Here is a 175,769-nt window from a genome sequence, read left to right on the forward strand (position 1 = left end):
CCTGGGCCCGCAGCACGCGCCGTTGCCGGTGGCCGAGGCTAGCGTGAGGACTGCGAGTCCGGTGGGGAGCCTGCCCCATAATTGGCTAAGCGCTTGCTCGCCCGGGTCTTGTGCCCAGTGGAACACGTTTCTAGCATCACTGGTGTTACATCAGTTGTGTCACGGAGCTGGGGGCTCGATGTCCGAAGCGAAGACGGCGGGGCGGACGCCGCCCGAGGGCCCGCTCACCGGTGTGCGGGTGGTCGAGCTGGCCGGCATCGGCCCGGCGCCCTTCGCCGCCATGCTCCTGGCCGACCTGGGCGCCGACGTCGTCCGCGTCGACCGCCCCGACGGACCCGGCCTCGCGATCGATCCCGCCCACGACGTCACCAACCGCAACAAGCGTTCCGTGGTCGTCGACCTGAAGTCACCCGACGGCCCGGACCGGGTACTCGACCTCGCCGAACGCGCCGACGCGCTGATCGAGGGCTACCGCCCCGGCGTCGCCGAACGGCTCGGCGTCGGCCCCGGGCACTGCCACGCCCGCAACCCGCGCCTCGTATACGGCCGTATGACCGGCTGGGGCCAGGACGGCCCGCTCGCCCAGCGCGCCGGTCACGACATCGGGTACATCGCGCTCACCGGCACCCTCGGCATGATCGGCGCCCCCGACGAGCCGCCGGCCGTCCCCGCCAACCTCGTCGGCGACTACGCGGGCGGCTCCCTCTACCTGGTCGTCGGGATCCTCGCCGCCCTGCACCACGCGCGTGCGACCGGCACCGGGCAGGTCGTCGACGCCGCCATCGTGGACGGCACGGCCCACCTCTCCTCGATGATCCACGGCATGCTCGCGGCCGGCGGCTGGCAGGACCGGCGCGGCGCCAACCTCCTCGACGGCGGCTGCCCCTTCTACGGCACCTACGAGACCGCCGACGGCCGCCACATGGCGGTCGGCGCCCTGGAACAGCGGTTCTACGCCGAGTTCATGGAACTGCTCGGCATCCTCGACCAGGCACCGGCCCGCGACGACCCGGCCCGCTGGACCGAACTGCGCGAGGCCATCGCCGCCAGGTTCGCGACCCGCACCCGGGACGAGTGGACCGCCGTCTTCGCGGACTCCGACGCCTGCGTCGCCCCCGTCCTGACGCTCCGCGAGGCCCCGCACCACCCGCACCTCGCCGCCCGGGGCACCTTCACCGACCACGGCGGCATCACCCAGCCCGCTCCCGCACCCCGCTTCTCCGCCACACCCACCGCCGTCCGCACCGGACCCGCCCTGCCGGGCGCCGGCACCCAGTCCGTGGCCCACGACTGGGGCCTGCCCCGTAATCCTCGAACGAGCAGCTGAACAGCCGCGCGAACACCCTCAGCGAAAGGCCTGCCAGTGACCACCGAAGCGTACGTGTACGACGCGATCCGCACCCCGCGCGGACGCGGCAAGGCGAACGGCGCCCTGCACGGCACGAAGCCCGTCGACCTGGTCGTCGGCCTCATCCACGAGGTCCGCGCCCGCTTCCCGGACCTGGACCCGGCCGCCGTCGACGACATCGTGCTCGGCGTCGTCGGGCCGGTCGGCGACCAGGGCTCCGACATCGCCCGCATCGCCGCCGTCGCGGCCGGACTGCCGGACACCGTGGCGGGCGTCCAGGAGAACCGCTTCTGCGCCTCGGGCCTGGAGGCCGTCAACCTGGCCGCCGCCAAGGTGCGCTCCGGCTGGGAGGACCTGGTCCTCGCGGGCGGCGTCGAGTCGATGTCCCGGGTGCCGATGGCCTCGGACGGCGGCGCCTGGTTCAACGACCCGATGACCAACCTCGCCACCAACTTCGTCCCGCAGGGCATCGGCGCCGACCTGATCGCCACCATCGAGGGCTTCACGCGCCGCGACGTCGACGAGTACGCGGCCCTCTCCCAGGAGCGCGCGGCCACCGCCTGGAAGGAGAACCGCTTCGAGCGGTCCGTCGTGCCGGTCAGGGACCGAGCCGGTCTCACCGTCCTCGACCACGACGAGCACCTGCGCCCCGGCACCACCGCCGACTCCCTCGCGGGCCTCAAGCCGTCCTTCGCCGACATCGGCGAACTCGGCGGCTTCGACGCCGTGGCGCTGCAGAAGTACCACTGGGTCGAGAAGATCGACCACGTGCACCACGCGGGCAACTCCTCCGGCATCGTGGACGGCGCCTCCCTGGTCGCCATCGGCTCCAAGGAGGTGGGCGAGCGCTACGGGCTCACCCCGCGCGCGCGGATCGTCTCCGCCGCCGTCTCCGGGTCCGAGCCCACCATCATGCTCACCGGTCCCGCCCCCGCCACCCGCAAGGCGCTCGCCAAGGCCGGGCTGACCATCGACGACATCGACCTGGTCGAGATCAACGAGGCGTTCGCCGCGGTCGTCCTGCGCTTCGTCAAGGACATGGGCCTGTCCCTGGACAAGGTCAACGTCAACGGCGGCGCCATCGCGCTCGGCCACCCCCTCGGCGCCACCGGCGCGATGATCCTCGGCACCCTCGTCGACGAACTCGAGCGCCAGGACAAGCGCTACGGCCTCGCCACCCTGTGCGTGGGCGGCGGCATGGGCATCGCCACCATCGTCGAGCGCGTCTGACCCCCTCCCGACGGATCACGACGGACCACCAGGAGCACACCCTCATGACCACCGAGTCCACCACCATCCGCTGGGAGCAGGACGACACCGGCGTCGTCACCCTCGTCCTCGACGACCCCGCCCAGTCCGCGAACACGATGAACCAGGCGTTCCGCGAGTCCCTCGCTGTGATCACCGACCGCCTGGAGGCCGAGAAGGACTCGATCCGCGGCGTCATCGTCACCTCCGCCAAGAAGACCTTCTTCGCCGGCGGCGACCTGCGCGACCTGATCCGCGTCACGCCCGAGACCGCCCAGGACCTCTTCGACGGCGGCATGGCGATCAAGCGGAACCTGCGCCGCATCGAGACCCTCGGCAAGCCCGTCGTCGCCGCCATGAACGGCGCGGCCCTCGGCGGCGGTTACGAGATCGCCCTCGCCTGCCACCACCGCGTCGCCCTCGACGCCCCCGGCTCCAAGATCGGCTGCCCCGAGGTCACCCTCGGCCTGCTCCCCGGAGGCGGCGGCGTCGTCCGCACCGTCCGGATGCTCGGCATCACCGACGCGCTGCTGAAGGTGCTCCTCCAGGGCACCCAGTACAACCCGCGCCGCGCCCGGGAGAACGGCCTGGTCGACGAGGTCGCCGACACCCGCGAGGACATGCTCGCCAAGGCCCGCGCCTTCATCGACGCCAACCCGGAGTCCGCCCAGCCCTGGGACCGGCCCGGCTACCGCATCCCCGGCGGCACACCCGCGCACCCGAAGTTCGCGGCCAACCTGCCCGCCTTCCCCGCCAACCTGCGCAAGCAGACGAACGGCGCCCCCTACCCGGCGCCCCGCAACATCATGGCCGCCGCCGTCGAGGGCTCCCAGGTCGACTTCGAGACCGCGCAGGTCATCGAGGCCCGCTACTTCGTCGAGCTGGCCGCCGGGCAGACCTCGAAGAACATGATCCAGGCGTTCTTCTTCGACCTCCAGGCCGTCAACTCCGGCGCCAACCGCCCGAGCGGCGTCGAGCCGCGCCAGGTCCGCAAGGTCGCCGTCCTCGGCGCCGGCATGATGGGCGCCGGCATCGCCTACTCGTGCGCCCGCGCGGGCATCGACGTCGTCCTGAAGGACGTCGCCCTGGAGTCGGCCGTCAAGGGCAAGGGCTACTCCGAGAAGCTGTGCGCCAAGGCCGTCGCCAAGGGCCGTACGACCCGGGAGAAGGCCGACGCGCTGCTGGCCCGCATCATGCCGACCGCCGAGGCCGCCGACCTCGCGGGCTGCGACGCGGTCATCGAGGCCGTCTTCGAGGACACCTCCCTCAAGCACAAGGTGTTCCAGGAGGTCCAGAACGTCGTCGCCCCCGACGCGCTGCTCTGCTCCAACACCTCCACCCTGCCCATCACCGCGCTGGCCGAGGGCGTCGAGCGCCAGGCCGACTTCATCGGGCTGCACTTCTTCTCGCCGGTCGACAAGATGCCCCTGGTGGAGATCATCAAGGGCGAGCGGACGGGCGACGAGGCGCTGGCCCGCGCCTTCGACCTGGTCCGGCAGATCAACAAGACGCCGATCGTCGTCAACGACTCGCGCGGCTTCTTCACCTCCCGGGTCATCGGCCACTTCATCAACGAGGGCGTGGCGATGGTCGGCGAGGGCATCGAGCCCGCGTCCGTCGAGCAGGCGGCGGCCCAGGCGGGCTACCCGGCCAAGGTGCTCTCCCTGATGGACGAGCTGACGCTCACGCTGCCCCGGAAGATCCGCAAGGAGACCAGGCGGGCCGTCGAGGAGGCCGGCGGCACCTGGACCGCGCACCCCGCCGAGGCCGTCATCGACCGCATGGTCGACGAGTTCCAGCGCCCCGGCCGCGGCGGCGGCGCCGGGTTCTACGAGTACGGGGAGGACGGCAGGCGGACGGGACTCTGGCCGGGGCTGCGGGAGCACTTCACCAAGCCCGGGTACGAGATCCCCTTCGAGGACATGCGGGAGCGGATGCTCTTCTCGGAGGCGCTCGACACGGTCAGGCTGCTGGAGGAGGGCGTGCTGACCTCCGTGGCCGACGCCAACATCGGCTCGATCCTCGGTATCGGCTTCCCCGGCTGGACCGGCGGCGTCCTCCAGTACATCAACGGCTACGAGGGCGGGCTGCCCGGCTTCGTGGCCCGCGCGCGTGAGCTCGCCGACCGCTACGGCGAGCGCTTCACACCGCCCGCGCTGCTGGTGGAGAAGGCGGACAAGGGGGAGGTCTTCACCGACGGCCGCTGACCGGACTCACCCGGCCTCGTCCCCGTCGAGCCACTCCCGCAGCTCCTCCCGCAGCGACCGCTGGAACGTGGTCAGCAGCGCCTGCACCACGATCGGGTGCATGTGGGCGGACAGCGACCGCACGTCCCGCGCCTCGCGTTCGGCGACCGCGTCGCGCAGCAGCCGCGACAGGTCGCGCGCGGCGGCGCGGGAGTGCTCGAGGAGGGCCGTGCGGGCGGCCAGGACCGTCTCCGGGGAGAAGGGCACGTCGAGCAGCTCGACGCCGAGCCGGAGCAGCCCGCCGTCGACCCGGTAGGCGTCCCCGTCCGGGGCGTCGTCGTCCCGCACGACGACGTCCATCGCCGTGAGCCGGTCCACCTCGTCGTCCGTCAGCGGCCGGCCCGCCCGCCGGTCCAGCTCCTCGCGCGTGACGCTCTCCACCGTCTCCGGCGCCCACGAAGCCACCACCGCGCGGTGCAGCGCGAGGTCGTGGGCGCTCAGGTCCGGCGGCAGCCGCCCGAGATACCGCTCGATCGCGGCCAGCGTCATGCCCTGGTGCTGCAACTCCTCGATCAGCGCCAGCCGGGCCAGGTGCTCCCCGCCGTAGTGCCCCACCCGGCGCGGCCCGATCGCCGGCGGCGGCAGCAGCCCCCTGGTGCCGTAGAAGCGGACCGTGCGCACCGTGACGCCGGCCCGCGCGGCCAGCTCGTCGATCGTGAGGGCCGGCTCCCCGGTGTCGGTCGTCGTCATGTGCAGCAGTATCGCTGTCTCACCAGCGCTGTGACACCTCTTGTGCCTCATGTGGAGACGACTGACGGATCTTGTGACAAGTCACGCTGTGTGACATGAGACACCGTATGGCAACGCAGCGTCGTGGGAAGGCGCTGCCTTGGTCTGTGCCGCGAAGGGTGGTGCGGGCCTTGTCGCTGTACGGACGACCTGGGCGTACCCCGCCCGGGCGCACCAGAGAGTGGTACCACCCGTGAGCAAGGACGCCGTCGCCACGGCACAGGCCGCCGCCCACCCCCAGGCGGCCGAACGACCCGCGGACGCGGGTGACGCCGGCTACAGCAAGGACCTCAAGGCCCGCCACGTCAACATGATCGCCATCGGCGGCGCGATCGGCACCGGCCTCTTCCTCGGCGCCGGCGGGCGACTGCGCGACGCGGGCCCGGCGCTCGCCATCGCCTACCTCGTCGCCGGCGTCTTCGCCTTCTTCGTCGTCAGGGCCCTCGGTGAGCTGGTGCTCTACCGGCCCTCCTCGGGGTCCTTCGTGTCGTACGCGCGCGAGTTCCTCGGCGAGAAGGGCGCCTACGTCGCCGGCTGGATGTACTTCCTGAACTGGTCCACGACCGGCATCGCCGACATCACGGCCATCGCGCTGTACACGCATTACTGGAGCATGTTCACGAGCATCCCGCAATGGGTGCTCGCCCTGATCGCCCTCGCGGTGGTCCTGGCCGTGAACCTCATCTCGGTGAAGATCTTCGGCGAGATGGAGTTCTGGTTCGCGATCGTCAAGGTCGCCACCCTCGTCGGCTTCATGCTGATCGGCATCTTCCTGCTGGCCACCCAGCACGACGTGGGCGGGCACACCCCGGGCGTGGGCATGATCACCGACCACGGCGGCATCCTCCCGCACGGCGCGATGCCCGTCATCCTCGTCATGCAGGGCGTCATCTTCTCCTACGCGGCCCTGGAACTGGTCGGCGTCGCCGCCGGCGAGACAGCCGAGCCGGAGAGGATCGTCCCCCGCGCGGTGAACTCCATCATGTGGCGGGTCGCCCTGTTCTACGTCGGCTCGGTCGTCCTGCTGGCCCTGCTGCTGCCGAGCTCGCTCTACTCGGGCGACGAGAGTCCCTTCGTCACGGTCCTGTCGGGGATCGGCGTCCCGGCGGCCGGTGACGTGATGAACCTCGTCGTCCTCACCGCGGCGATGTCCTCCCTGAACTCCGGCCTGTACTCCACCGGCCGCATCCTGCGCTCGATGGCGATGGCGGGCTCCGCGCCCAGGTTCACCGGCGTGATGAGCCGCAGTCAGGTCCCCTACGGCGGCATCCTGCTGACCTGCGCGGTCTGCGTCCTCGGCGTCGGACTGAACTACCTGGTGCCGGACAGGGCCTTCGAGATCGTCCTGAACGTCGCCTCCCTGGGCATCATCAGCACCTGGGTGATCATCATGATCTGCCACCTGGTCTTCGTGCGCCGGGCACGCGCGGGCCTGGTCGCCCGGCCGCACTTCCGGCTGCCCGGCAGCCCCGTCACGGAGATCGTCACGATCGCCTTCCTGCTGGCCGTGATCGTCCTGATGTGGAACGACCCCGAGGTCGGCCGCAAGACCGTGCTCCTCGTGCCCGTGATCGCGGTGATGCTGGTGGCCGGCTGGTTCGGCGTCCGCCGCCGGGTGGCGCAGAACGCCGCCGGGCAGGAGCTGGGCAGGCTCACCAAGTAGCGGAGCAGCAACCGGTTCACGGTCACTGTCAGTGGTGGCCCCTACGGTGGCGTCATGTCGGAGATCAGGTATGTCCGGGGTGACGCCACCGTCCCGTCGGTCAAGGGCGTCAAGGTGATCGCCCATGTCTGCAACGACCTCGGCGGCTGGGGCAGGGGCTTGGTCCTGGCCGTCTCGCGCCGCTGGCCGGAGCCGGAGGCGGCCTACCGCGCCTGGCACCGCGACCCCTCGCCCGCCTCGCCGACAAGGCCACCGAGCTGGGAGCCTCGGTGCACATGCCCCGTATAGGCTGCGGCCTGGCCGGCGGCAAGTGGCCCCGCGTCGAGCCGCTCATCACCGAGCGGCTCGCGCGGCGCGGCGTTCCCGTGACCGTCTACGACCACGGGGACGCCGCCTGAGCTTTGCCGGTCGGTGCCCGGCAGTCGGTCAGTGCGAGTGCGCGTCATTCGTCGCGGCGATCTTCTGCCGGGACCGCGGCCGTTCGGGCGCGTCCGACGCCTTCGCGAGGGACGCCGCGTGCCGGGGCGTCCGGCTTCGACGGCTGGAACAGCCAGGTGTCGAACAGCGCGGCCAGCGGCTCGCCGGAGACCTCCTCGGCGTACCGCTGGAAGTCGGCGACGGACGCGTTGCCGTGGGCGTACCGCGCGGGCCACCCCTTGAGGATCGCGAAGAGGTCCTTGTCCCCGATGGCGTTGCGCAGCGCGTGGACGGCCAGTGCGCCCCGGTCGTAGACCGCGATGTCGAACTGGTTCTCCGGCCCCGGGGCACCGGGCTTCACCGTCCAGAACGGATCGTCGGCCGGGTGCGAGGCGTACGTGCAGTCGGCCAGTTCCTGCGCCGTGCCCTCGCCCTCGTGCTCGGACCACAGCCACTGGGCGTACCGCGCGAAGCCCTCGTTGACCCTGATGTCCTTCCAGCCGCGCACGGAGACCAGGTCGCCGTACCACTGGTGGGCCAGCTCATGGACGACGACGGACACGTTCGACCCGTTCGCGGAACTGCCGGGGGCTGTAGAACGGCCGGGTCTGTGTCTCCAGCGCGTACCCGGTGTCCGTGTTCGGCACGTACCCGCCGAGCGCCCAAGCACATCGCTGACCGTCCCTGAGATTGGTGGCGGAGCAGTCTTCGAAGGCGAGGGCATCGCGGCCTACGCCACGGAACCTGCGGGGAGGGTCTGCACGAAAAGAGCCGCCCCGTCGGAGGCTTGCGGACCTCCGCCGGGGCGGGAGCCGAGCGGCCAGCGCCGGGCCTGACGAAACATCAGCGAAAGCACCAGCGCTGGTCAGACGAGCGGGGCGGCCCTGTGTCCTCGGTTCCCTGTCACACCTTCTGCGTGCAGACAAAGCCGAGGCACGCCAGCCCTTCTGCACGGCACAGACGGTCCGATGTGCCGCCCACCTCCGTCTGGAGCAGCTGGTAGTCGGCGCCGTGGCTCTGACCCCAGTGCATGGCAGCACGCCACAGCAGACGCCCGAACCCGTGGCCGCGGGCCTCGGGTAGGACGGCGAAGTACTGCGGCATCAGCTGGCGGTAGCCGACCGCGTCGGGCCGGATCTCCATCGGCCCGATTGCCCCGACGACGCGTCCGTCAACGACTGCGGTGAGGACCGGGCCCGTAGCTCCCGTTTGCATCTGCGTTCGGAGGAAGAGCAAGCCGTCCGCAGCCATGGCCCAGGCGTACGGCTCGAATGTCTCCCGCACGTCGGCCGGCCACTCGGTGAACGGGCGCACGGGCCCGGTGGGGGGCGGGCAGGGGCGGGCGGTGAAATCTTGGAGCTGAATCCTGACCCCGGTGGCAGGCACGACTTCGGGCCCGAGGGGGCGCAGCACGCGGGCGCCGGCGACACCGTACTCGGCAGCGAGCTTCGCCGCGAGGTCGGCGGCCTGGTGGATGAGTTCGGCTTGGTGCCCGTAGGTGAAGACCTTGACGGCGCCCCGGCCGCGAGTCGACAGGGCGGGGATCAAGGTGTGATCGGGCTGGTGGACGATGCCGTCGGCGAGCACGGTCTCGTCCTTCTCACTGCTCCACCGGCGGTCTTTGTCGTAGTGGAGGAAGAACGGGCCCATGGCCGCCGCAGTACGGATGTCCTCGAAGAGGTCGACGGTCAGCACGTGGGGGTGGACGGGGCCCAGGGTGGGAACGATCGGCGCGGTGAGCACCGGGCGTAGCCAGTCCCAGCGGAAGAACATGGTGGCACCTTAGTGGTTCTGGGGGGCACGGCTCTGGCCCTGACGGGTGTTCCGCCAGGGCCAGAGCGTTCAGCTGGTGCGCTGCGGACGACTAGTGGGGGTTGTCGTCACCGGCGTCGCAGGAGCACTCAGCGCTCTCCACGATGTCGTCCAGGTCGGCGACGGCCGTGATGGATGCGGCGGCCACCGGCGGGGCCGCGCGGCGAGCACCCGTCGGAGGGCCGGACAGAATCTGTACGGGTACGGGTACGGGTACGGGTCGAGGTGTCATGAGATGACGCTCTCCTTCTTGTCTCCGTGCTGGCAGTAGGTGTTCAGCGGCGCCTTGGCCTCCTGGTAGTGCTTGGCCAGGGGGCGGCAGACCCGGCACGTGCCGGACAAGGCGCAGCCCTCGCACCCTCCGGTGCGAAGCATGAGGCGGTCGGCGATCGAGCCGAGCCGCAACAGTCCGTCCACGCCTTCAGCTATGAGGTCGATCCGGTCGTCGCGGCCGACCTTGCAGATCGACACCAGAGCGTGCGGGTCGGCGTGGAAGAAAGTGTGGCCCGCGTTGCACCCAGCGAACGGTTTGCGCTGACGCAGGTGGTCGGCGGACTGGGCGAGCAGCGGCTCGCCGCCGCCGCTGATCGTGGGGGTCATATTCGTGTAGGCGTGGTGCTCGATGCCCCACTCCTGCGCGAGGGCCGCCATCGCGTCGGCCTCGCCTGCGTTGGCTTCGGTGACGACCAGGTTGAGGCGCAGCTGCAGGCCTGCCTCGCGGGCGGCAGCCATGCCGCGCTGGAACGCCTTCCAGGAGCCGCGGCGCTGGGTCACCCTCTCGTAGCTGACCTCGCTGGCGCCGTAGAGGCTAATGACGAGCCGGTAGGGCGGGCAGTCCTTGAACAGACGCAACAGGTCGGGCCGCCACAGCAGGCTGCCGTTCGTGGAGATCGTGAGCATCATCCCGGCGAGCCACGCGTACCGGTAGGCGCCCTCGAAGTCGCGGTCCATGGTGGGCTCGCCGCCGGTGATCTGAAGCCAGAGCACTCCGGCCTCACGCATGATGTCGAGCAGCCGGGCTTTGTTCTCCCAGGGCAGGCCGGCGACGGGCCGCTCCCCGAGATAGCAGTGGGGGCAGCCGTAGTTGCAGCCGAGGTTGATCTCCCAAGAGGCCCGGCAGTAGCCGTACGGTGACGGCTCACGGACCAGGACGGTGCCGTCCATGGGGAGGCCGGCGACGTCGAGGCCCCACGTGCTGGCGGCGGTGCCGGCCGCCCAGTCGGGCACAGTCTGCCCGGTGGCTGCGGCGGCCTGGAGCTGTTCGTAGTGTTCGGCCGGGATCCGGGTACCCGTCCGGGCTCCGGGGCGCAGCAGCAGGTGCCCGTCGAGGAACGGGCTGGCGATCAACTTGTGCGGCATGACGCCGCCTCCTTCCCTGCACCGAGCAGGGGCGGGCCCGACACGGGACGCGCGGGCCCGGGGATGGCGCAGTAGATTTCCCCCAGCCCGTTGCACGTACGGCAGCTCTGACCGGTCTTCGGGTCGGCACCACTGCCGGAGCAGTCCTGGCACGCTTCGGCGAGCGGTAGTAACGGGCGCTTGGCCGCGCTCGGGGATGTGGATGTCAACACAGGGACTCCTTCGTCCAGGTGTTCCGTGGGACCCGCCCCGCTGACGGCTTGCGGTCCATCGACGGGACGGGCGTTCTTGGGGTGCGACCCTGACCCTGCGGTCGCCGTGGGACGCCGGGGCAGGCGGTCAGCGGCGAGGGCGGCCGACGTTGACGCAGCGGGCGTGCACGCGGCCGGCCCGGACGGCGCTCCCGGACGGGCTGCCCTGGTCGTACGGCACCGAGCCGTCGCCGGACTGGATCGCCCGGTCGCAGGCCAGGCACATGACCACACCGGTGAGCGCGTCGTAGTGATCGCACAGGTCGGCCACGGAGCGGGCGAGCTGCTTCACACGCTCGAACTCCCCCAGCAGCCCGGCGGCCTCCGGCACTCCCATGCGACCGCGAGCCACGCCGATGCCGGTGAGCGCCACCTTGGCCGGCAGGTCGTCGTTCCGGGCGGCGGCCAGCTGCTCAACGCTGGGGGCCAGCTCGTTCAGGTAGTCGCGCAAGTCGTGGTCGAAGCTCATCACGACGCCGTGGCGCGGGAGGGTGCGCCGCGCCAGGAACCAGGTAGCAGTGGCGCGCATGGTGGCGGGTGCGGCCGTCTCGGGGCGCGTGGTGTTCACCGGTTCGCCGCCTTCGTGGCGTGGTGGAGCGGGCACTTGCACGGCGGGTACACGTCGCGCAGCGGCGGCGTTTCCGTGCCCTTGACGTTCACCGTGCCGCGGTCGTCGGTGACCGTGCCATCAGCAGTGACGCGGTAGACGTGCAGGGTCATCTTGACCCCGGGCCTTCTGCGGGCTGTAGTTTTCATGGTGTCGGCGCTCCCTCGTTGAGCGTTGGCCACGCCCCGGGGCCGTTCGCCCGGCCGCCGGGGTCTTCAGACGTCCGTACACCGGTCACGTAGCGACCCCTGAGCTGCGGCAACCGCACGTGAAGACCTCCCACACGCGGTTGCTGCCCCGGACCACGACGTGCCCAGCCGCGCGCAGAGTCTTGTGGACGGCCCCACAGTCGAAGCAGGCCTCGCCATGCAGTCGGACAATGCTCACGCACCCGTGAATGACCGTGGGCGCGAACGGGAGTACGTCAGGCATCCCGGTTCCCATCTGCTGGTTCCTGCGCGTGCAACAGATGGTGGGGGCCGGCGAAGGGCACAAGTACCCCACCAAGGGGTACCCGGGGCAGGCCGCTCAGGTCGCGGCGCACCATTCAGCGAAGTGCGTGAGCGTTTCCGAGTCCGCTCGCTTCAGGCGGCGCAGCTTGGCCGCGTCCTCGCGGACCCACGGGTGCTCCCGCGTGTGCTGCGGCGCGATGTGCCGGGCGACCTTCAAGGACTCGAAGGCGTCATCGGCGAGCCCGGTCCACAGCTGGGCGCGGGCGAGTTCGATGTAGAAGCCGCTGCGGCGTTCCGCCGGCAGGTCCTTGGGAGGCCTCCACTCGCTGGCGACGTCCAAGGCACGGCCGACATGTTCGTCTCCGAGGCTGACGGCGACCGACACCTCGTGGGTACGGACGGAGTCGGGGCCGAACGCGGTGCCGCAGTACACGCCTTCAGTGACCCGGTCGGCCAGCTCGCGGGCGTCGTCGAGGTGACCAGTTGCCGCGGCGGAGTCCTGGACGCGGCCCGCAACGACTGCCGCTCTCATATGGAGGGCGCCGCGGGCCGCGATGGCCGACGCGCGCACGGGGGCAGGGGCAGCGTCCAGCGCCTGCTCCAACGCCCGCAGGCCGGCAGCGTGGGCGCGGGCCGCGAAGAATGTCTCGGTGCGAACGTAGGCGACGGACGCGGTCAACACGGGATCAGAGGCTTCGGGGGCTGCCCACCGCATCAGTTCGACGAGGCGGGCAGACAGGTCCCGGGCGCCGAACTTGTAGGCCACAGCGTCCGCGGAGCGGTAGGCCCTGACCAAGAGCCCGGCCAACTCGGCACGGTCTTCGGCGGGAGCCTCGTGGAAGGCGCGGGCGAGTTCAACCAGCAGGTCGGGGAGCGCTCGGACAATCCTCGTGTACTGCGCGCCCACCCGCCATCGTGCTGCTTCAGCGACCGCCGTACGCAGGTCGCCCAGCGGGCGGACCGGCCCGTCCTCGGGAAGATCGTAGGTGGCAATCGCCGCGGAGAGCGCGGGCAACGCGGCGTGGACACGAGTCTGCGCTGCACCGCGATCGGAGCGCAGGCGAGAAGGGTCGACTCCCAGGGCATCCGCGATGGCTTGCAGCGTGGCGTCGGTGACGCCGCGCTCGCCCCGTTCGATCTTCCGGATGGTGCCGAGCGCGACGCAGGCCGCGTCGGCGAGCTGCTGCTGCGTCATCTTCGGGCGGACCACGCTGCGGTAGTAGGCGATCCGTCGGCCTACCCCCTCGTCCGTAAGTGCAGCCATGCTGACTCCAGTTCAGTGCATCCACTCCGAACGGTACTCGCGCCTGTACGCGCCGTGTACACAAACGGCCCCACCGATCCTCGGTTGGTGGGGCCGTTTCGTACCCGTCAGCTATGGGTGACGCCGACGAGCTCGGTGAGGGTGTCGACCCGCCAGTCCGCCGCCGCCACGACGTCATCGGCGTCCGCCCACAAATGCCCCCACGGGCCGCGCCGGAGATGCGCCGTGCGCAGCCCTTCTTCCTTCGCGGGGAACACGTCGTTGGCTGGGTGGTCACCGACGTACAGAGTCGCGCTCGGGGCCGCCTGCGCCACCTCCAGCACGCGCCGGAAGAAGTCCCTGTGAGGCTTGGCGACGCCCCACTCTCCCGAGGTGACGATCAGATCCGCCGGGAGGTCCAGACCGCGCAGCAGTTCCCCGGCGCGCGGTGTCTGGTTCCCGGCGATGACCACGCGCACGCCCATCTGTCGCAGCGCAGACAAAGCCGGGCGGACGTCGTCGTAGAGGTCAGCCTCGCCCAGGGCTTCGCCGCGGCCGGCGGATTCCCGAGCTCGGTACTCGGCTGCGATGTCGATGCCCGGCCGTGCAAGGCGCAGGGCCTCGGCGTTGTCCTTGCCCTGGGCGACGACTGCCCCCACGAGCGCGGACAGAGTGTGGCGGGGGATGCCCAGCCAGTCGGCCCAGGACGCCCAATACCGGTCGTCCCGGGTGATCGTCTCGCCGACGTCGAACACCATGGTCTCAATCACGCCCGGAAGCCTAGAGGCACGGCCGATCACCGAGCCATCCGGATGCCATGCTCACCGTGCGCGTCGCCTGCCCTATGGCGAGCCTGGAGGTACGACCCGCGACAGGCGTGTGATCGTCTACCCGCCCGGCGAGACCGGCGGCCGACGAGTGCGCGTCGACGGGGAGATCCTCGGAACCGCGTACAGCCTCCACGACCTGACGGTCTTCCTCCTGAACGCTGGCCTGGAGGGCTGGGACGACCTGGACGTCGCCAGGTCCGAGCCGATCGAGTGGCGGAGCGGCGGCCCGGAGATGTGGGCGCACTGACGGCCGGTGACGCCCATCACGGCGCAGCCCCGGGCGGGATCTCCTCCAGCTTCGAGTACGAGTCTCGTCGCCAGCGGGTCCCTGCGTCGTCCGTGAACACTACCGCTGGCCGGTGGTCGTCCACCGTTGGCTCCGACCATTCCGGCGACTCGAAAACGACCGTGTGACCCGCTGGAATCTGCGGCACGGCAGTGGACGGTGGTGACCGGCAGGGGCATGGTGCCGGGCTCGTCCGAGGTCGTGAACGACGCCTTCGCGCCGTTCACCCGCGCCCCGCCGACGTCCAGCAGGAAGTCCAGATCGAACCGTGACAGGTCCTGGGTGGTGCGGGCCAGGATCGTCGCCGGTCCCTCCAGCCGGTCCGTGACCGGCTGGTACTTGAGGCGCAGGTCGTAGTGGGAGACGTCGTGTCCGCCGTTGCCGTAGGCCGGGTAGTAGGGGTCGCCGATGCCCGGAGCGCCGGGGAGTGGGCCGCCGCCGACGCCGGGATCGCCGGCGTGAGGGAGGCGGCGCCAGTGCGCCCGGCACGATGATTCCGCGGTGCGCGAAAGCTACAAGTCGTAGGGCCACGAAGCCTGTTCGGAGTCCATTCAGCCACTGTGGGCGCGGCCATGTCCACGGCCACCCCGGTCACACGAATCTCCATCCGCCCGTCCTGAGACACGCGTTGCCCTCTTCTGCGCGGGAGTTGACCGATGTACCGTCCGCGCATGCCGATACGGACGCGCTTCACGATCTGGAGACCGCTCGCGACGGCGGCCACGGCCGCTCTCATGGCAACCCTTCTCACGCCCGTCGCGACGGCACAACCCGCAACCCCGCGACAGAGCGAACCCGTCCACTCCTACGACGACGCCATCCGCGAGGCCGTCTGGGTGGACACCGGGTACGACGGGGACGGCGACGGCGAGGACGACCGCGTCGCCGTCGACATCGTCCGCCCCCGCGAACCCGCCGCACAGGGCCGCAAGATCCCCGTCATCATGGACGCCAGCCCGTACTACTCCTGCTGCGGGCGCGGCAACGAGAGCCAGAAGAAGACCTACGACGCCGACGGGAACGTCGTCGGGATGCCGCTGTACTACGACAACTACTTCGTGCCGCGCGGCTACGCCTTCGTCGGCGTCGACCTGGCCGGCACCAACCGCTCCGACGGCTGCGTCGACGTCGGCGGACGCTCCGACATCGAGTCCGCGAAGGCCGTCGTCGACTGGCTCAACGGCCGGGCGAGGGCGTACACCACCCGAACCGGCGGCGAGCGCGCCGAGGCCGACTGGACCAACGGCAGGACAGGCATGATCGGCAAGAGCTGGGACGGCACCATCGCCAACGGCGTGGCCGCGACCGGTGTCGAGGGCCTGGAGACCATCGTCCCGATCGCCGCGATCTCCTCCTGGTACGACTACTACTTCAGCCAGGGCGCCCCGCTCTACGACTCCGGCCCCGACTGGCTCTCCGACTACGTCAACAGCCCCGACGCCCGCGCACACTGCGACGCCGTGCAGCAGAAGCTCGTCGACGGCGCCCCGCGCACCGGCGACTGGACCCGGCTGTGGTCCGAGCGCGACTACGTGAAGGCCGCGAGCAAGGTGAAGGCGAGCGTCTTCCTCGTCCACGGCATGCAGGACCTCAACGTCCGCATGCAGCACGTCGGACCGTGGTGGAACGCCCTCGCGAAGAACGGCGTCGACCGCAAGATCTGGCTCTCCCAGACCGGCCACGTCGACCCCTTCGACTTCCGCCGGGCCGAGTGGGTCGACACCCTGCACCGCTGGTTCGACCACGAACTCCTCGGCTACGACAACGGAATCGACCGCGAGCCCATGGCCGACATCGAACGCCGGCCGGACCAGTGGGAGACGTCCAGGACCTGGCCGCCCCGCTCCACCGCCACCACCACCCTGCGCCCCGCCGACGGTGAGCAGCCAGGCGTCGGCACCCTCGGACTGCGCAGGGACCGCGGGACCGAGACCTTCACCGACGACCCCGCCCTGAGCGAGACCGACTGGGCCGCGCACATCGACGAGCCGACCCCGGGCAAGGCCGGGTTCGTCACCGGCCCGCTCACCCGCGACCTGCGCCTGTCCGGCGCCTCCGAGGTCACCGTCACCGCGCGGTCCAGCACCCCGACGGCCCACCTCTCCGCCGTACTCGTCGACCTCGGCCCCGACACCATCCGCGACTACGCCGACGCAGGCGAGGGCATCACCACCCTCACCGGCCGCACCTGCTGGGGTCCGAGCACCCCGGGTGACAGCTCCTGCTACAAGGAGACGGCGGCGAAGACGACCGACGTGGACTACACGATCGTCAGCCGCGGTTGGGCCGACCTCGGCAACCACGCCTCCAAGTGGCGGGGCCGCCCGCTCACTCCGGGCAAGGCGTACACCATCACCCTGGACCTGGCGGCCACCGACCACGTCGTCCCGGCCGGCCACCGCCTCGCGCTGATCGTCGCGGGCACCGACAAGGACCTCATCGACCCGCCCGCCGACACGCCGACACTCACCGTGGACCTCTCCCGCACGTCGGCACGCGTACCGTTCGTCGGCGGCACCGCCGCGTTCGCCAGGGCCACCGCCGGTACGACGGCCGTCGCCCCCGCACCCACGCCCCTCGACGGCGTGACCGCGCCGCACCAGGCCCACCGCGTCCCGAAGGGAGTCCGATGAACCGCCTGCGCACCCTCACCGTCACCACCGCGGCGGCCACCGCGGCCCTCGCCGCGTCCCTCCTCACCGCACCGGCCCACGCGTCCGGCACCGCCCACCACGCGCCCCGTACCGGGTTCGAGAAGACGCACGGCGCCCGCTGGACCACCCAGCCCGAGGAACAGGCGCTGCTGGCCGCGGCCGACCGGGCGAGCAGCCGCGTCACCGTCGACCCCATCGGCACCACGAAGCAGAACCGCCCGCTCCAGCTGGTGACGATCGGCAGGCACTCCGCCCCGAACAAGGTGCTCCTCGTGTGCAGTCAGCACGGCGACGAGCCGTCCGGTCGCGAGGCCTGCCTGTCCACCGTCCGCGACCTGGCGTACGCGACGGACCGGCGGACCCGGCGGTTCCTGGACCGCACCACCGTGCTGGTCGTGCCGACCGTCAACCCCGACGGACGGGCCGCCGACACCCGCGGCAACGGCGACGGCGTCGACATCAACCGCGACCACCTCGCCCTGAAGACGGCCGAGGCCCGGGCCCTGGCCGCCGTCGTCCGCGACCGGCGCCCCGACGTCGTCTACGACCTGCACGAGTACGGCGCCACACCCCCGTACTACGACAAGGACCTCTTCGACCTCTGGCCCCGCAACCTCAACACCCACAGCCGGGTCCACGACGAGGCCCGCACCCTGTCCGGGTCGTACGTCCGCCCCGCCGCCGAGCAGGCCGGCCACTCGACCGGCACCTACGGCATCTGGACCGACCCGGTCACCGGTGACCCGATCAAGCAGACCGCCGGCGACGGCCAGGAACGCATCCTGCGGAACATGTCCGGCGTGAAACACGCGGTCGGTCTGCTCATCGAGAGCCGTGTCGACGCCCTCACGGACGCCGAGCGCGAGGACGAGGCGCTGAACAACCGGCGCCGGGTGGAGTCCCAGCTCGCGGCCCTGGACGGTATGTTCCGCTACGCGGACCGGCGGCGCGGGCGCGTGGAGGCGGCCACCGCGGCCGCACGGTGGTCCGGCCTGGCCGGTACCGGACCCGTCTACGTCGGTGGCGCGGACAACGACCCCGCCGAGCCCACCGAAGTGATCGAGGACCCGCCCTGCGGCTACCGGCTCACTCCCGACCAGTACGCGGACCTGGAGGACGAACTCGCACTGCACGGTGTACAAGTGCGTCCGGCCGGGGAGAAGGGCGCCTACGTACCGCTGCGCCAGCCGCTGCGCGCCCTCGTGCCGCTGCTCCTGGACGAGCGTGCGACGTATCACCTGACGGTGGGTGTACCCGACACCCGCTGCTGAGGAGGTGAGTTCCGCGTCGCGCGTGGTAAGGGCGTAGCGGAGGAGTATTTTCAGCCTCACCGACTTGAAAGGTGCCGCCTGTGACGCAGGACCGACCAAGCGACAAGGACCATCACGAAAGAGGCACGCTGCCGGGTTCGGAAGCGGGCCTGCCGGGGCAGGAGCACAAGCCCCGGACCGACCGCGTCGTCTTCGGCGTCACCGCGATCCTGACCCTGGCGTTCGTCGTCTGGGGCGCGGCCGGCACGGACTCGCTGGAGGACGCCTCCGGCAGCATGCTCAGTGGCCTGATGCACAACGGCGGCTGGGCGTTCGTGCTGGCCGCCTCCGGGTTCGTCGTCTTCGCCCTCTGGCTCGCGGCCAGCCGCTACGGCCGCATCCACCTCGGCGCCGAGGGCGAGAAGCCGGAATTCCGGACGGTGTCCTGGGTCGCCATGATGTTCAGCGCCGGCATGGGCATCGGTCTGATGTTCTGGGGTGTGAGCGAACCGCTGGCCCACTTCGAGGCCGCCCCGCCCGGCACCAGCCCCGCCGACACCGGCGACAGCATGGCGACGGCCATGGCCACCACCCTCTTCCACTGGACGCTGCACCCGTGGGCGATCTACGCCGTGGTCGGCCTCGGCATCGCCTACAGCACCTTCCGCAGGCGCCGCCGGCAGACCATCAGCGCCGTCTTCACACCGCTCATCGGCGAGAAGCACGCCAACGGCGTCAGCGGCCGGGTCATCGACATCCTGGCCATCATCGCGACGGTCTTCGGCTCCGCGGCCTCGCTCGGCCTCGGTGCCCTGCAGATCGGGTCCGGCGTCGAGAAACTCGACTGGATGGACAAGGTCAGCACCGGACTGCTGGTCGGCATCATCGCGGTGCTGACGGCGGCGTTCGTGGCCTCCGCGATCTCGGGTGTCGAGAAGGGCATCCAGTGGCTGTCCAACACCAACATGGTGCTGGCCCTGCTGCTCGTCGTGTTCGTCTTCGCGGCGGGCCCGACCATCCTCATCCTCGACCTGCTGCCGACCTCGGTCTTCGCCTACCTGGGCGACCTGCCCGAAATGGCCGGCCGCACCGAGATCAGCGGCGGCGAGGGCGTCGCCGAATGGCTGAGCAGCTGGACCGTCTTCTACTGGGCGTGGTGGATCTCCTGGACGCCCTTCGTGGGCATGTTCATCGCCCGCATCAGCCGGGGCCGGACCATCCGCCAGTTCATCGGCGGCGTCATCCTCGTGCCCAGCACGGTCAGCCTGATCTGGTTCGCCATCTTCGGCGGCTCGGCGATGAGGCTCCAGGAGCAGAACCGGCTCGGTGACGAGACGACCCCGGAGGGCCGGCTCTTCGCCGTGCTCCAGGAATACCCGATCGCCACCGTCACCAGCCTGCTGGTGATGGTCCTCGTCGGCATCTTCTTCGTCTCGGGCGCCGACGCGGCCTCCATCGTGATGGGCACCCTGTCGCAGAAGGGCGCGCTCGAACCCAGCCGCTGGGTGGTGGTCTTCTGGGGCGTGGTGACCGGAGCGGTCGCCGCCATCATGCTCCTGGTCGGCAGCGGCGAGGGAGACGCACTGACCGGTCTGCAGAACCTGACGATCCTCGCGGCGGCACCCTTCGTCATCGTGATGATCGGCATGTGCATCGCCCTCATGCGCGACCTGCGCCGCGACCCGCTCATCGTGCGCGGCGAGATGGCCTCCGAGGCCGTCGAGATGGCCGTCATCGAGGGTCACAAGCAGTACGAGGGCGACTTCGAGATCCGCATCGGCCCCGGCCCCGGCACGGACGTGGAGGGCGACCCGATCGGCAAGCACCACTGACCGACCCGGAATCGGCGCACGGGCGCCACAGCGGGAAGGGGCCGGCACGCACCCGCGTGCCGGCCCCTTCCCGCCGTGCCACGCGGGCCGTGGTCAGCGGGAGGCGAGTTCGGCCGCCTCCCGCGCGCAGCCCCAGGCCACGGTGACGCCCGCGCCGCCGTGCCCGTAGTTGTGCACCAGCAGCCGCCCGTCCGGCAGCGGCTCGCGCTCCAGCCGTACCGCGTCCCGCGCCGGCCGCAGCCCCACCAGATGCCCGAGCACCCGCGCTCCGGCGATCTCGGGCCGCACCGCCGCGCACCTCCGTACGATCGCCTCCGCGACCGCCGGGTCCGGCTCCGCCGACCAGACGTCCTCCTCGGCCGTGCCGCCCAGGAGCAGGCGGCCGGGCTGCGGGAGGAAGTACGTCACCTCTCCGGAGACGGGGTCCGTGGAGACCAGCCAGGTCCGGATGCCGGGGTTCTCCACGACGACCAGTTGCCCGCGCACCGGACGCACGGCCGCGTCCGGGACCAGTTCCCGGGCGCCCAGTCCCGTGCAGTTGACGACGACCGGAGCGTCGGCCTCGGCCAGACCGGCCACCGCCCGCGTCTCCACCGTGCCGCCCGCCGCCACCAGCCGGGCCCGCAGCCACGGCAGATGAGCCGACATGTCGATGAGCGGCAGCCGCGCCCACAGTCCCGACCCGGCGTACTCGGCGGCGGTCGCCGCGCGCAGGCCCGGCAGCCGGGCGGCCGCCCACGAACCCACCTCGTCCAGGCCGGTCTCGCCGAGCACCCCTTCGACCATGCGTACGCCGGTCTCCCCGGGCCGCGCCGCCAGATCCTCGTACACCTCCAGGGAACGCAGCGCCCACGCCTGCGCCAGCGCCACCGGCTCGATGCGGTACGGCCACCAGAGCCCACCGGCGACCACCGAGGTGGTCCGCTCGGCGGGCTCCCGCGTCCACAGCCGCACCCGCCTGCCGCGCTCGGCGAGCGCGACGGCCGTCGTCAGCCCGATCACCCCGCCGCCGACCACGATGACTTCGCCATCCAGTTCGGTTTCCACACCAGGACGTTAGCGGAATGCCCCATGCCGCGCTCAGAGCGGTCCCGGCGAGGGAATACTCACCGCATGGCTGCCGAGTACGCGACCTTCGGTCTGGCCCCGGCGATGCGCGCCGGTGGCGTCCGCGCCGACGGCGACTACCAGGTCCACCGCGACTTCGTGGACTTCGTCGTCGACGGACGACCCCTGCTGTTCCGCCTCTGTGACCTGGACGCCGTCTCCCCGCTGGCCGCCGACGTACCGCCCGCGATCTTCACCGCGCAGGTCCGCGGCCTGCTCCTGGAGACCGACGCACCCCTGCCCGGCGGCCGGTACGTCATCTACGGCTGCCCCGAGTGCGAGAACCTGGCCTGCGGCGCGGTGACCGCCGTGATCCTCCGGGACGGCGAGGACTTCGTCTGGCGGGACTTCGCCTGGCAGACCGGCGAACAGGCGGACCTGGAGTTCAACGGCTACCACGGCATCGGCCCGTACCGCTTTTCCGGCGCCGAGTACCGTGCCGCCCTCGCCGCCCTGCTCGACGGCGACGGCACGGCGCACACCCGCCGCCGGGTCCTGCTGGTCGGCGCCCGCGTCGCCCTGCTCGCCAGGCTCGCCGCCGCGCTGCGCACCATCGGCATCGGCGCCGACATCACCCACGACGCCGCCGGCGTGCCGGCCGACGAACTGCGGGCCTACGGCGCCGTCGCCTTCGGCCGCGCGGTCGCCGAGGAGGAGCGGTCGGCCGTGCGCCGCGCCTTCACCGACGCCGGGGTGGACGTGGCCCACGTCCACGGACTCGCCCCGATCGTCCCGCTGCTCGTCGCACAGATCGAACACGCCCTGGACCGCGGCCCGGCGGGTTTGCGCCGGCTGACCAGCCTCACGGTGACCGGTACCGCGGCGGACGTCGAGGTCACCTCGCCCTGCCGGGTACGGCTCACCGCGTACCGGCTCGACCGCCTCCATCGCACCCACACCCGGGAGGTCTTCGACGGCGTGCTGGAGCCGGGCGGCCACCGCATCGACCTGGACGCGAGCACCGTGAGGGGGCGGTCCTTCGTGGTGGCGCGCACGCCGGGAAGCGTGCTGGTGACGGCCGTGACGCGGGGAGAACCCGGCTGAGCGGGTGCCGGACCGCGGCTAGGATCGACGGTCTGATGACTGCCACCCTCGTCGCCAAGAACCTCGCCGCCGGCCACGGCGACCGCTCCCTGTTCACCGGGCTCGACCTCGTCGTCGCGCCCGGCGACGTGATCGGACTCGTCGGAGCCAACGGCGCGGGCAAGTCCACCCTCCTGCGGATGCTCGCCGGGCTGACCACCCCGGAACAGGGCGAGCTGCGCCTGTCCCCGCCCACCGCGACCGTCGGCCACCTCCCGCAGGAGCCGGAGCGACGGCCCGGCGAGACCGTCCGCGCGTTCCTGGCCCGCCGCACCGGCGTCACCGAGGCCCAGCGCACCATGGACGAGGCCACCCAGGCGCTGGTCGACGGCGCTCCCGGCGCCGACGACGCCTACGCGACCAGTCTGGAGCGCTGGCTCGCCCTGGGCGGCGCCGACCTCGACGACCGCGCCGCGGAGACCGCCGACGCGCTGGGCCTGACCGTCGGCCTGGACCAGCCGATGACGTCGCTGTCGGGTGGCCAGGCCGCGCGCGCCGGCCTCGCCTCCCTCCTCCTGTCCCGCTACGACGTCTTCCTGCTCGACGAGCCGACCAACGACCTCGACCTGGACGGCCTGGAGCGCCTCGAACGCTTCGTGACCGGTCTGCGCGCCGGCACCGTGGTCGTCAGCCACGACCGGGAGTTCCTCACCCGCACCGTCACCAAGGTCCTCGAACTCGACCTCGCCCAGCGGCAGATCAACCTCTACGGCGGGGGCTACGAGGCCTACCTGGAGGAACGCGAGGTGGCCCGCCGGCACGCCCGCGACGAGTACGAGGAGTACGCCGACAAACGGTCCTCCCTCCAGGACCGGGCCCAGATGCAGCGCACCTGGATGGACAAGGGCGTCAAGAACGCCCGGCGCAAGGCGGGCAACGACAACGACAAGATCGGCCGCAAGTTCCGCAGCGAGGCCAGCGAGAAGCAGGCCGCCAAGGCCCGCCAGACCCAGCGCATGATCGAACGCCTGGACGTCGTCGAGGAGCCGCGCAAGGAGTGGGACCTGCACATGGATATCGCCTCGGCGCCGCGCTCGGGTGCCGTGGTCGCGACCCTGCGCGACGCCGAGGTCCGGCGCGGCGACTTCGTCCTCGGCCCCGTCTCGCTCCAGATCGACTGGGCGGACCGGGTGGCGGTGACGGGAGCGAACGGCGCGGGCAAGTCCACGCTGCTCGCCGCCCTCCTGGGCCGACTTCCGCTCGACGCCGGACACGCGGCGCTCGGTTCCGGCGTCCTGCTCGGCGAGGTGGACCAGGCCCGCAAGCTGTTCTACGGCCCCGAGTCCCTGCTCGACGCCTTCCGCTCGGCCACGCCGGACACGGAACCGGCCGAGATCCGCACCCTCCTGGCCAAGTTCGCCCTCAAGGCGGACCACGTCATGCGCCCGGCGTCGACCCTCTCACCCGGCGAGCGCACGAGGGCTGCCCTGGCCCTCCTCCAGGGCAGAGGCGTCAACCTGCTGATCCTGGACGAGCCGACCAACCACCTCGACCTTCCGGCCATCGAGCAACTGGAGGCGGCCCTGGACTCCTACCAGGGCACGCTGCTCCTGATCACCCACGACCGCCGCATGCTGGACGCGGTCAGAGTGACGAGGCGCCTGGACGTCACGGACGGCAAGGTAAGGGAGCGCTAGAACCAGCCGCGGGCCGTCATGCCGCCAAAGGCGGCACGGGTGGGGCGCGGGCGGCACCCCGCAAGCGCCTGGCCGCGCACCTCCCCGGCTACGGCACCGCACCCCCCCCGCTACGGCACCGCGCACCTCCCCGGCTACGGCACCGCGCGCCTACGCCAGCCCGGCCCGCCGCAACGCGTCCGCCATCGCCCCGTTGGACGGGGCGGGGGCCGACGACGACCGCCCCTTGCCGCCACCGCCGGAGGCCTGCCGCTGCTGCCGCTGCCTGGGCGGCTTCCCCCCGCGCTCCCGCTTCTGCTCCCCCTGCGCGCCCTGGGAAGGGGCGGCCTCGTCGTCCAACCGCAACGTCAGGGAAATCCGCTTCCGCGGAATGTCGACGTCCATCACCTTCACCTTCACGATGTCCCCGGGCTTCACCACGTCCCGCGGATCCTTCACGAAGGTCTTCGACATGGCCGACACATGCACCAGTCCGTCCTGGTGCACACCGACGTCCACGAAGGCCCCGAAGGCCGCGACATTCGTCACGACACCCTCCAGCACCATCCCGGAGGACAGGTCGGAGATCTTCTCCACGCCCTCCTTGAAGGTGGCCGTCCTGAACGCGGGCCGCGGGTCGCGCCCGGGCTTCTCGAGCTCCCTGATGATGTCGGTGACCGTCGGCAGACCGAACGTCTCGTCCACGAACTCCGTCGGCCGCAGTGACCGCAGTACGGAGGTGTTGCCGATCAGGCCGGCCACGTCCTGCTGGGCGGTCTTCACCATCCGGCGCACCACCGGGTAGGCCTCGGGGTGCACGCTGGAGGCGTCCAGCGGGTCGCTGCCGCCCCGGATCCGCAGGAAGCCCGCGCACTGCTCGTACGCCTTGGGACCGAGCCGCGACACCTTCTTCAGCTCGGTCCGCGACGTGAACGGCCCGTTGGCGTCCCGGTGCGCCACGATGTTCTCGGCGAGCCCGGAGGTCACACCGGACACGCGCGCGAGCAGCGGCGCCGACGCGGTGTTGACGTCCACGCCCACGCCGTTGACACAGTCCTCGACCACCGCGTCCAGCGAGCGCGACAGCTTCACCTCGGACAGGTCGTGCTGGTACTGGCCGACGCCGATCGACTTCGGGTCGATCTTCACCAGCTCGGCGAGCGGATCCTGGAGCCGCCGGGCGATCGACACCGCGCCGCGCAGCGAGACGTCCATGTCCGGCAGCTCCTGGGAGGCGAAGGCGGAGGCCGAGTACACGGAGGCACCGGCCTCGGACACCATCACCTTGGTGAGCTGCAACTCCGGGTGCCTGGTGATCAGTTCCCCGGCGAGCTTGTCGGTCTCGCGGGACGCCGTGCCGTTGCCGATGGCGATCAGTTCGACCGCGTGCTCCTTGGCCAGCCGCGCCAGCTTGGCGATCGCCTCGTCCCACCGGTTGGCGGGGACGTGCGGGTGGATCACGTCCGTGGCGACGACCTTGCCGGTCGCGTCGACCACGGCGACCTTCACTCCCGTGCGGAAGCCGGGGTCCAGGCCGAGCGTCGAGCGGGTACCCGCCGGGGCGGCCAGCAGCAGGTCGCGGAGGTTGGCGGCGAAGACGTTCACCGCCTCGTCCTCGGCGGCCGTGCGCAGCCGCAGTCTGAGGTCGATGCCGAGGTGGACCAGGAGCCGGGTGCGCCAGGCCCAGCGGACCGTGTCCGTGAGCCACTTGTCGCCGGGCCGGCCGCGGTCCGCGATCCCGAACCGGCCGGCGACGATCCCCTCGTACGACGACGGGCCGTCGGTGGCCTCCTCGGGCTCCAGGACGAGGTCGAGCACGTCCTCCTTCTCGCCGCGCAGCATCGCGAGGATCCGGTGCGAGGGCAGCTCGGTGAACGGCTCGGCGAAGTCGAAGTAGTCGGCGAACTTGGCGCCGGCCTCCTCCTTGCCCTCCTTCACCTTGGCTGCGAGCCGCCCGCGCACCCACATCCGCTCACGCAGCTCGCCGATCAGGTCGGCGTCCTCCGAGAACTTCTCCGTGAGGATCGACCGCGCTCCGTCCAGGGCGGCCTGGGGGTCCGCCACGCCCTTGCCGGCGTCGACGAACGCCAAGGCCGCGGCGAGCGGGTCCACCGTCGGGTCGCCGAGCAGGCCCTCGGCCAGCGGCTCCAGACCCGCCTCACGCGCGATCTGCGCCTTGGTGCGCCGCTTCGGCTTGTACGGCAGGTAGACGTCCTCCAGGCGCGCCTTGGTCTCCGCCGTGCGGATGCGCGCCTCGAGCTCCTCGGTGAGCTTGCCCTGCTCGCGCACCGAGTCGAGGATCGCCGTACGCCGTTCCTCCAGCTCCCGCAGATAGCGCAGCCGCTCCTCGAGGGTGCGCAGCTGCGCATCGTCGAGCATCTCGGTCGCTTCCTTGCGGTAGCGGGCGATGAAGGGCACCGTCGAGCCGCCGTCGAGCAGCTCCACCGCGGCCTTCACCTGCCGCTCCCGTACGCCGAGCTCCTCGGCGATCCTGCTCTCGATGGACCTCACGTCGATGGACGCGTTGGGCCCGGGTGTCGTCACGATCCCGTACCGCCTTCTCACAGAGGTTGCGCGGCAATTGTGGCAGGTGGTGCCGACAATCGGGGATCAGGGCACCAGCCGGGCCGGTCGGGAACGCGCCGCACCGGACGCGGTGTCAGACCCGGCGGCCGCGGGTCGAGGACGAGGCCCCGCCGAAAAGGCGGGCCAGGGCCCGGAAGGGAAGCGTCACGACGGTGGCGATGGCCCCACCGATCTGGCGCAGTACGTCTGCGATGGCACGGAACACAAGAAGCCCCTTTCCTCTCCCGGCCCCTCCGGCCGGGAGCTCTACGGGTACCTCCGGATCGGCCGGACATGCCCGTCGGCGGGGCGGGACCTGGTCAGCGCTTGCCGAGCAGGTCCGCCGGGAAGGCGCCGGCGCCCAGCGCCGTACGGGCGAAGGACGTGCCGAGCTCCGTCAGACGCGCCACGCCCTCGGCGCCGAGGTGCGCGTAGGGGGCCGCGTCCAGCCGGTCCGTCTCCCGTTCGATCTCGTCGCGCAGTGCCGCGCCCCGCTCGGTCAGCTCACCGGTGCCGTCGAGCAGGCCACGGTCGCGCAGCCGGTCCGTCGCGGTGTCCCACTCCTCCTGGGTCCAGCCGCGGGTGGTGAAGATCCACTTCGGTGCCATGCCCTTGCCGGTCGCCGTGTGCGTCACCAGCGCCTCCAGTCCGTCGAGGCCCGCGGTCACCAGCGCGGTGAGGTGGCCGTCGCCCCGGTGCTCCCGCAACAGGGTCGCCGCGTGCCAGAAGGCCAGGTGAGGCGCGTCGGGCACGGGCAGGTCCGCGTGGGCGGAGTACAGCGGGCGGGCGCCGCGGGAGCAGCCCTCGGCGGCGCGCAGCGCCAGACCGGCCGCCTCCGACATCTGCGCGGACGTGAGGGTCTCCTCGCCGAGCAGGCGGCGCAGTGTCGCGTCGACGGCACGCGCGCGTGCCGCCAGGACCCGTTCCGGAGTGACCGTCTCCCACACCGCGGGCACGTGCCGGGCGACCAGGTCGTGCTTGTAGTTGAAGAACGCCGCCGTCACGGCCCCGGCTCCGACCGGCCCCAGCGCGGCGGCGCGCACCGCGAAGTTGACGGCCCGGGGGTCGGTGACCCCGAGTTCGCCCAGTTCCCGGCCCAGGTCGGGCGAGAAGTAGTGCGTCGAGTGCAGCGAGTTGAGCGCGTTGTGGCAGCGGCGGCCGGCGCGGGCGTCGATGGCGGCAGTGGTCATGCCACGCACATTACCAACCGCTCAGTACGTCCTCCAGGTGTCCGGATCTCCCGGATTTCCTCCAGACGTACTCCGCGGGCGCGCGGAGTACGCGGGAGGGTGGCGGGGAACGGGACGATGGCAGGAAAGGTGGGGAACTCGTCATTGCGGCCGTCGGCGGCCGGGCGAAGAATCGACGGCATGGCGCAGCGAACCGTCCTCGTCGTCCTCTTCGACGGCGTCCAGAGCCTCGATGTCACCGGCCCGGTGGAGGTCTTCGCGGGCGCCGAGACCCACACACCGGGGACGTACCGCATCCGCACGGCCTCGCTGGACGGCGCACCCGTGCGCACGTCCAGCGGACTGACCGTCGTGCCGGACCAGGCCCTCACCGCCAAGCCGGACCCGGACACCCTGATCGTCCCCGGCGGCCGGGGCACCCGCAGCCCCGACCGGCGCCTGATCGAGTGGCTGCGCGACAACGGTCCGCGCGCCCGGCGCCTGGTCTCCGTCTGTACCGGGGCGGTCCTGCTCGCCAGGGCGGGGCTCCTGGACGGCCGTCGCGCCACCACCCACTGGGCCTATTCCGACCGGCTCGCCCGCGACCACCCCGCCGTGGACGTCGACCCGGATCCGATCTACGTCCGCGACGGCCACGTCGCCACGTCCGCCGGCGTCACCTCCGGCATCGATCTCGCCCTCGCCCTGGTGGAGGAGGACCTGGACCGGGACGCCGCCCTGACCGTCGCCCGCCACCTCGTCGTGTTCCTGCGCCGGCCCGGCAACCAGGCGCAGTTCAGCGCCCAGCTCGCCGCCCAGACCGCACGGCGCGAGCCTCTGCGGGAGCTCCAGCGGTGGATCACCGAGCACCCCGGCGCAGATCTGGGCGTCGAGTCCCTCGCCGCCCGCGCCCGCCTCTCGCCGCGCCACTTCGCCCGTGCCTTCCAGGCGGAGACCGGCACGACACCCGGCCGGTACGTCGACCGGGTCCGTCTGGAACACGCCCGCCGACTGCTCGAGGACACCGGCGACGGCGTCGAGGAGGTCTCCCGCGCCAGTGGCTACGGCACACCGGAGGCCATGCGCCGCGCCTTCGTCAAGGCGCTGGGAACCTCACCTGCCGAGTACCGCCGCCGTTTCCGGCCCGCGCCCGCCCACTGAGCGCGCGCCCCGCTCGCCGAATGACCTGGATGACCTGAATGACCTGGAAAGGACACACGTGCAGATCGCCATCGTTCTCTTCGACCGCTTCACCTCCCTCGACGCCGTGGGCCCGTACGAGACCCTGAGCCGCGTTCCGGGGGCGGACACCGTCTTCGTCGCCGAGCGGCCCGGCCCGGTCCGCAACGACACGGGGAGCCTGGCGCTCACCGCCGACCGGGCCCTGGCGGACGTGCCGAGCCCGGACGTCGTCGTCGTGCCGGGCGGCCCCGGCCAGGACGCTCAGATGGACAACGAGACGCTGCTGGACTGGCTGCGGGCAGCCGACGCCACCAGCGCCTGGACCACCTCGGTCTGCTCCGGCTCCCTGCTGCTCGCCGCCGCCGGGCTGCTGACCGGCCGCCGCGCGACCTCGCACTGGCTGGCTCTGGACCTCCTCAAGCAGTTCGGCGTCGAGCCGACCGGGGAGCGGGTGGTCACCGACGGCAAGTACGTCACCGCGGCCGGCGTCTCCTCCGGCCTCGACATGGGCCTCACCCTGGTCGGCCGGGTCGCCGGCGACGAGCACGCACAGGCGGTCCAGCTGCTCCTGGAGTACGACCCGCAGCCGCCCTACGACGCGGGTTCCCCGCAGAAGGCGCCGGCGCACCTCGTCGAGGAGTTCCACGGCGGGAACCGGTTCAACCTGACGTAGACGCGCTCCCCGGCGCGCTCCAGCCGAAACGCGGCTGCCTGCGCTCGAGGAAGGCGGCGACCCCCTCCGCGGTGTCGCCGCTGCCGCGCGCCTGGTCGGTCCAGTACGCGTCGCGGTCCGTGCGGCCCTGTGCGAACTCCTTCGCCGCGGCCTGCGTCAGCTGCGAGCGCGACGCCAGTACGCGGGTGAACTCCGTGACCCGTTTGCCGAGTTCGCCCTCCGGGAGCACCTCGTCGACCAGACCGGTGCGCAGCGCCCGCCCGGCGTCGATCAACTCCCCGGAGAACAGCAGGTACTTCGCGGTGGCCGGCCCCGTCAGCGACACCAGCCGCCGGGTCGACGACGCCGGATAGACCACCCCCAGCTTGGCCGGCGTCACCCCGAACAGCGCCGAGTCCTCGGCGAACCGCAGGTCACAGGCGGCGGCCAACTGCGCCCCGCCGCCCACGCAGTGACCGCGGACCGCCGCCAGCGTCGGCTTGGGGAAGGCCGCGAGAGCCTCCTCGGCGCGTACGGCGAGCCCTTGCGCCTCCTCCGCCGACTCCCGCAGGGTCGCGATGTCGGCCCCGGCGCAGAACGTCGCCCCCTCGCCGGTGAGCACCAGCGCGCGCACCGCCGGATCGCCCGCCAGGGCGTCGAGCAGTTCGGGCAGCGCCCGCCACATCGCCGCCGTCATGGCGTTGCGCTTGGCCGGATGGTGGATGGCGACGGTGGCGACCGAGTCGGCGACCCGGTGCAGCAGCTGGGGCTCCATGGGCCGGATGTTATCCGCCGATCTCTTGGGTCCACACGGACGGTGTGGGCGGGACAGGAACGGTCCCTCAACTGACCGTGCCATACGCCAACGATCAAAAGTGTTCGATACCTGCTGACTTGTGTTCAGTTCTCCGGAGTGGAGCTGCGCGTTACCAACACTCAGGGTGTGGTGACAATCGAGCCCGAGGGTGGCGACCGGACGATGGACGAGACCGGGCCCGCGCAGCCGCTCCCGTACGAAGGCGTGTGGCGGTTCACCGCCCCCGCCGTGGACGCGTCGGTCCCGCAGGCGCGGCACGCCGTGCGGGACCTGCTGGGGCGCCAGGGCGTGCCGGTCTCCGACGATGTGGCCGAGGGCCTGCTCCTGATCGTCTCGGAGCTGGTCACGAACGCCGTCCGGCACGCGGCGGTGCTGTCGCCGGTGCTCGCCGTGGAGGTCGCCGTCGGGCCCGAGTGGGTGCGGGTGTCCGTGGAGGACAGCCACCCCTACCGCCCGACCGCCCTGGAGGCCGACCACGGTCAGACGGGCGGGCGCGGGCTGCTCCTGGTGCGGGAGATCACCCGGGAGGCGGGCGGGGCGTGCGACATCGCCCACACGGCGAGCGGCGGCAAAGTGATCTGGGCCGCCCTGCCGCTCAAGCACGCCCTGCGGTAGGCGGAAACAGCCCGGCGGAGGGGCTCACCGGCCGGGCGAAGGGGCTCACCGGCCGGGCGGACGGGCTCACCGGCCGGGCGAAGGGGCTCACCAGCCGGCGGACGGGCCCGTCAGCTCGCGGACGGCGGGCCGGGCCGCGTCCAGCACCGTCATGAACCACGCGGAGAACGTGTCCTCGCCGTGCCGCTCGGTCAGCTCGGCCGGGGACACGAAGGCGGTCTCGGCCACTTCCTCCGGGTCGGGCCGCGGCGTCGCCTGCACGAGGCCGACGAAGAGGTGGTTGTACTCCTGCTCGACCAGCCCGGAGGCCGGGTCGGGGTGGTTGTAGCGCACCGTGCCCGCCTCGGCGAGCAGCGACGGGGAGACGCCCAGCTCCTCGTACGTCCGCCGGGCCGCCGCCGCGAAGGGCGCCTCACCGGGGTAGGGATGACCGCAGCAGGTGTTGGACCACACGCCGGGGGAGTGGTACTTGCCCAGCGCCCGCTGCTGGAGCAGCAGCCGGCCCCGCTCGTCGAAGAGGAACACGGAGAAGGCCCGGTGCAGCCGCCCCGGCGGCTGGTGCGCGGAGAGCTTCTCCGCGGTGCCGATCGTCACGCCGTTCTCGTCGACCAGTTCCAGCAAAATCGCGTCTGCGGTGCCGTTCGACGAACTGTGCGTCGCGGTGGCAGGAGTGATCGGCATACCCATCCTTCACATCGGTCCTCGCGCCCCAAGTGTGCCGTACGAAACCGGCACTCCCGGCACTTCCCGGCGCTCCCGCATGTCCCGCGCGGTGGCGCGGGCGGCGGTCGTCACCGGTCGGACGCCGAGGAAGGGCCCGGTTGATCATCGTGCCCGGCGTCGCGGAACGGGAACCGCCCACGGCGTGACCGGGAGGAGTGCCGCGGGAGACAGGACCGGGGCAGGAGGTGAACAAGCGGCGGACGGCCGCACTCCGCAGCGCGTTCCGGCACCCGCACGCCCCCACCGCGCATCACCGCTGCCGTCCGGCGTCAGTGGCACAGCCTCGCCTCGTGCTCCGCGTGGCCGCTGGGCTCCAGCTGGAAGGTGCAGTGCTCCACGTCGAAGTGGTCGCCGAGGCAGCCCTGCAACTCGTGCAGCATCTTCTCGTGGCCGATCGCGCTCAGCACCTCGCCGCTCACCACCACGTGCGCCGACAGCACCGGCATGCCCGAGGTGATCGTCCAGGCGTGCAGGTCGTGGACGTCCTCGACCCCGTCCAGCGCCAGTATGTGGGCGCGCACCTCGGCGATGTCCACGCCCTTGGGCGCCGCCTCCAGCAGCACGTCCAGGGTCTCGCGCAGCAGCCGCCAGGTGCGCGGCACGATCATCAGGCCGATGACCAGCGACGCGATCGGGTCGGCCGGCTGCCAGCCGGTGGCCAGGATCACGAGTGCCGAGACGATCACCGCCAGGGAGCCCAGCGCGTCCGCCGCCACCTCCAGGAAGGCGCCCCGCACGTTCAGGCTCTCCTTCTGTCCGCGCATCAGCAGGGACAGCGACACCATGTTCGCCACCAGGCCGATCGCGCCGAAGACGACGGTCAGCCCGCCCGCGGTGCCGGCGGGTGTGATGAACCGCTCGATCGCCTCGTACAGGACGTAACCGCCGACCCCGAGCAGCAACAGGCAGTTGGCCAGGGCGGCGAGGATCTCGGCGCGGGCGAAACCGAACGTGCGCCGGTCGCTCGGCGGCCGGTTCGAGAAGTGGATGGCCAGCAGCGCCATGCCGAGACCCAGGGCGTCCGTCGCCATGTGCGCGGCGTCGGCGATCAGCGCGAGCGAGTCGGCGAGCACGCCGCCGACGATCTCGACGACCATGACGAAGAGCGTGATCGTCAGCGCCGCCCGCAGTCTGCCGCGGTACGCGGCCGTCGCCGTCCCCCCGGCCCGGGCCCCGTGCGCGTGCCCGTGATCGTGCCCAGCCCCCATGAGAAGCAGCCTCCCTGTGCGTCTGGCGTCCGGCGTCCGGCGTCCGGATCACAGTGAACTACGGGTAGGGGGTATCGGGCAACGCGGCACTGAACACCGTTGTCATGTGCCCTGACCTGCGGAAACGTTGCGCAGGTCAGAGCGCCGCGATGCTTCGGGCGGCCCGTCCGGGCGGTGCGGGCGAACGGTCGCGCCGAGGCGGGCCTGACTCTGAGCGAACAGCCGTCGACGCTGTGCGATGTCCGCGATGTCCGGTCTGGGGGCGCGGTTTGTGGGGCGGGCCCCGAATCCACGATGATGATCGCGGCAAAGGCGGGTGTACGCGGCGTCGACCGACCGTGAAACGGGCGGTGAACACGGCGTTCCAGGCATCCGATAGCCTCTGCCGACACGCCGCCCGGGTGCCGCAGGTACGGGCGTCCCACCATGCACAGGCCCGGCGCCCAGGCGTCGGCACCCAGGGAGTGAGTTCGGTTGCCGACCGCCATCCTCACCGGTCAGCCGGTCCCCGGTTCGTCGATCGAGAGCGAGCTGCGGTCCCTGGGCTTCGACGTACGCGTCGCCTCCGGTGCCGCCGACACCGAGACGCTGCTGGCCCGGGTGCCGGGCGGCGAGCGGGTCGCCGTGGTCGACGCCCGTTTCGTCGGCCACCTGCACGCCCTGCGCCTCGCCCTCACCGACCCCCGCTTCCCGCTCGCCGCGATTCCGGGTGCCGTGACCGCCCAGCCGGACGCCCGCCAGGCCCTCACCCGCGCGATGGCCCGCGAGAACTCCGGCCACGGTGGCACCGCGCTGGCCGTCGACAGCCTCGCCGACCGGATCGCCGCCGCCCTCGACGCCGACGGCGCGGGCGTCCACCGGCCCGAGCTCGGCAGCCTCGTCGCCGCCGTCCCCGCCGATCCCCAGGCCCGCAACGAGGCACGGCAGGCCGTCGCCGGCGTCGACGAGGAGGCCGTACGCCTGAGGTCGGCGGTCAAGGCCCGCGACGGTTTCGTCACCACTCACTTCATCAGCCCCTACTCCCGCTACATCGCCCGCTGGTGCGCGCGCCGGGGCCTGACCCCCAACCAGGTCACCACCGCCTCGCTCATCACCGCGCTCATAGCGGCGGGCTGCGCGGCCACCGGCACCCGCGGCGGCTTCGTCGCCGCCGGCGTCCTGCTCATCGCCTCCTTCGTCCTCGACTGCACCGACGGACAGCTCGCCCGCTACTCCCTCCAGTACTCCACGCTCGGCGCCTGGCTGGACGCCACCTTCGACCGCGCCAAGGAGTACGCCTACTACGCGGGCCTCGCCCTCGGAGCCGCCCGCGGCGGCGACGACGTATGGGCCCTGGCTCTCGGCGCGATGGTCCTCCAGACCTGCCGGCACGTCGTCGACTTCGCCTTCAACGAGGCGAACGTCGACAGCACGGCCGCCGCCGCCAACACCAGCCCCACCGCCGCCCTCTCCGACAAGCTCGACAGCGTCGGCTGGACGGTCTGGGTGCGGCGCATGATCGTCCTTCCCATCGGCGAACGCTGGGCCATGATCGCCGTCCTGACCGCGCTCACCACGCCCCGGATCACCTTCTACGCGCTGCTGATCGGCTGCGCGTTCGCCGCGACGTACACCACCGCGGGCCGCGTCCTGCGCTCGCTGACCCGCAAGGCGACGCGGACCGACCGGGCGGCGAAGGCACTGGCCGACCTCGCCGACTCGGGACCGCTCGCCGAGGCCGCCGCCAAGGGGCTCGCGCGGACGGCCCGCCGGCTGCCCGGCTTCACCGCCCCCGCCGTCGCCCTCCTCGGCGGCGTCGCCGTCGTCGCGACGGCCGCGCTCACCGACTTCGGCGGCCCCTGGCCGGCCGTCGCCGCGATCGGCTACGTCCTGACGTCCGCCCTCGCCGTCGCCCGCCCCCTCAAGGGCGCCCTCGACTGGCTGGTCCCGCCGTTCCTGCGCGCCGCCGAGTACGGCACCGTCCTGGTACTGGCGGCGAAAGCGGACGTGAACGGTGCGCTTCCGGCGGCTTTCGGGCTGGTTGCCGCGGTCGCCTACCATCACTACGACACGGTCTACCGCATCCGCGGCGACGCTGGAGCGCCGCCGCAGTGGCTGGTGCGGACGGTCGGGGGGCACGAGGGCCGCACGCTGGTGATCACCGTGCTGGCCGTGCTGCTCACCGCCACACAGTTCAAGGTCGCGCTCACGGTCCTCGCCGTGGCCGTGGCTCTCGTGGTGCTCGTGGAGAGCATCCGCTTCTGGGTCGCCGCCCACAAGGTCGGCGCACCCGCCGTACACGACGAAGGAGAACCCGCATGATCGGCCTCGTGCTGGCGGCCGGCGCCGGACGCCGTCTGCGCCCCTACACCGACACCCTGCCCAAGGCACTGGTCCCGGTCGGCCCGGAGGGGGCGGAGGACAGCATCACCGTGCTGGACCTGACGCTGGCCAACTTCGCCGAGGTCGGCCTGACCGAGGTCGGGATCATCGTCGGCTACCGCAAGGAAGCCGTGTACGACCGCAAGGAAGAGCTGGAGCGGAAGTACGGCGTCAAGCTCACCCTGATCGACAACGACAAGGCCGAGGAGTGGAACAACGCCTACTCCCTGTGGTGCGGCCGTGACGCCCTCAAGGACGGCGTGATCCTCGCCAACGGCGACACCGTGCACCCGGTCTCCGTCGAGAAGACCCTGCTCGCCGCCCGCGGCGACGGCAAGAAGATCATCCTCGCCCTCGACACGGTGAAGAACCTCGCCGAGGAGGAGATGAAGGTCGTCGTCGACCCCGACAAGGGCGTCCAGCGCATCACCAAGCTGATGGACCCGTCCGACGCGACCGGCGAGTACATCGGCGTCACCCTCATCGAGGGCGAGGCCGCCGTCGAGCTGGCCGACGCCCTGAAGACGACCTTCGAGCGCGACCCGCAGCTGTACTACGAGGACGGCTACCAGGAGCTGGTCAACCGCGGCTACAAGGTCGACGTGGCGCCGATCGGCGACGTCAAGTGGGTCGAGATCGACAACCACGACGACCTCGCCAAGGGCAGGGAGATCGCGTGCCAGTACTGACGAGGCTCATCCCGTCGCCGGTCGTCGTGGACATCCGCGCGGGTGCCCTCGACGACCTGGGATGTGTGCTCGCCGACGAGCGCATCTCCCACTCGGGCAAGCTCGCCGTCGCCGTCAGCGGCGGCTCGGGCGCCCGGCTGCGCGAGCGCGTCGCCCCGTCGCTGCCCGGCGCCGACTGGTTCGAGGTCGGCGGCGGCACCCTGGACGACGCGATCAAGCTGGCCGGCGCCATGAAGGGCGGCCACTACGACGCGGTCGTCGGCCTCGGCGGCGGCAAGATCATCGACTGTGCCAAGTTCGCCGCGGCCCGCATCGGCCTCCCGCTGGTCGCCGTGCCCACGAACCTCGCGCACGACGGACTGTGCTCGCCGGTCGCCACCCTCGACAACGATGCGGGCCGCGGCTCCTACGGCGTCCCGAATCCGATCGCCGTCGTCATCGACCTGGACGTCATCCGCGAGGCCCCGGTGCGGTTCGTGCGCGCCGGCATCGGCGACGCCGTCTCCAACATCTCCGCGATCGCGGACTGGGAGCTGGCCAACCGGGTCAAGGGCGAGCGGATCGACGGCCTGGCCGCCGCGATGGCCCGCCAGGCCGGCGAGGCCGTGCTCCGGCACCCGGGCGGCGTCGGTGACAACGACTTCCTCCAGGTGCTCGCCGAGGGCCTGGTCCTGACCGGCATCGCCATGTCGGTCTCCGGCGACTCGCGGCCCGCCTCCGGCGCCTGCCACGAGATCAACCACGCCTTCGACCTGCTCTTCCCCACCCGCGCGGCCTCTCACGGCGAGCAGTGCGGCCTGGGCGCGGCCTTCGCGATGTACCTGCGCGGCGCCCACGAGGAGTCCGCCCACATGGCCGAGGTGCTGCGCCGGCACGGGCTGCCCGTGCTGCCGGAGGAGATCGGGTTCACGCCCGAGGAGTTCTTCCGGGCCGTGGAGTTCGCTCCGCAGACGCGGCCCGGCCGCTACACGATCCTCGAGCACCTCGACCTCAAAACCGACCAGATCAAGGACCTGTACGCCGACTATGTCAAGGCCATCGGTAGCTGAACTACGTCCGGTCGTCCACCCCGCCGGGGTCAAGGACCGGCGCAGCGGTGAGCACTGGGCGGGACGCCTCTACATGCGCGAGGTCTCGCTGCGGATCGACCGCTACCTGGTGAACACCAGGATCACGCCCAACCAGCTCACGTACCTGATGACCATCTGCGGCGTGCTCGCGGCCCCTGCGCTGCTCGTGCCGGGCATCTGGGGCGCCGTGCTCGGCGTGGTCGCGGTCCAGCTCTACCTGCTGCTGGACTGCGTCGACGGCGAGGTCGCGCGCTGGAAGAAGCAGTACTCGCTCGGCGGCGTCTACCTGGACCGGGTCGGCGCCTACCTGACCGACGCCGCGGTCCTGGTCGGCCTCGGCCTGCGCGCCGCCGACATCTGGGGCACCGGGCGCATCGACTGGCTGTGGGCCTTCCTCGGCACCCTGGCCGCGCTCGGCGCCATCCTGATCAAGGCCGAGACCGACCTGGTCGGCGTGGCCCGGCACCAGACCGGGAAGGAGCCGGTCCAGGAGTCCGCGTCCGAGCCGCGCTCCTCCGGCATGGCGCTGGCCCGCCGGGCCGCCGGGGCACTCAAGTTCCACCGGCTGATCCTCGGCATCGAGGCGTCCCTGCTGATCCTCGTCCTCGCGATCGTCGACGCGAGCCGCGGCGACCTGTTCTTCACCCGCCTCGGCACCGCCGTACTCGCGGGCATCGCGCTGCTGCAGACCCTGCTGCACCTGGTGTCCATCCTCGCCTCCAGCAGGCTGAAGTGAGCGGGGCCATGAAGGTCGGCGCCGTCGTCATCACGATGGGCAACCGCCCCGAGGAACTGCGCGCGCTGCTCGACTCGGTCGCCAAGCAGGACGGCGACCGGGTCGAGGTGGTCGTGGTCGGCAACGGCTCGCCCGTCCCCGACGTGCCGGAGGGCGTCCGCACGGTCGAGCTGCCCGAGAACCTGGGCATCCCCGGCGGCCGCAACGTCGGCATCGAGGCCTTCGGCCCGGGCGGGAGCGACGTCGACATCCTGCTCTTCCTGGACGACGACGGGCTGCTCGCCCGCACCGACACCGCCGAGCTGTGCCGGCAGGCGTTCGCGGCCGACGACGAGCTCGGCATCATCAGCTTCCGCATCGCGGACCCGGACACCGGCGAGACCCAGCGCCGGCACGTCCCGCGGCTGCGCGCCTCGGACCCGATGCGCTCCTCCCGGGTGACCACCTTCCTCGGCGGCGCCAACGCCGTCCGCACCCGCGTCCTCACCCAGGTCGGCGGTCTGCCGGACGCCTTCTTCTACGCCCACGAGGAGACCGACCTGGCCTGGCGGGCCCTGGACGCGGGCTGGATGATCGACTACCGGTCCGACATGGTGCTCAACCACCCCACGACCGCGCCCTCACGGCACGCGGTCTACCACCGCATGGTCGCCCGCAACCGGGTCTGGCTGGCCCGCCGCAACCTCCCCGCGCTCCTCGTCCCGGTCTATCTCGGGGTGTGGATGCTGCTCACACTGCTGCGCCGCCCTTCGCGAGCGGCCCTGAAGGCCTGGTTCGGCGGCTTCCGCGAGGGCTGGGCCACCCCGTGCGGCCCGCGCCGGCCCATGAGGTGGCGTACGGTGTGGCGGCTGACCCGGCTGGGCCGGCCTCCCGTGATCTGACAAGCTCGTATCCGAGAGCGTCCCGGCCCGAACCGGGCCAACAGGTCCATGCCAGGCCCGCGCGGCCGAGCATTCCGAAGACGAAAGTTTCCACCAGTGAGTGAGACAACGCACGACGGCACGGTCGCCATGACCAAGCCCGTGTCGCCCGACGAGGGCCTCACACCGGCCCGGCTGGCCGCCAAGTACGGGCTGTCCGTGAGCGGTGCCCGGCCGTCCCTCGGCGAGTACGTCCGTCAACTCTGGGGGCGGCGGCACTTCATCCTCGCCTTCTCCCAGGCGAAGCTGACCGCCCAGTACAGCCAGGCCAAGCTCGGCCAGCTGTGGCAGGTGGCCACCCCGCTGCTGAACGCGCTCGTCTACTTCATGATCTTCGGTCTGATCCTCAACGCGGGCCGGGGCATGCCGAAGGACGTGTACATCCCGTTCCTGGTGACGGGCGTGTTCGTCTTCACCTTCACCCAGTCCTCGGCGATGGCGGGCGTACGCGCCATCTCGGGCAACCTCGGCCTGGTGCGGGCACTGCACTTCCCGCGCGCCTCGCTCCCGATCTCGTTCGCGCTCCAGCAGCTCCAGCAGCTGCTGGCCTCGATGATCGTGATGTTCGCGGTGGTGATCGGCTTCGGCAGCTACCCCTCGCTGTCCTGGCTGCTGGCCCTCCCGGCGCTCGTCCTGCAGTTCCTCTTCAACATGGGGCTGGCGCTGATCGTGGCCCGGATGGGGGCGAAGACACCGGACCTGGCCCAGCTGATGCCGTTCATCATGCGGACCTGGATGTACGCGTCGGGCGTCATGTTCTCCATTCCGATCATGCTCGAGGACAAGCCGGCCTGGCTGGCCGACGTGCTCCAGTGGAACCCGGCCGCCGTCTACATGGACCTGATCCGCTTCGCGCTGATCGACGGCTACGGCTCCGAGAACCTGCCGCCGCACGTGTGGGCGGCGGCGCTCGGCTGGGCCGTGCTCCTCGCCGTGGGCGGCTTCGTGTACTTCTGGAAGGCGGAGGAGAGGTACGGCCGTGGCTGACCAGCAGCAGGGCGAGCGAGTGCCGACGGTCATCGCGGACGAGCTGCACATCGTCTACCGCGTCAACGGCGCCAGGACCGGCAAGGGCAGCGCGACCGCGGCCCTCAGCCGCATGATCAGGCGAGGCTCCGACGACGCGGCGCGGGGCGTGCGCAAGGTGCACGCCGTGCGGGGCGTCTCCTTCACCGCCTACCGGGGCGAGGCCATCGGCCTGATCGGATCCAACGGGTCCGGCAAGTCGACCCTGCTGCGGGCCATCGCCGGCCTGCTGCCCGCCGAGCGCGGCAAGGTCTACACCGACGGCCAGCCCTCCCTCCTCGGGGTGAACGCGGCCCTGATGAACGACCTGACCGGCGAGCGGAACGTCATCCTCGGTGGCCTGGCCATGGGCATGACCCGCGAGCAGATCAAGGAGCGCTACCAGGACATCGTCGACTTCTCCGGCATCAACGAGAAGGGCGACTTCATCACCCTGCCCATGCGCACCTACTCCTCAGGTATGGCCGCCCGCCTGCGCTTCTCCATCGCTGCCGCCAAGGACCACGACGTCCTGATGATCGACGAGGCCCTGGCCACCGGCGACCGGAAGTTCCAGACGCGCTCCGAGGAGCGCATCCGGGAGCTGAAGAAGGAAGCCGGCACCGTCTTCCTGGTCAGCCACAACAACAAGTCCATCCGCGACACCTGCAACCGCGTGCTGTGGCTGGAACGCGGCGAGCTGCGCATGGACGGACCGACCGAAGAGGTGCTCAAGGAGTACGAGAAGTTCACGGGCAAGTAGCCCGACACGCCGGGGCCGCGCAGGAACTGTTCACGCGCGGCCCGGCGTCTGCAAAGGAAACGTCAACTCCTGGCGTTCGCAGGAATCTTGAAGCCGATCGGTGTGTTCTTGTGATGCGCGGAGGACCCCGTCGGACCTCCGTGAGTTGTACAACGTAAGCTGTACCGGTCCCGAAACGCGGCACTTGGGGCGATAATGCCCGACACCCCGGAGCGGGCCTGCCGCACGGGCGGTCAGGCGGCGTGTCCGAAATAGTGTGTATTGGGTCGGCAGTGTAGAACGGGAGATGTGACGGCAATGGCGACGGAAACTCCCCACCTCCGCGAAGCGTGCGCCGTCCCCGCCCAGGGCAGCCGGCGATGACGGTCGCCGGCACGGCACGCGCCGTCGACCCGGAGCGCGGCACCCTCGCCAAGGCCGCGGACGAGAACTTCCCCGTGGCCCCCTTCTTCCTGCCCCGAGACTGGCGCACCGACCTCATGGCCGTGTACGGCTTCGCCCGCCTCGTCGACGACATCGGCGACGGCGACCTGGCCCCCGGCGGCGCCGACGCCCGTCTCCTCGGCGTCCCCGCCGACCGCGCCGAAGACCGGCTGCTGATGCTGGACGCCTTCGAGGACGACCTGCGCAGGGTCTTCGACGGCGCCCCCCGCCATCCGCTGCTGCGCCGCCTCCAGCCGACCGTGCGCCGCCGCTCGCTGACCCCCGAGCCCTTCCTCGGCCTGATCGCCGCCAACCGCCAGGACCAACTGGTCGCGCGGTACGAGACCCACGACGACCTCCTCGCCTACTGCGAGCTGTCCGCCAACCCGGTCGGCCGCCTCGTCCTCGCGGTCACCGGCACCTCGACGCCCGAGCGGATCCGCCGCTCCGACGCGATCTGCACCGCCCTGCAGATCGTCGAGCACCTCCAGGACGTCGCCGAGGACCTGGGCCGGGACCGCGTCTACCTGCCCGCCGAGGACATGAAGCGCTTCCACGTCCAGGAGACGGACCTCGCCGCACCCACCGCGAACGCGTCGGTGCGCACCCTGATCGCGTACGAGGCCCGGCGCGCCCGCGATCTGCTGAGCGAGGGCGCCCCCCTGGTGGGCAGCGTCCGCGGCAGGCTGCGTCTGTTGCTCGCGGGGTTCGTGGCGGGTGGCAGGGCGGCCCTGAGGGCGATCGCCGCCGCCGATCACGACGTACTTCCCGGCCCGCCCAAGCCCGGCAAGACCCAGTTGCTGCGCGAGGTGGGCGTGACCCTGCGAGGAGAGGGGTGATCGGGACCGTGGAGTCGTCAGAGCACGCGTCGGCACCGGTACTCGCCGCCTACAGTTACTGCGAGGCCGTCACCGGACAGCAGGCCCGCAACTTCGCCTACGGCATCCGGCTCCTGCCGACGCCCAAGCGCCGGGCGATGTCGGCGCTGTACGCCTTCTCGCGCCGCGTCGACGACATCGGCGACGGGGCGCTGGCCGGCGACGTCAAGGTCACCAGGCTCGAGGAGACACGAGCCGTGCTCGCCCGCATCCAGGAGGGCGCGGTCGACGAGGACGACACCGACCCGGTCGCCGTCGCCCTCGCCCACGCGGCCACGCGGTTCCCGATTCCGCTCGGCGGCCTCGACGAACTCATCGACGGCGTCCAGATGGACGTCCGCGGCGAGACCTACGAGACCTGGGACGACCTGAAGACCTACTGCCGCTGCGTGGCGGGCGCCATCGGACGCCTCTCGCTGGGCGTCTTCGGTACGGAACCGGGGGCGCGCGGCGCCGAGCGCGCGCCCGAGTACGCCGACACGCTCGGGCTCGCGCTTCAGCTCACCAACATCCTGCGGGACGTCCGCGAGGACGCCGAGGGCGGGCGGACCTACCTGCCCGCCGACGACCTCGCCAAGTTCGGCTGCTCGGCCGGGTTCAGCGGGCCGACGCCACCCGAGGGCTCCGACTTCGCGGGCCTCGTGCACTTCGAAGTGCGTCGGGCCCGCGCCCTTTTCGCCGAGGGCTACCGGCTGCTGCCCATGCTCGACCGGCGCAGCGGCGCCTGCGTGGCCGCCATGGCCGGCATCTACCGCCGTCTCCTGGACCGCATCGAGCGCGACCCCGAGGCCGTGCTGCGCGGCCGGGTCTCACTCCCCGGACGCGAGAAGGCCTACGTCGCCGTGCGCGGCCTGTCCGGGCTGGACGCCCGGCACGTCACCCGGCGGGCCGTCAGGAGGCGCGCCTGATGGAGACATCCGGCACACTCGACACGCCGGACCGAGGCGGTGCCTCCGGCGAAGTACGGCGGGCAACCCTCCGGTGGCGGTCGGCGTCCCTGACTGAGACGGTCGGCTGTACGCCGTTCAAGCACCACGGCGACCGGACAGGGAAGGGCGCACCATGACCCACGGCAACGGCACGCGTGACGGCGGGCAGCTCGCGGACGTCTCCGCCCTCCGCCCCGGCGGACACGCCGTCGTGGTCGGTGGCGGACTCGCCGGGGTCACCGCCGCGCTCGCGCTCGCCGACGCCGGGGTGCGCGTCACCCTGCTCGAAGGCCGGCCGCGCCTGGGCGGGCTCGCCTTCTCCTTCCGGCGCGGCGACCTCACCGTCGACAACGGCCAGCACGTGTACCTGCGCTGCTGCACCGCCTACCGCTGGTTCCTCGACCGTATCGGCGGAGCGGCGCTGGCTCCCGTGCAGGATCGTCTCGACGTGCCCGTTCTCGACCTGGCCGGGCCGGAGGGACGGCGGCTGGGCAGACTGCGGCGCGACGCGCTGCCCGTGCCCCTGCACCTGGGGCGCAGCCTGGCGACGTACCCGCATCTCTCGCTCGCCGAGCGCGCCAGGGTCGGGCGTGCCGCGCTCGCGCTCAAAGGGCTCGACCCCGCCGACCCGGCCCTGGACACCCAGGACTTCGGCAGCTGGCTTTCCGCGCACGGTCAGTCGGCGCGGGCCGTCGAGGCCCTGTGGGACCTGGTCGGGGTCGCCACCCTCAACGCGGTCGCGGGCGACGCCTCCCTGGGGCTCGCCGCGATGGTCTTCAAGACCGGTCTGCTGTCCGACCCGGGCGCGGCCGACATCGGCTGGGCCCGCGTCCCGCTGGGCGAACTGCACGACCGGCTGGCCCGCAAGGCGCTCGACTCCGCGGGCGTCCGTACCGAGGTCCGTACACGCGTCACCTCCGTCTGTGCAAACGAGAACGGCGGCTGGAGCGTTCAGGTTCCCGACGAGACGCTCGAGGCGGACGCGGTCGTCCTCGCCGTACCGCAGCGCGAGGCGCACGACCTGCTGCCCCCGGGCGCCCTCGACGCCCCGGGGAACCTCCTGGAGATCGGCACCGCGCCGATCCTCAACATCCACGTGATCTACGACCGCAAGGTGCTCGCCACGCCGTTCCTCACGGCTCTCGGCACCCCGGTGCAGTGGGTGTTCGACCGTACCGAGGCCTCCGGGCTGAAGGAGGGTCAGTACCTGGCGCTGTCGCAGTCGGCCGCCCAGAGCGAGATCGACGAGCCCGTGGCCACGCTGCGTGAGCGCTACCTGCCCGAACTGGAGCGGCTGCTGCCGCGCACCCGGGGCGCCGAGGTCAAGGACTTCTTCGTGACCAGGGAGCGCACCGCGACCTTCGCTCCCGCTCCGGGCGTGGGACGGCTCCGGCCCGGCGCCCGCACCAAGGCACCCGGCCTCTACCTGGCCGGAGCGTGGACCGCCACGGGGTGGCCCGCGACCATGGAGAGTGCGGTTCGCAGCGGTGTCGGGGCGGCGGGCGCCGCGCTCGGCGCCCTGGGCCGGTCCCGCGGCCTCCTCCCCGATTTCTTCGAGGAGGCGGCGTGAAAGCCGATCCGAGGGGGACCGACTCCCGCACTCCCGGTACCGCAACTGGAGGAAAGACTGTGCCCACTGTGCCCCCGGCCCCGAAGGCCGCACCGAGGACCACGGTGGACGTGACCGCGCTCCTGGAGCGCGGCCGGACCCTGTCCACGCCGGTCCTGCGGGCGGCCGTCGACCGCCTGGCACCGCCCATGGACACCGTCGCCGCCTACCACTTCGGCTGGATCGACGCCCAGGGCAACCCCGCGGACGGCGACGGCGGCAAGGCCGTCCGTCCCGCCCTCGCTGTGCTCTCCGCCGAGGTCACCGGTGCAGCGCCCGAGACCGGCGTGCCCGGCGCGGTGGCCGTGGAACTGGTGCACAACTTCTCCCTCCTGCACGACGACCTGATGGACGGCGACGAGCAGCGCCGCCACCGCGACACCGTCTGGAAGGTGCACGGCCCCGCCCAGGCCATCCTCGTCGGCGACGCCCTGTTCGCCCTCGCCAACGAAGTGCTGCTGGAGCTCGGCACCGTCGAGGCCGGCCGCGCCACCCGCCGCCTCACCAGCGCCACCCGCGCCCTGATCGACGGCCAGGCCCAGGACATCTCCTACGAGCACCGCGACCGCGTCAGCGTCGAGGAGTGCCTGGAGATGGAGGGCAACAAGACCGGCGCCCTGCTCGCCTCCGCCAGCTCCATCGGCGCGGTGCTCGGCGGCGCCGACGAGCACACCGCCGACACGCTGGAGAGGTACGGCTACCACCTCGGCCTCGCCTTCCAGGCCGTCGACGACCTCCTCGGCATCTGGGGCGACCCGGATTCCACCGGCAAGCAGACCTGGAGCGACCTGCGCCAGCGCAAGAAGTCCCTGCCCGTCGTGGCCGCCCTCGCGGCGGGCGGTTCCGCCTCCGAACGGCTCGGCGAGATCCTCGCCGCCGACGCCAAGACCAGCGACTTCGCGAACTTCTCCGAGGAGGAGTTCGCGGCCCGCGCCGCCCTCATCGAGGAAGCGGGCGGCCGGGAATGGACCGCCGGCGAGGCACGCCGTCAGCACACCATCGCCATCGAGGCCCTCGACGCCGTCGACATGCCCGACCGGGTGCGGGACCGGTTCACGGCGCTCGCGGACTTCGTCGTCGTACGAAAGAGATGATCACTATCGGTCGAATAGCCCTCGCGTAGTCGCCGGCCGGTGTCGCGGGAAGACGAGCACCGGCCGACGGCGGACCCACAGCAGAAGCACCACTTGTTTACTGCACGAAGGGGAAGCCATGACAGCGACGACCGACGGAAGCACCGGGGCCACCCTGAAGCCCCTCGCAGCCGCGGCCAGCGAAACCGACGTCACGATCCCCGCCACGGCGGCCGGGGTACCAGAAGCCGCCGCACGCGCCACCCGGCGCGCCACGGACTTCCTGCTCTCCCGGCAGGACGCCCAGGGCTGGTGGAAGGGCGACCTCGAGACGAACGTCACGATGGACGCAGAGGACCTGCTCCTCCGCCAGTTCCTGGGCATCCTGGACGAGGAGACCACCCGCGCCGCCGCCCTCTTCATCCGCGGCGAGCAGCGCGAGGACGGCACCTGGGCCACCTTTTACGGCGGCCCGGGCGACCTGTCCGCCACCATCGAGGCCTACGTCGCCCTGCGCCTGGCGGGCGACGCGCCCGACGCGCCGCACATGGCGAGGGCGTCGGAGTGGATCCGGTCCCGGGGCGGCATCGCCGCCGCCCGCGTCTTCACCCGGATCTGGCTCGCCCTGTTCGGCTGGTGGAAGTGGGACGACCTGCCCGAACTCCCGCCGGAGCTCATCTACTTCCCCACCTGGGTCCCGCTCAACATCTACGACTTCGGCTGCTGGGCCCGGCAGACCATCGTGCCGCTGACCATCGTCTCCGCGAAGCGGCCGGTGCGCCCCGCGCCCTTCCCGCTCGACGAACTGCACACCGACCCCGCGCGTCCCAACCCGCCGAAGCCCCTGGCACCGGCGGCGAGCTGGGACGGTGCCTTCCAGCGCCTGGACAAGGCGCTGCACGCCTACCGCCGGGTCGCCCCGCGGCGGCTGCGCCGGGCCGCGATGAACACCGCCGCCCGCTGGATCATCGAGCGGCAGGAGAACGACGGCTGCTGGGGCGGCATCCAGCCGCCCGCCGTGTACTCGGTCATCGCCCTCTACCTGCTCGGCTACGACCTCGAACACCCCGTGATGCGCGCGGGGCTGGAGTCGCTGGACCGCTTCGCCGTGTGGCGCGAGGACGGCGCCCGGATGATCGAGGCCTGCCAGTCCCCGGTGTGGGACACCTGCCTGGCCACCATCGCGCTGGCCGACGCCGGGGTGCCCGCCGACCACCCGCAGCTGGTGAAGGCCGCGGACTGGATGCTCGGCGAGCAGATCGTGCGCCCCGGCGACTGGTCGGTGAAGCGGCCCGGACTCCCGCCCGGGGGCTGGGCGTTCGAGTTCCACAACGACAACTACCCCGACATCGACGACACCGCGGAGGTCGTCCTCGCACTGCGCCGGGTCAGCCACCACGACCCGGAGCGGGTGGAGAAGGCGATCGGCCGCGGGGTGCGCTGGAACCTCGGCATGCAGTCGAGGAACGGTGCCTGGGGCGCGTTCGACGTCGACAACACCAGTTCCTTCCCCAACCGGCTGCCGTTCTGCGACTTCGGCGAGGTCATCGACCCCCCGTCGGCGGACGTCACCGCGCACGTCGTCGAGATGCTCGCCGTGGAGGGCCTCGCCCACGACCCGCGCACCCGGCGCGGCATCCACTGGCTGCTCGCCGAACAGGAGGCGGACGGCTCGTGGTTCGGCCGCTGGGGCGTCAACTACGTCTACGGCACCGGCTCCGTCGTCCCCGCCCTGACCGCCGCCGGGATCCCCGCCTCGCACCCCGCCATCCGCCGCGCCGTGAGCTGGCTGGAGTCCGTCCAGAACGACGACGGCGGCTGGGGCGAGGACCTGCGCTCCTACCGGTACGTCAGGGAGTGGAGCGGCCGGGGCGCCTCCACGGCCTCACAGACCGCGTGGGCGCTGATGGCCCTGCTGGCGGCGGGGGAGCGGGAGTCCAAGGCCGTCGAACGCGGTGTCGAGTGGCTCGCCGCGACCCAGCGGGAGGACGGTTCCTGGGACGAGCCCTACTTCACCGGCACCGGCTTCCCCTGGGACTTCTCCATCAACTACCACCTCTACCGGCAGGTCTTCCCGCTCACCGCCCTCGGCCGGTACGTCCACGGAGAGCCCTTCGCCGAGAAGGCGCGCGCGGCCCAGGCACCCGCCCTCGCCGAGCAGCCCGCGCCCGAGACGTCCGCGGCCGAGGTGAAGGGCAGCCGATGAACCGACAGTCCGGCCCGTCCCCGCTGCTCATCGCCTGCGCGCTCGGCATCGAGCACCTCGCCCTGCGCACCGGTGACCGCGGTGGCGCCGGCGGGCCGGTCACCGTTCTGCGTACGGGCATGGGCCCGAAGGCGGCCGAGCGCTCGGTCACCCGGCTCCTGGCCGACCCGGCGCTCGACGGCGCCGCCGTGCTGGCCACGGGCTTCTGTGCCGGACTCGCCCCCGGCATGCACCCCGGCGACCTGGTCGTCGCCGAGGAGGCCCGGGACCCCCGGGGCACCGTGGCCGGCGTCGGGACGGACCGCCTCGTCAAGGAACTCGCGCGTGCCGTGCCCGGGCGCACCGTCCACACCGGGCCGCTCACCGGATCGGATCACGTCGTCCGGGGTCCCGAACGCGCCGACCTGCTGGCGACGGGCGCGATCGCCGTCGACATGGAGTCCGCGGCCACGCTCCTGAGCGCCGTCCGGGCGGGCGCGCGCCCGGTTGCGGCCGTCCGAGTGGTGGTGGACGCTCCAGAACACGAACTCGTCCGGATCGGCACGGTGCGCGGTGGAATATCGGCTTTCCGCGTCCTTCGATCCGTTCTTCCCGCATTCTTCGAATGGCACCGTTCCTTGCCGCTCCCCCGGAGGTGAGCCCAGATGGCCATGCCGCTGCGCCAGTCCATCAAGGTCGCTACATACCTGGCCGAACAGAAGATTCGCCGACGGGACAAGTTCCCGCTCATCGTGGAACTGGAGCCGCTCTTCGCCTGCAACCTCAAGTGCGAGGGATGCGGCAAGATCCAGCACCCGGCCGGAGTGCTGAAGCAGCGCATGCCGGTCGCGCAGGCCGTGGGGGCGGTGCTCGAATCGGGAGCGCCGATGGTCTCCATCGCCGGCGGCGAACCGCTGATGCATCCGCAGATCGACGAGATCGTGCGCCAGTTGGTGGCCAAGCGGAAGTATGTCTTCCTGTGCACCAACGCGCTGCTCATGCGCAAGAAGATGGACAAGTTCAAGCCCTCGCCGTTCTTCGCCTTCGCGGTGCACATCGACGGGCTGCGGGAGCGGCACGACGAGTCCGTGGCGAAGGAGGGGGTGTTCGACGAGGCCGTGGAGGCCATCAAGGAGGCCAAGCGGCGCGGCTTCCGGGTGACCACCAACTCGACCTTCTTCAACACCGACACCCCGCAGACCATCGTCGAGGTCCTCAACTTCCTCAACGACGACCTCAAGGTCGACGAGATGATGATCTCGCCCGCCTACGCCTACGAGAAGGCCCCCGACCAGGAGCACTTCCTGGGCGTGGAGCAGACCCGCGAGCTGTTCAAGAAGGCCTTCTCGGGCGGTAACCGGGCCCGCTGGCGGCTCAACCACTCCCCGCTGTTCCTCGATTTCCTCGAGGGCAAGGTCGACTTCCCGTGCACCGCGTGGGCGATCCCGAACTACTCGCTCTTCGGCTGGCAGCGCCCCTGCTACCTGATGAGCGACGGGTACGTCCCGACGTACCGGGAACTGATCGAGGACACCGACTGGGACAAGTACGGCCGCGGCAAGGACCCGCGCTGCGCCAACTGCATGGCGCACTGCGGCTACGAGCCCACCGCCGTCCTGGCCACCATGGGCTCCCTCAAGGAGTCCCTGCGTGCCATGCGCGAGACCGTCTCCTCGAACCGGGAGTGAAGGCGTGAGCGCCATCCCCTTGGGCGTTCCCGAGGTACCGGTCCGGCCGATCGCCGAGCGACGCGTGTCGCGACGGATCCAGGTCGGGCCGGTCCCGGTCGGGGGCGGGGCTCCGGTGTCGGTGCAGTCCATGACCACGACGCGTACGTCCGACATCGGCGCGACGCTCCAGCAGATCGCCGAGCTGACCGCCTCGGGCTGCCAGATCGTGCGGGTGGCCTGTCCGACGCAGGACGACGCGGACGCCCTTGCCGTGATCGCGAGGAAGTCGCAGATCCCGGTGATCGCGGACATCCACTTCCAGCCGAAGTACGTCTTCGCCGCGATCGAGGCGGGCTGCGCGGCGGTCCGCGTGAACCCCGGCAACATCAAGCAGTTCGACGACAAGGTCAAGGAGATCGCCAAGGCGGCGAAGGACCACGGCACCCCGATCCGCATCGGGGTCAACGCCGGGTCGCTGGACCGGCGCCTGCTCCAGAAGTACGGCAAGGCGACCCCCGAGGCGCTGGCGGAGTCCGCGCTGTGGGAGGCGTCGCTCTTCGAGGAGCACGACTTCCGGGACATCAAGATCTCCGTCAAGCACAACGACCCGGTCGTGATGGTCGAGGCCTACCGGCAGCTCGCCGCCCAGTGCGACTACCCGCTGCACCTGGGTGTCACCGAGGCCGGGCCCGCCTTCCAGGGCACCATCAAGTCGGCCGTCGCCTTCGGCGCGCTGCTCTCCCAGGGCATCGGCGACACCATCCGCGTCTCCCTGTCGGCCCCGCCGGTCGAGGAGATCAAGGTCGGCATCCAGATCCTGGAGTCGCTCAACCTGCGCCGGCGCGGCCTGGAGATCGTCTCCTGCCCGTCCTGCGGGCGTGCCCAGGTCGACGTCTACAAGCTGGCCGAGGAGGTCACGGCCGGCCTGGAGGGCATGGACGTGCCGCTGCGCGTCGCCGTCATGGGCTGCGTCGTCAACGGCCCCGGCGAGGCCCGCGAGGCCGACCTCGGTGTCGCCTCCGGCAACGGCAAGGGCCAGATCTTCGTCAAGGGCGAGGTCGTCAGGACCGTCCCCGAGTCCAAGATCGTGGAGACCCTCATCGAGGAGGCGATGCGGATCGCCGAGCAGATGGAGAAGGACGGCGCGTCGGGGGAGCCGGCCGTCACCGTGAGCTGAACAGCACGGACCGAAGGGGGCCCGAGCGTGACGATTCTGGAGAGCATCCGGGGACCACGCGACCTGAAGGCGCTGTCCGAGGCGGAACTCGGTGAACTGTCCGACGAGATACGGGACTTCCTGGTGCACGCGGTAGCCCGCACCGGCGGACACCTCGGCCCGAACCTGGGCGTGGTGGAGCTGACCGTCGCCCTGCACCGGGTCTTCGAGTCACCGGCCGACCGCATCCTGTGGGACACCGGCCACCAGAGCTACGTACACAAACTGCTGACGAGGCGTCAGGACTTCTCCAAGCTGCGCGGGAAGGGCGGGCTGTCCGGCTACCCGTCGCGTGAGGAGTCCGAGCACGACGTCATCGAGAACAGTCACGCCTCCACCGTCCTCGGCTGGGCCGACGGCCTCGCCAAGGCCCGCCGGGTGCGGGGGGAGCGGGGCCATGTCGTCGCCGTCATCGGCGACGGCGCGCTCACCGGCGGCATGGCCTGGGAGGCCCTGAACAACATCGCGGCCGCCGGGGACCGGCCGCTGATCATCGTCGTCAACGACAACGAACGCTCGTACGCCCCGACCATCGGCGGCCTCGCCAACCACCTCGCGACGCTCCGTACGACCGACGGCTACGAGCGGATGCTGGCCTGGGGCAAGGACGTGCTCCAGCGCACCCCCGTGGTCGGCGACACCCTCTACGAGGCCCTGCACGGCGCCAAGAAGGGCTTCAAGGACGCCTTCGCGCCGCAGGGACTCTTCGAGGACCTGGGGCTGAAGTACGTCGGCCCGATCGACGGGCACGACACCGGGGCCGTCGAGTCGGCGCTGCGGCGCGCGAAACGCTTCCACGGGCCGGTTCTGGTGCACTGCCTCACGGAGAAGGGCCGCGGCTACGAGCCCGCTCTGCGAGACGAGGCGGACCACTTCCACACCGTCGGCGCGATGGACCCGCTCACCTGCGCCCCGCTCAGTCCCTCGAGCGGGCCGTCCTGGACCTCCGTCTTCGGCGAGGAGATCGTCCGGATCGGTGAGGAGCGCGACGACGTGGTGGCGATCACCGCGGCCATGCTCGACCCGGTCGGCCTCGCCGCCTTCGCCGAGCGCTTCCCCGACCGGGTGTGGGACGTGGGCATCGCGGAGCAGCACGCGGCCGTGTCCGCGGCCGGCCTCGCCACCGGTGGTCTCCATCCGGTCGTCGCCGTCTACGCCACCTTCCTCAACCGTGCCTTCGACCAGTTGCTCATGGACGTGGCCCTGCACCGCTGCGGTGTCACCTTCGTCCTGGACCGGGCGGGCGTCACCGGCGCCGACGGGCCCTCGCACAACGGCATGTGGGACATGTCCGTCCTGCAGGTCGTCCCGGGTCTGCGCATCGCCGCCCCGCGCGACGCCGACCAGCTGCGCACCCAACTGCGCGAGGCGGTCGCCGTCGCCGACGCGCCGACGCTCGTGCGCTTCCCGAAGGAGTCCGTCGGACCGGCCGTACCCGCCGTCGACCGGGTCGGCGGCATGGACGTCCTGCACGCGGCCGACCGGCCCGAGGTGCTGCTCGTGGCCGTCGGTGTGATGGCGCCCGTCTGCCTCGGGGCCGCCGAGCTGCTCGAAGCCCGCGGCACCGGATGCACCGTCGTCGACCCGCGCTGGGTCAAACCCGTCGACCCGGCGCTCGCGCCCCTGGCCGCGCGGCACCGCCTGGTGGCCGTCGTCGAGGACAACAGCCGTGCCGCCGGGGTCGGTTCGGCGGTGGCGCTGGCCCTCGGCGACGCCGACGTCGACGTGCCCGTGCGCCGGTTCGGCATCCCCGAGCAGTTCCTCGCGCACGCCAAGCGCGCCGAGGTGCTCGCCGACATCGGTCTCACCCCGGTCGAGATCGCCGGCCGGATCAGCGCCAGCCTCGCCCTCGGGGAACAGGCCGCAACGCCCGGTGGCGAACACGCCGGCGGCGGACGGACCGCCATGCCAGTGCAAGGAGAGAACTGAATGACCAAGGAGTTCGACCTCGCCGCGCTCTTGGCCGAGCGCGGAGCCGAGCGCTACGAGCTGCACGCCAGGCACCTCAATCACCAGCTCCCGCGCATGCTGCACACCATCGGCTTCGACAAGGTCTACGAGCGGGCGGAGGGCGCGCACTTCTGGGACGCGGACGGCAACGACTACCTGGACATGCTCGCCGGGTTCGCGGTGATGGGCCTGGGGCGCCACCACCCTGTCGTACGCAAGGCGCTGCACGACGTCCTCGACGCCTCCCTGGCCGACCTGACCCGCTTCGACTGCCCGCCGCTGCCCGGTCTGCTGGCCGAGAGGCTGCTCTCCTACAGCCCGCACCTGGACCGGGTCTTCTTCGGCAACAGCGGCACGGAGGCGGTCGAGACCGCGCTGAAGTTCGCCCGGTACGCGACGGGCCGGCCGAGGGTCCTGTACTGCTCGCACGCCTTCCACGGGCTGACCACCGGGTCGCTGTCCGTCAACGGCGAGGACGGCTTCCGCGACGGCTTCGCCCCGCTGCTGCCCGACACCGCCGTCCCGCTCGGCGACCTGGACGCCCTGGCGCGGGAGCTGAAGCACGGCGACGTGGCCGCGCTGATCGTGGAGCCGGTCCAGGGCAAGGGCGTGCACGAGGCCCCGCCCGGCTATCTGCGCGCCGCGCAGGAGCTGCTGCACCGGCACAAGGCGCTGCTGATCGCCGACGAGGTGCAGACGGGCCTCGGCCGGACCGGCAGGTTCTACGCCTTCCAGCACGAGGACGGCGTCGAGCCCGACCTGGTGTGCGTGGCCAAGGCGCTGTCCGGCGGCTACGTGCCGGTGGGGGCCACGCTGGGCAAGGACTGGATCTTCCAGAAGGTGTTCTCCTCGATGGACCGGGTGCAGGTCCACTCGGCGAGCTTCGGGTCCAACGCGCAGGCCATGGCGGCCGGGCTCGCGGTGCTGTCGGTGATGGAGAACGAGGAGATCGTCGCGAACGCCGCCGCGGTGGGGGAGCGGCTGAAGTCCCGGCTGACGGAGCTGGTGGACCGCTACGAGCTGCTCGCCGACGTCCGGGGCCGGGGGCTGATGATCGGCATCGAGTTCGGCCGGCCCAGGTCGCTGAAGCTGCGCAGCCGCTGGACGATGCTGCAGGCCGCGCGCAAGGGCCTGTTCGCGCAGATGGTGGTGGTGCCGCTGCTGCAACGGCACCGGATCCTGACGCAGGTGTCGGGCGACCACCTCGAGGTGATCAAGCTCATCCCGCCGCTGATCATCGACGCCGGCGACGCGGACCGATTCGTCGACGCCTTCACCGAGGTGATGGACGACGCGCACAACGGCGGCGGCCTGATGTGGGACTTCGGGAAGACCCTGGTGAGACAGGCGATGGCCAACCGTTAGCGAGGCATCCGGCGCCGACTTTGCCTGTGAGGCAAGAAAATTGCCCACAAGGCAATTCTCGGGCTGAAATGGAGGCATGACCTCCCACGAGACCGGTCCGCCGTCGCCGGACGCGGCGGCGGGCGCGGTGTCCGTCGTGGCACCGCAGCTGCGTGCCCTGCGGCGCCGGGCCGCCCTCACCCTGGAGACGGCGGCCCGTGCGGCCGGACTGTCGCCCGCCCACCTCTCCCGCCTGGAGACCGGCCAGCGCCAGCCCTCGCTGCCGATGCTGCTCTCCCTCGCCCGCGTCTACGGTACGACCGTCTCGGAGCTGCTCGGCGAGACGGCCGCGGACCGGGACGCCGTCGTGCGCGCCGACGCCATGGAACCGACGTTCGCGGGTGGCTGGACGTACTGGCAGGCCGGCGGGGCCGGTCGCGGTATGCAGGCCCTGCGGGTCCATGTGCCGCACGGCTCGCAGGGCGACATCGTGCGGGTGCACCCCGGCGAGGAGTGGCTGTACGTGCTGCGGGGCCGGCTGCGGCTGCGCCTCGGGGACACCGTGCACGTGCTGGACCCGGGTGACAGCGCGCACTTCGACTCGCTGACCCCGCACCGGATCGCCGCCCAGGATGCCGACGGGGTCGAGCTCCTCTTCGTCCACACCCTGCTGCAGAGCCCGACGGCCGCGCTGTGCCTGGGCCCGGCCGCCACGCCCGTCCATCCCACCCCTGGAGAAACGCCGTGAACCCGCAGGAGAAGTTCCCGCGCGCCCTGTGGGTGCGACTCTTCATCTACCTCATCGTGGGGCACGTCTTCGCGGCCTTCATCTACCTGCTCTTCGAGGTCGGCGCCGACAGCCGGTGAGCGGGCGGCTCAGTCCAGCAGGCGCTCGCGCAGCCGCTCCCGGGTCTCCGGGGTGATCCGCAGGCCCTTCTCCAGGTAGGCGTCGACCCCGCCCCAGGTCTCCTCGACGGTCTCGAAGGCGGCCGCCAGGTACTCGGCGCGCGCGTCGAAGAGGGGGCTGAGCAGCTCCATGACCTCGGGGGAGTAGGCCGAGGCGGCGGAGCCGCTGCGCTGCACCTTGTAGCGGCGGTGCGCGGCGTTGGACTTGAGGTAGTCGTCGACGACGGCGTCACGCTCGACGCCCAGGGCGAGCAGGGTGACCGCGATGGACAGGCCCGCGCGGTCCTTGCCGGCCGCGCAGTGCATCAGGGCGGGGACGCTGTCCTCGGCGAGCGCGTGCAGCACCCGGGAGTGCTCCGCCGTGCGCTCCTTGATGATCATGCGGTAGGAGTCGATCATCCGGTTGGCACCCTTGCCGTCCGCCAGGATCTCGCGCAGCTGGTCGAGGTCGCCGTCGCGGACCATCTTCCAGAACTCGGCGCCGTCGGCGGGATCGCTCAGCGGCAGGTTCACATTGCGCACGCCCGGCAGCTCGACGTCCGGGCCGTCGAGCTTCTGGTCGGCCGCGTTGCGGAAGTCGAAGACGGTGTGCAGGCCCAGCGAGGCCAGGAACGCGGCGTCCTCCCCGGTGGCGTGAGCCAGGTGCCCGCTGCGGAACAGCACGCCCTGCCGCACCCGCCGCCCGTCCACGGTCGGCAGGCCGCCCACGTCTCGGAAGTTGCGCACACCGGCCAGCTGGGGTTCGGTCGACGGGACCTGCTGCGTCACGGGGGCTCCTCCCACTCCGCCCCGTCCGCGCTGCTCGCCGACGGGCACCAGTCGACGATACGACACGGTGCCGGCCCCCCGGTGTCACAGTCGCCCGACTGCGCCACGTCTGGGCCTTCTGTCCGAATCGGCACCTTCGTTCCAACTAGCGCTGGAATAAGAGGAACTGGGGAGGTGGTGCGTGAGCAGCGTCATATCCGTGACCGTGCGTTGCCCGTCATGTTCACGTAATTCTGCCGGTTTTCAAGGCTGTTCACGTGGAAGGGCGCTGGGCGAATCGACGGAGGGTGACCGGCGGTCCCCGTAAAGGATCAATCGGAACACCTGTCATCGGAACCCCTCGCTTGTCCCTGCGCGTCTTGGTCCCTTACGTTCACCACCGATCCGGACGGACGCCTAATCCTGCCGCCGACCGGAGCCAGCACTCATCCACCACCCGTACACGGCAGGAGCGGGGGACCCACAGGTACAACCGCCTGTTCCGGTTCCCGGAACGGCTTGGGGTAAAGCCGCGTCTCGGCGCGGCCGGGCATCTCCAGCTCGCACCCGACAGCTCACCTCGTAGGCGCCGGAGAGGAATTCGCCATGCCCGCGAAGGGTAAGCACCGCCGTACCAGGGCCATGCGCCTGACCCGCACCATCGCCGTAGCCGGAACCGGTGGCGCCGCGCTCGCGCTCCCGCTGATGGGCGCCGCCAGTGCCCAGGCCGCTCCCGCGCAGTCCGTTTCCGAGCAGACCGTGCAGTCCATACCGACGGCGGCGAAGAAGGCCGCCGGCGGCACCGAGAAGAACTCGGACTCGCGGACGTACACCGTGAAGAGCGGTGACTACCTCTCGAAGATCGCCGACGACCAGGACGTCGACGGCGGCTGGAAGAAGCTGTACTCGGACAACCGCGACGCCGTCGGCTCGGACCCGTCGCTGATCCACCCCGGCCTGAAGCTCTCGATCGGCGAGCGGGCCGCCGAGTCCGCCCCGTCGTCCGCCGAGTCGGAGAAGCCGGCGGCCGAGAAGCCCGCCGCGCCGGAGAAGTCGTCCGCCGGGAAGTCCGAGAAGCCGGAGTCCGCCGGGAAGTCGTCGGACACCGCCAAGACCTCGTCCTCGGACTCCTCGAACACGAGCGCCCAGTCCGCCGGCACCACCAGCGGCTTCACCTCGCCCGTCCCCGGCGGCACCGTCGGCACCCCGTACCACCAGACGGGCAGCATGTGGTCCAGCGGTTACCACACCGGCACGGACTTCGTCGTCCCGACCGGCACGTCGCTCAAGGCCGTCGGCGCGGGCACCGTCGTCTCCGCCGGCTGGGGAGGCGCGTACGGCAACCAGGTCGTCATCCAGCTCGCCGACGGCCACTACGCCCAGTACGCCCACCTGTCCTCGCTCTCCGTCTCCGCCGGTCAGTCCGTGACGGCGGGTCAGCAGGTCGGCCTCTCGGGTGCCACCGGCAACGTGACCGGCCCGCACCTGCACTTCGAGATCCGCACCACGCCGGACTACGGCTCGGACGTGGACCCGATCGCGTACCTGCGCTCGCACGGCGTCTCCCTCTGACGACCGTTTGGCGCGGCCTCCGCGCCACCGAAGGCCGGACTCCGATCCCCGGGTCCGGCCTTCGGCCTATTCCGGAATTGACGAACACTTTAGGCGTGGTCTTTCTCACCGCCCGTCAACCCTTTCCTACGGTCGCGTAGGTCACATTCAAGGTGAATAGTGGGCCGACGTGGCAGACGATTCGAAGAGTGACAGCAGAGAAGTGATCGGGTCGTACGTGGCGGTGGGGGACAGCTTCACCGAGGGCGTCGGAGATCCCGGCCCCGACGGGGCGTTCGTCGGCTGGGCCGACCGGTTCGCCGTGCTGCTCGCCGACCGGCGTCCCGAGGGCGACTTCAGATACACGAACCTCGCCGTGCGCGGCAGGCTCCTCGACCAGATCGTGGCGGAGCAGGTCCCGCGGGTCGCCGAACTCGCGCCCGACCTGGTGTCGTTCGCGGCGGGCGGCAACGACATCATCCGGCCCGGCACCGATCCGGACGAGGTGGCCGAGCGGTTCGAGCGGGCGGTGGCCGCGCTGAGCGTCGCGGCCGGCACCGTCCTGGTGACCACCGGCTTCGACACCCGCGGGGTGCCCGTCCTCAAGCATCTGCGCGGGAAGATCGCCACGTACAACGGGCACGTCCGGGCCGTCGCCGACCGCTACGGCTGCCCGGTGCTCGACCTGTGGTCGCTCCGGAGCGTCCAGGACCGCAGGGCGTGGGACGCCGACCGGCTGCACCTGTCGCCGGAGGGTCACACACGCGTGGCGCTGCGCGCGGGCCAGGCCCTCGGTCTGCGCGTCCCGGCCGACCCGGACCAGCTCTGGCCGCCGCTGCCGCCCCGCGGCACCCTGGACGTCCGGCGCGACGACGTGCACTGGGCGCGCGAGTACCTGGTGCCGTGGATCGGACGCCGACTGCGCGGCGAGTCGTCGGGCGACCACGTGACGGCCAAGGGGGCGCTGTCGCCGGACGACATCAAGGTGCGGATCGCGACCGTGGCCTGACGGCGGGGACCACGGGCGGTCGGCGGCATCCGGTCGCCCGGTCCCGCGCCGTCCCGCCCGTCGTCCCGCCCGTCGTCCCGGGGCCGTGTGCGCGACACCTCGCCGGGCGGGGCCGCGCCGGGCCTGGGCGAGGGCCGGGTGGCGGAACGCCGCGGGCCGGGTGACCGTACGCCGCCGACCGCCGTCGTGTTGCCGGCCGCCGCGTGCGGGGTGCCGGGCTGCCGGACGGCACACCTAGAGCCGAGGCGTGGTCAACGCCTCCCGCTCCAGGCCCAGTTCCCGGGCGAGTGCGTCGTCCATCCACTCGTGGGCCCGGGTCCGTGAGACCGCGCCCGCGTACGAGGTCAGCTGCACGGCCAGTCCGTCGAGCAGGGCGGTCAGCCGCAGAGCGGCGCCGTCGGGGTCCGGGCACGGGAACTCCCCGGCGGCCACGCCCTCGGCGACGACGTCGGCGATCGCCGCCTTCCACTGGCGGTCCAGTTCCCGCGTGACCTCCCGCAGCGCGGGCTCACGCAACGCCACCGCCCAGCCCTCGATCCACAGCCGCCAGCCCTTGGCCTGCCCGGTCGGGGCGTACCACCGCACGGCCGCCCGCAGCCGGCGCAGCGCCGACGTGCGCCGGCCGAGCAGCTTGCGCAGACGGGCGAGATCGTCCTCGGCGGCGTAGGTGAACGCGGCGGCGACCAGCTTCTCCTTGGTGGAGAAGTGGTAGAGCACCAGCGCGTTGCTGACACCGAGCGCGGCGGCCACGTCGGCGATGCGCAACGCGGCCACGCCACGCGCCGATATCTGTTCGACGGCCGCGCGCAGCAGCTCCTCGCGCCGCTCCGTCACACTCAACCGGACTCTCCCCACGTCCGTCACCCTATACAGGCGTCCGGACGGGCGGCGACGGCCGTCCCCGGCCCGGTGGCTCAGTCCGTCGCGGCGGCGCCCGCGGCGCTGGGCCCCGCGTCGGACAGGTCGCAGGAGTCCTTGAAGCCCTGGCTGGTGAGGTCGAGCGCCGCGTTGATCCGGGAACGCAGGTTCTCCACCGCGACGATGGCCGTCAGCTCCACGAACGCGGGCTCCCCCAGCCGGGCCCGCAGCCGTTCGGCGAGGTCGTCGCCGACGGTGGGCGGAGTCGCCGTCACCGCCTCCGCGTACTCCATGACGTCCCGCTCCAGCGGCGTGTAGGCCTCGCTCTCCCGCCACACCGGCACGTCGTGCAGCTTGCTCCGGTCCATGCCGCGTCCGGCGTTCTCCCAGTACCCGAAGTCCATGCACCAGGAGCAGCCGATCGAGGCCGCCGAGGCCATCACGGCGAGCGCCTTCAGGTCGGGGTCCAGCCTGTTCCACTTGGCCACGGACCGCTCGAACCGCAGGTCGCCCCAGAGCACGCGCGGATTGTGGGCGAGCGCCTTGCCGGGGTCCAGGACCTTGCCGTAGGCACGCCGGGAGTACCACTCCACGACGCGGAGGAGGAGTGTTCGGGGAGGGGAGAGGGACACGCGGGCCATGGGGACCACCTTCCTGTCCTTCGGTCGTGCCGTCGTCTTCCGGGCGCCCCGGCGGGATCGCCCTCACCGGTACGACGGGCGGAGGGAACACGGATGTGACATCCGTCGTTCGAGGTGACGTCGGACAAGCCGACAATGAGAGCCTGACCTACTCCACCTGGAGGTACCCGTGGCCGGTTTCCGTTCCCCGAGCCCCGGGCTCCGCATGCCGCGGCCCGCGGCCTTCGGCGCGGACCCGAGCGGTGAGCGCATGGCGCGTATCCGCAGATCGCCGCACTTCGGTGACGGCGTCTTCGAGAACCCCGGCGGCACCGCCCGGACCCGGCCCTCCGGATCGGCGCGCGAGTTCGCCAAGATCTACTTCGACCGGGAGGCACGGCTCCGCCGTGCGCCGCGGGGCACGGTCCCGGTGCACTCCACCACGCTCGCCGACATCGCCCGGCCGCCCGCCACCGGGTTGCGGCTGACCTGGATGGGACACTCCAGCGTTCTCGCCGAGATCGACGGACAACGGGTGCTCTTCGACCCCGTCTGGGGCGAGCGCTGCTCCCCGTTCCCCTTCGCCGGACCCAAGCGGCTGCACCCGGTCCCGGTGCCGCTGGCGGCCCTGGGCCCGGTCGACGTCGTCGTCATCTCGCACGACCATTACGACCATCTGGACATGCCCACGATCCTGGCGCTGGCCGGCACGGACACCGTGTTCGCCGTGCCGCTCGGCGTCGGCGCCCATCTCGAACACTGGGGCGTCTCCGCCGGCCGGCTGCGCGAGCTGGACTGGCACGAGTCGACGCGCGTCGGCGGGCTGACCCTGACCGCCACCCCGGCCCGGCACTTCTGCGGGCGCGGGCTGCGCAACACCCAGCACACCCTCTGGGCGTCCTGGGTCGTCGCCGGTGACGAGCACCGGGTCTACCACAGCGGGGACACCGGATACTTCGACGGCTTCCGGGACATCGGCGCCGCCCACGGCCCGTTCGACGCCACGATGATCCAGCTCGGGGCGTACGCCGACTTCTGGCCGGACATCCACATGACGCCCGAGGAGGGCGTACGCGCCCACCTCGACCTGCAAGGAGGCGGCTCGGGCGGAGTGCTGCTGCCGATCCACTGGGGGACCTTCAATCTCGCGCCGCACGCGTGGGCGGAGCCGGTGGAGTGGACCCTGGCCGCCGCCGAGTCGGTCGGACAGCCCCTCGCCGTACCCGTCCCCGGGCAGCCCTTCGAGCCCGGGGGAGATCTCCCGGCCGAGCCGTGGTGGCGCTCCGTCGGCTACACCCCGGTCCGTGAGTGGCCCGTGCCCGGCACCACCCCGCGGGCGACGAGTCAGGACCTGGACCTGGTGGGCGAGGACTGACGGAAGGCCGACGCGTACCGGACGCGGGGCGGGCGGTCACGAGCAGTCCGGGGCGCGCCGGGGCGGTCGGGCGGCCCCGGGCAGCACCGACGGGCCGGTGGCCACCGCGCGCAGGCGGCGCGGGATGCCCCTGGCCGCTCTGTCGTGGCTGGTGAACCCGTCGTGGCGCACCGATTCGGTGTTGGCCGTCTCCAGGAGCGCGACGATCCCGAAGGTGAGCCGGGGGGGCGCCGGTCGCCTCGGCGACGCCATCCGCCCGCCTCGCCTCCGCCGCCGTGTTCTCGACGAGGGCGAGCCAGTCGGCACGGGCCGCGGCCGGCGGGTCGTGGACCTTCCCCGCCCGGGCGTCGTACTCGGCCGAGACGGAGCAGAGGAAGCAGCCGCCCGGGAAGACCCGTTCCCGTGGGTAGGAGATCCAGCGGGCGCACAGGAACCTCTTGTGATCGACGGCCGGCACGCTCACCGACAGTGACCGTTTCTGATCGGGTTCGACCGGTCTACAGCCCCTCCTGAGCGGGTCCTCCACCGGCTTATCGGTCTGTCGTACGAGGCCTCATACCAGAGCGGGACGTTGTCCGAGGGACTTTGTCAACTGCCCACCGCACATGATGCACGGGCGACTACTGTCAGTGTCCGTCGGGCGACGCAGGGCCGGATCAGCGGTCACGCGCGAGCACCTGGACCCGACGGACCAACGGACCAGTACGAGGACCCCGATGTCTCACCTCCGCGCCCCGGCCGCGCGAGCAGACCGCCGTGAAGGCGGGCGGCACGGCCGGCCGGCCTCCCGTACCGCCCCCGCACTTCCCGAGACCCACATACGGCCCCAGCTCCTGCGTCTCGCCGTGCTGCCGCCCGTCGCGGTGGCCCTCGGCGCCTGCGCGGTCGTCCTGTTCACCGTCCGGTCCACCGGCGCCCGTCCCGGACTCGTCCTGTGGGCCGTGCTCGCCGGGGCGGTGTCGGTGACCCTCGCGGCCGTCGTCATCGCCGCCGTCGCCGCCGACCGCGCCGCGCGGTCCGTGCACGACCGCGTCGGCGCCCTGCGCCGCAGCACCGCGCGCTCGGAGGGCGATCTGCGTGCCGTGGTCGAGGCGTTGCGCCGCGGCGAGACCCCGCCCCAGCGCAAGCCGCGCGGCGGACCGCCCGACGACGCCGACGACTTCGAACTGCTCGCCGCCGATCTGTCCCGCGCCCACGACGGCGCCGTCACCGCGGTCGTCCGGGCCGCCCAGCTGTCCAGCCAGGCGGGCAGCGAACAGAAGCTGGAGGTCTTCGTCAACCTCGCGCGGCGCCTGCAGTCCCTGGTGCACCGCGAGATCTCCATCCTGGACGAGCTGGAGAACGAGATAGAGGACCCCGACCTCCTCAAGGGCCTCTTCCACGTCGACCACCTCGCCACCCGCATCCGCCGCCACGCCGAGAACCTCGCCGTGATGGGCGGCGCCGTCTCCCGCCGGCAGTGGAGCAACCCCGTCGACATGACCGAGGTGCTCCGCTCGGCCATCGCCGAGGTCGAGCAGTACTCGCGGGTCCGTCTGGTGCCGCCGATCGACGGCACCCTGCGCGGCCACGCCGTGGCCGACGTCATCCACCTGCTGGCGGAACTCGTCGAGAACGCCACCCTGTTCTCCGCCCCGCAGACCCAGGTGCTGATGCGTGCCAACCTCGTCACCTCGGGCCTCGCCGTCGAGGTCGAGGACCGCGGACTCGGCATGCCCGTCGGCGAGCAGAGCCGGATGAACGCCCTCCTCGCCGATCCCGACCAGGTCAACGTCGCCCGCCTGCTCGCGGACGGCCGCATCGGGCTGTACGTCGTCTCCCAGCTCGCCAAGCGGCACGGGATCACCGTCCGCCTGCAGACCAACATCTACGGCGGCGTCCAGGCCGTACTGGTCGTGCCGCAGGCCCTGTTGGGCACGGAGCCGGGCGCCCTGCCCGGAGACGTGAACCGGCCGGCGCAAGCCACCCGGGCCGCCCCGGTGCCCCTACCGCCGCCCCCGCGGGAGCTCAGGCCCGCGGCCACCGCTGTGCCGCCGCTCCCCGGCGCACCCGTTCCGGCCGCGCCCACCTCGGCCGCCCCCGCGCCGGCTCCCGCCCCGTCTCCCGCCGTTCCGTCCGACGCGGCACACGCTCCGGCCTCCGCGGCACCCGCCCCGGGCGCCGCCCGCCGGGCCGACGGCGGTGGACCCGTGCCGCTGCCCGTGCGCGGCGCCCACCGCGACCGGCCCACCCCGGCCGCCGCCGTGCCCGGTCTCCGGCCCGAGGACCGGGGCGTCCTCGACGAGCACGCCGCCACCCCGCCCGTCCCGCGCCACAGTGCGGTGCGCGGCACCATGGGCAAGCCCCGACTGCCCCGCCGCCGCGCCCAGGAGCACATCGCCCCCCAGCTGCGCGGTGGCCCCGCACCGCGCCAGGAGCCCGATCAGTACGCCGGCCACGACCCCGGACTGATGGCGGCCTTCCAGCGCGGCATCGGCCTCGCGGAGGCCCAGCAGCACCTGGAACCGTCCCCCGTGGAGCCCGCGCCGATGGAGCCGACCCGCGTCGATCCGGCGACGGCACACATGGAGCCGACCCCCAGGGACCCGGCCGGATGAGCACCCCCGCGACCACCCCCGCGACCGCCCCCAGCTCCCTCCACACCCCCACCACCACGACCAGCGCTTCCGCAGACCTTCGTACCCCAAGGAGTCGATCCACCATGGCGAGCGACGCGCCGACCGGCCAGGTATCCGACCTCGACTGGCTGATGAGCGGCCTCGTGCAGCGCGTACCGCACACGTCCAGCGCCGTGCTCCTGTCCTGCGACGGACTCGTGAAATCCGTCCACGGACTCGACGCGGACAGCGCCGACCACATGGCGGCCCTGGCCTCCGGCCTGTACTCCCTCGGCCGCAGCGCCGGTGTCCGCTTCGGCGACGGCGGGGACGTACGGCAGGTCGTCGTCGAACTCGACTCGACCCTGCTGTTCGTCACCACCGCCGGCTCCGGTACCTGCCTCGCCGTGCTGGCCGGCCGCGAAGCCGACGCCGCCGTGCTCGGCTACGAGATGGCGATGCTCGTCAAGAGCGTCCGCCCCTACCTCGTCACCGCACCCCGGCAGTACGCCGTCGAACCCCCGGCGATGAGGCCTTGAGGGTGGCCGCGGCCGGCGACGGGCCCTGGCTCGACGACGCGGCCGGACGGCTGGTGCGCCCTTTCACCGTGAGCAACGGCCGTACCCGGCCCACCGTCGAGCTCGACCTGATGTCCCAGGTGATGGCCACGGGGGCGACCCCCCTCGGTTACCTCGGCCCCGAGCACGCACAGGCACTCGACCTGTGCCGGGCGCCCCTTCCGGTCGCCGAGCTCGCCGCTCATCTGAGGCTTCCGGTGGCAGTCACCAAGGTGCTGCTGTCGGACCTCGTCGACTGCGGCGCGCTGACCACCAAACCCCCCGCCTCGTTCCACCACAATCCCACGGACCGGGCCCTTCTGGAGGCAGTGCTCGATGGACTACGACGACAGCTCTGACTACGGCCACGGATCCGTACCGGGGTCCGGCCACGACACCACCGACCCGTTCCCCACCGCGCTGAAGATCCTCGTGGCGGGCGGGTTCGGAGTGGGCAAGACGACCTTCGTCGGCGCGGTCAGCGAGATCGCACCGCTGAGCACGGAGGAACTGCTCACCACGGTCAGCGCCGGGACCGACAACCTCGACGGCATCGAGAACAAGCTCGAGACGACCGTGGCCATGGACTTCGGCCGCATCACCCTCGACCCCGAACACGTGCTGTACCTCTTCGGGACGCCCGGCCAGGAACGCTTCTGGTTCATGTGGGACGAACTGTGCGAGGGCGCCCTCGGTGCCGTGATCATCGCCGACACCCGCCGTCTCGAGGAGTCATTCGCCGCCGTCGACTTCTTCGAGGAGCGCGGCCTCGGCTTCATCGTCGCGATCAACGAGTTCGACGGCGCCCACCGCTACGACCCCGAGGAGGTGCGGGCCGCCATGGACCTCCACCCCGAGATCCCGATCGTGCGCTGCGACGCGCGGATCTCCAGTTCCGGCGTACAGACCCTGCTCACCCTCGTACGCCACCTCATCGCCCACACACCGGCCCCCACGACGGGGTCCGGCGCCCACAGGTAGGTCCCGGGTAATCCCAGGTGATCCACGCACACACCGCCACGGAGCCGCACATGACGCACGCCCACAGCGACGGAGCCCGCCCATGAGCTACGACCCGCCGCGCCCGGTCGGACGTCTGCTGCTCACCCCCGAGGACCGGGAGGCACCCGCCCGGGTGCGACGGCTGCGCCGGCTCGGACTGGCGGAACGCCCGGATCCGGCCCTCGACGCCTTCGCGGCCCACCTCGCCCATCTCGCCGAGGCGCCGTACGCGATGGTCAACTTCCTGGTCGAGGGAGGGCAGTTCTTCGCGGGCCTGCGGGTCCCCGACATCGCGCCGGTGACGCGGGGGGACGGCAGCAGTCCCGAGTTCGCCCGCATCCAGCCGCGCGACCACGGCTTCTGCCCCCACGTGGTGGTCCGTCGCAAGGCGCTGGTCCTCGAGGACGTGCGCGACTATCCGCGCTTCGCGGGCAACCCGGTCGTCGACGAGTTCGGCATCCGCTCCTACCTCGGCGCCCCGCTCATCGACAGCACGGGAACGGTGCTGGGCGCCGTGTCCGCCGCCGACGTGAGGCCCCGGACCTGGGGGAAGGCGGGCCTGGCGACGATCAAGTCGACGGCGGTCGACCTCGTACGGCGCATCGAACGCAGCGCGGAGGACGGGCTCCCGCTGTGAGCCGCCGGGCGGCGGCGCGAGGGACGAGCGGGGTGTGAAGGAAAGCTGCGGCCGGGCTTAAGAAAGGCTCGATGGACCCGGGACGCTGTCGTACGGCAGATTGCTGTGCGATCGGCACATCGCCGTGCGATTCCCCTCCCCTCCCCGGACACGGGCTGCCCAGGCATGCCCGGCGCCGGGACCTCACCGTCAGGAGCCCTAGCGTTGAAGGCGCTGGTCAAGGAGAAGGCGGAGCCCGGGCTGTGGCTCGTGGACGTCCCCGAGCCCGTCATCGGACCCGGTGACGTCCTCATCAAGGTGCTGCGTACCGGCATCTGCGGCACCGACCTGCACATCCGGGCGTGGGACGGCTGGGCGCGGCAGGCCATCCGCACCCCGCTCGTCGCCGGGCACGAGTTCGTCGGCGAGGTCGTCGACACCGGCCGGGACGTCACCGACATCAAGGCCGGCGACCGGGTCAGCGGCGAGGGCCACCTGGTCTGCGGCAAGTGCCGCAACTGCCTGGCCGGACGGCGCCACCTGTGCCGCGCCACCGTCGGGCTCGGCGTCGGCCGGGACGGCGCGTTCGCCGAGTACGTCGCCCTGCCCGCCGCCAACGTCTGGGTGCACCGCGTCCCCGTCGACCTCGACGTCGCCGCGATCTTCGACCCGTTCGGCAACGCCGTGCACACCGCCCTGTCCTTCCCGCTGGTCGGCGAGGACGTCCTCATCACCGGCGCCGGACCGATCGGCCTGATGGCCGCCGCGGTCGCCCGGCACGCCGGGGCGCGCAACGTGGTGATCACCGACGTGAGCGAGGAGCGACTGGACCTCGCCCTCAAGGTCGGCGTCAGCCTCGCCCTGAACGTGTCGAAGACGACCATCGCCGACGGGCAGCGCGAGCTGGGCCTGCGCGAGGGCTTCGACATCGGTCTGGAGATGTCCGGCCGTCCCGAGGCCATGCGCGACATGATCGCCAACATGACGCACGGCGGCCGGATCGCCATGCTCGGCCTGCCGTCCGAGGACTTCCCGGTCGACTGGGCCCGGATCGTCACCTCCATGATCACCATCAAGGGCATCTACGGCCGCGAGATGTTCGAGACCTGGTACGCCATGTCGGTGCTGCTGGAGGGCGGTCTCGACCTCACCTCCGTGATCACCGGCCGGTACTCCCACCGCGACCACGAGGCCGCGTTCGCCGACGCGGCCGGCGGCAAGGGCGGCAAGGTCATCCTCGACTGGACCGCGTAAGTCGGCTGCCCCTTCCAGTGCCCCTTCCCGCGCCCTTTCCAGCGCCTCTTCCAGGAGACCCCGCTATGTTCGACTCCGTGCGCGACGACCTGCGCGCCACCCTCGACGAGATTCGCGCCGCCGGCCTGCACAAGCCCGAGCGCGTCATCGGCACCCCCCAGTCGGCGACGGTGAACGTCACCGCCGGCGGCCGTCCCGGCGAGGTCCTCAACTTCTGCGCCAACAACTACCTCGGCCTCGCCGACCACCCCGAGGTCGTCGCCGCCGCCCACGAGGCGCTGGACCGCTGGGGCTACGGAATGGCCTCCGTGCGCTTCATCTGCGGCACCCAGGAGGTGCACAAGGAACTCGAGGCCCGGCTCTCCGCGTTCCTCGGCCAGGAGGACACGATCCTGTACTCCTCCTGCTTCGACGCCAACGGCGGTGTCTTCGAGACCCTCCTCGGCCCCGAGGACGCGGTGATCTCCGACGCCCTGAACCACGCCTCGATCATCGACGGCATCCGCCTCAGCAAGGCCAAGCGCCTGCGCTACGCCAACCGCGACATGGCCGATCTGGAGGCGCAGCTCAAGGCCGCCGGCGACGCCCGCCGCAAGCTGATCGTCACCGACGGCGTCTTCTCCATGGACGGCTACGTCGCCCCGCTCGCCGAGATCTGCGACCTGGCCGACCGCTACGACGCCATGGTCATGGTCGACGACTCGCACGCCGTCGGCTTCGTCGGCCCCGGCGGCCGCGGCACCCCCGAGCTGCACGGCGTCATGGACCGGGTCGACATCATCACCGGCACCCTCGGCAAGGCCCTCGGCGGTGCCTCGGGCGGCTACGTCGCCGCCCGCGCCGAGATCGTCGCCCTGCTGCGTCAGCGCTCCCGGCCGTACCTCTTCTCCAACACCCTCGCCCCGGTGATCGCCGCCGCCTCCCTCAAGGTGCTCGACCTGCTGGAGTCGGCCGACGACCTGCGTGTGAGGCTCGCCGAGAACACCGCCCTGTTCCGCCGCCGGATGACCGAGGAGGGCTTCGACGTCCTCCCCGGCGACCACGCCATCGCGCCGGTGATGATCGGCGACGCGTCGAGGGCGGGCCGCATGGCCGAGCTGCTGCTGGAGCGCGGGGTGTACGTGATCGGCTTCTCCTACCCCGTCGTCCCGCAGGGCCAGGCCCGCATCCGCGTGCAGCTCTCCGCCGCCCACTCCACGGACGACGTGAACCGCGCGGTCGACGCCTTCGCGGCGGCGCGCGAGGAGCTCGACGCCTGACGCGGGCCGTGCCTACGGCCACGGGCACGGCGGGCGCGGCGGGTGAGAGAATCGATCCCGTGATCGAAGCGCGGCGGCTGCACATCCTCCGAGCGGTGGCGGACCACCGCACCGTGACGGCGGCTGCCGCCGCGCTGTACCTCACCCCGTCCGCGGTCTCCCAGCAGCTGGCCGCCCTGGAGCAGGAGACCGGCCACCGCCTGGTCGAGCGCGGCGCCAAGGGGGTACGCCTGACCCCGGCCGGCGAGATCCTGCTCAGCCACACCAACGCCGTCCTCGCCCAGCTGGAGCGGGCCGAGGCCGAGCTCGCCGCCTACGGCTCGGGCGCGGCCGGCACCGTCACGGTCGCCTCCTTCGCGACCGGTATCGCCCTCGTCGTGGCGCCCGCGCTGACCCGCCTCGCCGATTCGGCGCCCGGCATCCGCATCCGCGTCCAGGACGCCGAGGGGGACGCCAGCCTGCCGATGGTGCTGGACCGGCAGGTCGACGTGGCCGTCGCCGTCGAGTACCGCGGGGCGCCGCCCGCCGACGACCCGCGCCTGACCCACGTCCCCCTGTACGCCGAGCCCTTCGACGCGGTGGTCCCGGTCGCCCACCGCCTCGCCGACGCCGACGAGGTGCCGCTCGGGGAGCTGGCCAAGGACCCGTGGATCGGCCCCTACCCGGGCAACCCGTGCCACGACGTGGTGGTCATGGCCTGCGAGAACGCCGGCTTCCAGCCCCGCATGGAGCATTCCTCGGACGACTTCCGGGCCGTCGTGTCGCTCGCCGCCGCCGACGTCGGGGTGGCGCTCGTTCCGCGTTCGGCGCTGCACGGCACGGACCTCACGGGTGTGGTCGTCCGCCCCGTCGACGGGGACGCACCCACCCGCCGCGTCTTCGCGGCCGTACGCCGTGGCGCCGAGCAGCACCCGCTGATCCGCCCGGTCCTGGACGCACTCGACGAGGCGGCCCGGGCGTGAGGCTTCGGTAACACCGCTGTCTCATATCCGGGTTAGCGTCCCGGATATGAGAGATGCCGATGTCGCTCCCGACCCCGTGGACGCCCGGCTCGCCGCCCGGCTGGCCGAGCTGCGCGCCGAACACGGCTGGTCGCTGGAAAAGCTGGCGGAACGCTCCGGAGTGAGCCGGTCCACGCTGTCCCGCGCCGAGCGGGCGGAGACCAGCCCCACCGCCTCCGTGCTGAACCGCCTGTGCGCGGTCTACGGACGGACCATGTCCCGGTTGCTCGGCGAGGTCGAGGGGGAGCCCACGCCGCTGGTGCGGGCTGCCGGGCAGCCGGTGTGGGAGGACCGGGCCGCCGGCTTCGTACGCCGTTCGGTGTCCCCGCCGCACGCCGGGCTGCGTGGCGAACTGGTCGAGGGCCGGCTCGTCGCCGGTGCCGACATCGCCTACGACGGGCCGCCCGTGCCCGGCCTGGAGCAGCACATCTGGGTCCTGGAAGGGACCCTGGAGGTGACGGCACAAGAGGTCGAGCACCGGCTCGGCACCGGGGACTGCCTGCGGATGCGGGTGTGGGGCCCGACGAGGTTCCGGTGCCCCGGGCCCGAGAACGTGCGGTACGTGCTGGCGGTGGTGCTGCCGTGATGGTGAGCCGTGTGGACGAGCGGCGACTGACCGCCCTGCTGCGGGAGTTGGCGGACCTGCTGGCCGACACCGTCGAGGGCGGCGCTTCGGTCGGCTTCCTCGCCCCGCTGGACCGCGCCGATGCCGTCGCCTGGTGGCGGAGCCGGGCCGCCGCCGTGGCCGCCGGGCAGCTCGCCGTCTGGGTGGCGCACGAGGGGGACCGGGTGCTCGGGACGGTCGGCCTCGCGCTGCCCGACAAGCCCAACAGCCGCCATCGCGCCGAACTGGTCAAGCTGATGGTCTCCCGCACGGAGCGCGGCCGGGGGCTGGGCCGCAGGCTGCTCACCGCCGCCGAGGAGGCGGCCGCGGCGGCCGGCCTCACCCTGCTCCATCTGGACACCGAGACCGGCAGCCCCGCCGAGCACCTCTACCGCTCCGCGGGGTGGACCCGGGCCGGGACGATCCCCGGCTACGCGGCGGACCCGGGCGGGGAACCGCGGCCGACGACGCTCTACTTCAAGCAGATCGGCGCCCCGGTCGTCGCCGGGTGATTGTCAGTGGCGGCGGCTACGGTGCCTGGCATGCCGGACGCAGAAGACGTACGCCGTATCGCCCTGTCCCTGCCGGACACGACGGAGAAGACCGCCTGGAGCATGCCCACGTTCCGGGTCGCGGGGAAGATGTTCGCCACGCTGCCCGAGGAGGAGACCTCCGTAGCGGTGCGCTGCCCCAAGGAGGAGCGCGAGGAACTCGTGCTGGCCGAGCCGGAGAAGTTCTGGATCGCCGGTCACGAGGCCCAGTTCGCCTGGGTGCGGGCCCGTCTCGCCGCCCTGGAGGGAGAGGACGAGCTGCGCGACATCCTCGCCGACTCCTGGCGCCAGGCGGCCCCCACCAGGCTGCTGGAGGCCCACCCCCGGCTGGGGCTGCCGGCCGGGGGCTGAAAACCCTTCGGGCGATGTCAGTGTCCCGTGGCATGATCCGGAGACATGCGTGGCAGCCGGGCCGGAGGGGGGCTCCGGCTGCCGGAGGGGCGAGACGCGCGGGGATCAGCGGCGGGCGCCCGGGGCGGATGGTCGGCGGGGGCCGACCGGGGAGGGAGAGCGCGGGATGGCAGGGTCGTCGTCGCGGCCCGGCCCGCACGAGCGGGCGCCGGCGGCACGAGCCGTCTGGTCGAGGGACTTCGCGCTGTTCTTCGTCGCCCGGGCCATCGCCCGCCTCGGTGACACGATGCTGCCCGTCGCGCTCGCCGCCGGCCTGCTCCAGCACGGATACGGGGCGGGCGCGGTCGGTCTCTCCATGGCCGCGACGGCCGCCGCCTTCGCCGGTCTCGTCGTCTTCGGCGGAGTCCTCGCCGACCGTTTCAGCACCCGCAAGCTGATGATCGGCGCGGACCTGGTGCGGCTGGGCACCCAGGCGCTGGCCGCCGTGCTCTTCTTCTCCGGCCACGTCGTGCTGTGGCAGATCTGCGCGATCGGGTTCGTCAACGGTGTCGCCGGCGCCGTGTTCCAGCCCGGCGTCGCCAGCACCGTCCCGCGGCTCGCCTCCGACATCCAGGGCGCGAACGGCGCGATACGCGTCGCCGAGTCCGCCGCCCACCTCGCGGGGCCCGCCGTGGCCGGTCTCCTCGTCGGCTTCGCCTCACCCGGCGGAGTCTTCGCGGCCCACGCGACCACGTACGGAGTCAGTGCCCTGTGCCTGCTGCTGCTCCGGCTGCCCCCGCTCTCGCCGGACAGCCGGGTGGTGCCCGGGCGCGGAACGAAGGCCTTCCGTGCCGACCTGGTCGAGGGGTGGCGGGAGTTCCGCTCCCGTCAGTGGCTGTGGGGCGTCATCGCGGTCTGGTGCGTCTACATGATCGCCGTGTGGGGCCCGACCGTCCCGCTGGTGGCGACCGAGGTGGTGCGGGAGCACGGGCCGAGCGCGTACGGCCTGGTCAACTCCGCACTGGGCGCCGGCACCGTCGTGGGCGGACTCCTCGCCCTGCGGCTGCGTCCCCGCCGCATGCTCCGCGCCGGCGCCATCGCCCTCGTCGGCTTCGCCGCCTTCCCCGCGAGCGTCGGAGCCGGGCTCGGCATACCCGCCATGGCGACGGGGGCCGCCGTCGCCGGGGCCGGGATGTCCTTCTGGGGCGTGATGTGGGCGACCAGCGTGCAGACCCAGGTCCCGCCCGACGTCCTGAACCGCATCCACGCCTACGACGTTGCGGGATCACTGGCGATGATGCCGGTCGGCCAGGCCCTCGCCGGCCCGGCCGCCTCGGCCGTCGGCGCCGATCACGTGCTGCTCGCCGCCGGCGCGACGAGCTTCGCGGTCTGCGCCGCCCTGCTCCTGATACCGGCGGTACGCGGACTGGTCCGGGTCGACGCGGCCGCCGCCGGCTCGGACCGGACGGCGGTGCCCGAGCCCTCGCGCGCGAAGAAGACCTGACCGGCGGCGGGCGCCCGCCCCGGAAAAGCGGTGCGCGACCACCGGCCCGAGTGCGGTATGGTTTTCCTGCGCGTTCGGCCAGGGAAACCCCAGGTCAGGCGGGCAACGGGACGTGGCGCAGCTTGGTAGCGCACTTGACTGGGGGTCAAGGGGTCGCAGGTTCAAATCCTGTCGTCCCGACACGGCGAAGGGCCTTCGCGGACGAGAGTCCGCGAAGGCCCTTTTCGCGTACGGGGTTCCGGCGCGCGCGGCTGCGCGTGCGGATCCGCGTCCGAGGTTCCGTGGGCGAACAGGACGGCTCCCCGGAGGCCGCCGATCCCTCACACCACGCAGCCCACATGCGCCAGCGCCTGCTTCAGCAGCACCCCGTGCCCGCCCGGCATCTCGCTCTGCACGGCCGGTGACAGGGCATCCCGCGGGCTGAACCAGACCAGGTCCAGCGCGTCCTGACGCGGCCGGCAGTCGCCGGTCACCGGCACGACGTAGGCGAGGGAGACCGCGTGCTGCCGGGGGTCGTGGTACGGCGTGACGCCGTGCGTGGGGAAGTACTCGGCCACCGTGAACGGCTGGAGCGAGGACGGCACCCGGGGCAGCGCCACCGGGCCGAGGTCCTTCTCCAGATGACGCAGCAGCGCGTCCCGGACCCGCTCGTGGTGCAGCACCCGGCCGGAGACCAGCGTCCGGCTGACCGTCCCGTCGGGGCCGATGCGCAGGAGCAGGCCGACACTGGTGACTTCACCGCTGTCGTCGACGCGCACGGGCACGGCCTCGACGTACAGGATCGGCAGCCGGGCGCGTGCCATCTCGAGTTCGTCGGTCGACAGCCAGCCCGGCGTGGTTTCGGTCATGTCAGACATCGCTTGATCATACTTTCAGCCGTTCCCGCTTCCCGGGTGGCGCTCCGGGACTGTGACCGGTCCCACGCCGCTCAGCCGTCGTCCAACAGTCCACCCGGCAGCCGGTAGACCCGGCGCCCGTTGTCGCGCCCCGCCCAGCGCGCGATGCGCAGCGCGTCCGGCAGTGCGAGTTCGTCGGCGTCCACCCGCTCCTGCCGGCGGCGCCCGCGCCGCGTCGAGGGACGCCCGGCGGGGCGTGCCGCCGGGGACCGTCACCGCCCGGCGGGACCGTCAGTACTGGTTGGTGGGCTGCGGCGAAGGAGTTCCGCCGTCCAGTACGGTCTTCAGGCGCTCGGTGCCCTGCCGCACCGCCTGTTCCACGGACGCGGCCTCACCGCCGTCCAGGCCGCCGCCCGTGACGGTCAGGGCGGAGGTGCCGACGCGTACGGCGGTGAGGTCCAGGGTGAGCGTGGCCGGGTTGTCGGCGGCGGTGCCCCGGACGGTCACGTGCAGGCCCTCACGCGCGTCGCCCACGTCGGGCACCGACGCCTCGGTCACCTGGACCGTGCGCTTCTCGCCCGCGTCGCCGGTCGCGGTGAACTCGTCGCATTTCTGCGGCAGGGAGTCCAGCCACTTCAGGCGGTCGTCCAGCCCGGCGCGGTCGTATCCGGCGACCTGTTCCAGCAGCCGGGAGTCGCCCTGCTCGAAGCCCGTGAGCGCCGACGGCCCCGACGGCCGGCCCAGCAGGTCGTCGCGGTACAGGGAGTCCAGCAGCTTCTGGCAGTCGGCGGCGTCGGTCTTCGCGGTGAGGAAGTCGGAGACGTCGACCTCGCCGACGAGCAGCCGGTCGCGCCACTTGTCCGCGTCCTGGACCTGGTTCCAGTCGCCCTCCAGGTCGGCCTCGGTGAGCAGGGCGGCCTTCGCGCCGGACTCGGTGAGGGTGGAGGGGAGCGTTCTGGGAGACCCGGTGGGCTGGCCCGGGGGGACCTTTCCCGCCTCGCCCCGCTCGGCTGCGGGGGAGGCCGGCCGGGGGGCCTGCGCGGCGGCGGTGTCCGAGGCCGCCCCCGGCCCGGGGCCGTCGCCCGAGCAGGCGGCCGTGGTCAGCAGCGCGCCCGCCGTCAGGGCGGAGGCCATGAGACGGACGGGGTGGGACGGACGACGGCTCATCGCGGATGCCTCCTGGGACGTGACACGGTGTCCTCAGCGCATCACCGCACCCGCCGACGCACCAGCGCACGGGGTTGTTCGGGTGACCGGCCGCGGGAGCCGGAAGGCTCACCCGGCGCGGTCGAGCGTGTCCCGCGCGACGTCCTTGTCCACCGACGCGCGGACCAGCGCCGCCGCGAGGACGGCCGGTTCCGTCTTCCCCGCGAGGTCGAGGAGCCGGTCCGGGTCGCCGGGCAGGCCGAGGTGCTCCGCGCCCTGGAGTGCCTTGCGGTCCAGGTAGGGAGCCACCTGCGGCCAGACCCCCTGGACCTCCCGAAGGAAGATGTCCGCGCCGGTCGGACCGACCCCGGGGAACTCCTGGAGCAGCCGCCGCACTTCGGGCACCTCGCCGTCCGCCTCCTTCCGGAGCCGGCGCAGGTCCCCGCCCCATCGCTCGGTCAGCAGCCCGGCGGCGTCGCCGAGCTGGGTGGCGGTGCGCTCGTCGTAGCGCCGGTAGCCGCCCCGGCCGAGCGCGTCCACCCGCTCCTGCCAGTCGGCGGCGGCCATGCGGCGCGGATCGCGCAGTCCGGCCTCGTGCAGGGCGCGGGCGGTGGCCACGGCGACCGAGCCGCGGATGCGGGCACTGAGCAGATGGGCGAGGACCAGCAGCCGGTACAGCGGCTGCGGGGTGTCCTTCAGCCGGATGCCGGCCTCCTCGGCGTACGTCCGCCCGTGCGCGCCGACGAGTTCGCGTACGACCCGCCGCTGGTCACGGCCCACGGTTACGGTTTCAACGGGTCGTGGCCGACCGTCATCAGGCGGTGCCTGAGCCGGGTGTCCTCGGACCGGGGCTCGTTCTCCAGGTCGGTCTGCGAGGTCACGGTGTCCACGACCTTGCGCATCGCCCGCAGGTCGTCGTCCGTCAGGTCCGTGCGCCGCTTCTGCAGGATCGCGAGGACGTGCTGCCCCAGTGGTGAGCCGGCGTCGTCCGGCAGCGGCTCGGTCAGCTCGCCGGAGTCGCGTACCCGGAGCCAGTCCGAGAGTTCCGCGGAGGTCATGTTCACCACGCGGTGGAAGTCCTCCCACAGCGCGTCGAGTTCGAGGGCGTCGGCCATGAGGTGCCCCTCTTTTCGTCGTGCGTATGTGCGTAGTCGTGCGCATGTGCGTGCTGCGCGGTCGTACGGAGCAGGGCGACGCGCTCCTCCTCGCCGGTGCCTCCCCACACGCCCGACGTCTGCCCCAGGTCCAGGGCGAACGCCAGGCACTGCGCGCTCACCGGGCACCGGGTGCAGACGTCCTTGGCGGCCTCGGTGTCCCGCAGGGCGGGACCGGTGGTGCCCACCGGGAAGAACAGTTCGGGGTCCTCGTCGACGCAGGCGGCGCGGCGCAACCACTCCATGGGGGCGCGGGTGCCCATGAGGCTCGAGGGCAAACGCCCCCTCGCCGCGGCGCCGGGCGAACGGCCCGCGGGGCACCGGGGCGGACAGCCGCGCCGGGACGGGGGGCTGCCCGCGCCGCTCGTCGGATCTCCGCCCACACAGCTCAGCGGGCGAGTACGCCGTCCAGGAAGCGCGTGACGTCGGCGAACACGTCCGCCCGGTTCGTCTCGTAGAAGACCTCGTGCCGGGCGCCCGGGTAGATCCGCTCGGTCAGGTCGCCGCCGCTCAGCCGTTCGACGCCGACGCGGCTGCCGGGCAGCGGGACCAGCCGGTCGTCGTCGCCGTGCACCCACAGCAGCGGGAGCCGGCCGACGTCGCCGCCCTTGGCCACGGTCTCCAGGGTCCGTACGAACGCCTCCAGCGTCGGCCGCTTCATCGGACCGTGCCACACCAGCGGGTCCGCCGCGTACGCCGCGCCGACCGCCGGGTCCCGGGATAGCGAGGCCGGGCTGATCGGGGTGTCGGGGATCTCCTCGAGGGCGAGCAGCCGGCGCGGCAGCTCCCAGTCCCCGATCACCGGCCCGGAGAGCACCAGCGCGGTCAGCTCCCCGGGATGGCGCTGGGCGTAGCGGGAGGCGATCAGACCGCCCATGGAGTGCCCGATCATGACGAGCGGCAGGCCGGGGTGGGTGGACCGGGCCCGCTCGGCCACGGTGTGCACGTCGGTGACCACGTCCTCGAAGTCCTCGATCAGCACCCGCTCGCCGTCCGACCGTCCGTGCCCGGTGTGGTCGACGCCGTACACGGCCGCGCCGTGTTCCGCCAGGACGCCGGCCACCTCGTCGTAGCGGCCGATGTGCTCGCCGTACCCGTGCACCAGCAGCGCCACGTACGTGGGCCGCCCGGCGGGCCACTCGCGGGCGGTGAGCCGTCCGTGCGTGCCGGTCAGGACGTGCTCGCGGGCCTCGGTCATGTCTCCTCCAACTGCGTCGGTGAAGGTCACCGGAGGATCTTCCCAGGGAGCCGTCCGGCGGTCTATAGTCCAAAACTAGCAGTGCTAATTAAGTGTTCGTTCGCCGTCCGGCGACCGAGTGACGGTCAGGAGTCTCCTCGTGCGTCCCGTCCACTTCGCGGCCGCCCGCCGCACCCCGATCGGCAAGCTCCGCGGCGCCCTGTCCACGGTGCGGCCCGACGACCTCGCCGCCGCCGTGATCCGGGGCCTGGTCGCCGACGTGCCCGCGCTCGACCCCGCCCGTGTCGACGACGTGTACTGGGGCGCCGCCAACCAGGCCGGCGAGGACAACCGCAACGTCGCCCGCATGGCCGCTCTCCTCGCGGGCCTGCCCGACTCCGTGCCCGGCGCCACGGTGAACCGCCTGTGCGCCTCCGGCCTGGAGGCCGTCACCACCGCCGCCCGCACCATCGCCGCGGGTGAGGCCGACATCGTGCTCGCCGGCGGCTCGGAGTCGATGAGCCGCGCCCCCTTCGTCCTGCCCCGCCCCGACGAGGCCCTGCCGCACCGCGTCGAGACCGTCGACACCCGCCTCGGCTGGCGCCTGGTCAACCCGGCGATGAAGGAACTGCACGGACTGCTGGCCATGGGTGAGACGGCGGAGGAGGTCGCCGGGCGGTACGGCATCCCGCGCGAACGCCAGGACGAGTTCGCCCTGCGCAGCCACCGCCTCGCCGCCGAGGCCCGGAAGAACGGCCACTTCGACGACGAGCTGCTCCCCGTCGAGCGCCCCGACGGCGTGGTCGTCGACACCGACGAGTGCGTCCGCGAGGACACCTCCGTGGAGAAGCTCGCCCGCCTGAAGCCGGTCTTCCGCGCGGGCGGCACCGTCACCGCGGGCAACGCCTCCCCGATGAACGACGGCGCCGCCGGTCTCCTCCTGGTCAGCGAGGAGGCCCTGAACGAGCTGGGGCTGGAGTCGCTCGGCCGCTATGTCGCGGGCGGCTCGGCCGGCGTCCACCCGGACGTCATGGGCATCGGCCCGGTCCCCGCCACCCGCAAGGTCCTCGCCCGGGCCGGCTGGAGCGTCGACGACCTCGCGGAGGCCGAGTTCAACGAGGCGTTCGCCGCCCAGGCCCTCGCCTGCGTGGACCAGCTCGGCATCGACCCCGGCCTGGTCAATCCCAGCGGCGGCGCCATCGCGCTGGGCCACCCGCTCGGCTGCTCCGGCGCCCGCATCCTCACCACCCTGCTCCACCGCATGCGCCGCACGGGCGCGGCCCGGGGGCTCGCCACGATGTGCGTCGGTGTCGGGCAGGGCAGCGCGGTGCTCGTCGAGCGGCACTGAGGTCACCGGCCCCGCCGCAAGCCGCCCACTCCCTGCGCAGAGCCGCAGCAAGGAACGGAGCAACATCCCATGGCAACCCTCTCCGTCGCCGCCATCCTCGCCGAGAACGCCCGGCGCCGTCCCGCCAAGGAGGCGCTGGTCGAGGGCGACCTGCGGCTGACCTTCGCCGAGGTGTGGCAGCGGGCCCGGGCCCGGGCCGGCGCCCTCACCGGCCTGGGCGTCCGGCCGGGGGACCGGGTCGCCCTGATGGCACCGAACACCGCCGACTTCCCGCAGGCGTACTACGCGATCGCCGCGACCGGTGGCGTCGTGGTCCCGGTCCACCTGCTGCTGTCACCGGCGGAGGTCGAGCACGTCCTGCGCGACAGCGGCGCCACCCTGCTGCTGTGCCACCCGGCGCAGGCGGAGACCGGGGCGGCCGCCGCACGGGAGGCGGGCATACGGGTGATCACCCTCGGAGACGAGCTCGACAGGCTGGCGGCCGACGCCGTGCCCCTGCCTTCGTACGTCACCCGCGACGCCGACGACCCAGCCGTCGTCTTCTACACCAGCGGCACCACCGGCGTCCCCAAGGGCGCCGTGCTCAGCCACTTCAATCTGGTGATGAACGCGACCGTCAACGCCTTCGACGCCAACGACATCCGGCCCGACGACGTCGCGCTCGGCGCGCTGCCGCTGTTCCACGCCTTCGGCCAGACCGTCTCCATGAACTCCACCTGGCGGGCCGGCGCCACCCTCGTCCTGCTGCCGCGCTTCGACGCGGCGCGCGCGATCGAGCTGATGGTGCGGGAGAACGTCAACACCTTCCACGGGGTGCCGACCATGTTCGTCGCCCTCGCCGCCGCCGCGGCCGACGCCGACGCCCTGCCCGGCCTGCGGGTGTGCGTGTCCGGCGGCGCGTCGCTGCCCGTCCCCGTGCTGGAGCGGTTCGAGGAGGCGTTCGGCGCGAGGATCTACGAGGGGTACGGGCTGTCGGAGACCTCCCCGGCGGCGGCCGTGAACCAGCCGGTGTTCGGTGCCAAGCCCGGCACCATCGGCCACCCGCTGTGGGGTGTGGACGTGGAGATCGCCCGCGCGGAGGCCGAGGACACCGTCGAGTTGCTGCCGCCCGGCGAGCTGGGCGAGGTCGTCGTACGCGGACACAACGTCTTCTCCGGCTACCTGGGCCGCCCCGAGGCCACCGCCGAGGCGCTCGTCGACGGCTGGTTCCGCACCGGGGACCTCGGCACCAAGGACGACGAGGGCTTCCTCAGGATCGTCGACCGGAAGAAGGACATCATCATCCGCGGCGGCTACAACGTCTATCCGCGCGAGGTCGAGGAGGTGCTGATGCGCCACCCCGGCATCGCGCAGGCAGCCGTCATCGGCCTCCCGGACGAACTGCACGGCGAGGAGGTGTGCGCCGTCGTCGTCCCCGCCCCGGACGCGGCGCCGGACGCCGCCGATGTCATCGAGTGGTCCAGGCGGTACCTCGGCAAGTACAAGTACCCGCGCCGCGTGGAAATCGCGGACGCGCTGCCGCTGGGGCCCAGCATGAAGGTGCTCAAGCGCGAGCTGCGGGTGCGGTACGCGGCCGGCTAAGGGCCGACAGGCGAGACGGTGCTTACGGGCATCGGTTAGGTGCGCATAGCATCAGTGCCCGCAATGAACACCATGACGCTCTGGCATCTCACCGGCTGGGAATTCGCCGCACTCGCCTTCGCCGCCTTCCTCGTCGGCTTCTCCAAGACCGCCGTGAGCGGCGCCAACACGGTCAGTCTCGCGATCTTCGCGGCGGTCCTGCCCGCCCGCGCCTCCACCGGCATCCTCCTGCCGGTGCTGATCGCCGGTGACATCCTGGCCGTGCTCACCTACCGGCGCCACGCGCACTGGCCCACGCTGTGGCGGCTGTTCCCGGCGGTGGGGGTCGGTGTGGTCGTGGGCACCGTGTTCCTGGTCTGGGCGGACGACGCGATCGTACGGACCTCGATCGGCGCGATCCTGCTGCTGATGGCCGGGGTGACGGTCTGGCGCCGACGGCAGGCCGACGCCGCCGGGCAGCAGGACGGGCGGCGCGCCGGGCAGCAGGACGAGATCAGCGCACGGGCCGGTCGCCTGAAGGCCCGCTCGTACGGTGTCCTCGGCGGCTTCACCACGATGGTCGCCAACGCGGGCGGCCCGGTGATGTCGATGTACCTGCTCTCCGCGGGCTTCCGGAAGCTCGGTTTCCTGGGCACGTCGGCTTTCTTCTTCCTGATCGTCAACGTCTCCAAGCTGCCCTTCAGCGCCGGCCTCGGCCTGATCGACGGCCGCTCGCTGTTCCTTGACGCCGCGCTCTTGGTGTTCGTGGTCCCAGGAGCGTTCATCGGCAAATGGGCTGTGAACCGGATCAACCAACGCCTGTTCGAGCGGCTGGTGATCGCGGCGACGGTGATCGGGGGCCTCCAGCTCCTCCTGCCCTGACGGTGCGTAGTCTCGACGGCATGTCCCGGCCGACCCCGTCCCGCCCGACCCCGCACGTGCTGATCCTCGGCGGCACCACCGAGGCCCGCCGACTGGCCGCCGACCTGGTGGCGCGAACCGGCGTCCGCGTCACCACCTCCCTCGCGGGCCGCGTGACCCGGCCCGGCACTCTCGCCGGGGAGGTACGGACCGGCGGCTTCGGCGGTGCGGAAGGGCTGGCCGCCTGGCTGCGCGAGGAGCGTGTGGCCGCCCTCGTCGACGCGACCCACCCCTTCGCCGAGACGATCACGGCGAACGCGGTCCGTGCCGCGGCGGTCACCGGCACCCCCGCGGTGATCCTGCGCCGCCCCGGCTGGCAGGCCGGTCCCGGCGACCACTGGCATCCCGCCGCGTCCCTGGACGCGGCGGCCGACCTGCTGCCGGGCCTCGGCCGCCGCGCCTTCCTGACCACCGGCCGCCTGGGCCTGACCGCCTTCGCGCACCTGACCGGTCTCCACTTCGTCGCCCGGTCGGTGGAGCCCCCCGAGCCGCCCCTGCCACCGGACACCCAGGTCCTGCTGGCCCGCGGCCCGTTCACGGTGGCCGACGAGACGGCGCTCCTGCGCGACCACCGCATCGACGTGGTGGTGACCAAGGACAGCGGGGGAGCGGCCACCGCGGCCAAACTCACGGCGGCCCGGGAACTGGCCCTCCCGGTGGTGGTCGTCCGCAGGCCTCCCCTCCCGCCGGGCGCGGACGTGGTGTCCGGCGTGCCGGCGGTACTGGAGCGGCTGGCACAGCTGGAGCGGCTGGCACAGCTGGGGTGACTGGCACAGGTGGGGAGACTGGGGCAAACCGGAGCGACTCGGGCGGCGGGGCCTCAGTGGGCCGTGACCGGCTGCCGCACGCGGCCCTGCAGGCCGTTGCTCAGGTCCTCGACCAGCAGGCGCTTGGCGATCGCGTCGACCGCGGCGCGCAGCTCCGCGTCCGAGGGACGGCCGATGTCCTGTTCCACCCGGTCCTCCAGCCAGGCGGACCACGCCCGGCCGATGACCAGCGCCTCACGGGCGCCCGCCTCCGTGTGCGAGAGCAGGGAGCCGTGGCGGGTGAGGAAACCCTCCTCGACCATGCGGTCGAAGACCGGCAGCAGCACCTCCGGCGGCACCCGGCGACGAGCCGCGATCAGGCCGAGGCTGGCGTGTCCGACCAGCCGAGTGAACAGGTCGACCTGCATGACGGCCCAGGCACCGGCGACATCGAGCCGGGTGTCGCTGTCCGCGATGATCCGGCGCGCGGTGTCCAGCTCCGTACTGCCGATGATCTTCCCGACGGCGGCCTCCAGTGCCCGCCTGTTGTCGGCGTCGTGCGGTGAGGCGAAGCCCTCACCCATGTCGGTGGAGCCCGCGCGGGCGCTGTCGCGCAGCTGGACCTGCTTGAGGAACAGGGCGACGAGGAAGCCGAGCGCCGCGACCGGCACCGTCCACAGGAACACGGTCTGGATGGTGTCCGCGTACGCGCCCACGATCGGCGTCGACGCCTCCGGCGGCAGCCCGTGCACGCCCTCCGGACTGGTCGCCGCCCTGCTGATCACGGCCGGATCGGCGGCGCCGGTCCCCGCGGCGGCGGTGACGCCGTCCCGCAGGTTGGGGCCGAGCGAGTTCGCGTAGATGGTGCCGAAGACGGCGGTGCCGAAGGAACTGCCCAGCGTGCGGAAGAAGGTGACGCCGGAGGTCGCGGTGCCGAGGTCGGCGTAGTCGACGGTGTTCTGCACGGCGATGGTCAGCACCTGCATGGACAGGCCGATGCCCGTGCCCAGCACGAACATGTACAGCGACTCCAGCCAGGAGCCCGTGGACGGTTCCATGAGCGACATCAGGTACAGGCCGACCCCCATGACCAGGGTGCCCACGACCGGGAACAGCCGGTACCGCCCCGTCCTGCTGACCATGCTCCCGCTGAAGACCGAGGCGATCAGCAGCCCGGCCACCATCGGCAGCGTCCGGACGCCCGAGACGGTGGCCGAGTCGCCGTCGACGTACTGCAGGTAGGTCGGCAGGTACGTCAGCGCGCCGAGCATCGCGAAGCCGACGATGAAGCTGAGGACCGAGCAGACCGTGAACACCGGGTTGGAGAACAGCCGCATCGGCAGCATCGGTTCGGCCGCCCGGGTCTCCACCCAGCAGAACAGCCCGAGCGCGATCAGCCCGCCCGCGAACAGGCCGACGATCACGGCCGAGCCCCACGCGTACTCGTTGCCGCCCCAGCTCGTCGCCAGGATCAGCGCGCTCGCGCCGACCGCGACCAGCGCGATGCCCAGGTAGTCGATGACGGGCCGGGCGGCCGACTTCACCACCGGGATGGTGCGGGCGGCGGCGATGACGACGACGATCGCGATGGGCACGTTGACGTAGAACGCCCAGCGCCAGGACAGGTGGTCGGTGAACAAACCGCCCAGCAGTGGGCCGATGACCGTCGCCACCCCGAACACCGCGCCGATCGCGCCCTGGTACTTGCCGCGCTCCCGCAGCGGGATGACGTCCGCGATCAGCGCCATCGACGTGACCATCAGGCCGCCCGCGCCGATGCCCTGCATCGCCCGCCAGCTGATCAGCAGCGGCATGCTCGTGGCCAGTCCGCACAGGAACGAGCCCGTGATGAACACGATCGCCGAGACCTGGAAGACGACCTTGCGGCCGAACATGTCGCCGAACTTGCCGACCAGGACCGTCGCCACGGTCTCCGCGAGCAGGTACGAGGTCACCACCCACGACATGTGCTCGCCGCCGCCCAGATCCGACACGATCGTCGGCAGCGCGGTGCCCACGATCGTCTGGTCCAGCGCCGCGAGCAGCATGCCCAGCATGATCGTGACGAAGACGACGTTGCGGCGCCGCCTGTCCAGCACGGGCGGCTGGGCGGCAGCGGTCCGTGGCGTTTCCCCGGCGACTGTCACACGGTCACGATCACACCCGTGCACCGGCCACGCATGCGGGGACGGTCCGCCCGGGTTCGGTCGTCGGTGCGGCCGTCGGCACGCTCGGCTGCCGGGGCGCTAGCCGTCGCCGGGGTTGCGCCGCAGCAGGTACGTGTCCATGATCCAGCCCTTGCGCTCCCGCGCCTGGGCGCGCAGGCGCTCGATGCGCGGCGCGGCCTCGGCGATCGGGCCGGAGGCGAGGATCTCGTCCGGGGTGCCCAGGTAGGCGCCCCAGTAGATGTCGATGTCCTGGTCCGCGTACCGCCGGAAGGCCTGATGGGCGTCGAGCATCACCACGACGTCGTCCACCCCCTCCGGGAAGCCCTCCGCGAGCCGTCGCCCGGTGGTGATCTGCACCGGCCGGGCCACCCGGTTCAGCCCCGTCCGGTGCCGGGCGACGAGCGAGGAGACGCTGCTGATGCCGGGCACGACGTCGTACTCGAACTCCACCGCGCCGCGCTCCAGGATCTCCTCCAGGATGCCCAGCGTGCTGTCGTACAGCGCGGGGTCGCCCCACACCAGGAAGGCGCCGCTCTCGCCCTCGCCCAGCTCCTCGGCGATCATCCGCTCGTAGACACCGGAGCGGGCACTGCGCCAGTCCCCGACGGCGGGGGAGTACGCCGCGCCGCCGGCACTCCGGTCCCGCTCGGGGTCGCGCGCCTCGACGATCCGGTACGTCCCTTCCGGCACGTGCGTCTCCAGCATGTCCCGGCGCAGCCGCACCAGGTCGGCCTTCACCTCGCCCTTGTCCAGGACGAAGAACACGTCCGTGCTCCGCAGCGCCCTGACCGCCTGCAGGGTCAGCTGGTCGGGGTCGCCCGCACCGATACCGATCACATGAATCTTCCGCACGCCACGAGTCTGCCGTACGCCACTGACAACGCCCCGGCCGGGCTGCCCCGGCACCGCGGCGTGGCTGCCCGCGGCTGAGGCATGCTGCCTTCGGTGCCGGGCGTGCCGGGCGTGCCCGGCGTCAGCCTCGCAGCCGGGGCGCCCGAGCCCTCGCGTCCACCGGCCCGTCGTTCTCCACGTCCCGCGCCAGTTCCCGGGCCCACTCGGCGACCCGCCCCGGGTCCATGCCGTACGGCCGTCCCCGTCCGGACGCCGAAGCCGCCCACTCCGTCACCGCCCCGGCCCCACGCCGCAGCAGTCTGGCGCCGCCCGTCACGTTTCCTCGGGCCGCGTGTGTCAGTCCCACGGCGAGCTGGGCCATCCCGCGCCAGAGCTCCCGCTCCTCCTCGGGGCCCGACTTCCAGGCGTCCTCGAACACCTCGTGCGCGTGGAACGGCTGCCCCGCGTCCAGCAGGCGCTGCGCCTCGGCGACCGTCTCCTCGGGTGCCCGTACGACACCCTCCGGCTGGCGGGGGACGCCGTCCGCGCCGTACGGCAGCGGGCGGCCGAGCCCGTCCCGCGGCCGGGCGTTGCGCGCCCGTCCCTCGTCGTCGCGGTCCCGCGCGTCCACCGGCCGGTTCGAGGCCGCGCTGTCCATGGGGCTGTCGGCAGGGCTGTCCATGGGACCGATTGTCCCCCTTCCGTGCCCGCTTAGGCGTGGCCCGGGGTGTGGGGTAAAGTACTGTCCGCGTGATCGCGCGGTTCGCCGTGTGTGAGCACACCGGGACGTGGCGCAGCTTGGTAGCGCACTTGACTGGGGGTCAAGGGGTCGCAGGTTCAAATCCTGTCGTCCCGACTCGTATGAGTCGCAGGTGAGGGCCGGTTTCGGAGGCATCCGGAACCGGCCCTTGTTTTCAGTAACGACTTGCCCGCCCTCAGCCGGTCTGCGCGACCTCGCCGCCGGCCTCTGTTGCCGCTTCGGCTCCTGTGACCCTGTTGATGATGAACCGGTCCGGACAGACGACGGGGTGGGCAGGCGACAACTTCTCCAGAACATGCGCGCGGAGGTCCTCAGGGGTGAGGTGAGACGCCTGGGCCTGGGTCTCGATATGCGCGACGAGTGAAGGGGACCCGGAGTTCTCGTCCATCTGGAGAACCGCCCTTGCGACGTCGGGATGACAGGTCAACGCCTCAGTGGTCTGCCTGACGGAAAACGCGTCCAAGCCTCTGCGGCCGAGGTCGGGGTTGTCGTTCACGCAGATTCGTTCCCCGAACATCCTCTGCATCGCGTCCCAGGAGACGTCCCCTCCGGAAAGAAGTCGCGTGAGCAACTGCTCCGGTCCCGTCAGCAGGCAACGCATCTGCTCCGTGCTCAGAGTGAGATTGTTGAAAGTTCCGAAAACATGCAACGTCGTGCTTCCCAGACGTGTCAAAAGGTATGCATCCAGCCCTCTCAGGTCAGTTTTACTCTCGCCCGCTCCCATCAGAAGCTCGCGCTCTCGGGACGAGCTCAGCTCAGCGGTGAGTACGCTGCTGTCAGAGTTCAACTGCCGGACGGGCACCCCGTAGTCAAAATTCACCGTGATGCCTTCGGCGAAGGAAGCCCCTCTCGCGTTCTCCTCACGTCTGACGGCTTCCTGGAGATCGAGATACCCGACCCGATATCGGCTCTGGACGCGGAAGGTCTTGGACATCACGCGTTCAACGATCTGGCTCAGGCTGGGCTGGTCACCGGTTTCGACAGTGAGGGGGAGTATCTGGTGATAACAGCCGACCGAGTTGCTCTCCTCGGGAGTGCGGCCGGCCAGGTGAGTACGCACGATGGTCGTGCTGCTTCCCGAGATCAGGGCAGCGAGTGCGACGATTGCCGACGTGTAGATTATTGCCGGGCTGGTTTGAAATCTACGCCCTGCCAGAACAAGGGCCGGCTTGGCCGCATAAGAATCATATTCCGAGTGGTAATGCTCTATAAACCCGCCGCGGTGCGGAGCGAAGAGCCTGTTGGGTATCCTTTCGATTTCCTTTTCCCAGAAGCGCATGGACGCATTCCGCATGCGAGAAAGCGGACCAGAGCGCTCGGAAGTAGCCGAGTCGACAGGGTGCGGGGCGGCTTCAGCCGTGGTGAGATCCTTCCCTTGGCCCGCGAACACACTGTTGAGCCTTGCTCGGAGTACCTGAGCGCCGCGCCCGTCTATGAGGGCGTGGCTTACCGACAGGACGACGCGGAGCACGTGTGGCCCGTCCACCACCATGCCGACACGCGTCAGTATGGCGTCGTCAACGGTAAACACCGTGTGGCCCAGTTCCTCGGTGAGTTCCGCACCGGCTCCCTCCCCTGCGTCCCGTTCGCATACCTCGAAGTCCCGTACGGAGTGAACGACCTGTAGCGGTCGGCCTCCCTGGTCGAAGGCAAAGGAAGTCCGAAGTGACTCGAAGGGATCCAGGGCCTGGTGGAGAAGCGATATCGCCGTCTGGCGAGTGGTACCGGCAGGAGGTTCCACCTGCGAAACCACGTTCGTGCTGATGCCCCGCAGGAGCTTCCACCATTCGAATTCCTGAGCGCCGACGAGTGGTCCACTGCGCACTATGACGCCCGGATCTTGTTTCGCCATTCTCCACCCCCAGTTCTCTTTGTTCAGTTTTTCGGATGCGTGCCGGCGTATGCATTGCCCTGTATGGCATACAGGTCGGCGTAACGGCCTCCGTTGGCCAGCAACTCCCTATGGCTGCCGACTTCTGCCAGCTTTCCCTGGTGCAGAACGACGATGAGGTCGGCCCCGGTCACAGTCGAGAAACGGTGAGACACGATCATGGTGATCGCACCGGTTTCAGCCGCCAGCGCGCGGGCCCGGCTCATGTAGCTTTTGAAGATGGAGTGCTCGCTGAACGCGTCCAGCGAGGCTGTCGGCTCGTCAAGGATGAACAGCAGGGGACGGCGACGCATCGAGGCCCGGGCGAGGGCTGTCCTTTGCCACTGGCCCTCGGAGAGCTGTATACCTCCGAGTTCGCGCCCGAGCTGAGTGTCGAGGCCGTCGGGCATCCGGTCGAAGATGTCATGAGCCTCCGCGGTGCGGACAGCCGCGAGCACACGTTCGTCGTCGTCGAGGAACGCAGGGTCCCCGAGACCGACAAGTTCTCGGGCGGTGACGTGAAAACGGCCGAAGTCCTGGAATGCGCACGCCAGACGCGTCCGCCAGGAATCGGTGTCCATCTCTGTGAGAGGAGTGCCGTCCACGCACACCTTGCCAGTATCCGGCTGATAGAATTTCGCGAGCATTTTTATGAGTGTCGTCTTGCCGGACCCATACTCACCGACCACGGCCACAACGCTTCCGGGAGGGATATGGAGGCTCACCTCGTCCAGAGCGGCCGCCGTAGTTCCTGGGTAGGTGTAGGTGACCTGTTCGAGGTGAATTCCTTCGGTCAGGCGGTCGGGAGCGATCACGGCATCACCGCGGCCGTCCCGGCTGCCGGCGGCGTAGTCCCGTAGCCACAGATAAGGGTCGATCAGGCGGCCCGCGCCGGCGGAGTCACTTGCTCGGGAGACCGCGGTCTGCACGGACTGCCGAAGACTGGCAGCAATCGTGATCATGAGGACGATATCGCCGATGCCGCGGTCGCCTCGCTGTGCCTGCTGGGTTACCAGAGCCAGACCGGCGACGAAGGCGGTACTGAAAACGCACCACCCGCTGAACCGCCACAGGGCCGCACGCAGTCGCGCCCGGACCCGAGTGCCGGTAGCGGTACGCCAGGCGTCGGCCTGCAGCCGCGCGAGCTGCTCGGAGACGCACGCCACGCGTATCTCCTTCCCCTCCCCGGCGGAGGTCGCGAGGTCGAACAGGTGCTCCTGCAAGCGGTACTGCTCCGCTGACGAGGTCTCTGCCGCACGTACGACGCTCTCTCCCTTCTGGCCGAACCAGATGGGAGCGGCGGCAACGGCGAGCAGCGCTCCCAGCCAAGGGCTGACCTGCCCCAGGACCACGAGCGAAACGCCGAGCTGCAGCAGGGTGAACACCGTGGTGATCGCCGCCCACAGACCGTCGGTGAGTCCCCAGGCCGCCCCTCCGACCACGGTCACCCGGTCGAGATAGCGGGAGCTCTCCAGATGCTCCAGACCGTCGATGGTGGCGATGTCCAGCTGGATCTGCTCCTGGAGGTCGGTCATGCCGACCCTCTCGACCAGCAGTACACGCAAGTTCCCGAGGAGCCCGCCGACAACGCTCATCAGGCCGTAGGCCACAGCGGCTCCCACCGCACCGAGTACGGCTGCCTCCGTGCGGCTGTGCATGCTGTTGTCGACGATGGCGCGAAGCGCCAACGCGACACCGGCCACTGCGAACACGTTGAGGGTGAGGGTGGCGAACATCGCGCTGGTCAGCCGTGGCTCCAGGCGCCATGACAAGCGCAGAAGGGCTGCCCAGACGGAGAGGTAGCGTTTCAATTGAAGGCCGCCTCGCTGGAATCCTCCAGTTGTTCACCGGAGTTGGTGCCGAAGCGCTCGGCCTGGATGGTGAACATGTGCGCGTACTGACCGTTCAGGGCCATCAGTTCATCGTGTGTTCCGCACTCACTGATCCGGCCCCCGTCGATCAGGACGATGCGGTCGGCCGCGCGAACGGTGGACAGGCGATGCGAGATCAGCACCACGCTGAGGTCGCCCTTCTGCCGGGCCAGCCGCTCGAAGAGCTCGGACTCACTGCGAACGTCCAGGTGTGCGGTCGGCTCGTCCAGTACCAGCAGACGTGCCCCGGCACGGACCGCGTACAGTGCGCGCGCCAGGATCACCTGCTGCCACTGGCCTCCCGACAGGTCGACGCCCCCTGAGCGAGTGCGCGCCAGCGGCGTATCCAGACCGTCCGGCATCCGGGCGACGACATCGGAGAGTCCAGCCTGTTCGACGGCCTCGGACAGCGCGACCCGGTGCTGTTCCGTTCCGGTATCGGCGGTCAGGGAGATGTTGGCCGCCAGCGAGAGGTGGTACTTGGCGAACTCCTGGAACACCACGGTGATGCGTCGCCGCCACCGCCCGATCCCCGTCTGCCAGATGTCGGTTCCGTCAGCGGTGATCCGTCCGCTGGTCGGACGGTAGAGCCCCGACAACAGCTTGATGAGGGTGGACTTTCCCGCGCCGTTCGCTCCCACGACGGCCAGCAGCTCGCCTGGCCGGACCTCCAGGCTGAGTTCGTCGAGCACCGACGCCGAGGTGCCCGGGTACCGGAAGCTCACTCCCTCGAAACGCACGCAGGGAACCACGGAACTCTCGGAGACATTCTCCCGGTGGGGTGAACCTCCGTCCGGGATCGGCGTGACCGCACCCAGCTTCTGCCGCAGCGTCGCCCAGGCGTGCTCTCCGGGGAGCGCTCCTACGATCGCGCGCGCGTCGTAGCCCGCAATGGACTGGTACGCCCCCCACGCGGCCATCAGAAGAGCGCTCGCCAGGGAAATGGAGATCCTCCCCTCCGACGCTTCGCGGGCCACGACCACGAAGCAGATGCCCAGACCGCCTCCCACGAGCCAGAATTTCACCCACTGCTCACGCAGGTTGCGCACCCCTACGGCCCAGACCGGCTCGAACATCCTGAGTATGTGGCGCCGCATCCGGCCGGCGGCCATACCGGCGAAGCCGAATATCCGGACTTCCTTCCCCAAGGATGGCTCGGCCAGCATCTTGGACCAGACGTCCGCGCGCATTCCGTCCCGGATGCCGCTGCGCCACTGCCGCATGAACTCGACGCCATGCCTGCTCTGAAGTGCCTGAACCGCCGCAGACGGTATGGCGACCACGGGAATCAGCCACCAGGCGTACATGGCCAGGACGCTGCAGGACGCGGCCAGACCCAGGACTTCCGCGCACATGCGTGTCTGGGCCAGGGCACCGTCGCCAGGGGTGCGCTCGGTCCAGTTCCCCGGCTCGGCCTTGGCGAGCCTCACAAGCTCTCGGACGTCAGGATCCTCGAGGACTTCGATCGTCTGGCACGCGGCCGTCAGCCGGATGACGTCTGTGCGCCGGCTCCCGTCGATCCGTGATTTGGCCAGGTACTGCAGAGGAGCGTTGAGCGCCTCCAACGCGTGGGAGAGCATCAGGACGCAGGCGTAACCGGCCAACGCCGGGCCGATCGCCGCCAGCAAAGGCGCGTGTGTCGGCTCGGAGACACGGGACACGACCCAGGCCAGCGAGAGCGCCCCGAGCGCGGGGAGCGCACCGCTGAGGATCTCAAGTACGATCACCGCCGCGACTACCGGCCCACCTGCTTTCCGCAGCAGGCAGAGCAACCGCACACGATCGCGTACTCTTACCCGGTTCTCCCTATGCTCCACCATCGCCCGCAATCCGACCCCCGCCGAGTTCCGTCCGCACCGGAGTGGTGAGCGCGCGGTAGTCGGTCTTGCCGTTGGGGTTCACCGGGATCCGTTCCAGCAGCCGCCACTGTCTGGGAACCGCTGCCGCCGGAAGTGCCCGCGCGACAAAGTTCTCCAGCTCCGCCGAGGTGACCGGAGAGCGGGGGACGACATATGCGACGAGTCTGGGCTGGGTGGTATCGGTCGACGACAGGACGACAGCGCAGTGGTCCAGTGCCGGATGGCGGCTGAGCACCGCTTCGATCTCGTCGAGTTCGAGGCGCACACCGGTGACCTTCACCTGCCGGTCGGACCGGCCCAAGTAGCGCAGGCAGCCGTGCTCGATTCGGCCGAGGTCCCCAGTCCGGTACAGCCTCCCGGTCGGGGAGTGCGGATCGATCGAGTCCAGATGGAAGGCTCTCCGCATGGCGGTGGTGTCGCCGAGGTATCCGCTTCCGACGGGGATGCCGCCAACGAAGATCTCCCCGTTCTCGCCCGGGTGGGCGGCCCGCCAGGTATCCGATTCCCTCTCGTGGACCAGGACGTGGATCACCGCGTTCGCGATCGGGGTGCCCACTGGGATGCGCGGCAGTGCTGTGTCCGGCATGGTCACCACGTGATGCGTGACGTCGTCGGAGCATTCGGTCTGGCCGTACGCGTTGAGCAAAGAGACGTGAGGCAGGTTCCGCAGCGCCCGGCCGGCCAGTCCGGGAGTCAGTTCCTCGCCCGTGGAGATGAGCCATCGGAGTTCAGGCAGAGCGCCCTGTGGTGACTGTCGGCGGAGCTGGTCCAACAGCATGCCTATGGCAGTCGGGACCAGTTCGACGATACTGATGTGGTGCCGAAGAAGGTGCCGAAGCAGACGTGACGGGAACAGCACGTCCTCTTCGGCCGCCACTACGGCGGTCGCTCCGACCATCAGTGGAGTGAGCATCTGCCAGATCGATATGCCGAAGACGAGCGGCGCGGTGAAGGCGATTCGGTCGGTGGACGTGATGCCGAGATCCTTGATCTTGGCCCACAGATGGTTGCGCATACCGGGGTGCTCCACGGTCGCGCCTTTGGGTGACCCCGTCGTCCCCGAGGTGAAGATCACGTAGGCGGGAGGGGCCTCTCCGAGCGGTGTCCGGGCCGGTCTGTTCGGCTTGCCGCCTACCGCCGTGACCTCCAGTCGCTCAATTCCCTTGGTGTAGTCGGCCACATGGGTGCATCCGCTGCGGCTCAGCACATCGGCGACGCGCGCCTCCGGCCAGGCGGGATCGACAGGGAGGTACACGGCACCCAGATCCTCGAGCGCCAAGAAGAGCGCGGGAGTCGCAGCCGACCTCGGGCCGGTGCAGGCGACGACCTGTCGGTCACCGCATCCCCCGCCCCGCAGCATTTCACGTACTTCGTCGACGCGGCTGACGAGATCCCGGTAGGTGACGGTGGCCGCACCTTCGATCACGGCGGCGTGCTCCGGGCCGAGTTGGGCTTGCTCCCTCACCAGATCCACGATCCGGTCGGAGGTTCTGAGGTCCGCCGGATTTGTCAGCGCACTGCCCGCGGCCTGCTCAACGCCCTTCGGCACGAGAGTGAGAGGTGCCAACCACGCTGTCCCGTTCCCCGGTCCCCGCTGACCCGGACCCCCCATGGTTCAGCTCCGATCCCTCGAACAGAACGGCCCCGCGGCGTGCCTGTCCGGCCACGGTGATGTCATCAGGCTTCCTGACGTTCCATGAGAAGCATCTGAGCGGTGGTGTTGAGGATCCGATCGTTCCCAATCATCACCAAGGAAGAGGAGAGATCACGGATGATCCTTGCGACAGAGAACGAACCTGACTCCGTGTAGCCCGCCATGCCACAGGTGCGGAGAGCCAGAAGGGCTATTTCCATGGCCGTCTCCGAGGCGGCGACTTTGAGTGAGTTGACCCGGACCGTCAGTCCGACGGTCGGCCGGACCTGTTCCGAGAGAACCTTCTCCGTCTGAGCCGCCGTCTCCTCCAGGAGCGCCTCGAGGGCCGCCAAACGCCATCTGGCCTCAGCCAGCGCCGCGGGTGACTTGCCTCCGGTTCCGCCGGTCAGCCGCCGACGGGTCAGGCGTACGGAGCGGTCAAGGGCTTCAGCCGCCAGGCCCGTCCACACGGCCGCCCACAGAAGCTGGGTGAGCGGGATCATCGCGCCTGCCGCGATGTCCCCGAACGCGACCGGCAGGACCTGGTCCCGGGGGATGGCCGCCTCGATACGGAAACCCGGGCTGCTCGTACCTCGCATGCCCATGGGGTTCCACTCCGACGTCCGCGTCAGCCGCGCCTGTTCCGGCAGGACCGCGGCGAGGACCTGATCGCTCGGTGCGCCGTCGGCACCGCGGCGCGCCGTCACCAGGATCAGATCCGCTTCGGCCCCGTAGGACACGGTGGGCGCGTGCTTGACGAGGCGAACGCGGGCCGGTTCCTCCGAGAGGTCTTCCAGAGCGGTTTCGCTACTGCGCAGGTTGCCGCCAGAGCCCGTCTCACTGGTGGCCGACGCGATGAGCCACTGCTCGCCGACGGCGGTGCGGGCCATCTCCTCGAGGCGGGCCACGCCTCCCGAGAACCGGCACAAGGAAGCCAGCTGTCCTTGATGCATCGACCAGACCAACGCCGTTGACGCGCATGCCCTGGCAAGTCTCCGAGCGATACGGATCATGTCCGTGGCTCCGAGAGCAGCACCTCCGTAATCCCTCGGGGCGATGGCACTCATAAGTCCCAGAGACCGCAGCTCGGATATCGCCTCGTCCGGAAAGCGCGCGTCGCGGTCCACATCGGAGGCATGCTTCTCGGCTGTTCGAACCGCTTGGCGGAACTCGTCCAATGCCTGACCCACTTCGCTGGTCCACGATCGAGACTTCATCGGCTCCGGCTAGGCAATCGAAGCGCTTCGCCTGGCCCAGGTGGCGACCGTAGGACGCTGCTCGCACTGCCGTCAAGGCACCGTGTTCCAAAGCGAGTTGGTGTCGTCAGAGGAAGAAGGACAACGGTGATGCGCTGGTGTTGCGCTGCATCGGACCGGTGGGGCAGGATTTTCTGCCATCAGTCGGCGTTGTGCCGATGTGGGGCTCGTTCGCTCCCAACTACCCGTTCCCACCTGCCCGTTCCAGCAGCGAGAACAGTTCCACTTCATTCGGTGATCTTGTCGAAGCGATTCGACGGACAGTTCGATGATTCCGACAATTCATTCTCAGTCAGACAGAACTGGTCAAGATGGGATGGCAGTGCAGTGGATACGGAACAGTCGCCACTCAGTGACAGCGCCGTTCTGGAGGTAGTTCGTTCGGCTCTCTCGGACGTCGCCGGCATGGAACTGCTCCACAGCGACTCGAACCTCTGGGACGCGGGGATGGACTCCCTGGGGAGTGTGACGGTCATGGTGGCGATAGAGGACGCCTTCGACGTCGTCTTCCCCGACGAACTCCTGACCAGAGAGGCGTTTGAGTCCGCTGCCGAGATCGCGGCAGCGGTTCGGCAGGTCCGCGAAGCGTCCGGCGCGCCGGAGGATTCCCCGTGACGGGGCCGGGAGGACGGAAGGCAGGAAACTGTGAGCACCCACCCGAGGCGTGAAACCGTGTCATCCGCGTTGACCAGAAGCGTTTCCGTGCGGAGGCTCGGCGAGAACGCGGACACCTGTCTCGGCGTCGTAGGCATGACTGTCGCCGACCTGGAACGGGCTGTGGCTACGGATCTGTCCCAGGGAAGCGCCTACCTCGTGGCTTCCTTGGCTTCAGGACTCGGAAACGCTGGCAGCGATGTCGACATACACGTCCTGCGCGACGGGATATCCGACAAGACCGGGCCGTTCCTGCACTTCGTCCAGGATGTGATCGTGGACATCGAGTGCTACCCGGCTGACTGGGTGACACGCATCGTTGCTCAGAACCAAGGGCGTGCTCTCGCGGACATCGGGGTCGGGCATATTCCCCTGGTTGAGCCGCTGGAGCCCGTTGTGGGGTGGAAAACCCTCTCCCGTTGGCTGCACGCGATTCCCGTGAAGGAAGATCAGCGGGAAATCTTCACCGCCGACGAGGCGTCGGTTCTGCTGCCTCTGCTGATACGCAGAGCGTACGACGAGTTGATCCTCGCCGTTGCCCTCGCGCAGTTGGCCGATGCCGCGCCCGAACCCCTCTCCGCCAGAGAGTACTTGTGGCGGGACGCGTCCCGTCGGCTGCTTGAGCTGCGGTGCCGTGCCGCCGGCGATGTGACGAGCAACAGCAAATGGCTGCCGGCCAGGGTCCGGCGTCTGGACCTTGCCGATCCGGTCGAGGTGAATGACGAGGCTTCGTTCCGGTCGGTCGCCGACCGTTGCCGGCTGCGACGACCGGCCGATGTGTGGAATCTGACGCACCTGACTGTCGCGGTAGGCTCTCAGCCCGTCTCGTTGGGCGGGGAGAATTGGCTGCTGAATCGTCACGGCCGCCTGTTGAACACAGAGCATGAGGTGACCGGAAGCGTACACGAGGCGGTGGAAAGGGCGGGCGCGGCCCGGGTCCTGACGGCTCTGCGCCGAGCGGAATGCGATATCTCGGTTGACGACGACGCACTCGGAAAGGCGCTGGGCTGATGGACGAAGCCACTCCCGCACGGGCGGCCTGGGACGAAGGCGTGGACTTCGACTGGCTGCTGACACGTGGTGCCGACATGACATGGCTCTACGGATTCGAAGTGCAGTCCAGCCTCACCGATATCGAAGCGGCCTATGCCGCCGAGGACTGGCCGACGTGCGTGGCCTCATGCACGCTGACGCTCAGAACGCTGGCCGACTGCACCTACAGAGGAGCCGGCATCTCCACGGGGACGGAATCCGAGATGCAGCTGCGACTCGCCGGCGATCCTTCTGTCGTCGCAGAGGCGTACCGATCCCTGCCACTTGTCGCGGATGCGGGGAAGGAGAGCGCTGAGGCGGCCATGGCCGCGGTTCGGGAATGCGATGCCTGGGTGCGGGGTCTTCTTCCCTGGACGGTGCCACTCCTGCGGAGCCCGTCTGGTTCGCGGCAGTCGACGCGCCTGTCCGCGTCCATAGTCAAGTGGCGCAAACTCAGAGGAATCGGCAGCAGGAGTCCGGACCGTCCGTGAGGTGCCGGCGGCTGCTCACCCGTCAGTTCCGCCTCCCGCCTACGTCGACGGCCACCCCGACGGCATGCTGACCGAGACCCCCGGCGGGCTGCCCGACCACGAGGAGGAACACCCCGAGGACGCGTGCGGCGCGAGGTCGTCGAGGAGACCGGGCACACCGTCGGCGAGGTCGTCCGGCACGTCTTCGACGTCTACACGAGCCCCGGCTCGATCACCGAACGCGTCCCGAACCGGCGAGATCGCCGACGCCGGGACGCCCGCACCGAAGACGCTTGACTTGGAGTGCGCTTCAAACTGAAGACTCCCTCTCGTGCCCGGACGACCGGGTGCGAATGGGGAGGAAAACCATGAAGTACCGCACCATCGGCACCGACCCGGCCCACCGCCGCGAGGTGAGCGTGCTCGCGCTGGGCGCGATGCTGTTCGGCTCGCTGACCGACGAGAAGACCTCCTTCGCCGTCCTCGACCGCTATGTCGAGGCCGGCGGTAACTTCATCGACACGTCCGACAACTACGCCTTCTGGACCGACGGCGGCCAGGGCGGCCAGAGCGAGGAACTCCTCGGCCGCTGGCGGCGCAGCCGCGGCATCGGCGACGAGATCGTCATCGCCACCAAGCTCGGCGCCCGCCCCCTGGCCCCCGGCACCAGCTACACCGACAACCCCGAGGGCCTGTCGGCCAAGACGATCCGCGAGGCCGCCGAGCGCAGCCGGGATCGGCTCGGCGTCGACAAACTGGACCTGCTGTACGCGCACATCGACGACCACACCGTGCCCCAGCGCGAGACCGTCGAGGGGTTCGGCGAACTGGTCGCGGAGGGTACCGCCGGACTGCTCGGTGTCAGCAACCAGGCGATGTGGCGGGTGGAGCGGGCCCGCGCCCTGTCCGCCGCGGCCGGACTGCCCGGCTACGAGGTGCTCCAGTACCAGCACAGCCACCTCCGGCCCCGCTTCGACGTGCCCGGCGACTTCTCCCCGGACGGCAGCCTCGGCCACGCCGGCCCCGAACTGCTCGGCTACCTGCGGGCCGAACCCGCCCTGACCCTGGTCGCCTACTCGCCCCTGCTCGCCGGCGCCTACGTCCGCGAGGACAAGCCGCTGCCCCCGGACTACGACCACCCGGGCACCCCGGCCCGGCTCGCCGTGCTCCGCGACATCGCCCGGGAGACCGGCGCGAGCGTCAACCAGGTGGTCCTGGCCTGGCAGATCGGCGCGGAACTGCCGATCGTCCCACTGGCGGGCGCGTCGTCGGTGGCGCAGCTGGAGGAGAACCTGGCCGCCGTGGACCTGGACCTCGCCCCGGACCAGCGGGCCCGCCTGGACACGGTCCACTGACCCGGGAAAAGCACTGGCCCGGCCCGGCACCTAACCCCTGACCAGCAGCTGGAAGTCGAACGCGTACCGGGACGCGCGGTATACGTGCGTCCCGTACTCGACCGGCCGCCCGGTGTCGTCGTACGCCGTGCGCTGCATGGTCAGCAGCGCGGCGCCCTCCCTCTCGTCCAGGCGGTTCGCCTCCTCGCGGGTGGCCGAGCGGGCGCCCACGGTCTGGCGGGCGCTGTGCAGGGTGATGCCGGACGCGCGCATCATCCGGTACAGGCCGGTCGACTCCAGCCGGGCGCTGTCCAGGTCGAGCAGGGACGTCGGCAGGTAGTTGCACAGCATCGCCACCGGCTGGCCGTGGGTGAGGCGCAGCCGCTCCAGGACGTCGACCTCGCCGCCCTCCGCGATGCCGAGGGCCGCCGCGACGTCGGCGGAGGCGGGAACACTCTCGTTGCGGATCACGCGCGTGGTGGGCCCCTGCCCCGCCGCCTCCAGGTCGTCGTAGAGACTGCTGAGCTCCAGCGGGCGCTTGACCTGGCTGTGCACGACCTGCGTGCCGACTCCGCGCCGCCGGACCAGGAGCCCCTTGTCGACCAGGGACTGGATGGCCTGGCGGACGGTCGGCCGGGACAGGCCGAGGCGGACGGAGAGGTCCACCTCGTTGCCCAGCAGGTTTCCCGGGGCGAGGACGCCGTGCTCGATCGCCGCCTCCAACTGCTGGGCGAGCTGGTAGTACAACGGCACCGGACTGGCCCGGTCCAGGGCGAAGTCCAGGGTGCTGAGCGCGGGGTCGGTCACGGCACGTGCGGGGCCGCCGGTCTTCGCCATGGACGTACCTCCCTTGCGTAGGTGGCGAGGTGTCAGAGGTGGCGGCGGCGGTCGGCGACGGCGCGTTCGTACTCCGCTCGGGCGCCGGTGGCGGCCTCGCGTGCGGACACCTCGGCCACCGGCACGTCCCACCAGGCCGCCGCCGGGGGAGCGGCCGCCGCCGGGGCGGTCTCGACGTGGACACATGTGGGGCGGGTCGCCGCGCGGGCCGTCGCCAGCGCCTCGCGCAGCTCGCGCACCGTCTTGGCGCGCAGTACCTCCATGCCGAGGCTGGCCGCGTTGGCGGCGAGGTCGACGGGGAGCGGGGCACCGGTGAAGGTGCCGTCGGCGGCGCGGTGGCGGTAGTCGGTGCCGAAGCGCTCGGCGCCCACCGACTCGGACAGGCCGCCGATGGACGCGTAGCCGTGGTTCTGCACCAGGACCAGCTTGACCGGCAGGTTCTCCTGGACGGCGGTGACGATCTCGGTCGGGTTCATCAGATAGGTGCCGTCACCGACCAGCGCCCACACGCTCGTGCCGGGCGCGGCCTGCTGGACGCCGAGCGCGGCCGGGATCTCATAGCCCATGCAGGAGTAGCCGTATTCCAGGTGGTACTGGCGAGGCGAGCGGGCCCGCCAGAGTTTGTGCAGGTCGCCGGGGAGCGAGCCGGCCGCGTTGATCACCACGTCCGCGTCGCCGACGACCGCGTCGAGCGCACCCAGCACCTGTGTCTGGGTCGGCACGGCGCTGTCGTCGTCGGCGCGGTAGGCGGCTTCCACCGTCTCGTCCCAGCGGGCCTTGCCGACGCGGTACTCGGCCTCGTACGACGCGTCCACGCGGTGGCCGGACAGCGCCTCGGTCAGCGCCGTGAGCCCCGCCCGCGCGTCGCATACCAGCGTGCGGGCGGCGAGCTTGTGGGCGTCGAAGGCGGTGATGTTGAGGTTCAGGAAGCGGACGTCCGGGTGCTGGAAGAGGGTGCCGGAGGCCGTGGTGAAGTCCGTGTACCGGGTTCCGACGCCGATCACCAGGTCGGCGGTGCGGGCGAGGTCGTCGCTGACGGCGGTGCCGGTGTGGCCGATGCCGCCGAGGTCGGCCGGGTGGTCGTGCCGCAGCGCGCCCTTGCCGGCCTGGGTGGCGGCGACGGGGATGCCGGTGGCGTCCACCAGGGCTTTCAGGGCCCCTTCCGCCTCGCTGTGGTGAACGCCGCCGCCCGCGACGATCAGCGGGCGCCCGGCCGCGCGGATCGCGCGCACCGCCTCGGTCAGTTCCACCGGGTCGGGCGCCGGGCGCCGTACCCGCCAGACGCGGTCGGCGAAGAACTCCTCCGGCCAGTCGTACGCCTCGGCCTGCACGTCCTGGGGGAGCGCGAGGGTGACCGCGCCGGTCTCGGCCGGATCGGTCAGTACGCGCATCGCCTGGAGCGCGGAGGCGATGAGGGCCTCCGGGCGGGTGATGCGGTCGAAGTAGCGGGAGACGGGGCGCAGGGTGTCGTTGACGGACACGTCCGCCTCGACCGGGTGCTCCAGCTGCTGGAGCAGCGGGTCGGCGGCGTGCGAGGCGAAGTAGTCGCCGGGCAGCAGCAGGACCGGCAGGCGGTTGATCGTGGCGAGGGCGGCGCCGGTGACCAGGTTGGTGGCGCCGGGGCCGATGGACGTCGTCACCGCCTGCGTGGACAGGCGGTTGAGCTGGCGGGCGTGGCCGACGGCGGCGTGGACCATCGCCTGTTCGTTGCGTCCCTGGTGGTACGGCATGACATCGGCGTACTCGACGAGGGCCTGGCCGAGGCCGGCCACGTTGCCGTGGCCGAAGATGCCCCAGGTGCCCGCGATGAGACGGTGCCGTACGCCGTCGCGCTCGGCGTACTGGGCGGCCAGGAAGCGTACCAGTGCCTGGGCGGTGGTCAGCCGGCGGGTGGCGGCGGCGCTCATGCGGACCTCTCCGGTGCGGTGTAGAGGGGGAGCCGGGGGTCGACCGGTTGCCCGGGCCAGGTGTCGCGGATCCAGGCGTGCTCGGGGTGGTCGCAGATCAGCCAGGCGCGTTCGGCCTCCGGGCCCGCCATGACGTTCAGGTAGTACATGTGGTGACCGGGGACGGCCATCGACGGCCCGTGCCAGCCGTCGGGGATGAGGACCACGTCACCGTCGCGCACCTCGGCCAGCACGTCCGTGCCCCGTCCCTGCCCGGACGGGGAGACCCGCTGGTAGCCGAGGCCGGGGGCGCCGTCGTGGTCCGCGAACTCGAAGTAGTAGATCTCCTCCAGCACCGACTCCTCGCCCGGGCGGTGCTCGTCGTGCTTGTGCGGTGGGAAGGAGGACCAGTTGCCGCCCGGGGTGATGACCTCGACCGCGATGAGCTTGTCGCACTCGAAGCCCTGTGCGTCGGCGTCTTCGGTGGGGGCCGCGGCGCCGAAGTTGTTGACCTGCCGCGAGCAGTTCCCGGTGCCGCGCAGCTCCACCGGCACCGACGACGCCGGACCGTAGCGGGCGGGCAGGCGGCGGGTGCAGCGGGCGCCGGTGAGGGCGAAACGGCCGCCGCCGTGGGAGGTCACGGTGGTGCGGGAGTCGCGGGGCACGTACGCGAAGTCGCTGACGCCGCTGAACACGCTGTCGCGGCCGGCGAGTTCGAAGGTCTCCTGGCCGAAGTCGTCGGCGGTGGCGACGGTGCAGCCGCCGCTGAGCGGGAGGACGATCCACTCGCTGTCGCCGCTGTCGAAGGCGTGGCCGCCACCGGGCGGCAGGTGCAGAACGCGCAGACTGGAGTAGCCCCAGCCGGCCTTCTCGGGCGTCACGTCCACGGCGAAGGCGCCGCTCGCCGCCTTGCCCGCCGGAAGGTGGTACGTCATCTCCTCGTCCCCTCTCGTCGTCTCCTCGTTGGTCACAGCAGTCCGACGGCCGTGTCCACCGCCTGCTCCACGCTGCCCTGCGCCGGGTAGAGCAGCGAGCGGCCGACGACCATGCCCTGCACGGTGGGCAGCCGCAGCGCCTTGCGCCAGCGTTCGTAGGCGGCGGCCTGGTCCGCGGGGGAGCCTCCTATGTCACCGCCGAGCAGGACGGCGGGCAGGGTGGAGGTCTCCAGCACCTCGCCCATGTCGTCCGGGTCGTGGGTGACGGGCAGTTTCAGCCAGGTGTAGGCGGAGGTGCCGCCCAGGCCCGAGGCGATGGCCACGGACCGGGTGACGGCATCGGCGGACAGGTCGTTGCGGACCCGGCCCTCGACGCGGCGGGAGATGAACGGCTCGACGAACACGGGCAGTTCGTGCGCGGCCATGGCGTCGACCGCGCGGGCGGTGGACTCCATCGTCGCCAGCGAACCCGGGTCGTCGTAGTCGATGCGCAGCAGCAGCTTGCCCGCGTCGAAGCGCAGGCGGGCGATGTCCTCGGCGCGGTGGCCGGTGAACCGGTCGTCCATCTCGAAGGCGGCGCCCGCGAGGCCGCCGCGGTTCATCGAGCCCATGACGACCTTGTTCTCCAGCACCCCGAGCAGCAGCAGGTCCTCCAGTACGTCGGCGGTGGCGAGCACCCCGTCGACGCCGGGCCGCGACAGCGCGGTGCACAGGCGTTCCAGCAGGTCGGCCCGGTTGGCCATGGCGAGCCGGCGGTCGCCGACGCCGAGCGAGCCGCGCGCCGGGTGATCGGCGGCCACGATCATCAGGCGGCCCGAGTCGCCGATCAGCGGCCGGCGTACCCGGCGGGCCGCCGCCTGAGCGATCGCCTCCGGGTGCCGGGCTCTGACGGCGGTGAGGTCGGGGATGCTGAGAGACAAGACGAAGCTCCGTTCAGGGAGTGGCTCGCGCGAGGAGGTCGTCGACCTCCGCCACGGTGGGCATCGCGGAGGAACAGGCGAGGCGGGAGGCGACGAGGGCGCCGGCCGCGTTGGCGTACCGCATGGTCCGCTCCAGGTCCCAGCCGGAGAGCAGACCGTGGCAGAGCGAGCCGCCGAACGCGTCGCCCGCGCCGAGGCCGTTGACCACCTGTACCGGCACCGGCTCCACCTCGGCGGTCCGGCCGTCGCGGTGCACGGCGAGGACGCCCTTCGGGCCCTGCTTGACGACGGCCAGCTCCACGCCGGCCGCCAGCAGTGCCTCGGCGCAGGCGTGCGGCTCGCGTACGCCCGTGGCGATCTCGCACTCGTCGACGTTGCCGACCGCGACGGTCGCGTGCCGCAGCGCCTGCGCGTAGTACGGGCGGGCCTGGTCGGGGTCGGCCCAGAACATGGGGCGCCAGTCGAGGTCGAAGACCGTGGTGCCGGCCTTGGCGCGGTGGGCGAGGGCGGCCAGGGTCGCCGTGCGGCTCGGCTCCTCGCTCAGCCCGGTGCCGGTGATCCAGAAGACGGCGGCCGCGCGGATCGCGTCGAGGTCCAGCTCCTCCGGATGGATCTCCAGGTCGGGGGCCTTGGGGTGGCGGTAGAAGTACAGCGGGAAGTCGTCCGGCGGGAGGATCTCGCAGAAGGTGACGGGAGTCGGGTACGCGGCGACCGGGGTGACCCAGCGGTCGTCGACACCGAACCCCTTCAGCGCCTGGTGCAGATAGCCGCCGAACGGGTCGTCACCCGTGCGGGTGATGACGGCCGTGGGGCGGCCGAGACGCGCGGCGGCGACCGCCACGTTGGCGGCCGAACCGCCGAGAAATTTGCCGAAGGTCTCAACCTCCGCCAGGGGTACACCCGTCTGTAGGGGATAGAGATCGACCCCGATGCGGCCCATCGTGATCAGATCGAAATGCGGGACTGACTCGTCCATGTGCGACGCTCCTCGGGCTGGGCGGGGGCCTGCCGCCTCCCAGGTGTATGACTCCTGGCCGACCATGTCAATACTTTGTACTTACATTCGGACCTGCTTGTGAAATGATGTCTTGACAAAGTATTGACAGCGGGCGTCCCAAGGACTTGTATCCGGTCCCAGCGCAACTGCCGTTCTTCTCCGGTCTGGCACACGGCTTCCCGTCGCACAGTCGCACAGTGAGGTGCAGGAAAGATGGACCGCTCTTCGCACGCCCGCTCCCGCAGATTCGCCCCCGCCGTGGCCCTCGCCGCCGCCGCGGCCCTGACCCTCGCCGGCTGCTCCAGCGGCTCCGGGGGCAAGAAGGCCGACGACGAGGGGGACTCGGGCGCCTCCGCGGGCAAGGCGAACACCCCCCGCATGACCGTCGCCCTGGTCACCCACCAGGCACCCGGCGACACCTTCTGGGACATCGTCCGCAAGGGCGCGGAGGCCGCCGCCGCCAAGGACAACATCAAGCTCGTCTACTCCGCCGACCCCAACGCCGGCAACCAGGCCAACCTGGTGCAGAACGCGATCGACCAGAAGGTCGACGGCATCGCCGTGACCCTGGCCAAGCCGGACGCCCTGCGCAGCGTCCTCGGCAAGGCCGAGAAGGCGGGCATACCCGTCGTCGGCCTCAACTCCGGCCTGGCGGACTGGAAGAAGCTCGGCCTGATGTCGTTCTTCGGGCAGGACGAGACCGTGGCCGGCGAGGCGCTCGGCAAGCGGCTGAACGAGGACGGCGCCAAGAAGGCCGTCTGCGTGATCCACGAGCAGGGCAACGTCGGTCTGACCCAGCGCTGCGACGGCGTGAAGAAGACCTTCGAGGGCTCCATCGAGAACCTCTACGTCAACGGCACCGACATGCCCTCGGTGAAGTCGACCGTCACCGCCAAGCTCAAGCAGGACGGCGACATCGACCGCCTCGTCACGCTCGGCGCCCCGTTCGCCATGACCGCCGTGCAGTCGGTGGACGAGACCGGCAGCGAGGCGAAGATCGCCACCTTCGACCTCAACAAGGAACTGACCGGCGCCATCGAGAAGGGCGACATCGAGTTCGCCGTCGACCAGCAGCCCTACCTCCAGGGCTACCTGGCGGTCGACGGCATGTGGCTCTACAAGAACAACGGCAATTACAGCGGCGGCGGTGAGCAGCCGGTGCTGACCGGCCCGGCCTTCGTCGACAAGACCAACGTGAAGGCCGTCGCCGAGTTCGCCTCGAAGGGCACCCGGTGATGAGTACGACCCAACAGGCCGAGCCGGCGGTGACCCCACCGCCGGCCCCCGGCGCCGGGCAGACCGACGGACGGACCCGGCAGCGCTCGCTGGCGCTGCGCCTGCTCGCCCGGCCCGAGGTCGGGGTCTTCCTCGGCGCCGTCGCCGTGTTCGTCTTCTTCCTGATCGCCGCCCCCTCGCTTCGCGAGGGCGGCTCCATGGCGACGGTCCTGTACCAGTCGTCCACCATCGGCATCATGGCGCTGCCCGTCGCCCTGCTGATGATCGGCGGCGAGTTCGACCTGTCCGCCGGTGTCGCCGTGATCACCTCCGCGCTCACCGCCAGCATGCTCAGCTACCAGCTGACCATGAACATCTGGGTGGGCGTGATCGTCGCCCTCGCCGTCTCCCTCTGCGTCGGCGCGTTCAACGGCTGGGTGCTGATGAAGACCGGCCTGCCGAGCTTCCTGGTGACGCTCGGCACCTTCCTGATCCTCCAGGGCGTCAACCTCGCCGTCACCAAGCTGGTCACCGGCAACGTCGCCACCGACGACATCAGCGACATGGACGGCTTCGACCAGGCCAAGGCCCTCTTCGCCTCGTCCTTCGACGTCGGCGGCGTCCAGGTGAAGATCACGGTCGTGTGGTGGCTCGTCTTCGCCGCCCTCGCCACCTGGGTGCTGCTGCGCACCAAGTACGGCAACTGGATCTTCGCGGTCGGCGGCAACAAGGACAGCGCCCGCGCGGTCGGCGTTCCCGTCGCCTTCACCAAGATCACACTGTTCATGCTGGTCGGCTTCGGCGCCTGGTTCGTCGGCATGCACCAGCTGTTCTCCTTCAACACCGTGCAGTCCGGCGAGGGCGTCGGCCAGGAACTGATCTACATCGCCGCCGCCGTCATCGGCGGCTGTCTGCTCACCGGCGGCTACGGCTCCGCCATCGGCCCGGTCTTCGGCGCCTTCATGTTCGGCATGGTGAACCAGGGCATCGTCTTCGCCGGCTGGAACCCGGACTGGTTCAAGGCCTTCCTCGGCGTGATGCTCCTCGGCGCCGTCCTCATCAATCTGTGGGTCCGCCGCGCGGCGACCCGGAGGTGATCGGAAATGACCAGCAAGACCGCCGGCGTCCACGGGGCCGTCCTCGAGGACACCGTGCCCGAGACCGACCGGCCGATCGTCCAACTGCGCCGCGCGGGCAAGGCCTACGGCAACATCCGCGCCCTGCACGGCGTCGACCTGACGGTCCACCCCGGCCGGGTGACCTGCGTCCTCGGCGACAACGGCGCCGGCAAGTCCACCCTCATCAAAATCATCTCCGGGCTGCACCAGCACACCGAGGGCGAGGTCCTCGTCGACGGCGAGCCCGTGCGCTTCACCACCCCCCGCGACGCCCTCGCCCGCGGCATCGCCACCGTCTACCAGGACCTCGCCACCGTGCCCCTGATGCCGGTGTGGCGCAACTTCTTCCTCGGCTCCGAGATGACCCGGGGCCCCTGGCCCGTGCGCCGCCTCGACATCGCCCGCATGAAGCGGACCGCCGACGAGGAACTGCGCAACATGGGCATCGTCCTGGACGACCTGGAACAGCCCATCGGCACCCTCTCCGGCGGCCAGCGCCAATGCGTCGCCATCGCCCGCGCCGTCTACTTCGGCGCCCGTGTCCTCATCCTCGACGAGCCCACCGCCGCCCTCGGCGTCAAGCAGTCCGGCGTGGTCCTCAAGTACGTCGCCGCCGCCCGTGAACGCGGCCTCGGCGTCATCTTCATCACCCACAACCCCCACCACGCCTACATGGTCGGCGACCACTTCAGCGTGCTGCGCCTGGGCACCCTCGAACTCAGCGCCGCCCGCGCCGACATCACCCTCGAGGAACTCACCAACCACATGGCCGGCGGCGCCGAACTCGCCGCCCTCAAGCACGAACTGGCCCAGGTCGGCGGAGTGGACGTGGAGGCGCTCCCGGGGGAGGGGCCGGAGGCCCCCGCGCCCGGCCCCGCGGAGGCCGACACCGCCGCTTCCGACGCGGCCGGGCCGGAAACCGCCGAGCCCGGCACCGCCGAAGGGAAGGTCTGACATGCCCGCTGCTCTCGACCGCATCCGCGTCGGTTCGGCACCCGACTCCTGGGGGGTCTGGTTCCCCGACGACCCCCGGCAGGTGCCCTGGGAACGCTTCCTCGACGAGGTCACCGAGGCCGGCTACCAGTGGATCGAGCTGGGCCCCTACGGCTACCTCCCCACCGACCCGGCCCGCCTCACCGACGAGGTGACCCGGCGCGGCCTCAAGGTCTCCGCGGGCACCATCTTCTGCGGCCTGCACCGCGGCCCCTCCGAATGGGACGCCACCTGGGAGCAGGTCAGCCGGGTCGCCGCCCTCACCCGGGCCATGGGCGCGGGGCACCTCGTCGTCATCCCGTCCTTCTGGCGGGACGACAAGACCGCCGAGATCCTCGAGCCGCCGGAGCTGACCGGCGAGCAGTGGACCCACCTGACCAAGGGCATGGAACGCCTCGGCCACGAGGTGAAGGAGACGTACGGCCTGGACATCGTCGTCCACCCGCACGCCGACACCCACATCGACACCGAGGAGCACGTCGAGCGCTTCCTCGACGCCACCGACTCCGACCTGGTCGGTCTCTGCCTGGACACCGGTCACTACGCCTACTGCGGCGGCGACAGCGTCAAGCTGATCGAGACCTACGGCGAGCGCATCGGCTACCTTCACCTCAAGCAGGTCGACCCGGAGATCCTCGCCGGGGTACGGGCGGGCGGCGTGCCGTTCGGGCCGGCCGTACAGCGCGGGGTGATGTGCGAGCCGCCCAACGGCGTGCCCGAGCTGGGTCCGGTGCTCACGGCGGCCCAGAAACTGGGTGTGGACCTCTTCGCCATCGTCGAGCAGGACATGTACCCCTGCGAGCCCGACAAGCCCCTGCCCATCGCCGTCCGGACCCGCAGGTTCCTGCGCTCCTGCGGTGCCTGAGAGCAGCGGCCGGGGTCGCCTGAGCGCCTGAGCGCAGGGGCCCGAGGTGCCTGAGGGGCTTGAGGGGCTTGAGGGGCCTGAGGCCGACCTGCCGGCAGGGCGGGCTCCACCGACGGGGCCGGTCCCGCCGGCGCGCCGCTCGACGGGCCGTTGTCAGTGGTGCGCGTTAGCGTGCACAGCACTGACACTTCGTCCCGTCATGGGAGGCAGTCATGACCTCGCGTCTCAACCCGTACCTCAGCTTCGACGGGGATGCCCGACAAGCGATGGAGTTCTACGAGCAGGTGTTCGGCGGCACGCTGACGCTGAGCACCTTCGGCACGTTCGGCGAGTCCGACAGCCCTGACGCCGACAAGATCATGCACGGCATGCTGGAGACCCCGGGCGGATTCACCCTGATGGGCGCCGACACCCCGCCCGGCATGGAGCACAGCCCGGGGAACAACTTCTCGGTGAGCCTCAGCGGCGACGACGAGACCGAGCTGCGCGGCTACTGGGAGAAGCTGTCCGCCGGCGGCTCCGTCGACGTCCCGCTGGAGAAGCAGATGTGGGGAGACGTCTTCGGCATGTGCACGGACCGGTTCGGCATCCCCTGGATGGTGAACATCAGCGAGCCGGCGGACTGACCCGCGCGGCCCGCCGGCCCTCACGCCCGGCTCAACCCCGCCGCGCCTCCGCGATCGTCACCGGTCGGTGCTCGTGCAGCGACAGGGTGCACGCGTCGGCGATCCAGCCTGCCTCCAGCGCGTCCTCGATCGTGCAGGGGGAGGGACGGGTGCCGGCGACGACCTCGGTGAACGCGGTGAGTTCGGCGCGGTAGGCGGCGGCGAAGCGGTCCATGAAGAAGTCGTGCGGAGTGCCGCCCGGGAAGGACACGCCGGGCTCGACCGAGCGCAGCGGCAGCTTGTCCTCCAGGCCGACGGCGATGGAGTCCGCGAAACCGTGGACCTCCATGCGGACGTCGTAACCACGCGCGTTGTGGCGGCTGTTGGAGACCACGGCGATGGTGCCGTCGTCCAGGGTGAGGATCGCCCCGGTGGTGTCGGCGTCGCCCGCGTCCTTGATGAAGCCGGCACCGCGGTTGCCGCCGACGGCGTACACCTCGGTCACCTCGCGGCCCGTCACCCAGCGGATGATGTCGAAGTCGTGCACCGAGCAGTCACGGAAAATGCCCCCGGAGGCGGCGATGTACGCGGCGGGCGGTGGCGCGGGGTCCAGCGTGGTCGACCGCACGGTGTGCAGCTTGCCCAGTTCGCCTGCCCGTACGGCCGCCCGCGCCGCGACGAACCCGGCGTCGAAGCGGCGGTTGTAGCCGATCTGGATCGGCACGTCATGACCCGCGACCGCCTTGAGCACTTCGACGCCCTCAACCATGGTGCGGGCGACGGGCTTCTCGCAGAAGACGGGGACGCCGGCCTCGACGGCGGCCAGGATCAGCCCGGGGTGGGCGTCGGTCGCCGCCGCGACCACCACCGCGTCCACCCCGGCGGCCAGCACCGCCTCGGGCGAGTCCGCGACCTCGGCGCCGAACCGCTCGGCGGCCGTCTTCGCGGCGTCCGCGAACGGGTCGGCGACGACGAGTGAGTCGACGGCGTCGAGTCCGGAGAGGGTCTCGGCGTGGAAGGCTCCGATACGGCCGAGGCCGAGGATTCCGATACGCATGCTGTTCGCTGCTCCTTGTGCGTGGTTGCCGTGGTCGGTACTCAGTCCGTCACGTCCGTCACGTCCGTCACGTCCTTCGGCTCTCCCTGCGTTCCCGGCCGGCCCGCAGTTCCTCGCGCAGTGCCTCCGGCGTCCACTCCTCGCGCACCGCCCGTCGTACGACGTCCGACTGGGAGGGCGGGGCCACACCGCCGACCGGCGGATCGCTGTCGAGGTCGGTGGGGAAGGGGTATCCCTCGGCACTCGCGGCGATCACGTTCTCCACCCACCGCTCGCCCACACCCTCGGCCCGGCGCTTCAGCAGGACCGGGTAGACGGCGTTCGCCACCGCCTCCCGGTCCACGGTCTCCATGGCGCGGCCGAACGCGGAGGAGATCTGGAGCAGGTTCGCCATGCGGCGGATGCCGGCCGAGCGGTTGGTGCCGGCCGCGTGGAAGAGCGCGGGGTTGAAGAAGACCGCGTCGCCCTCGGCGAGGGGCAGCTGCACGTGGTGCTCCTCGAAGTAGGCCCGGAAGTCCGGGAGCCGCCAGGCCAGGTAGCCGGGTTCGTACTTCTGGGAGTGCGGCAGGTACATCGTCGGCCCCGACTCCACGGGCATGTCGCGGTGCGCGACCGCGCCTTGCAGCGTGAGCACGGGGGAGAGGCGGTGCACGTGCGCGGGATAGGCGGCGGCGACCTCGTTGGAGAGAAAGCCGAGGTGGTAGTCGCGGTGCACGGTCTGGGCGGTGCCGCCGGGGTTGACCACGTTGATCTGGGAGGTGACCTGGTAGCCGGGGCCGAGCCACGCCCGGGCGACCAGGGCCAGCACGTCGTTGGCGTAGTAGTCGGCGAACGCCTCGGCGTCGTGCAGGGCCGCCTTCTCCAGGGCGTTCCACACCCGGTCGTTGGCACCGGGCGCCGCGAAGTGGTCGCCGGCGGTGGCGCCCGAGGCGCGCTGTCCGGCGATCAGGGCGTCGAACACCTCGGTGGCGCGGTCGACGACCGACAGGTCCGGGAACGCTCCCTTGAGGACGACGATGCCGGGGCCGTCGGCGAGGGCGCGGACCAGCTCGGCCGCCGTCCCGCGGTCGTCGCGCAGCCGGCCGGCGTCGTAGACCGGGGCGTTCCCGTCCACGCCGGAGGCCCGCGGATGGTCGGCGGGGTCGGTGCGCTGTTCGACGAGCGCACGGAACGTGTCGAGGTCGCAGTCCCGCTCGGACAGCCAGGCGCGGTGGGCGGGGAGGGGAGTGGAGGACATCGTCGTCCTTTCGGTGACCGGGGACGGGGATGCGGTACGGGCACGCCGGCCGGGTGCGGGCGGTCCCGGCGGTGCGGTGCTGTGCCGTGGAGGTGTTCTTCGGGTGTCCTGTCCTCAGTCCCCCGGTCGGACCTCGACCCAGGAGCCCCGCTCGGCCGACCGCGCCATCGCGTCCAGTACGGCGGCGCTGTGCACCGCGTCCGGCAGGGTGGCGCCGCGCGGCGTGCCCTCCGCGATCGAGCGCAGGAAGCGGTGGGCCTCCACCACCTTGAGGTCGTCGTAGCCCATGGCGTTCGCGGATCCCGGCTGGAAGGCGGCGAACTCGCCGTGCGCGGGGCCGACGTAGACGGTGCTGACCGGCTGGTCCTGGTAGGCCGTGCCGCGGCTGACGCCCAGTTCGTTCATCCGGCGGAAGTCCCAGAACACCGCGCCCTTGGTGCCGTGCACCTCGAAGCCGTAGTTGTTCTGCTCACCGACCGAGACCCGGCAGGCCTCCAGGACACCGCGGGCGCCGGAGGCGAAGCGCAGCAGACAGCTGACGTAGTCCTCGTTCTCAACCGGGCCCGGTTCACCGCCCGCGGCCCGGGAGTGACCGGCGGTGGCCGCTGTGGGCCGGGCCCGCTCGGGCAGGAAGACCGCCGTGTCCGCGGTCAGCGACGTGACGTCGCCGAGCAGGAAGCGGGCCAGGTCGGCGCCGTGCGAGGCCAGGTCCCCGAGCACCCCGCTGCCGCCCCGCTCCCGCTCGAAGCGCCACGTCAACGCGCCTTCCGGATGGGCCGCGTAGTCGCTGAAGAGGCGGATGCGGACGTGCGTCACGGCGCCGATCTCCCCGGACGCGATCAGCTCGCGGGCGGCCTCGACGGCCGGCGCGTTGCGGTAGTTGAAGCCGACCGCGCCCTGGACCCCGGCCTTGGCGACCGCGTCGGCCACCGCACGAGCGTCCTCGGAGGACAGGCCGACCGGCTTCTCGATCCAGATGTGCTTGCCGGCCTCGGCCATCGCGACGGCGATCTCCCGGTGCAGGAAGTTCGGGGCGGTGATGCTGACCGCCTCCACCCGCGGGTCGGCGGCCACGTCGCGCCAGTCCCGGGTCGTCGACACGAATCCGAACTGGGCGGCGGCCTCCTCCGCCCGCCCCGGCACCTCGTCGGCGACCGTGACCAGCTCCGGGCGCAGGGCGAGCTGCGGGTAGTGGTGCCGGACGCGGGCGTACGCCTGGGTGTGCACCCGGCCCATCCAGCCGAAACCGACGACGGCGACACCCAGCGCGTCCACCATGAAAGCCCCTCTTCGGACCGGTCCCTGCTCTGTCCCGCCCACCCTGGGCGAGCAGTGGCATCATGTCAACCTTTTGACAGGACAAACGCCGGCCGTCCGAGCCCAGGGCCGTCCACCTACCCGAGATTGATCACGTACGCCTTGCGCAGCGTCTCGTGCACCGTCCACGTCGTACGGTCGCCCTCGCGCAGCACGGCCAGGTCGCCAGGCCCCACCGCCAGCGACGGACCGCCCTCCACCTCGATCGTGGCCGATCCGCTGAGCACGACGAACATCTCGTCCGCCTCGGTGTCGGTGACGACGCCCGGCGTGATCTGCCAGACGCCCCGTTCCTGGCGGCCGTCCGCCGAACGCCAGACCACCCTGCCCGTCACCTCGGGCGCGCCGGACACGATCTGCGCGGGGGAGAGGGGCTCGAGTTCGAGCTCGGCGTCGGGCACATGGACAACGAAACTGTGGGTCATGCCGTGACGCTAACCGGGGCGCACGGTGCGCCGGGGGCGACAGGGTGTGGTGTATCCGGCCGGGCCCGCGGACACTTCGTCGCCCTGCCGTGTGGCGTCCACGCGATCGCCGGCTTGCGACCGAGTGATGCGAACGGCGCCGTCACGGTGGGCCGCCCGGGAGGGTCACCGCCCCCGGCGCGACAGCCACGCCGCGGCCACGGCGCCGGAGACGTTGTGCCAGACGGAGAACACCACGGCCGGCAGGGCCGCCGGCGGGCTGAAGTGGGTGGTGGCCGGGGAGGCCGCGAGGCCGGAGTTGTGCATGCCGACCTCGAAGGCCATGGCACGGCTGGCCGGTTCACCGAGTCGGCCGAGGCGCCCCGCGCCGTAACCGAGCGCCAGCCCGAGGCCGTCAGCAGCCGTACGGCCAGGCCCGCGAGGACCGGAAGCGGCACCGTCTTGAGGATGTCCGTGACCATGGACCCGGCGTCCACCGGCAGGTACTCGCCGGCCAGCAACAGTGCCAGCGGCGGGGGCAGCCGCAGACTCCGTTCCCGGTCCGTGGATGGGGTAGGGTTGACCTGCGTGATCACACGGAGCGTGGGGCGCGCACCGGGACGTGGCGCAGCTTGGTAGCGCACTTGACTGGGGGTCAAGGGGTCGCAGGTTCAAATCCTGTCGTCCCGACTGGAGACAGTCGCAGTTCAGGGCCGGTTTTCGGAGGGATTCGAAACCGGCCCTTGACCATTCTTGGGGACCAGCCGGAGACCGGCGCCTGACGATGCCGCTGGGATACCTCCCCGCCCCCTGGCCGAACGCCCCATCCAGCCCTGCTCGCGTCCGAACGCGACGGTATGCGCGGGGCGGACATGCGTTGCACGGTCGTTCACTCCTCCCCCCCGACTCCTCGCTCCCGCGCGCGCCCGGTGAGTGTCCCCGGGGCGCCCGGGGTGTCCGGTCGCGGCTGTGCACTACTGGCACAGTTCCATGCACGGCTGACAAAATCCGAAGCTCACGATGGTCCTAAAGTCCATGGTCGAGGCTCACTGAGACGACACCACCGACCGGAAGGACCGCATCGTGCAACGAGTGTCCACGTCGCATCGCATGGTCCGGACCGGCGGTCGAGCCCCTTCAGCAGGCCGCCGTCCTTCGCCACGGCGGCACCCGGGCTGCCCAGAGCGCCGACAACACCGGTGGCACCGACGGAATCCACGGCACTGGCACGGTCGAGGCGGTCACCCCTTACCTCCAGCGCAGGCCCGGTCCTGCCCGTGTCGTCGTCGCGGGGGTGACCTGTCCCCCATACCGGGGGCACCGCACTGATGTCCGAGCAACGCGAGCTCATCGGCCGTGCCCCGGCGCCTGTCCGGGGGCAGCGCGCGTTGCCGGCCCACGGTCCGGCCGTACTCAGCCTGGAGCGTCAGGCCCTGCTGGTCACCGTGGTTCTACGGATGTCCAGCGCCGCGGTGGCCGCGGTGGTCGCACTGCTGGGGCTGGGATCGGCGGCGAACCCCGTGTGGGTGCTGCTGTCCGTCGCCGCGGTGCTGGTCTGGGCGGGCTCGTTCGGCGTCCACACACTCCGCGGCCGGCCGGCCTTCCGGTTCGCCGCGGGTGATGTCGCGGTCTGCGCCGTGCTCTGCCTGCTCCACGGCCAACTGGTACCCGCCTCGGTACTGGCGGCGTCTGCCGGCTCCGGATGGGTGGACCTCATAGCCAGCGTCACCGTGCTCAACGCACAGTGCTTCCTGCGCCAGCCCCACGGACTGCTTGCGACCGTCGTGATCACCGCGGCCTACACGGCCGGCGCCCCGGGGCTGCGGGAGGCTCCCGTCGTACTCCTGCTCCAGGGCACTCTGAGCGCCGGGATGTTCATGCTGCTGCGCCGCGCCGCCCGATCGGCGGACTCCGCGCTGGTGGCCAAGGCCGAGGCCCGTGCGAACGAGCTGGCGAGGGCGGCGGCCCGTGCGGACGAACGCGATCAGCAACGGCGACTGCACGACACCGTGCTCGCCACCCTCACCATGGTGAGTACCGGAGCGATCACCGAGCATTCCGCTGTCCTGCGCGACCGCGCCGTGGCCGACCTCCGCGTCATCCGGGCTCTCGGGGCCGACCCGGACGCCTCGGCGTACCCGGCCGGGCCGGCGGGCCCCCACGACACGGCCACGCCCCTGGTCCGACTGGATACCGCGCTGCGTGCCGCGGCCTTCGCGGCGAGGCCCGGACTGCCCCCGCTGACGGTGGAGCTCGGGACCGTTCCGGTACTGCTGCCCCTGCCCCACCGGGTCCTGACCGCGCTCGTCGATGCCGTGGCGGAGGCCCTGACGAACGTTGTCCGGCATTCCGGCACCACAGCGGCGCAGGTGCGTGTGGAACCGGTCGGCACCGGTGTGGTCGTCCGGGTACTGGACGCGGGACGCGGCTTCGACCCCACGTCCGTACCCGCGCACCGCAGGGGGCTGCGGGAGTCGATCAAGGGCCGGATGGCGGCGGTGGGCGGGAACGCGCTCATCGAGACGCGCCCCGGCGGCGGCGTCCACGTCACGCTGCGGTGGCCGCGATGAGGAGCGACACGGGCGCCCCCGCGGGCGAGTTGGTCGCGGTCCGGTACACCCGGGTGATCAACGTCGTGGTCGTGGTCATCGTCGCCGTCTGGCACTTCGGCTACGACTCGCTGATCCTGGTGCGCGGCTGGTCGCGGTACGAACCGGCGTGGGCGGCACTGGCCTCCTGGCTGGTACTTGCCGCCGTCCAGCTGGTCGGCTCCGTCCTCCTGCTCCGGACCGCGCTACGCGGCCGTCTGGCCCCGTTCCTGACGTCCGTCGCACTACTGGCCGGCATCGCCGCCGTCGCGACGTATCCGCGCGGCGAGGCGATCGGCGACCTCAGCTGGGCCGCGAACACGGTCGGCTGGTTCGGCGTACTCCTCCTGATGCAGCGCCCGACGCGCGAGTTGGTCGCCCTCCTCGCCTGTACCGTCGCGATGACGACGGCGGCACTCGGGGTGCACGGCGAACTGGACACCCATGAGGCGTGGTCCCGCCTGATCGCCCAGTCCTACACCACGGCCGGTATCCAGCTCGCCTTCGTCCTGCTCACCCGGGAGTTGCACCACGCCGCCCGGCTCACGACCGGCGCGGCGCGGGCGCAGGCCAACCGCATGGCTCGACAGGCGGCCGAAGAGACCCGGCACGCCGAGCGGCGGCGGCGTTACCGCTATCTGCGCGACCGGATCGCGCCGCTGCTGCAGGACCTGGCCGAGGGCCGTGCGCACCCGGGCGACGAGGGCGTCCAACGATCGAGCGCGATCGAGGCGGCGCGACTGCGCAGGCTGTTCGCCGAGACGGAGGACGCGGCCCATCCCTTGCTGCACGAACTGCGCGCCTGCGCGGACGTCGCCGAACGCCGGGACGTGGACGTCACGTTCGTCTGCTACGGGGAACTGCCCGACGTCCCCGTGGCGGCGCGCCGGCATCTGACCGACGGCCCGCTCCTGGCCCTCGCGTCGGCGAAGACCGCCGCCCGGGTCACCGTCGTGGTGACGGCCGGCGAGGTGACAGTGAGCGTGGTGGCCGACGCAGCCGCCCCCGCGGCGCCGCACACGATGCGTTCCGCCGGCACATCGGTGCTGTTCGACGAGAAGGAGAACCTGCTGTGGCTGGAATCCCGATGGCGCGTACCGCAACCGCGTTCGACGTCGGCATCGTCGACGATCACCCGGTGGTGATCGACGGTGTCCGGGCCTGGCTGGCCGAGGAGCCCGGCATCCGCGTCAGACACACCGGCGACACCACGGCGGACCTGCGCTCCGGCGCGGTGGACGTCCTGATCGTGGACCTCAACCTCAACGGTCGACTGGTGCTGTCGGACATCGGTGAGCTGACCGCCGAGGGCCGGCGGCTGGTCGTCTTCTCGCAGTTCACCGACGAGTCGCTGGTGCTGGACGTGCTGAACATGGGCGTCGCCGGGTTCGTCACCAAGAGCGAGGGCCAGGCCCATCTGCTTCACGCGGTGCGCGCCGCCGCGTCGGACCGCCCCTACGTGCCGCCGACGACGGCCGGCGTTCTGGTGTCCGACCGCAGTCCGGTGGCCCCTCAGCTGTCTCAGCAGGAGCGGACGTCGCTCCTGTGGTGGTTCCAGTCCATGTCCAAGGCGTCGGTGGCCCGCCGCATGGGCGTGTCCGTGCACACCGTGGACATGTACATCAAGCGGGCCCGGGTCAAGTACGCCCAGGTCGGCCGGCCCGCACCGACGAAGACCGACATGCTGGCCCGGGCGATCGAGGACGGCCTGGTCACCACCGCCGAACTCGCGGACTCGCCCCAGTGGACGCCGCCACCGGCGTGAAGGCCACTCGCTAGCGGGCACGGGAGAAGCGGCGGGCCGCCAGTACCAGGGCCGCGAGGCCGAGCACGCACATCACGAGCAGTTCGACGAGGAGCGGCGGTGTCCAGCCGCCCCAGTCCGGCCCGGCCGGGAGCACGCCGCCCGGCGCGGCCCCGGCCACGGTCTGTCGCAGCGCGTCCACGGCGTAGGTCAGCGGGTTGACGAGCGTCATCGCGGCCAGCCACACCGGCAGGCCCTCCACCGAGAACATCGCGCCCGACAGGAAGAACAGCGGCAGCATGGTCACGCCGAGCGCCGACTGGAACGTCTCGATCCGGGTGATACGGACGGCCGCCAGGGTCACCAGCGCGGTCAGGGTGAAGGCCACCAGCGCCAGTTCCCCGAGCAGCGCGAGGAGCAGCAGCGGGTCGTAGGGCAGGCCGGCGAGTGGGGCGAAGGCGAGGAGCAGGCCGCCCTGCGCGGTCGCCGTCGCCGTGCTGCCCAGGCACTTGCCGACCAGGAAGGTGTCCCGCCGCACCGGAGCGACCAGCACGGCCCGCAGCAGCCCCGTCTCCCGGTCGCGGACGATGGACATCCCGGCGTTCAGCGCGGGCATCTGCACGGCCATCATCAGGATCCCCGGGTAGACGTAGGTCATGTAGTCCCCGGTGCCGGATGTGGAGCCGACCATGCCCTGCAGCCCGGTCCCGAGGACCACGAAGTAGAGCAGCGGGTTCAGCAGCGTCAGACCCGCCTGGGCAGGGCTCGCGACCAGCCGGGTCGCCTCCCGTCGGACCAGTGCCCGCAGCGCGGCCAGCTCGGCGGCGCGCCGGCCGGGCGACCGCGTCGTGAGCCTGCCGGGGCGCTGCGTGATGGACTCCAGCACGTCGGCTCCCTCCCTCTTCCTCTTGCTCGTCTTCTACGGATTGCGCATGGAGCGGCCGGTGTGGTGCAGGAACACGTCGTCCAGGCTGGGCCGCGTGACGGTCACCGACGTGACCCCCGTGGTCAGGTGGGCACAAAGCGTCGGAACCCAGCGCGCCCCGTCCGCCGTCCTGACCCGCACCCCCTCCCGCGTCGCCTCGGCGTCCAGACCGAACCGCTCCCGGATCGACCGGGCGGTATCCGCGTCGTCGTCCGTCCGCAGGTGCACGGTGTCGGCGCCGACCGCCGACTTGAGTTCGTGAGGCGTCCCCTGGGCCACCAGGCGGCCGTGGTCCATCACCGCTATCCGGTCGCAGTTCTCGGCCTCCTCCAGGTAGTGCGTGGTCAGGAAGACGGTGACGCCGTCCTGCCGGCCGAGCTCGTGCAGCTTCTGCCAGACCTGGGACCGGCTCTGCGGGTCGAGTCCGGTCGTCGGCTCGTCGAGGAACAGCACACGCGGCCGGTGCATCAGGGCCCGGGCCACCTCCAATCTGCGCTGCATACCGCCGGAGTAGGTGCCGACCGGTGCGTCACCGCGGTCGGCGAGGCCCATCAGGTCGAGCAACGAGCGGGCCTGGGCGCGCACTTCCCGCCGGGGCATGCCGTACAGGCGCGCGTGGAAGTGGAGGTTCTGCCACCCGGTCAGTTCGCGGTCGGCGGTCGGTTCCTGGAAGACGACGCCGATCCTGCGCCTGACCTCGTCGGGGCGGAGCGCGACGTCCGCTCCGGCCACGTCCGCCCGCCCTCCGCTGGGGCGCAGGAGGGTGGACAGCATGCTGATGGTGGTGGACTTGCCCGCGCCGTTGGGGCCGAGGAAGCCGAACTTCTCCCCCGCGGCCACCGTCAGATCCAGTCCGTGCACCGCCACGGTGTCGCCGTAGACACGCCGCAGGCCGCGGGTGCGGACCGCCGTGGATTCGGGGGCGCTCACCGGCGGGGCGGTACGGACATGATGACGCGGAAGGCGCCGACGTGCGCGTCGTCCTCGCCCACGGGTTCGCCGTCCACGGCCACCCAGGCGTGCGCGCCGAAGGGCTCGGTGACCACACCGGTGCACCACTGGGGCCAGGTGCCGCCCAGTCGGCACAACAGGGCCACCGCGACGGACCGTTGCAGACAGCGCGGGCCGGCGCAGGCCAGGCTCACGTACACCACGGCGTTGCGCGCCCGCAGCGCCTGCGCCACGTTCGCCGGGCCTGCGCCCCGGCTGGCGAACGCCAGTACGCGGCGCAGCCTGGCCGGCGGCAGCCGAGTCAGCACGCGGGCGACGCCGGCGGCGAGCACGGCGGGCGGGCGCAGCGACCAGGGCGGAGGGTCGGCGGACTCGAGGCGCAGGGTGGTTCCGCCGCTCACGGGACGATCACCTTGGCCGTACGCAGGGCGTCGAGCAGGCTCTCCACGTGGGCAGCGGCCCGCTCGGGCGCGTCGGGGTAGCGCCGCAGCAATGTCCGGGCGGCCTCCTGCGGCGACTCGCCGTCCAGCAGACAGCGCAGCACGACGGCACCGGTGCGGTTCAACATCCAGTAGCGGCCGTTGCGTTCGTCGAGCAGCACGGTGCCGTTCTCGGTGTCGGCGACGGACACCTCGGGCACCAGGGCGAAGGTCATCATGCCTCCTTACGTGGTTCGGAGCGAGGGCACGGCGGTGGCCGTGCCCTCGAGGGGCAGGGCTCGCAGCCACAACTCGCAGGCGAGGGTCGGGTCGAAGGGCATCAGCGGCCGGGTGTCGGCGTGGGTGGTGACCAGCAGCCGACGCAGAGCCACCCCGTCGATGAGCCCCATGCCGGCCAGGCGCGTGTTCTCCGCGAAGTCGAGCAGCTCGCTGCGGCGCCGGCGCAGGCCCGAGAACAGGGTGGGACTGGCGTCGTCCTTGCCGGTGCGGTGGAGGATCTCAGCCGGCACGACGCCGTCCAGTGCCCGCGCGAGCACGGGCTTGAGCCGGTGCTCGGCCACCCGGTCGGCCAGTCGCACGGACAGGACCGCCTCCAGTACCCGGTCGTCGGTGTAGGGGGCGTGGAAGGAGACGCCCGCGTGGGCGCCGATACTCGAATTGCGGCGCATCACCGTGCCGTTGACCCGGTTGATCCAGATCATCTCGTGCTGTACGGGCAGCGCGGCCAGCGGCTCGGGGCCCGCCGCGATCGCTTCGCGCATCAGGCGGCGTACGGTCGACGCGGCGTCCGGGGTGATCCAGGGCGGCAACTTCGCCGAGACCTCCCAGTACGCCCCCGAGCCCCAGGCCCGGTCCGCGGCGAGTTCGTCCGCCTCGGCGGCCAGCCAACGGCGGTAGGACGGCGCGGCCGCCATCGTGCGCGCCGTCGTGGCCATCGACCAGCGGCGCCTGGACCGCAGCGCCCGCACGTGCGGAAGGGCGGCAGCCGGGTCGCGCCGGAGCAGCCCGTGCAGGCACATCGTGCCCGGGAGGAACAGCTCGTCGCCCCCGACACCCTGGAGGTGACGGCGTGCGCCCAGGGAGGCGACGAGAGCGGCCTGGTGCTCGACGGTGGCCCTGGCCCGGACGAACATCAGCGGGCCCTCCCGGTCGTGCGGGGTGTGCTCGAACGGCGCGTACCAGTCCGGCGTCTCCGTCGGCGGCACCACCACGTGACGGGCGTGCGGCAGCGCCGCCGCCGCCCGGCGGGCGTGTGCCAGGTCCTCGCCCCGGCCGCCGTGTGCCTCGTAGTGCAAGGTGGCCAGGTCGGTGCCGGCGGAACGGTCGGCGACGAAGCACAGGCTCGTCGAGTCGAGACCGCCGGAGAGGTCGGCGCTCACCACCTTCTGGTTCGCGGTCCGCGCCGCCACGGCGTCGAACAGCGCCTCGCGGACGAACCCGCCGTCGCCCAGGGGACGTTCCGGTTCGGGCGGCGTCCACCAACGCCGGGTGCGCCCGGTGCCGTCGCGGCTGATCTCCAGGCAGTGCCCGATACGCGGGCTGCGCACACCACGCCACACCGAACCCTCGCTGAGCGGCTCCGGGGGTCCGAACGGGGAAAGCAGTTCGAGTGCCACGCGTTCCGCGTCGACGCTCGCGCCGATGCGTCCGGCCAGGCTGTCGGCACGGGAGGCCGCCAGCGTCACACCGGCGACGCGGGCGTAGAACACCTGGCAGGCGGTGGACAGCGTGCCCTGGACCCGGACGTCGCCATCGAGCGATGCCACGAGGTGGAAGCTGCCGGCGGGCAGTCGGGCGATGTCGTCCAGGTCCGCCAAGGACCGGGCCCGGCCCAACCGAGCCTCCAGGACGCCGGGGTGGACGGTCGCGCAGCCGAGCAGGGCCAGACGGCGCGGGCCCGCGGAGACGCACACGATCTCGTCGTCTCGCCAGTCGCCCACGAGCCAGGGGCGCCCCGAGTGGTGTGCGATCACCTTGGGACGCGGCAGCCCGGGGGACGGTCCCGCTGCGAGGGCCTCGGCGCCGGCTGAATGATCGGGAAGTACCACGAACTCCATGCGTATCCTCCACCGGAGTGCCAGAGTGGGGTGGCCCGACCGGCATGTGGCGTCGGTCGGGCCACCCCGAGGTGGAGTGACCGGGATGCGGAACGGCCGGTTCGTCAGACTGCCGCCCCGGCGGTGTCGCCCGTGTCACTCGGCCCTGTGGGGCCTACGGGCGGCTCAGAGCCACCAGGCGCCCCACGGGCTGTCGATCCAGTAGCCCCGCGACGTGAGCTGGGTGAGCTCGGCGAAGTCGCCGACCTCGATCAGGGTGGGAACCTCGTACACGTTCTCGTTTTCGTTGGCCACGAAAGCCACCTCCATCTGTCGGGCGGCGCCGGTGATCCCGGTCGCCGGGTACGGTCCGGCGGAACGACCCGATTCGCTGATCCGGCCCGTCCGCCTGGCACAACGCTATGGACCGGCCCGCCCCCGCGCACGACACCTGTTCGGGTAACACGCCTTTGTTCGAGGGTCGACGCCGAGCAGCTGGACTACGAACGCCACCAGCCCGCGCACCTCCGGTCGTTGGAGCGGGACCCGATGCAGCTCGGTGACCGGCCGGCACCAGTCCGGCTGCACCGACCGGGCCCGCCGCGCCGAGCTCGCCCACGCCGACCTGGTGGACCCGCGCCGCTGGAGGTACACCGGCCGGCGGACCGCGTCGCACGCCGCGCTGTGGCTCCTCGCCCGGATCGAGCGCGCCCCGGGCCCGTGCCGGCGGCTGGTCGAGGACGCGGAGCGCAGGATCGGGGCCGTCGCGGCCGGCGCCGCGGCCCGGGTCGAGCGGGCCCTGGACATCGCGGCGCAGCAGAGGACGCTGGAGACCTCCGTGCGCGTGCGGCGGGACCATCGACGTGCACGGCGGGGAAGGCCGGGTGCCGGTCGCGCACTGCACCGGGCGCGGGCGGATCTGGACGGAGGGCGGGGTGATCGCGGCATGAGCCGGGAGCAGCGGCGCGTCGCTCTGCGGCGCGTCGGCTGGGCGCTGCTCGTCGCGGCGCTGGCTGTCGTGGCGTGGGTGGCCGTCACGACTTGACCAGCACGAGGCCCGCCGTCCCCGAGGGGTGCGCCGGGCCGTCGAGGGCGCCCCCTCTGGTGACGCCCCACGACCGTACGCCCGGCCTGGTCAGTGCGTCCAGACGTCCGGCTCGCCCGCACGCCACTCGGCCAGGCAAGCCTCTTGCGTGGCGACGCGGCAGTACCCGCCCCTTCTGCCAGAGGCGGGCGCTGCCGCGGTGCGGTGGCCTGGCTGGCTCAGCCTTCGTGGATGTGGGCGAGGGTGCCGTCGTGCTGTTCGTAGTGGGAAAGGGCGAGGCCGAGGCCGAAGAAGGTGGGCGCCCATTCGCCGACGAAGAGGCCCCATCGGTCGGCGCGGTCGAGGTTGACGCCGGGTTCGGCTTTGAGGCTGGTGGCCCAGGCGGCGACGGTGAGGCCGATGGAGGCGAAGGCGGCGAGGTAGGCGTGTTCGCTCTTGACGCCCATGTCGTGCATCTTCTTGACGATCATTGGGTGGCTCCGTTCCTGTGGGGGATCCATGGGACGGAGTGCCCTCGGCATGTGCCCCTATTCACCCCTTGTGTGGGGGTATGTTCCCAGCGGTGGGGCTGCGCCGCTCGTAGGCTGGCTGTGCTCGAGGCCGTCTCGGAGGTTCGCCATGCCCCGCACCATCTGGTCCGGCGCCATCAGCTTCGGCCTGGTCGCCGTGCCTATCCACGTCGTCTCCGCGACGGAGGACCACAGCATCCACTTTCACCGGGTGCACCTGGAGGACATGGCCCGGGTGTGAACCCGGAAGGTGTGCGAGCTGGAGGACCGGGAGGTCCGCACTGACGAAATCGGCAAGGGCTACGAGGTTGCGCGCGACCTGGTGGTACCGATCTCTGATCAGGAGCTGCGGGACCTGCCTCTGCCGACGGCGAAGGCGATCGAGAGGAAGGCGATCGAGATCGTCGCGTTCATGCCGTGGGAGTCGATCGACCCGATTCGGATCGGCGACGGCTACTACCTGGCCCCGGACGGGCAGGTCGCCGCGAAGCCGTACAAGCTGCTGCGCCAGCCTCTGGAGCGGTCGTCGCGGGTGGCCGTGGCCCGGTACGCATGGTCCGGCAGGGAGCGCCTCGGCCTGTTGCGGGTCCGCGGAGAGGCGATCGTGCTGCATGCGATGCGCCGGCCGGACGAGATCCGCGACCCGTCGTCGCTGACCCCGCCGCCCGTGGAGCTCACAGACGAGGGGATCGAGGGTGCGCTCGCGCTGATGGACACCATGACCCGCGACGACCTGGACGCCCCAGAGTTCCGTGACACGTACACGGAGGCCGTGGCGGAGCTGATCGAGGCGAAGCGGGAGCATCGGGAGCCGCCGGCCGCGCCGGAACCGGCTGCAGAGTCGGGGCAGCTGGTCGACCTCATGGCTGCCTTGCAGGAGTCCGTAGAAGCGGGCCGCGAAGAAGACCGCGGCGAAGAAGGCGACGGCGCGGAAGCCGAAGAGGTCCGCCTGGACGATGGCGCCTACCCTTCCCTGCCGAGCTGCTGCTCGGCCTTCTCGGTCAGACGCCTGTAGTAGGGCCACACTGGCTTCGGTCGTTGGGCGTCGCGGTGCGCGAGGAACGGTGCCGCGGACCGGCCCAGCGTGACCAGTGCCGGTGCCCAGAGATCAAGGAAGTCCTTCTCGCTCACGTACTTCTTGGCGCAGTAGAAGCCTGCGATGTCGAGGCTTGCCAGGGCGCGGTTCGCCAGCTCGTACTCCTCAGGGGGCAGGCTTTCGACGTCCTGCATCTCGTGCAGGACCTTCCGCCCAGCCTGAAGCTTCGGGTCGATCAGTGACTCGTGCAGCCGCAAGGTGATGTCCCGGCGGTCATTGCGGACCGACCGGTAGAGCGAGCAGAGGCTGATCACAAGGGCGATCCCGGATATGACGACTGCGGTCTGATTCACGTCTACACGTCCCCCTCGACGTCGACCGTGCCCGAAGTCAGCAGTCGTACCCACCTGCGGTGGGTGGCATCCCGCAAGGCCCGCTCCTGTCGCTTCAACTGTCGAGGAATCCGAGTGCCGTGTCGGGCCGGCACACGTCGCAGGCTTTGGCGCCTTCGGTGATGGCGCGCCGGGCTTCGTCGAGGCTGAGCCCGCGGGTGCGCTTGCCGGCGTTCCAGCAGTCGCCCTGGTGGATCTGGACGGGCGGCGAGTCACGGTTGAGGCCTTGCTCGAGGAGCCAGTCGGGCGGGCGGGGCCGTTCCTGGATGCCGCGCTGCCGCTCCTGCTCCCGCTGCTCCGCTAGCCGGATGGCGGCTCGCACCTCGTCGAGGGCGTAGGCGAGCCACGTCTCCAGCGTCCGGAGGCGGGGCAGGTCGGGTGGAAGATCGGTCACACCGTTCAGTTTGCGCCAAAAATCGAACAAGGTTTCTACTGAGGGCATGGTCAGACACCGGGTCGAGTACCTCACCCCACGGCAGGAGGAGATCCTCCGCGTCATCCGCCTGGCCATCACCGACCAAGGCGACGCCCCCACCGTCGCCGAGATCGCCACCGCCGTCGGGCTCCGCCCGTCGAGCGTCCACTACCAACTGCGCGAGCTCGAGGCTAAAGGCGCCATCGCCCGGGAGCCTGGCACCGCGCGCGGAATCCGGCTCGTATGACCGGCCGCTACCGTGTGAGCGTCACCGCCGAGGGGCGACAGATGCTCCAGGGCTGGTGGGACGACGAGGGCGTAGCGCGCGCCAAGTTCACCTCGTGGGTCGGGGAGCACGGCGGCCGGCCCGACGCCCGCGTCACCCTCACCGAAGAAGAGCCCGGGGCCCTGTTGACGGAGTGGCCGGACCCGCGGTGATCGTCTGTCATCCTGTCCGGCATGGCCCCCGCCCCTACCCTGTTGCCGCCCGCGCCTGGCGGCAGATCCTGCGCCGCTACCGCTACGAGCGGTCCGCGCATTCGCCGGCCGCGCCAGCGGATGGTCCGGTCGGCGAGTACCGCATCTCAGTGCGCGCCAGCCGCTGAGCCGGGCGTACGAAGGCCCCCGCCTCGACCCGCGAGACGGGGGCGGTCCAATCTCTGGGGCTACGCGCCGTCGGCCTCGGACAGGCAGGTGTACACCTCTCCAGCGGAGGCGCGGGGCGTACGACGGGGGTACCGCCGAGCGTGTCGCCGTTGTGGAAGCGGGCGAGTTCTTCCTCCTCGTCCGGACGTAGCGGGCGTTGTGGTCTGTCGTTCATGGATTCCCCCCACTGGCGACTGCTCGGGCTCTGCAGGAGCGGCAGTATCCCGCGCCTCTGCGCCGACTATCGCCTGCGCCGCCATGACCGCCACAGCCGGTACGCACGGAAGGCGAGCAGCGGCAGGACGACGACAGCGACGACGATCCCCACCCACGGCGGGAGGCTGCCGGAGTCGGGCAGGTAGATCGCGATCACGGGTGAGCCGACTCCTCCTCGATCGTGGCCACGAGGTCCCGTAGATCCCGGACCAGCGTCGGATTCTCGCCCGGCCATCGGGTCTCGATCATGTTCGCGGTCGCGTGCAGCTGCTCGCTCGCCTGCTGGTCTTCACGGTTCAGGTTGCTGGTCAGGTGTCCGCTCACGGCGGGCTCTCCTTGCTGCTTGGCGGGGAGGTCGGTCCGCTTGCCCGGCGTCGGAGGGTTCGCCGCGAAGAACGCGGTCACCTCGTCCGCCCGGAACCGGGGGCGCGTGCTGCCCTCACCCTCGACGGGCTTCGGGAAGACGCCGCGCTTGCGGTGCGAGTGCACCGTCTGCCGGGTGACCCCGTGCTCCGCCGCGATCTCGGTGGTGGTCATCAAGCGCGGGCTCCCCTCTGCTTCAGGGCTCTCGGGCACGGCAACATCCTTCCCGAACCTCTCGACGTCGTGGGCGAGCACGGTGCCCGAACATTCGGTCCCCCATGTGCCGCGCCGCCCGGAAAGGCCGGATCAGGGTGTCCAGCTTTGGCGAGGCGTGGCCTTGCTCGATGCGGCTGTATGCCGCGACGTCGATCCCCGACCGGCCGCACACGTCCTGCTGAGTCAGGTTCAGGTGCTCGCGTACGCGCCGGATCTGCTCACCGGCCTCCCGGCGGCGGGCGATGACCCGGTCGTCGGGCGGAGTGGGACGTGGCATCGTCCACCCCACCGGGACCCTCACCGGCCTCCAGCGAGCCCGCATCGACTACGCGCGCCGCGACCTCGACTCCGCCCGAGCCGAAGACCTCGCACAGCTGGATGCCGCCGGCCTCATCCTCATGGTCGAGCGACTCCGCGGCCGCCTCGGCGACACGCTGGACCTAATCGAAGAGATCATCGAGCTGTAACCCCAACGCTCGCGACCGGGCCCCGCCTCCTCCCCCGTGAGAGGCGGGACCCGGCTGGCCGGGGACGCCACCGTGTTCAGTGTCTGAACGACACTGTCCCCCAAGGGTGGCGTCCCCGGCCGCCTACCCCCGGCGCCGGACTGTGGCCGCTGGCGGCCCGGGTGTTCGCAGGGCGGTCACCAGCACATGACCGCCGTTTCGCCCGCACCCCACGAGGAGTACAGACGCACCCGGACGACATAGCGGCGGCCCTTGACGAAACGGGCCCTGATCGTGGCGTTGCGGGGCGTTCCCCCGTCGTCCAGACCGGCGAGGTAGCGGGGCACGCCGTCCCGCTCCTCGAAGATCACGACGACGGCGTCGCTGTCACCGAAGGTGCCCACGGTGTACTCCCGGGTCTCCGGCGGATCCACACGGAAGTCGGCCTGCTCGCCAGGCCCGAGCCCGAGCGGCACCGAACGGAACGGGACCAGCGGCCCCGGCCGGCCGATGGGCGGGTACCAACGCAGGGCGAACTCCTTGTCGGCGGCCGAGAGGGTACCGGGCGGATGCAGGCCCGAGCGGTAGTGCTCCGGCTCCAGTATCAGCCCCGACGGGAACGGGTACTCCATGATCGACTGCGGGTCCCAGACCGGTCCGTTGACCTCGTCCATGTCGAGCTTGCGCAGGATGTTGTGGAACGTCCGTTCCCGGCTCCAGTGGTTCGGCGGGCCCGCCAGCTCGGCGTAGACGGCCTCGTCGTCCCAGAGGATCCCGGCATACGGGCTCTGGTGCTCGTGCAGCATGCCGAGCGCGTGCCCGATCTGGTGCAGGGCCGTCGCGCGCTCCCCGGACGCCGTCAGATCCCAGCCGAAGTTCATCGTACGGTCGTTGAGTCCGACCCGGAGCGCGTCCTTGCCCACCGCCGACCAGGATCCGTCACCGGGCTGGAAGCCGATCCGAAGCTCGGCCTCCGAGCGGTCGCCGACCTCGGAGAGGACGAGTCCGACACCGAGCTCCTGCCACTCCCGGAAGCAGTCGCGCACCACGTCCCGCTGCTCGTCGGTACCCACCCACGACACTCGCCGGGGCCGGCCGGTGCCGGGCATGGGGACGACGGAGGAGTCGGTGTCGCCGCCGAGGAAGCAGTAGTGCAGAACGGTGCCGTTGACCCACATCCGCTGTCCGCCCACGAGCGCGGCGAGACGCTCGGCGGCCAGCCCCGGCGCGAACGCGGGGGCAGGCTGCTGCGCGAGCGAGCAGTAGCGTGCGGTCATGGCCCCCAGAATGCCGTCCGCGCCGGTCCGGGCGCCTGAGTCGGGGGCTACTCAAGTCGCCCTGTATCAGGGATGAGTACGCCGACTCATGTTGTCGTGACGACTTCTCTGCGCGACGCGAAAACGCTTCGGACGCCCTGGCCGTTCACCGGGCGGGCGGACGAACTGGAGCTGGTACGCCGGGCCCTGGCCGCCGGACGCGGCGGCATCGTGGTGACGGGCGCGGCCGGCTGCGGCAAGACCAGGCTCGTGACGGAGGCCCTGCGCGGCACCGACTGCGCCAGGGCGGCCGGTACCCCCGAGACCCGGGGGATACCGTTCGCCTCGTTCGCCCACCTGCTGCCCGAGGGCGTCACCCTGCACCGCGCGGTACACCTCCTGTCCGGCGTGCGGCTGCTGCTGGTCGACGACGCGCACCTGCTCGACGACGCCTCCGCCGCCCTCGTGCACCAGCTCGCCGTGCACGGTCGCACCCGGCTCCTGGTGGTCGCCACGGAGGGCGTCCCCGTGCCGGGCGCGGTCTCCAGGCTGTGGTCCGGGGAACTGCTGCCGCGCCTGGCCCTGGAGCCGCTGCCCCGCGAGGAGACCGCCGAACTGCTCGCCGCCGGTGCGGGCACCGCACTCGAGCCGCTCTCCGCCGACCGGCTGCACCGCCTGTGCCAGGGCGATCTGCGGCTGCTGCGCGAGCTGTCGACCGCCGTGAGCGCGCAAGGGCTGCTCACCCCCGTCCCGGGCACGGACCAGCGGGCCTGGCGCGGGCCGGTGCCGATCACCGCGGCCGTGCGGGAGCGCACCGCCCACGTCCTCGACCGCGTCCGCGCGCAGGAGCGCGAGACGCTCGAACGCCTCGCCTTCGCCGAGCCGCTCCACCTCGACCTCGACACCTTCGACGTGTGGACGCTGGAGCGCCTGGAGGCCGAGGGGCTGGTCGCCGTCGACGACCACGGCGCCACCCGTCTCGGTCACCCCCTGTACGGCGCGGTGCTGCGCGCCGCCGCGGGCAGGCTGCGGGCCCGGCGCCTGGCCCGTACCCCGGACCAGTGCGGCGCCGCCCTCACGGCGGAGAGGGACACGCTGGCACTGCGCATCGAGCAGGCCGACGTCCGGGCGTGGGAGACGCCCGTGGGGGAGTGGCTGGTGGCCGAGGGGGCGCCGCTGCCGGCTCGGTACGCGGCGCTGCGTGCCAGGTTCGCACGCCTGCGCGGCCGACTGCGGGAGGCCGCCGCCTGGGCTCGTGAAGGACTGCGGACGAGTCCCGGTGACGCGTCCTGCCGCGAGGAACTGGCCCTGGCCGCCGCCCAGTCGGGCGACGCGAAGGCGGAGAGCCACGGGGTGGCCGCGGTCTGGGCAGCCGCCGCGCGCGGCGACCTGGACGCGGCGGTCCGGGCGTCCGCTGCCGCCCGGGACCCGTACGACGCCGTCCGGCTCGGCGCCCCACAGTGGGCGGCCGGCCGGCTGACCGGCGTCTTCGCCGCGCACGCCGACGCCCTCGCACGGGGCGACGGACCGGCGCTGGACCGCGCGGCCGGGGAGCTGGAACGGCGCGGGTTCCTGCTCTTCGCGGCCGAGGCGTACGCCCAGGCCGTCCGCGCCCACCGCGACCCGGGCGCGGCCCGCACCGCCCGCACCCGGGCGGCCGCCCTCGCCCGGCGCTGCCAGGGCGCCCGCACGCCCGCCCTGTCCGCTCTGGTGCTCGGCGAACTCACCGCCCGCCAACGGCAGATCGTCACACTCGCCGCCGCCGGTCTCAGCAACCGGCAGATCGCGGAGAGACTCACCCTGTCCGTCCGCACCGTCGGCAACCACCTCTACGGCGCCTACACCCGCCTCGGCGCCGGCGACCGGGGCGCCCTGCCCTGGCTGATGGAGTCGCCCGAGCCCCAACCCGCGTGACGGCACGGCGTTCGGGGCCTCAGGCCGCCCCGAACGCGGAGAACGCCCAGCCGGTCGCCTGGTGCACCGCGTCGTCCGGCAACGCGGCCCGCGCGTCGCGCAGCGCCTCCGCCAGGGACAGGCCGGCGTCCAGGCCCTTGTGCAGTGCCAGCATCAGTGGCACCACCGCCGCGTCGTTGACCGGCGCGCTGCACGCCACCACCCCGGCCGTGCCCAGCGGCAGCAGCGCGGTGACCAGCCCGAGCAGTTCGTCCGCGCCGACCGAGGCCAACCGGGCGGTGTCGCAGCAGGAGAGGATGATCCGGTACGGGCTGCGGTCGAGGCGCTCGAAGTCGTGCACGATGAGCGGCCCGTCCGCCATCCGCAGCGACGAGAACAAGGGGCTGTCCACCCGGAAGGTTCCGTGCGCCGCGATGTGCGCCAGCGCGGCCCCGTCCAACTCCCGCAACACCCGCGGCACCCGCGCCCCGTCTCCCTCCAGCACGGTGGGCCCTTCGTGCCGGTCACCGACCGCCGGTTCGGCCGTCCGCACGCCGGTCTCCCGCGCGGAGGCCGCCGCCGCGCCCCGCCCGGCGGACGAGGAGGGCCGGACGCCGCCGCCCCCGCCGGTACCCCGGCCCCCGGACGCCGACGAGTGCGGCGCCGCGGTCGTCTCCCCGTACCCGCGCCCCGGCGGTTCCGCCCACGTCGCCTCGAAGCCGGGCCGGTGCGCTCCCCCGTAGCGGTCGGCGAGCACCGGCACCTCCGCCCCGCCGCTCGCCAGCCCCGGTCCGCGCACCAGGACCTGGCGGCCGCCCGGCGGGGGCGCGGTCTCCTTCGCGCGGAGCCAGCTGCTCGCGGACGGCGACACGCTGAGGACCCGGTCGCGCAGCGCGGGCAGCAGGGCCCACGGCACCCGGAGCAGTCGGCCCGGGGGGACCACGACGACCGGTCCGGAGCCGAGGTGCGCCGCGGCGGGGCCCAGCAGGAGCTCCTGGAGGCGCGCGCCCGCCGCCTCCACCAGCGGCAGCCGGGCCTCCGCCCCCGGGTGGGCCAGCCGCCGGAGGCCGGCCTGTACGTGCTCGGCCTCCCGTTCCGCCTCGGCCAGCAGGCCCGCCTCGAACCGCCGGACCCGCCCCCGCCCGCACAGCAGTACGTGCACGCGTCCGTCGAGCACGGCGAGCTCCACCAGCAGTACGTCGTCGCCCAGCCGCTCCAGCAGGCGCCCGACGTCGAACCGGTCGCCGCCGTCCGGCGCCTCGCCCCGCATGTGCAGGGTGCGGGAGCGGATCTCCCGTTCCAGGCGCCGCTGTTCGCGCTCCAGGGCGGGGACGGGACGGCCGCCGTCCCGCCGGGCCTCCTCCGCGCGGGAGGCGATCTCGCGGAACGCCGTCATGCCGCTCAGCAGCGCGGGGTCGGCCGGCGGCCGGGCCGGCGGAGCCGACAGCACCGTCGCCCGCCAGCGCTCGCTCCACACCAGCAGCCGCCGCGGCCCGCCCGAGACCAGACTCGCCCGCTGCGCCAGCGCCGCCAGCTCCGCACCCTGCGCCGTGGCCCGCGCCCGCAACTCTGAGGCCCCCAGCGTCATCCGGTGGTCGTCGAGGACGTCCAGACCCCGCCGGCAGGCCTCCAGCACACCCCGCGCCGACCCCGCCCGCAGCGCCTGCGCGGCCCAGCCCGTCATCCGCGCCAGCGGCGGCCCGCCGTGCCGGCTGCGCGCGGCGACCGCCAGGTGCCGCTCCGCGTCCGCCGTCCAGCCGAGATCCAGCGCGATCCGGCCCGCCAGCAGGGACGCCTCCGGCGCGGCCGGCGCCCCGAACGCGGCCAGCCGATCCGCCACCGCCGCCGCGTCCGCGACCAGCCGCCCCGACGCACGCCCCGTCGCGACCCGCGCCTCTATCAGCACCAGCCGGGCGTGCGTCTCGTACCAGGTGCGCCGCTGTCCGGCGAACAGCCGTACCGCGACGGCCGCGCGCGCGAGCGCGGTCTGCGGATCACCGGCCAGCCGGGCCGCCCGCGCCGCGACCAGCAGCAGTTCCGCCTTCCGGGTCGACTGCCCGCCGATCCCGTCCAGCGCGGCGATCGCCCCGTCCGCCTCGGTCAGCGCCTCCGGGGCGAGCCCCGCCGCCATCAGCACCTCGCAGCGCCGGATGGTGAGCATGAACGTCGGCGTGCCCAGCTTCGCGTACCGCTCCTCCGCCTCGTCCAGCAGCCGCAGCGCCGCCGGCACGTCGCCCGAGCGGAACGCCGCGAGTCCCCGGCTCTCCACCGCGTCCGCCTTGTCGTGCTCCTGGCCGGTGGTGTCCCACAGCGCCTCCGCCGCGGTGAAGTCGGCGTCCGCCCGCTCCACCGAGCCGAGCGCCAGGTGCACGGTGGCCCGCAGGGTCAGCGCCCGCGCGGTCCAGATCACGTCGTCCGCCTGCCGCAGCACCGGGATCGCCCGCCGCACGTCCTCCAGCGCCTCGCCGTGGCGGCCCAGCACCCACCACACGTACGCCCGCCGGTACAGCACCCGCGCCCGGGTGTGCCCGGTACCGCGTGCCACGCCCCGCTCGAAAGCGGCCAGGCCTTCCCGGGTACGGCCGGAGTGCACCAGCGCGACACCGAGGGTGGCCAGTACGTCCGCCTCCCGCTCGGCGGAGTCCGCGCGGGCCGCGAGATCGCGGGCGCGCCGGAGATGGGCCAGCGCCCGCCGGGTGTCCCCGAAGTCCCGCTGCCAGATGCCGATCACCTGATGGGCGATCGAGGCGTGCAGCGGTGCGGGATCGTCCCCGAGCAGTTTCTCCGCCCGCTCCAGCGCTTCGCCCGGGGCGGCGAAGACCATCGGCAGCAGTTGGAGTACGGAGTCGTTTCCCGCTGTCACTCCACGGATGGTAGTGCTCCGGAACCGCACCACACAGGTTCGAGTCTGTATCAATCAGCCACCCCCGGACTCTGATTGACGACCGTCGCCGAGACCGCCACCGAGACCTTCGCCGAGACCGACGCGGCGAAGGCGCGCCCACCGCCGTCCCAGTGGAGGACATGCCATGGCACCACAGAGATTCCGCGAGCAGTTCGACCAGATCCAGCGCTCGATGCCGGACGTACCGCTGGCGATGGGTCCGGACGACTCCGCCGAGTTCCTCTACGAGAAGGGCGTCGTCCTCGCCCGCGACGGCGAGGAGGCCCGCCTCGTCGAGGACACCGTGCGCGACCACTTCACCACGATGGCCGGTCTGACCCCGGACCGCGTGCGCCGGGCGAGCCCCGAGTCCAACCGCACCGGCATCACCCGCATCCAGGTCGCCGACCCGGGCGAGGGCGACCGCGGCGGCGACCCCACCGTCGCCCACGCCCTGCGCTCGCTCAGGACGGTGGAGGGACGCGCGGGCCGCCGGCTGATCAGCCGCAACCACGTCGTGTCCATCGCCGTCAACGCCTGCCCCGGCGACGAGCCCGTCCCCGTCCCGATCAGCGAACCGCCGAATCCGGCCGCGGACGGGACGCCGTACGACGCCGGGACCGCCGTCGGCGTCCTCGTCATCGACACCGGCCTCATGCACGACTACCGGTCCTACCCGCTGCTGGGCCACGCCGACGGCGACGCCCAGATCAGGGAGTGCGACGAGGACGGCGTCCTCCAGCAGTACGTCGGCCACGGCACGTTCATCGCCGGACTCGTCGCCGCCGTCGCCCCCAACACCGACCTGACCGTCCGCAACACCCTCAACGACGCGGGCGCCATCCTGGAGTCGGAGCTCGGCGAGAGGCTCTTCGAGGCCGTCGACCGCGGCGGCTGGCCCGAGGTGCTCAGCCTCTCCGCCGGCACCTCCAACGGCCGCACCGACGGTCTGCTCGGCGTCCACGCCTTCATGGAGGAACTGCGCGACCAGCGCACCCTGCTGGTCGCCGCCGCGGGCAACAACGCCAGCGCCACGCCCTTCTGGCCCGCCGCCTACGCCGACCTGCCCGGCTGGGAGGACTCCGTGCTGTCGGTCGGCGCGCTGCGCGCCGACGGCGAGTTCGGCGCCTGCTTCAGCAACCACGGCGGCTGGGTCAAGGCCTACGCCCCCGGTGAGCGTCTCACCAGCGCCCTCACCGGTTTCGGAGCACCCGTTCCGTACGTCTACCAGCACTCCACCTACGACGACTGCCGGTACGGCTTCGCCTACGCCTGCACCTGCCAGTACCCCCGGCACAACGGGGTCCTGAGCGAACCGGGCGAGGCACCCGCCAAGCCGGACCAGGTGATGTTCGAGGGGCACGCCCAGTGGAGCGGCACCTCCTTCGCCACGCCCGTGGTCGCCGGCCTGGTCGCCTCCCACATGACGGCGCACAAGGAGCGGGACCCCCGTGCGGCCCGCACGCAACTGCTCGCGGCCAACACCGAGTACGCGGAGGTGCGCGGGGCGCACGTACCGGCGCTGCTGCCGCCCACCTGGCGCCCCGTCACCCTCGACCCGCCGACCGGTGGGTCGTGAGGGGCGTAGCGCAGGGCGGAACGACCCGCTCCACGGCGTACGATGGCGTGTCGTACACGAGGGGTGGGACCGTGGACCGTGCGGATGTCGGGGTGCTCGTCCAGTCTGCCGCCGACGGGGACGCGGCGGCCTGGAAGTCACTGGTGGACGGGCTGGGCCCGCTGGTGTGGTCCGTGGTGCGGGCCCACGGGCTGTCCGACGCCGACGCGCACGAGGTGTACCAGACCGCCTGGTTCCGCTTCGCCCAGCACCTGGGGCGGATCCGCGAACCGGAGAAGACCGGCTCCTGGCTGGCGAGCACGGCACGGCACGAGTGCCTGAAGCTGCTCAGGGCGTCGAAGCGGTGGACGCCGACCGACGACCCGCAGCTGCTCGACCGGCCGAGCGAGGACCGTACACCGGAGGAGTCGGTACTCGACTCCGAGGAGGCGGCCGCGCAGACCGAGCGCGTGCGGCGGCTGTGGCAGGAGTTCGAGGAACTGGGCGAGCGGTGCCGCCAGTTGCTGCGGGTGCTGATCTCCTCGCCGCCGCCCAGTTACCAGGAGGTGTCCGCCGCGCTGGGTATCGCGGTGGGCAGCATCGGGCCGATGCGCCAGCGCTGTCTGCGCCGGCTGCGGGCCCGGCTAGAGGCACGGGGGACGATATGAGCGACATGACCGACGACTTCGGGGACGAACGGTCCGACGGGACGTGCACGGACGGGGAACTCGACGCCGGGCTCCTGGAGGAGGAGCTGCGGCAGGCCGCCGCGATCCTGGACCCGGTCCCGGCCGGGCTGCGGCAGATCGCCGTCGACGCCTTCGCCCTGTACGACCTGGACGCCCGCGTCGCCGAGCTGACCTTCGACTCGCTGGTCGACGCCATCCCGGTCAGAGGAGAGACGGACCCGCCGCGGATGCTGACCTTCCGCGCCGGCGAGGTGACCGTCGACGTCGAGGTGACCGCGGACGGCCTGATCGGCCAGGTACTGCCGCCGGCACCGGCCCGGATCGAGGTGCTGAGCGGTCCGCTGGCCCACGCGCGGCTGACGGCGGACGACATGGGCCGCTTCACCGGCGAGGCCCCGCCCACCGGCCCGTTCGCGCTGCGGCTGCGGGCCGGCCGGGAGGTGGTCGTGACGGAGTGGCTGCGCGCCTGAGCCGCCGGTCCGCGATGCTCCAGCCGGTGGGCGGGCCGCCGGTCAGCCCGACACGGCGTCGACGAGCGCCGCCAGTGACGCCGCGAGGCGTGACAGCCCGGGCCCGGCCGGGCCGCCCGGCTCGGCCATGTAGGTGTCCCGGCGGATCTCCACCATCAGCGCGCTCACCTCGCGCCGCTTCCCGTGGAACTCCAGCGGCACGTACGTCCCGCTGAACGGGCTGTCCAGCCCGGTCTCCCCGTACGGGGCGAACGCCTCCCGGGCGGCGGCGAGCAGCTCGGACGGCGTGTGGAACCCGTCGGTGCCCAGGCAGACCGGCGGGCGCGGCCCCTCGCCGTGCAGCTCGTAGGGCAGTGGCTCGGCGGGGTAGGAGTGCACGTCGATGATCACGGCCCGCCCGGTGGCCGCGAGCCGGCCGGCGACCGCGTCGGTCATCGCCCGCGCGTACGGCCGGAAGTACCGCTCGAGCAGCGGCTCCGGGTCGGTGCCCTCGGGCCGCAGCACCTCGCGGTGCGACGTCCGCGTGTACACGGCGCCCATCCCGACGGCCGTCATCTCCTCGCGCTCGTCCGGAAACCGCTCCGGATCGACGACCAGCCGCGACGCCCGGTTGACGAACCGCCAGGGCGTGCGGCCGGCCAGCCCGGCCGCCGCTTCGGCGATCCGGGCCGTGTGCGAGTCGGTGATGTGGTCCAGCTCCCGCTCCAGCGCCGCGTCGTCCAGGACGATGCCGGGGCGGACGCCGTCGGGGATCTCCCTTGCCGAGTGCGGCACGTGCAGGAGCACGGGGGACCGTGTGGCGCCGGGCAGCAGCTCGAAGGAGTGCGGGGTGTCGGTCACGGGCTGCTCCAGGGGGCGTTGTCAGTGGGGTGCGGCAGGATCGTGGTACCGGGTTCGGCGAGCGAGGCAGGGGGCGTCATGCCGATCACCAATCAGCGGGTGACCGCACATTCGTTTCTGTGGGGGCTGTACCGGGACGAGTACTTTCCCGACCGGGTGGTGGACCGGGGCCGGGAGATACTGCTGCGGCTGTGCGAGCGCGTGGAGAACGACCGGCCGGCCGACCTGGCGGCGCTCTACGCGCTGACCCACGCGGCCACCGAGGAGTTCAACGGCCTGGAGGCGGCCTTCGAGGAGGCCGGCAGCGAGATGGAGACCACGGCCCGGGAGGAGATAGGCGAGGACTTCTGGTTCGTCGCCCAGGCCTACGGATTCCAGGACGCGGACCCGGAGGAGCTGATCGCCACCCGGGAGTGGTGAAGGGCCGGGAGGGCGAAGAGGCCGGGCACGGCGAAGCGACCGGGAGGATCGAAGAGACGGGCACCCCGCCTCCGGGGACGGAGACGGGGTGCGCCGCGGGCCTTCGGGCCGGGTGAGGATCAGGCGAGGGACGCCAGCGCCTCGTTCCAGGTGGCCGACGGGCGCATGATCTCCGCGGCCTTGGCCGGGTCGGGCTGGTAGTAGCCGCCGATCTCGGCGGGCTCGCCCTGGACGGCGTTCAGCTCGTCGACGATGCGCTGCTCGTTCGCGGACAGCGTCTCGGCGAGCGGGGCGAAGGCCTTGGCCAGGTCCGCGTCGTCGGTCTGCTTGGCCAGCTCCTGCGCCCAGTACAGGGACAGGAAGAAGTGGCTGCCGCGGTTGTCGATGCCGCCGACGCGCCGGGTCGGGGACTTGTCCTCGTTGAGGAAGGTCGCCGTGGCGCGGTCGAGGGCGTCGGCGAGGACCTTCGCGCGGGGGTTGCCGGTGACCTCGGCGTACTGCTCCAGGGACGGCACCAGGGCGAAGAACTCGCCGAGGGAGTCCCAGCGCAGGTAGTTCTCCTTGACCAGCTGCTGCACGTGCTTGGGCGCGGAGCCGCCGGCGCCGGTCTCGAACAGGCCGCCGCCCGCCATCAGCGGGACGACCGACAGCATCTTGGCGCTGGTACCCAGCTCCAGGATCGGGAAGAGGTCGGTCAGGTAGTCGCGCAGCACGTTGCCGGTGACGGAGATGGTGTTCTCACCGCGGCGGATGCGCTCCACCGACAGCTTGGTCGCCTCGACCGGGTTGAGGATCCGGATGTCCAGGCCCTCGGTGTCGTGCTCCGGCAGGTACGCCTTGACCTTGGCGATCAGGTTGGCGTCGTGGGCGCGGCCCTCGTCCAGCCAGAAGACGGCCGGGTCGCCGGTGGCACGGGCGCGGGTGACGGCCAGCTTGACCCAGTCGCGGATCGGGGCGTCCTTGGTCTGGCAGGCGCGGAAGATGTCACCGGCGGAGACCGTCTGCTCCAGGACGGCGGTGCCGTCGGCGTCGACCAGGCGGACCGTGCCCGTGGTGGGGATCTCGAAGGTCTTGTCGTGGCTGCCGTACTCCTCGGCCTTCTGCGCCATGAGGCCGACGTTCGGGACCGAGCCCATCGTCGACGGGTCGTAGGCGCCGTTGGCGCGGCAGTCCTCGATGACGGCCTGGTACACGCCGGCGTAGGAGGAGTCCGGGATCACGGCGAGGGCGTCGTGCTCCTGGCCGTCCGGGCCCCACATGTGGCCGGAGGTGCGGATCATGGCCGGCATGGAGGCGTCGATGATGACGTCGGAGGGCACGTGCAGGTTGCTGATGCCCTTGTCGGAGTCGACCATGGCCAGCTCCGGGCCCTCGGCGAGCTCGGCGTCGAAGGAGGCCTTGATCTCGGCGCCCTCGGGCAGGGACTCCAGGCCCTTGTAGATGCCGCCCAGACCGTCGTTCGGGGTCAGGCCGGCCTTGGCGAGCGCCTCACCGTAGCGGGCGAAGGTCTTCGGGAAGAAGGCGCGGACCACGTGGCCGAAGATGATCGGGTCGGAGACCTTCATCATCGTGGCCTTCAGGTGCACGGAGTACAGGACGCCCTCGGACTTGGCGCGGGCGACCTGGGCCGTGAGGAACTCGCGCAGCGCGGCGACGCGCAGCACCGAGGCGTCGACGACCTCGTCCTTCTTCACGGGAACGGACTCGCGCAGCACCGTGGTGGTGCCGTCGTCGCCGACCAGCTCGATCCGCAGCGCGCCGTCCTCGGCGATCACCACGGACTTCTCGGTGGAGCGGAAGTCGTTCTCACCCATGGTCGCCACGTTGGTCTTGGACTCGCCGGTCCAGGCGCCCATGCGGTGCGGGTGGGTCTTGGCGTAGTTCTTCACCGAGGCCGGGGCGCGGCGGTCGGAGTTCCCCTCGCGCAGGACCGGGTTGACCGCGGAGCCCTTGACCTTGTCGTAGCGGGCGCGGATGTCGCGCTCCTCGTCGGTCTTCGGGTCGTCCGGGTAGGCCGGCAGCGCGTAGCCCTGGCCCTGCAGCTCGGCGATCGCGGCCTTGAGCTGCGGGATGGACGCCGAGATGTTCGGCAGCTTGATGATGTTGGCGGCGGGCGTCTTGGCCAGCTCGCCGAGCTCCGCGAGGGCGTCCGGGATGCGCTGGTCCTCGGTCAGGTACTCCGGGAACAGGGCGATGATGCGGCCGGCCAGCGAGATGTCGCGGGTCTCGACCGCGACACCCGCCTGCGAGGCGTACGCCCGGATCACCGGCAGGAACGAATACGTCGCCAGGGCCGGGGCCTCGTCAGTGTGTGTATAGATGATGGTCGAGTCAGTCACCGGGTGCTCCGCTCCACGTCTGCAACATTGCTCGACATCAAGATATCTCGTGATCGACCCGGGCTCGACAGGGGCCGTGCGGAGATTCCGGCCAACCGGCCGCACGGCCCCTGTCGAACAAGTGAGCTAACGAGTGAACGGGTCAGTGGATGATCATGCGAACGGGACGGCGTCCTCGCCCGCCCGCTGCTGCGGGAGCACCACGGCCCCCTGCTGGAGCGCGACCGTCCGGGCGGGCGCCGGAATGCGGATCCCCTCCTGGCGGTAGCGCTTGTGCAGGCGCTTGATGAACTCGTGCTTGATCCGGTACTGGTCGCTGAACTCGCCGACGCCCAGGATCACCGTGAAGCCGATCCGCGAGTCGCCGAACGTGTGGAACCGCACCGCCGGCTCGTGCTCCGGCACCGCGCCGGTGATCTCGGTCATCACCTCGGCGACCACCTCGGTCGTCACCCGCTCCACGTGCTCCAGGTCACTGTCGTAGGAGACGCCGGCCTGCACCAGGATGGTCAGCTGCTGCTCGGGCCGCATGAAGTTGGTCATGTTCGACTTCGCGAGCTGGCCGTTCGGGATCACCACCAGGTTGTTGGACAACTCCCGGACGGTGGTCTGCCGCCAGTTGATGTCCTCGACGTAGCCTTCCTCGCCGCTGCTGAGCTGGATGTAGTCACCCGGCTGCACGGTCTTCGAGGCCAGGATGTGCACGCCCGCGAAGAGGTTGGCCAGCGTGTCCTGCAAGGCCAGCGCGACCGCCAGACCACCCACGCCCAGGGCGGTGAGCAGAGGGGCTATGGAGATGCCCACCGACTGCAGCATCACCAGGAAACCGATGGCCAGCACCAGGATGCGGGTGATGTTGACGAAGATCGTGGCCGACCCGGCGACCCCGGAACGGGACAGGGTCACCGTCCGCACCAGGCCGGCGACCACCCGGGCCGCCGACACCGTCACCACGAAGATCAGCAGCATCGTCACCACCTGGTTGACGCCGTGCTGCACCGTCCGGGTCAGCGGCAGCGCCGCCGCCGCGCCCGCCACGCCGCCCGCGACCGCCGCCCACGGCGCCACCGTGCGCAGCGCGGCCACCATGACGTCGTCGCCGCTCCAGCGGGTGCGCCCGGCGTGTCCCGCCAGCCAGCGCAGCACCACGCGCAGCAGGAAGGCTCCCAGGAGGCCCGCCGCCAGCGCGATGCCGGCGGGCACCAGGTGGTCCATGGTCGGGTCGTCCGTCACCGGCCACCTCCAAGGAGGACGGCCGCGGCGAGGTCCCTCGCCGACGGCCGGATGTGAAGTCTCGTCACGTCGTCACCTGCTCGATACCTGCTGGATTCCGGGTTGCGCGCTCGTGCCCGTCCGCAAGACAGTTCGACCGGCGCGAGCGTTCATCCTGCCGTATGCCGAGGGGTGGTTCGTACCGCGCAAAGGAGCGGGACGGAGCGTTTCAGACGATGCCCTCGGCCAGTTCCGCCTGCTCGCGGTCGTCGCCGTACGCGGCGGTCGTGGGGGTGCCGTACGAACGGCGGGCGACGAACCACCACACCGTGGCCAATACCAGCACGACGGCCAGGGCGACGGCGGCGTAGTTCATCGTGCCGACGGTCACCGGCGACGACTGGGGGAGGCAGAACAGCACGGTGACGAACGCCACCCACACCACCGCCGTCCAGCCGACCGGCCTGCTCCACCGGCCCAGGCTCCACGGCCCCGGCGTGAACCGGTCGCCCGCCCGCAGCCGCAGCAGCACCGGGATGGCGTACGCCGGGGTGATGCCGATGACGTTGATGGCGGTGACCGCGCCGTACGCCGTCGCCGAGTACAGGGACGGCAGGGCCAGCAGGCAGGCGACCACCACGGACAGCCACACCGCGGCGACCGGGGTCTGGGTACGGGCCGAGACCTTGCGCCACAGGGCCGAGCCGGGCAGTGCCCCGTCCCGGCTGAACGCGAACACCATCCGGCTCGCGGCGGCCACCTCGGCGTTGCCGCAGAACAGCTGTGCGACGATCACCACGAGCAGCAGCGCGCTCGCACCGTCCGTGCCCAGGCCGTCCAGCAGGATCTGCGCGGGCGGCACCCCGGTCGCGGTGTTCCGGGTGGCGTCGTAGTCCTGGATGGCGAAGGTCAGACCGGCGAGCAGGACGAAGCCCGCCAGCCACGACACCCAGATCGCCCGCACGATGCCGCGCGCCGCCGACACGGAGGCGTTCGAGGTCTCCTCCGACAGATGGGCGGAGGCGTCGTAGCCGGAGAAGGTGTACTGCGCGAGCAGCAGGCCGATCGCGGCGACGTACAGCGGGCTCTCCCAGCCGGTGTCGTTGACGAACTCCGTGAAGACGAAGGACGGCGACCGGTGGTGGTCGGGGACGACGGCCAGCGCGCCGACGATCAGCGCCACACCGGCCAGGTGCCACCACACGCTGACGGAGTTGAGCACGCTGACCAGCCGCACGCCGAACAGGTTGAGCACGGCGTGCAGCAGCAGGATCGCGACGAAGATCAGCATCGTCTTCTCGGGCGTCGGCTCGAAGCCCCACTGGAGGTTCAGGAACGCGCCGGTGAACAGCGCGGCCCCGTAGTCGATCCCGGCGATCGCGCCGAGCAGGCCCAGCAGATTCAGCCAGCCGGTGTACCAGCCCCAGCGGCGGCCACCGAGCCGGTCGGCCATGTAATAGAGCGCGCCGGACGTCGGGTACGCGCTGGTGACCTCGGCCAGCGCCAGCCCCACGCACAGCACGAACAGGCCGACGCCCGCCCACCCCCACAGCATCACGGCGGGCCCGCCGGTACCGAGGCCGAAGCCGTACAGGGTCATGCAGCCGGACAGGATCGAGATCACCGAGAAGCTGATCGCGAAGTTGCCGAAGCCGCCCATGCGCCGGGCCAGCACCGGCCGGTAGCCGAGTTCGCGCAGCCGCTGTTCCTCATCGGTCGCGGCGGACCGCCCGGGAACGGACCGCCCGGGAACGGACCGCCCGGGAACGGACGGTTCAGAGGGGCGAGAGGGGTGAGAGGGGCGAGAGTGGCGGGACATGCCGAGACCTCCGGGGACGGAAGGGGTGGGGGGTCAGGAACGCCGGCCACGGCCGCGGGCGGCCGACCGGCTGCGCGTCCGGGCCTGGAGGAAGACCTCCACCGCCCGCCCCGGATCGCCGGCGCCCGAGGCCCGGGAGGCCCAGGGCAGCGGCGTCCAGTACGGGCCGAGCGCGTCGAACACCTGGGCCGCCTCCCGGAACCGGAGGGCGCCCCACAGGGCGTGGGCCAGGTGGTTCATGTCCAGCAGGGACCGTTCGTCGGCCTGGGCGAGCGTGAACCAGGAGTGGTAGGCCTGCCGTGCCTCACGGATGGCGTCCTCGGCCACCCAGTGCAGATCGAGGGCGGCCGCCCGCCCGCCCGAGCGGCGGTGTCGCTCGACCCGCACGTACAGCGGCAGCACGTGCAACGCCGAGCCCGGCGGGGCCGAACCCGCCGCCCACTGCGCGAACCCGGCCGCCTGGGCGAGGCGTTCGGAGCCGCCCCGCGGATACAGGAACTGCAGCATGCGGTGGTGGGCCTCGCGGTTGTACGGGTCCCGTTTGCCGGCCTCCGCCAGCAGACCCCACGGGCCCGGCGGCAGCATCGGCTCCGGCGGCGCCACCCGGTGCTCCTCCCAGTGCTGATCCTCGTCCAGCCGGGCCAGCGCCAGCAGGCACACCCACGGCACCGGGTCGTACGGCGCCGCCCGCGCGGCCGCGTCACACGCGTGCCAGGCCTGCAGCCACAGTTCGGGTGTGCGGGCGTGGCTCCCGCGGTGCGCCCGCAGCGCGCGCTCCACGACGACCCGGGCGTGCATCACGACGGCCGGCACGCTGTACGGCTCCTCCGCGAGCCAGGCCCGCACCACGTCCGTACCGGCGGCCGAGGCGGCGAGGACCTGGGTGCGCTGCGTCCACAGCGGCCACGAGGGGGTCCGTTCCAGCAGGGTGCGCATGGACATCCAGCGTCCGGCGCGCAACTCCTGGAGGGCTGACCGCAGCGCGGTGTCGTGGCCGGCGGGATCGTAGGCGGACCGTGCTCCGTCTCTGGCCATCACACGGCCGTTCCCGGGAGCGGAACGGGCGGGACGGCAGGGTGGAGTAACAAACAGCCCTCCCCTGGGCGGCGGTCGAGCGGTCGAGCGGTCAAGCGGTCGTGCCGGTCGGCGGTCACTATAGAGGCGGAGGTTCCGCCTCTGTTCGGATTTGCCGTCAGCAGGCAAATTCCTTGCCACCTGGGAGAACTGACTGGCAGTCAGCCACCCTTGACGCGGTGTGCCCGCGACGGCAGGCTGGCGCGCAGTGATCGCCGAGACCGTCGGCGCGGGAGCCGGAAAGGGGCGCGATGGCAGGCTCGGTGCTCGCCGTCGACCAGGGCACGTCCGGCACCAAGGCCCTGGTGATCTGCCCCGAACGCGGCGTCATCGGCACCGGCTTCGCGGAGGTCCGCCCCAGGTACCTGCCCGGCGGCCTGGTGGAGGCGGACCCGGAGGAGCTGTACGGCTCGGTGGTCGGCGCGGGCCGCCGCGCCCTGGCCGAGGCGGGTGAACCGGTCGCCGCGCTGGGCCTGGCCAACCAGGGCGAGACCGTGCTCGCCTGGGACCCGGGCACGGGCCGCCCGCTCACCGACGCGCTGGTCTGGCAGGACCGCCGTGCCGAGACGGTCTGCGACGGACTGGCGCCCCATGCGGCCGAGTTGCGTCACCTGACCGGCCTGCCTCTCGACCCCTACTTCGCCGCGCCGAAAATGGCCTGGATACGACGGCACCTCACCCGCGAGGGCCGCGTCTCCACCTCCGACGCCTGGCTGGTGCACCGGCTCACCGGAGCCTGTGTCACCGACGCCGCGACCGCCTCCCGCACCCAGCTCCTCGACCTCGACTGCGCCGAGTGGTCACCACGCGCCCTGGAGCTGTACGGCCTGACCGGCGAGCGGCTCCCGGACGTCGTCGACAACGCCGCCCGCATCGGCACCACCACGGCATTCGGCCCCGAACTCCCGCTCACCGGTCTCGCCGTCGACCAGCAGGCCGCCCTGCTCGCCCAGCGCGTCACCGAGCCCGGCACCGCCAAGTGCACCTACGGCACCGGCGCGTTCCTGCTCGCCCAGACCGGCGACACCGCCCGGCGCGGCGCCTCGGGCCTGGTCAGTTGCATCGCCTGGCGGTTCGGCGGACACACCAGCTACTGCCTGGACGGTCAGGTGTACACGGCCGCGTCCGCCGTGCGCTGGCTCACCGACCTCGGTGTCATCACCGGCGCCGCCGACCTCGACACCGTGGGCGCCACCGTGCCGGACGCCGGCGGGGTCACCTTCGTCCCGGCGCTGGCCGGCCTGGCCGCCCCCTGGTGGCGCGGCGACCTGCGCGGCTCGCTCACCGGACTCGGCCTGGACACCGCCCCCGGCCACCTCGTGCGGGCCCTGTGCGAGGGCCTGGCCGCCCAGGTCGTCGAACTCGCCGACGCCGCCGCCGCCGACCTCGGCACCCCGCTGACGGTCCTGCGCGTCGACGGCGGCCTGACCCGCTCGGCGCTGCTCATGCAGACCCAGGCCGACCTGCTGCAACGCCCTGTGGAGGTGTCGGCCCTGCCGGACGCCACCGCACTCGGCGCCGGCGTCCTAGCCCGGCTCGGCGCCGACCCCGGCCTCACTCTCGCCGAGGCGCTGCCCACCGGCGGACCGGCCGCCGTGTACGAGCCCCGCGTCACCCCCGACGAGGCCGCCGAACGCCTCGCCCGCTTCCGCACGGCGGTCGCCGCGCTGCTCGCCGGGAACCCGGCGTGACCCCCACGGCAACCGGACTCGCGCACCCTGCGGCGGCCGGGACCGGCGGGGCGGGCCGGTGTCGTGGTCGGCGCCGCGCCGCCGGACGCCCGGTCGGCCGGGCATCCCACATGTCCCCGACCGTGAGCCCGCCGGTCCGCCCCGCCGGCCCGGCGTCGGTGAGGCCGGCCGGCACCCTGTCGCCGGTCGGCCCGGAGCGCGGTGTGCCGCCCACCGTGACCGTGCCGCCGCCCTCCGCACCGCATGACGCGGGCCGACCCACCCCAGGTGTCGTCCCGCCCCGTTCCCTCGTCCCGCCCCGCACTCCCGCCCCGCCCTCCTGCCCCGCCCTCTCGCCCCCGCGCCGTTCGAACGGACCCCGCATGACGGTCACCGCATCCGGACCCCTGCCCACCGACCCGTATGACGTGGCGATCGTCGGCGCCGGGGTGGTCGGCTGTGCGATCGCCCGGCGGCTCGCGCACCACCCGGGTCTGCGTGTCGCCCTCGTCGAGGCGCAGGACGACGTCGGGCAGGGCACCTCCAAGGCCAACACCGCCATCCTGCACACAGGCTTCGACGCGGTGCCCGGCTCCCTGGAGGCCCGGCTCGTCCGCGAGGGCGCCCGCGAACTCGCCGCCTACGCCGCCCAGTCGGGCATTCCCGTGGAACGCGTCGGCGCGCTGCTCGTCGCCTGGGACCAGGAGCAGCTCGCGGCCCTGCCCCGCCTCGCCGAGAAGGCCGGGCGCAACGAGTACCACGACACCCGCCTCCTCGGCCCCGACGACCTCTACGCCCGCGAACCCCACCTCGGCCCCGGCGCGCTCGGCGCCTTGCACGTGCCGGGCGAGAGCGTCGTCTGCCCGTGGACGACGACCCTGGCGTACGCCACCCAGGCGGTACGTGGCGGAGTCGACCTGCACCTCGACTCGCCGGTCGGACGGATCGGTCACCAGGACGGCGTCCACCACCTGACGACCCCGCGCGGCCCGCTGCGCGCCCGCCGGCTCGTCAACGCGGCCGGACTGCACGCCGACACCCTCGACCGGCGGCTCGGCCACGACGACTTCACCGTCACCCCGCGCCGGGGCCAGCTCATCGTCCACGACACATTCGCCCGCGCCCTCGTCCGCCACATCCTCCTGCCCGTTCCCACCGCCCTCGGCAAGGGCGTACTGGTCGCCCCCACCGTCCACGGCAACGTCCTGCTCGGCCCCACCGCCGAGGACCTCGACGACAAACGCGCCACCCACTCCACCGCCGAGGGCCTGGCACGGCTGCGCGAACAGGGCCGCCGCATCCTCCCCGCCCTGCTGGAGGAGGAGGTCACCGCCGTCTACGCCGGCCTGCGCGCCGCCACCGAGCACGAGGACTACCGGATCACCGCCCACCCGGACCAGGGCAGCGTCACCGTCGGCGGCATCCGCTCCACCGGCCTCACCGCCTCCCTCGCCATCGCCGCGCACGTCACCGGCCTGCTCGCCGGAACCGGCCTCGACCTCGGCCCGCTGCGTCCGCCGGAGCCGGTCCGCGTGCCCAACCTCGGCGAGGCCTTCCCGCGTCCGCACCAGCGGCCCGACCTCGTCGCCGCCGACCCCGAGTACGGTGCCCTGGTCTGCCACTGCGAACGCGTCTCGCGCGGCGAGATCCGCGACGCCCTCGCCAGTACGATCCCGCCCCGCTCCCTGGACGGACTGCGCCGCCGCACCCGCGCCCGGGCGGGCCGCTGCCAGGGCTTCTACTGCGGGGCCGCGGTACGGGCGCTGTTCGAGGAGGCGCGGGGAACGGGGGCGCGGGGATGACCCGTCAGGTCGACGTTCTGGTGGTGGGGGCCGGCCCCGCCGGACTCGTGGCCGCGTCCCTGCTCGCGGTGACCGGCGCCCGCGTCGAGGTCCTGGAGCGGGAGCGGCGGGCCGGGGGAGCGCCGCGCCACTGCGCGCACCGGGGCTTCGGCAACTGGCCGCACGCGCTGACCGGCCCGGCGCACGCCCGTCTGCTCGCCGACGCGGCGGTCCGCGCCGGGGCGGACGTACGGACCGGCGTCACCGCCCTCGACTGGGCGGGCCCGCGCACACTCACGACCGTGGGACCCCGCGGCGCCGAGACCCTCGCCGCCCGAGCCGTCGTCCTCGCCACCGGCGCCCGCGAACGCCCCCGCGCCGCCCGCCTCGTCCCCGGCACCCGCCCCGCCGGCGTGTACACCACCGGCGAACTCCAGCAGGCCGTCCACCTGTACGGGCAGCACATCGGCACCCGCGTGGTGGTCGTCGGCGCGGAGGACGTCTCCTACGCCGCCGCCGGAACCGCGCGCACCGCAGGAGCCGACGTCGTCGCCCTGGTCACCGACCGGACGCGGGCCCATACCGCGCCCGCGCGAGCGCAGACCGCCCGCCTGTGCCACCGCATCCCCCTGCTGACCGGCGCCACGGTCACCGAACTCCTCGGCCGCGGACGCCTGTCGGGCGTGCGCGTACGCCACCGCGACGGCCGTACCGCGACGTTGCCCTGCGACACCGTCGTGTTCACCGGCGACTTCGTCCCCGACCACGAACTCGCCCGGCGCGGCGCGCTGATCCTGGACCCCGGCACCCGCGGCCCCCGCGTGGACGGCGCCCTGCGCACTTCGCGGCCCGGGGTCTTCGCGGCCGGCAGCCTGCTGCACGCCGTGGAGAGCGCGGGGACGGCGGCCCGTGAGGGCGCGTACGCCGCGACGGCCGTACGGAACTGGCTTGCGGACGCTGAGTGGCCCGGGGGCGTCCCGCTGGTCACCCGGGCACCGCTGCGCCGGATCGTCCCGAACCGCGTCACCCCGGCCGACGGCTTCCCGTACCTCCTGCGCACGACGGCCACCCTGACCCGCCCGGTCCTCCACGTCACCCAGGACGGCCGCGGTCTGCACCGGGAGCGGCCGGGCCCGCGTACCGTCCCGCCGAACCGGCCCCTGACGCTGCCGGCCTGCTGGACCCACCGGGTCGACCCGAAGGGCGGCCCGGTACATGTCACGCTCGCCTGAGCGTGTCGCCCGTCTCAGATCACCCGCATCCGTACCAGCGCCGCCAACGTCAGCGCCCCCGGCAGCAGCGGCAGCCAGACGGTCATGAGCCGGAACGCGAGGACCACCGCGGTGGCCACGGCCGCCGGGCCGCCCGCCGCCACCAGCGCCACCACCAGCGCCGCCTCCACCGAACCGATACCGCCCGGCGTGGGCACCAGAGCGACCGCGACCGTCGCCGCCAGATACGCCACCGCCATGTGCCCGGCGGGCACCGGCAGCCCCAGTGCCCGCCCCACCAGGACCAGCGCCGCCGTCTGCAGCGCGGGGAAGGCGAGCGCGCCGCCCCACAACGCCAGCGCCCGTGCCGGGAGGGCGTGCACCGAGCGGGCCTCGCCGAGCGCCGTGCGCAGGAAGGAGACCAGCGCCCCGCGCAGCCGTGGCGCCAGCACGAGCACGCCCGCCGCCACGACCGGCACGGCGCCCGCGACGACCAGCAGCGGTCCCACGGTCCCCTCGGGCAGCAGCGTGCCGAGCCGCAACGCGTCGGGGAACGCGACCAGCAGGGCGCCGAGCAGGGCCACGCGGCCGACGCTCTCCGCCAGCAGGTACAGGGCGAGAGCCGCCGAGGAACGGGCGAGCGGCAGTCCGCACACCGTCATGAACCGCAGATTGACCGCGCTCGCGCCCAGCCCCGTGGGCAGCAGGTGGTTGGCCGCGCCGGCCGCGAACTGCGTGGCGAGCAGCCGCCGTCGCGGCAACCGCTCCACCACGGCGCCCTGCCGGGTGCACGCCGCGGCGACCCAGGTCAGACAGGTCGCGCAGGCCGCGGCCAGCAGCCACGGCCACCGGGCGGTGGCGAGATGGCCGAAGCCCTCGGCGAGCACGGACCGGTGCCGTACCGCGACCACGGTGACCAGCAGCAGCGGAAGCACGCAGCAGACCCGCCGGACCAGGTGGGCACGGCCGTTGCGGCGGACGGGGACGCGGCCGGCGGCGGACTGCTCGGGGAGTTGTACCGCTGTCACATCACCAGAGCTTCCCTGTCCGGCGCCAACTATGGATGTCCGACGCGCGGACGAGGCCTTACGCGCGGACGAGGGCTCACGGACGTTCGAGGGCTCACGGATGACCGGCGGCCGGTCCTTGACCTCAAGGTTGATCGAGGTTCTACCGTCACTCGCATGAGCATGGAGACCACAGCCTGGACCCAACTGCACAGCGTCATGAACGCCGAGCAGGAGCGCCGCCCCCTCGCCCGCGCGACGCTGCGCCGCATCGGCGCGTTCGCCCGCCCGCACCGCCGCCGCATCGTCCGCTTCGTCCTGCTCGGGATGGTGACGGCACTGCTCGCCGTCGCCACGCCCGTACTGGCCGGCGACGTCGTGAACGCGATCGTGTCGGGCGGCGACGAGGCGACCGTCGTACGCCTCGCCCTGCTGATCGCGCTCATCGCGGTCGCCGAGGCGGTGCTCGGCATCCTCTCCCGCAGGCTCTCGGCGACGCTCGGGGAGGGACTCATCCTCGATCTGCGCACGGCTGTGTTCGATCATGTGCAGCGCATGCCGGTCGCGTTCTTCACACGTACTCGTACGGGAGCACTGGTCTCCCGTCTCAACAACGACGTCATCGGCGCCCAACGGGCCTTCAGCAACACGCTGTCCGGAGTGGTGAGCAACCTGGTCACGCTGCTGCTCACCCTGGTCGTCATGCTCACCCTGTCCTGGCAGATCACCCTGCTCGCGCTGATGCTGCTGCCGGTGTTCGTGGTCCCGGCCCGGCACATGGGCCGCCGCATGGCCCACATGCAGCGCGAGGCCGCCACCCTGAACGCCGCCATGGGCACCCGCATGACCGAGCGCTTCTCCGCCCCCGGCGCCACGCTGATCAAGCTCTTCGGCCGCCCGGAGGAGGAGTCGGCCGAGTTCGCCGACCGCGCCCGCCGGGTCGCGGACATCGGCGTGCGCACCGCGACCGCCCAGGCGGCGTTCATCACCGCGCTCACCCTGGTCTCCGCCCTCGCCCTGGCCCTCGTCTACGGCCTCGGCGGCTGGTTCGCCCTGCGCGGCGCCCTGGACCCGGGTGCCGTCGTGTCGCTCGCGCTCCTGCTGACCCGGCTGTACGCGCCGCTCACCGCGCTCGCCGGGGCCCGCGTGGAGATCATGAGCGCCCTGGTCAGCTTCGAGCGGGTCTTCGAGGTGCTGGACCTGACCCCGCTCATCGACGAGAAGCCCGACGCCCGCCCGGTCCCCGACGGCCCGGTCGCCGTCGAGTTCGACGACGTCCGCTTCGGCTACCCGTCCGCCGACAAGGTCTCCCTGGCCTCCCTCGAAGAGGTCGCCTCCCTGGACACCCGGGGCGGCGAGGAGGTTCTGCACGGCCTTTCCTTCCGCGCCGAACCGGGGCAGACCGTCGCGCTCGTCGGATCCTCCGGTGCCGGCAAGTCGACCATCGCCCAGCTGCTGCCGCGCCTGTACGACGCCGACGGCGGCACCGTCCGCGTCGGCGGCGTCGACGTCCGCGACCTGGGCGCCCGGTCACTGCGCGACACCGTCGGCATGGTCACCCAGGACGGCCACCTCTTCCACGACACGGTCCGCGCCAACCTGCAGCTGGCCCGGCCCGGGGCCACCGACACCGAACTGTGGGACGCGCTGCGCCGCGCCCGCCTGGCCGGCCTCGTACGGTCCCTGCCCGACGGCCTGGACACCGTGGTCGGCGAGCGCGGCTACCGGCTCTCCGGCGGTGAGCGCCAGCGCATGACCATCGCCCGGCTGCTGCTGGCCCGCCAGCGCGTCGTCATCCTCGACGAGGCCACCGCCCACCTCGACAACACCTCCGAGGCGGCCGTCCAAGAGGCCCTCACCGAGGCCCTGGAAGGCAGGACCGCCGTGGTGATCGCGCACCGGCTGTCCACGGTCCGGGCGGCCGACCAGATCCTGGTGGTCGAGGCCGGCCGCATCGTGGAACGCGGCACCCACGACGAACTCCTCGCTGCCGACGGCCGCTACGCCCAGCTCCACCGCACCCAGTTCGGACGGCGGACGCCGGCGAAGGCCGAGCGGGCGGCGTAGGACCACCGGTGCGAGGCCGGGCCGGGCCGGCGTGGGCTACGGGGAGCCCGCCGGACCGGCCCGCACGGGCAGGTCCTGCTCGGCCCAGACGACCTTCCCCCCGGGCGTACGGCACGAACCCCAGCGCCGGCACAGCATGTTGATCAGCTGCAGACCGCGCCCGCTCTCGTCGCTCACGTCCGCGTGCTGGATCTGCGGCAGGTCCGGCCCGGAGTCGGAGACCTCCACCGAAAGCCGCTCGTGCCGCAGCAGCCGCAGCTCACCGGGGGCGTTCCCGTACCGCAGGGCGTTGCCGACCAGCTCGCTGACCACCAGCTCCGTCGAGTCGACCAGGTCGTCCAGGCCCCACTTCTCCAACTGCTCGCGCACCGCGGTCCGCGCCTGCCCCGCGGCCTTGCCGTCCGGCGGCAGCGTCCGCACGTACACCTCACCCTCCGGACCGAGCGGCCGGGCGCCGGCCACCAGGACGATCGCGTCGTCGGACCGGTCACCGCCGACCCGCTCGGTGACCGACCGGCACACCGTGCCGTCCTCGGGCACGCCGTCGCCGACCGCTTCGCGCAGCCGCTCCATCTGGGTGGCGAGGTCGACGGTGCGCGACCTGATCAGGCCGTCCGTGTAGAGCGTCAGCCGCCCCCGACCGGGCACGGGGCAGTCGACCGGGTCGTACGGGATCACTCCCGCCCCCAGCGGAGCTCCGGCCGGCACGTCCAGGAACGAGGCGGTGCCGTCGGGACCGGTCAGCAGCGGTGGCGGGTGCCCGGCGCTGGCGATGCGGAAGGTGCTGCCGTACGGGTCGTAGACCGCGCACAGACAGGTGGCGACCTGGTCCTCCTCCAGATCGCGGGCGGCCAGGTCCAGCCGGGCCAGCAGCCGCTCGGGCGCGATGTCGAGCGCCATCAGGGTCCGGGCCACCGTGCGCAGCCGGCCCATGGTCGCGGCGGCGGCCAGACCGCGTCCCATCACGTCGCCCACCATCAGCGCGGTACGGCCGCTGGGCAGCGCGACGACGTCGAACCAGTCGCCGCCGACGGCGGCCGGATCGCCGGCCGGGTCGTAGCACGAGGACACGTCGAGGCCGGGGGTACTGGGGCTGGACCGGGGGAGCAGGGCCCGCTGCAGCGTGACCACGTGCTCGCGCTCGCGCCCGTAGAGCCGGGCGTTGTCGATGGACACGGCCGCCCGGGACGCCAGCTCCATGGCCAGTGCCACGTCGGCCCGGCTGAACGGTGACCGGCTGCCGGCCCGGACGAAGTCGGCCAGGCCCAGCAGCACCCCCCGGGCGACCAGCGGTACCGCGAGGTAGGAGTGCACACCCGCGCGCCGCATGAGCTCGGCCGCCCCGGGGGTGGGCGCGACGGCGTGGAAGTCGGACGGCTCCATGCGGGCGACCAGAACCGGTTTCCGAGTGGTCAGGCACGTGCGTACCAGCCGGTCGGCGGTGTAGACCGACACCTCGCCCACCGGGTCCGGAGCGAGGTCCAGCCCGGGGACCTCGCAGACCGCCATCGCCCTCAGTTCCGGGGTGCCCGCCTCCCCCTCGAAGTGGTCGCCCTCCTGGAACCGCAGCACCGACTCCAGCAGGTCGACCGCGCATCCGTCGGCCAGCTCGGGCACGGTGAAACCGGCCAGTTCCTCCGCGGTGCGCCGCAGGTCCAGCGTCGTCCCGATGCGCACCCCGGCCTCGTTCAGCCACGCCAGCCGACGCCGGGCGCGCACCGCCTCGGTCACCGGGCGCAGGGCGGCCTTGAGCGCCCGGCGGCCGCCGACGAGGGGTTCGGGAGGCCGGCGGACCCCGCGCAGCCACGGTCGTTCCCGCACGCGTCGCCTCCTCCCACGGCCTCCTTCCCCGATTCTGCCCTGCCTCGGGGCGACCGGCGACGGCGGTGTCCCGATCGGCGGCCCTCCGGACCGGGGCCCGCCGGCCGGACCGCCTCAGGCGCGCAGCCACACCGCCGTGTCCCGCGGCAGCCGGCCGTCCGCGTCGAGTGGCCCGCTGCCCAGCAGGAGTGAGCTGTGCGCGGGCAGCCCGGCCGGCCCGGCGGACAGGTTGACGACGCAGATCAGGCCGCCCGGGCGCTGGAAGGCGAGGACGCCGTCCGGTGCGGGCAGCCAGCGCAGCGGGCCGTCACCGAAACCGCCGGTGGTGCGGCGCAGGAGCAGTGCCTCGCGATAGAGCGTGAGCATCGACTCCGGGTCGGCGCTCTGGCGGTCCGCGGCGTACGCCTGCCAGTGTGCGGGCTGCGGCAGCCAGGGCTCCGTCTCGGAGCCGAAACCGCAGTACGGGGCGTCCGCCGACCACGGCAGCGGTACCCGGCAGCCGTCCCGGCCGGGATCGGTGCCCCCGGAGCGGAAGTGCATCGGGTCCTGGATCCGGTCCAGCGGGACGTCCGCTTCGGGCAGGCCCAGTTCCTCCCCCTGGTACAGGTAGACCGACCCGGGCAGGGCCAGCGTCAGCAGTGCGGCGGCCCGGGCGCGCCTGGTCCCGAGAGCGAGGTCGGTCGGGGTGGCGAAGGCCTTCTTGGCGAAGTCGAAGCCGGTGTCCTCGCGGCCGTAGCGGGTCACGGTGCGGGTCACGTCGTGATTGCAGAGCACCCAGGTGGCGGGGGCGCCGACGGGCGCGTGCTCGGCCAGCGTGTCGTCGATGGTACGGCGCAGCCGGCCCGCGTCCCAGGGGCAGGACAGGAAGTTGAAGTTGAAGGCGGTGTGCAGTTCGTCGGGCCGCAGGTAGCGGGCGAAGCGTTCCGCGTCCGGCAGCCACACCTCGCCCACGAACACGGCTCCGTACTCGTCGGCGATGGCCCGCCAGGAGCGGTAGATGTCGTGCAGTTCGTCCTGGTCGATGTAGGGGTGCGGGTCGACGCCCTCCTCGAAGTCCGCGAGTGCCGGGTCCTTGGCGAGCAGAGCGGCGGAGTCGATGCGCACGCCCGCGACACCGCGGTCGAACCAGAAGCGCAGCACGTCCTCGTGCTCCCGGCGCACCTCGGGATGGGCCCAGTTGAGGTCGGGCTGTTCGGGGGTGAAGAGGTGGAGGTACCACTCGCCGTCCGGGACCCGGGTCCAGGTGCGCCCGGAGAACTGGGAGGGCCAGTCGTTGGGCGGGAGTTCGCCGTTCTCGCCGCGCCCCGGGCGGAAGTGGAAGCGCTCCCGCTCCGCGCTGCCCGGACCGGCGGCCAGTGCCGCCCGGAACCAGGCGTGCCGGTCCGAGACGTGGTTGGGGACGATGTCGACGATGGTGCGCAGGCCCAGCTCCCGTGCCTCGGCGATCAGTTTCTCGGCCTCGCCGAGCGTGCCGAAGGCCGGGTCGATCGTGCGGTAGTCGGCCACGTCGTAGCCGCCGTCGACGAGCGGTGAGACGTACCAGGGGGTGAACCAGACGGCGTCGACCCCGAGTTCGGCGAGGTAGGGCAGTCTCGCCCGGACGCCCGCGAGGTCACCGGTGCCGTCGCCGTCGCCGTCGGCGAAACTGCGGGGATACACCTGGTAGATGACGGCGTCGCGCCACCAGTCGTCGGTGCGGTGCGAGTTGGGGGCTGCCACGTGACGGTCCTTTCGGGCAGGTTGGATCTTCGCCGCCGGCCCGGACAGGGCGGGGCGTCGGACGGACCGGCGGCGAAGGCTGACGGGGACGGCCGGGCGGGGAGGGAGACGGGCTCAGTGCCTCAGCCCTTGAGCCCGCCGGCGGTGAGTCCGCTCATGATGTTGCGCTGGAAGATCAGGAAGATGATCAGGGTCGGCAGGGAGGCCATGGCGAGCGCGGCGATCAGCACGTTGACGGGCACTCCGTTGGACAGGGAGTAGATGCCGACGTTCAGCGTCTGCCTGGCCGGGTCGGGCAGCGTCAGCATGGGCCAGAGGAAGTCTTTCCAGACGCCCACGATCGCGAAGATGGACACCACGCCGAGGATCGGCCGCGAGATGGGCAGCACGATCGACCACAGGGTGCGCATCGGAGAGGCGCCGTCCATCGACGCAGCGTCCAGCAGCTCCCTGGGGATCGAGTCGAAGAACCGCTTCAGGAGGAAGATGTTGAAGGCGTTGGTCACCGAGGGCAGCCAGATCGCCCACGGCGTGTTGAGCAGGTTGCGTTCGAAGATCGGCACGTCGAGCACCGTCAGGTACTGCGGCACCACCAGCACCGTCGCCGGGATCATGAGCGTCGCCAGCATCATGCCCAGGATGGCCTTGCCGAAGACCGGGCGGAGCTTGGACAGCGAGTACGCCGCCGCCACGTCGAGCACCAGTTGGAAGGCGAGGGCGCCGAACGCGTAGTACAGCGTGTTCCCCAGCAGGCCGGCCAGGTCCATGACGTTCCAGGCCTGCGAGTAGTTGTCGGGTTCGAACGACTCGGGAACCAGTGTCGGCGGGGTCCGGACGGCTTCCTGGGTGTCCTTGAAACCACTGGAGACCATCCAGTACATCGGGCCGAGGAAGACCACGGTGAAGAGCGTGACGACGCCGCCGAACGTCACCCAGTAGAGGGCCTTGCCGCGGGGCCTGGCGAGCTGGGCCGGTGAGATGAGCGTGCGTGTGGACATCTGTGGTTTCCCCCGGCCTACTCGTCCTCGGCGCGGCTGAGCTTCACGTACGCCGCCGAGAACCCGGCGAGGAGTACGAGGAGCAGCAGGCCGAGGGCCGCCGCGGCGCCGTAGTCGTTGAAGTTGAAGGCGTACTGGTAGATGAGGTAGACGACGGTGGTGGTCGAACCCTCGGGGCCGGCGCCGCCGGTGAGCAGGAAGGGTTCCACGAAGACCTGCATGGTGGCGATGATCTGCATGAGCAGCATCAGCGAGAGGATGAGCCGCGTCTGCGGAATCGTCACGTGCCAGACCTTGCGCAGCAGCCCGGCCCCGTCGAGCTCCGCCGCCTCGTACAGCTCACCGGGTATGCCCTGGAGCGCGGCGAGGTAGATCAGTGCCGCGCCGCCCATGTTCATCCAGGTCGACGCGATGACCACGGAGAGCATGGAGAGGTCGGGATCCTGCAGCCACTGCTGCTCGGGCAGTCCGAAGAAGCCGAACAGCTCGTTGAGCAGGCCGTAGCCGGGGTCGTACAGGTACTTGAAGAGCAGCACGGCGGCGACCGGGGGCAGCATCACCGGCAGATAGACCAGCAGCCGCAAGTACCCTTTGCCGTGCCGGAGTTCGTTGATGACGAGCGCGACCACGAAGGGCACGGCGAAGCCGAAGACCAAGGCCAGCACGGTGAACAGCAGCGTGTTGCGCCACGCCTGCCAGAACGCGGGGTCGTTGAAGACCGTGCGCAGGTTGTCCAGGCCGGCCCAGGAGACCTCGCCCTGGTCCGTCTTCTGGAAGGCGAGGAAGAACTCCCGGACCATCGGGTACCAGGAGAAGAACGCGAAGCAGAGTAGCGCCCCGAGCAGGAAGCCGTGCGCGGTGAGATTGCGCTTCAGGCTTCTGCCGAAGGACCCGCCGGGCGGGGGCGGGCCGTCCACCGGCGGCTTGGAGTGGCGGGATCTCGCCGCCTTGCTCGGGGTCAGGCTGGGGGCCGACATCGTCGCTCCTCGGGACTGATCTCATGAGCCCCGGAGGGCGGTGCGGCCCGCCCTCCGAGGGGGCCGGTCACTGCGTGGCCAGTACCTGGTTGACCTGCTGCTCCGCGGTGGAGAGCAGCTTGTCGACGTCGGCGTCCTCGTTGGTGAGGATGCCGGACATCACGTTGTCCAGGACCTTGTAGACCTCCTGGGCCTTCGGCGGCTCGGCCTTGCCCGGGACCGGGTTGTCCATGAACATCTTGAAGTTCTCGACCGGCATGGTGGCGTGCTCGATCCGGGCCGCGTCGTCCTTCTCCTTCGACTCGTTGAGCCAGAAGTTCGGCTGCGGCAGGCCTACCGGCAGGTCGTCCTTCTTCTTGCGGGCCCAGTCGAACTGACCCTGGCCGACGGTGAGGTTCTTGAAGTCCAGCCAGGCGACGGCGGCCTTGATCTTGTCGGGGGAGATGCCCTCCTTGATCATGTAGCCGTTGCCGCCGGCGAGGGTGTTCTTCTCGCCCGGGATCGGGCCCATGCCGAAGTTCTCGTAGTCGGCGCCGAGTTGCTGCACCATGTACGTGATGTCGTCGGGTGCGGCGAGGAACATGCCGAGCTTGTCGGTGGCGATCTGCTTCTGCAGGTCGCCCCACTTCAGCAGTTGGGTCTTGCCCATGCTCTCGTCCTCCCAGCGCATGGCGTGGAGGTTCTCGGCGACCTGCTTGCCCAGCGCGTTGTTGAACGCCGCCTTCCTGCCGCCGGCGTCCACGACCTCGCCGCCGAGGCTGTACAGCTGCGCGGTGAAGTGCCAGCCGCCGGTGTTGCCCGCGCTGTACTCGCCGAAGCCGGCGATACCGTCGCCGAGGCCGGCGATCTTCTTGGCGGCGGTGCGGACCTCGTCCCAGGTGCGCGGCGGGCTGTCCGGATCGAGTCCGGCCTCCTCGAAGAGCCTGCGGTTGATCAGCAGGCCCATCGTGTAGTTGCTCTCGGGCAGGCCGTAGAGCTTGTTCTCGTGCTTGAGCGAGCCCAGGACGTCGGGATCGATGTCCTTCAGGGCCGGCACGGTCTTGTCGTTGACGTACGCGGTGATGTCCTCGGCGCCGCCGTTGTCCAGCACCTGGGGCAGGTCGGTGAAGTACGTGTAGAAGACGTCGGGCTGCGACTTGGCCTTGAGCATCGCCGTGAAGCGCGGCGGCTCCAGGCACTGGCCCGGGGTGGAGCGGCCGTCGATGGTGACGTTCGGGTACTTCTCGTTGAACGTCTTGACGTCCTCCTTCCACTCCCTCAGCTCGGCCGCCTTCGCCGCCGGGGGCATGCAGTCGATGGTGATCGTCACCTTGGTCTTCGGGTCCAGCGGAACAGCCGGGTCGGAGGACCCGCTGCCGCCTTCGGAACCGCCGCCGTCGTCACTGCTGCTCGTGCCGCAGGCGGCCAGAGCGGTCAGGGTGAGAGCGGAGACGAGCGTGATGGCGCCGGCACGGCGAGTACGGCGGAACCGAGCACTTCTCATGGGTGGTCCCCTTCGGGCATGAACGTGGAAGGCGCCCCACCGCCGATGCGTTGTGGGGCGCCGCTCACTCAACCACCGCGAACAAGTGGACGCAATATCTCGCTCTGATTTAGTAAATGCTCGACAGTTCGTCGAAGATGTGAGGCCGTCCTTACGTGGCGGATGCCTGTGCCGTGGAGCCGCGGACGACGAGTTCGGGCTCGAAGAGCAGCTCGCCGTGGGGTACTTCGGTGCCCTGGATCTGGGCGCAGAGGAGGTCGACGGCGGCGCGTCCCATGGCCTCGATGGGCTGGCGGACGGTGGTGAGCGGGGGTTCGGTGCAGGTCATGAAGGCGGAGTCGTCGTAGCCGACGACGGATACGTCGCGGGGTACGTGCAGTCCGCGCCGGCGGGCGGCGCGTACGGCGCCGAGGGCCAGGGGGTCGCTGGCGCAGATGATGCCGGTGACGCCCCGTTCGAGCAGGCGTGAGGCGGCGGCCTGGCCGCCTTCGAGTGAGAACATGGCCCGCTCGACGAAGTCTTCGGGCAGTTCGGCGTTGATGGCCTGGGCCGCTTGGCGGGCGGCGGTCAGTTTGCGACGGGAGGGGATGTGGTCGGAGGGGCCGAGCAGCAGGCCGATGCGCTCGTGGCCGAGGGAGGCCAGGTGCCGCCAGGACTGCTCGACGGCCACGGCGTCGTCGCAGGCGATGCAGGGGAAGTCGAGGTCCGCGATGGAGGCGTTGACGAGGACCACCGGGATGTTGCGTTCCGCGAGCAGCCGGTAGTGGTCGTGCGGGGCGTCGGCCTGGGCGAACAGCCCACCCGCGAAGACGACGCCCGACACCTGCTGCTGTAGCAGCAACTCGACGTAGTCGGCCTCGGAGACGCCGCCCTTGGTCTGGGTGCACAGCACCGGCGTCAGCCCCTGCTGGGCCAGCGCGCCCCCGATGACCTCGGCGAACGCGGGAAAGATCGGGTTCTGCAACTCCGGCAGTACCAGCCCCACCAGCCGCGCGCGCTCGCCCCGCAGCTGCGTCGGCCGCTCGTACCCCAGGACGTCCAACGCGCTCAGCACCGACTGCCGGGTCGCCTCCGAAACCCCCGGTTTGTCGTTGAGTACCCGGCTGACCGTGGCCTCGCTGACCCCAACCTTCTTCGCCACCTGAGCAAGTCGTCGCGTCATATACGCAAGGCTAGCGCAAGTATCGCAAGCCGCTTGCTCTCCAGTCGTATTGAGGCGCTTGCGTCCGTCTGTGTGGCGTATGTCCTTTTCATTCCATTCTGATCCGGGCGACGACCGGAAGGTGGTCGCTTCCGGTCGCGGGGAGGGTGCGGATGTGGCCGACGGTCGCGGAGCGGGCCATGACCTGGTCGATACGGGCCAGCGGGAAGGCGGCGGGGAAGCTGAGGGCGACGCCCCGTTCGGCCACGTTCAGATGTGCCGTCAGGGGAACCAGCGCCCGGTCGTCGACCGTGCCGTTGAGGTCGCCCAGCAGGACGACCGGGTCGAGTCCCTCGGCCGCGACGGCGTCTCCCAGCAGGCCGGCGCTCTCGTCACGCCAGGACGAGGCGAGGCCGCTCGCCCCGACACGTACCGAGGGAAGGTGGGCGACGTACACGGCGATCTCGCCGTGCGGCGTGTGCGCCGAGGTCCGCAGCCCGCGGTTCCACTGCTCCGTGATGCCCCGGGGCTTGATGTCGAGTGGCCGGGCACCGGTGAGCGGATGCTTCGACCAGAGTCCGACCGTGCCCTCCACCGCCCGGTACGGGTAGTGCGGGGCGAGAGTCTTCTCGTACACGGCGAGCGCCGGGGGCACCAGCTCCTGGAGCGCTATGAGGTCGGGCCCGGCATCGGCCAGGGCGCGGGCCGTGCCCGAGGGATCGGCGTTCTCGTCGCTGACGTTGTGCTGCGCCACGACCAGGTCGCCGGGGCCGGGATCCGGCGCGGGCAGGAGCAGCCCGCCGAAGAGGTACGTCCAGGCCGCCACCGGCAGGAGCAGCGCCACCAGCGCCAGGGCCGAGCGACGCAGCAGCGCGAGGGCGAGCAGCACGACGACGACCAGGCCGAGCCACGGCAGGAACGACTCCAGCAGACTGCCCAGCCCGACCGCCGCATTGGGAACGACCCCGTGGAACATCATCAGGGCGGCCGTCAGTGCCGCCGCCCCGGCGAGCACGCGCCCCCGCGCCCAGGCCGACCGGCCCCACGCTGTCTTCCGCTCGGCCATCATCGCCTCCGTCCCTCGTCCTTGATCGTCAGGACGCGTCACCGGGTGCGTGGGGTTCCGGTTGTGTCCGGGGCGTTGGTGAGGTGGTCGGTGTCCTCGGCGGACTTGGCGGGCAACTCCCGCATGACGCGCCCGGCGCGTGCCGGGGCCGACGCCCCGCGCACTGGCGCCGTACGCCGATTGCGCCGCCGCGGGCGCGGCGGACCCGGGGCCGGTGCGGTTCGAGCGCACCGCCGGCGTGGCACGTCTGACGATGTGCCGCGACGACTGCCCGAACGCCGAGGACAACCGGCAGATCGACCTACCGCTGCTCAGCCCTCGGTCCACCCGTGGCTCTTGGCGAACTGGAGAAGCCCGTCGCGAATGGGCATGATCTGGGCTCCCGTGAGCGAGGGCGCGGCCGACAGCAGCGTCTCGGTCACCTCATGCAGGAACTCGGTCGTGGTCAGTACGTCGCACAGGGACTCGTCCCCGTCCGCCTGCTTGGCCGCGACCGCTCCAGCGCCGGCGGTCCGCGTGCCGGCCGGCTTGACCTCGGCCCCCCGCGGCAGCCGGACGGCCGAGGCCTTGAGCCCGCGATCCCCCTCCTCCACCTCGAACTCCACCACGAGCCCCGGGCGCAGCTGATGTTCGGGCATCAGCAGATCGTTCACATGAAGGAAGACGTCTTCCCCTCCATGCTCGGGAGCGATGAACCCGAATCCCCGAACGCCGTCGAACCGCACCACATGACCGGTAACCATGACACCAACCCCAGAAGACATCGGGCCCCTTGCCCGAACGAACACCATGATGCAGAAGATATGCCGCCCCGTGTCGTCGGGGCGAGGGCGGTGCCCACCGGGGGTTGCCCACCGAGGGCTGCCCACCGGAGGCACCCCACCGGGGGCTGCCGCAGTTGAACGGGAGCGGTGCGGCGCCGCCGCTCAGGGGCGACCGAGGACGACCACCGCGTTGTGGCCGCCGCCCGATCCGAAGGAGTTGCTGACAGCGATCGGGACCGGGCTCCCACCAGCAGAGCGCGAGGCCCGCGTCGCGGCGTATGAGGTGACCAGGGGCGCCGGGCCCGGCTTGGTGGTGTCCTGCGCTGTGCGCGGCTCGACGGCTGGGGCGAGCTGCGCGACCTCCCCGCCCCGGGCCGGGGTCCGGCCGAGGTGTCACAGCCACGAGCGCTGGGCAGCCTTGAGGCCGGCTTCGAACCGGCTGGTCGCGCCGAGGCGTTCCATGATGGACGCCATCTGACGGCGGACCGTGCGGACCGAGACCCCGAGGCGCTGACCCGCCGCCTCGTCGGTCAGGCCGGACGCCAGCAGCCGCAGGAGCTGTCGTTCGACGGGACTGAGGCCGGTGCCGGGATCGCGGCGGATGCACGCCCCGAGGGGCTCCGCATGCGCCCACGACTGCTCGAACAGGGTCACCAGCGAGAGGACTATGCCGGGTTCGGTCACGTAGAGCGCGCCCTTGCGGCTGTCCGCCGGGTCGAGCGGGAGCAGGGCGTGGCTGCGGTCGGTGATCACCATCCGCTGGGGCACCACCGGCGCCGTGCGGACTTCGCCGCCGCGCTCCAGGAGCCAGTTGGCGTGCTCGACCGTGGCGAGGTCGTTGCGCACGCAGTCCTGGTAGAGGGTGCGGAACGCGACTCCACGTGACAGCGCCTCGGCGTTGGGCTCCCGACTGGCGAGCAGGTCCTCGGAGCGCTGCGCGCGGCCGGGGTGCACTCCCATGCACTCTTCGGTCATGGTGCGGCCCATGACCTCCAGGCGGTTCTGGATCGCGTCGAGCCCCAGCAGTCTTTCCCCGTGGGCTCCGTGTTCCGGTCTGTCTCCGGCGTGAGCCGCGAAGAGCTCGGTGACGGCGGCGCGCGAGGCCGCCAGCTCCGCTTGTCTTCGGGCCAGTTCCTCCTCCTGCTGACGGAGGATGCTCGCGAGTCCGATCTGCGGACTGACGGGGCACAGATCACCCGGGTGGTCGCGGGACATGCGGACGAGCATGAGACGGCCGAGCTCGTCCAGAGCCGACCGTATTTGAATTTCCGTCAACAAAGTTGCAGCTGCCAACTCAGTGACGCCTGCTTCGGGCTGATCGAGCATGGTCCGGTAGACGGCGCTGGCTTCCACGGACAGCCCAAGCGTCTCGAGCACTCTGGTGTTTCCCCCGTAGTCCGAGGCCCCCGTTGGGTCTCGTGCGCTGAGGATCATGACAGCAGGACCGAAATGATTCAAGGTCAGATGACGTGCCCGGCAGCGGGTGAGGATGCCGCGTGGCAGGAAGCTGTCAGGCCTGATGATGCCGCCCGCTGCGGCTTCCCTTGCGGCCGAATGGCGTCCAGAGTGGATCTCGCGCCGCTCCTCAGAATCGGCCGAGAAGCCGCTTCGCAATTTGCACAATTATTACCGACACTTGAGTAAGGGTTTCCTTCATGGCCTTCACACCTCGCTTCGCCCTCGTCGCCGCAGCCTGCGCCGCCGCGCTCGCCGCACTCCTCGCCGCTCAGTCGGGCGCCACGGCGGCGGAGGGTCAGGGACCGGTCGCCAGTGATGTGAACGCCGCGGTCGTCCAGGTCCCGAGCGACCTGTCCTGGGGCTGAGAGACGGTGCATGCCGTCTATGCGTGCCTGACCGCCTCACCCGGTGTGTTCCTCGGACCGGACGACGCCAACGAACTGGCCGACGGTCTCTGGGCGCACGCCACACAGGCGGACGGCCTGGAACACGTCGTGGCCCGTGCGCAGTCGGCATACCGCGTGGATCTCCTCATGTTCCTCCTGGAGGGATCACACCCCGACCCCGTGCGCCGGGCAGCTGCCTTGATCCGGGGATGCTACAGCGCGTCGGGAACCTTGCCGTCGAAGTACGAGGCGCCCGGCGAACCCGGGGCCTACAGGCCGCAGGGCGGCGCCAGTTGAAAGGCTTGAACGAGAAGTGGGCTCTGATCGTTTCGTGGACGTGACCGCAGTGATCGATCGGTGCGCGGCGTTTCCCTCGCCCTGCGCGTCGGGGGCATGTGACACGGCGCGCCTGCTGGCCCTCTCCGACGGGGCCTGGTCCGACGGCCGGCTCCTGGACGGGATCACCCTCGCGGAATCGGCGACCAGCGTTCCGTGTGAATCACCGACGGGCGAGTGCGCCTTCCACGCGCACATGAAGCTGGCGCTGCTCCTGTCCCAGATACGCAGGTTCGAACGGGCCTGGGAGATCCTCGACGCCGTGGACGCCGTGGACGCCGTCCACGAGGGCGGGCGGAAGTTCGCCGTCTCCGTGCTGGTCAGGGCGCAGGTGACCGCGGCCTCCGGCGATCTGGCGAAGGCCGTCGACCTCGCCCGGGCCGGACTCGCCGCCGCGGAGGAAGCGGGCCTGCGGGCATGGATCCCACTGGGCCACTTCGTCCTCGCTTCGGCCGCACTGCGCCAGGGCGAGCCGGCGACCGCGATCCGGTACGCACGCCAGCTCCAGGAAGACGCCATGTTCGGCCGCGAGATGCTGCCGGCCGGGCAGTCGGCCTGGGCCGTGGTCCAGGCCGCCGAGGCCGACCGGGGCGGGGACCGGGCCGTGCGGCTCGGCTCGGAACTCCTGCTTTCGGGATCCGTCACCCGACAGCTGTTCATCGCCGAACCCGCGGCGGTTCCCTGGCTCGTACGGCTTGTGCTGAGCGCAGGTGACACCGCGCTGGCCGCCGAGGGGGTCCGCGCGGCAAAGCGGCTCGCGGAGCGCAACCCCGGGGTCGACTCCGTCGCATCGGCCGCGCTGCACGCTGCCGGACTGCTGGAGAACGACCCCGCGAAGCTCCGGAAGGCAGCGGCACTCCACGGCGATCCCTGGGCGCGGGCCTCGGCGCTCGAAGACCTGTCGATCGCGCTGGCCCGTACGGAATCCGGCCGCTGCGAGGCCGTGCGGACGTACGAGGAGGCCATGCGGATCTACCTCGACATGGGCTCCGTGCGGGACTCCTCACGCGTCAGGAGCCGCCTGCGCTCCATCAGCGCGAACCCGAACCCCCGCGACCCGGGCCGGCCGCGCAGCGGCGTGCCGTGCCTGACGGACACCGAGTACGCCGTCGCCAAGCTCGCCGCGCAGGGATTCACCAACGGCCAGGCAGCCGAGCAGCTGTTCCTCTCCCGGCACACGGTCGCCTTCCACCTGCGCAAGATCTTCCGCAAGGTCGGCGTGGGCTCGCGCGTCGAACTCGCCCGGGAATGGAACCTGCTGGACGCCGACGGCACTGCCGGCACCGCCGGCGAAGGACTATGACGTGGTGTCCCACTCCCTCGCCGTCCCTCCCCGGATCAGACTTGTGCGGTGGGAGCGGGCCTCACGTTGGGATTGCGCGCGAAGACGTTCTCCGGGTCGTGGGCCCGCTTCACGGCCCGCAGCCTCGCGTACGTCGCCGGAGGGTAGGCGGCGGCGATGTCCTCCTCGTCCGCCTCGCTGAGGAAGTTGCTGTACGCACCCCGCACGTAGGGGGCGAGCGACTCCCAGAACGCCGCGAGCGCCGGCGCGGCAGCGGCGTTCTCCTCTCGCGTGCCCATGTTGATCGTGTTCATCAGAACCTCGCAGTCGCGGTGCGCGAAGGCCGTGGCATCCTCCGGCACGCGGTTCACAGCACCACCGAGACTACGGAATTCGAGGAACAGCGTGCGGAAGGCCCGCGCCCCCTCCAGCGCCGCGTCGACGAACGCGTCACCGCACTCGGAAACGAACCGGCTGCGCACCGTCGGCTCCCAGCCCGGCGGCAGCCCGCCGGACGGCGCGAGTACCTGCGGGACCGGTACGAGGTCGACGGTCTTGCTGTCGGCCGTGCCGAGTTCGAGCAGCGGCGCGATCGCCTCGTCGCCGTCCTCGCCGGCGTAACAGAAGATCACCGTGATCGGGGCAGGGGTGTCGCCGCGAGTGGGGAACAGCGTCACATGCGACATGAGGGAGTCGGGCGCCTGCCGCATGTACCGCGCCCAGCCCTTGAGTACCTGGGCGGCCTCGGCGCCGGGGTAGACGACCTTGCCGTACTGGACGCGTTCCAGCGGGCGAGCGGTGATCTCGAAGGACGTCACGATCCCGAAGTTCCCGCCCCCGCCGCGCAGCGCCCAGAACAGCTCGGGGTTGTGCTCGGCGCTCGCCCGCACGACGCGCCCGTCGGCGGTGACCAGCTCGGCGGCGTCCATGTTGTCGAGTGCCAGGCCGTCGGCGCGGGCCGTCCAGCCGATGCCGCCGCCGAGCAGCAGCCCGCCGACACCCACCGACGCCGTGTCCCCGGAGGAGAACGCCAGGCCGTGTCCCGCGAGGAACGCGGCGACCTCGCCCCACACCGCGCCCGGGGCGACGCGTACCCGGTGCCGCTCGGCGTCGAGGAGCTCGACGGCGTTCATCGGCGACAGGTCGATGACGAGACCGCCCTGACAGGTCCCGTAGCCGGCCAGGCTGTGCCTGCCGCTGCGGACGGAGATCTCCAGGCCCTGCTCACGCGCGAACAGGACCGCCGCGCGGACGTCGTCCGTGCCGTGGCAGCGTACGACGGCCGCCGGCTCGCCCTTGCGGGAGAACACATGGCGGAGTCCTTCGTACCTCTCGTCTCCGGGCAGGACGATCTCGCCGGACAGACTCCCGGCCAGTGCCTCGACCGTCTCGTGGTTCATGAGCTCCGCTCCATGTGCGTGGTGTGCTCGGTGCGTTCGGCACGTACGGTGGGGTCGGCGGGGTCCAGATGCATCAGCGCTCGGGCGGCCAGCCGGTAGCCGAACGAGCCGAGACCGACGACCACACCGCTCGCCAGCGGGGCCAGCACCGACTCGTGGCGGAACCGCTCGCGCGCCCACACATTGCTGAGGTGTACCTCGATCCAGGGGCGCGGGTACGCGGCGAGCGCGTCCCGCAGACTCCAGCCGGCGATCATGAGGGCGCCCGGATTGACGATGGCGCCCACGGTGTTCGCCCGGTGCTCGTGCACGGCCCGGACCAGATCGCCCTCGGAGTCGTGCTGCACCGAATGGACCTTCCACCCGCGCTCCGCGAGCTCGTCGCCCACCGCGGCCGCGATGTCCGCCAGCGTGTCCGTTCCGTACACGTCCGGTTCGCGTTCACCGAGAATACCGAGATTGGGACCGTTCAGAAGAAGAATTGCGCTCAAGGGCCACCTCTTGTATCGGAATAGCGCAGTGCGGCGAGGAACGCGCCGGACAGCCAGTGCCGCATGCGCACGTACACGCAATCCTGCGTGATGTGCAACGATTTCGGCATCGCACAGGTTGACAGTGCGATCCCGACCGCCCGGGAGAACTGTCAGGCTGAGGGATGCCGCGCCGACGACCCGCTGACTATGGTCGGACCGTCGCCACAAGAACGTGCGGGACCGGGCGGACCACACGAATTCCGCATCCGATTCGGTGATTCGGTGGGTCGGTGATTCGGTGGGTCGGTGGGTCGGTGTTCTGGGATTCGGCGGTTCAGTGTTTCCCCCATTCCCCCCTTCCCCGATGCGCCGATTCACGCCCGTTCCACGCCTGTCGAAAAGGAGAGCCGCCGGCCATGACGCAAGCGTCCACGCGCGAGGATCTGTGGGTTCGCCGCTACCACTCGGCCCCCGACAGCCCGATGCGTCTGGTGTGCCTGCCGCACGCGGGCGGCTCGTCGACCTTCTATTTCCCGGTCTCCAAGGCGCTGTCGCCCGCTGTCGAGGTGCTGGCGATCCAGTACCCCGGCCGCCAGGACCGCCTCGCCGAGCCGGGCATCGAGTCCCTGCCCGAGCTGGCGGACCGGATCTTCGACGCCCTCCGGCCGTTCACGGACCGTCCGCTGGCCCTCTTCGGCCACAGCATGGGCGCGGTCCTCGCCCACGAACTGGCCCTGCGGATGCAGGACGCGGGGCTGCCCGACCCGGTACGGCTCTTCGTGTCCGGTCGGCGCGCGCCTTCCTGCCGCCGTGACGAGGACATCCGGCTGCGCTCGGACAGCGGCATCCTGGACGAACTGAAGGCGCTGCACGGCACCGACGAGTCCATGCTGAACGATCCTGACGTCCTCGACATGATCATGCCGGCGATCCGCAGCGACTACCGGGCCGTCGAGACGTACCGGCTCGCGACCGACGCGCTGCTGAGCTGCCCCGTCACCGTGCTGACCGGGGACGCCGACCCGCGGGTCGTGCCCTCCGAGGCAGAGCTGTGGCGCGAGTACACCACCGGTGAGACGGACGTCCAGGTCTTCCCCGGCGGCCACTTCTTCCTGGCCGACCCCGCGTCGGACGTCGTCTCCCTGGTCGCCGACCGGCTGACGGCCGGAAATGCCATGACCGGCGTGGCGGGTTGAGCGCGGTGGACGGCGGGAAGGCCATCACGGGCGAGGAGCGGCTGAGGCCGTCGCAGACGCCCCGGAGGATCGACGTCGAGCTCGGCGAGCGCTCGTACGCCGTGCACATCGGGCCGGGCGTACGCATGCTGCTGGCCGACGAGGTGGCCGCCACCGGCGCGCGCCGGGCCGTGGTGGTGACCGCGCGCGGGCCCGGAGCGGTTCCCGACCCGGGTATCCCCTTTCACGTGGTCGAGGTCGCCGACGGGGAGGAACACAAGAACCTGGCCGCAGTGGAAGGGCTCTGCCGGTCGTTCGCCGAGTCCGGACTGACCAGGGAGGACGTCGTCGTCTCCTGCGGCGGCGGCACCACCACCGACCTGGTCGGCCTCGCCGCGTCCTTGTACCACCGGGGCACCGCGGTCATCCATCTGCCGACGTCACTCCTCGCGCAGGTGGACGCGAGCATCGGCGGCAAGACGGGCGTCAACCTCCCCACGGGCAAGAACCTCGTCGGCGCCTACTGGCAGCCGAGGGCCGTGCTCTGCGACACCGACTACCTCGACACCCTGCCCGCACGCGAACGGCTGAACGGCTACGGGGAGATCGCCCGTTGCCACTTCATCGGCGCCGGCGACCTGCGGCGGCTGCCGCTGCACGAACAGATCGCCGCCGGCGTGGCCCGTAAGGCCGAGGTGGTCGCCGCCGACGAGCGCGACACCGGTCTGCGTCACATCCTCAACTACGGCCACACACTGGGGCACGCCCTGGAGCGGGCGACCGACTTCGCGCTGCGCCACGGAGAGGCCGTCGCCGTCGGAACGGTGTTCGCCGGACGGCTCGCCGGAGCGCTGGGCCGCATCGGCCCGAAGCGCGTCGCCGAGCACCTTGAGGTCGTCGGCCACTACGGCCTTCCGACCCGCCTGCCGGAAGCGGTGGACGCCGGAGAGCTCGTCGCGCTGATGCGGCGGGACAAGAAGGCGACCTCCGGCCTGGCCTTCGTCCTGGACGGGCCGGCCGGGGCGGAACTGGTCCGCGACATCGGCGAGGCGACCGTCCTGGACTGCCTCCGCGCGATGCCCCGCGACGGCCGCTGACTCGCGTCTGCCGTCGCTCGGTCTGCCGTCGCTCGGTCTGCCCTCGCTCGGTCGGCCGTCGACCCGCGACGGGTCCCTTACTCCTTCTCTCCTGCTCCCTCAACGCTGCGGAGGCCAGCCAGCATGCTCACGGACACCGATGTCGTCATCGTCGGACTCGGGCCGGTCGGCGGGGTGCTGGGCATCCTGCTCGCCCAGCGCGGCCGCCGGGTGACCGTGCTCGAACAGCGCCCACGGCCCTACCTCCTCCCGCGCGCCACCAGCTTCGACGGTGAGACCGCGCGTCTCATCGCCGGAACGGGAATCGGCCCCCAGATCGGCGAGTTCACCGAACCGGCCGACGGCTACCGCTGGCAGAACGCCGCCGGGCAGGCCCTGTTGGACATCGACTTCGCGGCCGTGGGGCCGTACGGCTGGCCGGACGCCAACACCATCCACCAGCCGACCCTCGAAGCGCGCCTCGCCACCAGGCTGTCCGCCCTCCCGGGCGTGGACATCAGGCGCGGCGAGCGGGTCGTGGCCCTCGCCGACGAGGGCGATCGCGTCGAGGTGACCACCACCGGCCTCGACGGCGCGACGCGCGCCGTCACCGCCCGCTGGGTCGTCGGCTGTGACGGCGCCCGCAGCTTCGTGCGCGAGGCGCTCGACGTGTCCGTCACCGATCTCGGATTCTCGTACGACTGGCTCCTCTGCGACGTCGAACTCGGCGAGCCCCGCACCTTCACCCCCAGCAACGTGCAGATCTGCGACCCGGCCCGGCCGACCACCCTGGTCGCCAGCGGTCCGGGCCACCGCCGATGGGAGTTCATGCGCCTGCCCGGCGAGAGCAACGCCGAACTGGAGCGCCCCGAGACGGCATGGCGGCTGCTCGCGCCCTTCGACGTCACCCCCGCCAACGCGACCCTGCTGCGCACGGCCACCTACACCTTCCAGGCCCGCTGGGCGGACCAGTGGCGGGTGGGGAGGGTCCTGCTGGCCGGCGACGCGGCGCACCTCATGCCGCCCTTCGCGGGCCAGGGCATGTGTTCCGGCATCCGGGACGTCGCCAATCTGGCGTGGAAGCTCGACCTCGCGCTGGGCGGCCAGGCCGACGCCTCCGTGCTCGACAGCTACACCACGGAACGCCGTAAGCAGGTGGAGGAGTCGATCCGCTCCTCGGTGAAGCTCGGCAAGGTCATCTGCGTGTCCGACCCGGGCGCAGCGGCCGACCGGGACGCCGCGATGCTCGCGCGGGCATCGTCCGGTACGAGTACCCGGCCCGAGCCCGCGGCGCCGCTCTCCCACGGGCTGCTCTACCAGCGCTTCACCGGGGTGACCGAACCGCCGGCCGGTGACGTCGCCCCCCAGGGCCGGGTCCGGTACCGGGGGCGTACGGGCCTGTTCGACGAGGCGGTGGGGCGCGGCTTCGTCCTGCTCACCACCGAGAACCCGCTCGCTGCCCTCGGCGAGGAGCGGCTCGGCTTCCTCGCGGGTCTGGGCGCTCACGTGATTCGCCTCATTCCGCCGTCCGATGCCGGCACCGATGCCGAACCCCCTGCCGATGCCGATGCCGCGGCCGATCTGGACGGCGTGTACCTCGCCTACCTGGGACGCTGCGACGGCACGACCCTGCTGGTCCGGCCCGACTACCACGTCTTCGGCGCGGCGAAGGGGGCCACGGAAGCGGCGACGCTCGTCGACGACCTGCGGGCCCAGCTCACCGGAGCGGCGCGGGCCCCCCGGTCCCGGCTCGGGATCTGAGGTTCCGGCCCTCCCCTCCGTTCCTCACACACCAGTCCCTTGCCCTCTTCATTGTTCTCTCGTGGAGGTACCTATGTCCGAGACGCCCACCGCACGCGACGTGTTTCTCCGGGTGATCGACGCCGTCCCCAAGCTGGTCTCCGGCGACGCCTCCCAGGCCGACGTGCTCGCCGCGCTCTACGCCGAACAGACCCGCGTGGAGCACCCGATGGCGCCCGTCGGCGACACCCCGATACTGACCCGCGAGGCGATGCGCACGCACTTCGCCGAGGGCCCCGGGAAGTCCGCGGCCGCCGGTCTGCGCGACTACCGCGCGGAGGACGTCGTCATCCACGAGTCGACCGACCCCGAGGTGGTCGTCGCCGAGTTCACCTACCGCGGCACGGTCAACGGCAAGGACCTCGTCCTGCCGTGCGTGTACGTCCTGCGGGTGCGGGACGGGCTGATCATCGAGTCGCGGAACTACACCAACCACCTGGAGGGTTCCCGGGTCTTCGGTCGTCTCGACCAGCTCTTTGCCGCCTTGAGGCGGCTCTGAGGCGGCTCTGAGGCGGCTCTGAGGCGGCTCTGAGGCAAAGCCCGGTTGGGCGGGACGGCTGACACGCCGTCCCGCCCGACCGGGCTTTGCCGTTCAGAGAGAGCGGGCCAGCGCGCACGCGCCCCGCAGGGAGGACAGGCCGCCGAGGGCGGCTGGGCGGACCGGTGAGCTCGGGCCGCCGTTCCGGGTCAGCCGAGACACGTGCCGGGCCACCCCGTCCACGAATCCGGGGATCCCCTCGGCGAATCCTCCGCCGACCAGCGTGAGCCGCGGATGCAGCAGTTCGTGCACGCCGACCACCGCGGCGGCCAGCGCCTCGCATGACTTGTCCACTGCCGCGAGGGCCCAGGGCGCACCCTGGACCACACCGGCGCGCAACGCCTCGAAAGTGACCTCCGAGCCCCGCAGGCGCGCGGCCCGCCGCAGCGTGGCCGGGCCCGAGGCGACGGCCTGTACGCAGCCCCGGCGCCCGCACCCGCACGGGGCACCGTCCCGCTCGACGATCATGTGCCCGATCTCGAAGGAGCCCCCGCCCGTCCCCGGGCGCACGGCGTCCGCGACGAAGCCGCCGCCGATGCCGGTGCCCACCCCCAGGTAGAGCAGCCGGTCGCAGCCCGCCTCCTCCGCTTCGGCGAGCGCGCCCAGGTCACCGTCGTCGGCCCAGCCGACGCCCGCCTCGGGGAACAGCCCCCGCAGGGCCGCGCCCAGGTCGACGCCGGTCCACTCCGGCCGGCTCGGCCAGGTCACGACCCGGCCCGAAGGGTCCACGGTGGCGGGCATGGCGACGCCCACCGCCCGGAAATCGCCGCCGGTGCCACCGGCGGCTGTAGCCGTAGCTCCGCCCAGGCGAGCGCGCAGCTCGCCGACGGCGTCGGCGAGCTGCGCGAGATCCGCTGTGGCGCTGTGGCGCTCGTCCCACGGGAAGGACGCTTCGTACGGGTTCTCGCCCTCGGACTCGACCCGGAAGGCGACCTTGGTGCCTCCGACGTCGACGCCGAGGTGACGTCCCGTCACCAGTGCGCGATCCACCGCGTGTCTCCTCCGGCCGCTCAGCGACCGGGGACCGCGGGACAGACCGCGAGCAGGTCGGCGGGCCCGCGCAGGACCACGTCGGGCCCGCAGGCCAGCAGTTCCGCCTCGTCGACGGTCGCCCACACGGCCGCGGCCGTGGAGACCCCCGCGCCCTGCGCGCTGGCCATGTCGGTGGGCGCGTCGCCCACCATGACGGCGCGCTCGGCCGGTACCCCGAGCAGATCGAGGGCGTGGAGCACGATGTCCGGGGCGGGCTTCGGCCGGGGGATCTCGTCCGATCCGATCACATGGTCGAAGTAGGGGAGCAGGCCGAGGACGTCGAGCAGCGAGCGGGCCCGGGCGCCGGCCTTGCCGGTGGCTATGGCGAGGCGCAGCCCGCGGGCGCGCAGGGTCGTCAGGAGGTCGGCGATGCCGTCGAAGACCCGTACCTCCTTCGCGAGGCGATAGCTCTCACGGACGAAGGGTTCCTCCATCTCCAGCGGGAGCCCCATGATCTCCATGATGTCGGTAAAATAGCGCCCCTGGTGGCGCTGGTACTCCTCGAATGGCGCGGGGCCGTCGCCGACGACCTCGGCGTAGGCACGTGAGAAGGCCTCGTTCATCACGGCGAGGCTGTCGACGATGACGCCGTCCAGATCGAAGATCACGGCGTCCCTGACCGGAATCAGCGTCGCCGTCGTGCTCTCGGACGGTCCTACCGGGCTCGTTGTCATGACATTCCCAGGGGGAGGAGGGGAGAGGGTTCGGGGGAGGCCGTGCCGAGCGTGAGGGCGGACTCGTAGAAGCGCTCCGTGATCCGGATGTTCCTGCGGATGTCCGACACGGCCCTGCCGCGGTGCGCGGGATCGTCGAGGAGCCGGGGCAGATGGTCGAGCTGGCGGCCGTACTCCACGCCGATCGGATCGGCGGGCAGCGCGATGTCCTCGGTGTGTCCCTCGCGGGTCAGCGTGAGCGTCGGTACGGGTTCCCGGTTGGGGCTGAAACCGAAGACGCAGCGCAGGGTGGCCGTGCCCGCGCCGCCCTCGACCCGGACCAGCGTCAGGTCGCGTGCCGCGTGCGAGGCCCAGCTGGCGTGCAGTGCGACCGAGGTGCCGCGCTCCGACACCAGGAATCCGCGGGCCGTGTCCTCCACGTCGCCGCGAAGCTCGGCCTGCGGGCCGTCCCGGCGCCATGCGGCGCCCCATGACGGGTCGTTGACGAAGTCGTCGGAGACCGTGCCCGAGACCTGGACCATGGGGACCGGCCCGAGAACGGCGTCGAGGATGTCCAACAGGTGCCAGCCGAGGTCGAGCAGGACACCGCCGCCCGCCTGGCTGCGGCTGGTGAACCAGCCGCCGGACTTCGGGACGCCGCGGGCCCGCGTCCACGCGAGCTCCACGTGGCGGATGGTGCCCAGCGACGGCACCAGGTCCAGCAGGACACCGATGTCCCCCCGGTAGCGCGAGGCACTGCCGGCGAGCAGCACCGCACCGCCGTCGGCCTCCGCCTGCGCCAGCTTCTCGGCCTCGGCCGAGTTCAGGCAGACCGGCTTCTCCACGAAGACCGGGACGCCCCGCTGGAGGAGGGCGACGGCCACCTCGGCGTGCAGGTGGTTGGGTACGGCGACGACGGCGAGGTCGACCGAACGGCGGTCCAGTTCGTCCACGTCGGCGAGGACCGCGGGACGGGCACCGCGTGCCCCACCCCGCACCCCGGCGCGCGCTTCGTCCTGCTCGTGAGCGGCACGGGAAGCCGGGCTCGGGTCGACGACGGCCACGACCTCGAACTCGGGATGCTCCCGCAGCCGGGGCAGCCACAGTTCGCGGCCCGCCCAGCCGAGCCCGACGACCGCGACCCGGACGCTCATCGGGCGGCCAGGGTCTCGGCCACCACCTCGGCCACGATGGCCGCGGTGACGTGCATGTCCTCCTCGGTGCCGAGGAGCACGCGGTGCTGGAGCCACACGCAGTCCTGGGTGATGGCCTCGGTGTGGGGGCAGCGCTCGGCGAGCTCCGCCACCGTCATGTCCGGCGCGCCCGTCTCCCAGAACGCGTCGGTACGGTAGACCGCGCGGAAGGCGACGAACGCCGGCAGCCCACGGGCGACGAGCGACTCGACCAATGCGTTGCGCCCCTCCTCGCCGATACCGGGGATCCGGAACATCGCCATGTAGTGCGCGTTGTGGTCGGCGCGCGGGTCCACGGTCTGCGGCACCACGCCGGGCATCTGCCGCAGCAGCTCCTGGAGCACGGGCCAGCGCTGCTGACGGGTCGCGATCTGCGCGTCCAGGCGCCTCAGCTGCGCGCGCAGGACGGCCGCGGAGAACTCGTTGAGCCGGAAGTTGGAGCCGCTCGTCTCGTGGAAGTACCGGCGGTCGGTGCGCGGGCGGCCACAGCTGTGGCGGATGAACGCCTTCTCGTACGTCTCCGCGTCCGGGAGGAGCACGGCGCCGCCCTCGCCCGCGGTCATCAATTTGCCGTTCTGGAAGCTGAACGCGGACACCGGGCTCAGCTCGCCGACCCGCTTGCCCTCCCAGCGCGCGCCGTGGGCGTGCGCCGCGTCCTGGAGCAGCGGGACGCCGGTGTCGGCGCTCAGCTTGCCCAGCGCGTTCATGTCCGCGACCTGACCGGCCATGTGCACGGGCATGATCGCCCGCGTCCGGGGGGTGAGCACGGCGGCCACCGCCACCGGGTCGATGTTGTACGTGTCCGGGTCGACGTCCACGGGGACCGCGACGGCCCCCAGCCGCTGCACGGCCTGCGACGACGAGATGAAGGTGAAGGCCGGGACGATGACCTCGTCGCCCGGCCCCACCCCCATCACCTGGAGGGCGAGCTCCAGCGCATGGGTTCCGTTCGTGACGGCCAGCGCGAACGGCGCGCCGTGGTGGGCCGCGAACTCCTTCTCGAAGGAGTCCACCTCGCTGCCGCTCACACGCCACCACTGACCCTGCTCCAGCGCACGGATCAGGCCGGTCCGCTCGTCATCGCCGAACTGGGGCCACGCAGGGAATTCCGGTGCCTGTCGGGGATTCATGAATCTCCTGTTCTCCCGCCTGGGCGGGAATGCGTCCGAGGGTGCCCGGGAACATGCCACGGACGGGTTCCGCGTCCCGAAACACCGTCACCGTGCCGGAAACCGCCCGCAATTGCCGTCGGCCGCTCGACATGGGTGATGACGCGGACGGCGTCGTGGATGGGGTTTTCTCAGGGTAGTGCGAAGCCTTCGGCCGGACATCCCCCGGTCTGGTAGTGATCGATCCACTCGCCGGGGACTCACAAGGGCCCTGTCAGGCCCTACCAGGGTGAGGGATGCCGTGTCGCCGACAGCCGAACTAGCCTGGCCGAAAGGTCCACTCTTGGGACTTCTCTCGATCGATTCTGGTAATTCCGGAAGGTGTGACGTCATGGTGCAGGACGAAATCATCAAGACCCTTCCGGAATTCCTTCTGGAGCACGCCGAACGATTCGGCGACAAAACCGCCTTCGTGGACCGGGAGCGCTCGGTCGGTTACCGGGAACTGGAGGCGAGGACGGCCCGGCTGGGCGGTCGGCTGGCCGACCTCGGCCTCCGGCGCGGCGACCGCGTCGCCATCCTGCTCGGCAACACCGTCACCACCGTGGAGAGTTACCTCGCCGTCGTCCGCGCCGCCGGCGTCGGCGTCCCCGTCAACCCGCGCTCGACGGACGGCGAACTCGACCACATGCTCGGCGACAGCGGCGCCCGGTTCGTCATCACCGACCCGGAGGGCGCCGCCCGACTCTCCGGCCGAGCGGACGAGGCCCGGCCGAAACGCCCCCTCACGCTGCTCGTGACCGGCGCCGGACCGGTGCCGGCGGGCTGCCACTCGTACGACGAACTCGCCGCCGGAGCCCCGTCACACGACACGCCGGCCCCGCCCCGCCCCAGGGACGACCTCGGTCCGGACGAAGTGGCATGGCTCTTCTACACCTCCGGCACGACCGGGCTCCCCAAGGGTGTGCTGTCCACCCAGCGCAACTGCCTCTGGTCCGTGGTGAACTGCTACATCCCGGTCCCGGAGCTCTCCGCCGACGACCGCGTGCTGTGGCCCCTGCCCCTGTTCCACAGCCTGTCCCACATCGCCTGCGTCCTGTCGGTCACCGTGGCCGGCGCCACCGCCCGCATCCTCGACGGACACTCCCCGCAGGACGTCCTCGACGCGCTCCGCGACGACCGGTCGACCTTCCTCGCCGGCGTCCCGGCGACGTACCACTACCTGGTCGACGCCGTACGGGACGGCGGCTCCACCCCGCCCGACCTGCGCATCGGCCTCGTCGGCGGCGGAGTCACCTCCGCAGCCCTGCGCCGGTCCTTCGAGGACGCCTTCGCCGTGCCCCTCGTCGACGCCTACGGCAGCACCGAGACGTGCGGCGCGATCGCCATCAACGCCCCCCACGGCTCCCGCGTCGAGGGATCCTGCGGCCGGCCCGTGCCGGGCGTCGGGGTCCGCGTCGTCGACCCCCGCACCGGTGAGGAGACCCCTGCCGGGCACGAGGGCGAAGTCTGGGTGCGGGGGCCGAACGTCATGGTCGGCTACCACAACAGCCCCGAAGCCACCGCCGAGGCCCTGCGCGACGGCTGGTTCCGCACCGGCGACCTGGCCCGCCGGGACGAGACCGGCCACCTCACCATCTGCGGGCGCCTCAAGGAACTGGTCATCCGCGGCGGGGAGAACATCCACCCGGTCGAGGTCGAGACGGCCCTGCGCTCCTTCCCGGGCGTCGCCGACGTGGCCGTCGCCGCGAAGCCGCACGAGGCACTCGGCGAGGTACCCGTCGCGTACGTGGTCCCCGGCCCCGGCGGCTTCGACGAGGAAGCGCTGCTCGCGCACGGCCGCGCCCGGCTGGCCGCCTACAAGGTCCCCGAGGAGATCCACGAGATCGAGGCGATCCCCCGCACGGCGTCGGGCAAGGTCGTCCGGCACCGCCTCGCGGACATCCCGGGACGCCTGAGGATCGCGGCCGGCACCGCCGGCCGCTCGTTCCGCCTCGCCGAACCCGACCCCGCCGTCCTCGCCGCCCTGCGGGCGGACCTCACGGATCGGGAGAAGAGTGCACAGCTGCGCGTACTCGAAGAGCTGGTACGCACGCAGGCGGCGGAGGTGCTCCAGCTTCCCGCGACGCAGGACATCGCGGCCGACCGCGCCCTGCGCGACCTGGGATTCACCTCCCTGGCCATCGTCGAACTGCGCAACCGGCTCGTCCTGCACACCGGGCTGCGCCTGCCCACCACGGTCAGCTTCGACCACCCGACCCCGCGCGCCCTGGCCGCCCACCTGCGCGCCGAGATCCTGGGGATCACGGAACCCGGCGGCGACATGGACGCCACTGTGGGGGAGGGGGCGCACTCCGACCCCCACGACCCGATCGTGATCGTGGGTATGGCGTGCCGTCTCCCCGGTGGTGTGGCGGGTCCGGAGGATCTGTGGCGGATGGTGTCCGAGGGTCGGGAGGGCCTGTCGGAGTTTCCGGCGGACCGTGGGTGGGATCTGGAGGGTCTGTTCGACGCGGATCCGGACAGTGCTGGGACGACGTATGTGCGTCGGGGTGGGTTCTTGCATGAGGCGGGTCGGTTCGACGCGGGGTTCT

Annotated in this window: 161 protein-coding genes, 3 tRNA genes, 10 pseudogenes and 1 riboswitch; of the genes and pseudogenes, 91 read left to right on the forward strand and 83 right to left on the reverse strand. The window is 71.8% G+C overall.

What is annotated here, in order from left to right; genetic code table 11:
• Window positions 1-178: 178 nt before the first annotated feature.
• The 3 genes from ACZ4V1_RS14165 to ACZ4V1_RS14175 are packed head-to-tail and all read left to right on the forward strand — an operon-like array spanning window position 179 to window position 4,803.
• Window positions 179-1,327 carry a CaiB/BaiF CoA transferase family protein gene (locus ACZ4V1_RS14165; protein ID WP_468334366.1) on the forward strand — a complete coding sequence of 383 codons (1,149 nt, stop codon included), beginning with the start codon at window positions 179-181 and terminating at the stop codon, window positions 1,325-1,327.
• Window positions 1,328-1,363: 36 nt separating this feature from the next.
• On the forward strand, window positions 1,364-2,578 hold the full coding sequence (locus tag ACZ4V1_RS14170; RefSeq protein ID WP_468334369.1) for an acetyl-CoA C-acetyltransferase: 1,215 nt from the start codon (window positions 1,364-1,366) through the stop codon (window positions 2,576-2,578).
• A gap of 44 nt (window positions 2,579-2,622) precedes the next feature.
• Window positions 2,623-4,803: a 3-hydroxyacyl-CoA dehydrogenase NAD-binding domain-containing protein gene (locus ACZ4V1_RS14175; protein WP_468334372.1), complete on the forward strand. Its 2,181-nt coding sequence runs from the start codon at window positions 2,623-2,625 to the stop codon at window positions 4,801-4,803.
• A gap of 6 nt (window positions 4,804-4,809) precedes the next feature.
• Here ACZ4V1_RS14175 and ACZ4V1_RS14180 read toward each other — a convergent pair whose 3' ends face one another.
• Window positions 4,810-5,532, reverse strand: coding sequence for a MerR family transcriptional regulator (locus ACZ4V1_RS14180; RefSeq protein WP_468334374.1), 723 nt, complete (start codon window positions 5,530-5,532; stop codon window positions 4,810-4,812).
• A gap of 232 nt (window positions 5,533-5,764) precedes the next feature.
• Here ACZ4V1_RS14180 and ACZ4V1_RS14185 point away from each other — a divergent pair, with 232 nt between their 5' ends.
• Both ACZ4V1_RS14185 and ACZ4V1_RS14190 read left to right on the forward strand, forming a co-directional pair.
• Complete coding sequence (locus ACZ4V1_RS14185) at window positions 5,765-7,234, forward strand: amino acid permease (RefSeq protein WP_468334377.1); 1,470 nt, start codon at window positions 5,765-5,767, stop codon at window positions 7,232-7,234.
• Between the two features lie 54 nt (window positions 7,235-7,288).
• Window positions 7,289-7,632, forward strand: a pseudogene (locus ACZ4V1_RS14190) (macro domain-containing protein).
• A gap of 28 nt (window positions 7,633-7,660) precedes the next feature.
• Here ACZ4V1_RS14190 and ACZ4V1_RS14195 read toward each other — a convergent pair.
• The 8 genes and pseudogenes from ACZ4V1_RS14195 to ACZ4V1_RS14230 form a co-directional block, all read right to left on the reverse strand.
• Window positions 7,661-8,313 (reverse strand): annotated as a pseudogene (locus ACZ4V1_RS14195) (M1 family aminopeptidase); the annotation flags it as partial.
• 241 nt (window positions 8,314-8,554) lie between these two features.
• Window positions 8,555-9,424, reverse strand: a complete 870-nt coding sequence (locus ACZ4V1_RS14200) for a GNAT family N-acetyltransferase (protein ID WP_468334380.1) — start codon at window positions 9,422-9,424, stop codon at window positions 8,555-8,557.
• Between the two features lie 91 nt (window positions 9,425-9,515).
• Window positions 9,516-9,695, reverse strand: a complete 180-nt coding sequence (locus ACZ4V1_RS14205; protein ID WP_468334383.1) for a hypothetical protein — start codon at window positions 9,693-9,695, stop codon at window positions 9,516-9,518.
• Complete coding sequence (locus tag ACZ4V1_RS14210; protein WP_468334386.1) at window positions 9,692-10,822, reverse strand: radical SAM protein; 1,131 nt, start codon at window positions 10,820-10,822, stop codon at window positions 9,692-9,694. Before ACZ4V1_RS14210 ends, ACZ4V1_RS14205 begins: the two co-directional genes overlap by 4 nt.
• A 339-nt stretch (window positions 10,823-11,161) precedes the next feature.
• On the reverse strand, window positions 11,162-11,641 hold the full coding sequence (locus tag ACZ4V1_RS14215) for a DUF6415 family natural product biosynthesis protein (protein ID WP_468334389.1): 480 nt from the start codon (window positions 11,639-11,641) through the stop codon (window positions 11,162-11,164).
• On the reverse strand, window positions 11,638-11,829 hold the full coding sequence (locus tag ACZ4V1_RS14220) for a hypothetical protein (protein ID WP_468334392.1): 192 nt from the start codon (window positions 11,827-11,829) through the stop codon (window positions 11,638-11,640). The genes ACZ4V1_RS14215 and ACZ4V1_RS14220 overlap by 4 nt, the downstream gene beginning before the upstream one ends.
• A gap of 379 nt (window positions 11,830-12,208) precedes the next feature.
• Window positions 12,209-13,396 (reverse strand): helix-turn-helix domain-containing protein, encoded by a 1,188-nt coding sequence (locus ACZ4V1_RS14225; protein WP_468334395.1) that lies wholly within the window; start codon window positions 13,394-13,396, stop codon window positions 12,209-12,211.
• Between the two features lie 107 nt (window positions 13,397-13,503).
• Window positions 13,504-14,145: an HAD family hydrolase gene (locus ACZ4V1_RS14230; protein WP_468334398.1), complete on the reverse strand. Its 642-nt coding sequence runs from the start codon at window positions 14,143-14,145 to the stop codon at window positions 13,504-13,506.
• Between the two features lie 109 nt (window positions 14,146-14,254).
• Here ACZ4V1_RS14230 and ACZ4V1_RS14235 point away from each other — a divergent pair, with 109 nt between their 5' ends.
• Window positions 14,255-14,452, forward strand: a complete 198-nt coding sequence (locus ACZ4V1_RS14235) for a hypothetical protein (RefSeq protein ID WP_468334401.1) — start codon at window positions 14,255-14,257, stop codon at window positions 14,450-14,452.
• Window positions 14,453-14,679: 227 nt separating this feature from the next.
• On the opposite strand, the pseudogene ACZ4V1_RS14240 reads toward ACZ4V1_RS14235, so the two are convergent.
• Window positions 14,680-15,022 (reverse strand): annotated as a pseudogene (locus ACZ4V1_RS14240) (M1 family peptidase); the annotation flags it as partial.
• Window positions 15,023-15,162: 140 nt separating this feature from the next.
• Here ACZ4V1_RS14240 and ACZ4V1_RS14245 point away from each other — a divergent pair.
• The 3 genes from ACZ4V1_RS14245 (at window position 15,163) to ACZ4V1_RS14255 (ending at window position 20,227) form a co-directional block, all read left to right on the forward strand.
• A complete protein-coding gene (locus tag ACZ4V1_RS14245; RefSeq protein WP_468334404.1) occupies window positions 15,163-17,124 on the forward strand; it encodes a Xaa-Pro dipeptidyl-peptidase in 1,962 nt (653 codons plus the stop codon).
• Window positions 17,121-18,416 (forward strand): M14 family metallopeptidase, encoded by a 1,296-nt coding sequence (locus ACZ4V1_RS14250; protein WP_468334407.1) that lies wholly within the window; start codon window positions 17,121-17,123, stop codon window positions 18,414-18,416. Before ACZ4V1_RS14245 ends, ACZ4V1_RS14250 begins: the two co-directional genes overlap by 4 nt.
• 80 nt (window positions 18,417-18,496) lie before the next feature.
• On the forward strand, window positions 18,497-20,227 hold the full coding sequence (locus ACZ4V1_RS14255; protein ID WP_468334410.1) for a BCCT family transporter: 1,731 nt from the start codon (window positions 18,497-18,499) through the stop codon (window positions 20,225-20,227).
• Between the two features lie 93 nt (window positions 20,228-20,320).
• On the opposite strand, the gene ACZ4V1_RS14260 is transcribed toward ACZ4V1_RS14255, so the two are convergent.
• Complete coding sequence (locus ACZ4V1_RS14260; protein WP_468334413.1) at window positions 20,321-21,274, reverse strand: FAD-dependent oxidoreductase; 954 nt, start codon at window positions 21,272-21,274, stop codon at window positions 20,321-20,323.
• A gap of 66 nt (window positions 21,275-21,340) precedes the next feature.
• Between ACZ4V1_RS14260 and ACZ4V1_RS14265 the strand changes: the two genes are divergently transcribed.
• Together ACZ4V1_RS14265 and ACZ4V1_RS14270 are read left to right on the forward strand one after the other, a co-directional pair.
• Window positions 21,341-22,378, forward strand: coding sequence for an oxidoreductase (locus ACZ4V1_RS14265; RefSeq protein ID WP_468334415.1), 1,038 nt, complete (start codon window positions 21,341-21,343; stop codon window positions 22,376-22,378).
• A gap of 35 nt (window positions 22,379-22,413) precedes the next feature.
• Window positions 22,414-24,054 carry an ABC-F family ATP-binding cassette domain-containing protein gene (locus ACZ4V1_RS14270; protein ID WP_468334418.1) on the forward strand — a complete coding sequence of 547 codons (1,641 nt, stop codon included), beginning with the start codon at window positions 22,414-22,416 and terminating at the stop codon, window positions 24,052-24,054.
• 150 nt (window positions 24,055-24,204) lie between these two features.
• Here the strand turns inward: ACZ4V1_RS14270 and ACZ4V1_RS14275 are convergent, their stop codons facing one another.
• From ACZ4V1_RS14275 to ACZ4V1_RS14285, 3 genes are all read right to left on the reverse strand, one after another.
• A complete protein-coding gene (locus tag ACZ4V1_RS14275; protein ID WP_468334421.1) occupies window positions 24,205-26,577 on the reverse strand; it encodes a Tex family protein in 2,373 nt (790 codons plus the stop codon).
• 115 nt (window positions 26,578-26,692) lie between these two features.
• A complete protein-coding gene (locus tag ACZ4V1_RS14280) occupies window positions 26,693-26,824 on the reverse strand; it encodes an LPFR motif small protein (RefSeq protein WP_274595154.1) in 132 nt (43 codons plus the stop codon).
• 94 nt (window positions 26,825-26,918) lie between these two features.
• Window positions 26,919-27,788 carry an SCO6745 family protein gene (locus tag ACZ4V1_RS14285; RefSeq protein WP_468334424.1) on the reverse strand — a complete coding sequence of 290 codons (870 nt, stop codon included), beginning with the start codon at window positions 27,786-27,788 and terminating at the stop codon, window positions 26,919-26,921.
• 180 nt (window positions 27,789-27,968) lie between these two features.
• Here ACZ4V1_RS14285 and ACZ4V1_RS14290 point away from each other — a divergent pair, with 180 nt between their 5' ends.
• Entirely contained in the window at window positions 27,969-28,928 is a 960-nt protein-coding gene (locus tag ACZ4V1_RS14290) for a GlxA family transcriptional regulator (protein WP_468334427.1), read from the forward strand.
• A 58-nt stretch (window positions 28,929-28,986) separates the two neighbouring features.
• A complete protein-coding gene (locus ACZ4V1_RS14295; protein WP_468334430.1) occupies window positions 28,987-29,622 on the forward strand; it encodes a DJ-1/PfpI family protein in 636 nt (211 codons plus the stop codon).
• On the opposite strand, the gene ACZ4V1_RS14300 is transcribed toward ACZ4V1_RS14295, so the two are convergent.
• The gene (locus ACZ4V1_RS14300) at window positions 29,609-30,376 is read right to left on the reverse strand and encodes an enoyl-CoA hydratase/isomerase family protein (protein ID WP_468334433.1); all 768 of its coding nucleotides are present in this window, start codon (window positions 30,374-30,376) and stop codon (window positions 29,609-29,611) included. The two genes, ACZ4V1_RS14295 and ACZ4V1_RS14300, sit on opposite strands and share 14 nt — an antisense overlap.
• 204 nt (window positions 30,377-30,580) lie before the next feature.
• Here ACZ4V1_RS14300 and ACZ4V1_RS14305 point away from each other — a divergent pair, with 204 nt between their 5' ends.
• On the forward strand, window positions 30,581-31,033 hold the full coding sequence (locus tag ACZ4V1_RS14305; protein WP_468334843.1) for an ATP-binding protein: 453 nt from the start codon (window positions 30,581-30,583) through the stop codon (window positions 31,031-31,033).
• 87 nt (window positions 31,034-31,120) lie between these two features.
• On the opposite strand, the gene idi is transcribed toward ACZ4V1_RS14305, so the two are convergent.
• The gene (gene idi, locus ACZ4V1_RS14310; RefSeq protein WP_468334436.1) at window positions 31,121-31,714 is read right to left on the reverse strand and encodes an isopentenyl-diphosphate Delta-isomerase; all 594 of its coding nucleotides are present in this window, start codon (window positions 31,712-31,714) and stop codon (window positions 31,121-31,123) included.
• A gap of 311 nt (window positions 31,715-32,025) precedes the next feature.
• Window positions 32,026-32,964 (reverse strand): cation diffusion facilitator family transporter, encoded by a 939-nt coding sequence (locus ACZ4V1_RS14315; RefSeq protein ID WP_468334439.1) that lies wholly within the window; start codon window positions 32,962-32,964, stop codon window positions 32,026-32,028.
• A gap of 474 nt (window positions 32,965-33,438) precedes the next feature.
• On the opposite strand from ACZ4V1_RS14315, the gene ACZ4V1_RS14320 reads away from it, so the two are divergent.
• From ACZ4V1_RS14320 to ACZ4V1_RS14415, 20 genes are all read left to right on the forward strand, one after another.
• Window positions 33,439-35,265 (forward strand): DUF5941 domain-containing protein, encoded by a 1,827-nt coding sequence (locus tag ACZ4V1_RS14320; protein WP_468334442.1) that lies wholly within the window; start codon window positions 33,439-33,441, stop codon window positions 35,263-35,265.
• Window positions 35,262-36,014 carry a phosphocholine cytidylyltransferase family protein gene (locus ACZ4V1_RS14325; protein ID WP_468334445.1) on the forward strand — a complete coding sequence of 251 codons (753 nt, stop codon included), beginning with the start codon at window positions 35,262-35,264 and terminating at the stop codon, window positions 36,012-36,014. The genes ACZ4V1_RS14320 and ACZ4V1_RS14325 overlap by 4 nt, the downstream gene beginning before the upstream one ends.
• Entirely contained in the window at window positions 36,002-37,063 is a 1,062-nt protein-coding gene (locus tag ACZ4V1_RS14330; protein ID WP_468334448.1) for an iron-containing alcohol dehydrogenase family protein, read from the forward strand. Before ACZ4V1_RS14325 ends, ACZ4V1_RS14330 begins: the two co-directional genes overlap by 13 nt.
• Window positions 37,041-37,820 (forward strand): CDP-alcohol phosphatidyltransferase family protein, encoded by a 780-nt coding sequence (locus ACZ4V1_RS14335; protein ID WP_468334451.1) that lies wholly within the window; start codon window positions 37,041-37,043, stop codon window positions 37,818-37,820. Before ACZ4V1_RS14330 ends, ACZ4V1_RS14335 begins: the two co-directional genes overlap by 23 nt.
• Before the next feature lie 8 nt (window positions 37,821-37,828).
• Window positions 37,829-38,701 (forward strand): glycosyltransferase family 2 protein, encoded by an 873-nt coding sequence (locus ACZ4V1_RS14340; protein WP_468334454.1) that lies wholly within the window; start codon window positions 37,829-37,831, stop codon window positions 38,699-38,701.
• Between the two features lie 96 nt (window positions 38,702-38,797).
• Window positions 38,798-39,727, forward strand: coding sequence for an ABC transporter permease (locus ACZ4V1_RS14345; RefSeq protein ID WP_468334457.1), 930 nt, complete (start codon window positions 38,798-38,800; stop codon window positions 39,725-39,727).
• Complete coding sequence (locus ACZ4V1_RS14350; RefSeq protein ID WP_468334461.1) at window positions 39,720-40,508, forward strand: ABC transporter ATP-binding protein; 789 nt, start codon at window positions 39,720-39,722, stop codon at window positions 40,506-40,508. The genes ACZ4V1_RS14345 and ACZ4V1_RS14350 overlap by 8 nt, the downstream gene beginning before the upstream one ends.
• Window positions 40,509-40,867: 359 nt before the next feature.
• Window positions 40,868-41,770: a squalene synthase HpnC gene (hpnC, locus tag ACZ4V1_RS14355; RefSeq protein WP_468334464.1), complete on the forward strand. Its 903-nt coding sequence runs from the start codon at window positions 40,868-40,870 to the stop codon at window positions 41,768-41,770.
• On the forward strand, window positions 41,767-42,717 hold the full coding sequence (hpnD, locus tag ACZ4V1_RS14360; RefSeq protein ID WP_468334467.1) for a presqualene diphosphate synthase HpnD: 951 nt from the start codon (window positions 41,767-41,769) through the stop codon (window positions 42,715-42,717). The genes hpnC and hpnD overlap by 4 nt, the downstream gene beginning before the upstream one ends.
• Window positions 42,717-42,875, forward strand: coding sequence for a DUF6380 family protein (locus ACZ4V1_RS14365; protein WP_468334470.1), 159 nt, complete (start codon window positions 42,717-42,719; stop codon window positions 42,873-42,875). The genes hpnD and ACZ4V1_RS14365 overlap by 1 nt, the downstream gene beginning before the upstream one ends.
• Window positions 42,872-44,308, forward strand: a complete 1,437-nt coding sequence (gene hpnE, locus ACZ4V1_RS14370) for a hydroxysqualene dehydroxylase HpnE (RefSeq protein WP_468334473.1) — start codon at window positions 42,872-42,874, stop codon at window positions 44,306-44,308. Before ACZ4V1_RS14365 ends, hpnE begins: the two co-directional genes overlap by 4 nt.
• A gap of 68 nt (window positions 44,309-44,376) precedes the next feature.
• Window positions 44,377-45,441, forward strand: coding sequence for a polyprenyl synthetase family protein (locus tag ACZ4V1_RS14375; protein WP_468334846.1), 1,065 nt, complete (start codon window positions 44,377-44,379; stop codon window positions 45,439-45,441).
• A 118-nt stretch (window positions 45,442-45,559) separates the two neighbouring features.
• Window positions 45,560-47,626: a squalene--hopene cyclase gene (shc, locus tag ACZ4V1_RS14380; RefSeq protein WP_468334476.1), complete on the forward strand. Its 2,067-nt coding sequence runs from the start codon at window positions 45,560-45,562 to the stop codon at window positions 47,624-47,626.
• Window positions 47,623-48,264, forward strand: coding sequence for a phosphorylase family protein (locus ACZ4V1_RS14385; RefSeq protein ID WP_468334479.1), 642 nt, complete (start codon window positions 47,623-47,625; stop codon window positions 48,262-48,264). Before shc ends, ACZ4V1_RS14385 begins: the two co-directional genes overlap by 4 nt.
• A gap of 6 nt (window positions 48,265-48,270) precedes the next feature.
• Entirely contained in the window at window positions 48,271-49,293 is a 1,023-nt protein-coding gene (hpnH, locus tag ACZ4V1_RS14390) for an adenosyl-hopene transferase HpnH (protein WP_468334482.1), read from the forward strand.
• Between the two features lie 4 nt (window positions 49,294-49,297).
• Window positions 49,298-50,452, forward strand: a complete 1,155-nt coding sequence (gene ispG, locus ACZ4V1_RS14395) for a flavodoxin-dependent (E)-4-hydroxy-3-methylbut-2-enyl-diphosphate synthase (protein WP_468334485.1) — start codon at window positions 49,298-49,300, stop codon at window positions 50,450-50,452.
• Window positions 50,453-50,479: 27 nt separating this feature from the next.
• Complete coding sequence (dxs, locus tag ACZ4V1_RS14400) at window positions 50,480-52,420, forward strand: 1-deoxy-D-xylulose-5-phosphate synthase (RefSeq protein WP_468334488.1); 1,941 nt, start codon at window positions 50,480-50,482, stop codon at window positions 52,418-52,420.
• Complete coding sequence (locus tag ACZ4V1_RS14405; protein ID WP_468334491.1) at window positions 52,421-53,806, forward strand: aspartate aminotransferase family protein; 1,386 nt, start codon at window positions 52,421-52,423, stop codon at window positions 53,804-53,806.
• A 76-nt stretch (window positions 53,807-53,882) separates the two neighbouring features.
• On the forward strand, window positions 53,883-54,533 hold the full coding sequence (locus ACZ4V1_RS14410) for a helix-turn-helix domain-containing protein (protein ID WP_468334494.1): 651 nt from the start codon (window positions 53,883-53,885) through the stop codon (window positions 54,531-54,533).
• Entirely contained in the window at window positions 54,530-54,652 is a 123-nt protein-coding gene (locus tag ACZ4V1_RS14415) for a DUF6126 family protein (RefSeq protein WP_468334497.1), read from the forward strand. Before ACZ4V1_RS14410 ends, ACZ4V1_RS14415 begins: the two co-directional genes overlap by 4 nt.
• 9 nt (window positions 54,653-54,661) lie before the next feature.
• Here ACZ4V1_RS14415 and ACZ4V1_RS14420 read toward each other — a convergent pair whose 3' ends face one another.
• Window positions 54,662-55,459: a tyrosine-protein phosphatase gene (locus tag ACZ4V1_RS14420; protein ID WP_468334500.1), complete on the reverse strand. Its 798-nt coding sequence runs from the start codon at window positions 55,457-55,459 to the stop codon at window positions 54,662-54,664.
• Window positions 55,460-55,882: 423 nt separating this feature from the next.
• A riboswitch (cyclic di-AMP (ydaO/yuaA leader) is annotated at window positions 55,883-56,042 on the forward strand.
• A 2-nt stretch (window positions 56,043-56,044) separates the two neighbouring features.
• On the opposite strand from ACZ4V1_RS14420, the gene ACZ4V1_RS14425 reads away from it, so the two are divergent.
• Together ACZ4V1_RS14425 and ACZ4V1_RS14430 are read left to right on the forward strand one after the other, a co-directional pair.
• Entirely contained in the window at window positions 56,045-57,010 is a 966-nt protein-coding gene (locus ACZ4V1_RS14425) for a M23 family metallopeptidase (RefSeq protein WP_468334503.1), read from the forward strand.
• A gap of 202 nt (window positions 57,011-57,212) precedes the next feature.
• Window positions 57,213-57,998 (forward strand): SGNH/GDSL hydrolase family protein, encoded by a 786-nt coding sequence (locus tag ACZ4V1_RS14430; RefSeq protein WP_468334849.1) that lies wholly within the window; start codon window positions 57,213-57,215, stop codon window positions 57,996-57,998.
• 234 nt (window positions 57,999-58,232) lie between these two features.
• Here ACZ4V1_RS14430 and ACZ4V1_RS14435 read toward each other — a convergent pair whose 3' ends face one another.
• Both ACZ4V1_RS14435 and ACZ4V1_RS14440 read right to left on the reverse strand, forming a co-directional pair.
• Window positions 58,233-58,853, reverse strand: coding sequence for a TetR/AcrR family transcriptional regulator (locus tag ACZ4V1_RS14435; RefSeq protein WP_468334506.1), 621 nt, complete (start codon window positions 58,851-58,853; stop codon window positions 58,233-58,235).
• Window positions 58,854-58,912: 59 nt separating this feature from the next.
• Window positions 58,913-59,497, reverse strand: a complete 585-nt coding sequence (locus tag ACZ4V1_RS14440; protein WP_468334509.1) for a carboxymuconolactone decarboxylase family protein — start codon at window positions 59,495-59,497, stop codon at window positions 58,913-58,915.
• 169 nt (window positions 59,498-59,666) lie between these two features.
• Between ACZ4V1_RS14440 and ACZ4V1_RS14445 the strand changes: the two genes are divergently transcribed.
• Window positions 59,667-60,851 (forward strand): MBL fold metallo-hydrolase, encoded by a 1,185-nt coding sequence (locus tag ACZ4V1_RS14445; protein WP_468334512.1) that lies wholly within the window; start codon window positions 59,667-59,669, stop codon window positions 60,849-60,851.
• A 36-nt stretch (window positions 60,852-60,887) separates the two neighbouring features.
• Here ACZ4V1_RS14445 and ACZ4V1_RS14450 read toward each other — a convergent pair whose 3' ends face one another.
• Together ACZ4V1_RS14450 and ACZ4V1_RS14455 are read right to left on the reverse strand one after the other, a co-directional pair.
• Window positions 60,888-61,103 (reverse strand): hypothetical protein, encoded by a 216-nt coding sequence (locus tag ACZ4V1_RS14450; protein WP_468334515.1) that lies wholly within the window; start codon window positions 61,101-61,103, stop codon window positions 60,888-60,890.
• Window positions 61,104-61,152: 49 nt separating this feature from the next.
• Window positions 61,153-61,377 (reverse strand): annotated as a pseudogene (locus ACZ4V1_RS14455) (TetR family transcriptional regulator C-terminal domain-containing protein); the annotation flags it as partial.
• 190 nt (window positions 61,378-61,567) lie between these two features.
• Between ACZ4V1_RS14455 and ACZ4V1_RS14460 the strand changes: the two are divergent.
• The 13 genes from ACZ4V1_RS14460 to ACZ4V1_RS14520 all read left to right on the forward strand — a co-directional run bounded on the left by ACZ4V1_RS14460 (window position 61,568) and on the right by ACZ4V1_RS14520 (window position 72,306).
• A complete protein-coding gene (locus tag ACZ4V1_RS14460) occupies window positions 61,568-63,448 on the forward strand; it encodes a sensor histidine kinase (RefSeq protein WP_468334517.1) in 1,881 nt (626 codons plus the stop codon).
• Between the two features lie 104 nt (window positions 63,449-63,552).
• Window positions 63,553-63,987 carry a roadblock/LC7 domain-containing protein gene (locus ACZ4V1_RS14465; protein WP_468334520.1) on the forward strand — a complete coding sequence of 145 codons (435 nt, stop codon included), beginning with the start codon at window positions 63,553-63,555 and terminating at the stop codon, window positions 63,985-63,987.
• 2 nt (window positions 63,988-63,989) lie between these two features.
• On the forward strand, window positions 63,990-64,364 hold the full coding sequence (locus tag ACZ4V1_RS14470; RefSeq protein WP_193776113.1) for a DUF742 domain-containing protein: 375 nt from the start codon (window positions 63,990-63,992) through the stop codon (window positions 64,362-64,364).
• Window positions 64,342-64,986 carry a GTP-binding protein gene (locus ACZ4V1_RS14475; protein WP_468334523.1) on the forward strand — a complete coding sequence of 215 codons (645 nt, stop codon included), beginning with the start codon at window positions 64,342-64,344 and terminating at the stop codon, window positions 64,984-64,986. Before ACZ4V1_RS14470 ends, ACZ4V1_RS14475 begins: the two co-directional genes overlap by 23 nt.
• Window positions 64,987-65,068: 82 nt before the next feature.
• On the forward strand, window positions 65,069-65,644 hold the full coding sequence (locus ACZ4V1_RS14480; RefSeq protein ID WP_468334526.1) for a GAF domain-containing protein: 576 nt from the start codon (window positions 65,069-65,071) through the stop codon (window positions 65,642-65,644).
• A gap of 204 nt (window positions 65,645-65,848) precedes the next feature.
• Complete coding sequence (gene tdh, locus ACZ4V1_RS14485; protein ID WP_468334529.1) at window positions 65,849-66,877, forward strand: L-threonine 3-dehydrogenase; 1,029 nt, start codon at window positions 65,849-65,851, stop codon at window positions 66,875-66,877.
• A 65-nt stretch (window positions 66,878-66,942) separates the two neighbouring features.
• Complete coding sequence (locus ACZ4V1_RS14490) at window positions 66,943-68,136, forward strand: glycine C-acetyltransferase (protein ID WP_468334532.1); 1,194 nt, start codon at window positions 66,943-66,945, stop codon at window positions 68,134-68,136.
• 59 nt (window positions 68,137-68,195) lie between these two features.
• Window positions 68,196-69,098 (forward strand): LysR family transcriptional regulator, encoded by a 903-nt coding sequence (locus ACZ4V1_RS14495; RefSeq protein ID WP_468334535.1) that lies wholly within the window; start codon window positions 68,196-68,198, stop codon window positions 69,096-69,098.
• A 46-nt stretch (window positions 69,099-69,144) separates the two neighbouring features.
• The gene (locus ACZ4V1_RS14500; RefSeq protein ID WP_468334538.1) at window positions 69,145-69,723 is read left to right on the forward strand and encodes a helix-turn-helix domain-containing protein; all 579 of its coding nucleotides are present in this window, start codon (window positions 69,145-69,147) and stop codon (window positions 69,721-69,723) included.
• Window positions 69,720-70,253, forward strand: coding sequence for a GNAT family N-acetyltransferase (locus ACZ4V1_RS14505; protein ID WP_468334541.1), 534 nt, complete (start codon window positions 69,720-69,722; stop codon window positions 70,251-70,253). The genes ACZ4V1_RS14500 and ACZ4V1_RS14505 overlap by 4 nt, the downstream gene beginning before the upstream one ends.
• 30 nt (window positions 70,254-70,283) lie before the next feature.
• Complete coding sequence (locus ACZ4V1_RS14510; RefSeq protein ID WP_468334544.1) at window positions 70,284-70,643, forward strand: MmcQ/YjbR family DNA-binding protein; 360 nt, start codon at window positions 70,284-70,286, stop codon at window positions 70,641-70,643.
• Between the two features lie 166 nt (window positions 70,644-70,809).
• Window positions 70,810-72,126 (forward strand): MFS transporter, encoded by a 1,317-nt coding sequence (locus ACZ4V1_RS14515; RefSeq protein WP_468334547.1) that lies wholly within the window; start codon window positions 70,810-70,812, stop codon window positions 72,124-72,126.
• Window positions 72,127-72,232: 106 nt separating this feature from the next.
• Window positions 72,233-72,306, forward strand: a tRNA-Pro gene (locus ACZ4V1_RS14520).
• 140 nt (window positions 72,307-72,446) lie between these two features.
• Here ACZ4V1_RS14520 and ACZ4V1_RS14525 read toward each other — a convergent pair.
• From ACZ4V1_RS14525 to ACZ4V1_RS14555, 7 genes and pseudogenes are all read right to left on the reverse strand, one after another.
• Window positions 72,447-72,974 (reverse strand): NUDIX hydrolase family protein, encoded by a 528-nt coding sequence (locus ACZ4V1_RS14525; protein WP_468334852.1) that lies wholly within the window; start codon window positions 72,972-72,974, stop codon window positions 72,447-72,449.
• 80 nt (window positions 72,975-73,054) lie between these two features.
• Window positions 73,055-73,177: pseudogene (locus tag ACZ4V1_RS14530) on the reverse strand (amidohydrolase family protein); the annotation flags it as partial.
• 76 nt (window positions 73,178-73,253) lie between these two features.
• On the reverse strand, window positions 73,254-74,129 hold the full coding sequence (locus ACZ4V1_RS14535; RefSeq protein WP_468334550.1) for a hypothetical protein: 876 nt from the start codon (window positions 74,127-74,129) through the stop codon (window positions 73,254-73,256).
• A 108-nt stretch (window positions 74,130-74,237) separates the two neighbouring features.
• A complete protein-coding gene (locus ACZ4V1_RS14540) occupies window positions 74,238-74,888 on the reverse strand; it encodes an HhH-GDP family DNA glycosylase (protein WP_468334553.1) in 651 nt (216 codons plus the stop codon).
• 2 nt (window positions 74,889-74,890) lie between these two features.
• Entirely contained in the window at window positions 74,891-75,223 is a 333-nt protein-coding gene (locus ACZ4V1_RS14545) for a DUF3140 domain-containing protein (RefSeq protein WP_310869888.1), read from the reverse strand.
• 47 nt (window positions 75,224-75,270) lie between these two features.
• Window positions 75,271-75,507: pseudogene (locus ACZ4V1_RS14550) on the reverse strand (WhiB family transcriptional regulator); the annotation flags it as partial.
• A 143-nt stretch (window positions 75,508-75,650) separates the two neighbouring features.
• Window positions 75,651-76,460, reverse strand: a complete 810-nt coding sequence (locus ACZ4V1_RS14555; RefSeq protein ID WP_468334556.1) for an alpha/beta hydrolase — start codon at window positions 76,458-76,460, stop codon at window positions 75,651-75,653.
• Window positions 76,461-76,599: 139 nt separating this feature from the next.
• Here ACZ4V1_RS14555 and ACZ4V1_RS14560 point away from each other — a divergent pair, with 139 nt between their 5' ends.
• The 4 genes from ACZ4V1_RS14560 to ACZ4V1_RS14575 all read left to right on the forward strand — a co-directional run bounded on the left by ACZ4V1_RS14560 (window position 76,600) and on the right by ACZ4V1_RS14575 (window position 81,035).
• Window positions 76,600-77,787 carry a thiolase family protein gene (locus ACZ4V1_RS14560; RefSeq protein ID WP_468334559.1) on the forward strand — a complete coding sequence of 396 codons (1,188 nt, stop codon included), beginning with the start codon at window positions 76,600-76,602 and terminating at the stop codon, window positions 77,785-77,787.
• A gap of 69 nt (window positions 77,788-77,856) precedes the next feature.
• Window positions 77,857-79,368 carry a long-chain-fatty-acid--CoA ligase gene (locus tag ACZ4V1_RS14565; RefSeq protein ID WP_468334562.1) on the forward strand — a complete coding sequence of 504 codons (1,512 nt, stop codon included), beginning with the start codon at window positions 77,857-77,859 and terminating at the stop codon, window positions 79,366-79,368.
• A gap of 63 nt (window positions 79,369-79,431) precedes the next feature.
• Entirely contained in the window at window positions 79,432-80,229 is a 798-nt protein-coding gene (locus ACZ4V1_RS14570) for a sulfite exporter TauE/SafE family protein (protein ID WP_468334565.1), read from the forward strand.
• 20 nt (window positions 80,230-80,249) lie between these two features.
• Entirely contained in the window at window positions 80,250-81,035 is a 786-nt protein-coding gene (locus ACZ4V1_RS14575; protein WP_468334568.1) for a cobalt-precorrin-6A reductase, read from the forward strand.
• Between the two features lie 53 nt (window positions 81,036-81,088).
• Here ACZ4V1_RS14575 and ACZ4V1_RS14580 read toward each other — a convergent pair whose 3' ends face one another.
• The 3 genes from ACZ4V1_RS14580 to ACZ4V1_RS14590 form a co-directional block, all read right to left on the reverse strand.
• Window positions 81,089-83,161, reverse strand: coding sequence for an MDR family MFS transporter (locus ACZ4V1_RS14580; RefSeq protein WP_468334571.1), 2,073 nt, complete (start codon window positions 83,159-83,161; stop codon window positions 81,089-81,091).
• A gap of 99 nt (window positions 83,162-83,260) precedes the next feature.
• Entirely contained in the window at window positions 83,261-84,034 is a 774-nt protein-coding gene (gene cobF / locus ACZ4V1_RS14585) for a precorrin-6A synthase (deacetylating) (protein WP_468334574.1), read from the reverse strand.
• A gap of 121 nt (window positions 84,035-84,155) precedes the next feature.
• Window positions 84,156-84,695: a DUF309 domain-containing protein gene (locus ACZ4V1_RS14590; protein ID WP_468334577.1), complete on the reverse strand. Its 540-nt coding sequence runs from the start codon at window positions 84,693-84,695 to the stop codon at window positions 84,156-84,158.
• Between the two features lie 100 nt (window positions 84,696-84,795).
• Here ACZ4V1_RS14590 and ACZ4V1_RS14595 point away from each other — a divergent pair.
• Window positions 84,796-84,869, forward strand: a tRNA-Pro gene (locus ACZ4V1_RS14595).
• A gap of 79 nt (window positions 84,870-84,948) precedes the next feature.
• Here the strand turns inward: ACZ4V1_RS14595 and ACZ4V1_RS14600 are convergent.
• From ACZ4V1_RS14600 to ACZ4V1_RS14625, 6 genes and pseudogenes are all read right to left on the reverse strand, one after another.
• On the reverse strand, window positions 84,949-86,625 hold the full coding sequence (locus ACZ4V1_RS14600; protein ID WP_468334580.1) for a condensation domain-containing protein: 1,677 nt from the start codon (window positions 86,623-86,625) through the stop codon (window positions 84,949-84,951).
• Between the two features lie 23 nt (window positions 86,626-86,648).
• Window positions 86,649-88,454, reverse strand: a complete 1,806-nt coding sequence (locus tag ACZ4V1_RS14605; RefSeq protein WP_468334583.1) for an ABC transporter ATP-binding protein — start codon at window positions 88,452-88,454, stop codon at window positions 86,649-86,651.
• Complete coding sequence (locus ACZ4V1_RS14610) at window positions 88,451-90,241, reverse strand: ABC transporter ATP-binding protein (RefSeq protein WP_468334586.1); 1,791 nt, start codon at window positions 90,239-90,241, stop codon at window positions 88,451-88,453. The genes ACZ4V1_RS14605 and ACZ4V1_RS14610 overlap by 4 nt, the downstream gene beginning before the upstream one ends.
• 79 nt (window positions 90,242-90,320) lie before the next feature.
• Window positions 90,321-91,922: an amino acid adenylation domain-containing protein gene (locus ACZ4V1_RS14615; RefSeq protein WP_468334589.1), complete on the reverse strand. Its 1,602-nt coding sequence runs from the start codon at window positions 91,920-91,922 to the stop codon at window positions 90,321-90,323.
• A gap of 128 nt (window positions 91,923-92,050) precedes the next feature.
• Window positions 92,051-92,914 carry an acyl-CoA dehydrogenase family protein gene (locus ACZ4V1_RS14620; RefSeq protein ID WP_468334855.1) on the reverse strand — a complete coding sequence of 288 codons (864 nt, stop codon included), beginning with the start codon at window positions 92,912-92,914 and terminating at the stop codon, window positions 92,051-92,053.
• A gap of 33 nt (window positions 92,915-92,947) precedes the next feature.
• Window positions 92,948-93,223: pseudogene (locus ACZ4V1_RS14625) on the reverse strand (acyl-CoA dehydrogenase family protein); the annotation flags it as partial.
• A 273-nt stretch (window positions 93,224-93,496) separates the two neighbouring features.
• On the opposite strand from ACZ4V1_RS14625, the gene ACZ4V1_RS14630 reads away from it, so the two are divergent.
• The 5 genes and pseudogenes from ACZ4V1_RS14630 (at window position 93,497) to ACZ4V1_RS14650 (ending at window position 96,773) form a co-directional block, all read left to right on the forward strand.
• Complete coding sequence (locus ACZ4V1_RS14630) at window positions 93,497-93,877, forward strand: phosphopantetheine-binding protein (RefSeq protein WP_468334592.1); 381 nt, start codon at window positions 93,497-93,499, stop codon at window positions 93,875-93,877.
• A gap of 135 nt (window positions 93,878-94,012) precedes the next feature.
• Complete coding sequence (locus ACZ4V1_RS14635; RefSeq protein ID WP_468334595.1) at window positions 94,013-94,927, forward strand: hypothetical protein; 915 nt, start codon at window positions 94,013-94,015, stop codon at window positions 94,925-94,927.
• On the forward strand, window positions 94,927-95,439 hold the full coding sequence (locus ACZ4V1_RS14640) for a hypothetical protein (RefSeq protein ID WP_468334597.1): 513 nt from the start codon (window positions 94,927-94,929) through the stop codon (window positions 95,437-95,439). The genes ACZ4V1_RS14635 and ACZ4V1_RS14640 overlap by 1 nt, the downstream gene beginning before the upstream one ends.
• 11 nt (window positions 95,440-95,450) lie before the next feature.
• Window positions 95,451-95,664, forward strand: a pseudogene (locus ACZ4V1_RS14645) (NUDIX domain-containing protein); the annotation flags it as partial.
• A 122-nt stretch (window positions 95,665-95,786) separates the two neighbouring features.
• On the forward strand, window positions 95,787-96,773 hold the full coding sequence (locus ACZ4V1_RS14650) for an aldo/keto reductase (RefSeq protein ID WP_468334600.1): 987 nt from the start codon (window positions 95,787-95,789) through the stop codon (window positions 96,771-96,773).
• Window positions 96,774-96,803: 30 nt separating this feature from the next.
• On the opposite strand, the gene ACZ4V1_RS14655 is transcribed toward ACZ4V1_RS14650, so the two are convergent.
• The 5 genes from ACZ4V1_RS14655 to iolC are packed head-to-tail and all read right to left on the reverse strand — an operon-like array spanning window position 96,804 to window position 102,306.
• Complete coding sequence (locus ACZ4V1_RS14655) at window positions 96,804-97,589, reverse strand: GntR family transcriptional regulator (protein ID WP_468334603.1); 786 nt, start codon at window positions 97,587-97,589, stop codon at window positions 96,804-96,806.
• Window positions 97,590-97,621: 32 nt separating this feature from the next.
• Complete coding sequence (iolD, locus tag ACZ4V1_RS14660; protein WP_468334606.1) at window positions 97,622-99,496, reverse strand: 3D-(3,5/4)-trihydroxycyclohexane-1,2-dione acylhydrolase (decyclizing); 1,875 nt, start codon at window positions 99,494-99,496, stop codon at window positions 97,622-97,624.
• The gene (iolB, locus tag ACZ4V1_RS14665) at window positions 99,493-100,410 is read right to left on the reverse strand and encodes a 5-deoxy-glucuronate isomerase (RefSeq protein WP_468334609.1); all 918 of its coding nucleotides are present in this window, start codon (window positions 100,408-100,410) and stop codon (window positions 99,493-99,495) included. The genes iolD and iolB overlap by 4 nt, the downstream gene beginning before the upstream one ends.
• A gap of 32 nt (window positions 100,411-100,442) precedes the next feature.
• Window positions 100,443-101,330: a Cgl0159 family (beta/alpha)8-fold protein gene (locus ACZ4V1_RS14670; protein WP_468334612.1), complete on the reverse strand. Its 888-nt coding sequence runs from the start codon at window positions 101,328-101,330 to the stop codon at window positions 100,443-100,445.
• 13 nt (window positions 101,331-101,343) lie between these two features.
• Window positions 101,344-102,306 carry a 5-dehydro-2-deoxygluconokinase gene (gene iolC / locus ACZ4V1_RS14675; protein ID WP_468334615.1) on the reverse strand — a complete coding sequence of 321 codons (963 nt, stop codon included), beginning with the start codon at window positions 102,304-102,306 and terminating at the stop codon, window positions 101,344-101,346.
• A 234-nt stretch (window positions 102,307-102,540) separates the two neighbouring features.
• Here iolC and ACZ4V1_RS14680 point away from each other — a divergent pair, with 234 nt between their 5' ends.
• The 5 genes from ACZ4V1_RS14680 (at window position 102,541) to ACZ4V1_RS14700 (ending at window position 107,144) form a co-directional block, all read left to right on the forward strand.
• Entirely contained in the window at window positions 102,541-103,563 is a 1,023-nt protein-coding gene (locus ACZ4V1_RS14680; RefSeq protein WP_468334618.1) for a sugar ABC transporter substrate-binding protein, read from the forward strand.
• Window positions 103,563-104,639 carry an ABC transporter permease gene (locus ACZ4V1_RS14685; protein WP_468334621.1) on the forward strand — a complete coding sequence of 359 codons (1,077 nt, stop codon included), beginning with the start codon at window positions 103,563-103,565 and terminating at the stop codon, window positions 104,637-104,639. The genes ACZ4V1_RS14680 and ACZ4V1_RS14685 overlap by 1 nt, the downstream gene beginning before the upstream one ends.
• A 6-nt stretch (window positions 104,640-104,645) precedes the next feature.
• Entirely contained in the window at window positions 104,646-105,614 is a 969-nt protein-coding gene (locus tag ACZ4V1_RS14690) for an ATP-binding cassette domain-containing protein (RefSeq protein ID WP_468334624.1), read from the forward strand.
• 1 nt (window position 105,615) lies between these two features.
• On the forward strand, window positions 105,616-106,518 hold the full coding sequence (locus tag ACZ4V1_RS14695; protein WP_468334626.1) for a sugar phosphate isomerase/epimerase family protein: 903 nt from the start codon (window positions 105,616-105,618) through the stop codon (window positions 106,516-106,518).
• A 212-nt stretch (window positions 106,519-106,730) separates the two neighbouring features.
• Window positions 106,731-107,144, forward strand: coding sequence for a VOC family protein (locus ACZ4V1_RS14700; protein ID WP_468334629.1), 414 nt, complete (start codon window positions 106,731-106,733; stop codon window positions 107,142-107,144).
• 31 nt (window positions 107,145-107,175) lie between these two features.
• Here ACZ4V1_RS14700 and ACZ4V1_RS14705 read toward each other — a convergent pair whose 3' ends face one another.
• The 5 genes and pseudogenes from ACZ4V1_RS14705 to ACZ4V1_RS14725 form a co-directional block, all read right to left on the reverse strand.
• Window positions 107,176-108,180 (reverse strand): Gfo/Idh/MocA family protein, encoded by a 1,005-nt coding sequence (locus tag ACZ4V1_RS14705; protein ID WP_468334632.1) that lies wholly within the window; start codon window positions 108,178-108,180, stop codon window positions 107,176-107,178.
• A gap of 67 nt (window positions 108,181-108,247) precedes the next feature.
• Window positions 108,248-109,417: a phytanoyl-CoA dioxygenase family protein gene (locus tag ACZ4V1_RS14710; protein WP_468334635.1), complete on the reverse strand. Its 1,170-nt coding sequence runs from the start codon at window positions 109,415-109,417 to the stop codon at window positions 108,248-108,250.
• A 114-nt stretch (window positions 109,418-109,531) separates the two neighbouring features.
• Window positions 109,532-110,695, reverse strand: a complete 1,164-nt coding sequence (locus tag ACZ4V1_RS14715; protein ID WP_468334638.1) for a Gfo/Idh/MocA family protein — start codon at window positions 110,693-110,695, stop codon at window positions 109,532-109,534.
• Window positions 110,696-110,811: 116 nt separating this feature from the next.
• Window positions 110,812-111,159: a cupin domain-containing protein gene (locus ACZ4V1_RS14720; protein WP_468334641.1), complete on the reverse strand. Its 348-nt coding sequence runs from the start codon at window positions 111,157-111,159 to the stop codon at window positions 110,812-110,814.
• Between the two features lie 165 nt (window positions 111,160-111,324).
• Window positions 111,325-111,674, reverse strand: a pseudogene (locus tag ACZ4V1_RS14725) (bile acid:sodium symporter family protein); the annotation flags it as partial.
• 80 nt (window positions 111,675-111,754) lie between these two features.
• Here ACZ4V1_RS14725 and ACZ4V1_RS14730 point away from each other — a divergent pair.
• The 4 genes from ACZ4V1_RS14730 to ACZ4V1_RS14745 all read left to right on the forward strand — a co-directional run bounded on the left by ACZ4V1_RS14730 (window position 111,755) and on the right by ACZ4V1_RS14745 (window position 115,491).
• Window positions 111,755-111,828 (forward strand) — tRNA-Pro (locus ACZ4V1_RS14730).
• Window positions 111,829-112,466: 638 nt separating this feature from the next.
• Window positions 112,467-113,708, forward strand: coding sequence for a sensor histidine kinase (locus ACZ4V1_RS14735; RefSeq protein WP_468334644.1), 1,242 nt, complete (start codon window positions 112,467-112,469; stop codon window positions 113,706-113,708).
• On the forward strand, window positions 113,705-114,871 hold the full coding sequence (locus ACZ4V1_RS14740) for a hypothetical protein (protein ID WP_468334647.1): 1,167 nt from the start codon (window positions 113,705-113,707) through the stop codon (window positions 114,869-114,871). Before ACZ4V1_RS14735 ends, ACZ4V1_RS14740 begins: the two co-directional genes overlap by 4 nt.
• Window positions 114,814-115,491 (forward strand): response regulator transcription factor, encoded by a 678-nt coding sequence (locus ACZ4V1_RS14745; RefSeq protein ID WP_468334650.1) that lies wholly within the window; start codon window positions 114,814-114,816, stop codon window positions 115,489-115,491. Before ACZ4V1_RS14740 ends, ACZ4V1_RS14745 begins: the two co-directional genes overlap by 58 nt.
• A gap of 10 nt (window positions 115,492-115,501) precedes the next feature.
• Here the strand turns inward: ACZ4V1_RS14745 and ACZ4V1_RS14750 are convergent, their stop codons facing one another.
• From ACZ4V1_RS14750 to ACZ4V1_RS14775, 6 genes are all read right to left on the reverse strand, one after another.
• Window positions 115,502-116,356 (reverse strand): ABC transporter permease, encoded by an 855-nt coding sequence (locus ACZ4V1_RS14750; RefSeq protein WP_468334653.1) that lies wholly within the window; start codon window positions 116,354-116,356, stop codon window positions 115,502-115,504.
• 33 nt (window positions 116,357-116,389) lie between these two features.
• Complete coding sequence (locus ACZ4V1_RS14755; protein WP_468334656.1) at window positions 116,390-117,325, reverse strand: ATP-binding cassette domain-containing protein; 936 nt, start codon at window positions 117,323-117,325, stop codon at window positions 116,390-116,392.
• Window positions 117,322-117,747, reverse strand: a complete 426-nt coding sequence (locus ACZ4V1_RS14760) for a lasso peptide biosynthesis B2 protein (RefSeq protein WP_468334659.1) — start codon at window positions 117,745-117,747, stop codon at window positions 117,322-117,324. The genes ACZ4V1_RS14755 and ACZ4V1_RS14760 overlap by 4 nt, the downstream gene beginning before the upstream one ends.
• Entirely contained in the window at window positions 117,744-118,004 is a 261-nt protein-coding gene (locus tag ACZ4V1_RS14765) for a lasso peptide biosynthesis PqqD family chaperone (RefSeq protein WP_468334662.1), read from the reverse strand. The genes ACZ4V1_RS14760 and ACZ4V1_RS14765 overlap by 4 nt, the downstream gene beginning before the upstream one ends.
• 6 nt (window positions 118,005-118,010) lie before the next feature.
• Window positions 118,011-119,843, reverse strand: coding sequence for an asparagine synthase-related protein (locus tag ACZ4V1_RS14770; protein ID WP_468334665.1), 1,833 nt, complete (start codon window positions 119,841-119,843; stop codon window positions 118,011-118,013).
• A gap of 165 nt (window positions 119,844-120,008) precedes the next feature.
• Window positions 120,009-120,137, reverse strand: coding sequence for a lasso RiPP family leader peptide-containing protein (locus tag ACZ4V1_RS14775; protein WP_345638333.1), 129 nt, complete (start codon window positions 120,135-120,137; stop codon window positions 120,009-120,011).
• A gap of 244 nt (window positions 120,138-120,381) precedes the next feature.
• On the opposite strand from ACZ4V1_RS14775, the gene ACZ4V1_RS14780 reads away from it, so the two are divergent.
• Window positions 120,382-120,867, forward strand: coding sequence for a hypothetical protein (locus ACZ4V1_RS14780; RefSeq protein ID WP_468334669.1), 486 nt, complete (start codon window positions 120,382-120,384; stop codon window positions 120,865-120,867).
• 218 nt (window positions 120,868-121,085) lie between these two features.
• Here ACZ4V1_RS14780 and ACZ4V1_RS14785 read toward each other — a convergent pair whose 3' ends face one another.
• Entirely contained in the window at window positions 121,086-121,337 is a 252-nt protein-coding gene (locus ACZ4V1_RS14785) for a hypothetical protein (protein ID WP_468334672.1), read from the reverse strand.
• Between the two features lie 148 nt (window positions 121,338-121,485).
• Here ACZ4V1_RS14785 and ku point away from each other — a divergent pair.
• Window positions 121,486-122,322 (forward strand): annotated as a pseudogene (gene ku, locus ACZ4V1_RS14790) (non-homologous end joining protein Ku); the annotation flags it as partial.
• Between the two features lie 17 nt (window positions 122,323-122,339).
• Here the strand turns inward: ku and ACZ4V1_RS14795 are convergent.
• Both ACZ4V1_RS14795 and ACZ4V1_RS14800 read right to left on the reverse strand, forming a co-directional pair.
• On the reverse strand, window positions 122,340-122,765 hold the full coding sequence (locus ACZ4V1_RS14795) for a hypothetical protein (RefSeq protein WP_468334675.1): 426 nt from the start codon (window positions 122,763-122,765) through the stop codon (window positions 122,340-122,342).
• A 94-nt stretch (window positions 122,766-122,859) separates the two neighbouring features.
• Window positions 122,860-123,198: a DUF6233 domain-containing protein gene (locus ACZ4V1_RS14800; RefSeq protein ID WP_468334678.1), complete on the reverse strand. Its 339-nt coding sequence runs from the start codon at window positions 123,196-123,198 to the stop codon at window positions 122,860-122,862.
• A gap of 46 nt (window positions 123,199-123,244) precedes the next feature.
• On the opposite strand from ACZ4V1_RS14800, the gene ACZ4V1_RS14805 reads away from it, so the two are divergent.
• Both ACZ4V1_RS14805 and ACZ4V1_RS14810 read left to right on the forward strand, forming a co-directional pair.
• Entirely contained in the window at window positions 123,245-123,466 is a 222-nt protein-coding gene (locus ACZ4V1_RS14805; protein ID WP_468334681.1) for a LexA family protein, read from the forward strand.
• Window positions 123,463-123,657: a hypothetical protein gene (locus tag ACZ4V1_RS14810; protein ID WP_468334684.1), complete on the forward strand. Its 195-nt coding sequence runs from the start codon at window positions 123,463-123,465 to the stop codon at window positions 123,655-123,657. The genes ACZ4V1_RS14805 and ACZ4V1_RS14810 overlap by 4 nt, the downstream gene beginning before the upstream one ends.
• Before the next feature lie 448 nt (window positions 123,658-124,105).
• Here the strand turns inward: ACZ4V1_RS14810 and ACZ4V1_RS14815 are convergent, their stop codons facing one another.
• The 3 genes from ACZ4V1_RS14815 to ACZ4V1_RS14825 are packed head-to-tail and all read right to left on the reverse strand — an operon-like array spanning window position 124,106 to window position 124,981.
• Window positions 124,106-124,237: a hypothetical protein gene (locus ACZ4V1_RS14815; RefSeq protein WP_468334687.1), complete on the reverse strand. Its 132-nt coding sequence runs from the start codon at window positions 124,235-124,237 to the stop codon at window positions 124,106-124,108.
• Window positions 124,234-124,617 (reverse strand): helix-turn-helix transcriptional regulator, encoded by a 384-nt coding sequence (locus ACZ4V1_RS14820; RefSeq protein WP_468334690.1) that lies wholly within the window; start codon window positions 124,615-124,617, stop codon window positions 124,234-124,236. The genes ACZ4V1_RS14815 and ACZ4V1_RS14820 overlap by 4 nt, the downstream gene beginning before the upstream one ends.
• Before the next feature lie 22 nt (window positions 124,618-124,639).
• Window positions 124,640-124,981, reverse strand: coding sequence for a helix-turn-helix domain-containing protein (locus tag ACZ4V1_RS14825; RefSeq protein ID WP_468334693.1), 342 nt, complete (start codon window positions 124,979-124,981; stop codon window positions 124,640-124,642).
• Between ACZ4V1_RS14825 and ACZ4V1_RS14830 the strand changes: the two genes are divergently transcribed.
• Complete coding sequence (locus tag ACZ4V1_RS14830) at window positions 124,923-125,126, forward strand: hypothetical protein (protein WP_468334696.1); 204 nt, start codon at window positions 124,923-124,925, stop codon at window positions 125,124-125,126. The two genes, ACZ4V1_RS14825 and ACZ4V1_RS14830, sit on opposite strands and share 59 nt — an antisense overlap.
• 176 nt (window positions 125,127-125,302) lie before the next feature.
• On the opposite strand, the gene absR1 is transcribed toward ACZ4V1_RS14830, so the two are convergent.
• Window positions 125,303-126,382, reverse strand: coding sequence for a beta-glucuronidase AbsR1 (gene absR1 / locus ACZ4V1_RS14835; protein WP_468334699.1), 1,080 nt, complete (start codon window positions 126,380-126,382; stop codon window positions 125,303-125,305).
• 72 nt (window positions 126,383-126,454) lie between these two features.
• Here absR1 and ACZ4V1_RS14840 point away from each other — a divergent pair, with 72 nt between their 5' ends.
• Window positions 126,455-128,275 (forward strand): LuxR family transcriptional regulator AbsR2, encoded by a 1,821-nt coding sequence (locus tag ACZ4V1_RS14840; RefSeq protein ID WP_468334702.1) that lies wholly within the window; start codon window positions 126,455-126,457, stop codon window positions 128,273-128,275.
• A gap of 19 nt (window positions 128,276-128,294) precedes the next feature.
• Here ACZ4V1_RS14840 and ACZ4V1_RS14845 read toward each other — a convergent pair whose 3' ends face one another.
• Window positions 128,295-131,078: a CHAT domain-containing protein gene (locus ACZ4V1_RS14845; RefSeq protein WP_468334859.1), complete on the reverse strand. Its 2,784-nt coding sequence runs from the start codon at window positions 131,076-131,078 to the stop codon at window positions 128,295-128,297.
• A 205-nt stretch (window positions 131,079-131,283) separates the two neighbouring features.
• Between ACZ4V1_RS14845 and ACZ4V1_RS14850 the strand changes: the two genes are divergently transcribed.
• The 3 genes from ACZ4V1_RS14850 to ACZ4V1_RS14860 all read left to right on the forward strand — a co-directional run bounded on the left by ACZ4V1_RS14850 (window position 131,284) and on the right by ACZ4V1_RS14860 (window position 133,855).
• Window positions 131,284-132,717 (forward strand): S8/S53 family peptidase, encoded by a 1,434-nt coding sequence (locus ACZ4V1_RS14850; protein WP_468334704.1) that lies wholly within the window; start codon window positions 131,284-131,286, stop codon window positions 132,715-132,717.
• 71 nt (window positions 132,718-132,788) lie between these two features.
• Complete coding sequence (locus ACZ4V1_RS14855; RefSeq protein WP_468334707.1) at window positions 132,789-133,364, forward strand: RNA polymerase sigma factor; 576 nt, start codon at window positions 132,789-132,791, stop codon at window positions 133,362-133,364.
• Entirely contained in the window at window positions 133,361-133,855 is a 495-nt protein-coding gene (locus ACZ4V1_RS14860) for a hypothetical protein (RefSeq protein ID WP_468334710.1), read from the forward strand. Before ACZ4V1_RS14855 ends, ACZ4V1_RS14860 begins: the two co-directional genes overlap by 4 nt.
• Window positions 133,856-133,897: 42 nt before the next feature.
• Here ACZ4V1_RS14860 and ACZ4V1_RS14865 read toward each other — a convergent pair whose 3' ends face one another.
• Entirely contained in the window at window positions 133,898-134,695 is a 798-nt protein-coding gene (locus tag ACZ4V1_RS14865) for an N-formylglutamate amidohydrolase (RefSeq protein WP_468334713.1), read from the reverse strand.
• A 78-nt stretch (window positions 134,696-134,773) separates the two neighbouring features.
• On the opposite strand from ACZ4V1_RS14865, the gene ACZ4V1_RS14870 reads away from it, so the two are divergent.
• Window positions 134,774-135,115, forward strand: coding sequence for a DUF5713 family protein (locus tag ACZ4V1_RS14870; RefSeq protein ID WP_468334716.1), 342 nt, complete (start codon window positions 134,774-134,776; stop codon window positions 135,113-135,115).
• 119 nt (window positions 135,116-135,234) lie between these two features.
• On the opposite strand, the gene ACZ4V1_RS14875 is transcribed toward ACZ4V1_RS14870, so the two are convergent.
• The 4 genes from ACZ4V1_RS14875 to ACZ4V1_RS14890 form a co-directional block, all read right to left on the reverse strand.
• Complete coding sequence (locus ACZ4V1_RS14875; protein WP_468334719.1) at window positions 135,235-137,454, reverse strand: NADP-dependent isocitrate dehydrogenase; 2,220 nt, start codon at window positions 137,452-137,454, stop codon at window positions 135,235-135,237.
• Between the two features lie 153 nt (window positions 137,455-137,607).
• Complete coding sequence (locus tag ACZ4V1_RS14880) at window positions 137,608-138,669, reverse strand: mechanosensitive ion channel family protein (protein WP_468334862.1); 1,062 nt, start codon at window positions 138,667-138,669, stop codon at window positions 137,608-137,610.
• Between the two features lie 226 nt (window positions 138,670-138,895).
• On the reverse strand, window positions 138,896-140,485 hold the full coding sequence (locus tag ACZ4V1_RS14885) for an amino acid permease (protein WP_468334722.1): 1,590 nt from the start codon (window positions 140,483-140,485) through the stop codon (window positions 138,896-138,898).
• 33 nt (window positions 140,486-140,518) lie between these two features.
• Window positions 140,519-141,520, reverse strand: a complete 1,002-nt coding sequence (locus ACZ4V1_RS14890) for a hypothetical protein (RefSeq protein ID WP_468334725.1) — start codon at window positions 141,518-141,520, stop codon at window positions 140,519-140,521.
• A gap of 290 nt (window positions 141,521-141,810) precedes the next feature.
• Between ACZ4V1_RS14890 and ACZ4V1_RS14895 the strand changes: the two genes are divergently transcribed.
• The 3 genes from ACZ4V1_RS14895 to ACZ4V1_RS14905 all read left to right on the forward strand — a co-directional run bounded on the left by ACZ4V1_RS14895 (window position 141,811) and on the right by ACZ4V1_RS14905 (window position 146,242).
• On the forward strand, window positions 141,811-143,250 hold the full coding sequence (locus ACZ4V1_RS14895; RefSeq protein ID WP_468334728.1) for an FGGY family carbohydrate kinase: 1,440 nt from the start codon (window positions 141,811-141,813) through the stop codon (window positions 143,248-143,250).
• Between the two features lie 362 nt (window positions 143,251-143,612).
• On the forward strand, window positions 143,613-145,031 hold the full coding sequence (locus tag ACZ4V1_RS14900) for an FAD-dependent oxidoreductase (RefSeq protein WP_468334731.1): 1,419 nt from the start codon (window positions 143,613-143,615) through the stop codon (window positions 145,029-145,031).
• Window positions 145,028-146,242 carry an NAD(P)/FAD-dependent oxidoreductase gene (locus ACZ4V1_RS14905; RefSeq protein WP_468334734.1) on the forward strand — a complete coding sequence of 405 codons (1,215 nt, stop codon included), beginning with the start codon at window positions 145,028-145,030 and terminating at the stop codon, window positions 146,240-146,242. The genes ACZ4V1_RS14900 and ACZ4V1_RS14905 overlap by 4 nt, the downstream gene beginning before the upstream one ends.
• 14 nt (window positions 146,243-146,256) lie before the next feature.
• On the opposite strand, the gene ACZ4V1_RS14910 is transcribed toward ACZ4V1_RS14905, so the two are convergent.
• Window positions 146,257-147,156, reverse strand: a complete 900-nt coding sequence (locus tag ACZ4V1_RS14910) for a lysylphosphatidylglycerol synthase transmembrane domain-containing protein (RefSeq protein WP_468334864.1) — start codon at window positions 147,154-147,156, stop codon at window positions 146,257-146,259.
• A gap of 249 nt (window positions 147,157-147,405) precedes the next feature.
• On the opposite strand from ACZ4V1_RS14910, the gene ACZ4V1_RS14915 reads away from it, so the two are divergent.
• Complete coding sequence (locus tag ACZ4V1_RS14915; protein WP_468334737.1) at window positions 147,406-149,295, forward strand: ABC transporter ATP-binding protein; 1,890 nt, start codon at window positions 147,406-147,408, stop codon at window positions 149,293-149,295.
• A gap of 36 nt (window positions 149,296-149,331) precedes the next feature.
• Here the strand turns inward: ACZ4V1_RS14915 and ACZ4V1_RS14920 are convergent, their stop codons facing one another.
• The 9 genes from ACZ4V1_RS14920 to ACZ4V1_RS14960 all read right to left on the reverse strand — a co-directional run bounded on the left by ACZ4V1_RS14920 (window position 149,332) and on the right by ACZ4V1_RS14960 (window position 160,479).
• Window positions 149,332-151,116, reverse strand: coding sequence for an ATP-binding SpoIIE family protein phosphatase (locus ACZ4V1_RS14920; protein WP_468334740.1), 1,785 nt, complete (start codon window positions 151,114-151,116; stop codon window positions 149,332-149,334).
• 114 nt (window positions 151,117-151,230) lie between these two features.
• A complete protein-coding gene (locus ACZ4V1_RS14925) occupies window positions 151,231-152,835 on the reverse strand; it encodes a glycoside hydrolase family 13 protein (RefSeq protein ID WP_468334742.1) in 1,605 nt (534 codons plus the stop codon).
• Between the two features lie 122 nt (window positions 152,836-152,957).
• Entirely contained in the window at window positions 152,958-153,833 is an 876-nt protein-coding gene (locus tag ACZ4V1_RS14930; protein ID WP_468334745.1) for a carbohydrate ABC transporter permease, read from the reverse strand.
• Between the two features lie 17 nt (window positions 153,834-153,850).
• Window positions 153,851-154,810 (reverse strand): carbohydrate ABC transporter permease, encoded by a 960-nt coding sequence (locus ACZ4V1_RS14935; RefSeq protein WP_468334748.1) that lies wholly within the window; start codon window positions 154,808-154,810, stop codon window positions 153,851-153,853.
• A 67-nt stretch (window positions 154,811-154,877) separates the two neighbouring features.
• Window positions 154,878-156,293, reverse strand: a complete 1,416-nt coding sequence (locus tag ACZ4V1_RS14940) for an ABC transporter substrate-binding protein (RefSeq protein WP_468334751.1) — start codon at window positions 156,291-156,293, stop codon at window positions 154,878-154,880.
• 151 nt (window positions 156,294-156,444) lie between these two features.
• Window positions 156,445-157,455, reverse strand: coding sequence for a LacI family DNA-binding transcriptional regulator (locus ACZ4V1_RS14945; protein ID WP_468334754.1), 1,011 nt, complete (start codon window positions 157,453-157,455; stop codon window positions 156,445-156,447).
• A gap of 88 nt (window positions 157,456-157,543) precedes the next feature.
• Entirely contained in the window at window positions 157,544-158,500 is a 957-nt protein-coding gene (locus ACZ4V1_RS14950) for an endonuclease/exonuclease/phosphatase family protein (RefSeq protein WP_468334757.1), read from the reverse strand.
• A gap of 311 nt (window positions 158,501-158,811) precedes the next feature.
• Window positions 158,812-159,243, reverse strand: coding sequence for a cold-shock protein (locus ACZ4V1_RS14955; RefSeq protein WP_468334867.1), 432 nt, complete (start codon window positions 159,241-159,243; stop codon window positions 158,812-158,814).
• Between the two features lie 414 nt (window positions 159,244-159,657).
• Window positions 159,658-160,479, reverse strand: coding sequence for a LuxR C-terminal-related transcriptional regulator (locus tag ACZ4V1_RS14960; protein WP_468334760.1), 822 nt, complete (start codon window positions 160,477-160,479; stop codon window positions 159,658-159,660).
• 440 nt (window positions 160,480-160,919) lie between these two features.
• Here ACZ4V1_RS14960 and ACZ4V1_RS14965 point away from each other — a divergent pair, with 440 nt between their 5' ends.
• The 3 genes from ACZ4V1_RS14965 to ACZ4V1_RS14975 are packed head-to-tail and all read left to right on the forward strand — an operon-like array spanning window position 160,920 to window position 162,747.
• Complete coding sequence (locus ACZ4V1_RS14965; protein WP_468334763.1) at window positions 160,920-161,087, forward strand: hypothetical protein; 168 nt, start codon at window positions 160,920-160,922, stop codon at window positions 161,085-161,087.
• A gap of 6 nt (window positions 161,088-161,093) precedes the next feature.
• Window positions 161,094-161,405: a hypothetical protein gene (locus ACZ4V1_RS14970; RefSeq protein ID WP_468334766.1), complete on the forward strand. Its 312-nt coding sequence runs from the start codon at window positions 161,094-161,096 to the stop codon at window positions 161,403-161,405.
• Between the two features lie 34 nt (window positions 161,406-161,439).
• Window positions 161,440-162,747 (forward strand): helix-turn-helix transcriptional regulator, encoded by a 1,308-nt coding sequence (locus ACZ4V1_RS14975; RefSeq protein WP_468334768.1) that lies wholly within the window; start codon window positions 161,440-161,442, stop codon window positions 162,745-162,747.
• A gap of 35 nt (window positions 162,748-162,782) precedes the next feature.
• Here the strand turns inward: ACZ4V1_RS14975 and ACZ4V1_RS14980 are convergent, their stop codons facing one another.
• Together ACZ4V1_RS14980 and ACZ4V1_RS14985 are read right to left on the reverse strand one after the other, a co-directional pair.
• Window positions 162,783-164,126, reverse strand: coding sequence for an FAD-binding oxidoreductase (locus tag ACZ4V1_RS14980; RefSeq protein ID WP_468334770.1), 1,344 nt, complete (start codon window positions 164,124-164,126; stop codon window positions 162,783-162,785).
• The gene (locus tag ACZ4V1_RS14985) at window positions 164,123-164,617 is read right to left on the reverse strand and encodes a type II 3-dehydroquinate dehydratase (protein ID WP_468334772.1); all 495 of its coding nucleotides are present in this window, start codon (window positions 164,615-164,617) and stop codon (window positions 164,123-164,125) included. Before ACZ4V1_RS14985 ends, ACZ4V1_RS14980 begins: the two co-directional genes overlap by 4 nt.
• A gap of 398 nt (window positions 164,618-165,015) precedes the next feature.
• On the opposite strand from ACZ4V1_RS14985, the gene ACZ4V1_RS14990 reads away from it, so the two are divergent.
• The 4 genes from ACZ4V1_RS14990 to ACZ4V1_RS15005 all read left to right on the forward strand — a co-directional run bounded on the left by ACZ4V1_RS14990 (window position 165,016) and on the right by ACZ4V1_RS15005 (window position 169,149).
• A complete protein-coding gene (locus ACZ4V1_RS14990; RefSeq protein ID WP_468334774.1) occupies window positions 165,016-165,795 on the forward strand; it encodes a thioesterase II family protein in 780 nt (259 codons plus the stop codon).
• A gap of 5 nt (window positions 165,796-165,800) precedes the next feature.
• Entirely contained in the window at window positions 165,801-166,871 is a 1,071-nt protein-coding gene (locus tag ACZ4V1_RS14995; protein WP_468334776.1) for a 3-dehydroquinate synthase family protein, read from the forward strand.
• A 123-nt stretch (window positions 166,872-166,994) separates the two neighbouring features.
• Complete coding sequence (gene mhpA, locus ACZ4V1_RS15000; protein ID WP_468334778.1) at window positions 166,995-168,611, forward strand: bifunctional 3-(3-hydroxy-phenyl)propionate/3-hydroxycinnamic acid hydroxylase MhpA; 1,617 nt, start codon at window positions 166,995-166,997, stop codon at window positions 168,609-168,611.
• 73 nt (window positions 168,612-168,684) lie between these two features.
• A complete protein-coding gene (locus ACZ4V1_RS15005) occupies window positions 168,685-169,149 on the forward strand; it encodes a nuclear transport factor 2 family protein (RefSeq protein WP_468334780.1) in 465 nt (154 codons plus the stop codon).
• Between the two features lie 93 nt (window positions 169,150-169,242).
• Here the strand turns inward: ACZ4V1_RS15005 and ACZ4V1_RS15010 are convergent, their stop codons facing one another.
• From ACZ4V1_RS15010 to ACZ4V1_RS15025, 4 genes are read right to left on the reverse strand one after another with little or no spacing between them, the layout of a single operon-like run.
• Window positions 169,243-170,178, reverse strand: coding sequence for an ROK family protein (locus ACZ4V1_RS15010; RefSeq protein ID WP_468334782.1), 936 nt, complete (start codon window positions 170,176-170,178; stop codon window positions 169,243-169,245).
• 20 nt (window positions 170,179-170,198) lie between these two features.
• Complete coding sequence (locus tag ACZ4V1_RS15015; RefSeq protein WP_468334785.1) at window positions 170,199-170,894, reverse strand: HAD-IA family hydrolase; 696 nt, start codon at window positions 170,892-170,894, stop codon at window positions 170,199-170,201.
• Window positions 170,891-172,027 carry a Gfo/Idh/MocA family protein gene (locus tag ACZ4V1_RS15020; RefSeq protein ID WP_468334788.1) on the reverse strand — a complete coding sequence of 379 codons (1,137 nt, stop codon included), beginning with the start codon at window positions 172,025-172,027 and terminating at the stop codon, window positions 170,891-170,893. Before ACZ4V1_RS15020 ends, ACZ4V1_RS15015 begins: the two co-directional genes overlap by 4 nt.
• Entirely contained in the window at window positions 172,024-173,196 is a 1,173-nt protein-coding gene (locus ACZ4V1_RS15025; protein WP_468334790.1) for a DegT/DnrJ/EryC1/StrS family aminotransferase, read from the reverse strand. The genes ACZ4V1_RS15020 and ACZ4V1_RS15025 overlap by 4 nt, the downstream gene beginning before the upstream one ends.
• A gap of 370 nt (window positions 173,197-173,566) precedes the next feature.
• On the opposite strand from ACZ4V1_RS15025, the gene ACZ4V1_RS15030 reads away from it, so the two are divergent.
• A partial coding sequence (locus tag ACZ4V1_RS15030) for an AMP-binding protein (protein ID WP_468334793.1) occupies window positions 173,567-175,769 on the forward strand: 2,203 nt, incomplete at its 3' end.

The organism is Streptomyces sp. NPDC028991, from assembly GCF_055564775.1.

Bases quoted from the DNA above. Each gene is read 5' to 3' on its own strand.
- ACZ4V1_RS14845 (WP_468334859.1), bottom strand. From the start codon at position 131,078: ATGGTCTTCGCCGCCCCGGGCGAAGCGCTGGAGCGGGCGGAGAAACTG.
- ACZ4V1_RS14980 (WP_468334770.1), bottom strand. From the start codon at position 164,126: ATGAACCACGAGACGGTCGAGGCACTGGCCGGGAGTCTGTCCGGCGAG.
- ACZ4V1_RS14890 (WP_468334725.1), bottom strand. From the start codon at position 141,520: ATGGCCAGAGACGGAGCACGGTCCGCCTACGATCCCGCCGGCCACGAC.
- ACZ4V1_RS15025 (WP_468334790.1), bottom strand. From the start codon at position 173,196: ATGAATCCCCGACAGGCACCGGAATTCCCTGCGTGGCCCCAGTTCGGC.
- ACZ4V1_RS14935 (WP_468334748.1), bottom strand. From the start codon at position 154,810: ATGTCGGCCCCCAGCCTGACCCCGAGCAAGGCGGCGAGATCCCGCCAC.
- ACZ4V1_RS14960 (WP_468334760.1), bottom strand. From the start codon at position 160,479: ATGTCCCGCGACCACCCGGGTGATCTGTGCCCCGTCAGTCCGCAGATC.
- ACZ4V1_RS14990 (WP_468334774.1), top strand. From the start codon at position 165,016: ATGACGCAAGCGTCCACGCGCGAGGATCTGTGGGTTCGCCGCTACCAC.
- ACZ4V1_RS14635 (WP_468334595.1), top strand. From the start codon at position 94,013: ATGACTGTCGCCGACCTGGAACGGGCTGTGGCTACGGATCTGTCCCAG.
- ACZ4V1_RS14805 (WP_468334681.1), top strand. From the start codon at position 123,245: ATGGTCAGACACCGGGTCGAGTACCTCACCCCACGGCAGGAGGAGATC.
- ACZ4V1_RS14895 (WP_468334728.1), top strand. From the start codon at position 141,811: ATGGCAGGCTCGGTGCTCGCCGTCGACCAGGGCACGTCCGGCACCAAG.
- ACZ4V1_RS14325 (WP_468334445.1), top strand. From the start codon at position 35,262: ATGATCGGCCTCGTGCTGGCGGCCGGCGCCGGACGCCGTCTGCGCCCC.
- ACZ4V1_RS14425 (WP_468334503.1), top strand. From the start codon at position 56,045: ATGCCCGCGAAGGGTAAGCACCGCCGTACCAGGGCCATGCGCCTGACC.
- ACZ4V1_RS14640 (WP_468334597.1), top strand. From the start codon at position 94,927: ATGGACGAAGCCACTCCCGCACGGGCGGCCTGGGACGAAGGCGTGGAC.
- ACZ4V1_RS14720 (WP_468334641.1), bottom strand. From the start codon at position 111,159: ATGACCCACAGTTTCGTTGTCCATGTGCCCGACGCCGAGCTCGAACTC.
- ACZ4V1_RS14715 (WP_468334638.1), bottom strand. From the start codon at position 110,695: ATGGTGGACGCGCTGGGTGTCGCCGTCGTCGGTTTCGGCTGGATGGGC.
- ACZ4V1_RS14655 (WP_468334603.1), bottom strand. From the start codon at position 97,589: ATGGCGAAGACCGGCGGCCCCGCACGTGCCGTGACCGACCCCGCGCTC.
- ACZ4V1_RS14565 (WP_468334562.1), top strand. From the start codon at position 77,857: ATGGCAACCCTCTCCGTCGCCGCCATCCTCGCCGAGAACGCCCGGCGC.
- iolD (WP_468334606.1), bottom strand. From the start codon at position 99,496: ATGAGCGCCGCCGCCACCCGCCGGCTGACCACCGCCCAGGCACTGGTA.
- ACZ4V1_RS14915 (WP_468334737.1), top strand. From the start codon at position 147,406: ATGAGCATGGAGACCACAGCCTGGACCCAACTGCACAGCGTCATGAAC.
- ACZ4V1_RS14180 (WP_468334374.1), bottom strand. From the start codon at position 5,532: ATGACGACGACCGACACCGGGGAGCCGGCCCTCACGATCGACGAGCTG.
- ACZ4V1_RS14525 (WP_468334852.1), bottom strand. From the start codon at position 72,974: ATGACCGAAACCACGCCGGGCTGGCTGTCGACCGACGAACTCGAGATG.
- ACZ4V1_RS14475 (WP_468334523.1), top strand. From the start codon at position 64,342: ATGGACTACGACGACAGCTCTGACTACGGCCACGGATCCGTACCGGGG.
- ACZ4V1_RS14770 (WP_468334665.1), bottom strand. From the start codon at position 119,843: ATGGAGTTCGTGGTACTTCCCGATCATTCAGCCGGCGCCGAGGCCCTC.
- hpnH (WP_468334482.1), top strand. From the start codon at position 48,271: ATGGCCATGCCGCTGCGCCAGTCCATCAAGGTCGCTACATACCTGGCC.
- ACZ4V1_RS14900 (WP_468334731.1), top strand. From the start codon at position 143,613: ATGACGGTCACCGCATCCGGACCCCTGCCCACCGACCCGTATGACGTG.
- ACZ4V1_RS14810 (WP_468334684.1), top strand. From the start codon at position 123,463: ATGACCGGCCGCTACCGTGTGAGCGTCACCGCCGAGGGGCGACAGATG.
- ACZ4V1_RS14220 (WP_468334392.1), bottom strand. From the start codon at position 11,829: ATGAAAACTACAGCCCGCAGAAGGCCCGGGGTCAAGATGACCCTGCAC.
- iolB (WP_468334609.1), bottom strand. From the start codon at position 100,410: ATGACGTACCACCTTCCGGCGGGCAAGGCGGCGAGCGGCGCCTTCGCC.
- ACZ4V1_RS14450 (WP_468334515.1), bottom strand. From the start codon at position 61,103: ATGGCGTCGCCGAGGCGACCGGCGCCCCCCCGGCTCACCTTCGGGATC.
- ACZ4V1_RS14700 (WP_468334629.1), top strand. From the start codon at position 106,731: ATGACCTCGCGTCTCAACCCGTACCTCAGCTTCGACGGGGATGCCCGA.
- ACZ4V1_RS15005 (WP_468334780.1), top strand. From the start codon at position 168,685: ATGTCCGAGACGCCCACCGCACGCGACGTGTTTCTCCGGGTGATCGAC.
- ACZ4V1_RS14710 (WP_468334635.1), bottom strand. From the start codon at position 109,417: ATGTCCTCCACTCCCCTCCCCGCCCACCGCGCCTGGCTGTCCGAGCGG.
- ACZ4V1_RS14745 (WP_468334650.1), top strand. From the start codon at position 114,814: ATGGCGCGTACCGCAACCGCGTTCGACGTCGGCATCGTCGACGATCAC.
- iolC (WP_468334615.1), bottom strand. From the start codon at position 102,306: ATGGACGAGTCAGTCCCGCATTTCGATCTGATCACGATGGGCCGCATC.
- ACZ4V1_RS14735 (WP_468334644.1), top strand. From the start codon at position 112,467: ATGTCCGAGCAACGCGAGCTCATCGGCCGTGCCCCGGCGCCTGTCCGG.
- ACZ4V1_RS14315 (WP_468334439.1), bottom strand. From the start codon at position 32,964: ATGGGGGCTGGGCACGATCACGGGCACGCGCACGGGGCCCGGGCCGGG.
- ACZ4V1_RS14765 (WP_468334662.1), bottom strand. From the start codon at position 118,004: ATGATGACCTTCGCCCTGGTGCCCGAGGTGTCCGTCGCCGACACCGAG.
- ACZ4V1_RS15020 (WP_468334788.1), bottom strand. From the start codon at position 172,027: ATGAGCGTCCGGGTCGCGGTCGTCGGGCTCGGCTGGGCGGGCCGCGAA.
- ACZ4V1_RS14690 (WP_468334624.1), top strand. From the start codon at position 104,646: ATGACCAGCAAGACCGCCGGCGTCCACGGGGCCGTCCTCGAGGACACC.
- ACZ4V1_RS14860 (WP_468334710.1), top strand. From the start codon at position 133,361: ATGAGCGACATGACCGACGACTTCGGGGACGAACGGTCCGACGGGACG.
- ACZ4V1_RS14480 (WP_468334526.1), top strand. From the start codon at position 65,069: ATGAGCTACGACCCGCCGCGCCCGGTCGGACGTCTGCTGCTCACCCCC.
- ACZ4V1_RS15015 (WP_468334785.1), bottom strand. From the start codon at position 170,894: ATGACAACGAGCCCGGTAGGACCGTCCGAGAGCACGACGGCGACGCTG.
- ACZ4V1_RS14410 (WP_468334494.1), top strand. From the start codon at position 53,883: ATGACCTCCCACGAGACCGGTCCGCCGTCGCCGGACGCGGCGGCGGGC.
- ACZ4V1_RS14870 (WP_468334716.1), top strand. From the start codon at position 134,774: ATGCCGATCACCAATCAGCGGGTGACCGCACATTCGTTTCTGTGGGGG.
- ACZ4V1_RS14885 (WP_468334722.1), bottom strand. From the start codon at position 140,485: ATGTCCCGCCACTCTCGCCCCTCTCACCCCTCTCGCCCCTCTGAACCG.
- ACZ4V1_RS14535 (WP_468334550.1), bottom strand. From the start codon at position 74,129: ATGAGCCGTCGTCCGTCCCACCCCGTCCGTCTCATGGCCTCCGCCCTG.
- ACZ4V1_RS14600 (WP_468334580.1), bottom strand. From the start codon at position 86,625: ATGGCGAAACAAGATCCGGGCGTCATAGTGCGCAGTGGACCACTCGTC.
- idi (WP_468334436.1), bottom strand. From the start codon at position 31,714: ATGCCGATCACTCCTGCCACCGCGACGCACAGTTCGTCGAACGGCACC.
- ACZ4V1_RS14340 (WP_468334454.1), top strand. From the start codon at position 37,829: ATGAAGGTCGGCGCCGTCGTCATCACGATGGGCAACCGCCCCGAGGAA.
- ACZ4V1_RS14175 (WP_468334372.1), top strand. From the start codon at position 2,623: ATGACCACCGAGTCCACCACCATCCGCTGGGAGCAGGACGACACCGGC.
- ACZ4V1_RS14740 (WP_468334647.1), top strand. From the start codon at position 113,705: ATGAGGAGCGACACGGGCGCCCCCGCGGGCGAGTTGGTCGCGGTCCGG.
- ACZ4V1_RS14570 (WP_468334565.1), top strand. From the start codon at position 79,432: ATGAACACCATGACGCTCTGGCATCTCACCGGCTGGGAATTCGCCGCA.
- mhpA (WP_468334778.1), top strand. From the start codon at position 166,995: ATGCTCACGGACACCGATGTCGTCATCGTCGGACTCGGGCCGGTCGGC.
- ACZ4V1_RS14165 (WP_468334366.1), top strand. From the start codon at position 179: ATGTCCGAAGCGAAGACGGCGGGGCGGACGCCGCCCGAGGGCCCGCTC.
- ACZ4V1_RS14290 (WP_468334427.1), top strand. From the start codon at position 27,969: ATGGCGCAGCGAACCGTCCTCGTCGTCCTCTTCGACGGCGTCCAGAGC.
- ACZ4V1_RS14590 (WP_468334577.1), bottom strand. From the start codon at position 84,695: ATGGACAGCCCTGCCGACAGCCCCATGGACAGCGCGGCCTCGAACCGG.
- shc (WP_468334476.1), top strand. From the start codon at position 45,560: ATGACAGCGACGACCGACGGAAGCACCGGGGCCACCCTGAAGCCCCTC.
- ACZ4V1_RS14680 (WP_468334618.1), top strand. From the start codon at position 102,541: ATGGACCGCTCTTCGCACGCCCGCTCCCGCAGATTCGCCCCCGCCGTG.
- ACZ4V1_RS14365 (WP_468334470.1), top strand. From the start codon at position 42,717: ATGGAGACATCCGGCACACTCGACACGCCGGACCGAGGCGGTGCCTCC.
- ACZ4V1_RS14965 (WP_468334763.1), top strand. From the start codon at position 160,920: ATGGCCTTCACACCTCGCTTCGCCCTCGTCGCCGCAGCCTGCGCCGCC.
- ACZ4V1_RS14305 (WP_468334843.1), top strand. From the start codon at position 30,581: ATGGACGAGACCGGGCCCGCGCAGCCGCTCCCGTACGAAGGCGTGTGG.
- ACZ4V1_RS14515 (WP_468334547.1), top strand. From the start codon at position 70,810: ATGGCAGGGTCGTCGTCGCGGCCCGGCCCGCACGAGCGGGCGCCGGCG.
- ACZ4V1_RS14850 (WP_468334704.1), top strand. From the start codon at position 131,284: ATGGCACCACAGAGATTCCGCGAGCAGTTCGACCAGATCCAGCGCTCG.
- ACZ4V1_RS14880 (WP_468334862.1), bottom strand. From the start codon at position 138,669: ATGGACCACCTGGTGCCCGCCGGCATCGCGCTGGCGGCGGGCCTCCTG.
- ACZ4V1_RS14930 (WP_468334745.1), bottom strand. From the start codon at position 153,833: ATGTCCACACGCACGCTCATCTCACCGGCCCAGCTCGCCAGGCCCCGC.
- ACZ4V1_RS14440 (WP_468334509.1), bottom strand. From the start codon at position 59,497: ATGGCCCGCGTGTCCCTCTCCCCTCCCCGAACACTCCTCCTCCGCGTC.
- ACZ4V1_RS14695 (WP_468334626.1), top strand. From the start codon at position 105,616: ATGCCCGCTGCTCTCGACCGCATCCGCGTCGGTTCGGCACCCGACTCC.
- absR1 (WP_468334699.1), bottom strand. From the start codon at position 126,382: ATGACCGCACGCTACTGCTCGCTCGCGCAGCAGCCTGCCCCCGCGTTC.
- ACZ4V1_RS14460 (WP_468334517.1), top strand. From the start codon at position 61,568: ATGTCTCACCTCCGCGCCCCGGCCGCGCGAGCAGACCGCCGTGAAGGC.
- ACZ4V1_RS14245 (WP_468334404.1), top strand. From the start codon at position 15,163: ATGCCGATACGGACGCGCTTCACGATCTGGAGACCGCTCGCGACGGCG.
- ACZ4V1_RS14825 (WP_468334693.1), bottom strand. From the start codon at position 124,981: ATGCGGGCTCGCTGGAGGCCGGTGAGGGTCCCGGTGGGGTGGACGATG.
- ACZ4V1_RS14940 (WP_468334751.1), bottom strand. From the start codon at position 156,293: ATGAGAAGTGCTCGGTTCCGCCGTACTCGCCGTGCCGGCGCCATCACG.
- ACZ4V1_RS14650 (WP_468334600.1), top strand. From the start codon at position 95,787: ATGAAGTACCGCACCATCGGCACCGACCCGGCCCACCGCCGCGAGGTG.
- ACZ4V1_RS14820 (WP_468334690.1), bottom strand. From the start codon at position 124,617: ATGACCACCACCGAGATCGCGGCGGAGCACGGGGTCACCCGGCAGACG.
- ACZ4V1_RS14905 (WP_468334734.1), top strand. From the start codon at position 145,028: ATGACCCGTCAGGTCGACGTTCTGGTGGTGGGGGCCGGCCCCGCCGGA.
- ACZ4V1_RS14510 (WP_468334544.1), top strand. From the start codon at position 70,284: ATGCCGGACGCAGAAGACGTACGCCGTATCGCCCTGTCCCTGCCGGAC.
- ACZ4V1_RS14335 (WP_468334451.1), top strand. From the start codon at position 37,041: ATGTCAAGGCCATCGGTAGCTGAACTACGTCCGGTCGTCCACCCCGCC.
- ACZ4V1_RS14555 (WP_468334556.1), bottom strand. From the start codon at position 76,460: ATGACCGAGGCCCGCGAGCACGTCCTGACCGGCACGCACGGACGGCTC.
- ACZ4V1_RS14465 (WP_468334520.1), top strand. From the start codon at position 63,553: ATGGCGAGCGACGCGCCGACCGGCCAGGTATCCGACCTCGACTGGCTG.
- ACZ4V1_RS14385 (WP_468334479.1), top strand. From the start codon at position 47,623: ATGAACCGACAGTCCGGCCCGTCCCCGCTGCTCATCGCCTGCGCGCTC.
- hpnE (WP_468334473.1), top strand. From the start codon at position 42,872: ATGACCCACGGCAACGGCACGCGTGACGGCGGGCAGCTCGCGGACGTC.
- ACZ4V1_RS14705 (WP_468334632.1), bottom strand. From the start codon at position 108,180: ATGCGTATCGGAATCCTCGGCCTCGGCCGTATCGGAGCCTTCCACGCC.
- ACZ4V1_RS14490 (WP_468334532.1), top strand. From the start codon at position 66,943: ATGTTCGACTCCGTGCGCGACGACCTGCGCGCCACCCTCGACGAGATT.
- ACZ4V1_RS14250 (WP_468334407.1), top strand. From the start codon at position 17,121: ATGAACCGCCTGCGCACCCTCACCGTCACCACCGCGGCGGCCACCGCG.
- ACZ4V1_RS14500 (WP_468334538.1), top strand. From the start codon at position 69,145: ATGAGAGATGCCGATGTCGCTCCCGACCCCGTGGACGCCCGGCTCGCC.
- ACZ4V1_RS14200 (WP_468334380.1), bottom strand. From the start codon at position 9,424: ATGTTCTTCCGCTGGGACTGGCTACGCCCGGTGCTCACCGCGCCGATC.
- ACZ4V1_RS14205 (WP_468334383.1), bottom strand. From the start codon at position 9,695: ATGACACCTCGACCCGTACCCGTACCCGTACCCGTACAGATTCTGTCC.
- ACZ4V1_RS14300 (WP_468334433.1), bottom strand. From the start codon at position 30,376: ATGGAGCCCCAGCTGCTGCACCGGGTCGCCGACTCGGTCGCCACCGTC.
- ACZ4V1_RS14270 (WP_468334418.1), top strand. From the start codon at position 22,414: ATGACTGCCACCCTCGTCGCCAAGAACCTCGCCGCCGGCCACGGCGAC.
- ACZ4V1_RS14545 (WP_310869888.1), bottom strand. From the start codon at position 75,223: ATGGCCGACGCCCTCGAACTCGACGCGCTGTGGGAGGACTTCCACCGC.
- ACZ4V1_RS14955 (WP_468334867.1), bottom strand. From the start codon at position 159,243: ATGGTTACCGGTCATGTGGTGCGGTTCGACGGCGTTCGGGGATTCGGG.
- ACZ4V1_RS14285 (WP_468334424.1), bottom strand. From the start codon at position 27,788: ATGACCACTGCCGCCATCGACGCCCGCGCCGGCCGCCGCTGCCACAAC.
- ACZ4V1_RS14210 (WP_468334386.1), bottom strand. From the start codon at position 10,822: ATGCCGCACAAGTTGATCGCCAGCCCGTTCCTCGACGGGCACCTGCTG.
- ACZ4V1_RS14575 (WP_468334568.1), top strand. From the start codon at position 80,250: ATGTCCCGGCCGACCCCGTCCCGCCCGACCCCGCACGTGCTGATCCTC.
- ACZ4V1_RS14785 (WP_468334672.1), bottom strand. From the start codon at position 121,337: ATGATCGTCAAGAAGATGCACGACATGGGCGTCAAGAGCGAACACGCC.
- ACZ4V1_RS14685 (WP_468334621.1), top strand. From the start codon at position 103,563: ATGAGTACGACCCAACAGGCCGAGCCGGCGGTGACCCCACCGCCGGCC.
- ACZ4V1_RS14840 (WP_468334702.1), top strand. From the start codon at position 126,455: ATGAGTACGCCGACTCATGTTGTCGTGACGACTTCTCTGCGCGACGCG.
- ACZ4V1_RS14265 (WP_468334415.1), top strand. From the start codon at position 21,341: ATGGCTGCCGAGTACGCGACCTTCGGTCTGGCCCCGGCGATGCGCGCC.
- ACZ4V1_RS14945 (WP_468334754.1), bottom strand. From the start codon at position 157,455: ATGACGCGACGACTTGCTCAGGTGGCGAAGAAGGTTGGGGTCAGCGAG.
- ACZ4V1_RS14405 (WP_468334491.1), top strand. From the start codon at position 52,421: ATGACCAAGGAGTTCGACCTCGCCGCGCTCTTGGCCGAGCGCGGAGCC.
- hpnC (WP_468334464.1), top strand. From the start codon at position 40,868: ATGACGGTCGCCGGCACGGCACGCGCCGTCGACCCGGAGCGCGGCACC.
- ACZ4V1_RS14225 (WP_468334395.1), bottom strand. From the start codon at position 13,396: ATGGCTGCACTTACGGACGAGGGGGTAGGCCGACGGATCGCCTACTAC.
- ACZ4V1_RS14950 (WP_468334757.1), bottom strand. From the start codon at position 158,500: ATGGCCGAGCGGAAGACAGCGTGGGGCCGGTCGGCCTGGGCGCGGGGG.